214 protein-coding genes, 2 tRNA genes and 2 riboswitches (2 of these 218 cut by a window edge) are annotated in these 223,457 nt (G+C 66.1%); of the genes, 115 read left to right on the plus strand and 101 right to left on the minus strand.

Annotated features, from left to right (window positions below; translation table 11 throughout):
• The 9 genes from AC6BOR_RS13260 to AC6BOR_RS13300 all read right to left on the minus strand — a co-directional run.
• A protein-coding gene (locus tag AC6BOR_RS13260; RefSeq protein WP_498058856.1) for an acetyl-CoA carboxylase biotin carboxylase subunit crosses the window boundary here: on the minus strand, positions 1-1,003 show its 5' portion. The gene continues 1,004 nt to the left of window position 1, outside the view; the window shows 1,003 of its 2,007 coding nt (coding positions 1-1,003); it begins with the start codon at positions 1,001-1,003; its stop codon lies beyond the left edge, outside the window.
• A gap of 320 nt (positions 1,004-1,323) precedes the next feature.
• Positions 1,324-1,635, minus strand: coding sequence for a UrcA family protein (locus AC6BOR_RS13265; protein ID WP_498058857.1), 312 nt, complete (start codon positions 1,633-1,635; stop codon positions 1,324-1,326).
• Between the two features lie 119 nt (positions 1,636-1,754).
• Entirely contained in the window at positions 1,755-2,222 is a 468-nt protein-coding gene (locus AC6BOR_RS13270) for a DUF2269 family protein (RefSeq protein WP_498058858.1), read from the minus strand.
• 12 nt (positions 2,223-2,234) lie between these two features.
• Complete coding sequence (locus tag AC6BOR_RS13275; RefSeq protein WP_094472651.1) at positions 2,235-3,767, minus strand: acyl-CoA carboxylase subunit beta; 1,533 nt, start codon at positions 3,765-3,767, stop codon at positions 2,235-2,237.
• A 73-nt stretch (positions 3,768-3,840) separates the two neighbouring features.
• The gene (locus tag AC6BOR_RS13280) at positions 3,841-4,536 is read right to left on the minus strand and encodes an ATP12 family chaperone protein (protein ID WP_498058859.1); all 696 of its coding nucleotides are present in this window, start codon (positions 4,534-4,536) and stop codon (positions 3,841-3,843) included.
• Positions 4,533-4,736 carry a hypothetical protein gene (locus tag AC6BOR_RS13285; RefSeq protein WP_498058860.1) on the minus strand — a complete coding sequence of 68 codons (204 nt, stop codon included), beginning with the start codon at positions 4,734-4,736 and terminating at the stop codon, positions 4,533-4,535. The genes AC6BOR_RS13280 and AC6BOR_RS13285 overlap by 4 nt, the downstream gene beginning before the upstream one ends.
• Before the next feature lie 9 nt (positions 4,737-4,745).
• Positions 4,746-4,976 carry a hypothetical protein gene (locus AC6BOR_RS13290; RefSeq protein ID WP_498058861.1) on the minus strand — a complete coding sequence of 77 codons (231 nt, stop codon included), beginning with the start codon at positions 4,974-4,976 and terminating at the stop codon, positions 4,746-4,748.
• Complete coding sequence (locus tag AC6BOR_RS13295; RefSeq protein ID WP_498058862.1) at positions 4,969-5,622, minus strand: HAD-IA family hydrolase; 654 nt, start codon at positions 5,620-5,622, stop codon at positions 4,969-4,971. Before AC6BOR_RS13295 ends, AC6BOR_RS13290 begins: the two co-directional genes overlap by 8 nt.
• Entirely contained in the window at positions 5,619-6,227 is a 609-nt protein-coding gene (locus AC6BOR_RS13300; RefSeq protein WP_498058863.1) for an FMN-binding negative transcriptional regulator, read from the minus strand. The genes AC6BOR_RS13295 and AC6BOR_RS13300 overlap by 4 nt, the downstream gene beginning before the upstream one ends.
• Positions 6,228-6,294: 67 nt before the next feature.
• On the opposite strand from AC6BOR_RS13300, the gene AC6BOR_RS13305 reads away from it, so the two are divergent.
• A complete protein-coding gene (locus AC6BOR_RS13305) occupies positions 6,295-7,389 on the plus strand; it encodes an MBL fold metallo-hydrolase (protein ID WP_498058864.1) in 1,095 nt (364 codons plus the stop codon).
• A gap of 7 nt (positions 7,390-7,396) precedes the next feature.
• Here the strand turns inward: AC6BOR_RS13305 and AC6BOR_RS13310 are convergent, their stop codons facing one another.
• Both AC6BOR_RS13310 and AC6BOR_RS13315 read right to left on the minus strand, forming a co-directional pair.
• The gene (locus AC6BOR_RS13310) at positions 7,397-7,837 is read right to left on the minus strand and encodes a DUF983 domain-containing protein (RefSeq protein WP_498058865.1); all 441 of its coding nucleotides are present in this window, start codon (positions 7,835-7,837) and stop codon (positions 7,397-7,399) included.
• A gap of 80 nt (positions 7,838-7,917) precedes the next feature.
• Positions 7,918-9,435, minus strand: coding sequence for a M20/M25/M40 family metallo-hydrolase (locus AC6BOR_RS13315; protein WP_498058866.1), 1,518 nt, complete (start codon positions 9,433-9,435; stop codon positions 7,918-7,920).
• 354 nt (positions 9,436-9,789) lie between these two features.
• Here AC6BOR_RS13315 and AC6BOR_RS13320 point away from each other — a divergent pair, with 354 nt between their 5' ends.
• Both AC6BOR_RS13320 and AC6BOR_RS13325 read left to right on the plus strand, forming a co-directional pair.
• The gene (locus AC6BOR_RS13320) at positions 9,790-9,942 is read left to right on the plus strand and encodes a light-harvesting protein (protein ID WP_086116942.1); all 153 of its coding nucleotides are present in this window, start codon (positions 9,790-9,792) and stop codon (positions 9,940-9,942) included.
• Between the two features lie 19 nt (positions 9,943-9,961).
• Positions 9,962-10,234, plus strand: coding sequence for a light-harvesting protein (locus tag AC6BOR_RS13325; RefSeq protein WP_498058867.1), 273 nt, complete (start codon positions 9,962-9,964; stop codon positions 10,232-10,234).
• Between the two features lie 208 nt (positions 10,235-10,442).
• Here the strand turns inward: AC6BOR_RS13325 and AC6BOR_RS13330 are convergent, their stop codons facing one another.
• The 4 genes from AC6BOR_RS13330 to ispH are packed head-to-tail and all read right to left on the minus strand — an operon-like array spanning position 10,443 to position 14,324.
• A complete protein-coding gene (locus tag AC6BOR_RS13330; protein ID WP_498058868.1) occupies positions 10,443-11,852 on the minus strand; it encodes a PucC family protein in 1,410 nt (469 codons plus the stop codon).
• 40 nt (positions 11,853-11,892) lie between these two features.
• Entirely contained in the window at positions 11,893-12,375 is a 483-nt protein-coding gene (gene rnhA, locus AC6BOR_RS13335) for a ribonuclease HI (RefSeq protein WP_498058869.1), read from the minus strand.
• Positions 12,368-13,339, minus strand: a complete 972-nt coding sequence (gene thrB / locus AC6BOR_RS13340) for a homoserine kinase (RefSeq protein ID WP_498058870.1) — start codon at positions 13,337-13,339, stop codon at positions 12,368-12,370. The genes rnhA and thrB overlap by 8 nt, the downstream gene beginning before the upstream one ends.
• Positions 13,340-13,349: 10 nt before the next feature.
• Positions 13,350-14,324, minus strand: coding sequence for a 4-hydroxy-3-methylbut-2-enyl diphosphate reductase (gene ispH, locus AC6BOR_RS13345; protein ID WP_498058871.1), 975 nt, complete (start codon positions 14,322-14,324; stop codon positions 13,350-13,352).
• A 92-nt stretch (positions 14,325-14,416) separates the two neighbouring features.
• On the opposite strand from ispH, the gene AC6BOR_RS13350 reads away from it, so the two are divergent.
• A complete protein-coding gene (locus tag AC6BOR_RS13350) occupies positions 14,417-15,055 on the plus strand; it encodes a hypothetical protein (RefSeq protein ID WP_498058872.1) in 639 nt (212 codons plus the stop codon).
• Here AC6BOR_RS13350 and AC6BOR_RS13355 read toward each other — a convergent pair.
• On the minus strand, positions 15,037-15,441 hold the full coding sequence (locus AC6BOR_RS13355) for a PEPxxWA-CTERM sorting domain-containing protein (protein WP_498058873.1): 405 nt from the start codon (positions 15,439-15,441) through the stop codon (positions 15,037-15,039). The two genes, AC6BOR_RS13350 and AC6BOR_RS13355, sit on opposite strands and share 19 nt — an antisense overlap.
• Before the next feature lie 114 nt (positions 15,442-15,555).
• Positions 15,556-15,651, plus strand: a riboswitch (glycine riboswitch).
• Position 15,652: 1 nt separating this feature from the next.
• Positions 15,653-15,766: riboswitch (glycine riboswitch) on the plus strand.
• Between the two features lie 45 nt (positions 15,767-15,811).
• Here AC6BOR_RS13355 and gcvT point away from each other — a divergent pair.
• The 5 genes from gcvT to gcvPB are packed head-to-tail and all read left to right on the plus strand — an operon-like array spanning position 15,812 to position 21,033.
• Positions 15,812-16,951 carry a glycine cleavage system aminomethyltransferase GcvT gene (gene gcvT / locus AC6BOR_RS13360; RefSeq protein ID WP_498058874.1) on the plus strand — a complete coding sequence of 380 codons (1,140 nt, stop codon included), beginning with the start codon at positions 15,812-15,814 and terminating at the stop codon, positions 16,949-16,951.
• Positions 16,948-17,319 carry a glycine cleavage system protein GcvH gene (gcvH, locus tag AC6BOR_RS13365; protein ID WP_094472635.1) on the plus strand — a complete coding sequence of 124 codons (372 nt, stop codon included), beginning with the start codon at positions 16,948-16,950 and terminating at the stop codon, positions 17,317-17,319. Before gcvT ends, gcvH begins: the two co-directional genes overlap by 4 nt.
• 2 nt (positions 17,320-17,321) lie before the next feature.
• Positions 17,322-18,092, plus strand: coding sequence for a class I SAM-dependent methyltransferase (locus tag AC6BOR_RS13370; RefSeq protein ID WP_498058875.1), 771 nt, complete (start codon positions 17,322-17,324; stop codon positions 18,090-18,092).
• A gap of 5 nt (positions 18,093-18,097) precedes the next feature.
• Complete coding sequence (gcvPA, locus tag AC6BOR_RS13375; protein ID WP_498058876.1) at positions 18,098-19,465, plus strand: aminomethyl-transferring glycine dehydrogenase subunit GcvPA; 1,368 nt, start codon at positions 18,098-18,100, stop codon at positions 19,463-19,465.
• Complete coding sequence (gcvPB, locus tag AC6BOR_RS13380; protein WP_498058877.1) at positions 19,465-21,033, plus strand: aminomethyl-transferring glycine dehydrogenase subunit GcvPB; 1,569 nt, start codon at positions 19,465-19,467, stop codon at positions 21,031-21,033. The genes gcvPA and gcvPB overlap by 1 nt, the downstream gene beginning before the upstream one ends.
• 329 nt (positions 21,034-21,362) lie before the next feature.
• On the opposite strand, the gene thpR is transcribed toward gcvPB, so the two are convergent.
• Together thpR and AC6BOR_RS13390 are read right to left on the minus strand one after the other, a co-directional pair.
• Positions 21,363-21,893 (minus strand): RNA 2',3'-cyclic phosphodiesterase, encoded by a 531-nt coding sequence (gene thpR, locus AC6BOR_RS13385; protein WP_498058878.1) that lies wholly within the window; start codon positions 21,891-21,893, stop codon positions 21,363-21,365.
• Between the two features lie 10 nt (positions 21,894-21,903).
• Positions 21,904-22,518: an arylesterase gene (locus tag AC6BOR_RS13390; RefSeq protein ID WP_498058879.1), complete on the minus strand. Its 615-nt coding sequence runs from the start codon at positions 22,516-22,518 to the stop codon at positions 21,904-21,906.
• A 61-nt stretch (positions 22,519-22,579) separates the two neighbouring features.
• Here AC6BOR_RS13390 and AC6BOR_RS13395 point away from each other — a divergent pair, with 61 nt between their 5' ends.
• The 4 genes from AC6BOR_RS13395 to AC6BOR_RS13410 all read left to right on the plus strand — a co-directional run bounded on the left by AC6BOR_RS13395 (position 22,580) and on the right by AC6BOR_RS13410 (position 27,305).
• On the plus strand, positions 22,580-23,284 hold the full coding sequence (locus tag AC6BOR_RS13395; RefSeq protein WP_086116955.1) for an ABC transporter ATP-binding protein: 705 nt from the start codon (positions 22,580-22,582) through the stop codon (positions 23,282-23,284).
• Positions 23,285-23,293: 9 nt separating this feature from the next.
• Positions 23,294-23,992, plus strand: a complete 699-nt coding sequence (locus AC6BOR_RS13400) for a dienelactone hydrolase family protein (protein WP_498058880.1) — start codon at positions 23,294-23,296, stop codon at positions 23,990-23,992.
• A 74-nt stretch (positions 23,993-24,066) separates the two neighbouring features.
• On the plus strand, positions 24,067-26,469 hold the full coding sequence (locus AC6BOR_RS13405; protein ID WP_498058881.1) for an ABC transporter permease: 2,403 nt from the start codon (positions 24,067-24,069) through the stop codon (positions 26,467-26,469).
• Between the two features lie 98 nt (positions 26,470-26,567).
• Complete coding sequence (locus tag AC6BOR_RS13410; RefSeq protein ID WP_498058882.1) at positions 26,568-27,305, plus strand: Bax inhibitor-1/YccA family protein; 738 nt, start codon at positions 26,568-26,570, stop codon at positions 27,303-27,305.
• A 129-nt stretch (positions 27,306-27,434) separates the two neighbouring features.
• Here the strand turns inward: AC6BOR_RS13410 and AC6BOR_RS13415 are convergent, their stop codons facing one another.
• From AC6BOR_RS13415 to AC6BOR_RS13440, 6 genes are read right to left on the minus strand one after another with little or no spacing between them, the layout of a single operon-like run.
• Positions 27,435-28,022, minus strand: coding sequence for a 2-hydroxychromene-2-carboxylate isomerase (locus AC6BOR_RS13415; protein WP_498058883.1), 588 nt, complete (start codon positions 28,020-28,022; stop codon positions 27,435-27,437).
• Positions 28,023-28,035: 13 nt separating this feature from the next.
• Complete coding sequence (locus AC6BOR_RS13420) at positions 28,036-28,773, minus strand: SDR family NAD(P)-dependent oxidoreductase (protein WP_498058884.1); 738 nt, start codon at positions 28,771-28,773, stop codon at positions 28,036-28,038.
• Positions 28,770-29,222, minus strand: coding sequence for a MarR family winged helix-turn-helix transcriptional regulator (locus tag AC6BOR_RS13425; RefSeq protein ID WP_498058885.1), 453 nt, complete (start codon positions 29,220-29,222; stop codon positions 28,770-28,772). The genes AC6BOR_RS13420 and AC6BOR_RS13425 overlap by 4 nt, the downstream gene beginning before the upstream one ends.
• A gap of 30 nt (positions 29,223-29,252) precedes the next feature.
• Positions 29,253-30,815: an NTP transferase domain-containing protein gene (locus AC6BOR_RS13430; protein ID WP_498058886.1), complete on the minus strand. Its 1,563-nt coding sequence runs from the start codon at positions 30,813-30,815 to the stop codon at positions 29,253-29,255.
• Positions 30,812-31,759 (minus strand): XdhC family protein, encoded by a 948-nt coding sequence (locus tag AC6BOR_RS13435; RefSeq protein WP_498058887.1) that lies wholly within the window; start codon positions 31,757-31,759, stop codon positions 30,812-30,814. The genes AC6BOR_RS13430 and AC6BOR_RS13435 overlap by 4 nt, the downstream gene beginning before the upstream one ends.
• Positions 31,747-32,334, minus strand: coding sequence for an SRPBCC family protein (locus AC6BOR_RS13440; protein WP_498058888.1), 588 nt, complete (start codon positions 32,332-32,334; stop codon positions 31,747-31,749). Before AC6BOR_RS13440 ends, AC6BOR_RS13435 begins: the two co-directional genes overlap by 13 nt.
• Before the next feature lie 178 nt (positions 32,335-32,512).
• Between AC6BOR_RS13440 and AC6BOR_RS13445 the strand changes: the two genes are divergently transcribed.
• Positions 32,513-33,067, plus strand: a complete 555-nt coding sequence (locus AC6BOR_RS13445) for a cold-shock protein (protein ID WP_498058889.1) — start codon at positions 32,513-32,515, stop codon at positions 33,065-33,067.
• On the plus strand, positions 33,064-33,519 hold the full coding sequence (locus AC6BOR_RS13450; RefSeq protein ID WP_498058890.1) for a DUF192 domain-containing protein: 456 nt from the start codon (positions 33,064-33,066) through the stop codon (positions 33,517-33,519). Before AC6BOR_RS13445 ends, AC6BOR_RS13450 begins: the two co-directional genes overlap by 4 nt.
• A gap of 92 nt (positions 33,520-33,611) precedes the next feature.
• Here AC6BOR_RS13450 and AC6BOR_RS13455 read toward each other — a convergent pair whose 3' ends face one another.
• The gene (locus AC6BOR_RS13455; RefSeq protein ID WP_498058891.1) at positions 33,612-33,950 is read right to left on the minus strand and encodes a hypothetical protein; all 339 of its coding nucleotides are present in this window, start codon (positions 33,948-33,950) and stop codon (positions 33,612-33,614) included.
• A 282-nt stretch (positions 33,951-34,232) separates the two neighbouring features.
• Entirely contained in the window at positions 34,233-34,493 is a 261-nt protein-coding gene (infA, locus tag AC6BOR_RS13460; protein ID WP_086116965.1) for a translation initiation factor IF-1, read from the minus strand.
• Between the two features lie 214 nt (positions 34,494-34,707).
• Here infA and AC6BOR_RS13465 point away from each other — a divergent pair, with 214 nt between their 5' ends.
• Positions 34,708-35,817, plus strand: coding sequence for an S-(hydroxymethyl)glutathione dehydrogenase/class III alcohol dehydrogenase (locus tag AC6BOR_RS13465; RefSeq protein ID WP_498058892.1), 1,110 nt, complete (start codon positions 34,708-34,710; stop codon positions 35,815-35,817).
• Positions 35,818-35,919: 102 nt separating this feature from the next.
• On the opposite strand, the gene AC6BOR_RS13470 is transcribed toward AC6BOR_RS13465, so the two are convergent.
• Positions 35,920-37,569, minus strand: a complete 1,650-nt coding sequence (locus AC6BOR_RS13470) for a thiamine pyrophosphate-binding protein (protein WP_498058893.1) — start codon at positions 37,567-37,569, stop codon at positions 35,920-35,922.
• A complete protein-coding gene (locus AC6BOR_RS13475) occupies positions 37,566-38,972 on the minus strand; it encodes a DUF1254 domain-containing protein (RefSeq protein WP_498058894.1) in 1,407 nt (468 codons plus the stop codon). The genes AC6BOR_RS13470 and AC6BOR_RS13475 overlap by 4 nt, the downstream gene beginning before the upstream one ends.
• Before the next feature lie 111 nt (positions 38,973-39,083).
• Between AC6BOR_RS13475 and AC6BOR_RS13480 the strand changes: the two genes are divergently transcribed.
• Positions 39,084-40,259: an acetyl-CoA C-acetyltransferase gene (locus AC6BOR_RS13480; RefSeq protein ID WP_498058895.1), complete on the plus strand. Its 1,176-nt coding sequence runs from the start codon at positions 39,084-39,086 to the stop codon at positions 40,257-40,259.
• Positions 40,260-40,385: 126 nt separating this feature from the next.
• Positions 40,386-41,285, plus strand: coding sequence for a crotonase/enoyl-CoA hydratase family protein (locus tag AC6BOR_RS13485; RefSeq protein WP_498058896.1), 900 nt, complete (start codon positions 40,386-40,388; stop codon positions 41,283-41,285).
• On the opposite strand, the gene AC6BOR_RS13490 is transcribed toward AC6BOR_RS13485, so the two are convergent.
• The 4 genes from AC6BOR_RS13490 to AC6BOR_RS13505 all read right to left on the minus strand — a co-directional run bounded on the left by AC6BOR_RS13490 (position 41,286) and on the right by AC6BOR_RS13505 (position 44,124).
• Positions 41,286-41,621, minus strand: a complete 336-nt coding sequence (locus AC6BOR_RS13490) for a GntR family transcriptional regulator (protein WP_498058897.1) — start codon at positions 41,619-41,621, stop codon at positions 41,286-41,288.
• A 106-nt stretch (positions 41,622-41,727) separates the two neighbouring features.
• A complete protein-coding gene (locus tag AC6BOR_RS13495; protein ID WP_498058898.1) occupies positions 41,728-42,138 on the minus strand; it encodes a DUF1489 family protein in 411 nt (136 codons plus the stop codon).
• Positions 42,135-43,544 carry a magnesium transporter gene (gene mgtE, locus AC6BOR_RS13500; protein ID WP_498058899.1) on the minus strand — a complete coding sequence of 470 codons (1,410 nt, stop codon included), beginning with the start codon at positions 43,542-43,544 and terminating at the stop codon, positions 42,135-42,137. Before mgtE ends, AC6BOR_RS13495 begins: the two co-directional genes overlap by 4 nt.
• 19 nt (positions 43,545-43,563) lie before the next feature.
• Positions 43,564-44,124, minus strand: coding sequence for a hypothetical protein (locus AC6BOR_RS13505; protein WP_498058900.1), 561 nt, complete (start codon positions 44,122-44,124; stop codon positions 43,564-43,566).
• A 44-nt stretch (positions 44,125-44,168) separates the two neighbouring features.
• On the opposite strand from AC6BOR_RS13505, the gene AC6BOR_RS13510 reads away from it, so the two are divergent.
• Positions 44,169-45,074, plus strand: a complete 906-nt coding sequence (locus AC6BOR_RS13510) for a hypothetical protein (RefSeq protein ID WP_498058901.1) — start codon at positions 44,169-44,171, stop codon at positions 45,072-45,074.
• Between the two features lie 3 nt (positions 45,075-45,077).
• Positions 45,078-45,440 carry a hypothetical protein gene (locus tag AC6BOR_RS13515; protein WP_498058902.1) on the plus strand — a complete coding sequence of 121 codons (363 nt, stop codon included), beginning with the start codon at positions 45,078-45,080 and terminating at the stop codon, positions 45,438-45,440.
• On the opposite strand, the gene dctA is transcribed toward AC6BOR_RS13515, so the two are convergent.
• From dctA to AC6BOR_RS13545, 6 genes are read right to left on the minus strand one after another with little or no spacing between them, the layout of a single operon-like run.
• Positions 45,441-46,769, minus strand: a complete 1,329-nt coding sequence (gene dctA / locus AC6BOR_RS13520) for a C4-dicarboxylate transporter DctA (protein WP_498060662.1) — start codon at positions 46,767-46,769, stop codon at positions 45,441-45,443.
• A 55-nt stretch (positions 46,770-46,824) separates the two neighbouring features.
• Positions 46,825-47,865 (minus strand): tRNA preQ1(34) S-adenosylmethionine ribosyltransferase-isomerase QueA, encoded by a 1,041-nt coding sequence (gene queA, locus AC6BOR_RS13525; RefSeq protein ID WP_498058903.1) that lies wholly within the window; start codon positions 47,863-47,865, stop codon positions 46,825-46,827.
• A 39-nt stretch (positions 47,866-47,904) separates the two neighbouring features.
• Positions 47,905-48,624, minus strand: coding sequence for a peptidylprolyl isomerase (locus AC6BOR_RS13530; protein WP_498058904.1), 720 nt, complete (start codon positions 48,622-48,624; stop codon positions 47,905-47,907).
• Positions 48,621-49,121: a pantetheine-phosphate adenylyltransferase gene (gene coaD, locus AC6BOR_RS13535; protein WP_498058905.1), complete on the minus strand. Its 501-nt coding sequence runs from the start codon at positions 49,119-49,121 to the stop codon at positions 48,621-48,623. The genes AC6BOR_RS13530 and coaD overlap by 4 nt, the downstream gene beginning before the upstream one ends.
• A 10-nt stretch (positions 49,122-49,131) precedes the next feature.
• Entirely contained in the window at positions 49,132-50,031 is a 900-nt protein-coding gene (locus AC6BOR_RS13540) for a polyprenyl synthetase family protein (protein WP_086116586.1), read from the minus strand.
• Positions 50,032-50,041: 10 nt separating this feature from the next.
• Positions 50,042-50,284: an exodeoxyribonuclease VII small subunit gene (locus AC6BOR_RS13545; protein ID WP_498058906.1), complete on the minus strand. Its 243-nt coding sequence runs from the start codon at positions 50,282-50,284 to the stop codon at positions 50,042-50,044.
• Between the two features lie 181 nt (positions 50,285-50,465).
• Between AC6BOR_RS13545 and AC6BOR_RS13550 the strand changes: the two genes are divergently transcribed.
• Entirely contained in the window at positions 50,466-51,578 is a 1,113-nt protein-coding gene (locus AC6BOR_RS13550; RefSeq protein WP_498058907.1) for an NAD(P)-dependent alcohol dehydrogenase, read from the plus strand.
• Between the two features lie 75 nt (positions 51,579-51,653).
• Here AC6BOR_RS13550 and AC6BOR_RS13555 read toward each other — a convergent pair whose 3' ends face one another.
• Positions 51,654-52,454, minus strand: a complete 801-nt coding sequence (locus AC6BOR_RS13555; RefSeq protein WP_094474798.1) for an enoyl-CoA hydratase-related protein — start codon at positions 52,452-52,454, stop codon at positions 51,654-51,656.
• Between the two features lie 59 nt (positions 52,455-52,513).
• On the minus strand, positions 52,514-53,647 hold the full coding sequence (locus AC6BOR_RS13560; protein ID WP_498058908.1) for a M14 family metallopeptidase: 1,134 nt from the start codon (positions 53,645-53,647) through the stop codon (positions 52,514-52,516).
• 140 nt (positions 53,648-53,787) lie between these two features.
• Between AC6BOR_RS13560 and ykgO the strand changes: the two genes are divergently transcribed.
• A complete protein-coding gene (ykgO, locus tag AC6BOR_RS13565; protein WP_086116581.1) occupies positions 53,788-53,913 on the plus strand; it encodes a type B 50S ribosomal protein L36 in 126 nt (41 codons plus the stop codon).
• Positions 53,914-53,996: 83 nt separating this feature from the next.
• On the plus strand, positions 53,997-54,605 hold the full coding sequence (locus AC6BOR_RS13570; protein ID WP_498058909.1) for an HAD family hydrolase: 609 nt from the start codon (positions 53,997-53,999) through the stop codon (positions 54,603-54,605).
• Here the strand turns inward: AC6BOR_RS13570 and pyk are convergent.
• Complete coding sequence (pyk, locus tag AC6BOR_RS13575) at positions 54,599-56,050, minus strand: pyruvate kinase (RefSeq protein WP_094474801.1); 1,452 nt, start codon at positions 56,048-56,050, stop codon at positions 54,599-54,601. The two genes, AC6BOR_RS13570 and pyk, sit on opposite strands and share 7 nt — an antisense overlap.
• A gap of 93 nt (positions 56,051-56,143) precedes the next feature.
• Between pyk and AC6BOR_RS13580 the strand changes: the two genes are divergently transcribed.
• The 14 genes from AC6BOR_RS13580 (at position 56,144) to AC6BOR_RS13645 (ending at position 67,999) form a co-directional block, all read left to right on the plus strand.
• Entirely contained in the window at positions 56,144-56,464 is a 321-nt protein-coding gene (locus AC6BOR_RS13580) for a DUF1244 domain-containing protein (RefSeq protein WP_086116579.1), read from the plus strand.
• 37 nt (positions 56,465-56,501) lie between these two features.
• The gene (locus AC6BOR_RS13585) at positions 56,502-56,741 is read left to right on the plus strand and encodes a DUF2312 domain-containing protein (protein WP_086116578.1); all 240 of its coding nucleotides are present in this window, start codon (positions 56,502-56,504) and stop codon (positions 56,739-56,741) included.
• Positions 56,742-56,757: 16 nt separating this feature from the next.
• The gene (locus AC6BOR_RS13590) at positions 56,758-57,402 is read left to right on the plus strand and encodes a glutathione S-transferase family protein (RefSeq protein WP_498058910.1); all 645 of its coding nucleotides are present in this window, start codon (positions 56,758-56,760) and stop codon (positions 57,400-57,402) included.
• Between the two features lie 29 nt (positions 57,403-57,431).
• Positions 57,432-57,908 (plus strand): (2Fe-2S)-binding protein, encoded by a 477-nt coding sequence (locus AC6BOR_RS13595; protein WP_498058911.1) that lies wholly within the window; start codon positions 57,432-57,434, stop codon positions 57,906-57,908.
• Entirely contained in the window at positions 57,901-58,668 is a 768-nt protein-coding gene (locus AC6BOR_RS13600; protein ID WP_498058912.1) for an FAD binding domain-containing protein, read from the plus strand. Before AC6BOR_RS13595 ends, AC6BOR_RS13600 begins: the two co-directional genes overlap by 8 nt.
• 62 nt (positions 58,669-58,730) lie before the next feature.
• The gene (locus AC6BOR_RS13605; RefSeq protein ID WP_086116574.1) at positions 58,731-59,471 is read left to right on the plus strand and encodes a YebC/PmpR family DNA-binding transcriptional regulator; all 741 of its coding nucleotides are present in this window, start codon (positions 58,731-58,733) and stop codon (positions 59,469-59,471) included.
• A gap of 86 nt (positions 59,472-59,557) precedes the next feature.
• Positions 59,558-59,944 (plus strand): endonuclease domain-containing protein, encoded by a 387-nt coding sequence (locus AC6BOR_RS13610; protein ID WP_498058913.1) that lies wholly within the window; start codon positions 59,558-59,560, stop codon positions 59,942-59,944.
• The gene (gene ruvC, locus AC6BOR_RS13615) at positions 59,944-60,438 is read left to right on the plus strand and encodes a crossover junction endodeoxyribonuclease RuvC (protein WP_498058914.1); all 495 of its coding nucleotides are present in this window, start codon (positions 59,944-59,946) and stop codon (positions 60,436-60,438) included. The genes AC6BOR_RS13610 and ruvC overlap by 1 nt, the downstream gene beginning before the upstream one ends.
• A complete protein-coding gene (gene ruvA / locus AC6BOR_RS13620) occupies positions 60,435-61,034 on the plus strand; it encodes a Holliday junction branch migration protein RuvA (RefSeq protein ID WP_498058915.1) in 600 nt (199 codons plus the stop codon). Before ruvC ends, ruvA begins: the two co-directional genes overlap by 4 nt.
• Positions 61,031-62,044 (plus strand): Holliday junction branch migration DNA helicase RuvB, encoded by a 1,014-nt coding sequence (gene ruvB / locus AC6BOR_RS13625; RefSeq protein ID WP_094474811.1) that lies wholly within the window; start codon positions 61,031-61,033, stop codon positions 62,042-62,044. Before ruvA ends, ruvB begins: the two co-directional genes overlap by 4 nt.
• Positions 62,045-62,082: 38 nt before the next feature.
• Positions 62,083-62,631: a peroxiredoxin family protein gene (locus AC6BOR_RS13630; protein WP_498058916.1), complete on the plus strand. Its 549-nt coding sequence runs from the start codon at positions 62,083-62,085 to the stop codon at positions 62,629-62,631.
• Between the two features lie 27 nt (positions 62,632-62,658).
• Positions 62,659-63,909 (plus strand): cysteine desulfurase-like protein, encoded by a 1,251-nt coding sequence (locus AC6BOR_RS13635; RefSeq protein ID WP_498058917.1) that lies wholly within the window; start codon positions 62,659-62,661, stop codon positions 63,907-63,909.
• Between the two features lie 49 nt (positions 63,910-63,958).
• Positions 63,959-65,374 carry a 3-isopropylmalate dehydratase large subunit gene (gene leuC / locus AC6BOR_RS13640; protein ID WP_498058918.1) on the plus strand — a complete coding sequence of 472 codons (1,416 nt, stop codon included), beginning with the start codon at positions 63,959-63,961 and terminating at the stop codon, positions 65,372-65,374.
• Positions 65,375-65,572: 198 nt separating this feature from the next.
• Positions 65,573-67,999 carry a putative bifunctional diguanylate cyclase/phosphodiesterase gene (locus tag AC6BOR_RS13645; protein WP_498058919.1) on the plus strand — a complete coding sequence of 809 codons (2,427 nt, stop codon included), beginning with the start codon at positions 65,573-65,575 and terminating at the stop codon, positions 67,997-67,999.
• Here AC6BOR_RS13645 and nadB read toward each other — a convergent pair whose 3' ends face one another.
• From nadB to AC6BOR_RS13660, 3 genes are all read right to left on the minus strand, one after another.
• Positions 68,000-69,625 carry an L-aspartate oxidase gene (nadB, locus tag AC6BOR_RS13650; protein ID WP_498058920.1) on the minus strand — a complete coding sequence of 542 codons (1,626 nt, stop codon included), beginning with the start codon at positions 69,623-69,625 and terminating at the stop codon, positions 68,000-68,002.
• Positions 69,603-70,535, minus strand: a complete 933-nt coding sequence (locus tag AC6BOR_RS13655) for an ABC transporter ATP-binding protein (RefSeq protein ID WP_094474817.1) — start codon at positions 70,533-70,535, stop codon at positions 69,603-69,605. The genes nadB and AC6BOR_RS13655 overlap by 23 nt, the downstream gene beginning before the upstream one ends.
• A gap of 149 nt (positions 70,536-70,684) precedes the next feature.
• Entirely contained in the window at positions 70,685-73,000 is a 2,316-nt protein-coding gene (locus tag AC6BOR_RS13660; RefSeq protein ID WP_498058921.1) for a TonB-dependent receptor, read from the minus strand.
• Between the two features lie 142 nt (positions 73,001-73,142).
• Between AC6BOR_RS13660 and AC6BOR_RS13665 the strand changes: the two genes are divergently transcribed.
• The 12 genes from AC6BOR_RS13665 to AC6BOR_RS13720 all read left to right on the plus strand — a co-directional run bounded on the left by AC6BOR_RS13665 (position 73,143) and on the right by AC6BOR_RS13720 (position 83,615).
• Positions 73,143-73,358 (plus strand): zinc-finger domain-containing protein, encoded by a 216-nt coding sequence (locus AC6BOR_RS13665; protein WP_498058922.1) that lies wholly within the window; start codon positions 73,143-73,145, stop codon positions 73,356-73,358.
• Positions 73,355-74,302 (plus strand): hypothetical protein, encoded by a 948-nt coding sequence (locus tag AC6BOR_RS13670; protein WP_498058923.1) that lies wholly within the window; start codon positions 73,355-73,357, stop codon positions 74,300-74,302. Before AC6BOR_RS13665 ends, AC6BOR_RS13670 begins: the two co-directional genes overlap by 4 nt.
• Before the next feature lie 57 nt (positions 74,303-74,359).
• The gene (gene tldD, locus AC6BOR_RS13675; RefSeq protein WP_498058924.1) at positions 74,360-75,790 is read left to right on the plus strand and encodes a metalloprotease TldD; all 1,431 of its coding nucleotides are present in this window, start codon (positions 74,360-74,362) and stop codon (positions 75,788-75,790) included.
• Between the two features lie 15 nt (positions 75,791-75,805).
• Positions 75,806-76,363 (plus strand): pyridoxamine 5'-phosphate oxidase family protein, encoded by a 558-nt coding sequence (locus tag AC6BOR_RS13680; RefSeq protein WP_498058925.1) that lies wholly within the window; start codon positions 75,806-75,808, stop codon positions 76,361-76,363.
• Positions 76,363-76,566: a putative signal transducing protein gene (locus AC6BOR_RS13685; protein WP_498058926.1), complete on the plus strand. Its 204-nt coding sequence runs from the start codon at positions 76,363-76,365 to the stop codon at positions 76,564-76,566. The genes AC6BOR_RS13680 and AC6BOR_RS13685 overlap by 1 nt, the downstream gene beginning before the upstream one ends.
• Before the next feature lie 83 nt (positions 76,567-76,649).
• The gene (locus AC6BOR_RS13690; protein ID WP_498058927.1) at positions 76,650-76,988 is read left to right on the plus strand and encodes a P-II family nitrogen regulator; all 339 of its coding nucleotides are present in this window, start codon (positions 76,650-76,652) and stop codon (positions 76,986-76,988) included.
• Complete coding sequence (locus AC6BOR_RS13695; RefSeq protein ID WP_498058928.1) at positions 76,972-78,393, plus strand: ammonium transporter; 1,422 nt, start codon at positions 76,972-76,974, stop codon at positions 78,391-78,393. Before AC6BOR_RS13690 ends, AC6BOR_RS13695 begins: the two co-directional genes overlap by 17 nt.
• A gap of 116 nt (positions 78,394-78,509) precedes the next feature.
• Positions 78,510-79,217 carry a class I SAM-dependent methyltransferase gene (locus tag AC6BOR_RS13700; protein ID WP_498058929.1) on the plus strand — a complete coding sequence of 236 codons (708 nt, stop codon included), beginning with the start codon at positions 78,510-78,512 and terminating at the stop codon, positions 79,215-79,217.
• A 48-nt stretch (positions 79,218-79,265) separates the two neighbouring features.
• Positions 79,266-79,943, plus strand: a complete 678-nt coding sequence (gene gpmA / locus AC6BOR_RS13705; protein ID WP_498058930.1) for a 2,3-diphosphoglycerate-dependent phosphoglycerate mutase — start codon at positions 79,266-79,268, stop codon at positions 79,941-79,943.
• A 632-nt stretch (positions 79,944-80,575) separates the two neighbouring features.
• A complete protein-coding gene (locus AC6BOR_RS13710; protein WP_498058931.1) occupies positions 80,576-81,373 on the plus strand; it encodes a hypothetical protein in 798 nt (265 codons plus the stop codon).
• Between the two features lie 135 nt (positions 81,374-81,508).
• Positions 81,509-82,819 (plus strand): hypothetical protein, encoded by a 1,311-nt coding sequence (locus AC6BOR_RS13715; protein WP_498058932.1) that lies wholly within the window; start codon positions 81,509-81,511, stop codon positions 82,817-82,819.
• Positions 82,820-82,826: 7 nt separating this feature from the next.
• Positions 82,827-83,615 carry a CHAP domain-containing protein gene (locus tag AC6BOR_RS13720; RefSeq protein WP_498060663.1) on the plus strand — a complete coding sequence of 263 codons (789 nt, stop codon included), beginning with the start codon at positions 82,827-82,829 and terminating at the stop codon, positions 83,613-83,615.
• Positions 83,616-83,696: 81 nt separating this feature from the next.
• Here AC6BOR_RS13720 and lepA read toward each other — a convergent pair whose 3' ends face one another.
• From lepA to AC6BOR_RS13735, 3 genes are read right to left on the minus strand one after another with little or no spacing between them, the layout of a single operon-like run.
• Complete coding sequence (gene lepA, locus AC6BOR_RS13725; protein ID WP_498058933.1) at positions 83,697-85,505, minus strand: translation elongation factor 4; 1,809 nt, start codon at positions 85,503-85,505, stop codon at positions 83,697-83,699.
• A 38-nt stretch (positions 85,506-85,543) separates the two neighbouring features.
• Positions 85,544-86,302 carry a hypothetical protein gene (locus AC6BOR_RS13730; RefSeq protein WP_498058934.1) on the minus strand — a complete coding sequence of 253 codons (759 nt, stop codon included), beginning with the start codon at positions 86,300-86,302 and terminating at the stop codon, positions 85,544-85,546.
• Positions 86,299-86,751 carry an acetyltransferase gene (locus AC6BOR_RS13735; protein ID WP_498058935.1) on the minus strand — a complete coding sequence of 151 codons (453 nt, stop codon included), beginning with the start codon at positions 86,749-86,751 and terminating at the stop codon, positions 86,299-86,301. The genes AC6BOR_RS13730 and AC6BOR_RS13735 overlap by 4 nt, the downstream gene beginning before the upstream one ends.
• Before the next feature lie 101 nt (positions 86,752-86,852).
• Here AC6BOR_RS13735 and AC6BOR_RS13740 point away from each other — a divergent pair, with 101 nt between their 5' ends.
• From AC6BOR_RS13740 to AC6BOR_RS13755, 4 genes are all read left to right on the plus strand, one after another.
• Positions 86,853-88,151, plus strand: a complete 1,299-nt coding sequence (locus tag AC6BOR_RS13740; protein ID WP_498058936.1) for an FAD-dependent oxidoreductase — start codon at positions 86,853-86,855, stop codon at positions 88,149-88,151.
• Positions 88,152-88,177: 26 nt separating this feature from the next.
• Positions 88,178-89,431, plus strand: coding sequence for a hypothetical protein (locus AC6BOR_RS13745; RefSeq protein WP_498058937.1), 1,254 nt, complete (start codon positions 88,178-88,180; stop codon positions 89,429-89,431).
• 94 nt (positions 89,432-89,525) lie between these two features.
• Positions 89,526-89,602, plus strand: a tRNA-Pro gene (locus AC6BOR_RS13750).
• 207 nt (positions 89,603-89,809) lie between these two features.
• Complete coding sequence (locus AC6BOR_RS13755) at positions 89,810-90,976, plus strand: nucleotide sugar dehydrogenase (protein ID WP_498058938.1); 1,167 nt, start codon at positions 89,810-89,812, stop codon at positions 90,974-90,976.
• 3 nt (positions 90,977-90,979) lie between these two features.
• Here AC6BOR_RS13755 and AC6BOR_RS13760 read toward each other — a convergent pair whose 3' ends face one another.
• From AC6BOR_RS13760 to AC6BOR_RS13780, 5 genes are read right to left on the minus strand one after another with little or no spacing between them, the layout of a single operon-like run.
• Positions 90,980-92,452 carry a serine hydrolase domain-containing protein gene (locus tag AC6BOR_RS13760; protein WP_498058939.1) on the minus strand — a complete coding sequence of 491 codons (1,473 nt, stop codon included), beginning with the start codon at positions 92,450-92,452 and terminating at the stop codon, positions 90,980-90,982.
• Positions 92,449-92,937, minus strand: coding sequence for a DUF3299 domain-containing protein (locus tag AC6BOR_RS13765; protein WP_498058940.1), 489 nt, complete (start codon positions 92,935-92,937; stop codon positions 92,449-92,451). Before AC6BOR_RS13765 ends, AC6BOR_RS13760 begins: the two co-directional genes overlap by 4 nt.
• 15 nt (positions 92,938-92,952) lie before the next feature.
• Positions 92,953-94,176, minus strand: coding sequence for an ABC transporter permease (locus AC6BOR_RS13770; RefSeq protein WP_498058941.1), 1,224 nt, complete (start codon positions 94,174-94,176; stop codon positions 92,953-92,955).
• Complete coding sequence (locus AC6BOR_RS13775) at positions 94,173-94,859, minus strand: ABC transporter ATP-binding protein (RefSeq protein WP_498058942.1); 687 nt, start codon at positions 94,857-94,859, stop codon at positions 94,173-94,175. Before AC6BOR_RS13775 ends, AC6BOR_RS13770 begins: the two co-directional genes overlap by 4 nt.
• Complete coding sequence (locus AC6BOR_RS13780; protein WP_498058943.1) at positions 94,846-95,139, minus strand: hypothetical protein; 294 nt, start codon at positions 95,137-95,139, stop codon at positions 94,846-94,848. The genes AC6BOR_RS13775 and AC6BOR_RS13780 overlap by 14 nt, the downstream gene beginning before the upstream one ends.
• Positions 95,140-95,299: 160 nt before the next feature.
• On the opposite strand from AC6BOR_RS13780, the gene AC6BOR_RS13785 reads away from it, so the two are divergent.
• From AC6BOR_RS13785 to AC6BOR_RS13805, 5 genes are all read left to right on the plus strand, one after another.
• Entirely contained in the window at positions 95,300-97,708 is a 2,409-nt protein-coding gene (locus AC6BOR_RS13785; RefSeq protein ID WP_498058944.1) for a M1 family metallopeptidase, read from the plus strand.
• A complete protein-coding gene (locus AC6BOR_RS13790) occupies positions 97,705-98,202 on the plus strand; it encodes a DUF6702 family protein (protein ID WP_498058945.1) in 498 nt (165 codons plus the stop codon). The genes AC6BOR_RS13785 and AC6BOR_RS13790 overlap by 4 nt, the downstream gene beginning before the upstream one ends.
• Positions 98,203-98,460: 258 nt before the next feature.
• Entirely contained in the window at positions 98,461-101,370 is a 2,910-nt protein-coding gene (locus tag AC6BOR_RS13795; protein WP_498058946.1) for a TonB-dependent receptor plug domain-containing protein, read from the plus strand.
• A gap of 23 nt (positions 101,371-101,393) precedes the next feature.
• A complete protein-coding gene (locus AC6BOR_RS13800) occupies positions 101,394-102,974 on the plus strand; it encodes an amidohydrolase (protein WP_498058947.1) in 1,581 nt (526 codons plus the stop codon).
• A gap of 277 nt (positions 102,975-103,251) precedes the next feature.
• Positions 103,252-104,880: an FAD-dependent oxidoreductase gene (locus tag AC6BOR_RS13805; RefSeq protein WP_498058948.1), complete on the plus strand. Its 1,629-nt coding sequence runs from the start codon at positions 103,252-103,254 to the stop codon at positions 104,878-104,880.
• 1 nt (position 104,881) lies between these two features.
• On the opposite strand, the gene AC6BOR_RS13810 is transcribed toward AC6BOR_RS13805, so the two are convergent.
• Positions 104,882-105,652, minus strand: coding sequence for a hypothetical protein (locus tag AC6BOR_RS13810; RefSeq protein ID WP_498058949.1), 771 nt, complete (start codon positions 105,650-105,652; stop codon positions 104,882-104,884).
• Positions 105,653-105,706: 54 nt separating this feature from the next.
• Positions 105,707-108,139, minus strand: a complete 2,433-nt coding sequence (locus AC6BOR_RS13815; RefSeq protein ID WP_498058950.1) for a zinc-dependent metalloprotease — start codon at positions 108,137-108,139, stop codon at positions 105,707-105,709.
• Between the two features lie 193 nt (positions 108,140-108,332).
• Between AC6BOR_RS13815 and AC6BOR_RS13820 the strand changes: the two genes are divergently transcribed.
• Entirely contained in the window at positions 108,333-109,016 is a 684-nt protein-coding gene (locus AC6BOR_RS13820; protein WP_498058951.1) for a PEPxxWA-CTERM sorting domain-containing protein, read from the plus strand.
• 74 nt (positions 109,017-109,090) lie between these two features.
• Here the strand turns inward: AC6BOR_RS13820 and AC6BOR_RS13825 are convergent, their stop codons facing one another.
• The gene (locus tag AC6BOR_RS13825; RefSeq protein WP_094472279.1) at positions 109,091-109,678 is read right to left on the minus strand and encodes a carboxymuconolactone decarboxylase family protein; all 588 of its coding nucleotides are present in this window, start codon (positions 109,676-109,678) and stop codon (positions 109,091-109,093) included.
• A 304-nt stretch (positions 109,679-109,982) separates the two neighbouring features.
• On the opposite strand from AC6BOR_RS13825, the gene AC6BOR_RS13830 reads away from it, so the two are divergent.
• The 3 genes from AC6BOR_RS13830 (at position 109,983) to AC6BOR_RS13840 (ending at position 112,331) form a co-directional block, all read left to right on the plus strand.
• The gene (locus AC6BOR_RS13830; RefSeq protein WP_498058952.1) at positions 109,983-110,558 is read left to right on the plus strand and encodes a 3-keto-disaccharide hydrolase; all 576 of its coding nucleotides are present in this window, start codon (positions 109,983-109,985) and stop codon (positions 110,556-110,558) included.
• Between the two features lie 119 nt (positions 110,559-110,677).
• Positions 110,678-111,133 carry a DUF6998 domain-containing protein gene (locus tag AC6BOR_RS13835; protein WP_498058953.1) on the plus strand — a complete coding sequence of 152 codons (456 nt, stop codon included), beginning with the start codon at positions 110,678-110,680 and terminating at the stop codon, positions 111,131-111,133.
• 47 nt (positions 111,134-111,180) lie between these two features.
• Positions 111,181-112,331, plus strand: a protein-coding gene (locus AC6BOR_RS13840; protein ID WP_498058281.1) for an IS3 family transposase whose coding sequence is annotated in 2 segments (ribosomal slippage) — positions 111,181-111,433 and positions 111,433-112,331 — 1,152 coding nt in all. Because the reading frame shifts where the segments join, the coding sequence is not laid out codon by codon here.
• A 117-nt stretch (positions 112,332-112,448) separates the two neighbouring features.
• Here the strand turns inward: AC6BOR_RS13840 and AC6BOR_RS13845 are convergent.
• The 3 genes from AC6BOR_RS13845 to AC6BOR_RS13855 form a co-directional block, all read right to left on the minus strand.
• Positions 112,449-112,979 (minus strand): hypothetical protein, encoded by a 531-nt coding sequence (locus tag AC6BOR_RS13845; RefSeq protein ID WP_498058954.1) that lies wholly within the window; start codon positions 112,977-112,979, stop codon positions 112,449-112,451.
• Between the two features lie 142 nt (positions 112,980-113,121).
• The gene (locus AC6BOR_RS13850) at positions 113,122-114,426 is read right to left on the minus strand and encodes a Zn-dependent hydrolase (protein WP_498058955.1); all 1,305 of its coding nucleotides are present in this window, start codon (positions 114,424-114,426) and stop codon (positions 113,122-113,124) included.
• 312 nt (positions 114,427-114,738) lie between these two features.
• Positions 114,739-115,611, minus strand: coding sequence for an adenylyl-sulfate kinase (locus AC6BOR_RS13855; protein ID WP_498058956.1), 873 nt, complete (start codon positions 115,609-115,611; stop codon positions 114,739-114,741).
• A gap of 90 nt (positions 115,612-115,701) precedes the next feature.
• On the opposite strand from AC6BOR_RS13855, the gene AC6BOR_RS13860 reads away from it, so the two are divergent.
• Together AC6BOR_RS13860 and AC6BOR_RS13865 are read left to right on the plus strand one after the other, a co-directional pair.
• Positions 115,702-116,844 carry an acyl-CoA dehydrogenase family protein gene (locus AC6BOR_RS13860; RefSeq protein WP_498058957.1) on the plus strand — a complete coding sequence of 381 codons (1,143 nt, stop codon included), beginning with the start codon at positions 115,702-115,704 and terminating at the stop codon, positions 116,842-116,844.
• 11 nt (positions 116,845-116,855) lie between these two features.
• Positions 116,856-117,656 (plus strand): crotonase/enoyl-CoA hydratase family protein, encoded by an 801-nt coding sequence (locus AC6BOR_RS13865; protein WP_498058958.1) that lies wholly within the window; start codon positions 116,856-116,858, stop codon positions 117,654-117,656.
• A gap of 3 nt (positions 117,657-117,659) precedes the next feature.
• On the opposite strand, the gene AC6BOR_RS13870 is transcribed toward AC6BOR_RS13865, so the two are convergent.
• The 8 genes from AC6BOR_RS13870 to AC6BOR_RS13905 all read right to left on the minus strand — a co-directional run bounded on the left by AC6BOR_RS13870 (position 117,660) and on the right by AC6BOR_RS13905 (position 127,181).
• Positions 117,660-118,034 (minus strand): hypothetical protein, encoded by a 375-nt coding sequence (locus AC6BOR_RS13870; protein ID WP_498058959.1) that lies wholly within the window; start codon positions 118,032-118,034, stop codon positions 117,660-117,662.
• 88 nt (positions 118,035-118,122) lie between these two features.
• Entirely contained in the window at positions 118,123-119,349 is a 1,227-nt protein-coding gene (locus tag AC6BOR_RS13875) for a CaiB/BaiF CoA transferase family protein (RefSeq protein ID WP_498058960.1), read from the minus strand.
• 176 nt (positions 119,350-119,525) lie between these two features.
• Positions 119,526-120,725, minus strand: a complete 1,200-nt coding sequence (locus AC6BOR_RS13880; protein ID WP_498058961.1) for an acetyl-CoA C-acetyltransferase — start codon at positions 120,723-120,725, stop codon at positions 119,526-119,528.
• A gap of 2 nt (positions 120,726-120,727) precedes the next feature.
• Positions 120,728-121,870: an acyl-CoA dehydrogenase family protein gene (locus tag AC6BOR_RS13885; RefSeq protein WP_498058962.1), complete on the minus strand. Its 1,143-nt coding sequence runs from the start codon at positions 121,868-121,870 to the stop codon at positions 120,728-120,730.
• A gap of 4 nt (positions 121,871-121,874) precedes the next feature.
• A complete protein-coding gene (locus AC6BOR_RS13890; protein WP_498058963.1) occupies positions 121,875-122,687 on the minus strand; it encodes an HTD2 family dehydratase in 813 nt (270 codons plus the stop codon).
• Positions 122,684-123,892: a CoA transferase gene (locus AC6BOR_RS13895; protein WP_498058964.1), complete on the minus strand. Its 1,209-nt coding sequence runs from the start codon at positions 123,890-123,892 to the stop codon at positions 122,684-122,686. The genes AC6BOR_RS13890 and AC6BOR_RS13895 overlap by 4 nt, the downstream gene beginning before the upstream one ends.
• A gap of 61 nt (positions 123,893-123,953) precedes the next feature.
• A complete protein-coding gene (locus AC6BOR_RS13900) occupies positions 123,954-125,207 on the minus strand; it encodes an acetyl-CoA C-acetyltransferase (RefSeq protein WP_498058965.1) in 1,254 nt (417 codons plus the stop codon).
• A gap of 81 nt (positions 125,208-125,288) precedes the next feature.
• Entirely contained in the window at positions 125,289-127,181 is a 1,893-nt protein-coding gene (locus AC6BOR_RS13905) for an acyl-CoA dehydrogenase family protein (protein WP_498058966.1), read from the minus strand.
• 206 nt (positions 127,182-127,387) lie between these two features.
• Here AC6BOR_RS13905 and AC6BOR_RS13910 point away from each other — a divergent pair, with 206 nt between their 5' ends.
• The 3 genes from AC6BOR_RS13910 (at position 127,388) to AC6BOR_RS13920 (ending at position 129,989) form a co-directional block, all read left to right on the plus strand.
• Positions 127,388-128,728, plus strand: a complete 1,341-nt coding sequence (locus tag AC6BOR_RS13910) for an L-serine ammonia-lyase (protein ID WP_498058967.1) — start codon at positions 127,388-127,390, stop codon at positions 128,726-128,728.
• Positions 128,729-128,805: 77 nt separating this feature from the next.
• Complete coding sequence (locus AC6BOR_RS13915) at positions 128,806-129,591, plus strand: enoyl-CoA hydratase/isomerase family protein (RefSeq protein WP_498058968.1); 786 nt, start codon at positions 128,806-128,808, stop codon at positions 129,589-129,591.
• 68 nt (positions 129,592-129,659) lie between these two features.
• Complete coding sequence (locus tag AC6BOR_RS13920; RefSeq protein WP_498058969.1) at positions 129,660-129,989, plus strand: hypothetical protein; 330 nt, start codon at positions 129,660-129,662, stop codon at positions 129,987-129,989.
• A gap of 178 nt (positions 129,990-130,167) precedes the next feature.
• On the opposite strand, the gene AC6BOR_RS13925 is transcribed toward AC6BOR_RS13920, so the two are convergent.
• Both AC6BOR_RS13925 and AC6BOR_RS13930 read right to left on the minus strand, forming a co-directional pair.
• Positions 130,168-131,376, minus strand: a complete 1,209-nt coding sequence (locus AC6BOR_RS13925) for an acyl-CoA dehydrogenase family protein (protein ID WP_498058970.1) — start codon at positions 131,374-131,376, stop codon at positions 130,168-130,170.
• A 51-nt stretch (positions 131,377-131,427) separates the two neighbouring features.
• Positions 131,428-132,228: a glycosyltransferase family 2 protein gene (locus AC6BOR_RS13930; protein WP_498058971.1), complete on the minus strand. Its 801-nt coding sequence runs from the start codon at positions 132,226-132,228 to the stop codon at positions 131,428-131,430.
• Between the two features lie 100 nt (positions 132,229-132,328).
• Between AC6BOR_RS13930 and AC6BOR_RS13935 the strand changes: the two genes are divergently transcribed.
• From AC6BOR_RS13935 to AC6BOR_RS13950, 4 genes are read left to right on the plus strand one after another with little or no spacing between them, the layout of a single operon-like run.
• The gene (locus tag AC6BOR_RS13935; RefSeq protein WP_498058972.1) at positions 132,329-134,371 is read left to right on the plus strand and encodes a fused MFS/spermidine synthase; all 2,043 of its coding nucleotides are present in this window, start codon (positions 132,329-132,331) and stop codon (positions 134,369-134,371) included.
• A gap of 52 nt (positions 134,372-134,423) precedes the next feature.
• Entirely contained in the window at positions 134,424-135,410 is a 987-nt protein-coding gene (locus tag AC6BOR_RS13940; protein ID WP_498058973.1) for an aspartate carbamoyltransferase catalytic subunit, read from the plus strand.
• A complete protein-coding gene (locus tag AC6BOR_RS13945) occupies positions 135,407-136,639 on the plus strand; it encodes a dihydroorotase (protein WP_498058974.1) in 1,233 nt (410 codons plus the stop codon). Before AC6BOR_RS13940 ends, AC6BOR_RS13945 begins: the two co-directional genes overlap by 4 nt.
• An 11-nt stretch (positions 136,640-136,650) precedes the next feature.
• Positions 136,651-137,880, plus strand: coding sequence for an SPOR domain-containing protein (locus tag AC6BOR_RS13950; RefSeq protein ID WP_498058975.1), 1,230 nt, complete (start codon positions 136,651-136,653; stop codon positions 137,878-137,880).
• 395 nt (positions 137,881-138,275) lie between these two features.
• Here AC6BOR_RS13950 and AC6BOR_RS13955 read toward each other — a convergent pair whose 3' ends face one another.
• Positions 138,276-141,707, minus strand: coding sequence for an indolepyruvate ferredoxin oxidoreductase family protein (locus tag AC6BOR_RS13955; protein ID WP_498058976.1), 3,432 nt, complete (start codon positions 141,705-141,707; stop codon positions 138,276-138,278).
• A 143-nt stretch (positions 141,708-141,850) separates the two neighbouring features.
• Here AC6BOR_RS13955 and AC6BOR_RS13960 point away from each other — a divergent pair, with 143 nt between their 5' ends.
• Positions 141,851-143,602, plus strand: coding sequence for a hypothetical protein (locus tag AC6BOR_RS13960; RefSeq protein ID WP_498060664.1), 1,752 nt, complete (start codon positions 141,851-141,853; stop codon positions 143,600-143,602).
• Positions 143,603-143,623: 21 nt separating this feature from the next.
• On the opposite strand, the gene AC6BOR_RS13965 is transcribed toward AC6BOR_RS13960, so the two are convergent.
• Together AC6BOR_RS13965 and AC6BOR_RS13970 are read right to left on the minus strand one after the other, a co-directional pair.
• On the minus strand, positions 143,624-143,965 hold the full coding sequence (locus AC6BOR_RS13965) for a hypothetical protein (RefSeq protein WP_498058977.1): 342 nt from the start codon (positions 143,963-143,965) through the stop codon (positions 143,624-143,626).
• Between the two features lie 58 nt (positions 143,966-144,023).
• Positions 144,024-145,715 carry a formate--tetrahydrofolate ligase gene (locus AC6BOR_RS13970; RefSeq protein ID WP_498058978.1) on the minus strand — a complete coding sequence of 564 codons (1,692 nt, stop codon included), beginning with the start codon at positions 145,713-145,715 and terminating at the stop codon, positions 144,024-144,026.
• Positions 145,716-145,805: 90 nt separating this feature from the next.
• Here AC6BOR_RS13970 and AC6BOR_RS13975 point away from each other — a divergent pair, with 90 nt between their 5' ends.
• From AC6BOR_RS13975 to AC6BOR_RS14015, 9 genes are all read left to right on the plus strand, one after another.
• Positions 145,806-147,227 (plus strand): cytochrome ubiquinol oxidase subunit I, encoded by a 1,422-nt coding sequence (locus AC6BOR_RS13975; RefSeq protein WP_498058979.1) that lies wholly within the window; start codon positions 145,806-145,808, stop codon positions 147,225-147,227.
• 7 nt (positions 147,228-147,234) lie between these two features.
• Entirely contained in the window at positions 147,235-148,251 is a 1,017-nt protein-coding gene (gene cydB, locus AC6BOR_RS13980) for a cytochrome d ubiquinol oxidase subunit II (RefSeq protein WP_498058980.1), read from the plus strand.
• Entirely contained in the window at positions 148,244-148,357 is a 114-nt protein-coding gene (locus tag AC6BOR_RS13985) for a DUF2474 family protein (RefSeq protein WP_498058981.1), read from the plus strand. Before cydB ends, AC6BOR_RS13985 begins: the two co-directional genes overlap by 8 nt.
• 172 nt (positions 148,358-148,529) lie before the next feature.
• Complete coding sequence (locus tag AC6BOR_RS13990; RefSeq protein ID WP_498058982.1) at positions 148,530-148,853, plus strand: superinfection immunity protein; 324 nt, start codon at positions 148,530-148,532, stop codon at positions 148,851-148,853.
• A 134-nt stretch (positions 148,854-148,987) separates the two neighbouring features.
• Positions 148,988-149,072, plus strand: a tRNA-Leu gene (locus AC6BOR_RS13995).
• 68 nt (positions 149,073-149,140) lie between these two features.
• Entirely contained in the window at positions 149,141-150,730 is a 1,590-nt protein-coding gene (gene tig / locus AC6BOR_RS14000; RefSeq protein WP_498058983.1) for a trigger factor, read from the plus strand.
• Positions 150,731-150,885: 155 nt separating this feature from the next.
• A complete protein-coding gene (gene clpP, locus AC6BOR_RS14005) occupies positions 150,886-151,515 on the plus strand; it encodes an ATP-dependent Clp endopeptidase proteolytic subunit ClpP (RefSeq protein WP_498058984.1) in 630 nt (209 codons plus the stop codon).
• Between the two features lie 183 nt (positions 151,516-151,698).
• On the plus strand, positions 151,699-152,949 hold the full coding sequence (clpX, locus tag AC6BOR_RS14010; RefSeq protein WP_086116661.1) for an ATP-dependent Clp protease ATP-binding subunit ClpX: 1,251 nt from the start codon (positions 151,699-151,701) through the stop codon (positions 152,947-152,949).
• A 15-nt stretch (positions 152,950-152,964) separates the two neighbouring features.
• Positions 152,965-153,390 (plus strand): cupin domain-containing protein, encoded by a 426-nt coding sequence (locus tag AC6BOR_RS14015; RefSeq protein WP_498058985.1) that lies wholly within the window; start codon positions 152,965-152,967, stop codon positions 153,388-153,390.
• On the opposite strand, the gene AC6BOR_RS14020 is transcribed toward AC6BOR_RS14015, so the two are convergent.
• Together AC6BOR_RS14020 and AC6BOR_RS14025 are read right to left on the minus strand one after the other, a co-directional pair.
• The gene (locus tag AC6BOR_RS14020) at positions 153,391-153,666 is read right to left on the minus strand and encodes a hypothetical protein (RefSeq protein ID WP_498058986.1); all 276 of its coding nucleotides are present in this window, start codon (positions 153,664-153,666) and stop codon (positions 153,391-153,393) included.
• Positions 153,666-155,348, minus strand: a complete 1,683-nt coding sequence (locus tag AC6BOR_RS14025; protein ID WP_498058987.1) for an alpha/beta hydrolase — start codon at positions 155,346-155,348, stop codon at positions 153,666-153,668. The genes AC6BOR_RS14020 and AC6BOR_RS14025 overlap by 1 nt, the downstream gene beginning before the upstream one ends.
• Positions 155,349-155,367: 19 nt before the next feature.
• On the opposite strand from AC6BOR_RS14025, the gene AC6BOR_RS14030 reads away from it, so the two are divergent.
• The gene (locus AC6BOR_RS14030; protein ID WP_498058988.1) at positions 155,368-155,505 is read left to right on the plus strand and encodes a hypothetical protein; all 138 of its coding nucleotides are present in this window, start codon (positions 155,368-155,370) and stop codon (positions 155,503-155,505) included.
• 208 nt (positions 155,506-155,713) lie between these two features.
• Here the strand turns inward: AC6BOR_RS14030 and AC6BOR_RS14035 are convergent, their stop codons facing one another.
• Complete coding sequence (locus AC6BOR_RS14035; protein WP_498058989.1) at positions 155,714-157,096, minus strand: M20/M25/M40 family metallo-hydrolase; 1,383 nt, start codon at positions 157,094-157,096, stop codon at positions 155,714-155,716.
• 170 nt (positions 157,097-157,266) lie between these two features.
• Here AC6BOR_RS14035 and ettA point away from each other — a divergent pair, with 170 nt between their 5' ends.
• Positions 157,267-158,946 (plus strand): energy-dependent translational throttle protein EttA, encoded by a 1,680-nt coding sequence (ettA, locus tag AC6BOR_RS14040; RefSeq protein ID WP_498058990.1) that lies wholly within the window; start codon positions 157,267-157,269, stop codon positions 158,944-158,946.
• A gap of 188 nt (positions 158,947-159,134) precedes the next feature.
• On the opposite strand, the gene AC6BOR_RS14045 is transcribed toward ettA, so the two are convergent.
• The 3 genes from AC6BOR_RS14045 to AC6BOR_RS14055 form a co-directional block, all read right to left on the minus strand.
• A complete protein-coding gene (locus AC6BOR_RS14045) occupies positions 159,135-159,737 on the minus strand; it encodes a pyridoxamine 5'-phosphate oxidase family protein (protein WP_498058991.1) in 603 nt (200 codons plus the stop codon).
• Positions 159,734-162,529 carry a tetratricopeptide repeat protein gene (locus AC6BOR_RS14050; RefSeq protein ID WP_498058992.1) on the minus strand — a complete coding sequence of 932 codons (2,796 nt, stop codon included), beginning with the start codon at positions 162,527-162,529 and terminating at the stop codon, positions 159,734-159,736. Before AC6BOR_RS14050 ends, AC6BOR_RS14045 begins: the two co-directional genes overlap by 4 nt.
• Before the next feature lie 95 nt (positions 162,530-162,624).
• Positions 162,625-163,140: a RidA family protein gene (locus AC6BOR_RS14055; protein ID WP_498058993.1), complete on the minus strand. Its 516-nt coding sequence runs from the start codon at positions 163,138-163,140 to the stop codon at positions 162,625-162,627.
• Between the two features lie 143 nt (positions 163,141-163,283).
• Between AC6BOR_RS14055 and AC6BOR_RS14060 the strand changes: the two genes are divergently transcribed.
• Complete coding sequence (locus tag AC6BOR_RS14060) at positions 163,284-164,504, plus strand: serine hydrolase domain-containing protein (RefSeq protein WP_498058994.1); 1,221 nt, start codon at positions 163,284-163,286, stop codon at positions 164,502-164,504.
• Here the strand turns inward: AC6BOR_RS14060 and AC6BOR_RS14065 are convergent.
• The 4 genes from AC6BOR_RS14065 to AC6BOR_RS14080 form a co-directional block, all read right to left on the minus strand.
• The gene (locus AC6BOR_RS14065) at positions 164,501-165,004 is read right to left on the minus strand and encodes a hypothetical protein (protein ID WP_498058995.1); all 504 of its coding nucleotides are present in this window, start codon (positions 165,002-165,004) and stop codon (positions 164,501-164,503) included. The two genes, AC6BOR_RS14060 and AC6BOR_RS14065, sit on opposite strands and share 4 nt — an antisense overlap.
• 49 nt (positions 165,005-165,053) lie before the next feature.
• Positions 165,054-165,743, minus strand: a complete 690-nt coding sequence (locus tag AC6BOR_RS14070; RefSeq protein ID WP_498058996.1) for an HAD family hydrolase — start codon at positions 165,741-165,743, stop codon at positions 165,054-165,056.
• 55 nt (positions 165,744-165,798) lie between these two features.
• Positions 165,799-166,320, minus strand: a complete 522-nt coding sequence (locus AC6BOR_RS14075; protein WP_498058997.1) for a hypothetical protein — start codon at positions 166,318-166,320, stop codon at positions 165,799-165,801.
• A gap of 204 nt (positions 166,321-166,524) precedes the next feature.
• On the minus strand, positions 166,525-167,616 hold the full coding sequence (locus AC6BOR_RS14080) for a PEPxxWA-CTERM sorting domain-containing protein (RefSeq protein WP_498058998.1): 1,092 nt from the start codon (positions 167,614-167,616) through the stop codon (positions 166,525-166,527).
• 473 nt (positions 167,617-168,089) lie between these two features.
• Between AC6BOR_RS14080 and AC6BOR_RS14085 the strand changes: the two genes are divergently transcribed.
• Positions 168,090-168,875, plus strand: a complete 786-nt coding sequence (locus tag AC6BOR_RS14085) for a hypothetical protein (protein ID WP_498058999.1) — start codon at positions 168,090-168,092, stop codon at positions 168,873-168,875.
• A 4-nt stretch (positions 168,876-168,879) separates the two neighbouring features.
• Here the strand turns inward: AC6BOR_RS14085 and AC6BOR_RS14090 are convergent, their stop codons facing one another.
• Positions 168,880-170,400: a fumarate hydratase gene (locus tag AC6BOR_RS14090; RefSeq protein WP_498059000.1), complete on the minus strand. Its 1,521-nt coding sequence runs from the start codon at positions 170,398-170,400 to the stop codon at positions 168,880-168,882.
• 420 nt (positions 170,401-170,820) lie between these two features.
• Here AC6BOR_RS14090 and AC6BOR_RS14095 point away from each other — a divergent pair, with 420 nt between their 5' ends.
• Both AC6BOR_RS14095 and AC6BOR_RS14100 read left to right on the plus strand, forming a co-directional pair.
• A complete protein-coding gene (locus AC6BOR_RS14095; RefSeq protein WP_498059001.1) occupies positions 170,821-172,782 on the plus strand; it encodes a ribonucleoside-diphosphate reductase subunit alpha in 1,962 nt (653 codons plus the stop codon).
• Between the two features lie 161 nt (positions 172,783-172,943).
• A complete protein-coding gene (locus AC6BOR_RS14100; RefSeq protein WP_498059002.1) occupies positions 172,944-173,996 on the plus strand; it encodes a ribonucleotide-diphosphate reductase subunit beta in 1,053 nt (350 codons plus the stop codon).
• A gap of 864 nt (positions 173,997-174,860) precedes the next feature.
• Here AC6BOR_RS14100 and AC6BOR_RS14105 read toward each other — a convergent pair.
• Positions 174,861-175,538, minus strand: coding sequence for a S24 family peptidase (locus AC6BOR_RS14105; RefSeq protein ID WP_498059003.1), 678 nt, complete (start codon positions 175,536-175,538; stop codon positions 174,861-174,863).
• 152 nt (positions 175,539-175,690) lie between these two features.
• On the opposite strand from AC6BOR_RS14105, the gene AC6BOR_RS14110 reads away from it, so the two are divergent.
• From AC6BOR_RS14110 to AC6BOR_RS14145, 8 genes are all read left to right on the plus strand, one after another.
• Entirely contained in the window at positions 175,691-175,903 is a 213-nt protein-coding gene (locus tag AC6BOR_RS14110; protein WP_498059004.1) for a hypothetical protein, read from the plus strand.
• On the plus strand, positions 175,887-176,210 hold the full coding sequence (locus AC6BOR_RS14115) for a hypothetical protein (RefSeq protein WP_498059005.1): 324 nt from the start codon (positions 175,887-175,889) through the stop codon (positions 176,208-176,210). The genes AC6BOR_RS14110 and AC6BOR_RS14115 overlap by 17 nt, the downstream gene beginning before the upstream one ends.
• A gap of 173 nt (positions 176,211-176,383) precedes the next feature.
• Positions 176,384-177,448, plus strand: coding sequence for an efflux RND transporter periplasmic adaptor subunit (locus tag AC6BOR_RS14120; RefSeq protein ID WP_498059006.1), 1,065 nt, complete (start codon positions 176,384-176,386; stop codon positions 177,446-177,448).
• Positions 177,445-180,501 carry an efflux RND transporter permease subunit gene (locus tag AC6BOR_RS14125; protein ID WP_498059007.1) on the plus strand — a complete coding sequence of 1,019 codons (3,057 nt, stop codon included), beginning with the start codon at positions 177,445-177,447 and terminating at the stop codon, positions 180,499-180,501. The genes AC6BOR_RS14120 and AC6BOR_RS14125 overlap by 4 nt, the downstream gene beginning before the upstream one ends.
• Positions 180,502-180,587: 86 nt before the next feature.
• Complete coding sequence (gene metZ, locus AC6BOR_RS14130; RefSeq protein ID WP_498059008.1) at positions 180,588-181,796, plus strand: O-succinylhomoserine sulfhydrylase; 1,209 nt, start codon at positions 180,588-180,590, stop codon at positions 181,794-181,796.
• On the plus strand, positions 181,793-182,209 hold the full coding sequence (apaG, locus tag AC6BOR_RS14135; RefSeq protein WP_498059009.1) for a Co2+/Mg2+ efflux facilitator ApaG/CorD: 417 nt from the start codon (positions 181,793-181,795) through the stop codon (positions 182,207-182,209). The genes metZ and apaG overlap by 4 nt, the downstream gene beginning before the upstream one ends.
• 31 nt (positions 182,210-182,240) lie before the next feature.
• On the plus strand, positions 182,241-183,056 hold the full coding sequence (locus tag AC6BOR_RS14140; protein ID WP_498059010.1) for a LysR family transcriptional regulator: 816 nt from the start codon (positions 182,241-182,243) through the stop codon (positions 183,054-183,056).
• A gap of 36 nt (positions 183,057-183,092) precedes the next feature.
• Positions 183,093-184,445 carry a M28 family metallopeptidase gene (locus AC6BOR_RS14145; RefSeq protein ID WP_498059011.1) on the plus strand — a complete coding sequence of 451 codons (1,353 nt, stop codon included), beginning with the start codon at positions 183,093-183,095 and terminating at the stop codon, positions 184,443-184,445.
• A 329-nt stretch (positions 184,446-184,774) separates the two neighbouring features.
• On the opposite strand, the gene AC6BOR_RS14150 is transcribed toward AC6BOR_RS14145, so the two are convergent.
• Positions 184,775-185,245 (minus strand): hypothetical protein, encoded by a 471-nt coding sequence (locus tag AC6BOR_RS14150; RefSeq protein WP_498059012.1) that lies wholly within the window; start codon positions 185,243-185,245, stop codon positions 184,775-184,777.
• A gap of 46 nt (positions 185,246-185,291) precedes the next feature.
• Between AC6BOR_RS14150 and AC6BOR_RS14155 the strand changes: the two genes are divergently transcribed.
• A complete protein-coding gene (locus AC6BOR_RS14155) occupies positions 185,292-187,154 on the plus strand; it encodes an ABC-F family ATP-binding cassette domain-containing protein (protein ID WP_498059013.1) in 1,863 nt (620 codons plus the stop codon).
• Here the strand turns inward: AC6BOR_RS14155 and AC6BOR_RS14160 are convergent.
• Positions 187,130-187,696, minus strand: a complete 567-nt coding sequence (locus AC6BOR_RS14160; RefSeq protein WP_498059014.1) for an SGNH/GDSL hydrolase family protein — start codon at positions 187,694-187,696, stop codon at positions 187,130-187,132. The two genes, AC6BOR_RS14155 and AC6BOR_RS14160, sit on opposite strands and share 25 nt — an antisense overlap.
• A gap of 26 nt (positions 187,697-187,722) precedes the next feature.
• Positions 187,723-188,187, minus strand: a complete 465-nt coding sequence (locus AC6BOR_RS14165; RefSeq protein WP_498059015.1) for an acyltransferase — start codon at positions 188,185-188,187, stop codon at positions 187,723-187,725.
• Positions 188,188-188,234: 47 nt separating this feature from the next.
• Between AC6BOR_RS14165 and AC6BOR_RS14170 the strand changes: the two genes are divergently transcribed.
• On the plus strand, positions 188,235-188,636 hold the full coding sequence (locus AC6BOR_RS14170; protein ID WP_144037543.1) for an LbetaH domain-containing protein: 402 nt from the start codon (positions 188,235-188,237) through the stop codon (positions 188,634-188,636).
• Here the strand turns inward: AC6BOR_RS14170 and parE are convergent.
• A complete protein-coding gene (gene parE / locus AC6BOR_RS14175) occupies positions 188,633-190,624 on the minus strand; it encodes a DNA topoisomerase IV subunit B (RefSeq protein ID WP_498059016.1) in 1,992 nt (663 codons plus the stop codon). The genes AC6BOR_RS14170 and parE overlap by 4 nt on opposite strands.
• A 359-nt stretch (positions 190,625-190,983) precedes the next feature.
• Between parE and AC6BOR_RS14180 the strand changes: the two genes are divergently transcribed.
• Positions 190,984-192,147, plus strand: coding sequence for an outer membrane beta-barrel protein (locus AC6BOR_RS14180; protein WP_498059017.1), 1,164 nt, complete (start codon positions 190,984-190,986; stop codon positions 192,145-192,147).
• 471 nt (positions 192,148-192,618) lie between these two features.
• Here AC6BOR_RS14180 and glnA read toward each other — a convergent pair whose 3' ends face one another.
• The 5 genes from glnA to AC6BOR_RS14205 form a co-directional block, all read right to left on the minus strand.
• Positions 192,619-194,028, minus strand: coding sequence for a type I glutamate--ammonia ligase (gene glnA, locus AC6BOR_RS14185; protein WP_498059018.1), 1,410 nt, complete (start codon positions 194,026-194,028; stop codon positions 192,619-192,621).
• 47 nt (positions 194,029-194,075) lie between these two features.
• Positions 194,076-194,414, minus strand: a complete 339-nt coding sequence (locus tag AC6BOR_RS14190; RefSeq protein WP_498059019.1) for a P-II family nitrogen regulator — start codon at positions 194,412-194,414, stop codon at positions 194,076-194,078.
• A gap of 142 nt (positions 194,415-194,556) precedes the next feature.
• Positions 194,557-195,327: an SDR family oxidoreductase gene (locus AC6BOR_RS14195; RefSeq protein WP_498059020.1), complete on the minus strand. Its 771-nt coding sequence runs from the start codon at positions 195,325-195,327 to the stop codon at positions 194,557-194,559.
• Entirely contained in the window at positions 195,324-196,964 is a 1,641-nt protein-coding gene (locus tag AC6BOR_RS14200; protein WP_498059021.1) for a spinster family MFS transporter, read from the minus strand. Before AC6BOR_RS14200 ends, AC6BOR_RS14195 begins: the two co-directional genes overlap by 4 nt.
• Before the next feature lie 51 nt (positions 196,965-197,015).
• Positions 197,016-197,777: a helix-turn-helix transcriptional regulator gene (locus AC6BOR_RS14205; protein WP_498060665.1), complete on the minus strand. Its 762-nt coding sequence runs from the start codon at positions 197,775-197,777 to the stop codon at positions 197,016-197,018.
• Between the two features lie 154 nt (positions 197,778-197,931).
• On the opposite strand from AC6BOR_RS14205, the gene msrA reads away from it, so the two are divergent.
• A complete protein-coding gene (msrA, locus tag AC6BOR_RS14210; protein ID WP_498060666.1) occupies positions 197,932-198,465 on the plus strand; it encodes a peptide-methionine (S)-S-oxide reductase MsrA in 534 nt (177 codons plus the stop codon).
• Here the strand turns inward: msrA and glmS are convergent, their stop codons facing one another.
• Positions 198,466-200,292, minus strand: a complete 1,827-nt coding sequence (gene glmS, locus AC6BOR_RS14215) for a glutamine--fructose-6-phosphate transaminase (isomerizing) (protein ID WP_498059022.1) — start codon at positions 200,290-200,292, stop codon at positions 198,466-198,468.
• Positions 200,292-201,641, minus strand: a complete 1,350-nt coding sequence (glmU, locus tag AC6BOR_RS14220; protein WP_498059023.1) for a bifunctional UDP-N-acetylglucosamine diphosphorylase/glucosamine-1-phosphate N-acetyltransferase GlmU — start codon at positions 201,639-201,641, stop codon at positions 200,292-200,294. Before glmU ends, glmS begins: the two co-directional genes overlap by 1 nt.
• Positions 201,642-201,740: 99 nt before the next feature.
• On the opposite strand from glmU, the gene gph reads away from it, so the two are divergent.
• The 9 genes from gph (at position 201,741) to AC6BOR_RS14265 (ending at position 210,654) form a co-directional block, all read left to right on the plus strand.
• Positions 201,741-202,409: a phosphoglycolate phosphatase gene (gene gph / locus AC6BOR_RS14225; protein ID WP_498059024.1), complete on the plus strand. Its 669-nt coding sequence runs from the start codon at positions 201,741-201,743 to the stop codon at positions 202,407-202,409.
• Positions 202,406-203,542, plus strand: a complete 1,137-nt coding sequence (locus tag AC6BOR_RS14230; protein ID WP_498059025.1) for a sensor histidine kinase — start codon at positions 202,406-202,408, stop codon at positions 203,540-203,542. The genes gph and AC6BOR_RS14230 overlap by 4 nt, the downstream gene beginning before the upstream one ends.
• 130 nt (positions 203,543-203,672) lie before the next feature.
• Entirely contained in the window at positions 203,673-204,725 is a 1,053-nt protein-coding gene (locus AC6BOR_RS14235) for a substrate-binding domain-containing protein (RefSeq protein WP_498059026.1), read from the plus strand.
• Positions 204,722-206,116, plus strand: coding sequence for a phosphate ABC transporter permease subunit PstC (gene pstC, locus AC6BOR_RS14240; RefSeq protein WP_498059027.1), 1,395 nt, complete (start codon positions 204,722-204,724; stop codon positions 206,114-206,116). Before AC6BOR_RS14235 ends, pstC begins: the two co-directional genes overlap by 4 nt.
• Before the next feature lie 47 nt (positions 206,117-206,163).
• Complete coding sequence (pstA, locus tag AC6BOR_RS14245) at positions 206,164-207,405, plus strand: phosphate ABC transporter permease PstA (protein WP_498059028.1); 1,242 nt, start codon at positions 206,164-206,166, stop codon at positions 207,403-207,405.
• A 38-nt stretch (positions 207,406-207,443) separates the two neighbouring features.
• Complete coding sequence (gene pstB, locus AC6BOR_RS14250; RefSeq protein WP_498060667.1) at positions 207,444-208,190, plus strand: phosphate ABC transporter ATP-binding protein PstB; 747 nt, start codon at positions 207,444-207,446, stop codon at positions 208,188-208,190.
• A 23-nt stretch (positions 208,191-208,213) separates the two neighbouring features.
• Positions 208,214-208,924 carry a phosphate signaling complex protein PhoU gene (phoU, locus tag AC6BOR_RS14255; RefSeq protein WP_086117572.1) on the plus strand — a complete coding sequence of 237 codons (711 nt, stop codon included), beginning with the start codon at positions 208,214-208,216 and terminating at the stop codon, positions 208,922-208,924.
• A gap of 17 nt (positions 208,925-208,941) precedes the next feature.
• Positions 208,942-209,658: a phosphate regulon transcriptional regulator PhoB gene (gene phoB / locus AC6BOR_RS14260; protein ID WP_086117571.1), complete on the plus strand. Its 717-nt coding sequence runs from the start codon at positions 208,942-208,944 to the stop codon at positions 209,656-209,658.
• 99 nt (positions 209,659-209,757) lie between these two features.
• The gene (locus AC6BOR_RS14265; RefSeq protein WP_498059029.1) at positions 209,758-210,654 is read left to right on the plus strand and encodes an SDR family oxidoreductase; all 897 of its coding nucleotides are present in this window, start codon (positions 209,758-209,760) and stop codon (positions 210,652-210,654) included.
• 259 nt (positions 210,655-210,913) lie between these two features.
• Here the strand turns inward: AC6BOR_RS14265 and AC6BOR_RS14270 are convergent, their stop codons facing one another.
• The 4 genes from AC6BOR_RS14270 to AC6BOR_RS14285 form a co-directional block, all read right to left on the minus strand.
• A complete protein-coding gene (locus AC6BOR_RS14270) occupies positions 210,914-211,264 on the minus strand; it encodes a DUF2794 domain-containing protein (protein WP_498059030.1) in 351 nt (116 codons plus the stop codon).
• 32 nt (positions 211,265-211,296) lie between these two features.
• The gene (gene epsC / locus AC6BOR_RS14275) at positions 211,297-211,968 is read right to left on the minus strand and encodes a serine O-acetyltransferase EpsC (protein WP_498060668.1); all 672 of its coding nucleotides are present in this window, start codon (positions 211,966-211,968) and stop codon (positions 211,297-211,299) included.
• A 140-nt stretch (positions 211,969-212,108) separates the two neighbouring features.
• Positions 212,109-212,627, minus strand: a complete 519-nt coding sequence (gene ahpD / locus AC6BOR_RS14280; RefSeq protein WP_086117568.1) for an alkylhydroperoxidase, AhpD family — start codon at positions 212,625-212,627, stop codon at positions 212,109-212,111.
• A gap of 168 nt (positions 212,628-212,795) precedes the next feature.
• On the minus strand, positions 212,796-213,344 hold the full coding sequence (locus AC6BOR_RS14285; protein WP_094474403.1) for a peroxiredoxin: 549 nt from the start codon (positions 213,342-213,344) through the stop codon (positions 212,796-212,798).
• Between the two features lie 120 nt (positions 213,345-213,464).
• On the opposite strand from AC6BOR_RS14285, the gene AC6BOR_RS14290 reads away from it, so the two are divergent.
• From AC6BOR_RS14290 to AC6BOR_RS14310, 5 genes are all read left to right on the plus strand, one after another.
• On the plus strand, positions 213,465-214,382 hold the full coding sequence (locus AC6BOR_RS14290) for a hydrogen peroxide-inducible genes activator (protein ID WP_498059031.1): 918 nt from the start codon (positions 213,465-213,467) through the stop codon (positions 214,380-214,382).
• Positions 214,383-214,429: 47 nt separating this feature from the next.
• Entirely contained in the window at positions 214,430-215,404 is a 975-nt protein-coding gene (locus tag AC6BOR_RS14295; protein ID WP_498059032.1) for an NADPH:quinone oxidoreductase family protein, read from the plus strand.
• A gap of 14 nt (positions 215,405-215,418) precedes the next feature.
• Positions 215,419-216,861 carry an aldehyde dehydrogenase family protein gene (locus AC6BOR_RS14300; RefSeq protein WP_498059033.1) on the plus strand — a complete coding sequence of 481 codons (1,443 nt, stop codon included), beginning with the start codon at positions 215,419-215,421 and terminating at the stop codon, positions 216,859-216,861.
• Positions 216,862-216,935: 74 nt separating this feature from the next.
• Positions 216,936-217,730: an outer membrane protein assembly factor BamD gene (locus tag AC6BOR_RS14305; RefSeq protein ID WP_498059034.1), complete on the plus strand. Its 795-nt coding sequence runs from the start codon at positions 216,936-216,938 to the stop codon at positions 217,728-217,730.
• A complete protein-coding gene (locus AC6BOR_RS14310) occupies positions 217,730-218,146 on the plus strand; it encodes an MAPEG family protein (RefSeq protein WP_498059035.1) in 417 nt (138 codons plus the stop codon). The genes AC6BOR_RS14305 and AC6BOR_RS14310 overlap by 1 nt, the downstream gene beginning before the upstream one ends.
• Positions 218,147-218,149: 3 nt before the next feature.
• On the opposite strand, the gene AC6BOR_RS14315 is transcribed toward AC6BOR_RS14310, so the two are convergent.
• Positions 218,150-218,812: an MBL fold metallo-hydrolase gene (locus AC6BOR_RS14315; RefSeq protein WP_498059036.1), complete on the minus strand. Its 663-nt coding sequence runs from the start codon at positions 218,810-218,812 to the stop codon at positions 218,150-218,152.
• A 121-nt stretch (positions 218,813-218,933) separates the two neighbouring features.
• On the opposite strand from AC6BOR_RS14315, the gene AC6BOR_RS14320 reads away from it, so the two are divergent.
• Positions 218,934-220,514 carry a SulP family inorganic anion transporter gene (locus tag AC6BOR_RS14320; protein WP_498059037.1) on the plus strand — a complete coding sequence of 527 codons (1,581 nt, stop codon included), beginning with the start codon at positions 218,934-218,936 and terminating at the stop codon, positions 220,512-220,514.
• Positions 220,515-220,527: 13 nt separating this feature from the next.
• Positions 220,528-221,169, plus strand: a complete 642-nt coding sequence (locus tag AC6BOR_RS14325; protein ID WP_498059038.1) for a carbonic anhydrase — start codon at positions 220,528-220,530, stop codon at positions 221,167-221,169.
• Between the two features lie 70 nt (positions 221,170-221,239).
• On the opposite strand, the gene AC6BOR_RS14330 is transcribed toward AC6BOR_RS14325, so the two are convergent.
• Together AC6BOR_RS14330 and AC6BOR_RS14335 are read right to left on the minus strand one after the other, a co-directional pair.
• Positions 221,240-221,713 carry a Rid family hydrolase gene (locus AC6BOR_RS14330; protein WP_498059039.1) on the minus strand — a complete coding sequence of 158 codons (474 nt, stop codon included), beginning with the start codon at positions 221,711-221,713 and terminating at the stop codon, positions 221,240-221,242.
• Positions 221,714-221,798: 85 nt separating this feature from the next.
• Positions 221,799-223,457 carry the 3' portion of a TonB-dependent receptor plug domain-containing protein gene (locus tag AC6BOR_RS14335; RefSeq protein ID WP_498059040.1) on the minus strand. Its footprint extends 984 nt past the window's final position, so 1,659 of the gene's 2,643 nt are visible here — the last part of the coding sequence; its start codon lies off the right edge, out of view; its stop codon occupies positions 221,799-221,801.

The following is a 223,457-nucleotide window of genomic DNA, read 5'->3' on the forward strand; positions in this document are numbered from 1 at the left end:
TGGCGTGGCCGTTCAGCTGCACATCGGCCTGGGTGAAGGGCAGCGGCTGGCCGGCGGCAACACGGATCATCAGCTCGACAAGGTCCAGCCCGGTGATGCACTCGGTCACCGGATGCTCCACCTGCAGGCGGGTGTTCATTTCGAGGAAATAAAAACTGCGATCGGCCCCGGCGATGAACTCCACCGTGCCGGCGCTGAAATAGCCGACATTGCGGGCCAGCGCGACCGCCTGTTCGCCCATCGCCTGGCGCATCTCGGGCGTGACGAAGGGGGAGGGGGCTTCCTCCACCACCTTCTGGTGGCGGCGCTGGATCGAACAATCGCGCTCACCAAGATAGACGATGTTGCCCTGTTGATCGCCGATCACCTGGATTTCGATATGGCGCGGCTGTTCGACAAATTTCTCGATGAACACCCGGTCATCGCCAAAGCTCGACAGGGCCTCGCGGCGCACGCTGTCAAAGCCTTCGCGCACATCGGCTTCGCTCCAGGCGAGGCGCATGCCTTTGCCGCCGCCGCCGGCCGAAGCCTTCATCATCACCGGGTACCCGATGCCGTTGGCGATCTCGACCGCGTGATCGGTGCCGCTGATTTCGCCGACGAATCCGGGCACGACCGACACGCCGGCTGCCTTGGCGCGGCGCTTCGATTCGATCTTGTCGCCCATGGCGGCGATGGCGCCGGCCGGCGGGCCGATGAAGGCGATGCCGGCCGCGCTCAACGCCTCAACAAAGCCGGCCCGTTCCGACAGGAAGCCATAGCCGGGGTGCACGGCCTCTGCCCCGGTGGCCTTGCAGGCGGCAATGATCTTGTCGGCCAGCAGATAGGATTCGGCCGCCGGCGGCGGGCCCAGATGCACCGCCTCGTCAGCCTCGCGCACATGCAGCGCCTGCGCATCGGCATCGGAATAGACCGCCACGGTCTTGATGCCCATCGCGCGCGCCGTGCGGATCACCCGGCAGGCAATTTCACCGCGATTGGCAATCAGGATCTTCTTGAACAAGACGCCGCCTCCCGAACCTTCTGTCGCTGGTTTCCATAGCGGGCTGGGCTTGGGGTGCAACATATCGATTTTGGCGATGACCGCGACAAAGACGCCTTGTTTCCCCCTGCAACGCGGCGCTGGCATGATGCGTACATCAATCAGGTGGCCTTGGCGGCTTCCTCCCCCGAACGGGCGCACGGCGTTTCCCCTGACCGTGCGCCCACCGCCAACCCCGCCTGACCAGGGCCGGCACCGTGCTCCCCCGCGGTGCCGGCCTTCCCATGAAAAAGGCCGGCCAGGTTGCCCCGGCCGGCCCTTCATTCAATCAGAAGCGTGGCTTACTGGCGCGCTGCCACGGCCACGGCCATGCGGGCGTGGGCTGCATCGATCTGTGCTGCCGCCGCCTTGGTGGCTTCGGCCTTGCAGCTGTCAAGATCGGCCAGTTCATCACGGCTGAAGAACACCGGCATGCCGCACAGGCGCACCATCGCCACGGACAAACGGCGATCAAGTGTGCGTTGGCCAGCGGCCGTGGACAGATCCAGATCAGCCGTCTGAACCCGCACAGTGGCCTTCACATGACCGGGGCCAGCCGCAAGGGCCGGAGCCGCCAGGGTTGCTGCCAAAATCGCTGCCATGATGATACGCATAAGGCCCTCCCGAAATCTGATGGTCGCAGGATGCACCCATTGTCATGGCGATGCAACAAGAATGTCACAAAACTGTCATTGCTACGTCATTTAGACGCAACAAAATCGTCACGCCGCTGTCATCCTGGCCGGGCGATCATCAGCCACAGCGCCGCCACCAGCGGCACTGTGGAAATCAGGCCCCAGAAAATCCACTTTCTTGACAAGGCTTTATAGGAATCCGGCACTGGCCCATCGGTGAAATCACGGGCCAGCCGGGCGCTCCTGATCTGGATCGGCACGATCAGCCCCATCCAGATCAACCCGGCGGCAATGAAACAAATCTGCGCCCACAACAGCCAGCCAGAGAAGAGGTCAAACTGCCCGGCAATGGCCATGCCGTAGCCGCCCGCCATGGTCAGGACGACACCCCAGACCGTCATCGACCAATCGGTGTAGGTGATCAGCTTCTGGGCAAAGGCCAGCACTGCCGGCCGGCCATCCCGGTCCGCAAAAAACTTCCAGATTGCTGTCACGGTGATGTTGCCCATCAACATCACCACCCCGGTGATGTGCAGGAACTTCCACACGAGATAGGTGTCAGGCATCACAAATCCCGCTCAAAGCGGGATGTTATCATGCTTTTTCCACGGGTTCTCGAGGTTCTTGTTGCGCAGTTTGCGCAAGCCCAGTGCAATGCGCCGCCGCGTCGAATGCGGCATGATCACCTCGTCAACAAAGCCCTTGGCTGCCGCCACGAACGGGTTGGCAAAGCGGGCTTCATATTCGGCAGTGCGGGCGGCGATCTTGTCCTTGTCCCCGATGTCCTGGCGGAAGATGATCTCCACCGCGCCCTTGGCGCCCATCACGGCGATTTCTGCGGTGGGCCAGGCATAGTTCAAGTCACCGCGCAGATGCTTGGACGCCATCACGTCATAGGCGCCGCCATAGGCCTTGCGGGTGATCACCGTGATCTTGGGCACGGTGGCTTCGGCATAGGCAAACAACAGCTTCGCGCCATGCTTGATGATGCCGCCATATTCCTGCGCCACGCCGGGCAGGAAGCCGGGCACATCCACGAACGTCACGATCGGGATGTTGAAGGCGTCGCAGAAGCGCACGAAGCGGCCGGCCTTTTTGGATGCATTGATGTCAAGGCAGCCGGCCAGCACCATCGGCTGGTTGGCGACGATGCCCACCGTGTGGCCTTCGATGCGGGCGAAACCGATGATGATGTTGCCGGCATGGCCGGGCTGCAGCTCGAAAAATTCGCCATCGTCCGCCACCTTGGCGATCAGCTCGTGCATGTCATAGGGCTTGGTGGCCGACGGCGGGATCAGCGTGTCGAGGCTGTTTTCGACCCGCAGCGGATCGTCGCTGGTCGGCCGGAACGGCGCATCCTCGCGGTTGTTCAACGGCAGGAAATCAAAGAACTGGCGGGTGCGCAGCAGCGCGTCAATGTCATCCTCCAGCGCCAGATCGGCCACGCCGCTCTTGGTGCTGTGCGTGATGGCGCCGCCCAGCTCCTCCTGGGTCACCACCTCGTTGGTCACCGTCTTCACCACGTCCGGGCCGGTGACAAACATGTAGCTCGAATCCTTCACCATGAAGATGAAGTCGGTCATCGCCGGGCTGTAGACCGCGCCGCCGGCGCACGGGCCCATGATCAGCGAGATCTGCGGCACCACGCCCGATGCCAGCACGTTGCGTTGGAACACCTCGGCATAGCCGCCCAGCGACGCGACGCCTTCCTGGATGCGCGCACCGCCCGAATCATTGAGGCCGATGACCGGCGCGCCGACCTTCATCGCCATGTCCATGATCTTGCAGATCTTCTGGGCATGGCGTTCCGACAGCGAGCCGCCGAACACCGTGAAATCCTGGGAGAAGACGAAGACGAGGCGGCCGTTGATGGTGCCACTGCCGGTGACGACGCCATCGCCGGGGATCACCGTGTCCTGCATGCCGAAATCGGTGCAGTTGTGCTCGACATACATGTCGAGCTCTTCAAAGCTGCCGGGATCGAGCAGGATGTCGAGCCGCTCGCGCGCCGTCAGCCGGCCCTTGGCATGCTGGGCGGCAATGCGCTTTTCACCGCCACCCAGGCGGGCAGCGGCTCTGCGGCGTTCCAGTTCTTCCAGTTGCTTCAACATGGCGGCAGCACTCCCTCAAGGCTCCCCTAGCAATTGCGCCGTGTGGGGCAAGTGGCGATTGGTCACCGCCGGCTCACGCTGCCAACAGTCGCAGGCAGGTGACAGCCGCGGCGAGATCGGCCCGCCGCGTCGCCTCCGCCTTTTCGGCCAGCGGGTCGCGGCCCCATTGTTCCTCCTGCCAGCGCGCATCGACATGGGCGATGTCATAGGCGGCCTCGGCCTCCAGCGCGCCTTCGGCCACGGCCAGCGCCAGCACCGCCGATCCCGTGATCGTCACGATGGGATCCAGCGGCGCCAACTGGAACGGCGTGAAGGCCGCGAACGCCGTGCCGATCCGCGCCAGCGTCGCGGCCGGCTGCGCCACATGCATCACCCCGCTGGTGAGGGTGAGGGCCACATCATAACGCCGCGCCAGCCATTCCACCCACGGGTCCCATGCCGCCGCCTGCGCCGCCAACAGGGAGGCCGGGCCATCGGCGCGATAGGCGATCAGCTCGCTTTCCGCATAGGCGGCCAGCCGCCGGGCAAAGGCCGCGGCATCGGGTGCCACCCGGTCAATGGCGGCGTTGGCAAAGCCGGTCAGCGGCAATAGGCGCGGGTCAACCTCTGCGCCTTGCGCGTTCCATTCGGCGGCAATGCCGGCGGCCAATGCCTCTGTTGGCACGGTCAGCACGGCCCGCGCCGGGGTGCGCAGCGGCCGGCCATCCAGCGCCACGCCCCAGGCGTCCGGCCCGCCAGTGACCGTCGCGTCCGTCCAGAACCGCTTCATTTGCGCGTCAGGCCCAGATGCTTGGGCCGCACGAACAGCGTGGCGCCGCCGATCAATACCACGGCCAGCCCCACCGCCTGGCCTTCGGTGCGGATCAGCCACACGCCCAGCGCCATCACCGCCAGCCCGGCCAGCCGAACGCCAAGGAAGCGCAGGTACAGCCGCTTGGCGACATCGGGAGGCAATGGGGCTTGGCTCATGCCGCCGCCTTACCCGCGCCGGCCCCGCCAGAGCAATACAAAGGCCACCGCGAATTGCAGGATCGCGCCCACCCAGAACAAGGCGCTGGCCACCTGGCCGGTATCGCCCAGCGCCGCGCTGCGCCGCGCCAGCACCACGAACAGCCCACCAAACAGCAGTGAGATCAGCGCCAGCACCCGGCCCAGCCGCCGCAACCGCGCGACCATTTCGCCGGACGCGGGCACCTCCTCCTCAGCCATTCAGGATCGCCAGCAGATGGTCTGCATCACGGGCCACATACGCAGCGCCGGCTTCGATCAACTCGTCGGCCTCGTGATAGCCCCAGTCGACGCCGATGCCCGTCACCCCGGCGGCCTGGCCCATGGCGATGTCAAAGATCGTGTCGCCAATCATCACCGCTTTGTCATGGCCCACGCCGGCATCGGCCAGCGCGGCGTGCAGCATCGATGGATGCGGCTTGGATGGGTGGCGGTCAGCCGTCTGCAGCGAAATGAACAGCTCGTGGATGCCGTGGTGTTCCAGCGCCAGCTTCAGCCCGCGGTCCGACTTGCCGGTCGCCACCGCCAGCAGCCAGCCATCGCCGGCCAGCCTGTCGAGCAGGTCGCGGATGCCGGGATAGAGCGGCTCGGCATCCAGTGCCTTGTCGGCGCGCAGGCGCTGAAAGGCGGTCTTGTAATCCTCGGCAAGCGAAAGATGCAGATCATGCCCGGCCTCCGGCAGCAGGGCCTGCATCGCCTCCACCAGGCTCAGGCCGACGATGCGGCGCGTGGCATGATCGGGGGGCGGGGCAATGCCGTGGCGCTGGAAGCTGGATGCCATCGCCCGGATGATGTTCACCTGGCTGTCGATCAGCGTGCCGTCACAATCAAAAACCGCCAGTTTCAAATGTCGTCCCTTTTCGCCCGTGCCCGCCGGATGGCGGCCGCACCCCCATGTTCGCCCAGGCCCTCCAGCGCCGCGATCACGCCCGCCACATCGGCGTCGCTGCGGTTCTGGCTGGCCTTCAAGGTGGTGCGGATGGCGGCGGGCACCAGTTCATAACCGGTGATCGCGCGCATCATCGCTTCGGCCTTCGGGCGGGGCATCTTGTGCATCGTCCAGTCCTGCCCCACCCGGGGTTCGAACGTCGCGGCGGCGAAATGCAGCAGTTCCTCCAGTTCGGCCATGTCCATCGCGCGCACCACGCCCTCGATCTCCACCGCCTGGTAATTCCAGGTCGGCACATTGCCCGCCGGTTCAACATACCAGTTTGGTGACACATAATGGCCCGGCCCGCCCACGCTGATCAGCGCGGTCAGGCCATCGAGATTCCTGGCCAGCGCATTGCCGCGGGCAAGATGGAACATCAGCGTTCCGGCCGGCGTCACCAGCACCGGCGCATGGGCCACGCGCGGGCCATCGGGGGTCTGCCCGAAAATATGGGCAAAGCCGTGGGCCGCCACAAAGGCCAGCGGATCATCATCGCAGCGGAAGGCGGCATTGGGATGCATGGACCGAGGGTTTAGCCTATCAGCAGCGGGAGTCGACTTTACGTTTACGTCAACCTAAGCTCGCAGCATGACCGAACCGCCCCCGTTGCTGCCCATTCCGCCCGGCCACGCCAGCACGGCACCGCGCCAGGCGGAGGAGCGGAACGGCCTCACCTACCCGCTCGGCCGCTGGGTGCCGGGGCCAGGGGAGGCCGAAGAGGTGGTGCCCGGCATCTTCTGGGTGCGCATGGGCCTGCCGTTCGGCCTTGATCACATCAACCTGTGGGTGATCGACGCCGGCGATGGCTGGGCCATCGTCGATACCGGTGTTGGCCTCCCGGCCAGCAAGGCGGCATGGGAAGCGCTGCTGGCCGGGCCGTTCGCGGCCAAGCCGGTCACCCGTGTCATCGTCACCCATTATCACCCCGATCATCTCGGCATGGCCGGCTGGCTGTGCCGCAAGTTCGACGTGCCGCTGGAAATCACCCGCACCGAATATCTGCTGGCGCGCACCCTCATCCTCGATGTGCGCGATGCCCCGCCGGATGAGGCGGTGGCCTTCTCCGTCCGCGCCGGCTGGAGCGAGGAACAGGTCGCCGCGATGAAGGCCAAGGCCTGGGGCAGCTTCGGCAAGATCATTTCGAAGATGCCCGCCGGCTTCAAGCGGCTGCGCGATGGCGATGTGCTGACCATCGGCCCACGCCGGTTCACCGTGGTGGTCGGCCGCGGCCATGCGCCGGAACATGCCTGCCTGGTGGCCGATGACGTGATGATCTCCGGCGATCAGGTGCTGCCGCGCATCACCAGCAATGTGAGCGTCTATCCCACCGAGCCTTATGCCGATCCGCTCGGTGACTGGCTCGAGAGCATCGAACGGCTGCGCGCCATTCCGAACGACGTGCTGGTGCTGCCCGCCCACAATGAGCCCTTCTTCGGCCTGCACACCCGTCTCGATCAGCTCGCCGCCGATCACCATGGCAAGCTTCAGAAGCTCGAAGCCTTCTGCGCCGACCCCCGCACTGCGGTGGATTGTTTTGCCGCCCTGTTCCGCAAGCCGATTGGCGAGGCGGACTATGGCCTCGCCACCGGCGAAACCGTCGCCCACCTGCACTGGCTGGAAGAACGCGGCCGGGTGCGTCGGTTGAAGGATGGTTCCGGAGTCGATCGCTTCGTGCAGGCCTGACCGCGCCTCAGGCCGGCGGGTCCGCGCCGGCGGCCGCATCACCGCCAAAGCCGTGCATCGCCATCCGCCATTGCAGCGCGATGATCGCCCCCTTGCACGGCTGCAGCAGGCCGATGGCCAGGCCTGCGGTGACCGGCAGGGTGATGGCCGCGGCCATGCCCGGCGACACGCTGCTGTCCCGCGCCAGGTGCACGGCCAGCGGCGCCACCAGATGCCCGGTGATGAACAGCGCGGCATAGGCCGGAAAATCGTCGGCGCGCTGCAGGGTCAAGTCCTGATCGCAGGCGGCGCAGCGATCCACCGGCTTCAGAAAGGCGCGGAACAGCCGCCCGCGCCCACAGCGCGGACAACGCCCCACCGCACCGCGCGCCATGGCCCGCCAAAGGCCAATTGGCCCGGCTTCACCAGTGGCGGCCTTGTCGGCCATGCTGTTGGTCAGGGTCGGCATGCTCCGCATCGCACTTTGCACGCTCTGTCGCCTGGCACCATCGGGGCTTTCCCATAATTGGCGGGCGAGCCACCTCCAGATCAGCGCGCCACCGCCATTTCATAGAGGAAATCCACGAACCCCGCCGTGCAGCCCGCCAGGCCCTGCACGGCCGGGTTGATGCTCTCGATCAGGAAATATTCGTCGGGCGCATGGGCGCCGCTGCCATGGCCCAGGCCAAACTGCCCGGCCGGCAGGCTCACCGGCGGCTGGGTGAACACGCTGCCGGGCCAACTGCCGGCGAGGCGGGGGTAGAGTGTGGCGCGTGCACCAAAGCGGGCATAGACCGCCTGCTGCGCGCGGATCACGCGGCTGTCCTCGGCGGTTTCGGTCGGGTCATAACCGCCACTCACCACCACCTCGATATCGCCAAAGCCGCGCTTGGCGAGATGCGCCTTCAGCTTGGCTTCGGCCTCCTTCTTGGTTTGGTTCGGCACCAGCCGGCATTCCAGCTTGGCCTCGGCCCGGCCCGGCAGCACGGTCTTCCCGCCCGGCCCGGTATAGCCGGCAACAAGGCCCTGGATATTGACCGTCGGCTGGCTGGCCAGCCGTTCCAGGCTCTGCTGCCACGGCTCGTTGTTGATCCACATCTTCACGCCAAAGGCGGCCTTGGCCTGTTCCTCGCTCTGGGACGCAGCGGTCTGCGCGATCAGTTCCTTCTCGCGCGCCGTCAGCAGCCGCACATTCTCGAACCAGCCATCGATGGCCGGTGTGTGGCCATCGGCTTCCACCAGCGTGTTCAGCGCCTGCACCAGATGCCAGACCGGGCTGTCCACCTGGGCGTGATAGCTGGAATGGATGTCGCCCTTCGGGCCCTTGCCCCAGCGCTCACCGCTGGCGATGAGCTGGAATTCCAGCGGCCCCTTGGCGCCCAGGTTGATCGACGTGCTGCCATCCTTGCCCTGCCAGGCGCTGGGGATGATGATCCCGTCGCAGCGTTTCAGCGCCGCCAGCACCTCTGGTGCCTGCACGATCTCGTGGAAATGGGGGGAGGCGATCTCCTCCTCGCCTTCGGCGACCAGCACGAGGTTCACCGGCAATTTCTGCCCGGCCTCGCGAAAGGCGTGCAGGGCGGCGAGGAACGCCGCTTCCGGCCCCTTCTGGTTGATGGCGCCGCGCCCCAAGATCACCTGGCCCCAGCCCGGCTTGTTGGTGATGCGCGCCTCGAACGGCGGGCTCGACCATTCGGCCGGGTTCACCTGCTTCACGTCATACATGAAATAGATACCAACCGTGCGCTTGGCCCCGGCATCCAGCGTGGCAAAGATGCCGGGCTGGCCGCTCGTCGGCATGCGCCTGACCATCTGGAAGCCGGCATCCTTCAACAGGCCCATCGTGTAGGCGCAGGCTTCTTCCATCCGGTAATTCTCGGCCGCGATGCCGGGATTTTTGATCCAGTCCTGGATGCGGGCGATATTGTCGGGCAGCTGCTTGTCGATGGCGGCGCGGATTTTCTTCTGCGCATCGGCCCCCGGCGGCTTGGGGGTGGCTGCAAGGGCAGGGGCTGCGGCCAGCGCGGCGGCCCCGGCCAGCAGGTGGCGGCGGTTGAAATCGGTCATCTTGTCCCCTCTGAAACTGTCAAGCACGGCAGACAGTAAACCGCGCCGCGCGCGGGCTCAAACCGCCTTTTTCGCCGGCTTTGCCATGCTGCATTGCGGCAGGGGCCGTGTTGCGGCGCGAAAGTGTCAGCCTGGCCATACGCAAAGTTCCGGCGACACATTGACACATGCGGCAGAATGGATATGGGGAGGGAGCTGCGACCGTCTGCCGCGACCCCTTACCGGGTCGGCCCGTCGGTGGATGGTCGAGGCAAGGACTGGGTCGACAATGTCATTGCCCATTCCGGCAAACAGTCGGGAAGCCCGAGCTGCTCAAAGGGGGCGACGGTTATCCGAATGGGAGAGGAGTTCAACATGGCTGAAGATACCAAGGTCTACCCGACCGGGTTGACCGAAAAGGAAGCGATGGAGATCAACGAAGGCCTCAAGTGGGGCACGCGGATCTTCGGCGGCATTGCCGTTCTGGCCCACGTGCTGGCGTTCGCGCTGACCCCGTGGCTGCACTGAGATCAGAGGAGACTGACACATGAATGAAGGTCGTATCTGGCTCTACGTCAACCCCAGCGTTGGCCTGCCGCTGTTCTTCATCGGCGTCGCCGCGATCGCTCTGATCGTGCACGCCTCGATCCTGCTCAACACCAGCTGGTTCGGCAGCTACTGGCAGGGTGGCGCTGCCGCCGCTGCCGAAGCTCCGGCCGCTGAAGCTCCGGCCGCTGAAGCCGCCCCGGCTGCTGACGCGATGGCCCCGGCCGCTGAAGCCGCTCCGGCTGCTGAAGCTCCGGCCGAAGCCGCCAAGTAAGCGTTTCGCCCGGCGCGGGCCGGGCATCGCTGAACGAGAGGCCGGCGTTCCCACCATGGGGGCGCCGGCCTTTTCGCGTCTGCACGCCGCGCGCGGGTGCCCAGCATGACCAGGCTGACGAATCGCTGTCCAGCCAGCTTGACACATGCCGTGATGCGCAAGGGCGCCTGTCCCAGCCCTTGCTGCAGCGCAGCGTTAAAAAATATTTTCAGTTCTGGGTGTCGCGGCGCAGCAACGGCCACATTGCCGCCAGCGTGCAGAGCATGAAGGCCAGTTCCAGGCAGAAGATCAGGCCATAGCCGCCCGCGCCGGCCGGCATCGGCAGGCCGATGTTCACACTCTTGGCCAGATCGCGGATCACCCCGCCGATGGTGGCGCCCACGCCCTGGCTGGTGGCCTGCACCGCGCCCCAGGCGCCCATGGCGATGCCCACCTGGCCCTTGGGCGCCAGCTGCATCGTGGCGGTCAACGTGCCATGGCCAAACAGGCCGGTGCCGATGCCGGCCAGCAGCACGCCCAGCGTGAACAGCTCCGGCGTGTCGGACCCGGCGGCAAAGATGATCAGGCCATAAGCCGGCAGGCCGATGATGGCGCCCAGGCTGGCCATGCGGAACGGATCGGCGCCCAACGACAGCACATGGCTGGCATAGACAAAGCCCATCAGGCTGCCGCCGGCCATCAGCGCCGACAGCAGGGTGGTGGTGCCCACGCCCAGCTTCAGCACCTCGCCGCCATAGGGTTCCAGCACGATGTCCGACATGGAAAAGGCCAATGTGCCCAGGCCCACGGCCAGCAGGCGCAGCACGGTCTTTTCCTTGCCGATGAACAGGTTCCAGCTTTCCCGGAAAGTCGGATCGGGCGTTGCCGGTTCGGTGCGGCGATAATGGGGCACGCGCGCTTCCTGTTTCCACAGCGCGGTGAAGTTCAGGATGATGGTGATGACGGCGCTGCCCTGGATCACCTGGATCAGCCGGCCCTGGCTGAAATCGCCCAGCGCCCAGCCAAAGAACAGCGAGGCCGCGATGCTGCCGACCAGCAGCATCACATACATCAGGCCCACGACATTGGGCTGCTGTTCCGGCTCGGTCAGGTCGGTCGCCAGCGCCAGGCCGACGGTCTGCGTGGTGTGGATGCCGGCCCCGACCAGCAGAAAGGCCAGCGCGGCGGCCGGCTGGCCCAGCCAGATCCGCTCGTCATAGGCTTCCTGCGCGCCGGCCAGCACCAGCAGCGCGAACGGCATGATCGCCAGGCCGCCAAACTGGATCATCGTGCCCAGATAGATATAGGGCACGCGCCGCCAGCCCAGCGCCGATTTGTGCGTATCGGATTTGTGGCCGATCAGCGCCCGGAACGGCGCGGCGAGCAGCGGCAGTGCCAGCATGATGCCCACCAGCGTTGCCGGCACGCCCAGCTCCACGATCATCACGCGGTTGAGCGTGCCAACCAGCAGCACCAGGCTCATCCCCACGCTGACCTGGATCAGCGACAGCCGCAGTAGCCGCGACAGCGGCAATTCCGGGCTGGCAACATCGGCGAACGGCAGAAAGCGCGTCCCCCATGTCATCCACACCTTGATGAGCTGGGCGTTCAGGCCCTTTTGCGCGGGTTCGGCAGACATGGGCGCTCCAAAGCCGATTGTGCGGCGCTTGGCAATGGCCTCAATCGCCGCTGGCGGTGTCGCTGGTGCCGCTGCCAGCCTTCATCCGGGCGATGGCGTCATTGGCCAGCTGGTCGGCCCGCTCATTCTCGGCATGGCCGGCGTGGCCCTTCACCCAGTGCCAGCGCACCACATGCGGGCGGGCGGCGGCCAGCAGCGCCTGCCACAGATCATCATTCTTCACCGGCTTTTTGTCGGCCGTCTTCCAGCCGTTCTTCTGCCAGCCGTGCACCCATTTGGTGATGCCATCGCGCACATAAACACTGTCGGTGGTCAGATCGACCTCGCACGGCCGGGTCAGCGCCAACAGGCCGGAGATCGCCGCCTGCAACTCCATGCGGTTGTTGGTGGTCAGCGCTTCGGCGCCGGAAAGCTCCTTCTCGGCGGCGCCAAAGCGCAGGATCGCGCCCCAGCCGCCGGGGCCGGGATTGCCCTTGCAGGCACCGTCGGTGAAAATCGCCACCTTGGGGCGCTGATCAGCCACCCATCATCTCCGGCGTGGATGCCAGATACCAGCCCAACCGGCGGGCAAAGGCCATCGGGTCCTTGCGCGTCACCAGCGCATCGGCCGGGGTGTTGATCCAGTCAAAAGCGCGGGTCAGGGTGAAGCGCAGCGCCGCGCCGGCCGCCAGCCGGGGCAGGGCGGCCCGCTCGGCCGCGGTCAGGTCCACCACCGCGCCATAGCCCTGCATCAGCGCGGCGGCACGCTCTGGGAAAAACTGCCGGCCATCGTGGCTGAAGCACCAGGCGGCGTGGGTCACCGCCACGTCATAGGCGCGCAGATCCGTGCAGGCGAAATAGAAATCGATCAGCGCCGTGACCTTGCCATCCAGCAACAGCACATTGTCGGGGAACAGATCGGCATGGATGGTCGTCACCGGCAGGCCCACCGGCCAATCGGCCCCCGCCGCCAGCCCGGCCGCCACCAGACCGGGCAGCGCCGCATCAATCTCGCCCAGCCGGCTGCTGCCGTCGGGATTGGCACAGCGCGCCGCCAGCGGCGCCCAGCTTGCCGGCCCAAGTGCATTGGGGCGCACGGCGGTGAAATCACCGGCGGCCTGGTGCAGCCGGCCCAGCGCTGCGCCCACTTCCTGCGCGGCGGCCGGCGTCGCCTCCGTCACGCTCACACCGGGGGCGAATTCGATCAGGCAGGCCGGGCGGCCGTTCAGCACCTGCAGCGTGCGGCCCTGCCGGTCGGCCACCGGGCCGGGCACCGGCAGACCCTTGGCCGCCAGATGGCCGATGAAGGCGAGAAACCAGGGCAGATCGCCGGCCGCGACCCGCTTTTCATACAGGGTCAGGATGAAGCGGCCGGTCGTGGTTTCCAGCAGATAATTGCTGTTCTCCACCCCTTCGGCGATACCCTTGAAGCTGATCGCCGCGCCGATGTCATAGCCGGACAGGAACGCCGCCAGCTCATCGGCGCTGACCTGGGTATAGACGGCCATGCCTGCCGCCTCAGGCGGTCAGCGCGCGTGGCAGCTTGAACACCACCTCTTCCACCGCGGTGGTGATATTCTCGGAAGTCACGGTGAAGCGCTCGGTCAGGGCGGCAATCACCTCCTGCACCAGCAGCTCGGGGGCGGACGCACCGGCGGTGATGCCCACGGTCGCCACGCCATCCAGCCAGCCCCAGTCAATCTCGGCCGCACGCTGGATGAGGTAAGACCGGGCGCCCTCGCGCTCCGCCACTTCGCGCAAGCGCTGGCTGTTGCTGCTGTTGCTGGCGCCGATCACCAGCACCAGATCACAGCGCGGCGCCATCGCCTTCACCGCCTGCTGCCGGTTCGACGTGGCATAGCAGATGTCATCGCCGCGGGGGCCTTCGATGGCCGGGAATCGGCGCTTCAACTCGGCCACCATGTCGGCGGTGTCGTCCACGCTCAGCGTCGTCTGGGTCAGGAAGCCCAACTTGCTGGTGTCGGCCGGCTGCACGGCCTGCGCGTCTTCCAGCGTCTCGATCAGGGTCATGGCGCCGTCTGGCACCTGGCCAAAGGTGCCGATCACCTCCGGATGGCCTTCATGACCGATGAAAAGGATATGGCAGCCCTGCGCCACCAGGCGTTCGGCCTGGCGGTGCACCTTGGATACCAGCGGGCAGGTGGCATCAACATAGGTCAGGCCGCGCTCTTCGGCCTTGGCCGGCACCGCCTTGGGCACGCCATGGGCGGAAAACACCACCGGCACGCCGTCCGGCACCTCGTCCAGCTCCTCGACGAAGATGGCGCCCTTGGCCTTCAGACTGTCCACCACGAACTTGTTGTGCACGATCTCGTGCCGCACATAAACCGGCGCGCCCCAGCGCTCCAGCGCGAGTTCGACGATGTGAATGGCACGGTCAACGCCGGCGCAGAACCCGCGCGGGGCGGCAACCAGCACATTCAGCGCCGGACGGTCGGCAGTGGCAAGCGGGGCGGAAGCAGCATCGATCATGGCCGGGCTGATACGCGATTGGCCCGGCTGCTGCAACGCCGCCCCTGCAACGCCGCTTGCCCCGATGCGAATTGCCCCATAGGAGAAAGGCCATGATGCCGATGTTCCAGCGCCGCCGCCTTGTTCCCGCCAGCCTGCTGCTGGCGACGCTGGCCCTGGCCGGCTGCGAACGCAACCCGCTGATCGTCAAGCGCTCCGCCTGCCCGGCGGTGGCGGTGGCCGCCCATGTCGGCGATATCAGCCTGTTCCGCACCCCCGGCGATCCTGATGCCGCCAATCTGGATGCCATCGCCACCATCACGAATGTGCGCGACGCCTGCACCGAAACGGCCGAAAAATTCGTCACCCGCATCAATTTCGATGTGATTGCCCGCCGCACCGATACCGCCCAGCCGCGCCAGCTCGTGCTGCCGGTGTTTGCCGCCGTCGTGCAGGCCGGCAACATCATCAACGCCAAGCAGCTGACGAACGTGACGGTGAATTTCGCCGCCGGCCAGGAACGCGCCATCGCCAGCACCAGCATCGAAGCCGGCGTGTCGCGCAAGGCCGCCAGCGTCTCGCCGGAAATCCTCGATCGCATCAACCGCAACCGCCGCCCCGGCGATATTGATGCCGCCACCGATCCCATGGCCGATCCCGAAGTGCGCGCCGCCCTGCGCGCCGCCAGCTTCGAAGTGCTGCTGGGCTTCCAGCTCGACGATCGCGCGCTGGCCTACAACGTCGCCAAGTGACGGCGGCGGGCGTGCAGCCCCACCAGGCCAAAGCCTGACAGCAGCAACAGCCAGGCCGCCGGTTCCGGCACCGGCTCCATCCCGTATCGCGGCCTGATGCCCCAGGCCATTTCGGCCTCACCGGTGCGATAGGCCACCGGGCGCAGGCCTGAACCAAAGGCCGGTGCGTCCCGCTGCCCCGGCATCGCCTGCGGCAGCCCCTGGCCCAGCCCGGCCGGTGGCGGCACCGCCGGCGCGGTCCACACCGGTTCGGCCGGGCCCGGCCAGTCGCGACCGTATGTCACAGCCGCGTTTTCGGGGGCCGGTGAAGGTGCCGGCTCCGGGCGCACCAGAACCGCGGCGGTGATGCCTGCGCACAGCAGGGCAAGGGCAATGGGCAGCTTCATGCCCCCGTCAACGGCCGCCGCGGCCGATGTTTGCGCGCCGCTGGGGGATTTTGCCCCCATTGACTCCGCGCACCGCTTCGCCCAAGCGGCGAGGCGTCGTCGGGGGCAACTCCGGCGCCGCGCGCGGGAGAGTGCGACGGGGAAACCCGAAGCCGCCGAAGGAGCAAGCCGCCCCCGGAATCTCTCAGGCCCAAGGACCGCGCCGGCGTATCAGCGACACTCTGGAAAGCGGATGCGGGTTCACACCGGCATCCCACCGAAGGGGTAAGCCTGCGGACGCACGTCCCGGGTCAAAGCTCTCAGGTCTGGCGACAGTGGGGGGTGAAAGGTTCGGCAACCCGCCGGGCCGTGAACTGTTGCCGGGGGCCTTATGGCTGATGATGCCGATCTGAAACCACTGCCATTGGATGGGCTGCACCGCCGGCTGGGCGCGCGCATGGTGCCGTTCGCCGGCTATGCCATGCCGATCCAATATGAAGGCATCATTGCCGAGCACAACTGGACGCGGGAACAGGCCGGCCTGTTCGATGTCTCCCACATGGGCCAGCTGTTGGTTGAAGGCGATGGCGCTGCCGACTGGCTGGAGAGCCTTGCTCCCGGTGATTTCAAGGCCCTGCAGCCGCACCGCGTCCGCTATTCGCTGCTGCTGGCCGACAATGGCGGCGTGCTCGATGATCTGATGGTCACCAACACCGGCCGCAGTCTCTATCTGGTCGTCAACGGCGCCACCAAGCACGACGATATCGCCCATATGCAGGCGCGGCTGCCGGCCGGGATCAGCCTGCACCACATGACCGATCACGCCCTGCTCGCCCTGCAGGGCCCGGCCGCGGTGGCGGTGATGAGCCGCTTCACCCTCACCCCCGAAACCGCCGACCAGCCGGCCTTTGCCGATCTGAAATTCATGGCCGGGGCGCGCTATCACTGGAATGGCGTGCTGATCGGCGTCACCCGGTCGGGCTACACGGGTGAGGATGGCTATGAAATCTCGGTGCCCTCCACCCATGCCGAGGCTCTGGCCGAAGCGCTGCTGGCCCATGCGGAGGTGAAGCCCATCGGCCTTGGTGCCCGCGATTCGCTCCGCCTCGAAGCCGGCCTGCCGCTCTATGGCCATGATCTCACCCCCGAAATCACGCCAGTGGAGGCAGATCTCAGCTTCGCCATCTCCAAGCGCCGCAAGACCGAGGGTGGCTTCCCCGGTGCGGCGCGCATCCTGGACCAGCTGTTCAACGGCGCCCCGCGCAAGCGCGTGGGCCTGGCCATCGAAGGCCGCATGCCGGCGCGCGAAGGCGCCACCGTCTGGAATGGCGACACCCAGGTTGGCATCGTCACCTCCGGCGGCTTTGCGCCCAGCCTCTCCGCCCCCATCGCCATGGCTTATGTCGAAACGCCACTGGCCGGCGATGGCACGGCGCTGGAAATTGATGTGCGCGGAAAGCGGATTGCCGCCCGCGTCGTGCCGATGCCGTTCCGTCAGAAAAACTATGTGAGGGAAGGAAAACAGGGATGAGCCGTCTTTACACGCAAGAGCATGAATGGATCGACGTGGATGGCAGCACCGCCACCGTCGGCATCACCGATTATGCGCAAGGCCAGTTGGGCGATGTCGTGTTCGTCGATCTGCCCGAATCCGGCCGCGCCGTGACCAAGGGTGGCGAAGCCGCCGTCGTCGAATCGGTCAAGGCCGCGTCCGACGTCTATGCCCCGGTCTCCGGCACCGTCACCGAAGCCAATCCGGCGCTGGCCGACGATCCTTCGCTGGTCAACAGCGCGCCGGAAGGCGATGGCTGGTTCTTCAAGCTCACCCTTTCCGACGCCTCGGAACTGGATGGCCTGATGGACAAGGCCGCTTACGAAGCGTTCGTCGCAAGCCTCTGAAGATGACGGCCGGCACCACCACCGCCTGGAATCCCGTGCTCTATGCCGCCAACGCCGCCTTCGTGCCGGCGCTGGGGGCACCAGTGCTGGATCTGCTCGCCCCCAAGGCTGGGGAGCGGGTGCTGGATATCGGCTGCGGCGATGGCGTGCTGACGCAAAAGCTGGTGGAGGCCGGCTGCACCGTGGTGGGCATTGATGCCGATCCCGCCATGGTGGCCGCTGCGCAAGCCCGGGGCCTCGATGCCCGGGCCGGCGATGCGCGCGACCTCGCCTTTGATGGCGAGTTCGATGCCGTCTTCACCAACGCCTGCCTGCACTGGGTCGGTCAGCCGGAACGGGTCACCGCCGGGGTGAAGCGCGCGCTCAAGCCCGGCGGGCGCTATGTCGGCGAATTTGGCGGCCATGCCAACATCGCTGCCATCCGCACCGCGCTGATCGCCGTGCTCGCCCGTCACGGCTTCCCGCCGGCCGGCAGCGAAACCAGCTATTACCCCACGGCCGCAGCCTTCCGCGCCGTGCTGGAAGCCGGCGGTTTCGTGGTTGAAACCTGCCAGATCATTCCGCGCCCGACGCCGCTGCCCGAAAGCGGCATGGCCGGCTGGCTCGAAACCTTCCGCGGCGGCTTCATCGATGCCGCCGGCGTGCCGCCCGCGCTGCACGATCAGATCATCACCGAAACCTGCCGCCTGCTCGCGCCCGCGCTGCAATGGGCCGACGGCCAGTGGACGGCCGATTATGTCCGCATCCGTTTTTCCGCTCAACTGCCGGAGTAAGCCCGTTGCGCTACCTGCCCCTTTCCGATGCCGACCGGTCAGCCATGCTGGCCACCATCGGCGCCAAGACCATCGATGATCTGTTCATCGATGTGCCCGCCGAAGCCCGGCTCGAAGGCCCGATTGCCGGCTTGGCCGGCCATGCCAGTGAAATGGCAGTGGAACGCGCGCTGGTGAAGATGGCGGCGAAGAACGCCACCGCCAGCACCACGCCCTTCTTCATCGGCTGCGGCGCCTACAAGCATCATGTCCCGGCCACGGTCGACATGGTGATCCAGCGCGGCGAATTCCTCACCGCCTACACCCCCTATCAGCCGGAAATCGCGCAGGGCACGCTGCAGGTGCTGTTCGAATTCCAGACCCAGGTTGCCCGCCTGACCGGCATGGAGGTGGCCAACGCCTCCATGTATGATGGCTCGACCGCGATGACCGAGGCCGTGTTCATGGCCCGCCGCATCACCCGCAAACCCAAGTGCATTGTCTCGGCCGGTGTCCACCCGCACTACACGGCGGTCTTGAACACGCTCACCCGCTTCACCGGCGATGTCGTGGTGGCCGGCACCCCCAGCCTCACCGCCGGCGCGCCGGGTGACGATCTCGCCAGCCTGATCGCGCAGATCGATGCCGAAACCAGCTGCGTCGTCGTGCAGAATCCCAATCTCTTCGGCCATATCGCCGATCTCACGCCGCTCGCCGATGCCTGCCACAAGGCCGGCGCGCTGCTGATCGTCGTCGTCACCGAAATCGTCTCGCTGGGCGCGGTCAAGTCGCCGGGTGAAATGGGTGCCGATATCGTCGTGGGCGAAGGCCAGTCGCTCGGCGCCGGCCTGCTCTTTGGCGGGCCCTATCTCGGCCTGTTCGCCTGCCGCGAAAAACATGTGCGCCAGGCCCCGGGCCGGCTGTGCGGCGAAACGGTGGACGCCAGCGGCAAGCGCGGCTTCGTCCTCACCCTCTCCACCCGCGAACAGCATATCCGTCGCGAAAAGGCGACCAGCAACATCTGCACCAACTCCGGCCTGATTGCGCTGGCCTTCTCGGCCCACCTCACGCTGCTGGGCGAAAAGGGTCTGCGCCAGCTCGCCGCCCTCAACCACGCCCGCGCCGTGCAGCTGGCCGAACGGCTGGGCCGCGTGCCGGGTGTGACGTTGCTCAACGGCCCGTTCTTCAACGAGTTCACCCTCGATCTCGGCCGTGAAGCCCGCCCGGTGGTGCGCAAACTGGCCGAAAAGGGCGTGCTGGCCGGCGTCTCGCTGGGCCGGCTGTGGCCGGGCGAGAAGGCCCTGGCAAATGGCATGATCGTGGCGGTGACCGAAACCGCGACCGACGAGGATTTTGACGCGTTCGAGGACGCGCTGGATGAGGTGATGGCGTAATGGCGATGAATGATGTGGGCCGCCCGACGCGGCCAGAACTCTCCCGTGTGGCCGGCACCGGTGCGGTCGCCGAAACCTTCACCGGCAACAAGGCGCTGATGCTGGAAGAGCCGTTGCTGTTCGAACGCGGCAGCCTCGACACCTCGGGCGTTGATCTGCCGCCGGTGCCGCCGGTGCCCGATCGCCTGGGCGGCCTTGCCCGCGATGCGGTGATCGGCCTGCCCGGCCTGTCCGAACCGGAAGCCGTGCGGCACTACACCCGCCTGTCGCGGCAGAATTATGCCATTGATCTGGGCATCTTCCCGCTGGGTTCCTGCACGATGAAGCACAACCCGCGCCTCAACGAGAAGATGGCGCGGCTGCCCGGCTTTGCCGATATCCACCCGCTGCAGCCGCAATCCACGGTGCAGGGCGCGCTGGAACTGATCGACACGCTGGCCGATTGGCTGATGAAGCTGACCGGCATGCCCGCCGTCGCCATGAGCCCCAAGGCCGGCGCCCATGGCGAATTGTGCGGCATGCTCGCCATCCGCGCTGCGCTCGATGCCAAGAATGATCCGCGCCGCGTCGTGCTGGTGCCCGAATCAGCCCATGGCACCAATCCGGCCACCGCCGCCTTCTGCGGCTTCACCGTGGAAAATATCCCGGCCAACGCCCGCGGCCGGGTGGATCTCGATGCGCTGCTCGCCCGGCTCGGCCCTGATGTGGCGGCGGTGATGATCACCAATCCCAACACCTGCGGCCTGTTCGAACCGGATCTGAAGACGATTGCCGATGCGGTCCATGCTGCCGGCGGCTATGTCTATTGCGACGGCGCCAACTTCAACGCCATCGTCGGCAAGGTGCGCCCCGGCGATCTTGGCGTCGATGCCATGCACATCAACCTGCACAAGACGTTCAGCACGCCGCACGGCGGCGGCGGCCCCGGCTCCGGCCCGGTCGTGCTGTCGGCAGCGCTGGCGCCGTTCGCGCCGATCCCGTTCGTGCGCAAGACGGCCAAGGGCACGCTGGAACTGGTGGAGGAAGACAGCGCCGCCACCCACGCGGGTGACAGTTTCGGCCGCATGGTCGCCTTCCACGGCCAGATGGGCATGTTCGTGCGCGCCTTGAGCTACATGATGAGCCACGGCGCCGATGGCCTGCGCCAGGTGTCGGAAGATGCCGTGCTCAACGCCAATTATGTGCTGGCCAGTCTGAAGGACCTTTACACCGCGCCGTTCGCCGCCAGCGGCCCGTGCATGCACGAAGCGCTGTTCAGCGATGATTTCCTGGATGGCAGCGGCCTCACCACCCTCGATCTCGCCAAGGCGATGATCGATGAAGGCTTCCACCCGATGACCATGTATTTCCCGCTGGTCGTCCACGGTGCGATGCTGGTCGAACCCACCGAAACCGAAAGCAAGGCCAGCCTGGATCAGCTGATCGGTGCGATGCGCCACATCGCCACCAACATGCTGGCCGATCCCGATGCCTGGCGCAGCGCGCCGCACCTGGCCCCGCGCCGCCGGCTCGATGAAACGCTGGCCGCGCGCAAACCGGTGCTGGGCTGGAAGGAAAAGGCGGCCTGAATCTGGGCGACCTGATCTGGACGCGCCGTGGCCGACGGGATCTGCCAATCCCGTCGGCCCGGTTCGCATGGACGCGTCGAACCGCCTCACTGAACAGCCGTCTTGGCCTTGCGGGCAAGCATGTGGGGTCGGCTGTGGTCAGTCGGTGTCGGCACCCCGGGGGGAGGTGCCGACACGACCAGCAGTGCAATGGCCGTGCCAGCAAAGCCTGGACCTGAATATATTGGGGAAATTCCCCACCGCGCCCGAAAGGGTCGGTCCATGGCGGCAATTTGCATTATTTCCTATTGCGAAATGCAAAGATCGTTGCAGATTGCAACGTGCGCCGATCAAGCCGGTCTGGCCGGCCAGCGGGCAACCACGGCATAATCACTGCCGTCCTTGCCCATCCGGCTTTCGAACAGCGCGAACTGGTCGACCGTCCAGCCGATGCGCGGCAGCGGCGCCTGCGGCCAGCCGGCGGCTCCGATCATCCCGCGCCCGCGTGCCAGCGTGATGTGCGGCACAAAGGCCCGGGTTTCGCGTGCGATGCCCGCCCCGGCCAGGGCCGCATCCACCGCCTTGGCCAGGGCCGCCAGCCGATCGGCCGGGCGCACGCCCACCCACAGCGTGTCGATCCGGCCGCGATGCTCGAACAGGCCGGCCTCGCCCAGTTCGGCGGTGAAGGGCCGGATGTTCACCCGCCCCAATGCGGCGGCAATATCCTGCGCCTGGTGCCGGTCCACCGCGCCGATGAAGCGCAGTGTCAGATGCAACTGCTCGGCCCGCTGCCAGCGGGCGCCGGCCACACCGCCCATCGCTCCCAGCAGCGCCGCCGTCACCGGCGCCGGCAGCTCCAGCCCGACAAACAAGCGCATCATGGCAGCCGCATCATTTGATCTGGGCCAGCTCCCGCTCCACTGCCGGCAGGATGCGGCTCACCATCACAGCCACGCCCCTCGCATTGGGGTGCATGCCGTCGGCCAGCTGCAGGCCCTTCTGCGCCGCCACGCCATCCAGGAAGAAAGGATAAAGCGCCACGCCATTGGCCTTGGCCACCGCCGGGAACAGGGCTTCAAATTCCGTCACATAGGCCTTGCCCAGCGTCGGATTGGCGCGCATGCCGGCCACCAGCACGCGGGCGCCTTTCGCCTTGAACGCCTTCACCATCGCGTCAAGATTGTCCTTCGCCACCCGCGGCGGCTGCCCGCGCAGCATGTCGTTGGCGCCCAGTTCCAGCACCACCAGATCCGGCTTCTGCTTCATGCCGGCCAGCACCCAGCCGATGCGCGCGCGCCCCTGCGTGCTGGTGTCGCCCGAAACCCCGGCGCCCACCACGGTCACATCGCGGCCCTTCGCCCGCAGCGCCTTTTCCAGCTGCGGCGCAAAGCCCTGGCCGGGCGGCAATTGGTAACCAGCGGTCAATGAATCGCCAAAGGCCAGCACCACCAACGGTTTCGCAACCGCGGCCTGCGACACGAAGGCCGCAATTATCATGGCTGCCATCTGGTAAAGCGCACGACGAATGCCTAATTCGGGCAAGACTCAACTCCTCCACAGGCGGGACATGGACAATCCTATCGTCATTGATGCCCGCGATGTCACCCTCCGTCTTGGCGACGGCGATGCCGCAGTCGATGTGCTGCGCGGCCTGAACCTGGCCATAACGGCTGGCGAGCGTGTGGCGATCCTCGGGCCGTCGGGCTCCGGCAAATCATCCGCCATGGCAATATTGTCGGGCATGGAACGCGCCACCTCGGGCCGGGTCACCATCGCCGGGGCTGATTTTTCCCGCCTTGATGAAGATGGCCTTGCCCGCGCCCGCCGCGGCCGCATCGGCATCGTGCTGCAGGCCTTCCACCTCATCCCCACCATGACGGCGCTGGAAAATGTCGCCGTGCCGCTCGAACTGGCCGGTGAAGCCAACCCGCAGGCCCGCGCCCGCGCCGAGCTGGAAGCGGTCGGCCTCGGCCACCGTCTCACCCATTATCCCACCCAATTGTCCGGCGGCGAGCAACAGCGCGTCGCCATCGCCCGCGCCCTCGTCGGCCGGCCGGCGCTGATCTTCGCCGATGAACCCACCGGCAATCTCGATGCCGCCACCGGGGAGACCATCGTCCAGCTGCTGTTCGGCCGTCTGGCCGAAACCGGCGCCACGCTGGTGCTGATCACCCATGATGCCGATCTCGCCCGCCGCTGCAACCGCGTCATCACTATGCGCGACGGTCTTATCGTCTCCGATCAAACCACGCTTCAAACCGCTGCAGAATAGGGGAATATCATGACCAGCCTCAGCTATTTCGACGGCGATGCCGAATGCGAAGCCTATGTCGCGCTGCCCAGCGGCCCTGGCCCGCACAGCTGCGTGCTGATCGCCCCCAATTGGGTCGGCCAGACCGCGTGGGACAACAATGTCGCCGACAAATTGGCCGCGCTTGGCTATGTCGCGGTCGCCATCGATGTCTATGGCAAGGGCCGGCGCGGTGATCCGGCCGGTGACAACAGCGCCCTGATGGGCCCCTGGGTGGCCGATCGCGCCGCCCTGCGCCGCCGCCTGATCGCCGCTGTCGATGCCGCCGCTGCCCTGCCGCAGGTGGACGATGAACGCATGGCCATCATCGGCTATTGCTTCGGCGGCCTGTGCGCATTGGATGTCGCCCGCGCCTGCGATCCGCGCATCAAGGCGGCGGTCAGCTTCCACGGCATCTACAACCCCGGTCTCGGCGCTGCCGGCCCGATCACCGCCAAGGTCATGGCCCTGCACGGCTGGGAAGACCCCTACACCCCGCCGCAGGACCATCACGCGCTGGCTGCCGAGATGACCGCCGCCGGCGCCGATTGGCAAATCCATGCCTATGGCGGCACCTGGCACAGCTTCACCAACGAACATGCCAACGCGCCGGGCACCGCCATGTACAGCCCCGATGCCGACCGGCGCAGCTGGGCGGCGATGACCGGCCTGCTGGCGGAAGTGCTCTGAGCCTCTCGCTCCGCCTTGCCCTGCGCGAACTGCGCGGCGGCCTTGCCGGCCTGCGCATCCTCGCCGTGTGCCTGGTGCTCGGCGTGGCTGCGCTGGCCGGGGTCGGCAGCCTCGCCAGCGCCATCAACGCCGGCTTGGCCGAACGCGGCCAGGATCTGCTCGGCGGCGATGTCGCCGTGCGCCTCTCCGGCCGCTTCGCCTCCGCGGAGGAGCTTGCCACCATCCGCGCCACCGGCACCGTGAACGAGGTGGTGAAGCTGCGCGGGATGGCGGCCAATGCCAGCGGCGGCGATGCCGTGCTGGCCGAAGTGAAGGCGGTGGACGACCGCTGGCCGCTCTATGGCCGCGTGGTCATCGACGGCGCCGCCCATATCATCCCCGGCACCGCCGCCGCCCAGCCGGCCCTGGCCGACAAGCTGAACCTGAAACCGGGGGACCGCATCACCCTCGGCCAGGTCAGCTTGCGCTACCTCGGCCCGCTGGTGGAAGAGGCTGACCGCGCCGCCGACGGCTTCGGCTTCGGCCCCGGCCTCGTTATCCACCGCGCCGATCTCGATCGCGCTGGTCTCCTGGGCCTCGGCAGCCTGTTCACCGTGGATTACCGCATCAAACTGCCGCCCGGCACCAGCATCGAATCCGCCCGCACCCGGCTGGAGGCCGCGGTGAAAGCCGGCGGCGGCCGCGTGCGCGATCGCAGCAATGGCGCGCCCGGCACCCGCAATTTCGTCACCCAGCTGGGCCAGTTCCTCACGCTGGTTGGCCTCACCGCGCTGGTGGTCGCTGGCGTCGGCGTTGCCGGCGGCGTTTCGGCCTACATGGGCGCACGCACCCGCACCATCGCCACGCTGAAGGTGCTGGGAGCCGACAGCGCCACCATCCGCGCTGTCTATCTCTGGCAATTGGCGCTGGTGTCGGCCGGCGCCGTGCTGATCGGCCTTCTGATCGGCGCGCTCATCCCCGCCGCCGTCGGCCAGTTCGCGGCGGACAGCCTGCCCGTCCCGCCGGCGCCCGGTCCGCAATGGGGGGCGCTGGCGCTCGCCGCCACCTATGGCAGCCTGGTCGCGCTGGCCTTCGCGCTGTGGCCGCTGGGGCAGGGGGCCGCCATGCCGGCTGCCCGCCTGCTGCGCAGCCTCACCGAACGCCGCGCCCGGCCCGGCCTCGGCACCATCGCCACCATCGCGGCGGCGATCACCCTGGTGCTGGCGCTCACCATCATCGAGGCGGAACAGAAGCTGTTCGTCATGGGCTTCCTCGCCGGTGCCATCGGCCTCATCCTGCTGTTGTGGGCACTGGCGGCGCTGGTCAAATGGGCCGCCACCCGCGCGCCCCGCCCCGGCGGCACGCTGGCCCGGCTGGCGCTGGCCAATCTCCACCGCCCCGGCGCGCCCACCCGCAACCTCATCGTCGCGCTTGGCCTTGGCCTCACCCTGTTTGCCACGCTGGCCAGCATCGAAGGCACGCTGGCCGCCCAGATCAACCGCACCATCCCCACCCGTGCGCCCAGCTTCTTCGTGCTCGATATCCCCAACGACGCGAAAGACCGCTTCGCCGCCCGCGTCGCCGCCACCGCACCGGGGGCGCAAACCGTCATCGTCCCCTCGCTGCGCGGCCCGGTCACGGCGGTGAACGGCGTGCCGGCCGAAAAGATCAACGCCCCCGAAGCCTGGATCCTGCGCGGTGATCGCGGCCTGTCCTATGCCGCCGATCTGCCGGCCAGCAACAGCATCGTCCAGGGCAAATGGTGGCCGCGTGATTATGCCGGGCCGCCGCTCGTCTCCATCGATGAAGACGCCGCGCGCGCCCTCGGCCTCAAGATCGGCGACAATATCACCCTCTCCGTCCTCGGCGTTGAAATCACCGCCACCATCGCCTCGACGCGCAAGATCGACTGGCAGTCGCTCGGCTTCAACTTCGCCATCCTCTTCGCCCCCGGCACGCTGGAGGCGGCGCCCCACGGCTGGATGGCCACCGTGCAGGTGCCGACCAGCGCCGAACCAGCCCTGCAGCGCGCCATCACCCGCGAATTCCCCACCGCCAGCAGCATCCGGGTGAAGGATGTGATTGGCCAGGTGCAGACCTTGCTGGGCCAGCTTTCCGCCGCCATCCGCGCCGCCGCCAGCGTCACCGTTGCCGCCGGCATCGCGGTGCTGGTCGGCGCCATCGCCGCCGGCGCGCGCGCCCGCACCTATGATGCCGTCCTGCTGAAGCTGCTCGGCGCCACCCGCGGCCAGGTCGTGCGCGCCACGCTGGCCGAATATGGCGCGATTGCCGTGATTGTCGCCGGCCTCGCGCTGCTGCTGGGCAGCGCCGCCGGCTGGTTCGTCATCACCCAGGTGTTCAACCTGGAATGGACGCCGGATTGGCCGCGCGTGGTGATCACCGTGGTGGTGGGGGCCATCGCGACGATTTTCCTTGGCCTCGTCGGCAACTGGCAGGCCCTCTCCGCCCGCCCGGCTGCGGTGCTGCGACAACTCTGAACGCTGCGTCCCGTCGCACGGGTCATTGAATATTCAGCCAACATGCCCGATATTGCAGCTGTCGCCGACCAATCGTCGGCCACAGGAGGATGAATATCATGGCCAATAATATGGACCCCCGGCTTGCTGCCTTCCGGGCCCAGGCCCCCGAAGCGGTCGGTTATGACGCCGGCCTGCGCAGCTACATGCTAGGCATCTACAATTACATGGCGTCCGGCGTGCTGCTCACCGGCATCGTCGCGCTGCTGGTCTATTCCAGCCCGGCGCTGTTCTCGGTCTTCTTCAACGAATTTGGCCGCCCGACCATCCTGGGCTGGGGCGCCATGCTGTCGCCGCTCGTCATGGTCATGGCGATGAGCTTCGGCTTGCACCGCATGTCCACCACCACGGTCAAGGGCCTCTATTGGGCCTATGCCGCGCTGATGGGCGTGTCGATGAGCACCATCTTCGCCCGCTACACCGGCGCGTCGGTGGCGCAGACCTTCTTCGTGACCGCGGCCAGCTTCGGCGCGCTCAGCCTTTATGGCTACACCACGAAAAAGGATCTGTCGGCCATGGGCCGCTTCCTGTTCATGGGCCTCGTCGGCATCATCATCGCCTCCATCGCCAACATCTTCATCGGCTCTTCGGGGCTGCAGCTGGCGGTGAACATCCTGGGCGTGCTGATCTTCGCTGGCCTCACCGCCTATGACACGCAGCGCCTGCGCGACATGTACTGGCAGGTTCAGGGCACCGATTTCGCCGGCAAGGCCGCGGTGATGGGCGCGCTGACGCTCTATCTGAACTTCGTCAACCTGTTCCAGTTCCTGCTCAGCTTCATGGGCAACCGCGACTGATCAGGCGGACACGCCAAACAAAAGGGCCCGGCAGAGCAATCTGCCGGGCCTTTTTCGTTTCGATGCTCCCCCTCTGGGGGAGGTGCCCGCAGGGCGGAGGGGGCCAGCAAGCCCAAAATCAGCCGCCCGTCACCCCCGCGCCGCCGCCTCCACCCACTCAAGCCGGTCCTGGCCAAAATGCATCTGCCCGGCCACGAAACAGGTCGGCGCGCCAAACACGCCGCGCGCCACGGCCGCCTCGGTGTTTTCCAGCAGGCGCTGTTTCGCCTCCGGGCTCTGCGCCAGCGCCAGCAGCCCGGCCGCATCATGCCCGGCCTCGGCCAGGGTGGCGGCCACCACCTCCGGATCAGCCATGCTGCGCGCCTGCTGCCACATGCCGGCAAACAGCGTGTCGCCCACCGCATCAAAGCGCGGATCGCCCTGCAACGCGGCCAGTATCCGCATCATCGCGATGGTGTTCACCGGGAAATTCGGGTTCATCACCAGCGTGATGCCATCGCGCGCCGCCCAGCGCTGCATATCCTCGTTCATCCAACGGCCCTTGGCCGCCACGCTGCCCGGCGGCATCCCGCCCGTGGCCTTGAACACCCCGCCCAGCAGGATCGGTACCTTCACCAGCGGCGCGCCGGTGCGGGTCGCAATCCCCTTCAACCGGTGCCAGGCCAGGAACGCCGTGGGCGAACCCACATCGAACAGAAACTCGATCTGGTTGGGCATCACGTTCTCTCCTTCACCATTTTTCCATCCACGGCCGCAGGTCCAGCTCGTGCGTCCAGGCGCTCTTCGGCTGATGGTGCAGCCGCACATATTCCGCCGCAATCGCCTCTGGATCCAGGATGCCGTCCTCGCTCTTCAGGGCATAACGCTCGGGGAAATTGCTGGCGATGAAGTCAGTGTCGATGGCGCCATCGATGATGCTGTGGGCGACATGGATGCCCTTCGGTCCCAGCTCGCGCGCCATGGCCTGGGCCAGGCTGCGCAGCGCAAACTTGCCGCCGGAAAAGCCGGCAAAGCCCGCCGATCCGCGCAAGGAAGCCGTCGCGCCGGTGAAGATGATGGTGCCCCGCCCCCGCGGCACCATGCGCCGCGCCGCCTCGCGGCCGGTGATGAAGCCGGCCAGCGCGCACATTTCCCAGATCTTGGTATAGCGCCGCACTGTCTCCTCCAGGATCGGCATTGGCGAATTGGCGCCGATGTTGAACACCAGCACCTCCACCGCGCCAATCTCCGCCTCGATCCGGTCAAACAGGGCGATCATCTCCGCCTCGTTGCGGGCATCGGCGCCGACGGCCACACAGCGGCCACCTTCGGCCACGATCCGGTCATTGAGCGGCCCCAACTGGTCACCATTGCGGCGCACCGGCACCGCGATCAGGCCATCGCGGGCAAAGGCCGCCGCCGCCGCGCCGCCAGTGGCATCACCGGCCCCGATCACCACCGCCACGCCATTGCGTGCAATTGCAGTCATATCGCAGTCTCCAGGCGTTCGTGCGCCTCGTCCAGCATGAAGCGCAGGGCGGCCAGCCGGCTGTCACCCAACAGTTCGGCAATCCGGGCCTGCGCCGCCTGCCAGCCCGCCTGCGCGGCGCTGCGGCGGCGATGGCCATCGTCAGACAGCCACACCAGCTTGCTCCGTTTGTCCTCAGTTGATGCGCGGATGCTGATCAACCCTGCGGACTCCAACGGCCGCACCAGACGGGACACAGTGGAGGCATCGGCTGCCAACATCCCGGCCAACGCCCCGATCGTGGTGCCGCGCCGCCGCGACAGGCAGGCCAGCAAACCATATTGCCCCACCGTCAGCCCATGCGGGGTCAGCGCCTCATCATAAATCTGGCTCACCCGCCGCGACAGCCGGCGTACCTTGGCCGCAGTGCAGACATCGGCAACGGTGGGCAAGGGCAGGGGCGTGTTCACCCATTCCCATTAACATGCAATTGCAGACAATCAATCCTGCCGCTTCAACCAGTCCAACGCATCGGGCGTGTCGATATCGTGCAGGCAGGCGGCCGATGGCGCTGGCACTTCGGTCACCACATGATCGGCCATGATGCTCCGGCCGCCGGCATCGCCGGTCAGCTGGCGCAACCGGCCAAAGGCGCTGCGCGGCCAGCGCACCGGGTGGCCGCGCCGGCCATCCCACACGGGCGCCACCACGTCCCCCGCCGCAGCGGCCAGCGCCGCGACCAGGTCTGGCTCCACCGCCGGCATGTCCGCCAGGCAGACGAGCGCCGCCTCCCAACCATCGGGCACGGCCGCGATCCCGGCCGCAAGGCTGCGGCCCATGCCATCCGCCCAGTCCGCCGCGATCACGAACCGCACATCGCGCCCCGCCAGCGCCGCCCGCACCGCGTCGGCCTGGTGGCCCAGCACCACCACCGGCGGCGGCAGGCCGGCGGCGGCAATCGCATCCACCACATGCGCGACCAGCGGCTGGCCGCGCCACAGCGCCAGCAATTTGTGCCCGTCGCCAAAGCGGCTCGATCGGCCGGCGGCCAGGACCACCGCGCCCACCCGGCCCGGCGCCCCGGCCACGGCGCGCGGTTGAGGCCGTTCCGCTTCGGGCAACAGGCCGCCTTCGCCCAGGCCGGCGATCAGCGCGCCATCCACCGGCAGGCCAGCCGCCAGATGTTCCAGCACGATGTCGAACCCATTGCGCTTGGGGCTTCGCGCACAGCCGGGCAGGCCGATCACCGGCCGGTCGTCCAGCACGCCCAGCACCAGCAGATTGCCCGGATCGACCGGCATGCCCAGCCGCAGCACCTGGCCACCGGCGGCCACAATGGCGGCGGGGATCACGTCCCCCCGGTCCACCGTCGCCGATGCCCCGGCCACAAGCAGCACATTGCCTGGAACGCTGCGCAACTGCGCCGCCAGCACTTCGGCCACATGCGGGCAGGGCGGTGCCACCGCCAACGCACCGCCCAGCGCCGCCACCCGCGCCGCCGTCACCCGTTCCAGTTTTTCCAGCGCCTTGGCCGAAGTGCCGGGCAGGCTGGTGGCGATCAGGCCAAAGCTGCGCGGGCGGAAGGCCGCCACCGCCATCGGCCGCGCCGCCGCTACCGCCCTGGCCAGCACGGCGGCCGGCACCGCATAGGTGATGGTCTTGATCGTCGCGATGATCTCGCCAGACGCCACGCGCTGGCCGTCGGGCAGGGTGGCAAGCGTCAGCGCCTCGTCCACCCGGTTCACCGCTGCCACCATCGCCGGCGGCAGCTGCAGCAGGCCATCGGCCGCCGCCGCGATGTTCACCCGGCCATGCACCGGCGCCAGCACCCGCGCGCCCGGCCCGGCCAATGCGGCGGCCAGCGCCGTTGCTGCTGCATCCTCGGCCACATCGTCCGCTTCCAGCTGGGCCACCACCAGGCTGGTGATGCCGGCCACCTTGGCGGCAGCCAGATCATCCGCCGTCAGCCGATGCCCTTTGGCCAGCCGCCGCGATCCGATGATCTGGCCATGCGCCAGCAGCGCGCCCAACGCCCGGTCCAGCGGCAGTTCGCCAAATTTCATGCGCGGATCAACGCCTGCCGCCACATCGCTGTCATCTGCGCCGCGATGGACAGGGCAATTTCCGCCGGCCCGATGGCACCGATGGCGAGGCCCGCCGGCCCATGTACCCGCGCCAGATCATCCGGGCCATGCCCAAGCGCCGCCAGCCGCTCCAGCCGCCCGGCATGGTTTTTCCGGCTGCCCAGCGCGGCGATATAATAGGCCGGGGATTGCAGCGCACAGGCCAGCGCCACATCATCGATCTTGGGATCATGGGTCAGCGCCACCACCGCACTCGCCGCGTTGGGCTGATGTTCGGCCAGCGCTTCATCCGGCCAGCGCCGGTCCAGCACCAGCCCGGCAAAACGGTCGTCGGCGGCAAACAGCCCGCGCGGATCAATCACGGTGGTGGCCACGCCCAGCCCCTGCGCCAGCGGCACCAGCGCCTGTGCGATATGCACCGCCCCGATGATGAACAGCCGGCGCGGCGGCGGATAATCGCGCACGAAGGGCCCATCGCGCCCGGCAGCGCTGCGCCCCGTGGCCGGATCGCTGCTGATCGCCATGCCCTCGCCCGCCGCGGTTCGGGCCAGCACATCGGCCACCAGCGCCGCCGGCAGGCCATCATCGGCCAACCGCTGCAGCAGGATCGCGATGCGCCCGCCGCAGGCAAGCCCGGCCGTCCACGCCACCGCATCGGCCACGCCAAATTCCAGCACCGCATGGCCCGCCCCATCGGCGATCATCGCCTGTGCGGCCAGGATCACCTCGGCCTCCACGCAGCCGCCTGACACACTGCCTTCAAACAGGCCATCAGCGCGCACCGCCAGGTGGCTGCCTTCGCGCCGCGGCGCCGAACCCCAGGTGCTGATTACCGTCGCCACCGCCACGTCATTGCCGCCGCGCTGCCATTCCAACGCGCGGGCCAGCGTGGCCAGATCCTCGTCGCCGGTCATGCCAGCCATTGCCAGGCCAGGAAGCCCAGCACCAGCAGCACCAACCCGCCGCCCCAGACCAGCGGCGACAAGCCGCCCGACGCCGGCGCCGCTGCGGCCGGCGCAGCCACCGGCTCCGGCGCGGGGGCAGCGTCCTTGCCCTCCACCTCGGCCTTCAGCGCGTTGAAGAAATTTTCGGCATATTGCTTGGCGGTGCCTTCGATCAGGCGCGCGCCCAGCTGCGCCAGCTTGCCGCCCACTTGCGCATCCACGTCATAATCCAGCCGCGTCAGCGCCGGGCCCAGCACGGTCAACACCACATCGGCGCCGCCCTTGGCAAAGCCGGCCACGCCGCCCTTGCCTTCACCCACCAGGCGATAACGTTCGGGCGCAACGATGTTTTCCAGCCGCACCTGCCCGCCGAACTTCGCCCGCACCGGCCCCACCTTGGCGTTCAGCGTGCCGTCAAAGGTCGGCACCTCGCCTTCGGTGCGCACCAGCTGCTCCACCCCGTCGATGCAACGCGCCAGCACATCGGGATCGTTCAGCGCCGCCCACAAGGTCTCACGCGCCGCCGCAATCTCGACTGAACCCGACAATTTCATCGCCTGCCCCTTTTGCTGCCGTACCTGTCTGGCATGGGTGCTGCACAGCGGCAAGATCAGGGCGCCAACACGACGGTTTCCCGTTTGCAAATCCGTTATCTCGCGTTAATACTTCAGCACGAGGGAAAGTGGAATTTGGCTCGCCTGGGGGGGCAGTGGCCGGGGGGGAGTGGCGTTGGTGGACGTGCAATCGCTGGAACTGGCGCCCGACGAGGTGATCGTTCGCGGCACGATGAAATGGTTCGATCCGGTGCGCGGCTATGGCTTCATGCTGCCCGGCACGGGCGAAGGCCGTGACGTGCTGGTGCATTTTTCCGTCGTGCGCGAACTGGGCCGGCGCAGTCTGCCCGAAGGCTGCACCGTCACCGCCGTGGTGGTGGAACGTGATCGTGGCCGTCAGGCCCGACGCATCATCGATCTGGATCTCTCCACCGCCATCGGGCCCGATCCCGAAACCGCCGCTGCCCGCGCGGCTGATCGCGTCAACCCCCAGGCCATGCTCGCTGCCGCCGGCCCGCTGGAACCGGTTTCGGTGAAATGGTTCAACCGGCTGAAAGGCTATGGCTTTGTCATGCGTGACGATGGCTCGCCCGATATCTTCATCCACATGGAAACCATGCGCCGCGCCGGCTATTCCGATCCCCAGCCGGGCGATGCCGTGCTGGTGCGGGTGGCGCCGGGCCACAAGGGCCCTCTGGCCGTTTTCGCCGAAATGCCCGATAAGGGGGCATGATCGCGCCGCGCCTGCTTCTTTGCCTTGCCACCGCTGCCACGCTGGCATTTGTCACACCCGCCTGGGCCGCCACGCCCTGCCCCAACGCCGGCCTTGCCACCCGCAAGGTCAGCTTCATCACCGCCAAAGGCCAGTTCACCTATCAGGTGGAGGTGGCACGCACCGCCGATCAGCAGGCGTGCGGCATGATGTTCCGCGAAACCATGGCGCCGCGCACCGGCATGAGCTTTCCGATGATCCCGCCGCGCGCCACCGGCTTCTGGATGGAAAACACCATCCTGCCATTGGATATCATCTTCGTCTCGCCGACCAGGCGCGTGCTCAACGTGCAGCGTGGCCAACCCTATTCGCGCGATGTGTTGCCGTCGGCCGGCGTGGCTGCCGATGTGATCGAACTCGCCGCCGGGGAGGCGGATCGCATCGGCCTGAAGCCGGGGGACCGGGTGAAATAAGCCGCCGCCACTTGGCCGGCTCAGACGAAAAGGGGCGGCCAGCCGATGCTGACCGCCCCTTTTGATCGGGCAAGATGATGGGTCTGCCGGCCTTACTCGGCGGCATCCGGATCCAGCAGCACCTGCCACCAGCGGCGCTTGGCCGGGGCGGCCATGCGCGGCCGGTCTTCCTGCCAGTGCGGCAGGCTGGTCGGTGCCACGCGATTGCCATTGCGGCCGACGATCGCCAAATCCCAGGCGCCGTCATTGGTGCGGTTGGCGACGACACGCAGATCCGGCGCGCCGGCCAGTTCAAATTCATGCACGCCCGAACGCAGCATTTCCAGCATCTTGATCGGCGTCGCCGTCCAACCCGGACCGCAGAACCGATCCAGAACCGCGCCCGCCGGCGTGTGCTGCGACTTCAAAGCCGTGACCGTGTGACGAATCATTGCCTGTTCCCCTTGACCCAAAATGGAAACCTTCTGTTAACCATTGATTAGGAAAACGATAAGCGATTGTCAAGCTGCATCGACGGACGACAGCCCGTTTCACCGGCCTTTGGCCTGAGGTGGATAATTTGTCATACAGGACGGCGCCAGGCGCACGAAGACGGCGGCCGCATCGCAGCCCGCCGCCCGGAATATCAATGGGGATGACGCGCAGGCGGCGACCACAATCGCCGCTGGTGCACTCTTTTCAGCAGCAGAAGAACCGCCGCTGGTGCGCTTGTCTCAGCGGCGGAAGAACCGCCGCTGGTTCATGGGCATCGGCGCCGTCTTCTCGCGGAACACGATGCGGCCCTTGTCCAGGTCATAGGGCGTCATTTCCACATGCACCCGGTCACCCACGATGGAGCGGATGCGGTTCTTGCGCATCTTGCCGGCGGTATAGGCGATGATCTCGTGTTCGTTTTCCAGTTTCACGCGGAAACGGCCGTCGGGCAGGATTTCGGTGATTTCACCTTCAATCCGGATGATATCCTCTTTCGGCATGTTACGCCTGCATCCCGTTGGCAAACCGCATGAAAATTCCCTGTTGCATGTGCATCGCGAAAGGCCGGCGCTGCGACGCAACCCGGCTGGCCTGCCCAATGGCCGCATCCGGCCCAAAAAGCAAGCGAAACGCCCGCTGCGGGCTTGGCAAGCCCCCCGCTTGCGCGGCAAGTGTGGCGAAAGCTCAACAACTGGGCTCAACAGGGGACCCACCATGAAAACCCGCGCCGCCGTCGCCTTCGCGCCCAACCAGCCGCTCGAAATCGTCGACGTTGATCTCGATGGCCCGAAAGCCGGCGAGGTGCTGGTGGAAATCATGGCCACCGGCATCTGCCACACCGATGCCTACACGTTGGAAGGCAAGGATTCGGAAGGCATTTTCCCCTCCATCCTCGGCCATGAAGGCGCCGGCATCGTGCGTGAGGTCGGCCCCGGCGTCACCAGCGTCGCCCCCGGCGATCATGTCATCCCGCTCTACACGCCCGAATGCCGGCAGTGCAAAAGCTGCCTCAGCGGCAAGACCAACCTGTGCACCGCCATCCGCGCGACGCAGGGCAAGGGCCTGTTGCCCGATGGCACCACCCGCTTCAGCTACAAGGGCGAGCCCATCTTCCATTACATGGGCTGCTCCACCTTCTCCAACTTCACCGTGCTGCCCGAAATCGCGGTGGCCAAGATCCGCCCCGACGCCCCGTTCGACAAGGCCTGCTACATCGGCTGCGGGGTGACGACCGGCGTCGGCGCGGTGGTGAAAACCGCCAAGGTCGAACCCGGCGCCCGCGCCATCGTCTTCGGCTTGGGCGGCATCGGCCTCAACGTCATCCAGGGCCTGAAGCTGGTGGGTGCCGATCAGATCGTCGGGGTGGACATCAACCCCGACCGCGAAGCCTGGGGCCGCCAGTTCGGCATGACCGATTTCGTCAACCCGAAGGACGTGTCGGGCGATCTCGTCGCCCACCTCGTTGCCCTCACCGACGGCGGCGCCGATTACACCTTTGATTGCACCGGCAACACCGACGTGATGCGCACCGCGCTGGAAGCCTGCCACCGCGGCTGGGGCGAATCGATCATCATCGGCGTCGCCGAAGCCGGCAAGGAAATCGCCACGCGGCCCTTCCAGCTCGTCACTGGCCGGGTGTGGAAAGGCACGGCGTTCGGCGGCGCCAAGGGCCGGACCGATGTGCCGAAAATCGTCGATTGGTACATGAACGGCAAGATCGCCATCGATCCGATGATCACCCACGTGCTTGCCCTGGAAGACATCAACCAGGCCTTTGACCTGATGCACGAGGGCAAGAGCATCCGCAGCGTCGTGGTGTTCTGAGGCGCGCGCTCGCGCGCCGCCGCTGATCCTCCCCCTCTGGGGGAGGTGGCGCCGCAGGCGACGGAGGGGGCGCGCCCGTTGAACCGGAACCGCCGCGACCCGTCAGATCGCCCGCGCCACCGGCACCTCGATCAGCGTCGGCGCATCGCTGGCCAGCGCCGCCTCAAACGCCGCGATCAACGCCGGGATGCTCTCCACCCGCACGCCGGCCACGCCATGCGCCGCCGCCAGCGCCATGAAATCAATGGCAGGCTCGGTCAGGTCCATGGCCGGATAAATGTCTTCGCGGGCGGCATGGTCGCCGATCGCCCGCGTCCGCTGCTTCAGGATGCGGTAGGACGCATTGTTGAACACGATCGTCACCACCGGCAGCCTGTAGTGCGCAAGCGTCCACAGCGCGGCGGCCGAATACATCAGGCTGCCATCGCCGGAGAGCGCCACCACCGGCCGGCCCGGATTGGCCAATTGCATCGCGGCGGCCTGGGGCAGGGCGACACCAATGCCGCCGCCGCGCATGCCGAACCATGAATCGGGCCGCGTCGCCGGCAACAGGCTGCGCACGACATTCATGCCGGACGACAGCAGTTCCTCGATGATGATCGCATCCTCCGGCATCACCTCGCCCAGCCGCTTCAGCACGGCCAAAGGGTCCATGGGCTGCGCAGCCATCGCCGCCTCGGCCTTGGCGAGCAGCGCGGCCTTCGCCTCGGCAATCTTGGCTTCCACCCCGGCCCGGCGGGCAGCGCCACACCCCGCGACCAGCGCCGTCAATTCCGGCAGCGTCGCCTTCGGGCAGCCCTGGATGGCGGCGGTGGCGGCGAAATTCTTGCCGATTTCCCACGGATTGTCATCGAGATGAACGAGACGCTTGCCCGGCTCCAGCCCCTCCACCCCGGTCGCCTGGCTCTGGGTCAGCAGATCGGCGCCAATGCTGATCACCAGATCATGGTCACGGGTCGCTGCCCGCAGCGCCGGGGTCATGCGCGGCACCGTGCCGGCAAACAGCGGGTGGTTGCTGGGGAAGGCGGCGCGGTTGGCCATGCCTTCCATGTAAACCGGCGCGCCCACGGCTTCGGCAAAGGCCACCATCTCGGCAAAGGCATCGCGGTTGGCCACGCAATCGCCGGCAAAGATGATCGGATTGGCGGCCGCGCAGATCAGGTCGGCGGCGCGGGTCACCTCGGCCGCATCGCCGCGCAGGGCAGGGCCAATGCGGGTGGGCGCGCCAATGTCCAGATCGGCCGGCGCCACCGCGTTCAGGATGTCGCCGGGGATGGAGAGGAACACCGGCCCGGTCGGCGCCGTCAGCGCCACCTTCGCCGCCCGGCGCACGGCGCGCGGCAGCTCCTCGATGCTGCTGACTTCAAACGACCATTTGCACAGCGGCCGCGCCATGGTCGCCAGATCGTCCCACAACAGCGGCTCGGTCAGCCGGATCGACATGTCCTGCTGCCCGGCCGTCACCAGCACCGGCGCGCCGGCCTTGGCGGCGTTGTAGAGCATTCCACAAGCATTGCCCAAACCCGGCGCGGCATGGAGGTTGCACACGGCCAGTTTGCCGGTGGCCTGGGCCCAGCCATCGGCCATGCCCATCACCACCACCTCATTGAGGCCCAGCACATAGCGCAGCCGGTCCTCCACCACGAAGGCATCCAGCAGCGGCAGTTCGGTGGTGCCGGGATTGCCGAAGATGATCTCCACACCCTCGCTGTGGAGGATGTCGAGGAACAGATGCTTGCCGGGCTTGCTCATGGAATCATCTCGTCTTCAGTCACCGGCGGCAGGCGCACGCTCCCATCCAGCAGCCCGGCGCCGGGCAGATAGGCGCGATAGACCAGCACGAACTTGCCCTTGGGCGCCGGCAGCCAGTTCACCACCCGCTCGCCGCTCGGTTTGGGGTTCTGGATGAACAGCTCGATGCTGCCATCGCGTTCGGGCCGCAAATGGCGGGACCGGTCACCCACGGCAAAGCGGTCAAGCTCGTTCGGCACGAAGAACAGCCGGCCATCCTCTTCCTGTTGGTACATGGTCAGCGACCAGAAGGCCCCCACCGGCAGGCCGGGCGGGATCTTCAGCCGCCAGCTCCTGTCGCCGGTCAGCGGCTTGCCCTCGCCATCGCTCCTGGCGGTGAAATACACCGCCTCCACCCGCGGCAGCGCCGCCAGTCCGCCCAGCGCCACCCGGGCGCGCAGATCATCGTCCTCGCCATAAAAGGCCATGTTCTGCGGCGGGTAGGACCAGCCGTTGACCGTCTCGCCGCCGGCCAGCCCGTCCTTCAACTCCGCCACCAGCGCCGGCAGGCTATCATTCCACAATTTCTGCAATTCGGGGCTCAGCTGCTCCCAGGGCGTGCCGATGCCCTGATCGGCAAAGCCGCGCGCCCGCGCCTGCAGCCGCTCATCGCCCGACCGCTCGATGGCGAGGTTGACCGTGGTCAGGAAAGCCTTGCCATCCGGCTTTGCCGGCACCGCCAGATCGATGGGATTGTCCCCGCCCACTGCCGACAGCGTGTAGCGGGTCAGGCCATCGGCGGCGGCGGCGAGATCATCCGGCCCATTAACCACCACCCGCACCAACAGCCAGGCATCGTTGGATTGGCTGCGCACCATCTCCACGCCCTTGGGCAGATCGCCGGAGAAATTGGGGCCGACAATGGCATAGCGCCCGCCGGCCGTGCCCACCGTGCGGGTGCCCAGCAGCGCCACCACATCCGATGTGATGCTCATCAGCGCGGCTGAGTGATAGCGGTTCAAGGGCGGGATGGTGAAGAACACCGGCCCCTGCGACAGGTCGAGCCAGGCCGAGCCATAAAGCGTGTCGTTGTTGGGCGTGGTCACCTCGCGGCTGCTGGCATCGGCCAGCTTCAGGCGCGGCACCAGCGCGTTGATGCCGCTGCCCATCCCGGCGGCCTGCATCCGCGCCGCCTGCGCCTGGCGGGTGCGCAGCATCTCATAAGGGGCAAACCCAAAGCGGAAGGCCCGGCGCAGGGCCTGGATTTCCGGCGTGTCGGGCAGCGGGGCGATCTTCGTCACCGCCGGCCGGGCCGCGGCCACCGGCGCGGGTTTTGCCGCCACCGGTGCCGGCTTGGCGGGCACGGCGCGCTTGGGTGCGGCCACGCTCTGGCCCGAAACCAGCACGGCCAAGGCGGCAATCATTCCCCAATGGTGGCGCATCTCGCCCTCCCTGATCATTTTGCCCGTCAATGCCCAAGGGGGTGGGCGGCGTAAAGTGCGGACACGCGAATCCATTGATCGGGAGTGGGAAAGATGAGCGAAGCCTATATCGTTGCCGCCAAACGGACCGCCGGGGGCCGCCGCGGCGGCCTGCTGCGCGATTGGCACCCGGCCGATCTGGCCGGCAAGGTGCTGGATTCATTGGTGGATGAAACCGGCGTCGATCCCGCGCTGATCGAGGATGTCATCATGGGCTGCGTCGGCCAGGGCGGGCAGCAGTCCACCAATGTCGCCCGCAACGCCGTGCTCTCGTCGAAACTGCCCGAATCGGTGCCCGGCACCTCGGTCGACCGCCAATGCGGTTCCAGCCAGCAGGCCATTCATTTTGCTGCCGCCACGGTGATGAGCGGCCAGATGGACGTGGTCATCGCCGCCGGCGTCGAATCGATGACCCGCGTGCCGATGGGCATGACGGTGGCGCTGCCGGCCAAGGCCGGGATGGGCATGCCCTATGGCGACGGCATGGCCGCCCGCTATCCCGGGATCCAGTTCAGCCAGTTCACCGGCGCCGAAATGATCGCGGTGAAATATGGGCTGACCAAGGACATGCTCGACGAATATGGCTATGAAAGCCAGCGCCGCGCCGGCGAGGCCGCCAAGGCCGGTGCCTTTGCCAATGAAATCGTGCCTATCCACGTCACCACGCATGATGGCGCGCCGCACATCCACACCCAGGATGAAGGCATCCGCTTCGATGTCAGCCTGGAAGGGGTGAAAGGCGTCAAGCTGATCAACCCCGAAGGCGGCCGGCTGACGGCGGCAACCAGCAGCCAGATCTGCGACGGTGCGTCTGGCGTGATGATCGTCAACGAACGCGGCCTCAAGGCGCTGGGCGTCAAGCCGCTGGCCCGCATCCACACGATGACCGTGGTCGGCGAAGACCCGGTGATCATGCTGGAAGCCCCGATTGGCGCGACGAAGAAGGCACTGCAACGCGCCGGCATGAAGATCGACGACATTGATCTTTATGAGGTGAACGAGGCCTTCGCCTCCGTGCCGATGGCCTGGCTGCAACAGCTGGAGGCCGATCACGCCCGGTTGAACGTCAACGGCGGCGCCATCGCGCTGGGCCACCCGCTTGGCGCATCGGGCACCAAGCTGATGGCCACGCTGGTCCACGCCCTCCACGCCCGCGGCAAGCGCTGGGGCCTGCAGACCATGTGCGAAGGCGGCGGGCTGGCCAACGTCACCATCATCGAGGCGCTGTAACGCCGTCAACAAATAAAGAGGCGCTGTAACCCGGCCGGTGACCGCCCTTCCGATCCTCCCCCACTGGGGGAGGTGGCGCGCAGCGCCGGAGGGGGCCGCCAGGCCCGTATTCAGGACAATCATCCCATGGCCTACACCCAGATCGCCCTCGACATCGATGGCCCCATCGCCACCATCACCCTCGACCGGCCCGACAAGCTCAATGCCTTCACCGGCGTGATGATGGCCGAAATGATCGCCGCCTTTGACGAGACCGACGCCAATGATCAGGTGAAGGCGGTCATCGTCACCGGGCGCGGGCGCGCGTTCTGCGCCGGGGCCGATCTGTCGGCTGGGGCCGCCACCTTCGATTACGAGAAACTCGGCGGTGCCCGCAGCGCCAGCCCAGTGAAGGACGACGGCACGATCGACTGGCGCCACCCCGCCACCCGCGATGGCGGCGGCCAGGTGACGATGCGCATCTTCCGCAGCCTGAAACCGGTGATCGCTGCCGTCAACGGCCCGGCCGTGGGCATCGGTGCCACCATGCAGCTGGCGATGGACATGCGGCTGGCCAGCGACACCGCCCGCTTCGGCTTTGTCTTCGCCCGGCGCGGCATCGTGCCGGAAGCCGGCTCCAGCTGGTTCCTGTCCAAACTCGTCGGCCTGCCCCAGGCGCTGGAATGGTGCATGACCGGCCGGGTGTTCGATGCCGCCGAAGCGCAAAAAGGCGGCCTCACCCGCTCCACCCACGCGCCCGATGATCTGCTGCCGGCCGCCCGCGCGCTGGCACTGGAAATCGCCGAGAACACTGCGCCGGTTTCGGTGGCGCTCACCCGCCAGATGCTGTGGCGCATGGCCGGCGCCCCCAGCCCGTGGGATGCCCACCGGCTGGACAGCCGCATGGTCTATATGCGCGGGCGCTCCGGCGATGCGAAGGAAGGCGTCGTCAGCTTCCTGGAAAAGCGCCCGCCCGCCTATCCCGACACGGTCAGCCAGCACATGCCGGCCGAGGTGTTTCCGTGGTGGGATGAAGAGACCTGGTGATCAGGCCTGTTCGAGCAGGTCCGCCACATCCAGCCCGAGCCGGGTGATGCGGGCCTGCACGCGCGGCCATTCCTCGGTCAAGAAGGCCTCACGCTCGGCCGCCAGCAGGGCGCGCACGGCGCCATCGCCGGCAAACAGGCCCACGCCCTTCTTTGCCCGCACCAGGCCGCTGGTCTGCAGATCCTGATAGGCCTTGGCCACTGTCAGCGGGTTCACGCCGGCCTCGGCGGCCAGCGCCCGCACCGATGGCAACATGGCGCCATCGCCCAGCGTCAATATCCGATCGACGATCAGGTCACGGATCTGGCGATAGATGGGGCGGTCATTGGAGAACATGCACTGTCTTATGCTGCCAGCACAGCCAAAGGTCAAGCTGTGTTAATCCCCTAGGGCGCTGCCCTGTCAGGAAGGGGAGGGAAGTGCAATTTGCGAATGGGCCGCCTCAAACTAGGCCCAGCGCCAGCAGCTCCCGCATCATCGCCGGCGGCAGTGCCTCACCCGGTTGGGCCCCAGCCGCCAGATCGGGCGGCGCATCCTCAGCCGCCAGATAACGCCAGCCCTGGTGTGCCCGTTTCGGCACTGGCTCCACCGGCACGGGCCCTGGCTGCAGTTCGATGGCGCATTTCGTGCCCCAGGGCGTCTCCACCATGGCAATCGACACGATGGTCTGTCGCGCCACCAGCCGGTGGCCGATGATCCAGAACATCGATCCGCCGATCAGTTCGTCGGCACGTTTCGGCATGAATCGCGTGTGCGCCCCGGCGCGGCCCTGGCCCCACCAGTGCGCCTGCCGCGCCGCCAATGTCTCGATATCCGGGCAGCCGGCGGCCACCTTTGTCAGATGCAGGGTCATTGCAGGTTCGCGACACCCACCAGCGCGGCGAGGCCCAGAAACCCCAGGAAGCCCATCGTGTCGGTCGTCATCGTCACGAAGATCGAACTGGCGACGGCGGGATCGGTGCGCAGCCGGGTCAGCGCCAGCGGCACCAGCACGCCGGCCAGGCCCGCCACCATGATGTTGAACAGAGCCGCCGCGGCAATCACCCCGCCCAGATTGACGCTGTTGAACAAGATGCCCACGCCCAGGCCCAAAAGGGCGGCGATGGTCAGGCCGTTCAGCATCGCCACCCGCACCTCGCGCCAGATGGTGCGGCGGGTGTTGCTGTCGGTCAGCTGCTTGGTCGCGATGGCGCGCACCGCCACCGCCATGGTCTGCGTGCCGGCATTGCCGCCGATGCTGGCGACGATGGGGGTCAACGCCGCCAGCGTCACCAGTTTCTCGATCGTCGGTTCAAACAGCGCGATCACGCTCGATGAGATCATCGCCGTACCCAGATTGGCCGCCAGCCAGCGCACCCGCGCCTTGTAACTTTCCACCACCGGCTCGTTGATGTCGCCATCGCCGGCGCCCGACAGTTTCAGCGCATCCTCACCGGCTTCGGCCTGGATGATGTGCACCACGTCGTCCACGGTGATGACGCCGACCAGCTTGCCCCATGCATCGACCACGGCGGCGGAGATCAGCGCATATTTCTGGAACTGCAGCGCCACCTCTTCCTGGTCCATGGCCACCGGGATCAGCGTCTGCTCGCGCTTCATCACGTCGCCCACCATCAGATCGGGCGGCGCGGTCAGCAGCCAGCTCAGCCGCATGGTTCCCACCGGGCGGCCGGCGATATCGACAACGAAGATTTCCCAGAAATCCGTGGCCGGATCGATGCTGGCGCGGATGCGTTCGATCACCGCGCCCACGCTCATGTTCTCGGTCACCGCAACGAGGTCGCGCTGCATCAGGCGGCCGGCGGATTCCTCCGGGTAATTCAGCGCGGCTTCGATGTCGGCCCGGTCTTCCGGCGCCAGCGCGCGCAGCACGGCGCGCTGTTCATCGGCCTCCAGATCCTCGATCACCGCCACCGCATCGTCGGTGTCGAGCTGGGTAACGACCTCGGCCACCTCGCCGGGGGACAGCGCCTCCAGCACATCCTCGCGGACATAATCGTCCAGCTCGGCAATCACCTCGGCATTAAGCAGTTCGCCCAAGGCATCGGCGAGCGGCGCGCGGGCGTCCACCGGAATGGCGCCAAACAGATCGGCCACGTCAGCCGGGTGCAGCGGGCTGACCAGCGCGCGCAGGGCATCATCGTCGCCGCTGTCCAGCACAGCGGCAACCTCGGCCACAAAGGCCCGGCTCAACCGGCCTTCCTGCAGCGCATCCGGCGCCTCATCGGCGCGCGGGTCAAGACGCAGATCCTCACTCACGCCGGCGGTTATACGCGCCTCAGCGGCGGGCGCCAGTGCGGCGCGCTGCCTGCCGGTGTGCCCGCACCGCCCGGCCCATGTGCGCCCGGCGCAGCCCGCGCCCGGCGAGCAGCCGCTTCAGATCAATGGCACTGTCAAAATTCTGCAGCTGCCAGTGATAATAATTCACATATTCCAGCCAGCCGAGCAGGGTGAGTGCCACGGCTGCGATGCTGCGCGGCGGCCAGCCCTGGGTGATGATGGTGTGGCCGCTGGCGAGGGTTGCAATGGCGAGCAACAGCAGCGCCGGCAATTCGGCACGGGCGCAGAACCGGACGAGCCGATGCGCCGCCTGCAGCTTGCCATCTAGCCGGGCCAGCACCAGCAGCCACGCCGCCGTGCCCACGATCAGCATGAACGAACAGGCCGAAGCGCCCAGCCCCGCCGCCAAATCGGGCCTGTCGCCAGCAAACACCACCAGCGCGCCGGCCATCACCGGGACAAGCAGCACATTGCCGGCCTCCATCTTCCAGTAACTGCCGAGGTGGCGGCGCAGTTCGGCCAAGTCGCGGCCGGCAAAGCGGGAAGGCGTGGGGTCCATGACCTATCTCTAGCCGGAAATGGCGGTGGCACGATGGTGGCAAATTGGCCCGTGATCTTTATGCTGGCCCGATGCTGCGCCTCCACATGCCCAGTTCCAGCCCGCTGTTCGTCGCGGCCGGCCTGTGCGTGCTGGCCATCATCACCGCCTGGCCGGAACCGCTGGCCGATGGCTGGGGCTGGCCCACCACACTGGCGGCGGCGCTGGGCATGCTGGCCTCGCTGCCGTTCTGGCAGGCCGCCGGCGCGGCGCAACGCCGGCAGGGCAAACGGCCCAGCGGCGGTGTGGTGGCCGCCGTGCTGTCCGGCTGCCTCATTGGCATCACCCTGCTGCACTTGGCCAATGCCACAAAACCGGGCAGCCCGGCACGCGATGTGGTGGTGCAGGTGACCGACAAATATGTCACCCGCGGCCGGCGCGGGGCCAGAAGCTATCATGTTCGCACCACGCCGGTGCCGGGCGAAGCGGCCAGCAGCGGCCACCACCGGGTCGGCGGGCTGTTCGGCACCAGCGGCAATTATGATGATTATCAGATCGGCGGCTGCATGATGCTCCGGTGGCGGCCGGGCTGGTGGTGGCCGGTGGTGGCCCGGCGCGCCGCCGTGGCCTGTGCCGCCGCGCCGGAAGCGTCCGTGCCGTTCGCCCGCCCCGGCCAGGCCTGGGCCCTGGTGCAGCAGCGGCTGGCCGATGACCTGCCCGGCATCGACCTGCCGCCCGGCGGACGCAGGGTGAACATGGTGGTGACCAGCGATGCCAACGGCATGATCCGCCAGATCATGTGGGCCGATGGGATGGCGGCCCACCCCGAAGCCGTGCGCCGGTTGATCAGCATGGCCATCCTGCAGGTGCCGTTTGCCCTGGCCGGACCGCCGGGCCGTTATCGCCTGTGGCTGAAACTGGTGCCGGGTGATAAGGCGCCGACAGAAGGGGCGGTTGAGGGGAGGATCTGAGCGATGGTCATCTGGTTGCCGATCGCCATCTATGGCACCGTGGTGGCGCTGGGCCTGGTGCTGGGCTGGTACTTCCTCTCGGCCAAACGCCCGCCCAAGGCGGTGCAGGCGATCCATTTCCTTCTGGGCTTTGGCGGGCTGGAGGTGGTGATGCTGATCACCTCGCGCAGCCGCGGCAATCCCGATCTGAAGCAGAATGCCACCATCGCGCTGGTGCTGCTCGGCTTTGCGGTGTTCAGCGGCCTGTTCGCCGGCATCATGGCCAAGCCGCGCCCGGATGTGCTCGGCCCCAGCCTGGCGCTGCATGCCCTGCTCGGCGGTTCGGCCTTCCTCGTGCTGCTCAACTGGGCGATGAACGCCGCCTGATCAATCGGGGTCGGCTGCCGGCCCTGGCACGGCCCCGGCCGGGCCAAAATGGCCAGCCTTGAACACAGCGGCAAAGCGCGCCTCATCAATCCCGCGCTCCCAGCGCGAGACCACGATGGTGGCCACGGCATTGCCGATGAAGTTGGTCAACGCCCGGCACTCGCTCATGAACCGGTCAATCCCCAGGATCAGCGCCATGCCGGCGATCGGCACGCTCGGCACGATCGACAATGTGGCCGCCAGCGTGATGAACCCCGCCCCGGTCACCCCGGCGGCGCCCTTGGAGCTCAGCATGGCCACGCCCAGCAGCAGCAGCTGGTCGCCCAGGCTCAATTCGATGCCGGTCGCCTGCGCGATGAACAGCGCCGCCAGCGTCATGTAGATGTTGGTGCCATCCAGATTGAAGCTGTAGCCGGTGGGCACCACCAGCCCCACGATGGGGCGCGGGCAGCCGGCGCGTTCCAGCTTGTCCATCAGGCTGGGCAGGGCGGATTCCGAACTGGATGTGCCCAGCACCAGCAGCAATTCCGCCTTGAGGTACCGGATCAGCGTGAAGATGGAAAAGCCCGCGCCGCGCGCCACCAGCCCCAGCACCACCACCACAAACAGGATCGACGTCAAATAGAATGTCGCCACCAGCGCCGCCAGATTGGCAATGGAATCAATGCCATATTTGCCGATGGTGAAGGCAAAGGCGCCAAAGGCGCCGATCGGCGCGGCGCGCATGAACAGCGCAACCAGCGTGAACAGCGCGGCGCCCACCGCCTCCAGCAGCGCCACCACCGGCTGCGCCGCCGCACCGCCCATCGCAAGCACAATGCCGAAACTGATCGCGACGAACAGCACCTGCAACAGATTGCCATCCACAAAGGCACCCAGCAGCGATTCCGGGATGATGCCCATCAGGAAGGCCACGATGGTCTGGTCCTTCGCCTTGCTGACATAATCATTGACCGCGCCGGTCTCCAGGCTGGCCGGATCGATGTTCATGCCTTGGCCGGGCTGCACCAGATTGGCCACCACGAGGCCGATGATCAGCGCCAGCGTTGAAAAGCACAGGAAATAGGCAAAGGCCTTGCCCGCCACTCGGCCCACCGATCCCAGATCGCGCATGCCGGCAATGCCGGTGACGATGGTGACAAAGATCACCGGCGCGATGATCATCTTCACCAACCGGATGAAGCCATCGCCCAGCGGCTTCAGCGCCACCCCGGTTTCCGGCGCGAAATGGCCGATCAGGCCGCCGGCCGCGATGGCCAGCAGCACCTGCAGATACAGCGTTCCCGAACGGCGTGCACCGGCAGGCGGCGAGGCAGGCGTGGCAGCGATGACAATTCCCCCTTTGCCCCGCTTTTAGCAGAGCCGCCGCCCGCCGCCAGCCCGTTCAGGGCAGCAGCAGCGACCCATCGCCATAGCTGTAGAACCGATATTCCCGTTCAATCGCATGGGCATAGGCCCGGCGCATCACATCCAGCCCCATTAGCGCCGAAACCAGCATGAACAGGGTGGAACGCGGCAGATGGAAATTGGTGATCAGGCCATCGATCGCCTTCAGCCGATAGCCGGGATAAATGAAGATGCTGGTGTCGCCAGTGAATTCGCGGATCTCGCCCGTCTCGCTCACACAGGATTCGAGCAGCCGGAGCGAGGTTGTGCCCACCGAAATGATGCGCCCGCCGGCCGCGCGCGCCGCGTTCAGCCGGGCGGCGGTGGCGGCATCGATGCTGCCCCATTCGGCGTGCATCTTGTGGTCTTCCACCTTGTCCGCTTTTACCGGCAGAAACGTGCCGGCCCCCACATGCAGCGTCACCGTCTCCCTGGTGATGCCGGCTTCCGCCAGCGCGTCCCACAGGCGCGGGGTGAAGTGCAGGCCGGCGGTGGGGGCGGCCACGGCGCCATCCTTGGCGGCATGCAGCGTCTGGTAATCGGCGGCATCCTGCGCATCGGTGCCGCGCCGCCGGGCGATATAGGGCGGCAGCGGCATCTGCCCCACCCGTTCCAGCGCCTGCTCCAGAGTCTCGCCCGGCAGCGCCGAAAAGCGCCACAGCACGCCGCCTTCATCGGCCTTGTCCAGCACCTCGCCTGCAAGGCCGGGGCCAAAATCCACCCGGTCCCCCGGCTTCAGGCGGCGGGCGTTCTTCACGAAACTCCACCACTGGTCGGCCGTCTCGCGCTTGTGCAGCGTCACGCCGATATGGGCCTGGCCTTTCAGCGCATGCAGCTGGGCCGGGATCACCCGCGTGTCGTTCACCACCAGCACATCGCCGCGCCGCAGCCGGCCGGGCAGATCCATGAAGCTGAAATCACCCAGCGTGCCGACATCGCGGCCGGTCACCGTCAATAGCCGGGCGCTGTCGCGCGGGCTGGCGGGGCGCAGCGCGATGCGCTCTTCGGGCAAATGGAAATCGAAATCATCAACCAGCATCGGGGGAACAGCCCTTGTTGGTGTGGCAGGGCAGGGGGGTTATTTCGGCGGGATCGGCCCCGAAGCCGGCGGCGGCAGATCCAGCGCCCCGGCCGGAATCGGCGTCACCGCCGGCTTGATCGCGGAAAAATCGGGCGGTGCCACCTTGTCGGCCCCGATGCTGGCCTTGATGATCCGGCTCGGGTTTTCCGGCGGCTCGCCCTTCTCGATGGCGTCGACATATTTCATGCCGTCCACCACCCGGCCCCACACCGTATAGGTGCGGTCCAGCCGCAGGGTCGGCATCAGCACGATATAGAACTGGCTGTTGGCGCTGTCGTCGCCCTGGGCGCGCGCCATCGCCACCGCGCCGCGCACATGCGGCAGATCGTTGAACTCGGCCTTCAGGTCGGGCAGCTTGGAACCGCCCTGGCCGGTCGCGGTCGGATCGCCGCCCTGCGCCATAAAGCCATCGATCACGCGGTGAAACACGGTGCCGTCGTAAAAGCCTTCGCGCACCAGCGTCCTGATCCGCTCCACATGCTTGGGCGCCACATCCGGACGCATCACGATCTTCACCCGGCCGCCGGTCGAAAGATCGAGCAGCAGCACATTTTCCTCGTTCACCTCGGTCATCGCGCCGGCAATGTTCGACGGGGCGGCCATGGTCGGCAGCTTGGGCGGCGCCTTCAGATCCTTGGGGTCAACGCGCGGCGCCTGCGCCAGCACCGGACCAGCCAACAGCATCGCGCACGCAATCAGGGTGGAAAATCGCATCATTGGCCCTTCAATCCATTCGCCTTCACCCGCGCCACCACCTCATCGGCGATGGCCGGTGTCACGAACTTGCGGATGTCGCCACCATAAACAGCAATTTCCTTGACCAGACGTGAAGCAATCGGCTGCAGGGCGACATCGGCCATCAGGAACACCTGCTCGATGTCATCATTCAGGGCCCGGTTCATGCCGGTCATCTGGAACTCATATTCGAAATCGCCGGCGCCGCGCAGGCCGCGCACGATGATGGTGGCGCCCAGCCGTTCGGCAAAGCTCATCAACAGCTCGTCAAACTCGGTCACCACCACGTTGGGAATGTCGGCGGTTTCGCGCACGATCTGGGCCTTGCGCTCGGCCAGCGTGAACATCGGCGATTTCGATGGATTGGTCGCCACCCCGATCACCAGCCGGTCCACCAGCCGCGCGCCGCGGCGGATGATGTCCAGATGCCCCAGCGTCATCGGATCAAAGGTGCCGGGGTAAACGCCGATGCGGGTCATGGCTGATCCCTCAATTGTCGCGTTCAACCGCGAACCGGGCAATGGCGCGCAGCAGATCGGCTTCCGGCCCATGGCTGGAAAGATGGCTGATCGCCTGATCAATCAGGGCATTGGCCTGCGCCCGCGCCCGCTCCACGCCCAGCAGCGACACAAAGGTCGCCTTGCCGGCGGCGGCATCCTTCTGCACGGCCTTGCCGGTCTTGGCCGATGTGCCTTCCACGTCCAGCAGATCATCGGCAATCTGGAACGCCAGGCCCAGATCGCGGGCATAGGCGCGCAGCGCCTTGCGCTGGCCTTCCGATGCCCGGCCCATGATGGCGCCGGCCTCCAGGCACCACTGGATCAGCGCGCCCGTTTTCAACTGCTGCAGCCGGGTGATGCCGGCCAGATCATAGGTGACGTCGCCGGCCACCAGATCCATCATCTGGCCACCGGCCATGCCGGCAGGGCCCGATTGCACCGCCAGTTCGGTCACCAGCTCCAGCCGGGCGAACGGGTCCTCGTGGGTGGCGGGATCGGCCAGAATCTCGAAGGCGATATCGTGCAGGCAGTCGCCGGCCAGCACGGCGGTCGCCTCGTCAAAAGCCTTGTGCACCGTGGGCTTGCCGCGCCGCATGTCGTCATCATCCATGCACGGCAGATCATCGTGGATCAGGCTGTAACAATGGATGCACTCGATCGCGAGCGCGACGCGCAGCGCCCGGTCACGCTCGACATGGAACAGGTCGCAGGCCGCCACCACCAGCAGCGGCCGCATGCGCTTGCCGCCGCCGATCACGGCGTGGCGCATCGCTTCATACAGGCGGGCGCGGCTGTCGTCCGGCACCGCCAGCAGCTTGTCGAACCGCTGGTCGATGGCCTTGCCGATGGCGTCCAGCGCCGGCTTCAGCATCACGGGGGAGGGAACCATTGGCCGGGCCTTATTGCGCGTCGAGAGGGCGGGTGGCGACAGGCTCGCCGGCGGCATTCTGCTGGATCAGCTCGATGCGCTGGCGGGCATCGGCCAGCCGCGCCTCGCACAGCGATTTCAGCCGCTGCCCTTCTTCATACAGGTTGATCGATTCATCCAGGCTGCGTTCGCCCGTTTCCAGGGCGCGCACGATTTCCTCAAGGCGCTTCAACGCCTCTTCAAAGCTCAGCTCGGTGGCAGCATCTGTGGTCATCGGCGCCGTAATTGGACGGGCCGCGACACTTGGTCAAGCGCCCGCCGCAGCCCCCACCCGGCATGCCGGCATCGCTCACGCCATTTCAGCGACTTGGCACCCCGCCGCCCTGCCAAATCATGCCGGTTGCGCGGGCGCGCGCCGGGGCCGACACTGGAGCGCAAAACAGGGGACCATCGCCATGCCGATCACCACCACCGCCGCGATTCTGCGGGCCCGCGGCGCCCCTTTCAGCCTCGAAACCGTCACGCTGGCCGATCCTGGGCCGGGGCAGCTGCTAGTCAAGCTCGCGGCCTGCGGCATCTGTTTCACCGATGTCGGCGTGCAACGTTATGAACAGGGCACGCCGCTGCCGCATGTGCTGGGCCACGAAGGCGCCGGCACGGTTCTGGCGGTGGGGGCCGGCGTGGATCATGTCGCCCCCGGTGACCGGGTGGTCCTCAGCTATGCCAGCTGCGGCCACTGCCCCAATTGCGCCTCACACCACCCACAATATTGCGCCAGCTTCATGGCCCTCAATTATGGCGGCGTGCTGCCCGATGGCGCGGTGCCGATGCACCAGGGCGATGCGCCCGTCTATGGCGGCTTCTTTGGCCAATCCAGCTTTGCCGGCCACGCCATCGCCTATGCCCGCAACACGGTGAAGCTGGCCGATGATGTGCCGTTCGAACTCGCCGCGCCCTTCGGCTGCGGCCTGCAGACCGGCGCCGGCACCGCCTACAACACGCTCGACGTGCAATCGGGGCACAGCTTTGCCGTGATCGGCGCCGGCAGCGTCGGCCTCGCCGCCATGCTGGCCGCCGTGGACCGGGGTTGCCACAGCATCGTCGCGGTGGACCGGGTGGCAGACCGGCTCGATCTGGCCCGCCGCATGGGGGCGACCCACGCCATCAACAGCAATGGCATGGCTGCCGCCGATCTGGCGCTGGCCCTGCGGGCCATCGTGCCCACCGGGATTGACCGGATCGTCGATACCACCGGCGTCTCGGCCGTGGTGCGCGGCGGGCTGGAAGGGCTGGCGGCCCGCGGCCAGATGGCCCTGCTCGCCGTTACCGCGCCCGGCACTGAAATCAGCATCAACCCCAACACGCTGCTCGGCGGCCGCCGCCTGGTTGGCGCGGTTGAAGGCGATGCTGATCCGCAAAGCTTCATCCCCTGGCTGTTGGGCCGCCACCGCGCCGGCCGCTTCAACCACGCGCCGATCGTGCAAACCTATGAATTCGCCCGGATCAACGAGGCGGTGGCCGACATGGCCGCCGGCCGGGCAGTCAAGCCCGTGCTGCTGATGGACTGAAGCGCAAACCAGATCCTCCCCCGCGGGGGAGGTGGCAGCCGCAGGCTGACGGAGGGGGCAGCGCGTTCCCGGCCCTTATTTGCCGGTGAACTGCGCCGGCCGCTTCTGCAGGAAGGCGCTCACGCCCTCCACGAAGTCGGCGGTGCGCCCGGCCTGCAGCTGGTTGCGCCGTTCCACCATCAGGCCTTCGGAAAGCGGCTTGTCCAGGCACTCGCGGATGCCCTGGCGGATCAGCGCGTAGGACCGGGTCGGCCCCTTGGCCAGTTTTTCGGCCACAGCGCGGGTGGCGGCGGCCAGCTCGGCATCATCCACCACCTTGTACACCATGCCCCAATCCAGCGCCGTCTCGGCCGGGATACGCTCGCCCAGCATCATCATCGCCTGCGCCCGCGCCCGCCCGGCCAGCCGCGGCAACAGCCAAGTGGAGCCGACATCCGGCACCAGCCCGATGTTGACAAAGGCCTGCAGGAAATAGGCGGATTTGGCCGCGATCACGATGTCACCGGCCAGCGCATAGGAACAGCCGGCCCCCGCCGCCGGCCCGTTGACCGAGGTGATGAACGGCACCGGCAGCGCGAACAGCCGCTCCAAGAGCGGGTTGAAATGGCTTTCCAGCACGGCGCCGGCATCGGGCGGGCCAGAGCGGCGCGCACCGCCGCCAGCCCCACCGCCGGCCAGATCGGCGCCCGAACAGAAGGCGCGGCCAGCACCCGTCAACACCAGCACCCGCGCCGTGCCCTCGTCACGCACCCGGTCCACCGCGTCGATCATCTCGGCAATCACGCCGATGTGCAGCGCGTTCAGCGCCTGCGGCCGGTTGATGGTGATGGTCGCGATGCCATCGGCTTCGTCAAACAGGATATGCTCATAGGCCATGGTCTATCTCCTCTTGGCGGCCACGATATGGGGGTGCCCGTGGCCCGTCACCCCATCAATCAGCCAAGGTCGGGTAGCGTCTCCAATATCGCCGCTAGGCAATCCCGGCCCAGCTGCATGGAGCGCGCCGGCGACCAGCCGAAGCTGGGGCAGGGCAGGTCATCATTGTCCTTGAACGGCATTTCCAGCGTCATGGCGAGGCAGCCAAAGCGCTCGGCCAGCTGGTTGGTGCTCATGGCCAGATTGGCTGTGCCCGGCCGCGCCACCGGATAGCCCTTGGCGGTCTGGAAATCCGGGCTGATCCGCGCCAGCCGCGCCTTGTAATCATGCAGCGCTTGCAATTGCCGCTTGGTGATCGACGGGATGCCTTCGAACCCGGCGATGAACACCTGGGGGATGGCCTCGTCACCATGCACATCCATGGCAAGGTCACAGCCCGTCTTGTCCATCGCGGCCAGCACGCACAGCACCTCGGGCGATTTTTCCGCCGACGGCGCATGCCATTCCCGGTTCAGGTTCACGCCGGCCGCATTGGTGCGCAAATGCCCGCGGAAACTGCCATCGGGGTTCATGTTGGGCACGATGTGGAAGGTTGCCTGTCTGCGCAGCGTCCGCGCCACCGGATCGGCCGGATCGGTCAACCGCTCCAGCGCGCCCTCCATCCACCATTCCGCCATGCTCTCGCCCGGATGCTGGCGGGCATAAAGCCACACGGTCTTCGGCCCATCACCCAGCACCAGCCGGTCAATCGGCCGGCCATCCAGGCTGTGGCCCAGCACGTCAGCCGTCACGCCGGGCCGGGCCGCCATGCGGGCCACCAGATCATGGTGCCGCTCCAGGCTGTAGGGCGCGAAATAGGCCAGCCAGAGCTGGTCCACCGCCGGCGTGACGATGATCGTCAACGTGCCGTTGGCCTGGGTTTTGTCAAAGCTGGTCTCGGCCCGGGTCCAGGTCTGCCGGTCAGCCGAAACACAGGCGCGATAGCCCGGCCAGCCATCGGGATAGGCCGAAAAATTCAGATCGACGATGCGGATGATGCAGCGCTGGCCCCGCCCGCCGGACAGGCGGAAATGGAACCATTGGTAAAATTCGCTGTGGGCATCGCGGTTGATTGACAGCACGATCTCGTGCGGTCCGGCGATGCGTTCCACCTTGATGTTGCCGGAATCAAAGCCGGCATCGATGCTGATCACGGGTCATGCTCCTGAAACCTGTGCCGGCGTTGCTGGCAGAGCCGCCGCCATCAGGCAAGCGCCGCGCGGTTGACAAAGCCCCGGCCCTCCCTTAGCTGCCAGCCCTCGAAACGCCACCGATTCACGAGCCGGAACACGTCATGAAGATCCGCAACAGCCTCAAGAGCCTCAAGGGCCGTCACCGCGATTGCCAGGTGGTGCGCCGCCATGGCCGCACCTATGTGATCAATAAGACCAACCGCCGTTTCAAGGCCCGCCAGGGCTGAGGAGGGCCTGACCGGCCATGCGCCGGTCGGTTTGGTGAGACCCCTGCCAGCCGGCGGGGGTTTTGCTGTTTGGGGAAACGCCGATGCTCCGTGCGGTCGTCTTCGATGTCGGCAATGTGCTGGTCGATTGGAATGTCCGCGCCTTCTATGCGCCGCTGATCCCCGATCCCGCCCGGCTCGATTGGTTCCTTGGCCATGTCGTCACCCCGGCCTGGCACTTCCAGCATGATGCCGGCCGGCCCTTTGCCGAAACCAGCGCCGAACTCATTGCCCGCTTCCCGGCCGAAGCCGACCTGATCCGCCAGTTCGGTCCGCGCTTCAACGAAACCATCACCGGGCCAATCGCCGGCATGCCCGAACTCGTCGCCCGCCTCGCCGCCGCCGATGTGCCGATCTATGGCATCACCAACTTTTCCCACGAATTCTGGCCGCCGTTCCGGGCACAATGGCCGCTGTTCGATCATTTCCGCGACATCATCGTGTCGGGGGAGGAACGGCTGACCAAGCCCGATCCGGCCATCTACCAGCTCGCGCTGTCCCGCTTCGGCCTGGCGCCGGGGGAGGGGTTCTTCATCGACGACCGCGCCGACAATGTGGAGGCTGCCGCCGCCAACGGCTTTGTCGCCCACCAGTTCCGCGACGCACCTACCCTGGCCGCCGAACTGCGGGCGCTGGGCCTGCTGCCTCAATAATTCTTCAGCTCATCCCCGGTCAGCCGCACGACATGCACCACATTGGTGGTGCCCGGCGTTGAAAACGGCACCCCAGCAATCAGCACCAGCGGGTCGCCGCCCTTGGCGAGATGGGCGCGCAGGGCCATGCGCTTGGATTTGGCCACCATTTCCTCAAAGCTGCCGACATCGCGGGTCACCACGGCGTGCACGCCCCACACCAGCCCCATGCGCCGCGCCGTCGCCAGCGCCGGGGTGAGGCACAGCACCGGCACCGCCGCGCGTTCCCGTGCTGCCCGGCCGGCGGTGGAACCGGAAATGGTGAAGCACACGATGGCCCGTGCGCCGATCGTGCGGCTGATGTCCGCCGCGGCCGCCGTGATGGCCGACGCCGTCGAACGCCCCGTGGCGATTTCGGTGTAATGCACCCGGCCCTGGTAACCGGGATCGGCCTCCACCTCGGCGGCAATCGCGTCCATCATGGCGACGGCCTCCACCGGGAACTGGCCGGCGGCACTTTCGGCCGACAGCATCACCGCATCCGCCCCGTCATAAATGGCGGTCGCCACGTCCGACACTTCGGCGCGGGTCGGGGTTGGGGCGGTGATCATCGATTCCAGCATCTGGGTCGCCACCACCACCGGCTTGCCCATCATGCGGGCGGTGGCGACGATGCGCTTCTGCGCCGGCGGCACCGCCTGGGGCGGCAGTTCCACACCCAGATCGCCGCGCGCCACCATCACCGCATCGGCCAGCTCCAATATCTCGTCCAGCCGCTCCAGCGCCGCCGGCTTCTCGATCTTGGCCAGCAGCGCGGCGCGGCCACCGATCAGCCGCCGCGCCTCGGCCACATCCTCGGGCCGCTGCACGAAGCTCAAGGCGATCCAGTCCACCCCGCAATCCAGCGCAAAGGCCAGATCGGCGCGGTCCTTCACTGTCAGCGCCGGCAGCGGCACCACCACATCGGGCACATTCACGCCCTTGTTGTCCTTGATGGTGCCCGGCACCTCGACCACGCAGTCAATCGCATCGGCCGAAACGCTCTGCGCCCGCAGCACGATCTTGCCATCATCCACCAGCAGGCGGGCGCCGGGGCGCAGGGCGGCGAAAATCTCCTTGTGCGGCAGGCAGGCGCGCGTCGCATCCCCCGGTGCCGTCTGCCGATCCAGCCGGAAGGCGGCGCCCTTCACCAGTTCGGCACTGCCGCCTGCAATGCGGCCGACGCGCAGCTTGGGCCCCTGCAGGTCGGCCAGAATCGCAATCGGCCGGCCATTGGCCTTTTCAACGCTGCGCACCGCCTGGATCAGCGCGGCCTGGCCTTCGTGGCTGCCGTGGCTCATGTTCACGCGGAAGGCATCGGCTCCGGCCTCGTGCAGGCGGGCGATCATCGCCTCGCTGGCCGAAGCCGGACCCAGCGTGGCAAGAACCTTGACCCGGCGACCACGGGGCTCAAGATGACGCGACATGAAATTGGCCTTTGCTTGGCTGCGACTGTGAACGTTCGTTTTGCGGTTGATAGCCTGACATGCGGCGCATTGCCACAGGAGAGCGACGAGAAAATGACAATCCTTGCCGATGACAATCTGCGCGAACAGCTTGAAGCGGCAGCCTTTCGCCGCCTGATGCTGCATCTTCGGCAGCGCAGCGACGTGCAGAACATCGATCTGATGGGCTGGAGCGGCTTCTGCCGCAACTGCCTGGGCGACTGGCTGCACGAGGAAGCCGAGAAGCGCGGCCTCGCGCTCTCGAAAGACGAGGGCCGCACCCATGTCTATGGCATGAGCCAGGCCGAATGGAAGGCGCTGCATCAGCAGCCGGCCACTCAGGAACAGCTGGATCGCATGGCCGAATCGCTGGCGAAGAATGACGCTGTCCGGTAACCCGCAGCCTCACGCCTCCAGACTTTCAGGGACACACATGAGCGACGAAAATGTCTCCGCCAGCCAGTTGCGCCTGTTCATCGAGCGCATCGAAACGCTGGAAGAGGAAAAGAAGGGCATCGCCGACGACATCAAGGATGTCTATGCCGAAGCCAAGGCCACCGGCTTTGACATCAAGACGATGAAAACCCTGGTGCGTCTGCGCAAGATGGAAACCCAGGCCCGGCAGGAAGCCGAGGCACTGCTCGAAACCTACAAGGCCGCCATTGGCCTCTGATCGGGGAACGAACCACATGATCCTGTACGGCGGCAAACTCTCTCCCTTCGTGATGCGCCCACTGCTGGTCAGCCGCGCCAAGGGGGCCGAAGTGGCCCTCGCCAGCTTTGAAGGTGGCATCAAGTCGCCGGAATATCTGGCGCTCTGCCCCACCGGCAAGATGCCGCTGCTGATCGATGGCGATCTGGCGCTGCCGGAAAGCCAGGTGATCGCCGATTATCTGGATCAGGTGCTGCCCGGCCCGGCCATGGTGCCGGCCGATGCCCGCGGTGCCGCCATGGTGCGGCTGCTCACCCGGCTGGTTGACACCTATATGGTCCCCAGCCTGGGCGGCCTGTTCCGCGGCCGTGAAAACCCGGCCGGCGTGCCGGCCGCCATGCAGGGCATGGGCGACGCGCTGGGTTATATCGAGCATTATCGCGCCGCCGGTGATGAATATGCCTATGGCAACAGCTTCACCCTGGCCGATGCCGCGATGATCCCGGTGTTCTTCTTCCTCGATGCGCTGGATGGCCCGATGCCAACCAAGGCGCTGGTGGCTGCCCGCCCTGGCCTTGCCGGCTGGTGGGATCGCGCCAAGGCCAGCCCGCTGGGCGCCCAGGCCGTGGCCGAACAGGCCGAAGGGCTGAAAGCGATGATGGCGGCGCGCGCGCAGGCCTGATAGGCTGGCCGCAAAACAGGGGAGACGCCATGCAGATCAAGCTGAGCATCAACGGCCAGGCCCATGATGTCGATGTGCCCGCCGCCAGCCTGCTGGTGGAGGTGCTGCGCGACACGCTGGGCCTGACCGGCACCCACATCGGCTGCGACACCAGCCAGTGCGGTGCCTGCAACGTGCTGGTCGATGGCGTGGCCGTCAAAAGCTGCACCATGCTGGCCGCCCAGGCTGAAGGCGCTGCCATCACCACCATCGAAGGGCTGGGCAGCCCCGAGGCGCTGCACCCCATGCAGCAGGCCTTCCGCGAGGCCCATGGCCTGCAATGCGGCTTCTGCACGCCGGGCATGGTGATGGCCGGCCTGGAAATCGTGCGCAAGCATGGCACCCGCCTCACTCCCGAACTCGTCACCCACGAGCTGGAGGGCAATCTCTGCCGCTGCACCGGCTATCTCAACATCGTGAAGGCGATCGTGGCCGGCGCTGCCGGGCTGGAGGCCGCCAATGCGTGATTTCGCTCTTGTCCGCCCCGCCAGCCTGGCCGATGCCACAGCCGCCTTCTCGGGTGGCGGTGAAGCCGCCTATCTCGCCGGCGGCCACACGCTCATTCCGGCGATGAAATCGCGCCTGCGCATGCCCGATGCGCTGGTGGATCTGTCGGGCCTTGGCCTTGCGGGCATCGCCCGCGATGGCAACCGCCTGTGGATCGGCGCGATGACCCGCCATGCCGATGTCGCCATCGGCGCCACCGCCATTCCGGGCCTTGCCGCACTGGCCAGCGGCATCGGCGATGCCCAGGTGCGCAACCGCGGCACGCTGGGCGGCAGCGTCGCCAACAATGATCCGGCGGCCGATTATCCCGCCGCCTGCCTGGCGCTGGATGCGCTGATCGAAACCGATCGCGGCAGCCACGCGGCCGATGATTTCTTCCAGGGCATGTTCACCACGGCACTCGCCGATGGTGAGATCATCACCCGCATCGGCTTTTCGATCCCGGCCAAGTCCGCCTATGCCAAGTTCCGCCACCCGGCCTCGCGCTATGCGGTGGTGGGTGTCTATGTCGCCGATCATGGCGGCCACTGGCGGGTCGCCGTCACCGGTGCCGGTCCCGGCGTCTTCCGCTGGGCCGAGGCCGAAGCCGCCATCGCTGTCGGCGGCGCTCTGCCAGCGATGCCGGCCGATGATCTCAACAGCGACATCCACGCCGGGCCCGACTATCGCGCCCATCTGTGCGGCGTCATGCTGAAACAGGCGCTGGCCAGCCTCGCCTGATTGCCGTGCCGGCCCGCCGTTGCTAAGGCCGCTGCATTCAACCCTGCAGCGAACGAAGCACCATGGCCGGCCACAGCAAATTCAAGAACATCATGCACAGGAAGGGCGCGCAGGACAAAAAGCGCAGCGCCCTCTTCTCCAAATTGTCCCGCGAAATCACCGTCGCGGCCAAGATGGGCATGCCCGATCCCGCCAACAACCCGCGCCTGCGCGCCGCCATCCTGGCCGCCCGCGCCGAAGGCATGCCGAAAGACAATATCCAGCGCGCCGTCGACAAATCGCAGGGCGGCGACACGGCGAACTATGAGGAGGTGCGCTACGAAGGCTTCGGCCCCGGCGGCGTCAGCCTCATCATCGAAACCCTGACCGACAATCGCAACCGCACCGCCACCAACGTGCGCACCATCATGGCCAAGAACGGCGGCAACCTTGGCGCCTCGGGCAGCGTGTCCCACGCCTTCGAACGGCTGGGCCTGATCAGCTACAAGGCAGCGGCCGGCAGCGCCGATGCCGTGTTTGAAGCCGCGCTGGAGGCCGGCGCCGACGATGTGCAATCCAGCGACGACGGCCACGAGATCTGGACCAGCATCGAAAATCTCCACGAAGTCGCCCGCGCGCTGGAACCGGTGCTGGGTGAGGCCGAAGGCACCAAGCTGGCCTGGAAGCCGGGCACCATGGTCACCGTTGGCGCCGATGATGCCGCCCAGCTGATGCAGCTGATCGACAAGCTGGACGATGATGACGATGTGGCATCGGTGTGGGGCAATTATGACGTGCCCGACGATGTGATGGCCGCGCTGTAAATCTCCCCTCCCCTTCAGGGGAGGGGTCGGGGGTGGGGACGTGTCGCAAGAACAAGGCCGTGTTTTTGCAAGAGCGAGCCCGCGCCATGCGCACCAATGCCACGCCTGCAGAACGTCGCTTGTGGACCATCCTGTGCAACAGCAGGCTCGCTGGCCTCAAATTTCGTCGTCAGTCTGTAATTGGCCCCTACATCGTTGATTTTCTGTGCCCGGCGCTGGCGCTGGTCATCGAAGTTGATGGTGATAGCCATGATGATGCCGATCGTGATGCCATCCGCGATGCGCGCTTGAACGACATGGGCTTTACCGTCATGCGTTTTGCCAACAGGCAAGTGTTGGATCAGTTGGACATGGTGGGGCTATCAATCATTGAAGCGGCCAGCGGACTGCAGGCACGTTGGCCCAACGGGCCGCGCAACCGCCTCGGTGCCACCCCCACCCCCAACCCCTCCCCTGAAGGGGAGGGGAGTTGATGTCTCGCACCATCATCGGCCTTGATCCCGGCTTGGCCGCCACCGGCTGGGGGGTGATCGTGGCCGAAGGCAACCGCCTCAAGCATGTTGCCCATGGCACGATCAAGACGAAGGTCACCGACGCGATGACCGTTCGGCTGAACGCCCTGCACGATGAACTGATGGCCGTGATCGCTGCCCACCAGCCCGGCGAGGCGGCAGTGGAAGAGGTGTTCGTCAACAGCAACCCGCAATCCACCATCAAGCTGGTGCAGGCGCGCGGTGTCGCGCTGCTGTGCGTTGGCCGCGCCCGGCTGATGGTGGCCGAACATGCCACCCGCGCCGTGAAGAAGGCCCTCACCGGCACCGGTGCCGCCGAAAAGCCCCAGGTGCAGGCCATGGTGGAACGGCTGTTGCCCGGCGTGACAATCAGTGGCAGCGATGCGGCAGACGCGCTGGCGGTGGCAATCGCCCATGCGCATCTGGTGCGGAGCATGCGTGAGGTGATGAAATGATCGCCCGCCTGAAGGGCCTGGTGGACAGCGTGTCGGCAGACAGCCTGGTGGTTGACGTCAATGGCGTCGGCTATCTGGTGCAGGCCTCCACCCGCACCCTCTCCAACCTGTCGGTGGGGCAGGGGCTGGCGCTCCACATCGAAACCCAGGTGCGCGAAGACGCCATCACCCTGTTCGGCTTTGCTGCCGAGGGCGAACTGGCCGCCTTCCGCGCGCTCACCACGGTGCAGGGCGTCGGCGGCCGGGTGGCCTTGAACATCCTGTCGGTCCTCACGCCGGATCAGATCGCCCATGCCGTGGCCGCCGGAGACGCTGCCAGCCTGGCCCGCGCCAACGGCGTCGGCCCCAAGCTCGCCGCCCGCATCGCCAACGAACTGAAGGGCAAGTTGGGCGCCGTCGCACTGTCAGCCGGTGCGCCGCTGCCGATCAAGGCCGGCGCCCGCGTGGTCGATGATGCCGTGGCCGCGCTTGCCGCCCTCGGCTTCCGCCCGATGGACGCCAGCCGCGCCGTCTCCGAAGCACTGGCCGAACTGGGAGAGGGGGCGGCCCTCAATGATGTGGTCCGCACCGCCCTCAAGAAGAGCGCCAAGGCATGACCGCCGATCTCTCCCCCCAGCGCCGTCCGGACGATATCGACGCCGCCCTGCGCCCCAAGGGGCTGGACGAGTTCATCGGCCAGGCCGCCCTGCGAGACAATCTCGGCATCTTCATCGCCGCCGCGCGCAGCCGGGGCGAGGCGATGGACCATGTGCTGCTGCACGGCCCGCCCGGCCTCGGCAAGACGACGCTGGCCCAGATTGTTGCCCGCGAACTCGGCGTCGGCTTTCGCGCCACCTCCGGGCCGGTGATTGCCAAGGCCGGCGATCTCGCTGCCATCCTCACCAATCTCGAACCGCATGATGTGCTGTTCATCGACGAGATTCACCGCCTGGCCCCGGCCGTGGAGGAGATCCTCTATCCGGCCATGGAAGACCGGGTGCTCGACATCATGATCGGCGAAGGCCCGTCGGCGCGCAGCGTGCGCATCGACCTGCCGGCCTTCACGCTCGTTGGTGCCACCACCCGCGCCGGCCTGCTCACCACCCCGCTGCGCGACCGCTTCGGCATCCCGCTCAGGCTCAATTTCTACACGGTGGACGAACTGGAACAGGTCGTCACCCGCGCTGCCCGGCTGCTCGACCTGCCGCTCACCCCCGATGGCGCGCGCGAAATTGCCGCCCGCGCCCGCGGCACCCCGCGCATCGCCGGCCGCCTGCTGCGCCGCGTGCGCGATTTTGCCGGCGGCAAGCCGGTGGACGCGAAACTCGCCGATGCCTCATTGAGCCGGCTGGAGGTGGACCGGCTCGGCCTTGACGCCATGGACCGGCGCTACCTGATGATGATCGCCGATATCTATCGCGGCGGCCCCGTGGGCATCGAAACGCTGGCCGCCGGCCTGTCGGAAGCGCGCGACACGCTGGAGGATGTGATCGAACCCTTCCTGATCCAGCAGGGCCTGATTGCCCGCACCGCCCGTGGCCGCATGTTGAACGGCCCGGCCTGGAAGCATCTGGGCTTGGTTGCGCCGGCAGAACAGACCATATTGCCGCTGCTTGACGAGGAATAACGCGTAACCTTTCCCGTCCCTGATGCGGAAGACCCGATATGCGCACCTTCCTCTCCCCGCTCGTCCTTCTCGTCGCCAGCCTGGCCGCCCCAGCCCTGGCCATTCCCGCTGTCGGCGAAAAGGCCCCGGCGGTTGCCGGCAAGGATATCAGCGGCAAGACCCGCACGCTGAAACAGCTTGCCGGCCGCAAGGGCACGGTGTTGATGTTCTTTCGGTCGGCCTCCTGGTGCCCGTTCTGCAAGGCACAGTTGATCGCCATGAACGACAAGGCCGCAGCAGCCCTCGCGTCCAGGGGCTATGCGTTGGTTGGTCTGTCCTATGACGCGCCCGATGTGCTGGCCAGGTTCGCGGCAGAGCGCAACGTGGCCTGGCCGCTGCTGTCTGACCCGCAATCACATGTGATTGATGGTTGGCAGTTGCGCGATCCCGCCTATCCGGCCGGCAACCGCGCCTATGGTGTGCCCCGCCCCGCCGTTTATGTGATCGACCGGAAGGGCATCATCCGCGCCCGATTGATGGAAGAAAATTACCGCGTGCGCCCGCAACCCGAAGCGGTGCTTGCCGCCGTCGACGCGCTGGGCCAGTAACGACCCCGCAACCAGCGGGGAACCAGCATGATCCTGCCCATCGACACCGTGCGCGCCGCCTTTCCGGCGCTGGCCCTGAGCGACCAGGGTGTTTCTCGTCATTATTTCGATGCGCCGGCCGGCAGCCAGGTCGCCGGCCGGGTGATCCAGGCCATGACCGATGTGATGATCGGCGCCTGCGCCAATGATGGCGGCCTGTTTCGCACCAGTGTCGCCACCAGCGCGATTTTCGATGCCGCGCTGGCCACGGCGGCAAGCTTCTTCAACTGCGGCGATGATGAAGTGATCTTCGGGCTGAACACCACCAGCCTGTTTTTCCAGATGGCACCGCTGATCGCGCATGATTGGCGGGCCGGGGACAATATCCTCGTCACCCGCATGGATCATGATGCCAATGTCTCGCCCTGGTTGCAGGCCGCCGCCGCGCGCGGGGTGGAGGTGCGCTTTCTGGAATGGGATCGCGAGACCTTCGCGCTCCGCCTCGAAACCCTGCCCGATCTGATCGACGCCCGCACCCGCGCTGTTGCCGTGGGCCATGCCAGCAACATGCTGGGCACCATCAACGATGTCGCCGCCGTCTGCGCCGCCGCCCGTGCCGTTGGTGCGACCAGCATTGTCGATGCCGTGCAGTCCGCCCCGCATCTGGCGCTCGATGTGGCGGCCATCGGCTGCGATCTCATGTCGGCCTCGGCTTATAAATTCTTCGGGCCGCATGCGGCGATCATGTATGTTTCCAAGGCCCTGCAGGCGCGCATCCCACCGCTGAAGGTCCGCCCGTCGGTGGATGCCATGCCCACCCGCCTGTCCCCCGGCACGCCCAGTTTCGAGGCGATGGCCGGCACCGCCGCCGCCATCGATCACCTGGCCTGGCTGGGCGAGGTGGCCGGCACGGTGACGGCCGACCAGCCGCTGCGCACAAGGCTGGAGGCCGGCCTTGCCGCCGCCCAGGCGCACGAATTGGAGCTGGCGCGGCAGTTTCTCGCCGGGCTGGGCGGCATCAAGGGCGTGACGCTGCACGGCATCGCCAACCCCAACAGGCTGCACGAGCGAGTGGCGACCTTCACCTTCGAAATCGCCGGCCACAGCGCCGATGCCATCGCCGCCGATCTGGCCGCGCGCAACATGTTCGTCTGGAACGGTTATTACTACGCTTGGGAACCCGCCGGCGTGCTTGGCCTCAAGGAACGTGGCGCGGTGCGGGTGGGCTTCACCCATTACAACAGCGCGGCCGAGGTGGAGGCGCTGATTGCCGCGCTGTCCGCCATCGCCGCCGCCTGACCATTTTGCCGCTGGATTTTGCCGCCCCGGCTTGGCAAAGCCTGCCGCCATGACCAGCAGCCCGCGCACCCTTTATCAGAAAATCTGGGACGATCATGTCGTCAAGACGCTTGATGACGGCACCGCGCTGATCTTCATCGATCGCCACCTGATCCACGAAGTGACGACGCCGCAGGCGTTCGAGGCGCTGCGCCTTGCTGGCCGCAAGCTCCGCCGCCCCGATCTCACGCTGGCCGTGCCCGATCACAATGTGCCCACCACGGATCGCCGCCTGCCGATCGTTGACCCGATGTCAAAGGCGCAGCTGGAAGCGCTGGTGACCAACTGCGCCGAATTCGGGGTGGAGCTCTACAGCATCGATGCGCCGGAACAGGGCATCGTGCACGTGATCGGCCCGGAACAGGGCTTCACCCTGCCGGGCGTCACCATGGTCTGCGGCGACAGCCACACCGCCACGCACGGTGCCTTTGGTGCCTTGGCCTTCGGCATCGGCACGTCGGAGGTGGAGCATGTGTTTGCCACGCAAACTCTGCTGCTGCGCCAATCCAAATCCATGGAAGTGCGCGTTACCGGCACGCTCGGCTTCTCGGTCTCGGCCAAGGATGTGGCATTGGCCGTGTGCGGCGCGCTCGGCTCGGGCGGCGGCGCCGGCTATGTGATTGAATATACCGGCCCGGTCATCGAAGCCCTGTCGATGGAAGGCCGGATGACCCTGTGCAACATGGCGATCGAAGCCGGTGCCCGTGCCGGCCTGGTCGCGCCGGACCAGAAGACCTTTGACTATGTGCAGGGCCGCCCGCGCGCGCCCAGGGGCGATGCGTGGGACAAGGCATTGGCCTGGTGGCAGACGCTGAAGACCGATGCCGGCGCGGTGTATGACCGCGTGATCGAAATTGATGGCAGTGCCATCGCCCCGCTCGTCACCTGGGGCACCAGCCCGGAAGATGTCGTGCCGATCACCGGCACGGTGCCCGATCCGATGAGCTTTGCCGATCCGTCCAAGCAGGCCGCCGCGGCCAAGAGCCTGGACTATATGGGCCTCACCCCCGGCACCCGCATGGCCGATGTGAGCGTCGAGAATATCTTCATCGGCAGCTGCACCAACAGCCGGATCGAGGATCTGCGCGTGGCTGCCGCTGTGGTGCAGGGCCGCAAACTCGCCGGCAATGTGCGCCAGGCGCTGGTTGTGCCGGGCTCCGGCCTCGTCAAGCGCCAGGCCGAGGCCGAGGGGCTTGACCGCGTCTTCATCGAAGCCGGCTTTGAATGGCGGGAGCCGGGCTGTTCCATGTGCCTGGGCATGAACCCCGATCAGGTGCCGGCCGGCGAACGCTGCGCCAGCACCTCCAACCGCAACTTCGTCGGCCGCCAGGGCCCGGGCTCGCGCACCCATCTCCTGTCCCCAGCCATGGCTGCCGCTGCCGCCGTCACTGGTCGGCTCACCGACGTGCGGACCCTGATGGGTTGATGTTCAACCTTTTGCGAAGGAATTTTGCACCCGTGGCGGCAATATTCTGAATTTATGGTCAAAATTGGAGCTACTGTGCCCTGATTTGAAACCACCACCAATAAGCTAACGAATCCTAAAGCAATTTCTGCCAGACCGGCATTTGCGAGGGTCAAACGTCGGAGCCACTTGGGGGTGAACAGCCGCCTTTCCCCTGTCATGCGTTTTTTGAATGCGGTGGCTGCCGGTCGTCCGTTGTTGGCTCTGTGCTGCCTGCTGCTGACGGCCATTGCCTTGCTGCCAGCGCCGGCATCCGCTGCCTCCCACCGCCTGCCATTCCGCGTCATGGATTGCGAGGTCGAAGCCTGCCCGGCTTCCCCGCCCGGCCGCTGGACCTGGTTCACCGTTGACGCGCGTGCCGTGCGCGAACTCGAACCGGATTGGCAATTGCTGGTGGACAACACCCGCTTCAGCAACATCGATGTGCGCGTGCAGCACAGCGGCGGCACGCTGTTGTTCCAGCGCGACCAGTTCAGCCTCGATGAGAACTGGTCGCTGGGCAACAATCTGCGCTTCGCGGTGCCAATTGCCGGCAAGTCTGTCACCGCCATCCGCATCGGCTTCAAGGATATCGACGCGCCCAGCATGGTCCGCACCGTCAAGGCGATGGACAAGATGGACCACGCCCTGTTCGTGCAGGACTGGACGGTTCTGATCGCCATCGTGATGGGCGTGCTGTTTGCCGCCTTCACCTACAACATCTTCCTGCTGTCGTGGCTGCACATCCCGTTCCAGCGCTGGTATGTCGTCTGGGTTGCAGCGGCCCTTGCCTATCTGCTGATCTGGACTGGCAAGATTTTGCAATTCTTCCCGTTCCTGGCCGGGCCGGCGTCAGCCCGCACATCGTTCCTGCTGGTCGGCCTGCTGGTCGTTTCCGGGGCGTCCTTCTTCTTCACGCTGATTGAAAAGGGCAAGCTGTCCCAGCGGCTGATCGACATCGGCCAGGTTGCTGGGATTCTGGTCGCCGTCACCAGCGTTGTCGCGTCCTTCGATACGGTGTTTGCCGCCGCCTACACCGATCGCATGTTCAACCTGGCAATGATCATCGTCACCGTCCTGCTGGGCGTCGGCAGTGTCCAAGCCGCAATGCAGCGCAGCCGGGCCGTGTGGTTCTACCTGATCGGCTGGCTGCCGGCCCTGGCATTGCTGGCCGCCCGCATTGCCCGGAACTTCGGTTTGCTCCCCCAGGATGACGCCATCGATCAGGCCGGTTTTGCCTCCATGGCGTGGGAAGCGCTGCTGCTCAGCCTCGCCATCGCCGACCGGTTCCGCCAGCTGCGCCAGGAAGCCGACGCGACCGACAAGGAACGCCGGGTCCTGCTGAAGGCCGCCACCACCGATCCCTTGACCGGCCTGGGCAACCGCGCCCTGTTCCAGAATCTGCTGGAACGCCCCCACGGCAATGGCGGCGGTGTGGACATTGTCGCCGTCGATATCGACTTCCTGAAACAGACCAACGACATGGCCGGCCATGATGCCGGCGATGCGTTGATCATCGCCGTTTCGGAACGGCTGGCCGCTGCTGCTGGCCCCAACGCGATCATCGCCCGCATCGGCGGCGATGAATTCGTCATCGTGCTGGAAGGCGATGCCCGCGCCCGCCTGCCGGCGCTGCGCCAGATGATCGCCCTGTCGGCCGGGGTGCCGCTGCGCCACGCCGGCTATGATCTCACCATTTCCATCTGCGCCGGCCATGCCAGCGATGATGGCAGTTCCAGCCTGCAAGCGGTGCACAAGCTGGCCGACATGGCGCTGTATCGCGCCAAGGCGGCCGGCCGCGGCTGCTGGCGCAGTTTCGATGCCAACATGGCCGATGAAGCCGTCGCGCGCAGCCGCATGGTCAGCGAGGCGCGCAGCGGCCTGCCCGCCGGCCAGTTCCTGCTGCTGTATCAGCCCATCGCTGCAGCGGCCGGCGCTATCGTCGCCTATGAGGCCCTGCTGCGCTGGCAGCACCCCGAACTGGGCCTGCTGGTGCCGGATCAATTTGGCGAGGTGATGCGCGAATCCAGCCTGGCACTGCTGCTCAACCAATGGGTGCTGGAACAGGCCATGGTGCAGGCGGTTGCCTTGCGCCGGGATCACCCCGATGTTGCCGTTGCGGTCAACTGCATCACCAGCCAGCTGCAGGGCCCCAGCGCCGCTATCGCCATCCTCGATGAACTGGCCCGCCATGGCCTGCCGCCCACCGCGCTGATCATCGAAATCACCGAAGCCGTGGCCACTGGCGGTCTCGGCAGCGCCCTGTTCGAATGCCTCGAATGCCTGCGCGATTCCGGTGTGCGCGTCGCGCTCGATGATTTCGGCACCGGTAACGCCAGCCTGCTCAGCCTGCGCGATGTGCCCAGCGATCTGATCAAGATCGATGCCAGCTTTATCAGCAGCCTCACCGCCAGCACCGGCAGCCAGCAGGTGGTGCGCGCCATCATCGATCTGGCCCACAGCCTTGGCAAGAAGGTGCTGGCCCAGGGGGTGGACGGCGATGCCCAGCGCCGGGTGCTGACCGAAATGGGCTGCGACTATGGCCAGGGCGATGTCTTTGGCCTGCCGCTGGCCATCACCACTGCGGCCAACGCTGCCGCCGCCTGATCAGCCCTCGCGGCCCTGCACCGGGTCCAGCACCGTATCAACCGCCGCATCAGCGAGCCCGGGATAATCCGTGCTGTAATGCAGGCCGCGGCTTTCCTTGCGCCGCCGGGCCGACCGCACGATCAGATCGGCCACGGTCACCAGGTTGCGCAACTCGATCAGATCGGCGGTCACGCGGAAATTGCCGTAATAATCCTGCACTTCCTTGCGCAGATTCTTCACCCGGTGCGCCGCCCGCTCCAGCCGCTTGTCGGTGCGAACGATGCCGACATAGTCCCACATCGTCCGCCGGAGCTCGTCCCAATTGTGGGCGATCACCACCTCCTCGTCGCTGTCGGTCACCCGGCTTTCGTCCCAGGGCTTCACATCGGGCAGCGGCGCATCGCTGCGGCTGGCGGCAATATCGTCGGCCGCAGCCTGGCCAAACACCAGGCATTCCAGCAGGCTGTTCGATGCCAGCCGGTTGGCGCCATGCAGGCCGCTCTGCGTCACCTCGCCAACCGCCCACAGCCCGTTCAGATCGGTGCGCCCGGCCAGATCCACCATCACGCCGCCGCAGCTGTAATGCGCCGCCGGCACCACCGGGATGGGCTGCGTCGTGCAGTCAATGTCCAGCTCCAGCAGCCGGGCATGGATGGTCGGGAAATGGCCGCGCACAAAATCGGCGTCGAGGTGCGACAGGTCCAGCAGCACATGCTCCAGGCCCAGCCGCTTCATCTCGGCGTCGATGGCGCGCGCCACCACATCGCGCGGCGCCAGCTCCAGCCGCTCGTCATAGCGCGCCATGAAGCGGCTGCCATCGGGCAGCTTCAGATGCCCGCCCTCGCCGCGCGCCGCCTCGGTGATCAGGAAATTGCGCACCTGCGGGTGATAAAGGCAGGTCGGGTGGAACTGATTGAATTCCATGTTGGAAACCCGGCAGCCCGCCCGCCAGGCCATGGCAATGCCATCACCCGTCGCGCCATCGGGGTTGGTGGAATAAAGATACACGCGGCTGGCCCCGCCAGTCGCCAGCACGGTCGCCGGCGCCACAAAACGCACCACATGGCGCGTCGCCACATCCAGCGCATACACACCGTGGCAGCGCCGCTGCGGGAAACGTTCGCCCAGCACATGGCGGTGGGTGATCAGGTCCACCGCCGCCATGCCCGGCACCAGCGTGATATTTGGATGCGCGGCTGCTGCCTTGATCAGCGCGCTCGAAACCGCCCAGCCGGTGGCATCATCCACATGCACAATGCGGCGGTGGCTGTGTCCGCCCTCGCGCGTCAGGTGCCAGCGTTCCGAAACGGTCTCGCCCGGATTGAACGGCACGCCCAGCGCCGCCAGCCGGTCAATCGCGGCGCTGGCATTGCTCGCCACAAACTCCACTGTCGCCCGGTGGTTCAGCCCGGCGCCCGCCACCATCGTGTCGTCCACATGCGCGTCCACCGTGTCGCCGGCGTCCAGAACGGCGGCGATGCCGCCCTGCGCCCAGGCGGTCGATCCATCGGCCAGCCCGCCCTTGGCCAGCACCGCCACGCGGCCATGCTCGGCCAGGTTCAACGCCGCGGTCAGCCCCGCCGCGCCCGATCCGATCACGATGGCATCGAAATGGCGCGCCTCAGGCGGCGACGGTCTTGCCACTGGTCAGCTCCAGGAACACATCTTCCAGATCGGCCTCGCGGGTGGAAACCTCCACCACGCCCAGGCCGGCCGCCGCCACCATCGCCAGCACGGCGCCGGCATTGTTGCTGCGCTTGTCATAGGTGATGACCAGAGTGCGCGCGCCCTTCAGCTCCACGCCCTTGCAGCCTTCCAGCGCCGCCGGCACGCCCGCCAGGTCGCGGTCCACCATCACCTCCAGCACCTTGTCGCCGGTGGTGCCGAGCAGCTTTGCTGTCTCGTCATTGGCCACCACCTGGCCATGGTTGATGATGGCGATGCGGTCACACAGGCTTTCTGCCTCTTCCAGATAATGGGTGGTCAGCACGATGGTGGTGCCGCGCGCGTGAAGCTCGCGCACATAATCCCACAGCAATTGCCGCAATTCGATGTCCACGCCCGCCGTCGGTTCGTCCAGCACCAGCACCGGCGGCGCATGCACCAGTGCCTTTGCCACCAGCAACCGCCGCTTCATGCCGCCCGACAGGGTGCGCGAATAGACATGCGCCTTGTCATCCAGCCGCACCGCCTTCAGCAATTCCATCGTCCGGCGCTCTGATTTGGGCACGCCAAACAGCCCGGCCTGCAATTCCAGCGTCTCGAACGGCGTGAAAAACGCATCGAACACCAGCTCCTGCGGCACGATGCCGATGCTGGCCTTGGCGTTGCGCGGGTGCTCGTCGATGTCAAAGCCCCAGATGCGCGCCGTGCCACCGGTCTTGTTCACCAGGCCGGCGAGGATGTTGATCGTGGTCGATTTGCCAGCGCCATTGGGGCCCAAAAGGCCAAAAATGCTGCCGCGCGGGATATCCAGATCAATCCCCTTCAGCGCCTGCTTGCCGCCGGCATAGGTCTTGGTGAGGCCACGGAGGCTGATCGCGGATTCCGACATGACGCAAGGGATAGACCTGCACGGGGTAGGGGGCAAGGGAAAGCCCACCCCCAACCCCTCCCGCAAGCGGGAGGGGAGCAAATTGGTCTTGGCCGCGGTTCTCCCCTCCCGCTTGCGGGAGGGGTCGGGGGTGGGTCTCGCCTTTCGTCTTAGAACCGCACCACCGCCTCCACCCCGAACAGTCGCGGCAAGCCGCGAATGAAGGTCGGGATGCCAAACGCCCCGCCGGTGTTGCCGGCATCGAGCAGATAGCGTTCGTTGAACAAGTTGCTGGCAAAGCCGATCACTTCCCACTTGCCTTCGGGATGGCGCACCCCGGCGCGCAGGTTGACCAGCGTGACGGGGCCTTGGGCGGTCACCGGATTGTTGGGCAGTTCAAAGAACAGGCTGGAGCGGTGGGTGACATTGGGGTTGGCAAACAATTCCAGCTTGGCCGTCAACGGCACCCGGATATTGGCGCCGGCCGCGCCCTGCCATTCCGGCTGCAGGCGGAAGCGGTCGCCGGCAAAATTGCCAAAGCGCGGATCATCATTCACCCGGGCGTCGATATAGCTGCCGTTGGCATAGAGCGTGATCATCTCGCTCACCGCCGCGTTGATTTCCGCCTCGATGCCCTTGTTGGTGGCATCGGCGTTGACGATCAGCGCCGGCGCCCCCTGCTGCGGCACGGAAATCTGGAAATCCTTGTATTTCATGATGTAGGCGCCAAGGCTGAAGTTGACCTTGCCGATATTGCCCTTCACGCCCACTTCATAATTGGTCAGCAGCTCCGCCGGGAAGGTGCGCACGCTGGGCACCACCTGGCCGGCCACGCGCGCCGCGCTCACCTGCACCACTGGCGAGCGCCGGCCGCGCGACCAGGTGGCATAGACATTCACATGATCGGTGACGCGATACAGGATGTTGGCGCGCGGCAGGAAGGCATCGAAATCGCCTTCGCCGGTCAAAACCGCGCCGCCGGTGCTCACCCCGCCGGGGATCAGGCTGGTGCCGGTGATGCGCGCGTTGGGGATGTTGCTGGAAAAGCCACCGAAGCGCTTTTCGGTCAGCCACCGCCCGCCAACGTTGATTTCCAGCCGGTCGACCGGAATGAAGGTGATATCGCCAAACAGGCTGAACGTGTCGATCGTGGCCGAATTGCGGAATTGTTCAGAGGCATAGGGCAGGCGGGTGAAGGCGCCGCCGGTCAGGATGGCCGTCGCCCGCGCCGCATCGACCACGCCCGTTGCATTGTTGATGCAGGCCAGCCCCGGCACCAGCCGCGCCGCGCACTGCAGGAAAATCCCTTCTTCCGAACTGAACGGCACGCGCTGGAAACCGGTCTCCCAGAAATAATTGGCCCCGGCAAACGCGCGCACCTTGTCGCTGGTGAAGTTCACCCGGCCTTCAAAGCTCAGCTGCTCGCCGCGCGCGTCTTCGGCGAATTCCAGATAATGCGCCTGGGTCCCGTCGGCGTCGAACACCTCCAGGCTGTCGAAATTGCGATAGCCGGCAATGGCGGTGACGCTGAACTGGTCATCAACCCTGTAGCTGCCGGTGAAATTGAGATCATAGACATTGCGCTTCAGCCCCGGCTGGTCGAGGCCCAGCGTCGCCAGGCTGTCCGGCGCGCCGGCCACTTCCTTGAAGCTGTAGGGGCTGGTGGTGCCGCCGGTCGGGGCAAAGGTGCCACTGGAAAAGGCGGTGCCCGGCGCACGCTGCCCGTCATAGGTGCCAACCAGATCAAGGGTGAGGTCAGCCGACGGCGTGTAGCGCAGCGACACGCGCGCGCCATATTGGCCCTGGCCGTTCAGATCATCGATGCGCGGGCCGTTCGGTGTCTGTGATCCCGGCCGCCCGGCGATGTTGGGCACCACGCCGTCGCGCAGCTTGATGGCGCCCGCCACCCGCAGCGCCAGCGTGTCATTGCCCACGTTGACGAAGCCATCGATGCGGCGCTGATCAAAATTGCCATAGCCCACGCGCAGTTCGCCCGATGTGCCGGCCTTTGGCTTGGCGGTGATCACGCTCACCACACCCACGGCGGCGGCGGTGCCGAACAGGGTGGATTGCGGGCCCTTCACCACCTCCACCCGCTCCAGATCATAAAGATCAAAGTAAGACCCGCGCGACCGGCTGACATCGATCCCGTTCAGATACACGGTGACGGCCGGCGACCCTTGCGATGAACCGGTGTCTGACGTGATGCCGCGCACCACAAAGCCCGGGTTGTTGGGCGATTGTTCCTGCACGTTGAGGCCGGGGACATAGGCCGAAAGCTGGTCAAACTGCGTCACGCCAATCTCGCGCAAGCTGCGCCCGGTATAGGCCGTGATGGTGATCGGCACATCGACCAGCTTCTGCTCGCGCTTCTGCGCGGTCACCACAATCTCCTCGCCAATCGATTCGGCGATCTGTTCGTCCGCCGCAAAGGCGGGCAAGGCGGGCAGCAGGCTGGCGGTGGCAAGCAGGATCAGACGGCGCATGATGAAGTCCCCGGTTGGTGATGGTCACTGGCCGGCGCCCACTGCCCGCCGTTGGTTGCACCGGCATGGCAGCGGCGTGACAAACGCGTTGCAGCCGCTGCGGCATGGTGACTTTGGCCCGGCGGCCTGATAATCCAATGGCATGACAGCCCCCCGCGCCCTGGCGATTCCCGCCCCTGAAACCTATGTGACCGATACCGCCCGCGTGTTTTGCGACGGCGACGAAGCATCGCAAGGAATTGGGGGCGGCGATGGCCACCCGCGCGTCTGGATCCAGATCGACGCATCCGGCTTTGCCGATTGTTCCTATTGCGACCGCCGCTTCATCCTGACCGGCGGCCCGGCCGACCGGCGATGAGGGCGCTCGCTGCCAGCCTGATGCTGGCACTGCTGCCCGGCGCCGCCCAGGCCGCCAAGCCCAGGGCACCGGCGGCTTTCACCCTGAAGATCAGCGACAACGGCAATCCCTACATGCCGGTCGTCGTCAAGAACGCCACGCTGAACACCCGCATCGCCCTCAGCTATGATCAGGGCCTGCTCTTGAACCCCGCCGCGGTGGTGCGGGCAGGGGTGAAGCCCTTTCCGATCATCGGCAAGTTCAGCCTGAACAACACGCCCTTTGCCAGCGGCAAGACGGTGATCCGCTTCAACATCGGCACGGCCATCCCGCAGGGCCTGCCCGGCCGCAAGGTGCCGATCGCCTGGCTGGAAACCCCCACCGCCGCCGATGCCGACGCGATTCTGCCGGTGGGGTCACTCGCTGCTGACCGCATCGATTTCGTGCGCGGCGACACCCCCGCCGGCAGCCAGACCTATATCATCCCCAAGAAGGGCAAGGGCGAAGCGATGATCCGCACCCGCATCGGCGGGGAAGAGGTCAACATCAGCCTCGAGCTCAACATCCCGACCACGGTGATGAACGCCCGCGCCGGGGAAGCGCTGATCCAGGCCGGGCTGGCCAGCCGCGTCGCCGAAATCGGTTATTGGCGGCCGTTCCCGGCGGTGTCGCTGCCGATGCAGGGCCTGGCCGGCAAGCCCGGTCTCACCATCGCCGGCCTGCCGATGCGCCGCATGTCGGTGCGCGTGTCGGAATCCGAAGCCCGCGCCATCGATGCCCGCGCCAAGGGCACCTCCACCGAAGAGGATGATGAGGACACGATCACCGTGTCGGCCGACCGCACCCGCAAGAAGCGCGGGCGCGATCCCTGGATCCTGATCGGCCGCGATGTGCTGGATGATTGCAGCCGCATCAGCTTCGACCGCCCGGGCGAGCGCTGGGTGCTGACCTGCAATTTCAGTTGAACGGACGCGAGCGCGCACCCCTTTCGCTTTTTCGGCACATGGCCCATATCGGTCACCATGAGCCAATTTGATGCCACCAAACTCTTTTACGCGGACACCGGGCTGGACCCTGCCGCCACCGAACGCCAGGTTGCGGCCGCACTTTCGGGCTGTGACGACGGTGAGCTTTATCTGCAATATGTCGTCTCCGAGAGTTTCAGCTTCGACGACGGCCGCCTGAAGGCCGCCAGTTTCGACACGCAAAAGGGCTTCGGCCTGCGCGGTGTCGCCGGCGAAATGACCGCCTTTGCCCATGCCACCGAACTCTCCTCGGCCGCCATCGCCCGCGCCGCCGACACGGTTCGCTTGGTGAAGGATGGCCATGCCGGCACCATGGCGCTGGCGCCGATGCCCACCAACGCCCGCCGCTATAGCGATGACAACCCGTTGGCCGGCATCGATTTTTCCGCCAAGGTTGCCCTGATGCAGAAAATCGACGCCGCCGCCCGCGCCCGCGATCCCCGCGTGGTGCAGGTGTCGGCCAGCCTGCTCGGCAGCTGGAGCGTGGTGGAAATCCTGCGCGGCGACGGCACCCGCGTGCGCGACATCCGCCCGCTGGTGCGGTTGAACGTCCAGATCGTCACCGAAAAGAACGGCCGCCGCGAAACCGGCTTCCACGGCCTTGGCGGCCGCACCATGTATGACCGGCTGTTCGAGGATGCGACCTGGGAACGCGCCATTGATATTGCCTTGAATCAGTCACTTACCAACCTCGACGCCGTCGATGCCCCGGCCGGGGAGATGACCGTCGTGCTCGGCCCCGGCTGGCCCGGCGTGCTGCTGCACGAAGCGGTTGGCCACGGCCTTGAAGGCGATTTCAACCGCAAGGGCACCAGCGCCTTTTCCGGCCGCATCGATGAGCGCGTTGCCGCCCCTGGTGTCACCGTGGTCGATGATGGCAGCCTCGACCAGCGCCGCGGCAGCCTGACCGTCGATGACGAAGGCACTCCCACCGGCCGCACTGTCCTGATCGAGGATGGCATCCTCAAGGGCTATATGCAGGATCGCCTCAACGCCCGGCTGATGGGCGTGGCGCCCACCGGCAACGGCCGGCGCGAAAGCTATGCCCACGCCCCCATGCCGCGCATGACCAACACCTTCATGCTGGGCGGCAACGAAGACCCCGGCAACATCCTCGCCAGCGTCAAGAAAGGCATTTTCGCCAAGAGCTTCGGCGGCGGCCAGGTGGACATCACCAGCGGCAAGTTCGTGTTTTCCTGCACCGAAGCCTATGAGATCGAAAATGGCCGCCTCGGCCGCCCGCTCAAGGGTGCCACGCTGATCGGCAACGGCCCCGATGTGCTGACCCGGGTGAAGGCCATCGGCAATGATCTGGAACTGGATGAAGGCGTCGGCATCTGCGGCAAGGCCGGGCAGAGCGTGCCGGCCGGCGTCGGCCAGCCCACCTTGCTGGTCGAAGGCCTGACGGTGGGTGGCACGGCGGCCTGAACCGGGGAGGCGGGAATGTCGGATTTCTTTGATCATATCACGGAAAAACAAGCCGAATTCATCGCCCGCCAGCCGGTCTTCTTCGTCGCCACCGCCGCCGCCGATGCGCGCATCAACCTGTCCCCCAAAGGCATGGACAGTTTCCGCGTGCTCGATGGCGGCCGGGCCTGCGCCTATCTCGATTACGGCGGCAGCGGCAACGAAACCCACGCCCATCTCGCCGCCGATGGCCGCATCACCATCATGTTCTGCGCCTTTGATCAGCCGCCGCTGATCTACCGCATCTATGGCCATGGCCGCGCCGTCCTGCCCCAGGAAGCGGAATTCGCCGCGCTGGCCAGCCATTTCACCATCGAACGCGGCGTGCGCCAGATCTTCCGGATCAGTGTTGAATCCACCCAGGAAAGCTGCGGCTGGGCGGTGCCCAAAATGGCCATGGTCGAAGAACGCCAGACCCTGCGCAAATATCACGCCCAGGAAGACCCGGCAGTGCGCCTCGCCAAATATCAGGAGCGCAACCGCTCCATCGATGGCCTGCCGGTCACCCCGCCGTCGGTGCTGCCCTACAGCTGATGGCGCTGGTCTGCGTTGAAACCCTGTTTTCGCCGGTGGAGGCGGAAATCGCCCGCACCCGGCTGGAAGCCGCCGGCATCGATGCCCTGTTGTTCGATGCCGGCATCGCCAGCCTGATCGGGCCCGGCGTCTCCGGCATCCGCCTGATGGTCCTGGCCGAGGACGAAGCCAGCGCCCGCCGCCTCCTCGCCCAACCGGGCTGAACAGCGCACCGTCAAACGCCTTATGTTGCGCCGCACCGCGGTGGGGCAGGTTCCGCCCACCGCAACGCAAGGGGTGGGCAGGCATGAAGTTGATAACGGCGATCATCAAGCCGTTCAGACTCGACCAGGTACGCGAGGCGCTTTCGGGCGGCGGCGTGCAGGGCATGACTGTCAGCGAAGTGCGCGGGTTCGGGCGCCAGAAGGGCCACAGCGAAATCTATCGTGGGGCCGAATACAACTTCAACCTGGTGCCCAAGCTGAAGATCGAGGTGGTGGTTGAAGACGACGATGCCGGGCGGCTTGTCGACGCCATCGCACAGGCGGCCCACAGCGGCAGCATCGGGGATGGTAAGATCTTCGTGTCGAACATCGAAAACGCCGTCAGAATCAGGACAGGGGAAATTGATGAAACCGCTCTTTGACCGAACGCAGCGCCGCGTCGCGCTGGCGAGCTTGCTGGCCGGCTTGGCCAGCACCCCGGCCATGGCCGCCGATCTGATCAAGGCGCCCACCGCCGAGCAGATGGCCGGCATGGTGAACAAGGGTGACACCACCTGGATGATGGTCTCGTCCGCGCTGGTGCTGCTCATGTCGATCCCGGCGCTGGCGCTCTTTTATGGTGGCCTCGTCCGCACCAAGAACATGCTCAGCGTGCTGATGCAGGTGTTCATGATCGTCTCGGTCGCGGCGCTGCTCTGGGTCTGCTACGGCTATTCCATGGCCTTCACCGGCGGTTCCGAATGGGTCGGCGGCTTCTCCAAGGCCTTCCTGCAGAATGTGAACGCCGGCACCTATGCCGCCACGTTCAGCAACAATGTCTACATCCCCGAATATGCCTATGTGATCTTCCAGATGACCTTCGCCTGCATCACGCCGGCGCTGATCGTCGGCGCCTTCGCCGAGCGGGTGAAGTTCACCGGCCTGATGGTCTTCACCGTCCTGTGGCTCACCATCGTCTATTTCCCGGTGGCCCACTGGGTCTGGTATTTCGCCGGCCCGGATTTCCTCGCCGATGCCCCCACCGATGCCGGCAAGCTCTATCTGATGGGCGCGCTCGATTTCGCCGGCGGCACCGTCGTCCACATCAACGCCGGTATCGCCGGCCTGATGGGCTGCATCGTGATCGGCCCGCGGCTGGGTTACGGCAAGGAACCCATGGCCCCGCACAGCCTGACCATGACGATGATCGGCGCCTCGCTGCTGTGGGTGGGCTGGTTCGGCTTCAACGCCGGTTCCAACCTCGAAGCCAACGGTGTGGCGGCCCTCGCCTTCATCAACACCTTCGTCGCCACCGCCGCCGCCGCCGTCTCCTGGGCTCTGTGTGACCGGCTGGTGCACGGCAAGCCCTCGATGCTCGGTGCTGCCTCGGGTGCCGTCGCCGGCCTCGTCGCCATCACCCCGGCCTCCGGCTTTGCCGCCCCGATGACCAGCATCCTGCTCGGCCTCATCGTCTCGCCGGTCTGCTTCCTCTTTGTCTCCAAGGTGAAGCAGTGGCTGAAGTATGACGACTCGCTCGATGTGTTCGGCGTGCACGGCATCGGCGGCATCATCGGCGCGCTCGGCACCGGCATCGTCGCCGATCCGGCGCTCGGCGGCCAGGGCTGGTTCGATTACACCAAGTTCCCCGCCGTCCCCGGTGAGTATGACATGATGGGCCAGCTCGTCACCCAGGCCACTGCCGTCGGCTACACCCTGGTCTGGTCGGGCCTCGTCTCCTTCGTGCTCTTCTTCGTGATCAAGAAGACCATCGGTCTGCGCCCCACCGCCGAGGTGGAACGCGAAGGCCTCGATCTCAACGATCACGGCGAACGCGCCTACAACTACTGATCGGCGCATCACCCCACATCATGGCCGGGAAGGGCAGCCTTCCCGGCCATTTTTTCATTGGGCAAATCCACCCTTCCGGGCGTAGCCTCTCCCCACCCCATCACAGGAGAGCGAACATGATCCGCCCCGTCCTTGCCCTGCTGGCCCCGATTGCCCTGCTCGCCGCCGCGCCCGCTGCCGCCCAGACCCGCCCGGCCGATGATGTCGCCCGCGATGCCAACCGCAAGCCGGCCGAAATGGTCGCCTTCGCCGGCATCAAGCCGGGCATGACCGTGATCGATATCCTGCCCGGCGGAGGCTATTTCACCCGGGTGTTCAGCCTCGCCGTCGGCCCCAGCGGCAAGGTGATCGGCATGATCCCCGCCGCCGCCCAGGCGCGCAGTCCCGGCGCCGCCCAGGCCATCCGCGATCTCGCCAGCAACGGCTGGCCCAACATCAGCGTGGTGGACAATATCGTCGGCCCCACCCTCACCGGCAGCGCCGACGTGGTGTGGACCGCACAGAATTACCACGATCTGCACAATGCCCTGCCGCCCGAAGGCGTCATCAACTTCAACCGCGGCGTCTTCGCCGCCCTCAAGCCCGGCGGCACCTATGTCGTCGTCGATCACGCCGCCGCCGATGGCTCCGGCCTTGCCGCCACCGGCACGCTGCACCGCATCGATCCCGCCGTCATCAAGGCGGAAGTCACCGCCGCCGGCTTCGTCTTCGCCGGCGAATCCCCGGCCCTGCGCAACAGCGCCGATCCGCACACCGCCAATGTCTTCGATCCCGCCATCCGCGCCCACACCGATCAGGTCGTGCTGAAATTCCGCAAGCCCTGATCGCCCCTCCGCTTGCGCCGCGGCGGAGCGGCTGGCAAAGGCAGCGCCATGCCCACGCTCGTCCTGCTCCGCCACGGCCAAAGCCAGTGGAACCTTGAAAACCGCTTCACCGGCTGGTGGGATGTCGGCCTCACCGATCAAGGCATCGCCGAAGCCACCGCCGCCGGTGAGCGCCTCGCCGCCGCCGGGCTGGATTTCGATCTCGCCTTCACCTCGGTGCAAAGCCGCGCGATCAAGACCCTCAACCTCGCCCTCGAAGCCATGGGCCGGCTCTGGCTGCCCGTCACCAAGGATTGGCACCTCAACGAACGCCACTACGGCGGCCTCACCGGCCTCAATAAGGCCGAGACCGCCGCCAAACACGGGGAAGACCAGGTCAAGATCTGGCGCCGCAGCTTCGACGTGCCACCCCCGCCGCTGGCCCCCGGCAGCGAATTCGATCTGGCCGCCGACCGCCGCTACGCCGGCATCGCCATCCCGGCCACCGAAAGCCTCAAAGACACGATCGAACGCGTCCTCCCCTATTTCGAAACCGCCATCGCCCCCCAGCTCAAGGCCGGCAAACGCGTCATCATCGCCGCCCACGGCAACAGCCTGCGCGCCCTCGTGAAGCACCTCTCCGGCCTCTCCGACGAAGCCATCATCCACGAAGAAATACCCACTGGCCAACCCATGGTCTACGACCTGGCCGACGACCTCACGGCTGTTTCGCGCCGCTACATCTAAATCCTCCCCTACCAGGGGAGGTGGCGCACTCCAGCCCCGCCAGCACCACACGCCGCGACGCTCCTCCCGCTCTGGGGGAGGTCCCGGCACAGCCGGGGGAGGGGGCCGCCGCCTCCCCCAAAGTGACGAGAGGGGAGCCTCCGGCGGGCAGGGTCGCAGACCCTGCACCCGTTCGTTTTCGCGTGCCCCCAGCCAACCACGCCACCCCACGTCCGCCAGCGACTTTTTACACTTTTTCCGCATCTCGCCGGTTTGAACGCCGCTCTTCCACCCTCGCGCCGGGTCTTCTGCCCACTTGCCTGCCACAATGACATGCTTGGGCAGTCTAGGACAGGGGAGGGGAACCCTCCGGCGGCTAGGGTCGCAGACCCTTGACCGGGCTATTTGGCGTGACAGCAAGATTTCGCGGTGCTGCAATATATGAGCCGGAGTTTGGCTTGGTCTTCGTCTGGGCGATGACGCGAGCTCTCTGCTGTGTCTCCGGCGTTCATTCGACCATGTTTTCCGACGGCGGGCAATTTTTGGTCGGGCGATTGCGCAGCATTGCGGTATAGATTACGCTTGGCAATTAAGGCTTGGTATTGGCTTATAAACCCGTAATGGCAGGGCGGGCTATTTGAGGGGGAAATTTTATGTCTTTTCCGCGCGAAAATGCTCTGCGCAGACACTTTGTGGCCCTGGCGATTTGTAGCTTGTTTTGTGCAAACGTCCCCGCTTCGGCACGGCGGATTGCTGGCCTGAACGATTGGCAGAAGACTGTTGTCGCAATTGGCAAGCAGATCACGACCAAGGATTTCAGCGGCTCGTCATGGATTGTTGAGTATAATAGCAGCTTTCCTGATGTGGATGTGGGCCTTGTGTTGGCACCAGCTTCCTATGACCGCAATGCGTCGTCGATGAATATAGTTGCAGTCTGTCGACCATCGGTCGTTGCTACCATATCAACTGATGGTCGGGATTTTGCTGAGTTCACCAGCAATCGTCAAATCAGTTTCAGCGCTGGAGCTAGCCCGCCACCGGCTTTTGTACTTGGTTCGCTCAGGCAGGCAAACGCAGCTCTGTCGGTGGTCAACAACAGCAAGGTGACGTTCGACCTGTCTGATGTGCGCGTCACGCAGCTTGTGGAAAGCGATGCTCTCGATGCAATCAATGCGCCTGATTGCTTTCGTCGTATTCGCCATCGCTCCGATGTGTTCTATGTGCGCGGGCAATATCTGATGCGGCTGGTTATGCACCAGAACCGTAGCGGCACCGGGAATGTGGGGGCCGCGCTCAACAACGCCGCCAACAGTCCGATGCTGGGTTTCAGCGTCAACTGGAACCGCAGTCTGGATTGGAAGATTGAGCAAACCAAGCCGCGACCTTGGTTTCGAATTGTCAGTCATTTTCGCTTGAGCCGTGACAAGACCCGATTTGAATTGGTGCAATGACCCTAAGAGGAGAAAGCCATGCGACCTTGGCCACGTCTTCTGCGGATTCTGGCGCTGTTGTTCGTGTTGGTAGTGCCAGCAGCAGCTTGGGCCTCATGTGAAGACATTGGGAGCAGTAAGCCGCTAACGATCAAGGTGGGCAATGCGCTGGGTGCTTCAGAGCGCCAGCTTAACTCAGGCAGTTACGCGCTTGTCATCGGAGCCAGCGCTTACGACGGGATAACCTGGCCGAAGTTGCAGGATGTGGCCTTTGAACGGCAAGCCGTTGCAGCCCAGTTGGCTCGGCAGGGATTTCTAGTGCGCCAAGTATGCGATCCCGTGAAGGGGCCGGCGGGAGCCTTGGCGGAAATCCGTCAATTCATCGCGCAATATGGTGTCGGTGACAATCGGCTTGTCATTTATCTGGGGGGGCACGGTTGGGCTGAGCCTGATTTGCGCAAGGGCTATTTCGCAATGGTGAACAGCCCGGCTCCCGGGCCGATGGCCCGGGAGTATGGCTTTTCCTCGTTCGACATGGTTGCCGCGGCCGATCGCTTTCGCGGACGTCATCTGCTGATCGTCGTCAATAGCTGCTATTCGGCGACATTGTTCACGCGTCAGGGGCAGGCAGCTTATCCACCTGTTTCCGTCATTGACTATGAGGCGTTGCAGCGGCCGTCGCGCCGCTTCATCACCGCTGGTGAGGCAGGCGCTGAAACACCAACGCCAAGCCCATTTGCAGCAGCCTTTGTGCTTGGCATCGCTGGCTTTGCAGATTTGAACAATGATGGGCTGGTGCGCGGGGCCGAACTCGCCGTGTGGCTGCGCGATACGGTAACGCGCGCGCGCACGCCAAGCGTGCCGATGGATGGTGCAATTCCCAATCCTGCCAATCCTCAGGCAGGGGATACAATCGGAGCAAATGATCTGTCGAGCGGTGACATCGTGTTCCGCTATGACCCGAACCAGAAGGTTGTGGCCCGCAACGATATCGGCAGCAATGGCGACAATGCGCTCGCAGCCGCCTTGTTGCTGCCGGAAGATCTGGCGACACGTGCCGTGCCTGCTGTCCGCTCAAGCCTGCCCGATGACTTCTTTGTGTTCTTTTTCGAGAAAGACGCTGACCGGTCGGCCGTAACCCGTGCACTTGACGCCGTACTTATTCCCGTAACGATGAAGCGCAGTGTGCTGCCAGCTACGGGACGGATCAACGGCATCGCTTGCCACCCACAAGCACCAGTTGAGGCTGTTCGCGCCGTAGCACGCGCCCTGATCGCCGCCGGCGTGGAATTGCGCATCATCGATCAAGCGACCGTCAAGCTCGAAGAGCGGCGCAAAGTCATCCAGGTCCTTGAGTTCAAGCGTGTTGTGCCTGCGCGCCGACCGGATCTTCGCCCACTTGTGCTCGCTGATTTGGATGAGTTGAAGGGATGCCCAAATGACTTCGTCAAACAAAGGAGAGGTTGACGTGGCAATGATCGACCGCAGGGAATTGCTGATTGCCGGTACCGCAGCAGCAGTGGTCGCCAAGGCTGGCTGGGCGCAAGTTCCCGGTGAAGCCCCCGATCAGGACGACAGGATCTTTACCGAAGAACAATCTGGTGATCCAACCGCGCCAACGGAATCGCTCCTGTTTAATCCGATCGACATCCAGCGTGCAGTCTTGGGTGGCACGCAGGCCGCCTTTGAGCCGCGGATCGTTGCGATACGGGCGGCCATACTGACCGGATCGATCGAACATCTGGGCAAAAGCCGGGCGGCAAACCGCGCGGAAATCGAACGTTGGTTCGATCTGTTCGGATTGCCATTCGAACTCAATGGGAAGCCATTGCCGTTTTGCGCCACCGGTCTCTCCTACGTCGCAGCCACCTTGTACGCGCGTCAGAAAGGGGTGACATCACCAACAACCAGCCAGCTGCGGAATTTCCTGGGCGACGTTGATCATCATCATTTCTATCCCACGCCATCAGTGGTGGACATGAAGTCCGTGGCTGTCGGCAAACGCCGCTGGGTTGGGCGTGCGCAGGCGGTGGGGCCGTTAAAGCCGCAGCCTGGCTGGCTGGTGATCTACGATTGGAATGGCGACGGCCATCCCGATCATGTTGGCCTAGTCGAAAAATTGGATGGCACCACGCTCACCACGATCGAGTTCAATACGTCGGATGCAAGTGCGACGAACGGTGGTACCGTCGCCAGGAAACAGCGGGCATTTAACACGAGGGTTCAGGGCTTCATCCGGCCGGAACTGACGCGGGTGGCCTGAATTGGAGTATGTGCAGTATCCGGCTGGCAGTAGCGGACCGGGCGCCAGCATGGCGCAGGGTCAGCCTGAACAATCAGGCTTTCAATTATCATCCCCCATCCGCAGCGCCGCGATGAAGGCCTCCTGCGGGATGTCCACATTGCCGTATTGCCGCATCCGCTTTTTCCCTTCCTTCTGCTTTTCCAGCAGCTTGCGTTTGCGGGTGGCGTCGCCGCCGTAGCATTTGGCGGTGACGTCCTTGCGCAGGGCGGCGATGGTTTCGCGGGCGATGACTTTGCCGCCGATGGCGGCCTGGATGGGGATTTTGAACAGGTGGCGGGGGATGAGGTCTTTCATCCGTTCGCACATGTGGCGGCCGCGGGCTTCGGCCTGGCTGCGGTGGACGATCATGGAGAGGGCGTCCACCGCTTCGGAATTGACCATGATCGACATCTTGACCAGGTCGCCTTCGCGGTGGCCGATCTGGTGGTAATCAAAGCTGGCGTAGCCGCGGCTGATGGATTTCAGCCGGTCATAGAAATCGAAGACGACTTCGTTCAGCGGCAGTTCGTAGACGACCTGGGCGCGGCCACCGACGTAGGTCAGGTTCTTCTGGATGCCGCGCCGGTCCTGACACAGCTTCAGGATGCTGCCCAGATATTCATCGGGCACATAGATGGTGGCTTCGATCCAGGGTTCGTCGATCTGGAGGATGCTTGACGGGTCCGGCATGTCGGCCGGGTTGTGCAGTTCGCGGGTGGAACCGTCGCGCATGGCGATGTGATAGACGACCGACGGCGCCGTGGTGATCAGATCGAGATCATATTCGCGGGACAGGCGTTCCTGAATGATTTCAAGGTGGAGCAGCCCCAGGAAGCCGCAGCGGAAGCCAAAGCCCAATGCGGCTGAGGTTTCCATTTCAAAGCTGAAGCTGGCATCGTTCAGACGCAGCTTGGCGATGCTGTCGCGCAGCTTTTCGAAATCGGCGGCATCGGTGGGGAACAGGCCGCAGAACACCACCGGCTGCACTTCCTTGAACCCGGGCAGCGGCTCGTTGGCGGGGCGCTTGGCGTCGGTGATCGTGTCCCCCACGCGGGCTTGCGCCACTTCCTTGATCTGGGCGGTGATGAAGCCAACCTCGCCGGGGCCCAATTCGGCGAATTGTTCGATCTTGGGGCGGAAGGCGCCCACCCGGTCCACCAGGTGCATGCTGTCGGCGGCCATGAACTTGATCTGCTGGCCCTTGCGGATGGTGCCATCGATGACGCGGATCAGGATGACGACGCCGAGATAGGGATCATACCAGCTGTCCACCAGCATGGCCTTCAGCGGCTTGGTGGCGTCCCCCTTGGGCGGCGGGATGCGCTTGACGATGGCTTCCAGCACTTCGGTGATGCCGATGCCGGATTTTGCGGAGGCCAGCACGGCGTTGGAGGCATCGAGGCCGATGATATCCTCGATCTCCTTCTTCACCTTTTCCGGTTCGGCGGACGGCAGATCGATCTTGTTGATGACGGGCACGATCTCGTGATCATGCTCGATCGATTGATAGACGTTGGCCAGCGTCTGCGCCTCGACGCCCTGCGCCGCATCCACCACCAGCAGCGCGCCTTCGCAGGCAGCGAGGGAGCGCGAGACTTCATAGGCGAAGTCGACATGCCCCGGCGTGTCCATCAGATTGAGGACATAATCGAGGCCGTCGGACGCGTGGTAATCCAGGCGCACCGTCTGCGCCTTGATGGTGATGCCGCGCTCCTTCTCGATATCCATGTTGTCGAGCACCTGTTCCGACATCTCGCGCGCGGCGAGGCCGCCGGTCGTCTGGATCAGCCGGTCGGCCAGGGTGGATTTCCCGTGATCGATGTGGGCGATGATCGAGAAGTTGCGGATGCGGCTCAGGTCTGCGGTCATGCCTGCGGCTTTAGCAGGCGTGGCCGGGGTTGCAACGGTCAGGCCGTCGCGGCGCGGATCAGCTGCACGGCCAGTGGCGGCCACCACGGCCGGGAATAGACAAATTCGGCGGTGACCAGCCCGGTCAGCACCAGCCCCTCGCCGGCCGCGAGCGCAGGGTGCAATCGCCCACGCGTCGCCCAGTCATGGCCGGCCATGATGCCCAGCAACATCAGTGTGCCAAGATGGCTGGCCAGGAAGCTGGACCAGGGCTGATCCCCCCAGGCCGCCAGGATGCGCGCCCCCCACCAGCGGCCAAACCCGCCGCTGGCCATGGCAAAGCTGGCGATCAGGATCAGGCGGCGGTGGGCGGCAGCATCGGCCCGCAGATGCAGGGCCAGCGCCACCAGCAGCCCGAACAGCAGCATTTCGACATAGGTGACGATGATGAAGCCATGATCAATCCCGGGCTGGCCCAGGGTCAGGCGGTTCATGGCGAGCGATGTCGCTGGCCCCAGCACCAGCATGGCCAGTGCCAGCACCGCGCCCCAGCGCCCCAGCCGTCGATGCTGACGCAGCCGGCCGCTCTGCGCCAGCCCGGTCTGTACGCTGAGCAGCAGCAGCCAGCCAACAAAGGCAAGGGCATGGACATGGACGATGAAGGGATAGCCCAGCCCCTGCGGCCGCTGCAGCCGTGCCAGGCTTTCGGGGCCAAAGCCCATGATCATCATCAGCCAATACAGGCCCAGCAGGGCGATCCACACCGACCGGTCGTGCCGGTGGCGGGCAGCAAAGCCGGGCGGTGTGGTCAGCATCATGGCAAGGGCGTGGCGCCGTCCATCGCCAGGTGGATCAACGGATAGGGCCGGCCCTGGCCATCGACCGCGCTGCGGCCGGTGGGATGAAAGCCAAGCCGGCGATAGAAGGCGAGGGCGGCCGGGTTCTGCTCGTTCACCGTGGTGGTGAGCGGGCCATGCGCGGCGCGGGCGGCGTTGACGAGCGCGCGGCCGATGCCCCGGCCATGGTGGGCCGGGTGGATGAACAGTGCCTCCATGCAATTGCAATCCATGATCATGAAGCCCAGCGGCAGGTCGGCTTCGTCGACGGCAACCGTCATCGGCACCTGCGGCAGCATGGCCGCCACCTCGGCGGTGATGGCTGCGAAATCGGCGGCCGACAGGAAATCATGGGTCGCCGCCACCGCAGCCTGCCAAAGGGCAAGGCAGGCCGGGGCATCGGCAGGGCGGGCAGGGCGCAAGCGCAGCATGGCGGTTTGATAGCATTGCTTTCAGGCCGCGACCACGGGCGCGGCTTGACCCTGCGCATCGTGGGCAATAGCGGAACGGCAACCAGATTGAGGAGACGCACGTGACCCTGTCCATCGCCATCATCGGGGCCGGCCCGGCCGGTTATTACACCGCCGAAGCCGCGCAGAAACAATGGGGGGAGGGCGTGCGCATCGACATCATTGATCGGCTGCCCAGCCCCTATGGCCTGATCCGTGCCGGGGTGGCGCCGGATCACCAGTCGATCAAGGCGGTGACCAAGCGTTATGAGGCGACCAACCTGGCGCCGGGGACAAGGCTGGTGGGCCATGTCGAGGTGGGCCGCGATGTCAGCGTGGAGGAGTTGCTCGGCCTCTATGACGCCGTGGTGCTCTCGGTCGGTGCCCCGCTGGACAAGCCGATCGGCATTCCCGGCGATGATCTGCCCGGCGTGGTGGGTTCGGCGGCGTTTGTTGGCTGGTACAACGGCCATCCCGATCATGCCGGCCTGGCCGTGGATCTGTCCCACCACGGCGCCGCGATCATCGGCAACGGCAATGTCGCCATCGATTGCGCCCGCATCCTGGCGAAAACGGTGGAGGAGCTTTCGACCACCGACATCGCCAACCACGCCCTCAAGGTTCTGGCTGCCAGCGCCGTGCGCGATGTCCACATCGTCGGCCGGCGCGGGCCGCACCAGGCCAGCTTCACCACCAAGGAAGCCGGCGAACTGGGCCATCTCGTCCGCGCCCAGGCCATCGTGAAGCCGGGCGATCTGCCGCCGGAGGCCGAGGATGCCGCGCTGGAGCCGGGCCACCGCAAGATGGTCACGCACCTGCGCTCCTTCGCCGGCCAGCCGCGCAACGACAAGCCGGGCACGATCAATTTCGAATTCTTCCGCCGCCCGGTCGCCGTGGAGGGCCATGGCAAGGCCGAACGCCTGATCGTGGAAACCACCCGGCTGGAGGATGGCCAGGCCGTCGGCACCGGCGAGCTGCACGCCATTCCGTGCGGGCTGGTGATTGCCTGCATCGGTTATCGCACCGCGCCGATCCCCGGCGTCGCCTGGTCTGACAAGCTCGGCCGCTTCCCCACCGATGATGCCGGGCGCATAGCCCCCGGCCTTTATGCCAGCGGCTGGGCCCGGCGCGGCCCCAGCGGTACCATCGGCACCAACCGGCCCGATGGCTTCAGCGTGGTCGCCGCCATGGTGGATGATGGCATCAGCGCCAGCGGCAAGGCCGGCCCGGCGGGGCTGGACGCGCTGCTCGCCGCCCGCGCCGTGAAGGCCACCGATTTTGCCGGCTGGCACCGGATCGAGGCCGCCGAAGTCGCCGGCGCCCGCCCCGGCGCCCCGCGTGAAAAGATCGTGGACGTGGCCCAGATGCTGGCGCTGGCCTGATGCCGGCGTGGCAGCGCTGGCTTCGCTTGGCGCTTGCCTCGGCGGCGCTGCTTCTGGCCGCGCTGCTGCTGCTCGTCATCGAAACCACACCGCTGGTGCCGGCCAGCGCGCCGCCGGGCGGGGCTCAGGTGCGCGCCGCCCGCGCCGCCTTCAACAGCCTGCGCCAAACCATGATGAGCAGTGGCGGCGGCGATCTGTTGTTCAGCGCCGATGAACTGGATGCGGTCACCCTGCTCGCCGGGCGCGGCCTCGGCCTGAAGCACAACCGCGCCACGCTGGCGGCCGATCATGTCGAACTGGCCACCAGCATCGCGCTGCCGGCCGGGCTGTGGCTCAACCTGTCGGCCCAGGCGCAACCGGCGTCCGCCGGCTTCCCGCCGCTGCGGCTGGCGGCGGGCGATCTGGTGCTCACGGGCGCGCCCGCGCATTGGGCCGCCGACGCGGCGCGCGGCCTGCTCCGCCTGCGTGGCGTGGCGCTGCCGCCGCTCGACGAACTGGTGCGCGGCCTCACCATCCAGCCCGGCCTGCTGCGCCTGCGGCTGGCCGGCGGGCTGGCGCCCACGCATCTGGTGCAGGATGTGCTGGCGCTGGGCGCCGATGGCCGGGTGGAGGAAGCCCGCGTCGCCGCGCTGCTGTGCCGGCTCAGCGCGCAGCAGCGGCAACAGCCGGCCAGCGAGCTTGCCGTGCATCTGGGCCGGGTGACGGCCGCCACCGCCAACCCGGCGGCGACAGCGCAACAACTGGCGCAGGATCATCGCAACGCGCTGGTGGCGCTGGCGCTGTTCACTGCCGGCAAGAGCGCGCGGCGGCTGGTCGCCGATCAGGCGATGTTCGATCGGTGCGCCGTGCCGCCGCCCGAGCCGGTGCTGGCCGGCCGCACTGACCTTGCCAAGCATTGGGCCGTCTCCGCAGCGCTTGCGGCGGTTGGCGGGATCGAAACCGGCCGGCTGATGGGCGAATGGAAGGAATTGTCAGATTCGATGGCCGGCGGCAGCGGCTTCTCCTTTGTCGATCTCGCCGCCGATCGCGCCGGGTTGCGCCTGGGCCGCGCTGCGGTTGATCGCCGCCACGCCGTCGCCGTCCGGGCCGAGCTGGCCGGCATCACCAACGATGGCCTGTTGCCGCCCAGCGTGCTGGCCCTGGCCGAAGACCTGCCCAACGACCGCTTCGTCGCCCGTTATCGCGACACCGACAGCCAGCGCTTTGCCGCCGCCGTGAAGGCGATTGACCGCATTCTGGCCAAGGGCCACACGCCGGGCACGGCCACCGCCGCCCCCTGAGGCACAGGCGGGCCGGAAAATATTGCCCTGTCGATGCAATCAAGCGGTTGCATGCCCGGAAGCCGGTCGCTATACGGCCGCTTCCGCGCAAGGTCGGGGCGTAGCTCAGCCTGGTAGAGCACTGTCTTCGGGAGGCAGGGGCCGGAGGTTCGAATCCTCTCGCCCCGACCAGCGCGGTTTCCCACAATTTGGTCTGGCTGCCCGGCCCCTGCGTTGCGGGGGTCTGGGTGGGGCCGGAGGTTCGAATCCTCTCGCCCCGACCAGCGCGGTTTCTCGCACTTTGATCAGACCTCCCAAACCGGGCAGCCATTGCGCGGCGGGCGTTTCCGCGCCAGATAGGCGCGCGACGGGCCGCGCGGCGGCCGCACGGAGTGTGACATGAAGATTGCGGTTGTCGGCCTGGGCTATGTTGGCCTGTCCAACGCGGTGCTGCTGGCGCAGGCGCACAGCGTGACGGCGGTGGACGTGATGCCGGCGCGGGTGGAAATGGTGAACAAGCGCCAGAGCCCGATCGTCGATGCCGAGCTGGAGCAGTTCCTCGCCACCCGCACGCTTGATCTGGTGGCCACCACCGATCTGGATGCCGCCTGCCGCCAGGCCGAGCTGGTCGTGATCGCCACGCCCACCGATTATGATCCGGCGACCAACCATTTCAACACATCGTCGGTGGAAAGCGTGGCGCGGGCGGCGCTGGCCAGCAACCCCGATGCGAAGATCGTCGTCAAATCCACCATCCCGGTCGGCTTCATCGAACGGGTGCGCCGCGAACTGGGCACGGGCAACATCGTGTTCAGCCCGGAATTCCTGCGCGAAGGCCGCGCCCTTTATGACAATCTCCACCCGTCGCGCATCATCGTCGGCGATTCCGGCCCCATTGGCCAGATGTTTGCCGCCCTGATGCAGGCCGGCGCCGAAAAGGCCGATGTGCCGGTGCTGCTCACCGATCCGGCCGAGGCGGAGGCAATCAAGCTGTTTGCCAACACCTATCTTGCCATGCGCGTCGCCTTCTTCAACGAGCTGGACAGCTATGCCATGGCCCACGGGATGGACACGCGCCAGATCATCGAAGGCATCGGCCTCGATCCGCGCATCGGCACGCACTACAACAACCCGTCGTTCGGCTATGGCGGCTATTGCCTGCCCAAGGACACCAAGCAGCTGCTGGCCAATTATGGCAGCGTGCCACAAAACATGATCACCGCGATCGTCGATGCCAACCGCACCCGCAAGGATTTCCTGGCCGAACAGATCCTGGCCCGCAATCCCAAGACGGTGGGCGTGTTCCGGCTGGTGATGAAGGCCAACAGCGACAATTTCCGCCAGAGCAGCATCCAGGGCATCATGAAGCGCATCAAGGCGCGTGGCGTCAGGGTGGTGTTGTTCGAACCGGCGCTGGAGCAGGATGAATTCTTCGGATCGCCGGTGATCCGTGATCTGGCCGAATTCAAGGCACAGGCCGATGTGATCCTGGCCAACCGCAAAAGTGATCAACTGGCCGACGTCGCCGACAAATTGTTCACCCGCGATCTGTTCGGCGCGGATTGATCCTCAGGGCTGCGCCGGGCTGAACTGCCAGTCCAGCGTCTGCAACCGCACATCGGGTGTTGGCGCCAACACCAGCTCGGCGGTGATATTGCCGGCCGCGCACGTCCAGCGCAGCGTGCCCGACAGGGCACCGCTGGCGCTCAGGCTGGGGGCACCACAGGCTCCGGCGCGCGCCTTCACGGCGGCAATGTCGGCCGCGCGGTGGGCGGTGTCGCGGTCCATAAGCATGTTGGCCGCCAGCAGCGCCGGCTCCCCCGCCACCGTGCCGCGCGCCAGCGCGCGTTCGGCAAAGCCGGCGGCGGTTTTCAGCGCGGCCGACACGGGCAGCGTATCGGCTGGCATCAGCCCGGCCTGCTCGATGGCCAGCATCGCCTGCCACGCCAAGTCCGATGGTCCGGCATAGGTGTGGTTGGTGAAGACAAACACACCCCAGCCGCGATCCGGCGCGATGATCATGTGGCTGCCATAACCGGGATAGCCGCCGCCGTGGAATGCCACCCGGCCCAGGTCACAATCATCGCCGATGCGCAGGCCGCCGCCATAGACGACCGCCACCGCGCAGGGCGTCGCCGCCTTGTCCCCCGGCCGGGTCATGCGGCGCGGGCTGCCTTCGCCGCGCGCCAGCGCCCGGATCGTGACGCGGGCCGGTGCCTCGGCCGTGCCCGGTGCCGCCGCCGGCCAGGCGGAGAGCAGATGATCGATCCAGCGGGCATAATCCGGCACGGTGGTGATCACCCCGCCCATCGCCCCGAACGCGCCCGGCCCCATGTCAGGCTCGCGCTGCCAGGCCCCATCCTCCCAGCGCCAGCCGGTCGCCATTTCGGCAGCCGGCACATCGGCCAGGTTGAAGCTGGTGCTGGCCATGCCCAGCGGCGCGAACTGCCGTCGGGCGATTTCGGCTTCGAACGGCCGACCGCTGACATTGGTGATGATGCGGCCCTGGATGGCATAGCCCAGGTTCGAATATTCGTGGGTCAGCCCGGCGGCGCGGGTGAAGGGCACGCCGGCTTTCAGCAGCGCGGTGAAATCCGGTTCGGGCAGGGGGGTCTGCCGGTCCCCCCATGGATCATCGGTGACGAAACCGGCCATGTGGTGCAGAAGATCGGTGATGGTCAGATGATCGCCCCAGCCCTTCAGCTCGGGCACATGGGTGACGACCTTGTCATCCAGCCTGAGCCGGCCTTCGGCGGCCAGCTGCTCGATGGTCAGGGCCGTGAAGGCCTTGGTCATGCTGGCGATGCGGAAGCGGGTGGTGGGCGTGACCGGCCGGCCGCTGGCGGCATCGGCCACCCCGGCAAAGCCGAAATGCACCAGGCCTTCGCCCCGCTTCACCACGCCCCAGGCGATCCCCGGCCAGTGGCGGCTGGCGGCGGCATCGCGCATCGAGGCATCGATGCTGGCGGCCACAGCGGGCGAAAGCGGCTTGGCTGCCGCAGGAACGGCAACGGCCAGCAGCGCGGCCGCAGCCAGCCTCACATCTCTTTCCCGTCGCTGATCTTGTAGAACACGCCGCCGCCGTCGCCACCGGCCAGTTCCAGCGTGCCTTCAATGGTGCGCACATCATAATTCATCGGAATGGCAGACGCGACTTTCACCTCGATGAACTGCTGCGGGCCGGGATTGAGGTGGAAGGGGCAATCGGGCGGATAGGCCAGCAGCACGAAATGGCTCTGGTTGGCGCCCTTGCCCAGCGGCAGCATATAGCCGTTGATCTTCACCTTCTTGCCGGCCAGCGATTTGACCGCCGCCGGATAGAGCGGCCTGACCGCGCCGGTCTTGGCGGCCTTCGGGTCTTCGGCCGCGCTTTCCAGCACCTGCCAGGGCACGCCGCCGGGCGGGGTCGGTGCCGGCTTCCAGATCGATTCCGAAGGCTTCAGCGGCGCCGGCTGGGCCAGCACGGCCGGGCCGGCGAGCAACAGGGCGGCGGCGGTGGCGGCGGCAAGCGGGATGCGGTTGGTCATGGTTCCCCTCACGAATCAGCGGCTGTTGGCCAATGTTTCGGCGATATCGGATTGCAGCACCCGGATGGCTGGAATCAAGGCGGCAAACAGCCCGATGGCCAGCGCGGCGGCGGCGATGATCGCCTCTCCGGGGTGGAGGGTCAGCGCATCGAGGCCGAGCTGGTGCAATTGTTCGAAGCGGGCGGCGGCAAGCGCAATCACGCCATGGCCCAAACCCAAGCCCAGCGCGGTGCCGGCGGCGGCCAGGATCAGGCCCTCGCTCGCCACCTGGCCGATGATGGCGGCCCGGCTGGCACCGATCACCCGCAGCATCGCCATGTCGCCCTCCCGCTCTTTCAGCGCGGTGAGCAGCGCCACAAAGATCGACAGGCCGGCGGTGAGCATCAGCAGCACGGCAAAGGCGCGCACCGCATCCAGCCCCACCCCGACCAGCGCCAACAGGCGGGAAACCTCCACCGCCGGCACCGCCGATTGCAGATTGGTCTGGCGGTTGATGAAGCCGGGCAGGCGCACCGCAGCGATCGGGCTGCCAAAGCGCACCAGAACGGCCGTCACCTCCGCCGGGCTGGCATGGGCTTCGTGCGCATCCTCATGCGCATCATCATGGTCCTCATGCGGCGCCTCGATGCCGTGCACCGCCCACACGCTTTCGATGCGGGTCAGGATCAACCGGTCGATCACCGTGCCGGTGGGCTTCAGCCGGCCGACCACGATGAACGGCTGCTCCTCATGTTTGGGCCCCTCGTCACCACCACCCATCCCGTGGCCGCCGACAAAACGCTGGCCCAGGCCCGCCCCCGTGCGCGCTGCCACTTCGGCACCGATCACCGCCTCCATCGGCCTGGCGAACATGCGGCCATCGGCCATGGCAGCGCCCATCAGGGCGGGATAGGCCGGCTCGGTGCCAACAATGCGGAAGCTGCGGAAACTGTCCCCCAGTGCCAGCGGGATCGCCTCGGCCACGCCCATCTGCCGGCGCAGCAGCTCCACCGTTTCCAGCGGCACATTCCCGGTCGGGATATCGACATGATAGACGGACGACAGGATCAGCTGCAGCGGTGAGCCCTTGGCGCCGACCACCATGTCGATGCCTTGCGAATCCCGGTCAAAGCGGTTTTCGAGCTGGCTTGAGAACAGCAGCAGGATGACAAGGCTCGCCACGCCCAGCGCCAGCAGGATGATGTTGAGCGCGGTGTTCAGCGCCCGGTCGCGCAAATAGGCAAGGCTGAGGCCGATCATGCCGGCGCCACCAGATTGAGCCGGTTGGCAAAACGGTGGGCGATGCGGCCATCATGGGTGGCGACCAGCAGCGTCGCACCCGTGGCATCGGCCACTTCGAACATCAGGTCGATCATCGCGGCGGCATTGGCATCGTCCAGCGCCGATGTCGGTTCATCGGCCACCACCAGCCGCGGCCGGGTGACGAGGGCGCGGGCAATGGCGGCGCGCTGGCCTTCGCCCTGGGAGAGTTGGCGCGGCCGGGCGTGGGCGCGGTGCGACAGGCCAACCCGGGCGATCAGCCGGTCAATCTCCGCCGTGTCCACCCGGCCCAACGCCAGCTTCTGGGCCAGCGCCAGATTGGCGGTGACCGACAGCGCCGGGATCAGCCGCAGCGTCTGGAACACCAGGCCGATGGTCTGGCGGCGCAAGGCGTCGCGCCGGGCCGGGGGCAGGGCGCTCATCTTCTGGCCGGCGATGTCGATCGTGCCATGGCTGGGCGTCAGCAGGCCGGTGGCGATGTTGATGAAGGTGGTCTTGCCCGATCCCGATGGCCCCAGCAGCAGGGCATGGGCTTGAGGCTGCAATTGCCAATCGCCGATCTGCATCACCGTGCGGCCATCGCGCACATGCGAAAGGCCCCTGGTTTCCACCAGGGGCCCTGCGATGTGCGAAGCGGTCGCGCTGCTGTCAGCGGGTGGCATTGGCCAGCGCAGTGGGGGCGGTTGCGGCCGAGGCCACGGCGGTTTCGCCGCCATCCTTCATGCCCAGCCGCTTCAGCATGGCCAGGCGGGCGTTTTCAATGGCTTCCTGCCGGCGCTGCTCGGCAATGCGGGCGGCCGCCTCAGCATAGGCGCCAGCATAAGGGTCGGTGCCGTCGGGGGCATAATGGCTGTAGCCCGGCATGCCATCAAAGGCGCAGGCAGCGGCTGGTGCAGCGGCCAGAACCATGGCGGCAACAGCGGTGGCAGCGATCAGGCGCATCAAACCCTCCCTTGATGTCGAATCATTGAGACATTGTCACATTGCCCGGATTCGCGCAATGCGACGCTGTGGTGGGCAAATGCCGCAGGGCGGCGCCGCTTGCAAAGTGCGCGCCGGATGGGCAAACGGCCGCCACCAATTTGGGGAAAATGGGGACATCATGCGGTTCAATCGGGCTGTGCTGTGGCTGGCGCTGGCGGTGATGGGGGTGGCGGCGCACGCCAACCCGATCCAGCAGACCAAGGGCGATTTCGTCGACAAGTTCCGCCAGCTGGAAGGGGAGGATTGGCCGACCCCCACCGATTATCGCAACGCCGCCGGCGCGCCGGGCCACCGTTACTGGCAGCAGAAGGTGGATTATCGCATCACGGCAAAGCTGGACGAGCCGACCCGCACGATCCAGGGCAGCGAAACCATCACCTATCACAACAACAGCCCGGATCAGCTGCGCTATCTGTGGCTGTTGCTCGATCAGAATTACAAGCGCGACCATATCGCCCAGCGCGCCGAAACCGTCTCCCCCGGCGGCCAGATCAGCATGACCGAAGTGCGTCAGGCCATGCGCTACAAGGAATGGGAAGGCGGATTCAACAATCTGAAGGTCACCGATGCCTCGGGGCGCCCGCTGAAATTTACCGTGGTCGACACGCTGATGCGCATCGATCTGGCCACCCCGCTGGCCAGCGGCGCCGCCGTGACGGTAAAGATCGATTTCACCCTGCCGATGCCGGAAGCCCGCGTGGTGGGTGGCCGTTCGGGCCATGAATGCTTCACCAAGGCGGATCAGGACGGCAATTGCATTTTCCTCGCCGCACAGTGGTTCCCGCGCGCTGCCGTCTATTCCGATTATGAGGGCTGGCACAACAAGGCCTTTGTTGGATCGGGCGAATTCACCCTGGAATTCGGCGATTATGACGTGTCGATCACCGTGCCGTCCGATCATGTCGTCTCGGCCACCGGCGTGCTGGCCAATCCGGAGATCCTGACCGCGGCGCAGCGCGCCCGCCTGGCCCAGGCCCGCACCGCCAAGGAGCCGGTCTATATCGTCACCCCGGCCGAGGCGCTGGCCGCCGAAAAGGGCAAGCCCGCCGGCACCCGCACCTGGCGCTTCACCGCCAGCAACGTCCGCGATTTCGCCTTCGCCTCCAGCCGCAAGTTCGTGTGGGACGCGATGGGCGTGAAGCAGAATGATCCCGCCAACCCGCTGGTGATGGCGATGAGCTTCTATCCCAAGGAAGCCCGGCCGCTGTGGGATGCCTATTCCACCAAGGCGATTGCCCACACCATCGACGTGTATGGCGAATTCGCCTTCACCTATCCCTATCCCACCGCCCAGAGCATCAATGGCCCGGTCGGGGGGATGGAATATCCGATGATGACCTTCAACGGCCCGCGCCCGGTGAAGGACAAGAAGACCGGCCAGCTGACCTATACCGAGCGTGCCAAATATGGCCTGATCGGCGTTGTCATCCACGAAATCGGCCACAGCTGGTTCCCGATGATCGTCAACAGCGACGAGCGCCAGTGGACCTGGATGGACGAGGGCCTGAACAGCTTCCTCGAATTCGAGGCCGAGCGCCGCTGGGATCCCAAGTTCCCGCGCGCCCGCGGCGAACCGCGCGACATCGTCGAATATATGGTCAGCCGCGATCAGGTGCCGCTGATGACCAACAGCGAAAGCGTGCTGCAATTCGGCAACAACGGCTATGCCAAGCCGGCGACCGCGCTGGTCATCCTGCGCGAAACCATCCTGGGCCGCGAGCTGTTCGATTTCGCCTTCAAGGAATATGCCCGCCGCTGGCGCTTCAAGCGGCCCACCCCCTATGATTTCTTCCGCACCATGGAAGAGGCGTCGGGCATTGACCTCGACTGGTTCTGGCGTGGCTGGTTCTATTCGACCGACCATGTCGACATCAGCCTCGACAAGGTGGTGAAGGCCCGGCTCGACACCCGCAATCCGGAGGTGGAAAAGGCCTGGGGCCGCGACAAGGCCAAGGCCGAGCCGACCCCGCTCACCGTGGCGCGCAACACGCAAGTGCCGGTGATCGACCGTGATCCCGCCACCCGCGATTTCTATGACGAGAATGATCGCTTCACCGTGACGCCCAAGGACCGCAAGGATTATGACGGGCTGAAGAAGCGGCTGGACCCCGAAGAGGCTGCCGTGCTGGCCTTCAAGGACAATTTCTACCACTTCAGCTTCCGCAATATCGGCGGCCTCGTCATGCCGGTGATCCTCAAGCTGGATTATGAGGATGGCACATCCGAAACCATCCGCATCCCGGCCGAGGTCTGGCGCTACAACGCCCGCGCCGTCACCTGGCAGCATGTCACGCCCAAGGTGCTGAAATCGGCCGAGGTCGACCCGCTGTGGGAAACCGCCGATGCCGATCGCAGCAACAACGCCTATCCGCGCCGCATCGAGCCGGCGGTGCTCAAGCTGCGCGATGATCCGACCGGCGAAAACCGCATGGCCGACAGCGAGCTGGAAGTGACGCCGGACAGCCTGAAGACCCGTCCGATCAAGAAGGACGAGAAGAAGGACGGCGAGAAGAAGGACGAGAAGTGAGCCGGTGCCGGCTGGCGGGCGGGCTGGCAGCGCTGCTGCTGGCCATCGCCGTCACGCCGGCGCACGCCCACCGCGGCCACTCCAGTCTGGCCGTGGTGGAGATTGATGCGAAATCGGGCGCCCTGTCGGTCACCCACATCCTGCAGGCCCACGATGTCGAACCGGCGCTCGTTGACATCGCGCCCGATGCCCAGCCCAGCCTGGATGATCCCGATGCGATGGCGGCGCTCGTCGCCTATGTCGGCCGGCAGTTCCGCATTGCCGGCGTGGCGCTCAGCCCGGCTGGCCAGCAGCTGGCCGGCGACCGGGTCGAACTGCGCTACATCGGCCGGCTGAAGGGCAAGCCGGCACAGCTGTTGATCAGCGCCAGCCTGTTCGGCGACAGCTATGATGATCATCAGACCCAGGTGAATGTGCGGCGCGCCGGCATCACCCGCACCCTGTTGTTCGGCCCGGCCGATCCGGCCAAGGCGCTGGCCCTGCCCGGGCAATGATACCGGCCTCCCGCTACGCCAAAAGACGTAACGGCCTCCACGCCCTGTCATGCGACTGTCATTCCGGGTCATGGCCGAATCGCGGATCGGCAAAGGGCAGGCTGCCGCAGGCCGCGCCATGATCCGGATGGCAAGGCCGCGTCCGCTCCGCACCTTGCCGGCAACATGTCGGGCGTGACTGGCGAACGCTGGTCAGGGGGACAGATCGCCAAGGTGAAACTTCGGCCGGTGCCGTGCCGGCCCAATGGGGGTGCCTTGATGACGACCGATCGCAACACTGCTGCCGCGCTGCGCCAATATCTGCTGTTGGGCGCCGCTGCCGCCGCCATCAGCCTGCCCGCCGCCGTGCGCGCCCAGGCGGCCCAGCCGGCCGCCACCGCCGCCGCCGAACCGGCTGCCACCGAAGAGGAAGACGCGTCGATCATCACCGTCACCGGCAGCCGCATCAGCCGCACTGGCTACGACAGCCCGATCCCGGTGTCCGTCGTCTCCGAAGCCGAATTGAAGGCCGAGCCGCAGGCCAATATCGGCGATTATGTCAACACGCTGCCGGCGGTGCGCGGCTCGCAGACCTCGTCCACCAACTCGGGCTCGCTGTCCAACGGCCAGGCCGGCATCGCCACCATCAACCTGCGCTCGCTGGGCGCGGCGCGCACCCTCATCCTCATCGACGGCCAGCGCTCGGTCGCCTCCACGCCGGTTGGCTTTGTCGACACGCAAACCGTGCCGCAGGGCCTGATCAAGGGCGTCGAAGTCGTCACCGGCGGCGCATCGTCGGCCTATGGCTCCGATGCCGTGGCCGGTGTCGTCAACTTCAGCCTGAACCGCGATTTCAAGGGGCTGAAGGCGGAATATGAATTCGGCATCACCGATTATGGCGATGTGCCCAACCACACGTTCCGCATCACCAGCGGCTTCGATTTCGCCGATGGCCGCGGCAAGGTGCTGTTGGCCGGCGATTATTTCACCCAGAAGGGCGTCGACACCTATGACCGCCCCTGGCAGAACGCCGGCTTCTTCCAGATCGACAACCCGGCCTATGTTGCCGGCAACGGCACGCCGGAACGGCTGGTGCAGGCCGGCATCGGCACCTTCCAGTTCACGCCGGGCGGCATCATCAACTCCGGCCCGCTGCGCGGCACCTATTTTGGCCAGATCACCAATGGCCAGGCCAGCCTGAACCAGTTCACCTATGGCCCCAACCGCGGCCAATGGATGGTGGGCGGCGATTATCTGATCAGCCGCCAGGGGCACTGGAGCAGCAACAGCCTCGCCCCTGACGAAGAGCGCGGCAACATTTTCGGCCGCCTCAGCTTCGAGGTGAACCGCGCCTTTGTGCCGTTCGTGCAATACAGCTATTCCGGCTACAACGGCCGCAGCTTCTACCAGCAGACGCCGTCCACCGGCATCACCATCCAGCGCGACAACGCCTTCCTGCCCACCGCGCTGGTCAACCAGATGGTGGCTTTGAACCTCACCAACATCTCGATCGGCACCAGCAATGCCGGCTTCCCGGCGGCTGGCTCCAACAATACGCGTGAGGTGTATCGCTTTGTTGCCGGCGCCGATGGCGAATTTGAAACCGGCAAGATCGGTTGGAAATATGCGGCCTATTATCAGGCCGGCATCGCCCGCACCAACGAACTGCTCACCAACACCTGGCTCAACAGCCGCGTGACCCTGGCGCAGGATGCAGTGCGCGCGCCCGCAGGCAATGCCGCCGGCATCCCGGCCGGCACCATCGTCTGCCGTTCGACGCTGACCAACCCGACCAACGGTTGCGTGCCGCTCAATCGCATCGGCATCGGCGGTGTGACCCAGGCCGCCATCGATTATGTGTTCAACAACGGCGCCCAGCCGCAACGCTTCCAGACACTGCGCCAGGATGTGGCTGCGCTCAGCTTTTCCACCAACGATCTGTTCGAAACCTGGGCCGGCGAGGTCAGCTTTGCCTTTGGCGGCGAATATCGGCGTGAACGGGTGGATGGCTTTGTCGATCCCCAGTTCAACTCGGGCTGGCTCTACGGCAACTATCTCGTCACCAAGGGCAGTTACGATGTGAAGGAAGCCTTCATCGAAACCGTGGTGCCGCTGGCCAAGGGCGTGGATTTCAACGGTGCCGTGCGCCGCACCGATTATTCCACCAGCGGCGGGGTGACGACCTGGAAGGCCGGCGCCACCTGGCAGGTGATTGATGATATCAAGCTGCGCGTGGTGCGCAGCCGCGACATCCGCGCCCCCAACCTCAACGAACTCTTCGCACCCGGCACCGCCCGCACCAACACGGTCAACGTGCCGCTCGCCGGCGGCGGCCAGCGCACCGATCAGTTCCTCGAACAGACCACCGGCAACACCGCGCTGAAACCCGAGGTGGCGATGACCTGGGGTGTGGGCGGCGTGTTCACGCCCAGCTTCCTGCCCGGCTTTGCCGCTTCGGTCGATTATTTCGACATCAAGCTGGCCGGCGCCATCGGCACGCTCACGGCGCAGACCATCACCACCCTGTGCCTTGAACAGAATCGTGCCGATGTCTGCCCGTTCATCACCTTCAATGGCCCGGTCAGCGCTTCCAGCGTTATCACCTCGATCAAGCTGGTGCCGTTCAACTTTGCCAGCGTGCGGGTGAAGGGCCTCGACCTCGAAGCCAGCTATCGCTTTGACCTGGGTGGCGGCAAGATGACCCTGCGCGCGCTCGCCAGCCATTACATGAACAATATCACCAACAATGGCGTCGATGTGCCTGAGGATGTCGCCGGCAAGAACCAGGGCGATGGCGTGCCAAGCTGGAACTATCGCCTGACCGCCAATTACGAGATCGACAGCTGGGGCTTCAACCTCGTCGGCCGTGGCTTCTCCGATGGGGTGTACAACAACAACTTCATCGAATGCACCACCGCCTGCCCGGTTTCCACCGCTGCCAACCGCACCATCAACACCAACCGGATTTCCGGTCAGTGGTACATGGATGCGTCCATCACCAAGAAGTTCAAGGTGGCCGGTTCGAAGGCGGAGGTCTTCCTCTATGTCCGCAACCTCTTGAACAGCGATCCGGTGCTGGTCGGCAACGGGCCGACCGGCAACAACACGCCGGCCTATCCGCAGACCAACCGCAGCCTGTATGATGTGCTCGGCCGCGTCTACCGCATGGGTGTGCGGTTCGAATATTGATCACGCCAAAGGGGGGCAATCACATGAAGACCAAGGCAATCGCGGCGCTGCTCGCCGCCTCATTTCTCGCCGGGCCAGCCTTTGCGCTGGCCACACCGGCCCAGAAGAAAGAGGCTGCCGGCCTTGTGGATGCGCAGGCCAAGCTGGCGCAGGAAATGGTCGATACGGTGTTCAGCTTTGCCGAACCCGGCTTCCAGGAATTCAAGACCAGCGAATATCTGACCGGCATTCTGGAGAAGAACGGTTTCACCGTGGTGCGCGGCGCCGCCGGCATCCCCACCGCCTTCACCGCCACCTGGTCCAACGGCCCCGGGCCGAAGATCGCGCTCGGCAGCGACATCGATGGCCTCCTGGGGCTGTCGCAATATCCCGGCGTGGTTGACATGAAGCCGATGGTCGAAGGCGGCCCCGGCCATGGCGAGGGCCACAACAGCGGCCTGCCGATGATGATCGTCGCCGCGCTGGCCGCCAAGCAGATCATGGAAAAGAACGGCATCAAGGGCACGCTGATGCTGTGGCCGGGCGTGGCGGAAGAATTGCTCGCCACCAAGGCCTATTATGTGCGCGCCGGCATGTTCAAGGATGTCGACGCGTCGATCTTCGCCCACGTCGGCCGCGATCTTGGCACCGGCTGGGGTCCGGCCGGCAACAACGGCATGGTCAGCGTGGAATATACGTTCAAGGGCAAGACCGCACACGCCGCCGGCCAGCCCTGGGACGGCCGCAGCGCGCTCGATGCCGTGGAACTCATGGACGTCGCCTGGAACTTCCGGCGGGAACATCTGCCCGTCACCCAGCGCAGCCATTATGTCATCACCGAGGGCGGCGGCCAGCCCAACATCGTGCCGGAAAAGGCCAGCGTCTGGTATTATTTCCGCGAGAACAAGTTCAGCTCGATCCGCGGCCTCTATGAAATCGGCAACCGCCTTGCCCAGGCCGCCGCCATGGCCACCGACACCACGGTGACCCAGCGCACGCTCGGCTATGCCGCGCCCAATTATGGCAACAAGCCGCTGGCCGAAGCCATGTATGCCAACATCAAGGCCGTCGGCCTGCCGGCCTGGGATGCCGCCGATCAGGGCTTTGCCAAGGCGATGCAGCAGGCCAATGGTGTGAAGGTGGAGCCGCTGGTTTCCACCATCGCCCCGCTGTCCACGCCCGACACGCGCGGCGTGTCGATGGGCGGCGGCTCCGACGATATTGGCGACATCATGTGGACGGTGCCCACCATCACCATCCGCTATCCGTCAAACATCCCCAACGCCATCGGCCACAACCGCCAATCGGCGATCGCCATGGCCACCCCGATCGCCCACAAGGGCGTGATGGTTGGTGCCAAGGTGGTGGCGATGACCGTGCTCGATCTCTTGACCACGCCCAAGATCATTGCGGACGCCAAGCAGTGGCAGCAGGACGTGCAGTTCAAGAGCGACAAGTATGATCCGCTGCTGGGCCCGGACGACAAGCCGGCGATCTGGCTCAACACCGATATCATGGCCAAGATGCGGCCGCAGCAGATGCCGTTCTATTATGATGCCACCAAGTACAAGACCTACCTCGAACAGCTCGGCATCAACTATCAGGACTTTGCCAAGGTGAAGTGACCAATCCTTCCCAAACGTGTTTGGGGAGGCGGACCGCCATTCCTCCCCAAACTTGTTTTGGGGAGGGGGACCGCCGGAACGGCGGTGGAGGGGCCCGGCGATGGAGGGGCCCGGCGGTGGAGGGGGCCTCACCAAGCCCCCGGTTGCAAACGGGCCGGTGCCGCAAGGTGCCGGCCTCTTCGCGTCTGCCGCCTGCACATTGCAGCAATCCCGGCACAGACGGCGGCGGTGCAATGCGCTATCTTCTGGCGACCCCCGACCATCAGGACGCCCGCCCATGGAAAACATCGCCTTCGATCTGCGGCAGACCCAGCGTGTGCCGCTGGCCCCGGCGCATCTGGATGCCATCCGCGCCGCCGGCACGCCGCGCCTTCATCCCGCCGGCAGCCTGATCGCCCGCCCCGGTGATCCGGCCGAGCATTTCCTGCTGGTGGAACAGGGCGAGGTGGAGGTGGTGGATCTCGCCACCGGCGCGCGCAAGCTGCCCTCCACCCTGGGCCCCGGCCAGTTCATGGGCGAAATCGCCTTCCTCGCCGGTGGCCGCTGGACTCTGGCGATGCGGGCCGCGGCCGACACCAGGCTGGTCGCCGTCGAACGCCAGGCCATGCTGGCCCTGATGGCCCGCATCCCCGAAATGTCGGACATCATCATCGGCGTGCTCGCCGCCCGCCGTCGCCGCCAGCTGGAGGATGGCGATGGCGCCCTGCGCCTGATCGGCGAGGATGACAGCCTGGCCGTGCGCCGCATCGCGGAATTTGCCGCGCGCAACCGCATCCCCTACAGCAGCCTGGCGCTGGATGATCCCGCCGCCGCGGCCGCCGCCCGGCAATGCGGGCTGGCCGCACCCGCCCCCGCGGTGATCTTTGGCGAAGGCGAGATCATCACCGATCCCACCCCGGCCAAGGTCGCCCGCTTTCTCGGCCTCGCCATCAGCCTTGACAGCGAACAGGCGGTGGAGGTGCTGATCGTCGGCGGCGGCCCGGCCGGCGTTGCCGCCGCCGTCTATGCCGGGGCCGAAGGGCTGAGCGCGCTGGTGGCCGAAGATCTCGCCATCGGCGGCCAGGCCGGCACGTCGAGCCGGATCGAGAATTACATGGGCTTTCCCACGGGCATCTCCGGCGCCGATCTGGTGTGGCGCGGCGAGGTGCAGGCGATGAAGTTCGGCACCCGCTTTGCCGTGCCGCTGCGCGCCACCGGCATCACCCGGCGCGACGATGGCGGCTTTTGCGTCAGCTTCGATGATGGCCAGCAGATCTGCGCCGGGGCCGTTGTGGTGGCCACCGGTGTCGAATATCGCCGCCTGCCGCTGCCCCGGCTGGAGGCATTCGAAGGCAATGGCGTCTATTATGCCGCCACCGAAAACGAGGCGCGCTATTGCCGGGGCGGGCCGGCCGTGGTGATCGGCGGCGGCAACAGCGCCGGCCAGGCCGCCATGCACCTCAGCCGCTCGGCCTCCCACGTCCATGTCGTGGTGCGCGGCCGCACCTTGGCGGCCACCATGTCGAGCTATCTGATGCAGCGGCTGGAGGCGGATCCGGCCATCACCATCCATTATCAGAGCGAGGTGACCGCATTGGCCGGCGATGACCGGCTGGAGGGGGTGACCATCACCCGCCGCGACGATGGCAGCCAGCAGCATCTGGCAGCGCGCGGCCTGTTCATCATGATCGGTGCCGCGCCCAACACCGGCTGGCTCGGCGGGCTGGTGCAATTGGACGAGAAAGGCTTCATCTGCACCGGCGCCGATTGCGGCCGCCAGCAATCCTCCTACGAAAGCTCGTGCGCCGGCATCTTCGCCGTCGGCGATGTGCGCGCCACCTCGGTCAAGCGGGTGGCATCGGCCGTGGGGGAAGGCTCGGTGGTGATATCCCAGGTCTGGCGCCATGTGCGCCCGGGGGAGGATTGAGTCACCAGCGCCAGCCGTGTGGTGCCGGGGCGGCCAGCCCCCGCGCCTTGGCGATGCAAGCCAGCTGCCAATCCACCGACAGATTGTTGGATGCATCATGCCCGGCCGCCAGCGGCGCCGACGTGCGATAGAAACCGTTGCTCCGCCGCTTTGCCCAATCGCCGGCGATCCGTGCCATCAGCGCCTCGGCATCGCCTTCACCAGTCAGCAGGGCCTGCTTGGCGGCAAAATCCCGGTCCACCAGGCCTTTGCCGCCTCCGGCAAAGCCTGCCACCGCCGCCGCCAAATCGGGCGGCACATCCGCGCCCGTCACCCGCAACAGCAGGTTGTGGCTATAGGCGAAATAACGTTCCTCCAGCAGGCGCGGCATGTACATCACCACCGGTTCCGCCGTGCCGGCCAGCCAGAACAGCGCGTGGACGAAATCCCAATCGGCGATGCCGGCAATCTGCGCCATCGGCAGGGCATGGCCGGGATCAACACGGTTGCGGCAAGCGATCAGGCCGCGATAGGCCATGTGCGTTTCGGCAATGGCGCTGCGCGGATCCTCGCCCAGCCGCCAGCGCATCGCGGCAATATAGCTCAGATCATCCACCAGATGGCTGTGATTGGCGAGCAGCAGCGCCATGTCGCCCTGCCGTTCCAGCGCCGGCAGGCGTGCCCGTGTCTGCGCGGCAAAATCCGCTCGGGTGGCCAACAGCCGCACAAACTTGTCCGCCGTGTTCTCCGGCGGCGGTGGGCGCTTGCGAAACAGGGAGAACAGGCCCGGCATGCGCCCATCATAGCCAGGCCCCACGGCCGATCCAGACCCGTTACAGCGGCGGGATCACAGTGGAGGTCCAGGCGGCTGCGGGAAGCGGCTGCGCGGGCCCTTGCCCCAACCGATGCTCACCGCCTTGGGTGCCTTGCCGGCCGGATCGGCCAGATAGGCGGCGATGTCGGCGGCGGTCTGCCGGTTGAACGCCGCGCCCAGCGCATCGCCCTCCCGCCCCGGCAACGCCTTGGCCAGGTCAGACAATGTCTGCAAGGCAAGGGCCCGGGCTTCCGGCGCCGTCGTGGCACTCGCCCCCAGGATCATCAGCCCATCCAGCACGCTCTTCTGCACCACGCGCAGCAGGGCCGGATCGCCGCCTTTGGCATTCCAGCTCGCCGCCATCAGCGCATCGATCAATTCCGGCAGCCCAACCCCCTTGGGATCACGCCCGGCCAGCGCCACCATCCGCGCCGCCCGGTCCGGCGCCAGCAGCGGCTCCACCACCAGCGCGGCCGCGATGCGGGCGGCGCGCAGCTGGTCAAACACCGGATCGTCCGACAGATCTTCCAGGTTGCGCCCCTCATCGGGTGTCAGATCGGCCAGCAGTTTTTCCGGCAGCGCCAGTTCTGCCGGGCTGATCGCCTGCATCAGCAGCGCCAGCGTGTCGCGCTGCAGCTTCGCCGGGATCAGCCGCGTGCCCGGCAGCTTTTCGCCCTTGGCGACGATGTCGGTGTAGATCCCGCCGATATATTTCACCGCCGACTCAATCTGGTATCGGTGGTGCAGATAGACCATCCACAGCCGCGCGTTGCGCAATTCGCCCAGCGGCTCGCCGGGCTGCAACACACTGTCCGGCCCATAATTGGCGATCAGGATGCGCCGTGCCGCCAGCGCCTCGCCCAGCCCTTCCACCGGGGTCGCGCGGTCATCATACCAGGTCCAGCGCGGATCGGTTTCCGGCACATAGATCAGGCCTTGGCGGCGCATGTCCTGGATGATCGCCTCCAGCCCGGCCTTCTCGTCGGCGAGCGGCGTATAGGCATAACGCACCATCATCTTGTCATAGGCGCCAATCGCCGTCTGGAAGCTTTCCGACAGGTCGATGCGCCCACCCTTCACCTTCACGCGCGGGGTGGGATATTCCATCACGCTGGCCCGGTTGTTCAGGCTGGCGGCAAAATTATGCTGAAAGCCCAGCGCATGGCCAAATTCATGCGCCGTCAGCAACGCCTGCCGCAACAGCACCATGTCGCGCTGGCCCTTCGGCATGCTGCCGAAATCGCCGCTCACCAGCGCCGGATCGGCCACCGTCACCCCGCCATCCTTGGGCAGCGCCCCGGCATAGGCATCCCAATAATTGGCGATGGTGCGGATGCGGTGCGAATCCATCCGCACCTTGGCGCCCAGAATTTCCCCGGTGCGCGGATCGCGATAGGGCCCGCCCGATGAGAATCCGCGCTCGTCGCGGTTGATCCACTGCATGTAATTGTACCGGATATCCTGCGGGTCCATGTCCGCGGGGGCGTCCAGCGCCACCAGCGCATTCCTGAACCCGGCCGCTTCATAGGCCTGGTTCCACCACAGCAGGCCCTGCTTCATGGCATGGCGGATCGGCGCCGGGATCGCCGGATCGAAATAGACGGTGATCGGCGTCACCGGTTCCGACAGCGCGGCCTTGGGGTCCTTCTTCTCCAGCCGCCAGCGGGTCACCCATTCGGTGTCGATGCCCTGGCTCAGCGGTGCCGAAAAATCCTTGAAGCGAAGGGTCGAGACCCCAATGCGCGGATCGGCCACCCGCGGGGTATAGCCGGTCGGCGCCTTGATGAAGCTGTGATGGATGCGCAGCGTCAGCGCTTCCGGCGTCGGCGTCACGCCGCGCACCAGCGCACCGGGATTGTCGGCGGCGAACGTCGCGCTGGTTTCGATTTCGCTGTTCAGCGGGAAGGCCTTGATCCGCCCCGGCACCAATGCGGAGCGGTTGGCATCAAAACGGTAATTGCCCTGGTTCTGCCGGCGCAGGATCGCCTCGATCCCGGCGGCATCGCGCATCAAGAGCGGCGTCGCATCCACGATGATGCGCCCGCCATCCTCCTTCTCGATGGCAAGGCTGGCCAGCGTCGAGGTCGGAAAACTGTCTGCCACGCCGGCCTTGTGCGCCGCATCGCCGGTCAGGCTGCGGAAGGCCAGATTCTGCTCTTCCACCAAAATCCGGTTGCCCGCCCGGCGAAAGCGCACCACGGCCGAATCCATGATCCCCCGGTCCAGCGGCAACTCCACCGATCCCCCGCCAGAGGCGAGGCTGACATAATAGAGCACATCGGTGTCGAGCGCCGGAATGGTCAGCAACACCCGGCCTTTCGCCGCATCCACCGCCACCGGCATGAACGCCGCTTCCTGTGCCTGCGCCGCCGCCGCCAACGCCATCACCGAAACCAACGCCCATCTGCCCCGCATTGCACCCTCCACCATGCTGTTGACGCCATCGAACACCAGCGCGCCGCGCAAGGGAAGGGGATGTTTGACGGCCCGCCAGCCGGCCCATCGCTTGGAAGATTAACTGAAAGTTGCAGATAAGCTAACATCATGCGACATGCAAAACGCTTGGTTTGAGTCGCACAGGCCAGGCAGCACCAGCAGTCACGCCTTGACTGGCCACCGCCAGGCCCGTTGGCCCAGCCTATTTTCGGGGGATATCGCCATGAAAACCGAACGCTTCTTGCCACCCATGCTCGCAGCCGGCGCGCTGTTGGCCGCCGTAACCGCCAACGCAGCACCGGCAACCAATCTTTTGGTAAACGGTGGCCTCAACGGCACCGCCACCCACCCCTTTTCCGGCATCCCCAGCCTGCTGCCAGGCTCGACTGCCATCGAAGGGTGGACCACCGTCGGCAACAGCGACATCGCGATGATCCCGGTTGGCTATTCAACCGCGGCCTTCGAAGGCAATTACTATGCCGAGCTGATGGGCTATACTGACGATCGGTCGCGCTTCGGCGGCGTCACGCAAACGATCGCCACCACCATCGGCCGTGCCTATCGCCTTGGCTTCTACATGGGCCGCCACCCGTCTGATGGCGCGGTGATCGGTATCAAGGCCTCGGCCGGTGCCACCAACGCCACCTTCACCAACGCCCTTGGTGCTGCGCCCTGGAGTTATTACTCCATGAACTTCACCGCCGCATCGGCCGCCACCCCGATCACGCTGATCGGTACGCAAGGCAGCTTCCACATCGGCCTCGATGCAATCAGCGTGGAAGCGCTGACCAGCGGCGTTCCCGAACCCGGCAGCTGGGCCATGCTCATCGCCGGCTTCGGCCTGACCGGTGCCGCTGCGCGGCGCCGCCGGGCCAAGCCGGCCGGCGCCATCCAGCCGCAGCTTTGATCGCCAAAATCGGGCCGGAATGCCGGCGTTCGTCGTGGGCCTCACCAACGGCCCGACACGCCGGCGTTCAGCGCCTAACCGGCGCTGCCCACCTTGTATTCATCCTCCAGCTGCACGCCAAAGCTGTTCAGCGCCATCGAGACCATGTTGTATTGCCCAACGGCAAACACCAGGTCCATCAACTGCTGCGGGCTGAAGCGCCGGGCCAGCGCCGCCCAGGTTGCATCGCTGATGCAATGATCGTCCATCAGCTCGTCCACCGCGCGCAGCAGCACATCATCATCGGCATCGCTGCCCGCCACCGGCCCGGCCTTGCATTTCTCGAAATCCGCTGCGCCCATGCCGGCATGATCCCGCCCGATGGCCAGATGATGATGCCATTCATAGGTCGCCCGCGCCCGCCAGCCGACCCGCAGGATCGCCATCTCCCGCGTGCGCGCATCCAGCGTTGACCGGAACAACACCTGCCCACCCCAGGCCGCAAACGCCTGCGCCAGCTTCGGATGATTGGCCAGCGTCTTGAAGATGTTGAACACCGGCGCATCCGCAGCCCCCATCTCGGCCGGCCGATTGCCCAACATGGCCTGCCGCAACACCGCATCCCAGGCGTCCGGCTCCAGCGGCGCGATGCGGGGCGTGGAAAGGCGGTGCGGCATGTCCATGGCGGGTCTCCCTTCTGGGGCAGGATAGACCCACGCGCCGCCAAGCGCCGCTCTCTATAATCGCTGATACGATGATGCCTCCGTCCCGGATCAAGTCCGGGATGACGTGGGCAGGGACTCGTCCCTGCACCCGTTCGATTCAGGTCGGTCCACACCGCATCGGCCTTGCCAAGGCTCACAATTTTTCGTCACCCCGGCGAACGCCGGGGCCCATCGCCCAGACGCGCCGCCAGCGCGCATTCCTGGGCAGCTTGACGCCCGCTCCGCCCTGGTGCCACGCTCGCCGAAACAGGGGGGACCATCCATGCACCGACGCAGCGTCATCGCCGGCCTCGCCGCGCTCACCCTCACGCCGCCCGCACGCGCCAAATCGCCCTGGCGCCCGCTGTGGAACGGCCGCTCCCTCGACGGCTGGACCCGCCTCGGCGATGCCGCCTGGACCATCGACAACGGCATCCTCGCCTGCGACCACGGCCCGATTTCCTACCTCGTCTCCAACGAAAGCTTCAGCGATTTCCAGTTGCGCGCCGAGTTCTGGGTCAGCGACAACGCCAACAGCGGCATCTTCATCCGCTGCACCAACCCGGCCGAAATCACCGTCACCAACAGCTATGAAGTCAACATCTTCGAACAACGCCCCGATCAACGCTTCGCCACCGGCGCCATCGTCGGCGTCGCCCCGGTCGCGACGGTGCCCAAAACCGGCGGCCGCTGGAACCACATGGACATCACCGCCAAGGGCGACCGCTTCACCGTCCTCGTCAACGGCCAACGCACCGTGGACAACGCCGCCGACACCAAACACATGAGCGGCCGCATCACCCTCCAATACGGCGCCGGCGTGGTGAAATTCCGCTCCGTGAAGGTGCGGGCGCTTTAGGGCGGATCAGAAGCAGAGGGCCTCCGGCGGGCAGGGGATGAGCCCCTGCACCCGCTTTCGTTTTTTCCGACTTGGCATCTGCCGGCGTCGGTCCTTGGCCAAGCAAATTGGAGCCCCGCATGCCTGCCGACTGGATCGAACTCCCCGACGTCGTGAAGAAGTTCGTCTCAGCCCATGATGAAGTGAAATCGCATTACAAGGTCTTCTGCGGCGGACGTTTCAAGTTTACGCTGGACGGCAATTTCATTGGCGATCTGGGCGAGGTTTTGGCAATCGAGTATTTCGGGCTCGTGCCGCGGAGGCGCAATAGCGAAGGGATTGACGGAGACATAGGGGACCGGACAGTCCAGGTTAAGGCGACAGGCACGGGGCGAGGCCCAGCATTCCGCAACACCAAGCTGAACGCCAACCACCTGCTTTTCTTCCAAATCGACTTCGGGAATAGCCGGGCACGTGTCGTCTACAACGGACCGGAAGAACCGGTGCGCGCCCTGCTTGCTGCAAGGTGCGGTAACGGGCAGCAGAGTCTGTCACTTGGCGCGATGGAGAAACTCGATTTTGACGTGCACCCCTGAATTGGTCCCATTTTTGGGTAGAGTCCGTTTCTCGAGGAGACGGACGCATGAAGCGGAGCAGGTTTTCGGACGAGCAGATCATTGGGATCGTGAAGGAGCAGGAGGCGGGCATGGCGACTGCCGAGGTCTGCCGGCGGCACGGGATCAGTTCGGCGACGTTCTACAAATGGAAGGCCAAGTACGGTGGCCTGGAGGTGTCCGAGGCCAAGCGGCTTCGGTCGCTGGAGGATGAGAACGCCAAGCTGAAGAAGCTGCTGGCGGAGGCGATGCTGGATATCGCCGTGTTGAAAGACATCAGCTCAAAAAAATGGTGACGCCCGACGCGAAGCGGAATGCGGTCGCCCATGCCCGGGAGACGTTCGGGCTGAGCGAGCGGCGGGCGTGTCGTCTGATCGGTGTCGCGAGGCGGGTGGTTCGATATGAACCGACCCGTCCCGATGATGCTGGCTTGCGCACCAGGTTGCGTGAGCTGGCTGGCGAACGGCGGCGGTTCGGCTATCGGCGCCTGGGGTATCTGCTGGCGCGCGAAGGGCATGCGCCGAACCACAAGAAGCTCCTGCGGATCTACCGGGAAGAAGGGTTGAAGGTGCGCCGCCGTGGCGGCCGCAAGCGGGCGTTGGGCACCAGGGCACCTATGACGATGCCGCAGGGGCCGAACCAGCGCTGGTCACTCGACTTCGTCAGTGATGCGTTCGCCTGCGGCCGGCGCTTCCGCATCCTGTGCGTGGTCGACGACTTCACGCGTGAGTGCCTGGCGCTGGTGGCCGACACGTCGCTGTCCGGTGCAAGGGTGGCGCGGGAGTTGGACAGCTTGGCGGCCGTCCGCGGCAAGCCGCTGACGGTGGTCAGCGACAATGGCACCGAACTGACCTCGACCTCCATCCTGCGCTGGGCACAGGAGCGGCAGGTGGAATGGCACTACATCATGCCGGGCAAGCCGACGCAGAACGCCTTCGTGGAGAGCTTCAATGGCCGGCTGCGCGACGAATGCCTGAACGAGACCCTGTTCACATCGCTGGCGCACGCCAGATCGATCCTCGCGGCCTGGAAGCACGACTACAACACCGTCAGGCCGCACTCGAAACTGGGCGGATGCACCCCTGCCGAGATCGCCGGCCAACGGGGTTGGGGGCATGCCCCCAACCCCGTTGCCATCACATCAACCATCAGCCATCAAAGCACAGGACTCTACTTCTGATCGGTACCAATCAGGGGTGCACGTCAATTTGAACGTGCCAGACGCTGACCGTCTGCCAATGCTGCAAACCACTTTATCCGGTTGATGCAACGATCCAAATTCCAATCGCAGGTTCAGTCACTCGCGATGCATCAGATAGCGCACGATATCGTCCTGAATGCCATCAAATGAGAGGATATGTTCAGTCAGATCGCCAGTCCCGTCATTCTCCACGATATACAGCCTGATATAAGCGGTCTCGTACTCACTGGCCCGAAAGGCGGCAAAGCTCGATTGCTTCGGATAACGTCCGGGTATCAGATTGCCGGTTGCCGGCAGCACGTTGACCTCTCGCGGTCGGACAGGTGTTAACTTCCAACGCGGATCCTCAAGTCTCTCTGCAGTGAACTCGGCAACGCGATCGACGGCAAAGCGTTCCGCCGCTGCTCGATCATCAAAGTCGCGCACGCATTCGACCGATGTCAGGACGCCATCATAGTCAAATTCGGTGACATGGTCGAAAACAGCTAATCTCTTGTTGGCCAACTTGGCTCTCAAACTGGACAGGCCAGAGATCAGCGGACCTTTGCACTCAAGAATCAGCTTTCCTGAAAAGCCCGGATGGACATCCGAGAGAGAAAACATGTTGTCATCGTTGGCGGCCGTCATCTGCACAATGATCCCTTGAGCCAAAATAATGTCAATGCAGGCATTGCAGCAATCGTTCTGCTTGCAAGGAAATGCGCCATGGTTCCGGCCATGGCGCCAGACGCATGTTGGGAAGTGCCGGCTGGAGGCTGACCTGTCTCCCTCACACCCCCTTCGCGTCCACCGCCAGCAGCGTCGCCAGCAGCACGTTCGCCCCGTTGGCGCAGTCGGTCCACGGGGTCAGTTCCTTCGGCGAATGGCTGATGCCGGCGATGCTGGGCACGAAGATCATGCCCATCGGGCCCAGCTTGGCCAGCAGTTGCGCGTCGTGGCCGGCGCCGCTGGGCAGGTGGATGAAGGGCAGGCCGAGCGATGTGGCGGCGGCCTCGATATGGGCCTGCACGCGCGCATCGGCGAGGGCCGGCTCGATATGCTCGGTGAGGTGGAAGCTGATCTCCGTCCCCGTCTCGCCGGCGATCTCGCGGGCGCGGGCCTGCACGGCTTCGCCCAGCGCCGCCACCTTTTCGGCGGACAGGTCGCGCAGTTCCACCGTCATCTCCACCCGGCCGGGGATGACGTTGGGCGCATTGGGAAACACCGCCAATTGCCCCACCGTGCCCACCTGGCGGCCCGGCGCGCGCTTCACGATGGCGTCCACCGCCTCGATCAGGCGGGCGGCGGCCAGCAGCGCGTTGCGCCGGCCCGGCATCGGCGTGGTGCCGGCGTGGTTGGCAAAGCCGGTGATGGTCACATCGAAGCGGTCGATGGAAACAATCCCGTCCACCACGCCGATGGGGATGCGTTCCTTGTCGAGAATGCCGCCCTGCTCGATGTGCAGCTCCAGATAGGCGTGGATGGAGCCCGCCGGCCGCGCCGCCTCCGCCAGCCGCGCCGGATCGCCGCCAATGCGCTTCAACCCCTCCCGCAGGGTGATGCCATAATAGACGTGATCGAGTGCACCTGGCCCCAGCCGGCCGGCGAAGGCGGTGCTGCCCACGGTGCCGCCCTCCTCATTGGACCAGACCGCCAGCTCCACCGGATGGCGCGTCTTCACCTTGTGATCATCCAGCGATCGCAGCACCTCCAGCGCGCCCATCGATCCCACATCGCCATCGAAATTGCCGCCCGCCCGCACGCTGTCGATGTGTGACCCGATGATGATCGGTTTGGCGCCTTTCTCCGTCCCGGCCCGCCGCCCGATGATGTTGCCAGCCGGATCGATCACCGGATTGAGCCCCGCCTCCCGCATCAGGCCCATCACATAGGCGCGCCCGGCAACATCGGCATCGGAATAGGCGGTGCGGCTCACCCCATCGGCAAATGTCCCGCCTTCGGGCCGGCCAAAGCGGCTCAACCCCTCAAGCGTGGCCCGCAGCCGCTCGCCATCCACCAGCAAGGTGGGCGCGCCCTTGGCCGGTAAGGCCGCCGCGGCCGACCCGGCCAACATCATCCGCCGATTGAGTTCCATGGTGCGCTCCCCTTTCGCGCCGAGTGTCGCCCGCTGCGGCGGGACAAGCAAGAACTGCCTCCGTCCCGGATCAAGTCCGGGATGACGGGTGCAGGGTCGCAGACCCTGCACCCGTTCGTTTTCAAGTGCACGGTCTTGCAAGCACGTCACCCCGGCGTAAGCCGGGGCCCATCACCCATTCGCCCCGACAGGCGCGCTAATGGAGGTTGTGGTCGATGGGCCCCGGCATTCGCCGGGGTGACGATTGAGGAATTTTCGCGCTGTCTTGAATTGAACGGGTGCAGGGTCTGCGACCCTGCCCGCCGGAGGCCTCTACTTCTCCTCCACCCCAATCAACCGCCGCGCCCCATCCAGCCGCAGCACCAGCCCCGCGTGGCGCGGCGTGTCCGACAGTTGCCAGCGGGTGAGCCGCTCGTAGTGGGCGCAGAAGCGGGCGAGGGCGGCGCTGTCCATGCCCACCCGGCCGGTGGCGCGGGTGAGGCCGGCTTCCTGTTCGGCGCGCCAGCGGGGGACTGTGTTCCAATCGGGGGCGGCGAGGAAGATGAGGCCGTCGAGCATGACCCAGGCGCGTTGATAGTTGCCGGCCAGCGCCTGGTTGGCATGGGTGCGCCAGCTTGCGTCGGGGTCTTCATGGGCTTCGAGGTCGTTCACCGGTTTGGCCAGCGCGTGGGCGGGCTGGGGGCGGGCGCCGATGCACCAGCCTTCCAGGATCAGCATGTCGATGCGGGGGAAGCGGCGCCAGTGCTGGGGGGGCGCGCGATCGTCGGCCAGCTTGTCGAAAACGGGGAGGGCGACGGGCCGGCCCGAGCGCACCCGGAGCAGCACATCCAGCAGCAGCGGCAGGTCGTGCGTGCCGGGCGGGCCGCGGGTGGCGAGCAGCGGGTGGATGTGTGCCGCCAGGGCGAGGCGGCGGCGTTTCGGCAGGTAAAAATCGTCGATCGAAACGGCAACTGCAATGCGGTCACCGTGGCCGGCTGTGCGGTCACCATCGGGCGGTGCGCGGTCACCGGGCGCCCGGATGCGGTCACCGTCGGCACAGTTGCGGCCACGGTTTGACAGGCTTTGCGCCAGCCGGGCGGCCAGCGTGGACTTGCCGCTGCCCTGCGCCCCGGCCAGCCCCAGGATGAACGGCTGCGCCCCCAATTGCGGGGTCAACCAAGCGAGGGTGAGGGCGGCAGCGTCCATCGCGGCAAGGCTGCCCGGCCCCGGCAGGCGGCGCAACCCTGATGATCGGAAGGGCTTGCGCCGCCGGCGCGGCTGGGGCCTGCTGGCGCCATGCAAGATTGGCCCGATATCCGCGCCGCGGTGGCGAAACTCTGTGGGGATTTCCCCGGCGACTATTGGCGCGCCAAGGATGCCACACGCGATTATCCCACGGAATTTGTTGCAGCTTTGACCCGCGAAGGCTGGCTTTCGGCGCTGATCCCGGAAGACTATGGCGGCTCCGGCCTGCCCTTGTCGGCCGCCTGCGCCATCCTGGAGGAAATCCACGCCAGCGGCGGCAATGGCGCTGCCGCCCATGCCCAGATGTATGTGATGGGCACGCTGCTGCGCCATGGTTCGGACTCACAGAAAGCCCAATATCTTCCGGCGGTTGCACGTGGCGAGCTGCGCCTGCAGGCCTTTGGCGTGACCGAGCCGACCTCGGGCAGTGACACGCTGTCCCTGCGCACCACGGCGGTACGTGATGGTGATGATTATCTGATCAACGGCCAGAAAATCTGGACGAGCCGGGCGCGGCACAGCGATCTGATGGTGTTGCTCGCCCGCACCACGCCCAAGGATCAGGTGGCGAAGCGCACCGATGGCCTGTCGGTCTTCCTACTCGATATGCGCGATTGCCCCGGCCTGTCGATCCAACCCATTGAAACCATGATGAATCATGGCACCACCGCGGTCTTCTTTGATAATGTGCGGGTGCCCGTCGCCAACCGCATTGGGGAGGAAGGGCAGGGCTTTCGCTACATATTGTCGGGCATGAACGCCGAACGCATCCTGATTGCCGCCGAATGCATTGGCGACGCCCGCTTTTTCCTTGATCGGGCAACGGCTTACGCCCGCGAGCGCCAGGTCTTCGGCCGGCCGATCGGCCAGAATCAGGGCATCCAGTTCCCGCTGGCCATGGCGCATGCCCGCATGACCGCCGCCCGGCTGACCGTGGCCGAAGCCTGCCGCCAGTATGAAAGCGGCGCGGTGGCGGGCGCGGAGGCTAACATGGCGAAATTGCTGGCGGCCGAGGCCAGCTGGCAGGCCGGGGAGGCCGCGATGCAGACGCTGGGCGGCTTTGCCTTTGCCGCCGAATATGACATCGAACGCAAGTTCCGGGAAACACGGCTCTATCAGGTGGCGCCGGTGTCGACCAACCTGATCCTGGCCTATCTGGCCGAGCATGTGCTGGGCCTACCCAAAAGCTATTGAAAGGGTGCGTGATGAGCGAACTGGTGCTTTATCAACGGGATGGCGGCATCGTCACCCTCACGCTCAACCAGCCGGAGCTGCGCAACCCAGTCTCGGATGACGACATGGTCGATGCGATCCTGGCCGCGCTGGCCCGGCTGGAGGCCGACGCCAACGCCCGGGTGGCGATCCTCACCGGTGCCGGCAGCGCCTTTTCCAGCGGCGGCAATCTGAAGAAGATGGCGAGCGGCGACGGGCTGGCCAGCGCCAAACCGATCCAGACCCGGCGCAACTATCTCACCGGCATCCAGCGCTTGCCCCGCGCCTTTGCCGCGCTGGAAGTGCCGGTGGTGGCCGCCGTCAACGGCCCGGCCATTGGCGCCGGTTGCGATCTGGCGTGCATGTGCGACGTGCGCATCGCCGGGGAGAGTGCCAAATTTGCCGAGAGTTTCGTGAAGCTTGGCATCATTCCGGGCGACGGCGGCGCCTGGCTGCTGCCCTTCGTGGTCGGCCACGCCAAGGCCGCCGAACTGGCGCTGACTGGGGACATGGTGGACGCCGCCGAAGCGCTGCGCATCGGCCTTGTAAGCCGGGTGGTGCCCGATGCCGAGCTGCTGGACGCCGCCCGTGCCATGGCCCAGCGCATTGCCGCCAACCCGCCCCAGGCGGTGCGGATGACCAAGCGGCTGTTGTGGGAAGCCCGCACGGCCAGCCTTGATACGGTGCTGAACCTGTCGGCCGCGATGCAGGCGCTGGCCCACACCACCGCCGACAACCGCGAAGCCATGACCGCCTTCCTGGAAAAGCGGCCGCCGAATTTCAGCGGGGAATGAGGATCAGGCGCTATGTGCCGCGCGCCGGTGCAGGGCGGCAAAGCCGAACAGCACCACCACGGGCTGCGCAAAAAGCATCAGTTGGCCGAACTCCGGCCGGCTCAGCGGGTTGCCGCTGGCGAGGCTGGCCAGTTCCAGCGTGACCATGGCCAGCAACTGCATCGACAATTCGGGAGCGACGCGGCGATCCAGCCGTGTGCTTTCCAGCCAACCCAGCGCCAGGCGCAACTGGCAATAAAGGATCAGCAGCCAGCAGGCATTGCCAGGCAGGCTGGCCTCATCAATCCATGGGCCGACAAAGGCACCATGATGGGCCTGGGCCACCAGCCATGCCGACGCAAGCATGATGAAGCCGCGCCCGAACACGGCGCTGCTCATGGTGGTGGCAGTCTGAACTTGACCCTGCATTACGCCCACTATGGACGTAATTTTCATGCTGCTCAATCCGTAATTTGGTAATAAACTGTCAACCAATTGCCCCGGCGGCGCGCAGTTCCTCGGCATCGGCCCGGCCCAGCCAGTCGCCCAGCACCGATTCGGCATCCTCGCCCACGCGCGGCGGCGGGGTGCGCATCGTGGCCGGCGTGGCCGACAATTTGCCGGGATAGGCTACGCTGGGAATGCGGGCGCCGTCATGGCGCTCGAACTGATGCACGGTCTGGCGGGCGGTGACGAAGGGATCGGCAAACACATCGGAAATGCTGTTGACCGGGCCGCAGGGCACGCCGGCCGCCACCAGCCGGTCGATCAGCGGCAGGCCCTGGCAGTCGGCAACCAGCCGCTGCACTTCGGCTTCGATGGCGTCGCGGTTCCGCAACCGCTGTGCGGCGGTGACAAAGCGCGGATCATCGCCCAGCCCGGCCACGCCCATCGCGCGGCAAAAGGCGCGGAACTGGCCATCATTGCCAATCGCGATGATGATCTCCCCATCGGCCACCTTGAACACCGTATAGGGCACCACCGTCGGATGGCGGTTGCCCATGCGGCCGGGGTTCACCCCGCCCACCAGCCAGTTCATCGCCTGGTTGGCCAGGCAGGCGATCTGGGTGTCGAGCAGGCTGATGTCGATCTGCTGGCCTTCGCCGGTGCGTTCCGCATGCCGTAGCGCGGCCAGGATCGAGATGGTGGCATATAGGCCGGTGGAAAGATCGGCCATGGCAACACCGGCGCGCAGCGGCTGGCCGCCCTCCTCGCCCGTGACCGCCATGAAGCCGCCCATGCCCTGCGCCACGAAATCATAGCCGCCGCGCGCCGCATAGGGCCCTGTCTGGCCGAAACCGGTGATCGAACAATAGACAAGACTGGGCTTGACCGCCTGCAGGCTCGGCCAGTCGAGGCCATATTTCGCCAGCCCGCCAACCTTGAAATTCTCCACCACGATGTCGGCCTCCGCCGCCAGGGCGCGCAGCAGGGCGGCACCTTCGGGGTGGGCGAAATCCACTGCGATGGAGCGCTTGTTGCGGTTGGCGGCGAGATAATAGGCAGAGGTGCCGATCTCGTCCGCCCCGTCCGGGCCTTTCAGGAAGGGCGGGCCCCAGGCGCGGGTGTCATCGCCGCGGCCGGGCGCTTCCACCTTCACCACATCGGCGCCCAGATCGGCGAGCACCTGCGTGCTCCACGGCCCGGCCAGCACCCGCGACAGATCGAGCACCCTGATGCCGGCAAGCGCGGCGGCGGTTGACTGAGTCGACATGGGCGAAGGGCCTAGCCCGAAACGAGAAACGGTGCCAGTCGCGGGCAACTGGCACCGTCCTAGCCCCCGACCGGGGTTAGCTCTATGTCACCCTTATCTCTTGGCGAAAACGCGCCAAGAGTCAATTGTGACTCTGTCGCAACAGGCGTTTTGCAACTGCAATGCTTGCGGGCGACTCAAACCGCCCGTTCAAACACTGCCGCCATGCCCTGGCCGCCGCCGATGCACATGGTTTCAAGACCATAGCGCACACCGCGCCGCTGCATCTCGTGGCACATGGTGGCCAGGATACGGCCACCCGTCGCACCGATGGGATGGCCAAGGCTGATGCCCGAACCATTGACGTTCAGCTTGTCCGGATCATGCCAGCCCCAGCCCTTCAGGACGGCCAGCACCTGGGGCGCGAAGGCCTCGTTCAGCTCGACCAGATCAATGTCGCCCCAGCCCATGCCGGTGCGCGCGAACAGCCGTTCCACCGCCGGCACCGGGCCGATGCCCATGCGCGACGGATCGCAGCCCGCCGCGGCCCAGCCGGTCAGCCAGGCCATGGGCGTGAGGCCCAGCGGTTCGAGCAGTTCTTCGGCGACCACCAGGCAGGCCGACGCGCCATCATTCTGCTGGCTGGCGTTGCCGGCGGTCACCACGCCGTCCTTATCGATCGGCCGCAGCAGTGCCAGGCTTTCCGGCGTGGCATCGCCGCGAATGCCTTCATCCGCTGCAAAGACGGTCGGCGGGCCTTTCCGATTCGGAATTTCGACCGGCACCAGCTCATCGGCGAACTTGCCATCGGCCCAGGCCTTCGCGGCGCGGGCATGGCTTTGCGCGGCATAGGCATCACAGGCCTCGCGGCTGATGTCATGATCCTTCGCCAGATTGTTGGCGGTTTCGATCATGCCCGAAATCACGCCATAACGGGCGATCGGCTGGCTCATCACCCGGCCGCGCACCAGCCGGTCGTGCAGGGTCGTGCTGCCCAGCCGGGCACCATGGCGATGGTCGATGCTGTAATATTCGACGTTGGACATGCTCTCGACACCGCCAGCCACCACGATGTCAGCTGCGCCCGTCTGCACCCGCATGGCGGCATCCACCACCGCCTGCAGGCCGCTGCCACAGCGCCTATCCAGCGCCACACCCGGCACGCTTTCGGGAAAGCCCGCCGCCAGCCAGCTCCAGCGCGCCACGCACGGGCTTTCGCCGTTGGGATAGCCATGGGCGAACACCACATCATCAACGCGTTCCGGATCGATCTTCGTGCGTTCGATCAGCGCCTTCAGGATGATGGCGCCCAGTTCGCCGGCCGGAAACCCGGCGAGCGACCCGCCAAAGCGGCCAACGCCGGTGCGGATGGGCGAAACAATGGCGGCACGACGCATGATCAAACTCCCCGCAACATGGCCTTGGCAATGATGGTCTGCTGGATCTGGCTGGTGCCCTCATAGATGCGCAGCAGCCGCACATCGCGATAGAAACGCTCCACCTTGTATTCGGCCATGTAACCGGCGCCGCCGTGGATCTGCACCGCCTTGTCGGCAATGCGGCCCACCGCCTCGCTGGCGTGCAGCTTCAGCACCGAACATTCGCGGTTCGCCGCCTGCCCGGCATCAAAGCGGGCGGCGGTGCGTTCCAGCAGCGCCTCGCTGGTCAGCCGGTCCACCTCCATGTCGGCCAGCATGGCCTGCACCAGCTGGAACTGGCTGATCGCCTGGCCGAACTGTTCACGTTGCTGGGCATAGGCAAGGCTGGTCTCGATCAACCGGTCGGCCATGCCCAGCGCCACCGCGGCGATGTGGATACGGCCGCGGTCCAGCACCTTCATGGCGGTGCGGAACCCCTGGCCGGGCACGCCGCCGATGATGTTGGCCGCCGGCACCAGCACATCGTCCAGGATCACGTCACAGGTCTTGGCGCCGCGCTGGCCCATCTTGCGGTCGGGCTTGCCCAGCGAAATGCCGGGGCTGTCGGCCGGCACGATGAAGGCGGAAATGCCGGCCGCGCCCTTCACCTGCGCGTCGGTGCGGGCCATCAGGGTGAACACCGTGGCGCGCGGCGCATTGGTGATATAGCGCTTGGTGCCGCTGATCCGGTAGAAATCGCCGTCGCGCACGGCTTGGGCCCGCAGGGAGGCGGCATCCGATCCGGCGCCGGGTTCGGTCAGGGCAAAGCTGGCAATCGCCTCACCGGTGGCGAACTTCGGCAGCCATTCGGCCTTCTGTTCGGGCGTGCCGTCGATCATGATCCCCTGGCTGCCGATGCCCACCGTGGTGCCGATCAGGCTGCGGAAGGTGATGCTGGCCCGGCACAGGGTGCGCACCAGCTGCGCCTCCTCGGCCATGGTCAGGCCCAGGCCGCCATAAGCCTCCGGCACGGAAAGGCCGAACAAGCCCATGGCCTTGAACTCGGCAACAATGTCGGCGGGAATGTCGTCGCCATCCTCCACCGCATCCTCGGCCGGGATCAGCCGTTCCTCGACATAACGGGCCAGCTGGTCTTTCAGCAGGCCAAAGGTTTCAGCGTCCATCGTCTCATCCAGCCGTTGCGGTCATCGCCAGCGTGCCATCGCAGCGCCGCGCCGCCAAGCCATCTTCGCCGGCCACCAGCGTGATCGGCTGGCCGGCAAACAGCGGCGCCTGGGCGCGGAAGCAAAACTGCCGGGCCGGGCCATGGCGCCGTTCCCACAGACCAAGCAATTGCGCCGCGACCAGCGGGCCGTGGACAACCAGGCCGGGATAAAACTCCACCGCACTGGCATAGGGCGCATCATAATGGATGCGGTGGCCATTGGCGGTGGCGGCGGAAAACAGGAAAAGCTGCACCGGATCGGGCGTGAACACGGCATCGCCCATGGGCGGCGGACTGGCCGGCACGGGCATTGGCGGTTGTGGCAATTGGGCCGGGCCATCATCGCGCCACACGATGGTCTGCACCTCCTCCAGCGCCTTCTCGCCCTCCTGCCAGATCGTCACCCATACCCGGCCCAGCAGCAGGGGCCCGCTTTTGCCCTGCTTGGGCGTCAGCTGGTCCAGCACGCGCATCTGTACGGCCGGCATGCCCGCGATCAGCGGGCGGTGAAAGCGATAGTCGGCCCCGGCAAACATGCGGCGCGGCAGGCTGACCGGCGGGAAGAAACCGCCACGCGCCGGATGGCCATCGGGCCCGCGCGGGCCCGGCGGTGGCAGGAACAGCGCCAGATGGCCCAGCGGCGGCCAGCCCAGGCTTTCCGCATCCCAGCCCAGCGCTTCGGCCAACCGCAGCACGTCGGGCCCGTGCAGCACCTCTTCCCGCCATTCGGCCTTGCCGCACCAGCCCTGCCAATGGGCGAGATCAGCGGGCGTCATGCCACCAGCCCCGCATCATGCAGCCGGCCAATGGCGCCGCTGCCCAGCCCGAGCAACTCGGCCAGCACGGCATCCGTGTCCGCCCCCAGTTTCGGCGCGGGCCGCACGGCCCCACGCGCCTCCCCCGCCAGTGTCGCGGCCGGGCCGGCCGCCGGATAGGTCAGGCCGGAGCGGTGGGTGATGGTCTGGAACTGCGGGTTGGCGGTGAACAGCCGGGCATCGCCGCGCACCGCCTCGGCCAGCGATTGATAGGGGCCCCAGGTCACCCCGGCGGCATCGAGCAGCGGGCCAAGTTCCGCCAGGGTCCGCTTGGCGATGGCCGCTTCGAACAGCGGAAACAGCCGGGCGCGGTGGGTGAAGCGCGCGCCCTCGTCCCGCGCGAAATCCGCCCCTGTGCTGGCCTCCACCGCCGCAATGGCGTTGGCCAGATCCAGCGCCTGCACCAGCCCGCGCCATTGCTTCGGCGTGATCGCCACCAGATAGACACGTGTGCCATCGGCGGTGGCGAAATCCCGGCCAAAGGCACCGAACAGATCATTGCCCAGCCTGCCGCGGTCGCCGTGCAGCAGCGCCTCCGCGGCAAATCCCAGGTGCGACAGGGAGGTCGCGGCCAGATCAGACAATGGCACCCGGATTTCGGCGCCTTCGCCCGTCTGCCGCCGCCGATACAGCGCGCTGACCATGGCAAAGGCCGCCCAGGCCCCGCCGAGCAGATCCCAGGCCGGCAGCACGGCATTGACCGGGCGGTCATCCCCCACCGGCCCTGTCATCCCCGGCACGCCCACGGCGGCGTTGACGGTATAATCCAGCGCCGGCTTGCCATCGGCCCAGCCCATGATGCGCGCGGTGATGATATCCGGCCGCCGCGCGGCAAGCGCTTTGTGGGACAGAAAGCCATCGACCGGAAAATTGGTCAGGAACAGGCCCTTGTCGCCCCCCGGCGCGGTGGCCAGCGCCTGCGCCAGTTCCCGCCCTTCGGGCCGCGCCAGATCGATCTGGATGGATCGCTTCTCTTTGTTCAGCCCTTCCCAATAGAGGCTGTCACCGCCGGCGCTCAGCGGCCAGCGCTGGTGGTCCGGCCCGCCGCCAATCTGGTCGATGCGGATGACCTCGGCCCCCATCTGCGCCAGATAGAGCCCGCCTGTCGGCCCGGCGACGAACGCCGCCGCCTCCACCACGGTGAGGCCGGAGAGAAGATTGTACACGCAAACCCTCTCCCGGCTCGCTGCGCTCGCCACCCTCTCCCCGAACGGGAGAGGGGGGTGATCAGACGCGTTCGATGATGATGGCCGGCGCCATGCCGCCCGCGGCACACATCGTCACCAGTCCGCGCTTCAGGTCGCGGCGCTCCAGTTCATCCAGCACGGTGCCGATCAGGATTGAGCCGGTCGCGCCGATCGGATGGCCCAGCGCGATGGCGCCGCCGTTCACATTCACCTTGTCGCGATCCAGCTTCAGATCACGGATGAATTTTTCCGCCACCACGGCAAAGGCTTCGTTGATTTCCCACAGGTCGATATCGTCCACGGTCAGGCCGGCCTTGGCCAGCACCTTGCGGGCGGCCGGCACCGGGGCGTTGAGCATCAGCGTCGGGCAATCGCCCATGTTGGCCATCGCCACCACGCGGGCGCGCGGCTTCAGGCCATTCTTCTCGGCATAGGCCTTGCTGGCCAGCAGCACGGCCGCCGCGCCATCGACCACGCCCGACGAGTTGCCGGCATGGTGCATATGCTCGATCTTCAGATCGGGATATTTGGCGTTGATCAGCTTGCGGAAGGTGGTGCCGGCCTGGTCCAGCGGCATGTCGGCCAGCTTGGCAAAGCTCGGCTCCAGCTGCGACAGGCCTTCCATCGTGGTCTGCGGGCGCGGGAACTCCTCGCGATCCAGCGCCAGCGTGCCATCCTCGCGATAGACCGGAATGACGCTCTTGGCGAAGCGGCCTTCGGCGATGGCCACGGCCGCACGCTTCTGGCTTTCCAGGCCCAACGCGTCGACATCCTGGCGGCTGATGCCCTCCATGCTGGCGATGGCATCACCGCACACGCCCTGGTGGCTCTGCGGGTGGTGGCGCTGCAACCGGGCGTTGCCGCTGCCCATCATCATCGGCGGCAGGCCGGCGGCGCGCTCTTCCTGGGCCATGGTGGCAGTATAGCTCATCATTTCGGTGCCGCCGGCGATCAGCAGATCTTCCATGCCGCTCATGATCTGCGCGGCGGCCAGGTTCACCGAGGTGATGCCACCGCCGCAAAACCGGTCCAGCGTCATGCCGCTGGCCTTCAGGTCGTAACCAGCATCCAGCGCCGCCATGCGGCCGAGGTCGCCGCCCTGCCGGCCCTTCTGGGTGGAGGTGGACCAGATGATGTCATCCACTTCGGCGGTGTTGAGCGCATTGCGGTCGGCCACGGCCTTCAGCACGGCGGCGGCGAGATGCTGGGGGTGCATGTCGGCCAGCGACCCCTTGCCAAGCTTGCCAATGCCGCGCGGGGTGCGCACGGCGTCGATGATATAGGCTTCAGCCATCGTCGTGTCTCCTGTGGTCTGGAACGTGGCGCACCCTGCGCCGCCGGCCGAGCCGCGTCGATTGCGGTTTTTGCCAGTCTGTCAGCGCACACCCAATCCCCGCGCGATGATGCCGCGCAAAATCTCCCGGGTGCCGCCGCGCAGCGAAACCATCGGCGCGATGTGGATGGTGGCGTTCAGCGTGGCGATCAGGCTGGCCGGCGCGTCGCCGGGCAACAGGGCGCGGGCAATGTCGGGGATGGATTGTTCGAACGTGGCGCCCAGATCCTTCACCATCGCCGCTTCCAGCGCCGGATCCTCGCCGGCTTCCAGCAGGGCGGCCATCCCGCGCGCCATCTGGCGCAGCACCATCAGATGCGCGGTCAGGCGGCCGATCGGGGCATGCGCTGCGGCCGGCGCCTTGGGCCCCAGCGCCCGCACCAGCTCCTCCAGCAGCACAAGGGTCGACAGGAAGCGTTCCGGGCCGGAGCGTTCATAGGCCAGCTCGCTCATCACCTGGGCCCAGCCATTGCCCTCGGCCCCCACCAGCGCATCGGCGCCCACGAACACATCATCGAAATGCACTTCGTTGAAATGATGTTCGCCCATCAGATCGATGATCGGCCGGATGCTCAGGCCCGACGAGTCCATCGGCACCAGCAGCTGTGACAGGCCCTCATGCCGTTGCCCGTCACCCGTGCGGCAGAGCAGCAGCATCAGCTGCGCCTTGTGGGCATAGGTGGTCCACAGCTTGGTGCCGCTGATCCGCCAGCCGCCGTCCACGGCGCGGGCGCGGGTGGAAAGGGCGGCCAGGTCCGATCCCGCGCCGGGTTCGCTCATGCCGATGCAGGCATAAAGTTCGCCGCGCGCGATGGCCGGCAGATGGCGCGCCTGCTGTTCGGGGGTGCCATATTTGAGCAGCAGCGGCCCGGTCTGCCGATCGGCGATCCAGTGCGCCGCCACCGGCGCACCGGCAGCCAGCAGCTCCTCGATCACCACCAGCCGGTCGAGCGCGCTCTTCTCATGCCCGCCAACCGCCTTTGGCCAGGTCATCCCCAGCCAGCCGCGCCGGCCCAGCTGGCGGCTGAAATCCGGGCTGTGGCCGTTCCAGCTGTGGGCGCGGGTTTCCGGCGGCAGGCCGGCCAGCGCCCCGGCCAGAAAGGCCCGCACCTCGGCCCGCAGTGCGGCCTGCGCCGGCTGTTCGGCCACGGCCGGAAAACGAAAACGCTCGCCGGGCGGGATGGCCGCCTGGCCGCCGCTCGTCGTGGCTTCGCGCGTTGCCAGCGCCCACACGCTGCCGCCGGCCAGCGCGGCGGCGCCCAGCGTGGCGTGATGCTGATGCTCGGCGCCGGCCCGGTCCCGCCATTGCCACAGCGCGCGGGTGAACAGGTGCAGGCGATGCTCCGCCGTCACGCCGATGGCGCCGTGCAGTTGGTGGGCCAGCGCCGCCACGATGCCCGCCGCCTCGCTGGCGCGCGCCTTGGCGGCGGCAACGGCCAGCGCCGCACTCGCCGGATGGGCCAGCGCCAGCGCGGCAAGGTTGGCCGCCGCGCCGGCCGCAGCGGTTTCGGCCGCCATGATGGCAAGGCTGTGCTGCACCGCCTGGTTCCTGGCCAGCGGCTTGCCGAACTGCTGGCGGGTCTGCGTCCATTCCAGCGTCATGTCCAGCACGCTGTCCATCAGCCCGGCCAGCTTGGCGCTGGCCAGCGCCGGGGTCCACAAATTGGGATCGCAGTGCGGCGCGTGCAGCAGCATGGCGGCCGACAGCCGCCACGGCGCACCAACCCGGCCATGGGCCCGGGTGATGGCCATCACGCTCAAGGGGTCCAGCGCCAGGCCGCCATGGGCTTCGCTGGCCAGCGCCAACGGCAGGCCGGCATCAACCAGCGCCTGCCAGCCATCCTCATTGTGGCCAGCGCGCGCCTGCCGCAGCCGCTCATCGGTCGCCTCGCGCGCCAGCAGCCGGGCCATCTGATCGATCAGCACATCGTCCATGCCCGCCATGCTGGACCGGATGCGCGCGCTTTGCCAGCTCTCCTGTCCTACAGGGGCAAAATCTGTCATGGTCGCAAATGGCGGGCGGTCTTGGCATTTCGCGCGCAAAATCAACGCTGAATCCCGCAATTTTCGTCAATTGTGTCAAATCGGGCCGATCAGCAGAGGGCTGGACATTGCCATCACCCGTGCCACACCCTGCCGCCATGCTTTCGGTGCTCGACATGTTTCGGGTGGGGGTGGGCCCATCCAGTTCGCACACGGTGGGGCCCATGCGCATCGCGGCGCGCTGGCGGCGCGGCCTTCGTGACTGGCCTGCCGGTGCCCGGGTGGTGGTGACGCTGCAAGGCAGCCTCGCCTTCACCGGGCTGGGCCATGGCACGCTGCGCGCCGCCGCGCTGGGCCTGTTGGGGCATGAACCGGAGACGTTTGACGGCGGCCGCGCCGAAGCCGATCTGGCGGCGCTGACGGCCAGCGGCGAACTGGCGCCGGGCTTGGGCTTTGATCCGGCGGCCGACATTCACCTCGATCACGTGACCCGCGATCTCCTCCACCCCAATGCCATGCGGCTGGCGCTCTGGGCAGATGGGGCGGAATGGCGCGGGGAGGATTGGTTTTCCACCGGCGGCGGCTTTATCGCCAGCCGCCGCCAGCTGGAAGCGCCGGCCCCCGCCGACCGGGTCGCGGCCGGGCATGACGTGCCTTATCCCTTCACCAGCGCTGCCGAGCTTCTGGCCATCGCGGCGCAACACGGCCTCAGCCTCGATGCCATCGTGCTCGCCAACGAGGATGCGATCCGCCCCCGCGCCGAAACCCTGGCCGGGTTGACCCAGGTGGCCGAGGTGATGCTGGCCTGCATCGTCCGCGGGCTGGAGACAGACGGCATTTTGCCCGGCGGCCTGAAGGTGGAGCGGCGCGCGCCGCTGCTGTGGCGGCAGCTGCGCAAGGGCCAGGGCGCCAACGAGCCGGAGCGTCTGTTCGATTGGCTCAACGTGTTTGCCATGGCGGTGAACGAGGAAAATGCCGCTGGCGGCCAGGTGGTGACGGCACCCACCAATGGCGCGGCCGGCGTGCTGCCGGCGGTGATGCGCCATTATTGCGAGACGCCGGAACAGCGGCAGCGCTTCCTTTTGACGGCCGGCGCCATCGGCCTGCTCTACAAGAGCCGGGCCTCCATCTCCGGCGCGGAAATGGGCTGCCAGGGGGAGGTTGGCGTCGCCTGCTCGATGGCGGCGGCCGGGCTGGCCGCGGTGTGGAACGCCAGCCCGCAACAGGTCGCCAACGCCGCCGAGATCGGCATGGAGCATAATCTGGGCCTGACCTGCGATCCGGTCGGTGGGCTGGTGCAGATCCCCTGCATCGAACGCAACGCGATCGGCGCAGTGAAGGCAGCGAACGCGGCGCGGCTGGCGCTGCACCGGCCGGGGCAGGGGCGGGTGAGCCTGGATCAGGTGATCGAGACGATGCGCCAGACCGGGATCGACATGAGCCACAAATACAAGGAAACCAGCCAGGGCGGTTTGGCGGTGAATGTTGTCGAGTGTTGAGAAGCTTGGTCAGCCAAACCGCCCTGACTGCTGGGGATTTTGGGGCGGCCTGGCCGTGAACGTGGTGGAGTGCTGAGATGGCGGTGCAGCTGGAGGTGACGGACGGGATTGCGGTCATCAGCCTGGCGCGGCCCGAACGGCGCAACGCGCTGACCCAGGCCATGCTGATGGAATTGGAGCAGCTGGCCGACGCCATGCGGGGGCGCGGCGATGTGCGCGCCGTGGTGCTGCGCGGCGACGGCCGGGATTTTTCGGTGGGCGCCGATATCGGCGAGATGGAGGCGCGCATGGCCAGCCCGGCACCGCTGGCCGAGGCGCGGCGGGCGGCACAACTGGGCGCGCGGGTGATGCGCGCCGTGATGGGGATTGACCAGCCGACCGTGTGCGCCATCGAAGGCATCGCCACCGGCGGCGCGACCTGCCTTGCCACCGCCTGCGATTTCCGCATCGCCGGGGCGAGCGCCCGGCTGGGTTATGGCGAGGTGAAGATCGGCATCAACCTGATGTGGCACGCGCTGGGGCCGGTGGTGGCGCTGGTCGGGCCGGCGCGGGCCAAACGTCTGGTGATGATGGGGGCGCTGCACGGGGCGGCGGAACTGGCCGAATGGGGCCTGATCGACGAGATCGTGCCCGATGGCAGTGCCGAGGAACGGGCGCTGGCGCTCGCCGCCGAACTGGCGGCGCTGCCGCCGCTCGCCGTGCAGATGATCAAGCGCAGCATCACCGCGCTTGCCCATGCTCTGGATGCCGCCGTGCTGCATGCCGATGCCGATCAATGGCTGCTGGCGACCCAGGGCGATGATTTTGCCGAAGCAGTGGCGGCCTTCCGCGAACGGCGGCCGGGGCGCTTCACCGGAAATTGACGTGGCACGTAATTGCAGCGCTTCCGTGCGCCTGCCAGCGTGACAGCAACAACAAGGGAGTGCCGGCGATGATGCTGTTCCGGATCTGGTGTGTGCTGATCTTTGTCGCGCTGTCGGTCTACACCGCGCCGGTGTTCATGGCCGATCCCAACCTGTTTCCGCCCTTCTTCGGCGCCATCCAGGCTGGCGGCTGGCAGGGCCAGTTCAATTTCGATTTCATGTTCATGCTCACCCTGTCGGGCCTGTGGGTGGGCTGGCGCCATCGCTGGACGGCCGGCGGCAGCGCGCTGGCCCTGCTCGCCTTCCTGGGCGGTGCCAGCTTCCTCAGCGTCTATCTGCTGGTCCAGTCCCTGCGCTGCCGCGGCGATGTGCGCCTGATGCTGGTGGGTGAGCGTTGAGGCGCGATTGGCTAGCCGCTGCGCTGTCCAGCACCGGCTGAACAGGCTATGCTGATCAACGTTGCTTCTTGAACGTCGAGACCGCAGCGGGTTCCGGCGAACACCCACCAGATGTGTCACTTGTGTCCCATTTGCGCCGGCCGCGACATTCGACAAATCCGCCGCTGCCGGGGCTGGTTCAACCGTTTCGCCGCGCCAGGTATTGCCAGAGGATGCCGCGCTGGATCTCGTTGGTGCCGGCATAGATGGAGCCGGCACGGTCGTTGAAATATTTGGGGATGGCCCGCGCCGCCCAATCGGGGCCAACGCCCAGGCCATCGGTTGGCGGCACATAGCCGGGCACATCGCCGCCCGGCAGGGTGCGGTGCGGCTGGAAGATGATGGCATGGGGCAGGGCGGCCTCCACCTCCAACTCGGTCAGGCGCTGGCTGAGTTCGGTGCCGATGATCTTCAGGGCCGATGCCATCGGGCCGGGGGCTGCTCCGTTCGACAGGCCGGCGTTGAAGATCAGCTCCTGCGCGTCCAGCGCCTCGATCTCGGTGCGCAAGGCCGCCAGCCGCCCGGGCATGGCCTGGCCGGTTTCGGCAAGGTAACGCCGCAGCACATCGACCCGCTTGATCAGCGACGGGGCATAGGCATGGCCGCCGCGTTCGAATTCCATGAGATATTTGGCCACTGTCCAGCCATCGTCGATGCGGCCGACGACATTGGCCACTGGCACCCGCACCGCGTCGAAGATCACCTCGTTCTGCACATGCTCGCCCGACAATGAGATGATCGGGCGGACGCTGACCCCGGGAGACTTCATGTCGATCAGCAGGAAGCTGATGCCCAGCTGCGGCTTGTCCAGTCGGGTGGTGCGCACCAGGCAGAAGATCCAGTCGGCATAATGGGCGTGGGTGGTCCAGATCTTGCGGCCGGTGCAGACGAAGTGATCGCCATCGCGCTCCGCCTTCATCCGCAGGGAGGCGAGGTCAGATCCCGAATTGGGTTCGGAATAGCCCTGGCACCAGAAGATGTCGCCAGCCAGCATCGGCGGCAGATGGCGGCGCTTCTGCTCTTCCGTGCCATAGTGCAGCAGCACCGGGCCGCACATGCCCAGCCCCATCGGCGACAAGGGCGGCGCGCCGGCTTCGCTGGTTTCACGGGCAAAGATGTAGCGGCGGGCCACCGACCAGTCGCAGCCCCCCCATTCCACCGGCCAGCTGGGCGCCACCCAGCCCTTGGCATGGAGTTTCTTCTGCCAGGCGATGGCCACCGGCGGTGGCGCATAGACGCTGGTCATGCCGGCGGCAGCGGCCTTCAATTCTGGGGTGAGTTCGCTGGCGAGGAACTCGCGAACCTCGTCGCGGAATCTCAGATCATCGCTGCTCCAGGCCAGTTGCATCGCCGCTCTCCCTTGGCGCCACTGTGCGGGCCAGCGGTGGCGGCGCCACTGTCATTGTTCCCAGTCGCGGATGCGCAAGCCGGCTTCAAACATGCCCCTGGCCCTCAGGCGGGGCCCGAGGAAGCGATAGAAGAACCAATCCTTCACCGCATAGGGCGTGAGGGCATAGAGCAGCCGCTCGGTCAGGTTCCAGCGCACATGGCCCTTCACCTGGCGGCGCGGCGCCGGCCAGCAGACGTGATCGGTGGCATGGGTGCTGCGCCCGACTTTCAGGATGCGGTGCATCAACTCGTGATCATAGAGCACGAACGGCCAGTCATCATTCTTGGGCCCGCCAGCCGCCAGCAGCGGGGCGATGCGGAAACATTGGCCGAACGTGCCGGTGTGGCCCTGGCCGGACAACAGGCTGGCGGTGATGGCCATGCGATGGCGAATGATGCGGTTCTTCGTGCTGTCGTAGGGCCCATAGATGTCGAACGCCTGCACGCAGATGGTTTTGGGATCATCCCCAAGCAATTCATCAGCACGGCTGATATAGTGTGGCGGATAATGGGTGTCGGCATCCCAATAGGCGATGTTGGCGCAGCCTTGCTCGGCCGCGATGGCCGTGCCGCGCCGCAAGGCAAAGGTGTGGCCCTGGGCGGCCTCCGTTACCAGCATGGCGCGCGGATTGCCGGCGATCAGCCCGGCGACCAAGGCATGGCTGCCATCGGTGGAGGCGTTGTCAACGCAAATCAGCAGGATGTCATCGCGATCCTGCGCCAGCGCAGCGGCAATGGTGGGCGCGATGAAGCGCTCCTCATTGTAGAAGGCGATGATGATGGCCCATTTCGGGCGCCAGCCGCTGGTCATCGGCGTCCATTAAGGCTGCCGCGGCTGACCGGCAAGCCGCGGCGAGCGTGCCCATCCCCTTGTTGTCAGCGTTGGGTGGGTGGGCTAGCCATGGCGGCTCATGAGCCACGCCGCTTCATTCGCCCGGTCCATTTACACCCTCACCATCCTGACGGGAAGTTTCCTGCTGTTCCTGGTGCAGCCGTTGATGGGCCGCATCGTGCTCCCGGTTTTGGGCGGTTCGCCCAATGTCTGGAACATCGCGATGCTCTTTTATCAGGGCGTCCTGCTGGCCGGCTATCTTTATGCCCATGCCCTCCAGCGGCTGCCGGTGCGTCGGCAGTTGGAAATCCATCTGGCATTGTTTGCTGTCGCCGCGCTCATGCTCCCAATTGGCATGGCGGCATGGTTTCCAGCAGCGGGTGATGGCGATCCGGCACTGTGGCTGATCGGTTTGCTGGGCGCCTCTATCGGCCCGGTGTTTTTTGTCGTGTCGGCACAGGCACCATTGATGCAGGCCTGGTTCGCCCGCACCGGCGATCCGGATGCCGGCAATCCCTATTTCCTCTATGCCGCCTCCAACCTTGGCAGCTTTGCCGCGCTGATTGCCTATCCCATGCTGGTTGAACCATTGGCCGGATTGCCGGTGCAGCGCTGGGGCTGGTCGGCTGGATTTGTCGTGTTGGCCGGCCTGGTGCTCTTGTGCGGGTTGAAGGCGCGGCACGGTGCGGCGGTCTCCGCGACATCGGCCTATCCCACCCGTTGGCGAGAGCGGTTGCGGTGGGCAGGGTTCGCCGCGGTGGCCTCGGGCCTGCTGCTCTCCACCACCACCCACCTTACCACTGATCTCATGGCTATGCCGCTGCTTTGGGTGGTGCCCCTGGCCATCTATCTGCTGAGCTTTGTGATCGGCTTTTCCGATGCGGGGCCGCGGGTGACGGCGCTGGCAGTGCGGCTTTCCCCCTGGCTGTTGCTGATCATTGGTGGACCGATGTTCATGGCGGGAAAGGGGCCCGGGTTCAGCGTTGCGCTGGCGCTGGCCGGTCTTGTCCTGCTGCTCATCATCACGCTGGCGTTGCACGGCACGTTAGCGATGGAACGGCCGCCGGCAGAGGGGCTCACCAGTTTTTACCTGTGGCTGTCGGTGGGCGGCGCAGTTGGAGGGTTGTTTTGCGCGTTGCTGGCGCCAATGCTGTTCAGCTGGCCGTGGGAGCATCCATTGTTGCTCGTTACGGCTGCACTGCTGCTGCCTTGGCCTGGCGCTGGCCCATTGCGTCGATTTGGTCCGGCCCTGCTGCTGTTGGTGGCGATGGCCGCCACCGGTGGTCTGGACCGGGTGAAGGCGGTGCGCGGCGGGGAGCATGTGCGCAGCTTTTTCGGGGTTTACAGCGTGTACGACAGTCGGGACGGCCGGCTGCGCTATCTTCGGCACGGCACCACCGTCCACGGGGTGCAGTCGCTGGTGCCCAAACTGGCCCGCGAACCCATGACTTACTATGTACCGGGCAGTGGGGTGGGCAGGGCGATGCTGGCGGCTCCGGCACTGTTTGGCCGTGGTGCCCGTATCGGCGTGGTCGGGCTTGGGGCCGGAACGTTGGCCTGCTATGCCAAGGCTGGCCAGCGCTGGACCATGTTTGAGATTGATCCGGCCGTCGTGGCCATTGCACGGCGCGATTTCACCTATCTCAGCAATTGTGCGCCGGATGCCCGCATGGTCGTGGGCGATGCCCGCCTCACACTGCAAGCCGAAGCGCCGGCCAGCCTGGATCTGCTGGCAGTCGACGCCTTTTCGTCTGACTCCATCCCGCTGCACATGATGACCCGTGAGGCGCTTGGCGTTTATGGCCGGGTGCTGAGCCGTGATGGCCTGTTGCTGATCCATATCACCAATCGCTTCCTTGATCTGGAACCGGTCGTGGCGGCGTTGGCTGCCGATGGGGGTTGGCAGGTGCGGGTGTTGCGTTATCAGCCCGGTACTGCCGATACGCCGGCACTGGTTTCGGCCCGGTCAACCTGGGTGGCCCTCTCACGTGATCCGGCGCGGCTGGATGCGTTCACGGCTGCCGGCGGCGCTTGGCGGCCACTTCCGCCGCCGGCCGGAGCGCCGGTCTGGCATGATGATTTCGCCTCCGTGCTGCCGGTTTTGCGCTGGCGGGAGGATTGAGCGCGAATTCGCGGATTGTCTGGCACGGTGAGTGCCATTAGGGAGAGGGCTCATGGCGCGCGCACCCTCCCACCCCGCACTGGCAGACGGTGCGCATCCGTTCCCGCATGCCCATCTGTTGGGCATTGCCCAGCTGAAGCCGTGGGAAATCTGCTTCCTGCTCGACGAGGCGGAGCAGTGGGTGGAACTGAACCGCAGCGCCACCAAACATGCAGACCGGCTGGCCGGCCTCACCCAGATCAACGCTTTTTTCGAAAACAGCACCCGCACGCTGCTGAGTTTCGAGATCGCCGGCAAGCGGCTGGGGGCTGATGTCGTCAATCTTGGCGTGTCGGGATCGAGCGTGAAGAAGGGCGAGACGCTGCTCGACACCGCGTTGACCCTGAATGCCATGCATCCTGACATGATCGTGATCCGGCACGGATCGTCAGGCGCGGTGCAGTTGATTTCCGAAAAGGTCGATTGCCCGGTGCTGAATGCCGGCGACGGTCGCCACGAACACCCCACGCAGGCGCTGCTGGATGCCCTGACCATTCGCCGGCGCAAGGGTCGCATCGCTGGGTTGAAGGTGGCGATCTGCGGCGACATCCTGCACAGCCGGGTGGCGCGATCCAATTTCATGCTGTTGGGCGCGCTGGGGGCCGAGGTGCGGGCAGTGGCGCCGCCGACCCTGCTGCCGGCCGGGCTGGGTGGCTATTGCGTCGAGAGCTTTGCCGACATGGATGCCGGGCTGGCCGGCGCCGATGTGGTAATGATGCTGCGCCTGCAGACGGAGCGGATGGAGGGCGCCTATGTGCCGTCGCCCCGCGAATATTTCCGCTTTTATGGCCTGACGGAGGCGCGGCTGGCCAAGGCCGCTCCCGATGTGTTGGTGATGCATCCCGGCCCGATGAACCGCGGTGTGGAAATCGATGGCGCCATTGCTGACGACATCGCCCGCAGCGCCGTGACCGAACAGGTGGAGATGGGCGTGGCGGTGCGCATGGCCTGCCTTGACGTGTTGACCCGGCGGCGGCGCGGCGTGGAGGGCTGGGCATGAGCGCCGCCATCGCCATCACCGGCGGCCGTGTTGTCTGCCCCGCCACCGGGCATGACGGGATCGCCACCATCCTGCTGAAAGACCGCAAGATTGCCGGCATCGGCCATGCAGAACCGCCGTCTGATGCCCAGATCATCGATGCCACCGGCCTGGTGGTGGCCCCCGGCCTGATCGATGCCGGGGTGTTCCGTGCCGATACCGCGGCGGCCAACGCCGGCGGCATTACCCGCATGATCCTGATGCCGGATCAGTCGCCGCCGCTGGACGATCCGGCACTGGTCGCCTTTGCACAGGGATCGGGCAAACCCGATGTGTGGGTGCACCCGCTCGCCGCCGCCACCCGCGGGCTGAAGGGCGAGGAGTTGGCCGAGATTGGTCTGGCCCAGGCGGCGGGGGCCGTGGGGGTGGCGACCGGCCGGCGCGCCATTGCCGACGCCCGGGTGATGCAGCGGCTGCTTGCCTATGCCCATGGCCATGGCCTGGTGGTGGTGAGCCATGCCGAGGATGTGGCGCTGACCGCCGGCACGGTGGCGACCGAAGGCGAATATGCCACGCGGCTGGGCCTGGCCGCTGCCCCGGCCTTTGCCGAAGCGCTGGCGATCATCCGCGATTGCCGCCTGGCCGAAGCCACCGGCGCCCGACTGCATATCCGCCAGGTGACGACGGCCGAAGGGCTGGCGGCGGTGCGGGCGGCGCGGGCCCGTGGCGTGGATTTGACAGCGGGGATCACCCCGGCGCATCTGCTGCTGAACGATATGGCGGTGGCGGGGTTCCGCAGCTTTGCCCGGCTGTCACCGCCGCTGCGCTGCGAGGCGGACCGGCTGGCGGTGATCGAAGGGGTGCGCGATGGCACGATTTCCATCCTCGCCTCTGGCCATGATCCGCAAAGCCAGGAAGACAAGCGCCAGCCCTTTGCCGATGCGCGGGCCGGCATGGCGGGGGCCGAAACGCTGCTGGCGCTGGGGCTTGGGCTGGTGCGCGACGGCGTTGTCAGCCTGGCTGGCCTGATCGCCATGCTCAGCACCAATCCGGCCCGGCGCTTTGGGCTTGTCGCCGGAACCCTGCAACTCGGCGCACCGGCGGACCTTGTGGTCTTTGACGAAGCGGCCCCATGGCGTATCGACGGCGATCAATTCCACGGCGCAGGCAACACTCCCTTCAACGGGCTGCCCACCGCCGGACGGGTGCGCACAACGATAAAAGGCGGAGATGTGGTTTGGCGGGCGTAAGGGCGATAGGCATGTTGCTGGTGCTGGCACTGGTTGCCGGCGATCCGGCGCTGGCGGCCCGCAAGAAGAAAAAGGGCAAGAAGAGCCGCGCCTCGCGCCCGGCAGCGGCAGCGCCGGCCCGTGCCACGCCGCCGCCGCCATCGGTGCGCCAGGGCGTTGAGCTGTGGCGCGCCGGCAAATGGGATGAAGCCGTCTCGATGTGGCAGCCATTTGCCGAAAATGGCGATCCCGACGCCATGTTCAACATGGGCCAAGCCTACAAGCTGGGCCGCGGCGTGACGATGGACAAGGCGATTGCCCGTGACTGGTATCGCCGCGCCGCCGTGAAGGGCCATCTGCCGGCCCAGGCCAATCTGGGCATCCTGCTGTTCCAGGCCACGGAAAAGGCCGAAGCGGTGCGCTGGCTGAAGGCGGCGGCCGACCGGGGCGAGATGCGGGCGCAATATGTGTTGGGCATCGTGCACTGGAATGGCGATGGCGCGGCCAAATCCATGCCGCTGGCCTATGCCTATCTGGTGCGGGCTGCTGCCCAGGGTCTTCCGGAGGCGACCAAGGCGCTGAATGAGCTGAGCCAGGCCATCCAGCCGCTTGACCGCGCCAACGGCTGGCAGATCGCCACCGCGCTGGCCAATGGCAGCGGCGTGCCGGCCCAGTTCCAGCCTGGCATCGCGCCGCCGCCGATGACAGCGGTGACGACGCCGACCCCGCCGGTGACCGTGATCGCCAGCGGCAACAGCACACCGGCTCCGGCCGCCGAGACCAGCACGGCCGCTCTGAACGCCGCTGCGTTGAAGGCCGCCGGTGCAGAGGCCCCGGCCAACGAGGATGAGGCTGAGGAGGAGGGCTCTGCCCCCACGGCCACGCCAACTGCGGCGCCGCCGGCCGAAACCCGCCAGGCCAGCGCCCTGTCGCCCCGGCCCACCCCCAGCGCGCCGCCGGTGAAGCTGGCCGAAAGGCCCGAGCCCAAGAAGAAAGCCGCCCCACCGCCGCCGCCGAAGGAAACCGGCTGGCGCATCCAGCTGGGCACCTATCCCAACCAGAAGAGCGCCATGGCCGCGTGGAAGAAACTCGCTGCCGCCAACAAGCGCGATGTGAAGGGCCTGCACCCGACCATCGGCAAATTCGGTGGCAACTGGCGCCTGCAGGTTGGCCCGTTCGAGACCCGCGCCGAAGCCAGCAAGGGCTGCAAAACGCTGGAAATCGGCAAGAACGGCTGTTTTGCGGTTGATATTGGCGACTGACGTCGGCGCCATTCACCGTCCAGATTGAGAAAGTGCTGGTTCTTGTCGGTGTGCCGGCCAAGCCGGCTTTGCATTTGCGCCTTCAGTTTTGACGCATTTGACGCATATGGCGTGATTTCAGCTGCGAAACTTTACATTTGGTTGGCTGGGCCCAACGATCTTCAATGTCATGATGACATTGATTTGCCGTGTAGGACAGGGGCATTCGGCCGCCGGGTTTGGCGGGCCTGGTTCTGGATGCAGTATGGCAGGCTATGCTGTCCGGCTTGACCCCCTCCGTCGCGGCCCCTCCGCCTCGCTGTGCTCGCCACCTCCCCATCCTGCGACTGGGGAGGATGGGCGCCACCGCCCCCAGAGGGGGAGGATTTTTTGGCCGGACCTGCCGGGGGGACTGATCAGGCAGCCGCCTGGGCCGCCATCCCCGGCCATTTCGCCCACAGGGCTTCGCGACGCTTCAGCATCTCGGCGCGGGCCTTGGCTTTGACCGGGCCGAAGCCGCGCACGTCCATTGGCAGTTTGGCGATGGCGATGGCCATGCCGATGTTGCCGGGGTTGAGTTCGGCGCAGAGGCGGGCGACGTCGGCTTCGAAGGCGGCGATGTCGGCGCGTTCGTGGCGGCGTTCTTCGCTGTAGCCGAAGATGTCGAGCGCGGTGCCACGCAGGCCCTTCAGCCGGGCGAGCAGGCCAAAGGCCTTGAACACCCAGGGGCCGAAGCTGATCTTTTTCGGGCGGCCGGTGGCGGGATCGATGCGGCTGAGCAGCGGCGGGGCCAGCAACACGCGCGGGGCACCGCCGGCGAATTGCGCATCATAGGCCGCCTGGAAGCGGCCATCGCTGTAGAGGCGGGCCACTTCATATTCGTCCTTGTAGGCCATCAGCTTGTAGAGGCTCTTGGCCACGGCTTCGGCGAAGGCGTCGCCGCCGGCGGTGCGGGCCTGGTCCACCGTTTGCCGGAAGCGCCGCGCATAGGCTTCATCCTGATAGAGGATCAGATCGGCCTCGCGGCGGGCGATCATTTCATCCAGATTGGTGGCGGGCGGTTCCGGCTGCGGGCCGCGGGTTGCCTCCACCAGGGCCAGCACCTGATCGGGGCGGGTGGCGAGCAAGCGGCCGAGCGCAAAGGCGCGCTTGTTGAAGGGGATGGCAACGCCGTTCAGATCGATGGCGGCCTCGATGCTCTCCCGTTTCAGCGGGATCAGGCCCTTTTGCCAAGCATAGCCCATCAAGAGGATATTGCTGCCGATGGCATCGCCCAGCAGGGCGGTGGCGACCGTGTCAGCCGCGATGAAGTCGCAGGCATTGGGGTTTGACGCCTTGCGGATGGCGCGTTCGACCTGGGCACTGCGGAAATCGAAATCGCGGTTGCGCACGAAATCCGACGTGGGCGCGACATCGGCATTGGCGATGACGGCGGTGCGTTCGGGCACCATTAGGCTTTGAGTCGGCTTGTCGGCGGCGACAACAGCATCGCAGGCCAGCACCAGATCGGCGCTGCCGGCCATGATGCGTGGGCTGAGGAGATCATCGTTGGATTGCGCGATGCGGACATGGCTGTAGACCGCGCCGCCCTTCTGGGCGAGGCCGGCCATGTCGGCGGTGGTGCTGGCCAGCCCTTCGATATGGGCGGCGGTGCCGAGCAGGGCCGACACGGTGAGCACGCCGGTGCCGCCAATGCCGGTGACCATGATGTTGAAGCCATCGCCCGGCGCCGGCACTGTGGGATCGGCCACGCCATCCAGGGTGAAATCGGCCTTGGATTTCTTGACCTGCGCATCATCGATGGTGACGAAGCTGGGGCAGAAGCCTTTGACGCAGCTGTAATCCTTGTTGCAGCTGGACTGGTTGATGCGGCGCTTGCGGCCGAATTCGGTTTCCACCGGCTCCACCGAGACGCAATTGGACTGCACCGAACAATCGCCGCAGCCTTCGCAGACGGCCGGGTTGATGAAGACGCGGCGGGTGGGATCGACCATCTGCTGGCGTTTGCGGCGCCGGCGCTTTTCGGCGGCGCAGGTCTGATCGAAGATGATGATTGTGCAGCCGGGCGTGGCGGCAAATTCCTTCTGCACCTCATCCAGCAGGGCGCGATCCAGCAGCCGCACGCCGGCGGGCAGGGTGACGCCCTTGTAGCGGGCGAGATCCTCGGTGAGGACGGCGACCTTTTTCGCATGCTCGGCCAGCATCTGGGCGGCGATCTGGTCAACGCCCAGTTCGCCATCATGTTTCTGCCCGCCGGTCATGGCGACGGCATCGTTGTAGAGGATCTTGTAGGTGATGTTGACGCCGGCCGCGATGGACTGGCGGATGGCGAGCAGGCCGGAGTGGAAATAGGTGCCGTCGCCCAGATTGGCGAAGACGTGATTTTCGTCGGTGAAGGGCGCTTCGCCGACCCAGGTGACGCCTTCGCCGCCCATCTGGGTGAAGGTTTCGGCGCGGTCCATCCACATCGCCATGATGTGGCAGCCGATGCCGGCGAGCGCGCGCTGGCCTTCGGGCGGCTTGGTCGACGTGTTGTGCGGGCAGCCGGAGCAGAAATAGGGGCTGCGCTTGACCGGGGTTTCGTGGGCGGCGGCCTTGGCAGACTGGTCGCGGAAGAAGGCGAGGGTGGCGCGGATCCGATCGGTATCATGGATGCGCTGGATGCGGGCGGCAATCACGTGCGCAATGACGCCTGGGGACAATTCGTTGTCGGGGCTGAGCAGCCATTCGCCGCCTTCGTCATGCTTGCCGACGACGACGGGGCGCACGGCCTCGCGCCAGTTGTAGAGCTGCCATTTCAGCTGATGCTCGATGAATTCGCGCTTTTCCTCGATGACAAGGACTTCCTCGAGGCCCTCGGCAAAGGCGCGGATGCCGTCGGGTTCCAGCGGCCAGGGCATGCCGACCTTGTAGACCTTGAGGCCGATGCTGGCGGCGACGCGTTCATCGATGCCGAGTTCGGCCAGCGCCTCCATCGTGTCGGCAAAGGCCTTGCCGGTGGAGACGATGCCGATGCGGGGGCGGGGGCTGTCCCACACCACGCGGTCGATGCGGTTGGCCTTGGCGAAGGCCATGGCGGCAAAGCCCTTGTAGCGTTGCAGGCGGGTGTCTTCCTCCCGCCAGATGTCACCCGGGCGGATGTGGACACCACCATCGGGAAATTCGAATTCGGGAATGATAATGGCGCGGCTTTCGGCCGAAAGATCGACGGTGGCGGAGGTTTCCACCGTGTCGGCCGTGGCCTTGAAGCCCACCCAGGTGCCGGCAAAGCGGCTCATGGCAAGGCCGAGCAGGCCATATTCGACAAATTCGTGCACCGAGGCCGGGGCGAGGAAGGGCACGAAGGCGGCGAGGAAATTATGGTCGCTCTGGTGCGGCAGGGTGGAGGATTTGGCGCCGTGATCATCGCCGACGATGGCGAGCACGCCGCCGTGCTGGCTGGTGCCGGCGGCGTTGGCGTGTTTCAGCACGTCCATCGCGCGATCAAGGCCCGGCCCCTTGCCATACCAGATGCCGAACACGCCATCCTTGGTGGCCTTGGGATTGAGGGCGACATGCTGGGTGCCCCAGACGGCGGTGGCGCCCAGTTCCTCGTTCACGCCGGGAACGAAGTGGATATCCTGTTCCTTCAGCCACTTCTTGGCGCGCCACAATTCCTGATCATAGCCGCCGAGCGGGGAGCCGCGATAACCGGAGATGAAGCCGGCGGTGTTGAGCCCGGCGGCGGCATCGCGCCATTTCTGCACCAGCGGGAGGCGGACTAGCGCCTGCACCCCCGACATGAACACACGGCCATCGCGGAAGCGATATTTGTCTTCAAGGCTGACTGGCGGCAGGCCGGCGACCATGGCGGAAGCTCTTATGTGCGAGTGCGAGATGGGTCAATAATACTGACCTTTCTTGGCGAGCGCAAGGTGGTGCGGGGTGGGTGTGGATTGCTTTGCGCCCGTCGGCATCGTCTGGCACCATCGGGGCAAAAGGGGGACTGGTGATGAAGCTGCTCCTGAACGGCGCGGCGCTGCTGGCCGCGATGCTGGTGCCGCTGGTGGTGGTGCCGGCCCCGCTGGCGCCGGCGCCCGATCCGAGCCTGTGGGCTGCCGCAGCCTGCGTGCGGCGCGGCACCGGGATGAGCCCGGTGCGGGCGCTGCTGGCGGCGGCAGCCGTGGCCGCACCGGCCAGCCAGACGGGCGGTGTGCCGTTGCTGCCTGATCTTGCGACCGCGCCGATGTCACTGGGCCCGGCCGATGGGCCAGCGCGGCCCTGGTTCGCCCAGGGCCTGCTGCTCAGCTATGGCTTCAATCATGCCGGGGCGGTGGCCTCCTTCCGGCGGGCGCAGCAGCTGGACCCGGCCTGTGCGTTGTGCTGGTGGGGGGAGGCGCTGGCGCTGGGGCCGAACATCAACGCGCCAATGGACGGCCGCGACCGCGGTGCGGCGCTGGCAGCGCTGGACCGGGCGCTGGCCCTGAAGGATCAGGCCGGCCCGAAGGCGCAGGCGCTGATCGCAGCGCTCGCCACCCGCTATTCCCGCGATGCGGGCGCAGACCGCGCGGTGCTGGACCTCGCCTATGCCGATGCCATGCTGGCCGTGGCGGCGCGTTTTCCCGATGACGACGAGGCTGCGGTGCTGGCGGCCGAAGCGGTGATGGACACCAGCCCGTGGAATTACTGGCTGGCCGATGGCAAGCCGGTGGGCAAGAGCGCCGAGGCGGTGCGCCTGCTGGAAGCGGTGCGGGCGCGCAATCCCGATCATGCGCAGGCCAATCATCTGTATATCCACATGATGGAAGCGGTGGACCCGGCCCGGGCCGATGGCGCGGCCGAACGGTTGGCGGCAGCGAATCTGCGCAGCGCCGCCCATCTGGTGCATATGCCGGCGCATATCTGGCACCGACGCGGGCGGTATCGGGATTCGATTGCCGCCAATGTGGCGGCGGTGCGGGCGGATGAGGCCTGGATTGCCGCGACGGGTGACCGGGGGATGCTGCGCTATGGCTATTACCCGCACAATGTTCATTTCATTGTGACGTCGGCTATGATGGTCGGTGATGTTGCGACTGCCCGGCGTGAGGCGTTGCGGCTGCGCACATTGCTGGATGCCGATCTTTCGGCGCAGCTGGCCACGGCACAGGCGGTGGACGCCGCGCCCTATCAAGTGATGGCGATGGTGGCGGACCCGGCCGCGATCCTGGCCTTGCCGGCGCCAGATGCGCGGCTGCCCTTTGCACTGGCCATGCGCCATTTCGCGCGCGCCGTCGCCTTTGCACAGATGCGCAACAGGGCCGGGTTTGATGCCGAATTGCAGGCGATGGCGGCGCTGGTGGATCATCCCGGCACGCGGGATTTGGTTGCCCAGGCATTGCCACTGCCCGATCTGATCCGCCTTGCAGACAATGTGGCGCGCGGGCGCTGGGCCATGGCCGGGGGCTTGCCGGTGGTGGCGGCAGCACATTTCCGGGTGGCGGCACGGATCGAGGCGACCATCCCCTATATGGAGCCATCCTATTGGCATTATCCGGTGAACCAGTCGCTGGGGGCGGCGCGGCTGCTGGCCGGTGATGCCGCGGGCGCGACCGAGGCCTTTCGCGCCGCACTGGTGCAGACGCCGGGCAATGGCTGGGCGCTTTATGGGCTGGCGATGAGCGAGGCGGCAGCCGGGCACAAGGCGGAGGCCGCGGCTGCCAGTATCGCCTTCCGTCGGGCCTGGGCCGGCAATGCCCGCTGGCTGAAGCTGGAGCGGTTGTAGGGGGCGTTCTGGGGCGCTGCGTCAGCCGCCGACGCAGCTGTTGGCGATGCGGATGAAGTTGGTGCGGTTGGCTGGGACCTTGAAGGCGCGGTTGGCGACGGTGCGGAAGAAGGTCTGCAGGCCGACATTGGCGACCCTGATGCTCTGGTTCTTGAATTCGGCGAGGGCGGAATCAAGCTCGCCCTCATCGTCCTCCTCGCCGGCTTCGTCGAGTTGGGCACCCTGGCCAAGCTGATCGACAATGCACTGCGCCGTGGGTTGGGAGACGCCGAGTTGGGTGAAGGCGCTGACCGTCACGGTGAGGGCCAGTGTCGGGCTGGCCGTGAGCAGGAGGACGAGGGCGACGAGGCGGGCGGGCGTCATGGCGGGAACCTTTCCGAAGCGAAGTTTGCCAGCAGTTACCCTGAGGTCAATCCATCAGTCAGCTCAGGCCTTCGATGCGCCCTTGCGCGTCGAGATGGATGCCGAGGGCGGAGGGTGTTTTCGGCAGCCCGGGCATGGTGGCGATGTCGCCGGCGAGCGCGACGATGAAGCCGGCGCCAGCGGCGAGGCGCAGCTCGCGAATGGGCAGATCATGGCCGCTGATGGCGCCGCGCTGTTTTTCATCGGCGGTGAAGCTGTAAGGCGTCTTGGCGAGGCAGACAGGCAGGTTGGCCAGCCCTTCGGCGCGCAGGACGGCGAGCTGCTTCTGCGCGGCGGCTGAAAGGCTGACAGTGGCGGCGCGGTGGATGCGGGTGGCAACCGTGGTGAGTGCGTCGAGCACATCAGTGCCGGTGGCATAGAGCGGGGCGAAGCGCGCGTGCGGGTCGGCATTGCCATCGGCCAGGGCGGCGACGCTGCGGGCGAGGTCCTCCGCGCCGGCCGGGCCGTCGGCCCAGTGGCGGCACAGATGGGCAGGGATGCCGAGCGTGTCGCGGCAGTGGCGGAGCACCTGAGCCTGCTCGGCTTCGGTGTCACTGGCAAAGGCGTTGATGGCAACAGCGACGGGCAGGCCGAGCGATTGCAGATTTTCGACGTGGCGGGCTAGTACGGCGAGGCCGCGATCGAGCGCCGCGGCGTCGCTGGTGCCAAGATCGGCCAGCGCCATGCCGCCGTGGTATTTGAGCGCGCGCACCGTGGCGACGACGACGGCGGCGGCCGGGGCAAGGCCGGCCTGTCGGCATTTGATGTGGGCGAATTTCTCGGCTCCAAGATCAGCACCGAAGCCGGCTTCGGTGACAGCGAATTCGCCGAGTGCCAGCGCGGCGCGGGTGGCGATGACCGAATTGCAGCCGTGGGCGATGTTGGCGAACGGCCCGCCGTGGATGAAGGCGGCGCTGCCGTGAATGGTTTGCACCAGGTTGGGTTGCATGGCATCGACCAGCAGGGCGGCCATGGCGCCGGCAGCACCGATATCGCCGGCGGTGACGGGGTTGCCGGCCGTGTCTTTCGCCACGCGGATGCGGGCGAGGCGGGCCTGGAGATCGGCCAGATCGCTGGCGAGGCAGAGGATGGCCATGACTTCGGAGGCGACGGTGATGTCGAAGCCGGTTTCGCGCAGCGGGTGGTTGCCCGTGCCCATTCCGGCCACGATCTGGCGCAAGGCGCGGTCGTTCATGTCCATCACGCGCCGCCAGGTGACCGTGCGTGGGTTGATGGTGGCGCCCGATGGCATGGCGGTGGCGAAATGGATGGCGTTGTCGATCATCGCGGCCAGCAGATTGTGGGCGGCGGTGATGGCGTGGAAATCGCCGGTGAAGTGGAGGTTGATCTTCTCCATCGGCAGCACCTGGGCCTGGCCGCCGCCGGTGGCGCCGCCCTTGCGGCCGAACACCGGGCCCAGGCTGGGTTCGCGCAGGGCGATGACGGCGCGGCGGCCGATGCGATTGAGGGCATCGGCAAGGCCAATGGTGGTGGTGGTCTTGCCCTCGCCGGCCGGGGTGGGGTTGACGGCGGTGACGAGGATCAGCTTGCCGGCGGGGCGGGAGGCAAGATCGGCCAGCGTGGCGGCCGAGAGCTTGGCGATATGATGGCCATGCGGTTCGATGGCGGCTTCGGCAAGGCCGATGCCGGCGGCCACATCCCGGATGGGGCGCAATGTCGCTGCGCGTGCGATTTCAATGTCCGACGCCATGATTCCCCGCCATAAGGGCTTTATTGAATGGTCCCCGTGCCGCCGCCTACAGGCTTTGCGACGCGCCGGGAAGGAGCCTGTTGGTCGCTTATGTTCGACGATGTTTCCGCGCTGGCACTGGCCCGGTTCCAGTTTGCCTTCACCGTGTCGTTCCACTTCATCTTCCCGGCCTTTTCGATCGGGCTGGCCAGCTATCTGGCGGTGCTGGAAGGGCTGTGGCTGAAGACCGGGCGCGATGTGTATCTGCAGCTGTTCCGATACTGGCTGAAGATCTTTGCCATCGCTTTTGGGATGGGCGTCGTTTCGGGCATCGTCATGGCCTATCAGTTCGGGGCGAACTGGGCGGCGTTTTCCGACAAGGCGGGGCCCGTCATTGGCCCGCTCATGGCCTATGAGGTGTTGTCGGCGTTTTTCCTGGAATCGGGTTTCCTGGGGGTGATGCTGTTCGGGCTCGACCGGGTTGGCAAGAAGCTGCATTTCCTTGCCACCTGCCTGGTGGCCATCGGCACAACGATTTCGGCGTTCTGGATCATCGTCGTCAACAGTTGGATGCAGACGCCGCAGGGCTATGCCATTGCCGAAAATGGCCAATTTTATGCGACCGACTGGCTGGCGGTGGTGCTGAACCCGTCCATGCCCTATCGCCTCGCCCACACGCTGCTGGGTGCGTATCTGACGACCGCGCTGGTGGTGGGGGCGGTGGGCGCCTATCACCTGCTGAAGGATCGCAAACTGGGCCGCAATGCGCAGCCGGCAACGAAGATCATGTTTGCCATGGCGATGGGGATGGTGGCGATCACCGCGCCGTTGCAGGTGCTGGCGGGCCACGAGCATGGCGTCAACACGCTGCAGCACCAGCCGGCCAAGATCGCCGCCATCGAGGGCCATTATGAAAGCCATGATCGCGCCGCGCCGCTGATCCTGTTTGGCGTGCCCGATGATGCGGCGCAGACCATGCGCTACAAGCTGGAAATCCCGGCCATCGGCAGCCTGGTGTTGCAGCATGATATCGAGGCGGCAACGATGGGGCTGGACAAGGTGGCGCCGGAAAATCGGGCCAAGGTCGCCTTTCCCTTCTATGCCTTCCGGGTGATGGTGGGGCTGGGTATGCTGATGCTGCTGCTCGGCGGCTGGGCGGCGCTGAATGCGGCGCGCGGCCGGCTATTCGATCATGTGTGGCAGCAGCGGCTGGCGCTGGCGATGGGCCCGGCCGGTTTCGTGGCGGTGCTGGCAGGGTGGATCACCACCGAAACCGGGCGCCAGCCGTTCACGGTGTTTGGCCTGTTGCGCACCGCCGAAAGCGCCTCGCCGCTGGCAGCGCCGGCGGTGGCGGCCTCGCTGATCGCCTTCATCATCGTCTATTTCTTTGTGTTCGGCGTCGGCAGCTGGTTCATCATCAAGCTGATGGGCACCGAGCCCAACCCGGAGGACAAGGGCCCCGGCAAGGAGCAGACGGTGGATGTCGGCAGCCTGCCGCCCGATGCGCCCTATGGCTTCCAGCTGGCCGAATGAGATGGGCATGATCCCCGGCATCGCGCCCGATCCGTTCCTCACCCTGGTGTGGGCCGGCATCATCGGGCTGGCCATCTTCATCTATGTCGTCACCGACGGCTTTGATCTGGGCATCGGCATCCTGTTTCCGGTGCTCAGCCCCGGGGCGGAGCGGGAAACGGCGATCGCCACCATCAAGCCGGTGTGGGACGCGAACCAGACCTGGCTGGTGCTGGGCGGTGGCGGGGTGTTTGCCGCCTTTCCGCTGGCCTATGCGATCCTGATGCCGGCGGTTTATGCGCCGCTGATTGCCATGCTGCTGGGCCTGATCTTTCGCGGCGTGGCGTTCAAATACCGGGCGCGCACCAGCCGAATCTGGCTGTGGGATTTCGCCTTTTTCGCCGGCTCCACGCTGGCGGCCTTTGCGCAGGGGGTGATTTTGGGGGCGGTGCTGCAGGGGGTGAAGGTGGCGGGCCGCAGCTATGCCGGCGGCTGGTGGGATTGGCTGTCGCCCTTCTCGCTGCTCACCGGTGTGTCGGTGGTGGCTGCCTATGCCCTGCTGGGCGCGTGCTGGCTGATCTGGCGAACGGAAGGCGGCGTGCAGGATCATGCCTATCGCATGGCAGGCCAGGCCGGCGCGGCCAGCATCGCCGCCATCGGCGCGGTGAGCCTGGCAACGCCGTTCCTGAACCATGATTATTTCAGCCGCTGGTTCGAGGCGCCGGGCCTTTATTATTCGGCGCCGGTGCCGCTGCTGGTGGGGGTGACGGCGCTGCTGTTCATCCGGGCGCTGCGGCGGCGGGCGGAGGTGGCGCCGTTCGTGCTGGCCGAATTGCTGTTTCTGCTCACCTTCATGGGCCTGGGCGTGTCGATCTTTCCTTGGGCGGTGCCGGGGCAGGTGACGATCTGGCAGGCGGCAACAGCGGCCAATGCGCAGGCCTTCATGCTGGTGGGTGTGGGCGTGCTGCTGCCGGTGATCCTGTGTTACACCGCTTATGGTTACTGGCTGTTCCGCGGCAAGGTCGGGGCAGAGGGCTATGCCTGAACCCATGCTGCGCCAGCGTCTGGCCTGGTTCGTGGGCCTGTGGGCCGCCGGGGTGGCGGTGGTGGGCACGGTGGCCTGGCTGCTCAGGGCCTGGCTGATGCCCTGACCCCATCCGGAACGGATGCAAAATGCGACGGAATTGCGTTTTGAAACTGCAAAATGGGATAAATTTGTCTTGCGAAATCGTTAACGTCTGTTAGATTCTTCCCATAAGACGAGTCGGAGGGGTCCCGACCAGTCCCAGCGCGTAACAGTTCCTGCTGCGGGGGGAGGACGCTATGATGTTTGCGACGGCAACGGCGATGTGGCTGTTTTGGGGAGGCTTTGTCTTCCTGTGCGTGTTCAATTTCCTGCCGGCGGCCATCGCCTATGTGAACCATCATCCTGACAAGCATCTGCTCGCCATGCTGAATGTGGTGTCGCTGTTTTCCTTTGCTTTGTGGATCGCGTTGATGGCCTGGGCCACGGCCGGCCGCAGCGATCATCCGATGATCCAGCGCTTCATCGGCACGCCGCAGAAGCGCACGCGCCTGGCGCTGTCGGTCACGGCGCTGGTGATCGCCAGTTTCGCCGGCACGGTGTGGACTGTGGCACGCGCCTGACATTTGCTGTCGTTACCCAAGTTTCCCGCGCGGGCGCCGAAACCACCGGCGCCCGCTTCGCATTTGGGCCTGTGGGTGTGCAGCCTTGCACATCACGGGCAGGCTGCTATAGGCCAGCGCTTCGTGTCCCGGGTGCGGGCGTGGCGGAATTGGTAGACGCGCCGGATTTAGGTTCCGGTGTCGAAAGACGTGGGGGTTCGAGTCCCTTCGCCCGCACCAACCGCTGCCGCCCGCCGTGGGGCGTCGCCATTTTCGCAAACGCAAACTTTGAAGAGACGGGTTGTTCGATGCAGATTGCCGAAATCACCAACCAGGGCCTGCGCCGCGCTTATTCGCTGGTGATCCCGGCCGAAGCGATTGCCGCGCGGGTGGAAACCCGTCTGGCCGAAGTGTCGAAGACGATCCGCATGCCGGGCTTCCGCCCGGGCAAGGTGCCGGCCAATCTGGTGAAGAAGATGCACGGCGCTGCCCTGCGCGGCGAAGCGCTGCAGGAAGCGCTGAACGACGGCGTGAACCAGGTGATCAGCAGCAATGGCCTGCGCCCGGCGACCCAGCCGCAGGTGGATGTGGATGGTGAGCTGCCGGATGATGGCGATGCCCGCTTCACCGTGAGCCTGGAAATCCTGCCGACCATCGATGATGTGAAGATCGATGACCTGGCGCTGGAAAAGCTGGTGGTGCCGGCCGACGATGCCGCCATGGACGCGGCGCTCGCCCGCCTGGCCGAATCGGCCCAGCGCACCGAGCCGGCCCCGGCCAAGCACAAGGCCAAGACCGGCGACACGGTGGTGATCGATTATGAAGGCACCGTGGACGGCGTGAAGTTTGACGGCGGCACCGGCGAAGGCATGCGGGTGAAGATCGGCAGCGGCCAGCTGATCCCCGGCTTTGAAGACCAGTTGGTGGGCGCCAAGGCCAACGAACAGCGCACCATCAAGGTGACCTTCCCCGAGGATTATGGCGCCGCCAATCTGGCCGGCAAGCCGGCCGAATTCGCCATCACCGTGCAGGCGGTGGAAGTGCCGGCCGAGACCAAGATTGATGACGAATTCGCCAAGGGCTTTGGCCTTGAGAGCCTGGATGCGCTGAAGGAAATCCTGAAGGATCAGCTGGATGCCGAGCTGGGCGGCCTGTCGCGCACCCATCTGAAGCGCAAGCTGCTCGACACGCTGGCGGCGCGCCATGATTTCGACGTGCCGGAAACCATGGTTGATGCCGAATTCGACCAGATCTGGCAGACGCTGGAAGCCGAAGCCGCCCGTGAAGCCGATCCCGCCGCCGCCAAGGCCGAGATCGAAGCCGAGCGCGAGGATTATCGCCGCATTGCCGTGCGCCGCGTGCGCCTGGGCCTGCTGCTGTCGGAAATCGGCCAGCGCGGTGGTGTCACCGTGTCCCAGGCGGAAATGAACCGCCTGATCGGCCAGGAAGCCGCCCGTTATGCCCCGGCCGAACAGCAGAAGGTGGTCAAGTTCTTCCAGGAAAACGCCATGGCCGCGATGCAGCTGCGCGCGCCGCTGTATGAAGACAAGGTGGTGGATTATCTGATCGGCCAGGCGACGATCACCGAACGCGCCGTGACCCGCGAAGAGCTGGAAGCCGCCATCGCCAGCGAAGACGAATCGCCTGCCGGCCATGTGCATGGCCCGGGCTGTGGCCATGACCATCATGACCATGACCATGATCACGCCCCGGCCAAGCCGGCCAAGAAGGCTGCGGCCAAGAAGGCCAAGGCCGAAGAGCCGGCCGCCGAGGCCGCTGCCGAGCCGGTGAAGAAGGCCCCGGCCAAGAAGGCGGCCGCCAAGAAGGCCGATGCCGAGCCGGCTGCCGAGGCCGAAGCCCCGGCCAAGCCGAAGAAGACGAGCAAGAAGAGCGCCTGATCCGCTTGATTGCGATGCACGAAGGGCCCCGCCGGCAGCACCGGCGGGGCCCTTTGCCTTTGGGCTTATCCCCGGCTGTTTTGCCGCGCCGCCGGCGGCCCCCCTTGAACTTGGGCGGCAAACGTCCGAACTAGGGTGATGTGAAGGAGAATGTCATGATCAATCCGACCGCCGGTCTTGTGCCGATCGTTATCGAAAGCTCCAACCGCGGTGAGCGGAGCTTTGACATTTATTCGCGGCTGCTGCGCGATCGCATCGTGTTCGTGAACGGGCCGGTGGAAGACAATATGGCCTCGCTGATCGTGGCGCAGCTGCTGTTCCTGGAATCGGAAAATCCGAAGAAGGACATCTATATGTACATCAACTCGCCGGGCGGGGTGATCACCAGCGGCATGGCGATTTACGACACGATGCAATATATCCGCCCCGATGTGGCGACCGTGTGCGTGGGCCAGGCGGCATCGATGGGCAGCTTCCTGCTCGCCGCAGGTACGCCGGGCAAGCGCGTGGCGCTGAAGAATGCCCGCATCATGGTGCACCAGCCGTCGGGCGGGGCGCAGGGCCAGGCCACCGACATTGAGATCCAGGCGCGCGAGATCCTGCGCATCCGCAGCATCCTGAATGGCCTCTATGTGAAGCATACCGGCAAGGACCTGGAGACCATCGAACGGGCCATGGAACGCGACAAGTTCATGAGCGCGGAAGAGGCGATGGAGTTCGGCCTGGTGGACGCGGTGATGGAAAAGCGCCCGGTGCCGAGCGAAGGCGATTCGATCGCGGCCTGATGAATTGCGCCGTTTTCGCGGCCAATTGCATCGGTTTCGAACAAGACGCGACAAGAAAGCCGTTGCCCGCCCTTGCGGGCGCGGCCCGAATCTCGCTACACTGACTGGCCGGTGGCCGTGCAGGCGGTGCCGGCAGTGGTTTGTTGATGCCGGTGGGCTGGGCCGGCACGAGGAAGGATTGTCATGACCAAGCTGGGCGGCAGCGACAGCAAGGGCACGCTTTACTGCAGCTTCTGCGGCAAGAGCCAGCATGAGGTCAGGAAGCTGATTGCCGGTCCGACCGTGTTCATCTGCGATGAATGCGTGGAGCTGTGCAACGACATCATCCGCGAAGAGACCAAGACGGCGCTGGTGAAGAAATCCGGCGACGTGCCGACGCCGCGCGAGATCTGCAAGGTGCTGGATGATTATGTGATCGGCCAGTTCCACGCCAAGCGCGTGCTGTCGGTCGCTGTGCACAACCATTACAAGCGGCTGAACCACGGCGGCAAGGGTGCCGAAGTGGAACTGGCCAAGTCCAACATCCTGCTTGTTGGCCCGACCGGTTGCGGCAAGACGCTGCTGGCGCAGACGCTGGCGCGCATCCTGGATGTGCCGTTCACCATGGCCGATGCCACCACGCTGACCGAGGCCGGCTATGTGGGCGAGGATGTGGAGAACATCATCCTGAAGCTGTTGCAGGCCAGCGATTACAATGTGGAACGGGCCCAGCGCGGCATCGTCTACATCGATGAAATCGACAAGATTTCCCGCAAGGCCGACAATCCGTCGATCACCCGCGACGTGTCGGGCGAAGGCGTGCAGCAGGCGCTGTTGAAGATCATGGAAGGCACCACCGCCTCCGTGCCGCCGCAGGGCGGGCGCAAGCATCCGCAGCAGGAATTCCTGCAGGTGGACACGACCAACATCCTGTTCATCTGTGGCGGCGCCTTCAGCGGGCTGGACCGGATCATCGGCGACCGCATGCAGGGCCGCGGCATGGGCTTTGGCGCGCATGTGGCCGCGCCCGACGAGCGCCGCGTGGGCGAACTGCTGCGCAAGTGCGAGCCGGAAGATCTGCTGCGCTTTGGCCTGATCCCCGAATTCATCGGCCGTCTGCCGGTGATCGCCACGCTGGAGGATCTGGACGAGCCGGCGCTGGTGAAGATCCTGACCGAGCCGAAGAACGCGCTGGTGAAGCAATATGCCCGCCTGTTCGAGATGGAGGGCGTGAAGCTGACCTTCACCCCGGATGCGCTGTCTGCCGTGGCCAAGCGCGCCATCGAGCGCAAGACCGGCGCGCGTGGCCTGCGCTCGATCATGGAGGGCATCCTGCTCGACACCATGTTCGATCTGCCCGGCCTTGAGGGTGTTGAAGAGGTGCAGGTGGACAAGGATGTCGTTGCCGGCACCAAGGAACCCGTGCGCCTGATGGTGACCGACAAGGCCGCCTGATCCGGGTGGCCTGACATGGACGAGGCCCGGCGCCTGATCGCAGCGCTGGGCCTTTCCGTTCATCCGGAAGGCGGCTGGTATCGCGAGACGCAGCGTATTGCCGGCGATGGCCGCGCCGTGGCGACGGCGATCTATTTCCTGCTGGAGGCTGGACAGCGATCGCACTGGCACCGCGTGGATGCCACCGAGTTCTGGTGCTGGCATGCCGGCAGCCCATTGGCGCTGGGGCAGGCCGCCGACGCGCACGACAAGCCGGTCTGGCAGACCCTGGGCCCCGATATTTCGGCCGGGCATCAACCACAGCTCTGCATCGCAGCTGGCCATTGGCAGGCGGCGTGGGCCGAACAGGGCTGGGCGCTGCTCAGCTGCATTGTGGCGCCGGGCTTTTCCTTTGCCGGCTTTACGCTGGCCCCGCCGGGCTGGTCCCCCGGTTGTGCGTGATCAGGCCACCATGGTGCGGCAGTGCGGGCATTTGTGGCGGGGGAAGATGGTGAGGCCTTTCACCATCAGCCGCTTGCCGCAGGATGGGCATTTGATCAGCCAGATCAGCACCAGGTTCAATGCCAGCGCCAGCGGCGGCAGGATGAAGCCAACGAGGCGCAGCGGCTGTGGCCAGGGCAGCAGCCAGAAGAGCAGCGGCAGCAGCACGGCCTGCAGCATCTGGTTGCGCTGCACGCGGTAGAGGCCGGGGTTCGGACTGGGTGTCTGATCGGCCATCAGTAACGCCAGCTCGTCAGGTCAGCGCCCTTGGGGGCGGCGGCTTCGATGCGTTTCAAAATCTTGTCGACATACATGGTGTGATAGCGCAGGCGGCTGATCTTGTTGGGCTGATTGGGATCGCCATTCCAGCAATGTTCGGCGCGGTCACCATAGGCGATTTCGCCCAGGAAAGGCGGATCGGCGGTTTTCAGGAAATCCTCCGCCAGATAGACGGCGTTGTTGAGATAATAATTGTCCATATCACCGACATAGAGGAAGACCTTGTCGCGGATCTTGGGGCCCAGTGTTTTCCAGTCGCGCTTCATGATGTGGACGAGATCGAAGTTGTCGCGCCAATATTCGGCGACCTTGGGATCAATCTCGCCGGTGCGCTTGTTGAAGATGCGCTGGGGATAGCCATCGGCGCCTTGCGGGGAATAGACCGCTTCCCAGATATCCCACTGCTGGCCGGATCGTGACTTGTCCCCCAGCACCAGTTCCAGCCGCTGTTCCTGTTCCACCGTGTAATCGACATGGCCAAGATAGTTGCGGTGGGCCGGGCGCGGCACCTTGCCGAACGGGCCGACGCGCCAGAAGGCGTTCTTGTCGGCATAGAGGTTGATGTTGGTATATTGGCGGAAATCAATGGGATCGGGGCAGGCGGCAAAGGCGCCGTTGAATTCATCGGGATAGAACATCTGGACGGCCAGCGCCTCCCACCCGCCGGTGGAGCCGCCATAGGTGAAGCGCGCCCAGCCCTGGCCCAGCCCGCGGTACCTGGCCTCCAGCGCCGGCACGAATTCCTTCATGATGGCATCGCCCCAGGGGCCGAGATTGGCGGAGTTCACCGCATAGCTGTCGTCATAATAGGGATTGCTGTGATCAATCTCGACAATCAGGAAGCGCGGGAAATTGTCAGACGTCCAGCGCTTGTAGAGATCAAACGCCTCCTGTTCCTCGATCCGGTTGTAGCAGGGTTCGGAAAAGCGCGGGGCGGGCACGCACGGGGTGTTGGGATCGGGCGGCGTGGTGCGGAATCCGCCGAAATCGGCCGGGAAATGGCCATGGTTGATGATCAGTGGGTAGCGTGCCTCGGGATGCTTGTCGAAATCCTTGGGCACCAGAACATGGCCGGTGATGAACACATCGGTGCCCCAGAATTTGCTCAGGCGTTCCGATCTGATCTTGAAATGGCGGATATATTCGCTGTCCTTCGGCTGCTCCATCGGCGGGATCACCTTGCTCAGCGGGATGGTGACGACCGATTTGCTGGCAGGGTCGAATGTGACCTTCATGGGTTCGGAGAGGAGGTTGCCCGGCTCTTCGCGCCAGTTCTGGCCGGCGCCGCGGGCAGCCGGCAGTTTCACGGTGTGACCGGTCGCCAGATTGTAGGTCTGATATTTGTGGAGGACGGCCTGCACCGTGTAGGTGCCGGCCGGCACCTGGGCCAGATCTTCGGCCGGATAGCCCAGCACGCCCTTGCCGATGGTTGCGCTGCCGCCGGGTTTCAGGCCATCAACATTGATGCCCAGCACCTGTGGCGCATCAGCGCCGAGCTTGACCTGAAAGCGCGGCTCCCTGGTGGCATCGGGCGTAATGATCAGGATCAGCCGGCCATCGGTGCTGGCATCAATGCCGCTTTTCGGCATGGTGATGCGGAAATCGGTGGCGGTGGCGGTGGTTGACGCCAGCAGGGCCATGGCGGCCAGGCATCGGGCAATGGTGCGCATCTTGAAGTTCCCAGCTTCGTATCTTGCCATGGTTGCAGCCGCGGCGCGGCGCGTCAACCGGCCGGTGCTGGTGGCATGCTGGAAAGATGATGTTTGCCAATATGTTGCCGATGGCAATCAGCGTTAACGAAATCTGCTCCGGCTGGGCAGGCCGGCGGGAATGCAGTAAAATACGATCCTGTTTGTTGTGTAAGGCGTGTCCATCATGATCGAATCCCTGCTGTCATCCGATCTGACCCTGGTGCTGTTTTCGCTGTTGCTGGGGGCACTGATTGGCGTGGTTGGCGAACGCGCCCGCCGCGACCGCCACAAGCAATAGCGGCGCTGACTGGCCGCTATTTCGTGCGCAGCGGCCGGACATCGCTGGCGGCGAGCCAGATTGCCGCCGTCCACGCCGCGACATTCTGATCGAGCTGGGCGCGGTCCACCTTGTCCAGCGTGTCGTCAGGGGTGTGGTGCACGTCGAAATAGCGGGTGCCATCCTGGTTCAACGACAACACGCCGGTGCCCAGTGCCGCCAGCGGGCCGACATCGGCACCGCCGCCGGCCTTGTTGCCGGCATCGGGCTGAATGCCGAGCGGTGCCAGCACGGCGCCGATTTCACCGAACAGCGGCAGGCCGGCTTCCGCCACCTTTGACCCCACTTGCCAGATGCGATCGGCGCCGAAATCGCTTTCGCCGGCCAGCACGATCTGTTCGGCCTTGTGTGCTTCGGCATAGGCACGGCCGCCGACGACGCCGATTTCTTCGGAACCCCACAGCACGACGCGGATGGTGCGGCGTGGGCGTTGGCCGGTGCGGGCCAGATCGGCCTTGATGCTGGCTGCGGCCGCCAGCGTGATGGCGACGCCGGCACCGTCATCAAACACGCCCTGGCCGATATCCCAGGAGTCGAGATGGCCGCCGAGCACGACGACCTCATTGGCGACGCTGCCGGGGATTTCGCCGGAGACATTGGCGGATTGGCCGGGGCGGCTGGTGGGGGTGGAGATGAGTTTCACCTCCAGCCGGCCGGCGGTGCAGCGGCGGGCGACGAGGTCGGCATCGGGCAGGGCCAGGGCAACCGCCGGGATGGGCGCGGTGCCGGCCGGGAAGCTGGTGGAGCCGGTGTGCGGATTGCGGTGATAATCGGTGCCCAGGCTGCGGATCATCACGGCGGCGGCACCCTTTTGCGCTGCCAGCGCCGGCCCGGCACGGCGCACCGCGCCGTTGATGCCATAGCTGCTGCCATCCTGGGTGACCGTCATGCGGTGATCGATGAAGATGATGCGGCCCTTCACTTCCGCTTCGGGGGCGGCGCGCAGGGCGGCGAGATTGTCGAAACAGCTGACCGGCGCGGTGATGCCGGTGGCCGGCGTGGCCCCCGATCCGCCCAGCGCCGCGATCGCGAGGCGGTGGTTGCTGCCGATGATGCTGGCCTGTTCCTGCCCACGTTCCCAGACGGTGATGGGGAAGGCATCCTCGCGGATGTTGACCAGCCCAAGTTTCTGCATGGCCGCTTTCGCCCAGGCGCGGCCGCGGCCTTCTGCTTCGGTGCCGGCAAGGCGGGGGCCGACATTGTCGGTGAGGTCAACCAGCAGCGGCCAGGCCGGGTTGGCGGCCAGCGCCGCATCGCGAAGGCGGACGGCGGTTGCGATGCGGTCTGCTGGTTGGGCGAGTGCTGGTTGTGCTGGGGCCGTGGCGGCGAGCAGCAAGGCGGCAAGGAGCACAGGGCGCATGGGCGGACCTTTTTAACGGGTTCGGATGATGCGCCCTGCTGGCCTGTTGGCGGGCGGCCGGCAAGCTGGTGAATTGCGCATAGGCGGGCGATTTGCCCGGTTTGCGCGTTGGCCGGCCTTCGGTTAAAGGCGGCGCCACATTCCCACCTTCTGATTTCGGAGCCGAGCCCGTGGCCTATCAATATGCGTTCGTGATGAAGGGTCTGTCCAAGACCTATCCCGGCGCCCAGAAGCCCTGTTTCCGCGACATCACCCTGTCGTTCCTGCCGGGCGCCAAGATCGCCATCATCGGCCCCAATGGCGCCGGCAAATCGACGCTGATGAAGGTGATGGCCGGCATCGACAAGGAATATCAGGGCGAAGCCTGGGCGGCCGAAGGCGTGCGCGTGGGTTATCTGCCGCAGGAGCCGCAGCTCGATCCGAAGAAGACCGTGAAGCAGAATGTGATGGACGGTGTGCGCGGTGTCGCCGATCTGGTGGACCGGTTCAACGCCATTTCGGCCGAAATGGCCGACCCCCAGGACGACACCGATTTCGATGCCCTGATGGCCGAGATGGGTGACCTGCAGGAAAAGATCGACGCGGTGGACGGCTGGACGCTGGACAACCAGCTGGAAATCGCCATGGACGCGCTGCGCTGCCCGCCCGGCGATTGGGGCGTGGAAAGCCTGTCGGGCGGGGAACGCCGCCGCGTGGCGCTTTGCAAGCTGCTGCTGGAAAAGCCGGAAATCCTGCTGCTCGACGAACCGACCAACCACCTCGATGCCGAGAGCGTGGCCTGGCTGGAAAATCACCTCAAGGAATACAAGGGGATGGTGATCCTCGTTACCCACGACCGCTATTTCCTTGATAATGTGGTGAAGTGGGTGCTGGAACTGGATCGCGGCCGCGCCATTCCGTTTGAAGGCAATTATTCGGATTGGCTGGAGGCCAAGCAGAAGCGCCTGGCGCAGGAAGAGCGTGAGGACGCCAGCCGCGAAAAGGCCATCAAGCAGGAACTGGAGTGGATCCGGGCCAGCCCGAAGGCGCGCCAGACCAAGAGCAAGGCGCGTATCAAGGCCTTTGACGAACTGGTGGAAAAGCAGGCCAACCGCCGCCTGGGCGAAGCGCAGATCCTGATCCAGATTCCGGAGCGGCTGGGCAACAAGGTCATCGAGGTCAACAATGTCTCCAAGGCCTATGGCGACAAGCTGCTGTTTGAAAATCTGAGCTTCAGCCTGCCGCCGGGCGGCATCGTGGGCGTGATCGGGCCGAACGGCGCCGGCAAATCCACGCTGTTCCGCATGATCACCGGCCAGGAAGTGCCCGACAGCGGTGACATCACCATCGGCGATACGGTCAAGCTGGCCTATGTTGACCAGAGCCGCGACGCGCTGAACCCCACCGCCACGGTGTGGGAGGAAATCTCCCAGGGGAATGACAAATTCTATTTCGGCAAGAACGAGGTGCTGACCCGCGCCTATGTCGGTGCGTTCAACTTCAAGGGTGTGGACCAGCAGAAGAAGGTGGGCCAGCTTTCGGGTGGTGAGCGCAACCGCGTGCACATGGCCAAGATGCTGGTGAAGGGCGGCAATGTGCTGCTGCTCGACGAACCGACCAACGATCTGGACGTCGAAACCCTGCGCGCGCTGGAAGAGGCGCTGGAAAGCTTTGCCGGCTGCGCCGTGGTCATCAGCCACGACCGCTTCTTCCTCGACCGCCTCGCCACCCACATCCTGGCCTTTGAAGGCGACAGCCATGTCGAATGGTTCGAAGGCAATTTCCAGATGTATGAGGAAGACAAGCGCCGCCGGCTGGGTGATGCGGCCGACCGGCCGCATGCACTGACGTACAAGAAGCTGACGCGCTGACCCGAAGATCGGCCGGAAATTATCGCGCAGCGATAATTTCTGACTCGATCAAGGGCGGCCGGGCTGTTCTGCCGGGCATCAGCCCGGCAGAACAGCTTCGACGGCGCGGCTTTGCCGCGCCCCTTCTTCTTTCTCTTTTTTCCTTGGCGCTCTGAACGGACTTGGCGGCTTCGCCGCCGGCAGCATCCTCACGGCGCCCGCCATTCCCCCGCCCAGCCATCTGCGCTGCGAAACAGCGCGCGCCGGTGGCCGCTGTTGGCGAGGTGGAGCCAGTCGATCGCCGTCACCTCCACCCACAGGGTGGCGAAATTGGCGCGGGCCGGGATGATCTGATCGGGCGTTGGCTGCTGGCCCTCGATCCAGGCCGGCAGGCCAGAGGACGGGCCGGGCAGGGGGGTGCCGGGGGCGGATTCGGCGAGGTAGCAGCGGCGGGCGAAGAGGGTGGACTGATTCCAGATGCCATCCACCATGTCGCCATCGGTGAGCACACGGCCGGTGCCGGCGAGGCGCAGCTGCATCTGTTCGGGTGCGTGATAGGCCAGCACCGCCACCGGCTTGCCATCGAGTTCGGCCACCTTGGGGCTGCGCGCATCGGTGTGGAAGCGCAGGGTGGCGGCGGTGGGATCGGCCTTTCTGAGCACCATCACCCGGGCCTGGGGCAGGCCATCGGCATCGACGCTGCACACCACCGGCGTGTGCAGCGGGCTCTTGCGGTCGGCGCCGCCGCGCACCAGCAGGGCCCAGGCATGTGCCAGAATGGCGGGCAGGTGATCGCGGTCGGTCAGGCTCATTTCTTCATCATGATCCCATAGCGGGCGAACATGCGGTCGATCTGCGGATCGAGGCGGCGGGCAATGCCCAGATCGCGCGCGCCGTCCGCCGCCCGGCCGAGGCGGGCGAGGAGGACAGCGCGCAGGAAGCGGCTTTCGCGGATATCCGGATCAAGGGCGAGGGCGGCATCGACATCAGCCAGCGCCTTGTCGTTCTGGCCCAGCTGCGCCCAGACCAGCGCGCGGGAATCGAGCACGCCGGCATTGCCGCCCAGTTCCAGTGCCTTGCTGCAATCGGCCACGGCGCTTTCCAGCTGCTGCTTGCGCTGGCCTTTCATGTAGCAGCGGGCGTTGTAGAGCCGCCAATTGCCGGGCGTGGCCTTGATCAGCGTGTCCATCGTCTCCAGCGCGGCGGCAAGATCGCCGAACTCGCCGATCAGGCTGACCCGGGCAAGCTCATAATCCTCCTTGTCCTCGCCGCCGACGGCGATGCGTTCATCCAGCAAGGCCACGGCCGCATCGAGCTGGCCCTGTTCGGCGAGCAGCGAGGCGAGCGTATCGATGCCGCGGCCGTTGGCCGGATCAAGATCATGGGCGGCCTGGGCCTGGGCCAGGCTGCCGGCAGCGTCGCCCAGCTTGGACAGGGCGTTGGACAGGTTGAGGTGGCGCTGCGCGGTGGGTGCCAGTTCGACGGCCTTGCGATAGTCATCGCGGGCCCCGGTGAAATTGCCGGCGTTGAAGCGCAGCCGGCCGCGGCTGTGCCAGCTGTCCGCCTCTTCGGGATCGAGCGCGATCAGATCGGCATATATCGTCTCGGCCGCCCGCAACTGGGTAGCGCCGGGCGGATCCTTGCCTGCCACATCGAAATAGCGCCGCGCTTCGCGATTGGCGATCAGGCGTGGGGCGCTGGCCTTGGCCTTGGCCAGCCGGTCCTTTTCGGCGGCCACGGCGTTGGCGGGGATTTCGAGGCCAAAACTGTCCATCCGTTCGGTCATGCGGGCGATGCCGCCGGCCAGGCTGGCGCTGCGCACCAGATGTTCGCCGCGGATGGTGCCATCAAAGGCGGGCGTGCCATCCAGGGTGATGCCCTTGCCATTGTCGGGCAGCTTGACGGTGAGATCATAGGCGACGCCGCTGGGCAGATCGGTAATCACCGGGATCTGGGCCCAGGCCGGCCGGCCACGATCGACGGTCCAATCGATGCGGGCCAGCAGCTTGTCGAGCACGCGGGTGAAGCGCTGGCCATCTTCGTCCCATTGTTCGTCGAACACGGCGCTGGCGGTGATGGTGACGCTGCCATCGTCGGCATTGCTGCTGGCCGCCACCTTGCCGACATCGACATTGCCGAGCTGATTCTTGACCAGCTTGGCAATCAGATCATGGGCTTCCTTGGGGCCAAGCCCACCGGCGGCGGCATTGTACTGCACGGCGCCGCGGCCGGTGAGCACCAGCTTCACTTCGGCCACCGGATCAAGATCGATGGCGGCGCTTTCATCCACCGCCACTGCGACGGACAGGCCGGGCCGACCGTTGGGCCGCATTTTCAGCGGCATCAGTTCGGCACCCTTGGTGCGCAGCGGCAGCACGTTGAAGAAGGGCGGCGTGTCGCGGATGTCGGCCAGGCGGTCGCCACTGCTGGTGCCATCCAGCCACAGGCTTTCCCCGTTCACCTGGGCGCGCACCAGCACATGGTTGAAGGCGAGCGCGCTCGGCAGCCGCACCGAAACGAGATCGCCCTGGCCGATGTTGGCCAGCACGGCTTCGGCCTCGATCCCCATCTCGTGCAGCAGGGCCAGCAGCAGCAGGGTCTTTGCCTTGCAGTCACCATAACGGGCCGACCAGGTCTGATCCGGGCTTTGCGGCACATAATTGCCGCCATTCATGGTGACGGCGAGATAGCGTACCTTGTCTTGCACCAGTTGCAGGGCGCGCTGGGTGCGCTCCAGCGGGTCGGGCGTGGCGGCCGTGATGGCGGCGATTTCGGCCTTCAGGGGGCTGCCGGGCTTGATCAGGCCCTTGGTTTCATACAGCGGGGCCATCACCCGGGCGACATCGGCCCAGGTGGCAAAGCTGGAGACTTCCACCACCGGCGGGCGCTTGAAGCGGCCGGGCGCGTTGGGCGGGATTTCGGCCGGCTTGGCCACCGGCAGCGTGTAGCTGACCTGTTCATAGCCGGCAGCCATGCTGACCTGCGGCGTGAGGCCGGGTTGCAGCGCCTGATAATGCGGGGCCTTGCCGGCCGGCCAGCTGAGCAGCACGCGGCCAAAGCCCAGCCGTGCCGGCGCCGGCAGCAGGAGAGCGGCGCCCTGGACATTGCCGCCCAGCGCCGCGTCGCTGCCGGTGATGGAATAGGCGAGGCGCAGCATGTCACCGACCTGCAGCCCTTCGACATCAAGCGTGGCGGTGAGCACGCCCGTCACCATCTGCTGTTCCAGATTGGCTTCGCGGCGCAGCACGGCAAAGCGCTGGCCCTTGGCAACCAGATCGATCACCTGGCCGGCGCGGATGATCTCCAGCCGGTGGATGATGAGATCGCCCTTGTCGGGCACCCAGGGCAGGGTGAGCGAGGTCTGCTTGCCCAGCTCCTCGGCATTGGCGATGCGGCGCACGACATCGCTGTAGGACCAGCTGGACGCGCCTTCATAGCGTTGCTGCGTGTCGAACAGCACCAGGGGCGGCAGGCCGGGGGTGGTGGGAATGGCGGCGGGCTGCACCCAGGCCGGAGCGGGCTGATACAGCGGTTCGGTGCCGGCGATGGCCGCGGTGGAGGCCAGCAGGGCCGCCACAACCGGCGGCAGACAGGTGCGAATCAAACGATATTCCCTTGGCCAATGTTCCAGCGACCCGGCCATGGTTGTGGCGCGCAACGGATGGCAAGGTCAATGGCCGTGGCAGAATGTGCCGGGCGTCATTTCACCTCGATGATGGCGTCCACCTCCACCGGCCAGCCGCGCGGCAGGCTGCCGGCGCCGGCGGCGACGCGGGGTGCCTTGCCGGCATCGCCAAAGGCGGTGACCATCACTTCGGAAAAGCCGTTCATCACTTCGGGATGCTGGGTGAAATCGGGCGTGGCGTTGACGAGGCCCATCACCTTCACGACGCGCTTGACCTTGGAGAGATCGCCCAGCTGGGCCTTGATCGTGGCCAGCATGCACAGCGCCACCTTGGCGGCATTGGCCTTGCCGGCGGCGACATCCATCGTGTCGCCCAGGCGGCCGGCGCCCCCGGCCGGGCATTCGCCATGGCCGGCGAGGAACAACAGCTTGCCTACGCGCGCGGCGGGTACATAGAGGCCGATCGGCGCGTTGGGCGGCGGCAGGGTGAGGCCGGCGGCGGCGAGCCGCTGTTCCGGCGTGGCGGCCGGTGCCTTGGCAGCGGCCGGGATGGCGAGCAGCAGGGCGAGCGAGAATAGGGCGGTGCGCATGACGGGGCCTCCTTGCCGGGCGTGTGGTGCAGGCCTAGCATCGCTGGCACACAACACCAAGGGGAGGGGTTGCCTGTGCGGGCGACCGGGGCGGTATGAACTTCACATCATCTGCACATGTTACAGGCTATCCTTATGAAAACATGATGGATGCCGCCGCCAGTGATCCGGTGGCCATGGGCTGGATGGCGGGATCGCCGCCGCAGGCTGCCACCCAGGTGCGATGGGATGATGGATCGATGTGGCGCTTTCCCCAGTATCGCTGGGGCTTTTCTCACATGCGCGAACTGGTGCCGACGGCCGCGATCCCGCGCGCTGGCGACGTGAGCCCGCTGCCGGCGGCGCTGCGCGATGATCTGGACGACGTGACGCTGACCACGCTGGCCGGGCAGGCCATCAGCTGGCGGCAATCGCTGGCGGCGACCTATACGGATGCCATTCTGGTGCTGCACCAAGGCCGGGTGGTGTATGAACGCTGGTTCGGTGTGACGCGGCCCGACACGCAGCATATCCTGTTTTCGGTGACGAAAAGCTTTGTGGGGTTGGCGGCCGAGATGCTGATTACGGCAGGCAAGCTGACAGATGATGCGAAGGCCGCTGACTATGTGCCTGAACTGCGAGGTTCGGGGCTGGGCAATGCCACGGTGCGCCAAATCCTCGACATGCGCACTGGCCTCGCCTTTTCGGAGGATTATGTCGCTGGGCAGCAGGGCCTTTCAGACGTGCAACGCATGAGCATTGCCGGGGCATGGATGCCGCGTCTGGCCGGCTATGACGGGCCGGATGGGCATTTCGCCTTCGTCGCCAGCCTGGGCCAGGATGCGCCGCACGGCGGGGATTTCGTCTATCGTACGCCCAACACCACCGCGCTGCAATGGCTGGTGGAGCGGGTGAGCGGCCTGCCGCTGGCTGCGCTGATCCGCGACTGGTTCTGGCAGCCGATGGGGATGGAGGCGGATGCCGCGATTGCGGTGGACCGGCTGGGCACCGCCTTTGGCGGTGGCGGTCTGATGGCATCACTGCGCGATATCGCCCGGGTGGGGGAGATGATGCGGCTGGGCGGGTGCTGGAACGGGCGCCAGATCGTGCCGGAGGCGGTGGTGGCGCGGATCTTCCGAGGCGGCGATCCGGCTGCCTTTGCCCATGTGAACTATCCCGGCAACCCCGATGGCAGCTATGCCAGCCAATGGTGGCACCGTGCCGGCGGCCAGGCCATGGCGCTGGGCGTGCATGGCCAGGCCATTTATGTTGACCGGGCGGCCAGTGTGGTGATCGCCCGGCTCGGCAGCCATCCGGTCGCCAGCAACCGCGGCAACATGGGGGTGACGATCCCGGCCTATGACGCGCTGGTGGCGGCGCTTTAGCGGGCTGATTCCACCAGCCGCAGGGCGCCGGGTTCCAGCGTGGTCAGCGCCCGGCGGGCGGAGCGGGCGAGCGTATCGGAGCTTTGGCCCAGGGCATCGCGGCTGATGCGGGCCGCCATCAGGCAGAAGCGGCGGCGATCGGGAATGCTGGCAAAACCGTTGTAGAGCCGGGTGATCGCGGCATCATATCGGGACACGCCGGCGCTGCCGTGCAGGCGGGCATAGCGGGCCTGCTGGGCGGCATAGGCTTCATTGAACAGGCTGCGATGCTGTTTGAGGAGCTGGTTGTAATTGGCTGTGGTCGAACGGTCATTGCACAACAGAGCGGCGACATTGAGGCCGCCGCGCAGCGCCCAGGTGATTTCGCTGTCGGGCGTGTCATCAACTGGCGGCGCAGGCGCCAGCGCCGTTGGGGGTGGTGCCTGCGGGCGGAACACCTCTGGTGGCGGCGGGCGACGACCGCCCGTGTTGCTGCAACTGGCCAGAGCCAGCATGAGCATGACCAGACCCATACGACGCATCACCACACGACCCTCCCCAAGACCGGGATCACTTGGCCATGAGCGGGCTTTCGCCAGGCTGAACCGCGGCCAGCCAATGGCCCACGGTGCCGAGATCGGGCGCAACTGCGACCAGCCGGGCCCGGATTTCGGGCGTGGCGGGCAGCAGATCGGGCACCATCACCACCTGGCAGCCGGCGCCATGGGCGGAGAGGACGCCGTTGTGACTGTCTTCCAGGGCGAGGCAATGGGCGGGATCAACGCCAAGCCGGCTCGCGGCTGTGAGATAGGGGGCTGGATGCGGCTTGCCGTGAGGAACGTCATCGCAGCCGACGATGGTGACAAAGCCATCGAGCAACCCGACCGGGCCGAGCAGGCTGCGGGCCAGATCATGTTCGGAACTGGTGGCGACCGCGCAGGGAATGCCGGATGTGTTCAGCTGCGCCACAAGCGCTGCCGCACCGGGCTTCAGCGGCCGCAGCGGCCCCCACTCGGTCCGGATGCGCTGGCGCACCTCGGCCCGCATGGCATCATAATCAAGGCCTGGGCCAAAGCGATCCAGCATGATCGCCCGGCTGGCCGGTTCGGGCCGGCCGATCAGCAGGGCATAATCATCGGCCGCCATTGCAAAGCCGCGATCCGCCATCACCGCCAGCATGGCATCGCGGATCAGCCGCTCGGTATCGAGCAACAGGCCATCCATATCGAACAGCACGGCGGCGGGGAGGTGCGAGATCATTGGCCGTGTCAATGCAGCCTCGCGCACCGCAGCGCAACCGGCCTCCGGCGGCCGGTCAGGTTGCAGGCGTTTCGCTTGCCACCGGATCAATGTAACGGATCATGGTGGCAAAAAGCATGCGCAGATCATTTTCGCCATGTTCGCCGCTGCCATCCCGGGCCACGATGGCTGCCAGCCGGCAAAAGCGCTCCCGATCGGGATGCGCCTGATAGCGGTTGCGGATCTCCGCCAGCTGGTTGGTCAGCACGGTTTCCCAACGCTCGCCGTAAGCCCGACGATATTGAAAACGCAAATTGCCGCGTTCGGTTTGGAAGTAAATGCGCCGCCAGCTCAACATGCGCGGCGTGTAGCGGGCCAGCATGCGGCCGTGGCTGCCGGTGCAGTTTTCGCGAGCAATGTCGAGCACTGTGAGCATTTCCAGCATGAGACCCGGGCGCGGCGCCGGGTCGTCGCTCCGCCATTCGCTGATTTCCGGCAAATAGCGCGGTGTCGGCAATGTTGCGGGTGCGTGGGCGTTGGCCACATGACTGGCGCACAGGCTTGCAGCCAGGATGAGAAGAAAGTGCGGATGACGCATGGTCGACCTCCATCCATCGCGGCAGCAATGGGGGCGGGAGCTGCCGCGTGCCAGTGATGGTGAGCTGGAGGGGTAAACATGTCAATCTCGTAATGTTTGCCCCCGCCCGTCGTCTTGCATGGCGGCCGGTATTGCGGGTCGATGTCGAACAATCTCCGATCCAAGGGTGTATTTGGGCTGGAACACTCGGACTGGTTCTGATTGTCAGGCCAGCCGATGCCGCCGCCGGCTGACCGTGCCGATCGCGCCAAAGCCCAGCAGCATCATCGCCCAGCTGGCCGGTTCGGGCACGCCGCCGACGACCGGGGCGGCCGCGAAGTTGAGCGCGGCGTTCTGGGCGCCGATGAAGTTGCCGACATCGTTCGGGCCCGGGTTGGAGTCGCCAAAGCCGGGATCGAACAGCGCCTCGTGCGTGTCGGGATCATAGGCGCCGGTGAAGGCGTAGAATTCGTACCGGCGGATGATCGATTGTGCCAGCGCACCCACGGGTGCGGCGTTTCCATTTTCCAGCTGGCCGGAATTGGGGTTGCCGCTGTCCTTCTGCAGCAGCTGCCATTCGATTTCGGTGTTCTGTTCCGCCTGCTGCACCAGCGGGTTGCCGCCCAGCAGGTCTTCCAGGGCCACGGCATGTTCAATTTCGGTGGTGAACACCTTGGCCCAGATGGCGGTGCCGAATTCATAGGCGGCCGGTTCCGGCGCGACGATCTTCGCGACCACCAACGGTGGCGGCGGCGGATTGCCGGGCGGTGGCGGCGGGGCGGGCGTCACCGTCCACACCGGTGCCAGCACGCTGGATGTGGCGTTGACCAGCGTGGCCGAGCCAGGCGTCTGTTCGACCAGCCAGCTGTAGGTGGTTTTCGTGGGGTTGGCCCGCAGCCCGACGCCGAAATGGTCGCATGGCGTGGCCGGGCCGTAGCCGGAGCCGCCGCCGGTCCAGCAGCTTTCGCCCGGCGTTGCATAGACGCCAGACGGGGTGCCGACCCAGCCGGACGGATTGCCGGATAGATCAGCGCGGTAGGTGACGCGGACGCCGAAGCTGGCACCGTTGGTGTAGCTGGTGATGGTTGGTGCGCCATAGCGTTCGACCGTGGTCGGGAAACCGCGGCCGGCGCCACCGAACGTGTCGGTGATGTCGTTGACGTGCAGCCCTTCCAGCTCGATCTCGAAACCGTGGGCGACCTTGCCGGTGTCATTCACGGCATCGAAATTCCCGAGCGAACCAAAGATCGTGGTGCCCGTGGCCGGGGCAGACAGGATGGCCGTGCCGGCGAGCAGGCTAAGCAACGGATGGCGCATGGCGGTGAACCCTTTCGGGCAGCGCCATTGACCCTCGGCGCTGCTGCCACGCATGTGCCACCCGTGGCGGCGCCCTCGCCATCAGGGATAGTCCTGACTGACAAAAATAGCAGCAATCACAACATGATAATGCTTATCAACAGGCTTTGCAACTTGATTCTCACCCATTGTTTGGTACGAGCCGTTCTTATGCCGACCATCTCGCTGGAATGGCCGTCGTATTTGCGTGGTCGCATTGCGGAGCAGTGAGTTTCGGACCACCGCTGGCCGCCAAGACAAAGCCTCAAATCGCCAGTGAAGCCGGCATGACCTGACGGACCTGCCTTACAATATCGTGCGGCAAGTCATCCTTTGCGAGCAGGATTGCAGCGCGGACGTTGTGCGGGGCATGTGTGCATGAGGTTGGCGCCAAGCGGCGTTGACACGGCCAGATGTCTTATCCACGCTGAGAGTGGGCAACTCGCGGGGGGAATATGGCGACGTTGATCGGAGGAGCGGCCGCGCAACGGCCGGTGTCAAGTGTCGGGTTCGACGATGTCCATGTTCATGACCGCACGGCGGTGCTGGTGGGCATCGGTCTCTTGTGGTTTGGCCTGCTGTCGGGCTTTCTGCCGGATATGGCCTCCCATTTTGCCTCCACCACGGCCAAGCCCTATGAAACAGTTACCCACCTGCATGCCGCCCTTTCCTTCGGATGGATGGTGCTGCTTAGCTGGCAAATGGTGCGTGTACGGGCCGGTAACATGGCGGCGCACCGCGCCGCCGGCCGGCGATATGGGGCGTTGGTTGCCGGCGCACTGGTGCTAACGGCAATCGGAACCATCTGGGCATCCGATCGCGCCAAGCTGGTGATCGATCCGGCCTGGCCGGTACAGCGGCTGGCCACCCAGCTGGGCCATCTCGTCCCGTTTGCAGCCCTGACGGCCGCGGCGCTGCTGCAGACCCGGCAACCCGGCGCGCACAAGCGGCTGCTGATAATGGCCATGGCCGCCGTGCTTGATACCGGGCTGACGCGGTGGATGGGAGACAGCATAATCGACATCTTGGGTGCGGGCCCTGCTGGCCAGACTTTGTCGCGATTCCCGTTGACCTGGGGGATGCTTGTGCTGCTGGCAGGATATGATCTGCTATCCCGTCGCCGCCTGCACCCGCAATTCGTGCCTGCGGCGGCCTTCATTCTGGCCACTGAGGCCACATCGATCTGGCTGTATTTCCAGCCCTGGTGGCCAGCGACTGCGCGAGGGCTGCTGGGGGTGTGACCGATTAGGCCGGTTGTTTGGCGCGGGCGGCGGCGATGCGGTCGCGCCAGTCGGCTGGGCCGGATTTGTGGACGCTGGTGCCTTCGGAATCGACCGCAACAGTCACCGGCATGTCCTTGACATCAAATTCGTAAATCGCCTCCATGCCCAGGTCCTCAAAGGCCAGCACACGGGCGCCCTTGATTGCCTTTGAGACGAGATAGGCGGCGCCGCCGACGGCCATCAGATAGGCCGCCTTGTGGCGGGCGATCGCCTCGATCCCGGCCGGGCCACGTTCAGCCTTGCCGATCATGGCAATCAGGCCGGTTTTCGCCAGCATGGTTTCGGTGAACTTGTCCATGCGGGTGGCGGTGGTGGGGCCGGCGGGGCCAACCACCTCGTCGCGCACCGGGTCGACCGGGCCGACATAGTAGATGACGCGGTTGGTGAAATCGACCGGCAGCGTCTCGCCGCGCGCCAGCATGTCCACCATGCGCTTGTGGGCGGCGTCGCGGCCGGTGAGCATCTTGCCATTGAGCAGTAGCCGGTCGCCCGGCTTCCAGCTGGCCACTTCGGCCGGGGTCAGCGTGTCGAGATTGACCGGCTTCGAGGCCTTGTCTGGCGTCCAGTTCACCTTTGGCCAATCTTCCAGCGCCGGCGGTTCCAGATAGGCCGGGCCGTTGCCGGTCAGGGTGAAATGCGCGTGCCGGGTGGCAGCGCAATTGGGGATCATGGCGATCGGTTTGGAGGCGGCGTGGGTCGGCGTGTCGAGAATCTTCACGTCGAGCACGGTGGACAGGCCGCCCAACCCTTGCGCGCCGATGCCGAGATCATTGACCGCGTCATACAGCTCGATGCGCAGCTCCTGGATCGGGCTGTTGGGGCCGCGGGCCTTCAGCTCGGCCATGTCGATCGGGTCCATCAGCGACTCCTTGGCCAGGATCATCGCCTTTTCCGCCGAACCGCCGATGCCGATGCCGAGCATGCCGGGCGGGCACCAGCCGGCACCCATCAGGGGCACGGTGTTCACCACCCAGTCGCGGATGGAATCGCTCGGGTTCAGCATGGCGAACTTGGCCTTGTTCTCCGATCCGCCGCCCTTGGCCGAGACGATGATTTCGACATGATCGCCCGGCACCATTTCGATGTGGACGACGGCCGGTGTGTTGTCGCGGGTGTTGACCCGGGTGAAGGCGGGATCGGCGACGATCGAGGCCCTGAGCTTGTTTTCCGGGTGGAGATAGGCGCGGCGCACGCCTTCGTTCACCATTTCCTGAACGGTTTTCGTCGCTTGCCAACGGACGTTCATGCCGATTTTCACAAAGGCGACAACAATCCCGGTGTCTTGGCAGATCGGGCGATGGCCTTCGGCGCACATGCGGCTGTTGGTGAGGATCTGGGCGATGGCGTCCTTGGCCGCCGGGGACTGTTCCAGCTCATAGGCGGTGCCCAGTGCCCGGATATAATCCATCGGGTGGAAATAGCTGATATATTGCAGCGCATCGGCCACGGATTCGATGACATCTTCCTCGCGGATCACGGTCATGGGTTTGCCTCCTGAACTGGCATCGACACGCGGCGCGGCGCTTGGCCACAGCCTTGGCCCAACTGATAGGCCGGCCGGCGCAGCGGGTAAAGTTTGGGCGGCTGCTGTGGCGGATTTTCATCATCCGTGGGCAAGCCCTTGATTGGCCAAGGACGAGCCCGCGGCCTGTGGATGAATCGCCGCCGATTCAACCATTTCGGGGCACGTCAAGCAAACAATGGACTTGCGTCGTGACTCGGCTGTGGCACTATTGATGGTGTTTCGGCGACCATCAGACACAAGTTGTGGTGGTTGCGGGGCGGGGGACAGAACAGCAGCCGGGCGGGGTTGCTGTGGATATCGGGGACAAATGTTGCTGCGGCAACAAAGAGACGTGACCCCGGTTTGTTCCCCTCCTATGATTGAGGGGCGAAAAAAGACATGAGCGAGTTTCGAATGACAGACAGCAGCGCCACTCTGAACCCGGAGCGCACTGAAGAGGGCGGCGACGCGCTGGCGGCCAACCTGGCCCAGGGTGTGCTGGCGGCGGCAGCTGCGGCGGCGGCGCAGTCCCGGCCGAAGGAGGCTCTGGGCACCAGCGAGATCATGCCGTGGAAATTCCCGGTGACGGTCGATCGCAGCCGCGATGCGCTGTTGACCGATTTCGGCAAGGACACGCTGGACGACCGCTATCTGCTGCCGGGCGAATCCTATCAGGATCTGTTTGCCCGCGTGGCGGCGGCCTATGCCGATGATGCCGAACATGCCCAGCGCATCTATGATTATGTGTCGAAGCTGTGGTTCATGCCGGCGACTCCGGTGCTCTCCAACGGCGGCACCGGCCGCGGCCTGCCGATCAGCTGCTATCTGAACAGCGTGTCGGACAGCCTGGAGGGCATTGTCGGCACCTGGAACGAGAATGTGTGGCTCGCCTCGCGCGGGGGTGGCATCGGCACCTATTGGGGCAATGTCCGCGGCATTGGCGAGCCGGTGGGCCTGAATGGCAAGACCAGCGGCATCATCCCGTTCGTGCGGGTGATGGACAGCCTGACGCTGGCGATCAGCCAGGGCAGCCTGCGCCGGGGTTCGGCCGCGGTCTATCTCGACATTTCCCACCCGGAGATCGAGGAGTTCCTGGAAATCCGCAAGCCGTCGGGCGATTTCAACCGCAAGGCGCTGAACCTGCACCATGGCGTGCTGGTGACCGACAAGTTCATGGAAGCGGTGCGCGACGGCAACAAGTTTGACCTGGTCAGCCCCAAGACCGGCGAGAAGCGCGCCGAGGTGGATGCGCGGGCGCTGTTCACCAAGCTGGTGGAAACCCGGCTGGCGACGGGCGAGCCCTATATCATCTTCATCGACGAGGTGAACCGCACCATGCCCAAGCACCAGCGCGATCTGGGGCTGAAGGTGTCGACGTCCAACCTCTGTTCGGAAATCACCCTGCCGACGGGGCCGGACCATCTGGGCAACGACCGCACGGCGGTGTGCTGCCTGTCGAGCCTGAACATCGAGACCTGGGACGAGTGGAACGGCCACCCGCAGTTCATCGAGGATTGCATGCGCTTCCTCGACAATGTGCTGCAGGATTATATCGACCGGGCCGAACCGGCGATGCACCGCGCTGCCTATGCCGCGATGCGCGAGCGGTCGGTGGGCCTGGGCGTGATGGGCCTGCACAGCTTCTTCCAGGCGCGCGGCATCCCGTTTGAAAGCGCCATGGCCAAGAGCTGGAACATGCGCATCTTCAAGCATATCCGCGCCCAGGTGGACCAGGCGTCGATGACGCTGGCGGCCGAGCGGGGGCCGTGCCCGGATGCCGCCGATATGGGGGTGATGGAACGGTTCAGCTGCAAGATGGCGATCGCGCCGACGGCCAGCATCTCGATCATCTGCGGCGGCACCTCGGCCTGTGTCGAGCCGATCCCGGCCAATGTCTATACCCACAAGACGCTGTCGGGCAGCTTTGTGGTGAAGAACCCCTATCTGGAAAAGCTGCTGATTTCGAAGGTGAAAAACAGCGATGCGGTGTGGAATTCCATCCTGGAACGCGGCGGTTCGGTGCAGCATCTGGAGTTTCTGACGCCGGAGGAAAAGGCCACCTATCGCACCGCGTTCGAGATTGATCAGCGCTGGCTGGTCGAACTGGCGGCGGACCGCACGCCCTATATCGACCAGGCGCAGAGCCTCAACCTGTTCATCCCGGCCGATGTGGAGAAGTGGGATCTGCTCATGCTCCATTATCGTGCCTGGGAACTGGGCATCAAATCGCTTTACTATCTGCGCTCCATGAGCGTGCAGCGCGCCGGTTTTGCCGGCGGGGTGGAGGCCGACAACACGGCGGAAGCCCCGGTGATCCAGGTGGAACGCCGCGATTATGACGAATGCCTGGCCTGCCAGTGATGGCAGGCGGCGCCCCCTTGCCCGGCCATCCCGCCGGGCAGCGCACCGGCCGGGATGCTGCCCGGCCGGAGGGACAGGGGGATTGGGCCATGGACTCCACGACCCATTGCCCAATCCCCCTCCCAATCGCAAGTTATTGATTTTTATCGGGAATTGAGACCATGCCGCTCCTTCAAGCCTCCAAGAGCTACAAGCCGTTCGAATATCCCTGGGCTTATGATTTCTGGAAGCGCCAGCAGCAGATCCACTGGATGCCGGAGGAAGTGCCGCTGGGCGAGGATTGCCGTGACTGGGCCCAGAAGCTGACCGATCACGAGCGCAACCTGCTCACCCAGATCTTCCGCTTCTTCACCCAGGCCGATGTCGAGGTGCAGGATTGCTATCACGACAAATATGGCAGCGTGTTCAAGCCGACCGAAGTGAAGATGATGCTGACCTCGTTCTCCAACATGGAGACGATCCACATCGCGGCCTACAGCCACCTGCTCGACACGATCGGCATGCCCGAAAGCGAGTATAGCGCGTTCCTGAATTACAAGGAGATGCGCGACAAGCATGATTATATGAACACGTTTGGCGTTTCCTCCAACGAGGATGTCGCCAAGACGCTGGCGATGTTCGGCGGCTTCACCGAAGGGCTTCAGCTGTTCGCCTCGTTCGCCATGCTGATGAACTTCCCGCGCTTCAACAAGATGAAGGGCATGGGGCAGATCGTCTCCTGGTCGGTCCGCGATGAATCGCTGCACTGCGAAGGCATCATCAAGCTGTTCCACACTTTCTGCGCCGAAACGGGGGTGCTGACCAACCGCATCCGCGACGACATCGCCGATGTGTGCCAGCGCACCGTGCGCCTGGAAGACGCGTTCATCGATCTGGCCTTCGAAATGGGCCCGGTGTCGGGCATGACACCGAAGGACATCAAGAAATATGTGCGCTTCATCGCCGATTGGCGCCTGAAGCAGCTCGGCCTGCAGCCGATCTACATGATCGACGAACACCCGCTGCCGTGGCTGACGCCGCTGCTCAACGGCGTCGAACACGCCAACTTCTTCGAAGCCCGCGCCACCGAATATTCCAAGGCCGCCACCAAGGGCGACTGGAACGAAGTCTGGTCCGCCTTCGACGCCCGCAAGGCCGCCAAGGCCGCCAGCGAAGCCGTGCCGGCAAACACGGATGACCGTCAGGGCGGGCTGCTGGGGGTGGCTGCGGAGTAAGGACGGAAGAAGGGGGCCTCCGGCGGGCAGGGACGCAGTCCCTGCACCCGTTTGTTTGGGTTGGCCACTGATCTTCCTGTTGTCTGCGCGGTGCTGGGTTGGCGCCGGACCACTTCGTTGCGCGTGCCGCGCGCCATCTCCCCATCCTTCGGCTAGGGAGGATCGCTTCTCCACCGTTGGGTCGCTGCATTGCCGGGCCCCTCCGTCAGCCCCGGCCTTCGCCAGGGCTGCCACCTCCCCAAACAAGTTTGGGGAGGATCGGTGATGGGCGGGTGTGCGTAAAGGTGAATGGGTCCAGGGTCTGCGACCCTGGCCGCCGGAGGCTGTCTTTTTCTTGTCGTCTGTTGGGTGGGCTGTGCGGTGGTGAGGCGCACGGCCGCTCCGGCGCTTGTCGCGCAACCTTCCCATCCTGCGGCTGGGGAGGAACGATTCTTGTCGGCTGATTGTCAAGGAGCAGGGGGAGTGTCGCAGTTTCGGGGTGTGTAGGACAGGGGCGGGGTTATCTGGTTGGTTTGGTTGTCATTTTTCGTTGGTGGGCGGGGCCTGGTGGGTGTGGTGTTGGGATTCGCGTGTGGGGTGGCGTGGCGAAACTGGGGCGTTTGGTGACCGATTTGGGGGTGGCGGTGACCGCGGATGCCGGGTTGGTGACGGCAGCCTGGCGGTGGTCGTGACCGCGATTGGGGTGTTGGTGGCAGGTTCTGGGCGCGGCCCCTCCACCGCCGTTTCGGCGGTCCCCCTCCCCAAACGCGTTTGTGGAGGATCTGTGATGGGCGTGTACGCGTGAAAACGAATGGGTCCAGGGGCCTCGCCCCTGGCCGCCGGAGGCCGTCCCTTTCTCTTGCCGTTCAGGGAATAGGCAAAATCCTAGCCGAGTTTGCGGCCGACCCAGACGACGCGGCCGATGATGTGGACGGCGGTGGGGTCGCAATCGGGCCAGGAGGGGTAGGCTTCGTTGTCGGAGCGGATGGTGAGGCGGCGGGTGGCGGGGTTCAGCGAGAGGCGTTTGACCATGAGGGCATCATCGACGCGCAGGACGTAGATGCCGTCGCGGGAGGGGGTGCGATCGGCGGTGTCGATGAGGATCTGGTCGCCGTTGGCGAGGGTGGGGAACATGGAGTCGCCATCGACGCTGAGGATGGCGAGCTGGTCGGGCGGGCCGGGGGCGATGTCGCGGATGAAGCCGGCCTGGAAGGCGATGGCGGCGCTGGGTGCCTCGGCATCGGGCAGGGCGCCGGGGCCGGCCGAAGCGCGGACCTGGTATTGGGGGATGAGCACATAATCTTCGGCGGCGCGGGCGAGGCCGGGGCGGGGCAGCAGGGTGTGGCCGAGATCGGTGGGGCCGCCGAGCAGATGTTCGGCGATGCCGAAATGCTGGGCGAGGATGCGCCGATCGGATTCGGAAAGGCGGCGGGGCACGCCGCGTTTGATGAATTGCTGGATGTAGCTGGCGTTGCGCCCGAGACGCCGCGAGAGCGAGGCATAATCCTCGCCGCGTGACGTGATCAGCGCGTCCAGCCGTTGCCGGATGGCGATGCTGTCCATGACCCACGGACCTCCTCTCTGATCCGCGAGCGGACCCATAGCAGTAGTTTTTTTCCTAGACTAGTAGGATTTTAATTTCGATAAACAGGTATTCCAACCGAATCGCGAGGGATCGGATGGAATATAGTCCATAGTTGTAGGGAGTTGACGACATGAGCCTGTTGCCTGTCGTGGAAAAATATCTTCGCGCCAATCATGTTCCGCCCTCGCGCTTTGGCCGGCTGGTGGCCGGTGATCCGCGATTCGTGTTCGATCTGCGCCGCGGGCGGGAGCCGCGGGCCGCGACGCGGGCGCGGGTGTTGGCCCATATCAGCGGACAGGCGGCCGGCGCTGGTGGGGAGGTGGCCCATGCGACCGCACGCTGATCGGGTGCAGGCGGCGATCCTGCGCGCCGTGGCCGGGATGGTGACGCCGATGGGCGTGCGCCTGGTGATCGAGGAGCTGCGCTGCCGCGACTGGGCCAGCCTGACGCTGACCGGCGGCCGGCATGAGCTGGACATAAGGTTTGACGGGCCGGGCGCGGCGGCGGCGCTGGCGCATGTGGTGGCCGTGGCGCCGGATCTGGATATCAGCATCCCCGACCATATCCTGGCCGAGCTGGTGGTGGAGCCGGGCACGGCCGATGATGATGGCGTGGCGTTGACATTGAATGCGCTGGTGATCCGCGACTGACGCGGTTGGCCTGGCTGGTGCCGCGGAGGGGCGGGCCGGCGGGCTGCGACATGTTTGAGCAGCGCTCAAAAGTCTTGCGCCGCAGCGCGCATCCCGATACTCTTGAGTCGGAATCAAAAGCTGGTGGCCAGTGGTGGCTGACCGGGAACCGATCAGAACAGCGGGCGCGGCGCATGGCGAAGACTTCGGCTTTTTCGATCCTGATGATGGCGTTTGGCCCGGCGTTGCTGCTGGCCGGTTGTGGCGCCAAGGAGGCGCCCAAGCCGGCGGCAGAGCCGGCGGCACCGGTGCGGCTGGTGGCGGCGGCCCCGGCCGATGCCAGCGCCCGGCTGGAGGTTTCGGGCACGGTGCGCCTGAAGCGTGAGACGCCCTTGAGTTTCAACACGCCCGGCCGGATTGCCGCCATATTGGTGCGCGAGGGCGACCGGGTGCGCGCTGGCCAGGTGCTGGCGCGGCTGGACACCACGGCGCTTGGCGCCAATGTCGCCTCGGCCCGGGCCGAGGTGGTGCGGGCCGAGGCTGATCTTCGCCGTGCCGAGGATTTGTTTGCCAAGGGCTGGGTGACGGCGGCGCGGGTGGAGCAGGCGCGCGCCACCATGGCAGCGGCGGCGGCCCGGGCGCGGGCGAGCGGGTTTGATGTGCAGCTGGCGACGCTGGCGGCGCCATCGGCCGGGGTGATCCTGGCGCGGCCGGGCGAGCCGGGGCAGATTGCCCAGCCGGGCGCGCCGGTGCTGACGCTGGGCGAGCTGGGCCAGGGCTTTGTGCTGCGGCTGCCGCTGGCGGACCGGGATGCGGCCCGGGTGAAGGCGGGGCAGCGCGCCGAGGTGTATATTCCGGCGCTGGGCAACCAGGCGCTGGCCGGGGTGGTGAGCGAGGTGGGTGCGCGCGGTGATGATGGCACCGGCACCTTCCGCATCGAGGTGAAATTGCCGGCCGATGCGCGGCTGGCATCGGGACAGATTGGCCGGGCGCGGTTGCTGCTGGGCGCGGCGTTGCCGGGCGCGCCGATCCGGGTGCCGGCCACGTCGGTGTTTGGCGCGCGCGCCGATGAGGGCTTTGTTTATGTCTATGAGCCGGCCGGCAAGCGGGTGCGCAGCCGGCTGGTGAGCCTGGGCACGGTGGGCAGCGATGGGGTGGTGATCACCGCCGGCCTGGCACCGGGCGAGCAGGTGGTGGTGACCGGCGTTGACCGGCTGCGCGATGGCCAGGTGGTGGCGGTTGCGGGTGCCGCCAAATGAGCGGCATCATCCGGTTTGCCATCCAGCGCTGGCAGATCACGCTGGTGGTGTTCCTGGCGCTGCTGGCGTTGGGGGTTTCGGCGTTCCTGAGCATTCCGCGGTCGGTTGACCCGCATTTCCCGTCGCCGTTCATCAACATTGTCGCCACCGTGCCGGGCGCCGAGCCGGCCGACATGGAATCGACCATCGCCAAGCCGATCGAGGATGTGGTGCAGGGGCTGGACGGCATTGTGCGCGTGCAGTCGCGATCGACCGACAGCAGCGCGGTGATCACCGCCGAGTTCAGCTGGGACGGCGACCCTGAGAAAAATTATGACGAGGTGGTGCGCGAGGTGAACGCCATAAGGCAGACGCTGCCTTCGGCGCTGACCCGGCTGGAGTTTCAGAAGACCCGCACCACGGAAGCGGCCGTGCTGCAATTTGCCCTGGTGTCGGACACGGCGAGTTATCGCCGGCTGGAGAAGATTGCCAAGGACTTGCGCGAGCGGCTGATCCGGGTGCCGGGGGTGCGCGCCACGCGGGTGTGGGCGCTGCCGACGCCGGAAATGCGTGTGGCGCTGGACACCGGCCGCATGGCGCAGCTGGGCATTCCGGCGACGGCGGTGACCGATGCGTTGCGGGGTGGGGGGCAGGATCTGCCGCCGGGTGCGGTGCAGGCCGGCGAGGCGCGGCTGAACGTGCAGGCCGGCGGCGCTTACAAATCGGTGGCCGAAGTGGCCGACGAGCCGGTGCGGGCGCAGGATGGCCGCATCGTGCGGGTGAAGGATATCGCCACGGTTGGCTGGGCTTATGAGGAGCAGCCGCATTTTGCCCGCTACAACGGCAAGCGCGCGGTGTGGGTGACGCTGACCCAGAAGGACGGGCTCAATGTGCTCGACATCCGGGATGCGGCGGTGAAGGCGGCCGATGCCTATCGCCCGCTGTTGCCGCCCGATGTGCAGATGGTGGTGGGCTTTGACCAGAGCGACGATATTGCCCGCAAGCTGAGCCAGCTGGGCCGGGATTTCGGCATTGCACTGGGCCTGGTGCTGATCACGCTGCTGCCGCTGGGCTTTCGCGCCAGCCTGGTGGTGATGATTTCGGTGCCGCTGTCGCTGGCGATGGGCGTGGCGGTGCTGGCCTGGAGCGGCTTCACATTGAACCAGCTGGCGATTTCGGGCTTTATCATCGCGCTGGGCCTGCTGGTGGACGACAGCATCGTGGTAACGGAGAATATCGCCCGCCACCTGCGCATGGGCAAGACGCGGGAGACGGCGGCAATCGATGGCACCACCCAGATTGCGGTGGCGGTGATCGGCTGCACCTTCGTGTTGCTGTTTGCCTTTCTGCCGTTGACGCAATTGCCGGAAGGGGCGGGCAAGTTCACCCGCAGCCTGCCGGTGGCGGTGCTGGGCACGGTGGCGGCGTCGCTGCTGGTGTCGCTGACCATTGTGCCGTTCCTGGCCAGCCGCATCCTGCCGCGCACCGAAAGCGAGCATGGTAACCGGTTCTTGCAGGCGGTGAATGTGGGCATCCACCGGTTTTATCAGCCGGTGCTGCACTGGGGGCTGACGCATCCGCGCCGGGCGATGATCGCGGCCACCGCGCTGATCATCTCGGGCTTTGGCCTGGTGCCGTTGATTGGGTCCAGCCTGTTTCCGCCGGCCGAAACCCCCTATTTCCTGGTGCAGGTGACGGCGAGCGAGGGCACCGCCATTCCCGGCACCGACCGCGCGGTGCAGGCGGTGGAGGCCGCATTGAAGGGTGAGGCCGATGTTGCCGCCGTGATGAGCAATGTGGGCCGCGGCAATCCGCAGATTTTCTACAACCAGCGCAATTTTGATCAGCGCAGCAACATCGGCGAGGTGCTGGTGGTGCTGAAACGCTGGGACGAGGGCAGCCCGGCGCTGGTGGACCGGCTGCGCACGCGGCTGGCGGCGGATCCCAACGCGCAGTATGTGGTGAAGATCTTCCAGAACGGGCCGCCGATCGATGCGCCCATCCAGATCCGCATCGTCGGGCCGGAATTGCCGGTGCTGAAGCGGCTGGCGGGCGAGGTGGAGCAGGTGATGCGCGCCGTGCCGGGCACGCGCGATGTGCGCAACGCTGTGGCGGTGGACCAGCCGCGGCTGAACCTGGGGCTGGACAATGACAAGGCCTCCCTGTTGGGGGTGGCGCCGGGGGCACCGCGTCGGGCGCTGCGGCTGGCGCTGGCGGGGGAAAATGCCGGCCGATTCCGGGATGTGGAGGGCGACAGCTATAACGTGGTGGTGCGCCTGCCGCTGGCGGAGCGCCATGATGTGCGGGTGCTGGACGATATCTATGTGCCTGGCAGCCGGGGGGCGGTGCCGCTGCGCGAGATTGCGGCGCCCTATCTGGATTCGGCGCCGCCGCGCATCAACCGCGACCGGCAGAGCCGCATCGTGTTTGTCGATGCCCAGATCGCCGATGGTTATCTGACCGCCAAGGTGAACAAGGCGGTGGTGGACGCCATTCAAAGGGTGAAGCTGCCCGAAGGCTATCGCTTTGACATTGGCGGCGAGGCCGAGACGGCGGCGCGCAGCTTTGGCGGGCTGGGGCCGATCATCGCGCTGGCGGTGTTTGGCATTTTGGCGGTGCTGGTGATCGAGTTTGGCCGGTTCCGCGAGACGCTGGTGGTGGCGGGTGTGATCCCGCTGGGGCTGTTTGGCGGGTTGGTGGCGCTGTTCCTCACCGGCAATTCGCTGAGCTATACCGCCGTGATCGGCTTCGTCGCGTTGATCGGGATCGAGATCAAGAACAGCCTGTTGCTGGTGGATTTCACCACCCAGCTGCGGGCGGCCGGCCGGCCGCTGCGCGAAGCCATCGAAGAGGCTGGCGAGGTGCGCTTCCTGCCGGTGCTGTTGACCAGTGTGACGGCGATTGGCGGGCTGCTGCCGCTCGCCCTGTCGGGTTCCGGGCTTTATGGCCCGCTGGCCTGGGTGATCATTGGCGGGCTGGTCTCGTCGACGCTGCTCAGCCGGGTGGTGACGCCGGTGATGTATCTGCTGATCGTGCGGGGCAAGCCGGCGGGCGGGAATGTCCAGCCGGATTGACAGAAACTGTCAATTTCACGTGACGCTTTGGCAAGAAAGCCTGTCGCTTCATTGCGTTGCAGCGCAGCGTGAATTATCGTTTTTTCATGAAGCGGACGGCCGGACAGAATCCCGAAATCGTGAAGCGGTGGCGCCCCGCCACGCAGATGGTGCGCGGCGGCACCATGCGCACGGAGGTGGGTGAAACCAGCGAAGCCATCTTCATGACCTCCGGTTATTGTTACGACAATGCCGAGGAGGCGGCGGCGCGGTTCCGGGGCGAACGGCCGGGCATGACCTACAGCCGGCTGCAGAACCCGACCGTGGAGATGCTGGAGCAGCGCATCGCGCTGATCGAGGGCGCAGAGGCAGCGCGGGCCACGGCCAGCGGCATGGCTGCGATGACCGGCATGCTGCTTTCGACGCTTTCGGCCGGGGACCATCTGGTGGCCGGGCGGGCGCTGTTCGGTTCCTGCCGGGTGCTGGTGGATACGATCCTGCCGCGCTTTGGCATCGAGACGACCACGGTGGACGCGCGCGACACCGAAGCCTGGGCCAAGGCGCGGCGGCCGAACACCAAGGCGTTTTTCCTCGAAACCCCGACCAATCCCGGCCTCGACCTGTGCGATGTCCGGGCCATTGCCGATATCGCCCATGATGCCGGCGCACTGGTGATGGTGGACAATGCCTTTGCCTCCCCCATCGTGCAGAAGCCGCTGGAGCTGGGTGCCGACATCGTCGCCTATAGCGCCACCAAGCTGATGGACGGGCAGGGCCGGGTGCTGGCCGGCGCCGTGTGCGGCAGCGCGCAGTGGATGAACGACACATACCTCGCTTTTGCGCGCCACACCGGGCCCAATCTGTCGCCGTTCAATGCCTGGGTGGTGTTGAAGAGCCTGGAGACGCTGGACCTGCGCGTGCGGCGGCAGTGTGACAATGCGTTGAAGGTTGCCCGCTTCCTCGAAGGCCGAGTTCCGCGGCTGGTCTATCCGGGCCTTGCCAGCCATCCGCAGCATGATCTGGCCATGCGCCAGATGAAGGCGGGCGGCACCATCATCGCCCTGCATCTGGATGGCGGCCGGCCCCAGGCGCAGGCGCTGCTGGATGGCCTGTCGATCATCGATATTTCCAACAATCTGGGTGATTCGCGTTCGTTGATGACGCATCCGGCCAGCACCACCCATGCCAGCGTTTCGGACGCGGTGCGCGAGGAGATGGGCATCACCGAAGGCATGTTGCGTCTGTCGATCGGGTTGGAAGACCCGGACGACCTGATCGAGGATCTGGATCAGGCCTTGAAGGAAGCCGGCTTATGAGCGTGATCGGGCAGATGTTCCCCTACAGCGCCACCACCGGGGCGCTCACTGTGCGGGTGGCACCGCATTTCCTGCCCGACCAGTCTGATCCCGATCGCGGCTATTTCGTCTGGGCCTATCATGTGCGGGTGGAAAATCATGGGGTGGCATCGGTGCGGCTGATGGCGCGGCACTGGTTGATCACCGATGGCGATGGCCGGGTGGAGGAAGTGGCCGGCGATGGCGTGGTGGGGGTGCAGCCGCTCATCCCGCCGGGCGGGGCCTATGATTATGTCTCGGGCTGTCCGCTCGCCACGCGCCATGGCCGCATGGAAGGCCGCTACAAGATGATGGCGGAGGACGGCACGCGCTTTTCCATCGATATTCCGGCCTTTGTGCTGGAATTGCCGGGCGATCGGCCGGCGGTGCATTGATCGCCGGCCCGGCGCCGGCCAGAATGCGGCCATGAAGCGGACCCATCTGCCCCTGAATGCCCTGCGCGTGTTCGAGGCTTCGGCCCGGCATCTGAGCTTCACCCGCGCGGCCGACGAGCTGGCGGTAACGCCGGCGGCGGTGGGCCAGCAGATCCGCGCGCTGGAGGAAACGCTGGGCGTCGTGCTGTTCCGCCGGCTGACCCGCAATCTGGAGCTGACGCCGGAGGCCGAACAGGCGCTGCCGGCGTTGCAGCAGGGGTTTCTGGCCTTTGAAGAGGCGGTGCGGCTGATGCAGGCCGGCCAATCGAGCAAGGTGCTGAACCTGGCGGCGCCGCGGGCGCTGGTGGCGAAATGGCTGACGGCGAGATTGGCGGATTATGGCCGGCTGCACCCCGATTTGCGCTTTTCCGTGAATGCGCACGAGGCCGGCGAGGTGGACTTCACCCAGGCCAATCTGGATCTGGCGATCCATTTCGGCGGCGAGCCGCAGGCGGAGGGCATCCATGGCCGCACCCTGGGCGATGAGCGGCTCGTGACCGTGGCCGCCCCCGGTGCCGGGCTGGATGCGCCCTGTATTGCCCATCCGCTTGATCCCGAAACGCCGTGCGTCGAAAGTGCGCTGACGCTGGCTGATCCGGGCCTGGCCATTGATGCGGCGGCCGCCGGGCTGGGCAAGACGCGGGTGCCGGCCCTGCTGGCCATGGCCGATGTGGCGGCCGGCCGGGTCGTGCTGCTGGAGGATGGGGTGCCGGCTGGCGGGCAATGGTGGCTGACCGCGCCGACCCCGCAATGGCGCCAGGCCAAGGTGCGCGAACTGGTCGCCTTCCTGACCGGGGCGGCGGGCTGATAGCGGGTTTGCAAAGTTCAAACAGGGGCAGACGAGATGATGAAGCGCGTGTGGGTGCCGGTGCTGCTGGCCGGGATGGCCGTTCCGGCGCTGGCTGCCGATCCGGCGCCAGGGCAGTTGGCACAGGCGGTCAGCGAGGCGGAGCTGAAGGCCAATATCACCAGCCTGGTGGGCTTTGGCACGCGCCACAGTGCCAGCGACACCAGCAGCCCGACGCGCGGCATCGGCGCGGCGCGGCGCTGGGCCGAGGAGCGCTTCAAGGGCTTCAGCGCGGCCTGCGGCAACTGCCTGCAGATCATCAAGCCATCGGAGGTGGTGACCGGCGACCGGCTGCCGACGCCGACGGAGATTGTGGATGTGCTGGCCATCCAGCCCGGCACCAGCGAGCCGGACCGGTTCATCATCATGTCGGCCCATATCGACAGCCGGAACAGCGACCCCTTGGATTCCAAGGGGGATGCGCCGGGCGCCAATGATGATGGCAGCGGCACCGCCGCCGTGATCGAGGCGGCGCGGGTGCTGAGCCGGCACAAATTCCCGGCCACCATCGTTTATGCCGTGCTGTCGGGCGAGGAACAGGGGTTGAATGGCGGCAAGGTGCTGGCCGATTTCGCCCGCGCCCACGGCTGGACGGTGGAAGCCGTGCTGAACAACGACATCGTGGGCAACTCGACCGGCGCATCCGGCATGAAGGATTCGGGCCATGTCCGGGTGTTTTCCGAAGGCACCAAGGCGGTGGAAACCCCGGCGCAGGCCAATCGCCGCCGCTACAATGGCGGGGAGGTGGACAGCCCTTCGCGCAATCTGGCGCGCTTCATTGACAGCCTGGCCGATCACAACATCAACGGACTGGATGTGAAGATGGTGTATCGCACCGACCGCTTTGGCCGGGGCGGCGACCAGACGCGGATGCTGGAGGCCGGTTACCCCGCCGTGCGCATCACCGAGGCGGTGGAACATTATGACCGACAGCACCAGAATGTGCGGGTGGAAAACGGCCGCCGCTATGGCGATCTGATCGATGGTGTGGATTTCCAGTATCTGGCCAAGGTGACGAAGCTGAACGTGGCGGCGCTTGCGGCGCTGGCCCGGGCGCCGATGCCGCCGGCGGTGACCATCACCGGCCAGGTGAGCCCCGACACCAAGGTGAGCTGGACGCCGGTGAAGGGCGCGGCCGGGTACAGGGTGTGGTGGCGCGACACCACGGCGCCGCAATGGCAATATAGCCGCATGGCGCCCGCCGATGCCACCAGCCTGACTCTGGAGGGTGTGGTGATCGACGACTGGTTCTTTGGCGTGTCAGTCGTCGCGGCCGATGGCAGCGAAAGCCCGATTGCCTTTCCGGGGGATGCGGGGAATTTTGTGAGCGTGAGCCCGGGCAAGCCTTGAGCCCTGCGGCTGAGAGGCGGCGGCCCGATCAGCCAGGGTTGTTTGGGTTTGGGGTTGTTTTCGGGTTCAATCGCGACGGAGGCGTTTGCGCTGCTGGCGGCCCCTCCGTCGCGCGCGCCGCGCGCCACCTTCCCAAACAAGTTTGGGGAGGATCATGGGCCGGTGTGACCGCTGGCGAGCCCCCTCCGTCGCCTGCGGCGCCACCTCCCCCAGAGGGGGAGGATCATGGGTCGGCGTGACCGCTGCCGAGCCCACTCGGTCGCCTGCGGCGCCACCTCTCCCAGAGGGGGAGGATCGTCGGTCGTGGTGTCCTTGCTTCGGAGCGGGGATCAGGCGCCGGCGATGAGGGGGCGGCCGATCAGCTGCACGGAAGGGGTGGCGAGCATGCGGGTTTCGCCGGTGAGGGGATGGCGGACCGTGAACCGGCCATTGTCGTGGCCGGTGAGCAGCCACCAATCGCCGGCCTGATCCTGCAGCACGCCGGGCAGGCCGGCGGCGAGATCGCGCAGCAGCAGCGGCCAGGATGGGCCTTGTGTGCCGCCCTCCCACACGAGTTCGATGATGGTTTCAACCTCGTCGCCATCGGCGCCTTCGCTGGCGCCGGCCAGTGCCAGCAGGGCGGCCTTGCCGCTTTGCCCGGCCATGCGGGCGGCGACCTGCTGCGTGGTGAAGCGCACGCCGCGTGCCGTCCAGCCGGCGGCGATGGCGGCGGCCATGCTGTTGGCTGGCTGGGCGAAGGCAGGGGTCGGGGCAGGGGCGGCCAGCAGCGGGAGCGCGAGCATCAGGCGACGATCAATCATGGCGGCAGCCTAGCCGGGCGCGCGCCCGCCTGCTAGGGGCGCGGCCATGCTCTCAGTCAACGATCTCATCATCCGCATGGGCGGCCGCGCGATTATCGATGGCGCATCGGCCACGCTGCCGGCGCGCGGCTGCGTGGGGCTGGTGGGCCGCAACGGCGCCGGCAAATCGACGGTGATGAAGGCGATGGCGGGCGTGATCGAGCCGGACGGCGGCCGCATCGACAAGCCGCGCGCTGCCCGGCTGGGCTGGTTGAAGCAGGATGCGCCATCGGGCAGCGCCAGCGCGTTTGACATGGTGCTGGCGGCTGACACCGAGCGCGCCGCCCTGCTGGCCGAGGAAGAGGCCGGCGCGCCGCCGGAGCGGCTGGCCGATCTGCACGAGCGGCTGATTGCGATTGATGCCTATACCGCCCCGGCGCGGGCGGCGCGCATCCTGAAGGGCCTGGGCTTTGACGAGGCAATGCAGGCCCGGCCGCTCGACAGTTTTTCGGGCGGCTGGCGCATGCGCGTGGCGCTGGCCAGCCTGCTCTTCACCGGGCCCGATATCCTGCTGCTCGACGAACCGTCGAACCATCTCGATCTGGAATCGGCGCTGTGGCTGGAGGATTTCCTGCTGTCCTACCCAGGCCTCATCGTGCTGATCAGCCACGAGCGCGACCTGCTCAACCGGGTGGCCGGCTATATCCTGCATCTGGAGGCCGGCAAGATGCAGCTTTATGTCGGCAATTACGACAGTTTCGAACGGCAGCGCGCCGAACGGCTGGCGCAGCTGGAGGCGGCGCGCGCGGCCCAGGCGGCGCAGCGGGCCAAGCTGCAGGATTATATCGCGCGCAACAGTGCCCGCGCCTCCACCGCCAAGCAGGCGCAGAGCCGGGCCAAGGCGCTGGCGCGCATGCAGCCGGTGGCCGAAGCCGCCACGGACCCGACGCTGACCTTTGATTTCCCCTCGCCGCAACCGCTGCGGCCGCCCTTGGTGACGCTGGACCAGGCAGAGGTGGGCTATGACGGCAAGCCGGTGCTGGGCGGGCTTGATCTGCGGCTTGATCCCGATGACCGGCTGGCGCTGGTGGGGCGCAACGGCAATGGCAAGACGACGCTGGCGCGGCTGATGATCGGCCAGTTGCCGGCGATGGCCGGCGCGCGCAACGCGACGGGCAAGCTGAAGGTGGGATATTTCACCCAATATCAGGTGGAGGAGCTCGACCGCGACGCCACCCCGCTGCAGCACATGAGCCGGGCGATGAAGGGCGCGACCCCGGCGGCGGTGCGGGCGCAATTGGGACGCTTTGGCTTCAGCGGGCCGACGGCCGAGCAGAAGATCGGCACGATGAGCGGCGGCGAGCGGGCGCGGCTGGCGCTGGCGCTGGTGACGCGCGATGCGCCGCACCTGATCGTGCTCGACGAACCGACCAACCACCTTGATATCGATGCCCGCCAGGCGCTGGTGCAGGCGCTGGCCGGTTATGAGGGCGCGGTGGTGGTGGTGAGCCATGACCGCCACCTGATCGAGGCCACGGCCGACCGGCTGGTGCTGGTGGACAGCGGCCGGGCGACACCATTTGATGGCAGCATCGATGATTATGAGGCGCTGGTGCTGGGCAGCGGTAGTGCTGTGCAGGCGGCGGCCCCGGTTGCCAAGGCGCCGCGCATCGATCCCAAGGAGGCGCGGCGCCAGGCCGCGGCGCGGCGCGAGGCGGCACAGCCGCTGCGCAAGGCTATGCTGGCGGCCGAGGCGAAGCTGAACCGGTTGATCGCCGACCGCGAATCGGTTGAAGAGCAGATGACCCAGGCCCCGGCCGACATCACTGCCCTGATGCTGCGGAAGGGGGCGCTTGATGCCGAAATCAGCGCCGCCGAAGAGCAGTGGCTGGCGGCTTCCGAAGCCTATGAGGCGGCGATCGCCGCCTGAGCCGGGCAGGGCGGCAGCAGCCGGGCGAGATCGGCGGCGAGCCGGGCATAACCGGCGGCATTGTAGTGGAGATGATCGCGGCGCAGCGCCCTGTCGCTGGGCGTCGCGAGGCGGGCGGTGCCGGGCGGCAGCTGCAGGCGTGCTTCGATGGCGGCCATGGCGGCGGACTGGCGGGTGCCGATGAGCAACTGCCGCCACCAGGGCTGTGGCCCCAGCGGCGCCAGCCGTGCGACGATCACGTGGGCGCCGCTGGCTGCGCCGTCCCGCGTCATGCTGGCGATGGCGGCGGCGGCGGCCGGAATGGCATCGCCCGCTGGCCACAGCGCGGCGGCGCGGGCATCATTGCTGCCGGCCATGATCAGCAGCGCCTGGGGGCGGTGGCGGGCGATCAGGCCGGGCAGGCGCGGGGCGATTTCGGTGGCGCGCTGCCCCGGCCAGCCATGGCGGGCAATGGCCCAACCGGGTGGTGACGGCGCCTGCCATTCGGCGGTGAGCGAATCGCCGATGATCAGCAGGCGGCAGGGCGGGGCTGGCGCTGACACGGCTGCGGCCATGAGCAGCGCGCCGATCAGAGCTTGTACATCCGCCGGGTGTTTTCGTTGGCCCCGTCCAGCCGGCCAAAGCGGCCGACCTTGATGTCGTGCCGCACGATGCGGGCCGGGTTGCCGGCGACGATGCAGCGGGCGGGCACATCATCGAACACCACGGCGCCGGCCGCGACGATCACTTCATCGGCGATGGTGACGCCGGGCAGGATGGTGCTGCCACCGCCGATGAAGCAGCGTTCGCCGATGCGGATCGGCTTGGCGGTCCCGGTGGCGAGATCGCGGGCATCAAGCAGCGTCTTGAACGCCACAAGCGTATCCGCGCCCACGGTGATGCCGCCGGGCTGGCCGCCGATGAAGCGGCTGGACAGCGAGATGCTGGCTGTGGGGTGAATGCGGATGCCGTCGCGCCATTCCAGCCAGCGCCGGCGCAGGCCGGTGAGGAACAGGCGCAGCGGGCGCAACTGGTTGAGCGAGCCAAGAGCCATGGCGGCATGTAACGGCCGATGTGCCGGCTTGTAAATTGCGGCCGGCCATGAAAAAGGCTGAAGCCATCGGGGGCATGATGGCACGGCGCAAGAGTTTCAAGCAGATGATCCAGGCCCAGGTGCGCAAGCATCTGTGGAAGATGGACGTGCATCCCAGCGCCTGGATTGCCGAAACCGCCCTGATCGACCGCACCTGGCCCAAGGGCATCCACATCGCCGCCGATGTGATGATCGGTGAGGAGGTGGTGGTGCTGACCCACGATCTCACGCGCGGCATCTATCTCGACACCTATGTCGGCGCGCGCAGCCAGGTGGGCGCGCGCGCCATCATCCTGCCCGGCATCACCGTAGGGGCGGATTGCGTGATCCAGCCCGGCGCGCTGGTGAACCGCGATGTGCCCGATGGCCATGTGGCGGAGGGCAATCCCGCGGTCAGCCGTCCCCGTTAAGCGTCGATGGCATCCGCCTCGATCGAGGTGGCGTGGCTCTGGATGAAGTGGAAGCGGTGTTCGGGGTTGCGGCCCATCAGCCGTTCCACCAGATCGGCGACATCGGCGCGGCCATCCGCGCTTTCGGGCAGCTTCACGCGGATCAGGCTGCGGCGCGCCGGATCCATGGTGGTTTCCTTCAGCTGCGACGGATTCATTTCACCCAGGCCCTTGAAGCGGCTGACCTCCACCTTGGACTTGCCGGCAAATGCGGTCTTCATCAGCTCGGCCCGGTGGGCATCGTCGCGGGCATAGGCGACCGTGCCGCCAGCGGCGAGGCGATAGAGTGGCGGCTGGGCGAGATAGAGCCGGCCATCGCGCACCAGGCCGGGCATTTCGCGGAAGAAGAAGGTCATCAACAGGGTGGCGATATGGGCGCCGTCCACATCGGCATCGGTCATGATGACGATGCGTTCATAGCGCAGATGCTCGGGGTTGTATTTGTCGCGCGTGCCGCAGCCCAGCGCCTGGATGAGATCGGCGATTTCGCTGTTGGCGCCGATCTTGGCGGTGTTGGCGCTGGCGACGTTCAATATCTTGCCGCGGATCGGCAGGATGGCCTGGGTGTTGCGATCACGCGCCTGCTTGGCGCTGCCGCCGGCCGAATCGCCTTCGACGATGAACAGCTCGGTGCCCACCGCGTCATCACGGGCGCAATCGGTGAGCTTGCCGGGCAGGCGCAGCGAGGATTTGCTGGTGGCGGTCTTGCGCTTGACCAGCGCTTCGGCGCGGCGGCGCAGCCGGTCTTCCATCCGTTCCACCACGAAGGCGAGCAGGGCCTTGCCGCGTTCCCCGCTGCCGGTCAGCCAATGGTCGAAATGGTCCTTGATGGCGTTTTCGACCAGCCGGGTGGCTTCGGGGCTGGTCAGCCGGTCCTTGGTCTGGCTCTGGAACTGGGGGTCGCGGATGAACAGCGACAGCATGATCTCGGCGCCGGCGAACACGTCTTCGCCCGACAGTTCGCCGGCCTTCTTGTTGCCGGTGAGGCCGGCAAAGCCCTTGAGCCCGCGGGTGAGCGCCAGGCGCAGGCCGGCTTCGTGGGTGCCGCCATCCGGCGTCGGGATGGTGTTGCAATAATAGCTGGCGGCGCCTTCGCCATATTGCGGCCAGGCGCAGGCCCATTCGACGGCGCCCATCGGCTTGCCATCGGGGCCGGCGGCCAGATCGGTGCGGCCGGCGAACAGATCGGGCACCACCAGCGGGCGGTTTTCCAGCCGTTCCTTCAGATGGTCGGCAAGGCCACCGGGGAAGGTGAAGACGGCGGTTTCCGGCACATCGGCCGTGGCCAGTTCGGCGGCGCAGCGCCAGCGGATTTCGACACCGCCGAACAGATAGGCCTTTGACCGGGCGAGCTTGTAGAGGCGGGCCGGGCGGAAATTGGCATCGGGGCCGAAAATCTCGGCATCGGGGTGGAAGCGCACGGTGGTGCCGCGCCGGTTGGCCACGGTGCCCAGGCTTTCGATCGGGCCCAGTGGCACCCCGCGCGAGAAGCGCTGGCGATAAAGCTCGCGGTTGCGGGCGACCTCGACCACGGTTTCATCGGACAGGGCGTTGACGACGCTGATGCCCACCCCGTGCAGGCCGCCGCTGGTGGCATAGGCCTTGCCGCTGAACTTGCCGCCGGAGTGCAGCATGGTGAGGATGACTTCCAGCGCCGACTTGTCAGGGAAACGCGGGTGCGGATCGATGGGGATGCCGCGGCCATTGTCGGCGATGGTCAGGCTGCCATCGGCGTCCAGCGTCACCTCGATGCGGGTGGCGTGGCCGGCCACCGCCTCGTCCATCGCGTTGTCGAGCACTTCGGCGGCGAGATGGTGGAGGGCGCGTTCATCGGTGCCGCCGATATACATGCCGGGGCGACGGCGCACCGGCTCCAGGCCTTCGAGCACCTCGATATGGCTGGCATCATAATCGGTGGAACTTTGCGTGGCGGCAAACAGATCGGACATGGGATTCTTATAGGGCGGGCGGGCCGCCACCGCCAGCATCGAGACGGGCCGGGCTGCGACCATTTGTACCCCGGCTACGCAATTTCGCGCATTGCGACCAGCTATTGTGCAGTGCAAAAGGCCCATGCCGATATGGCGATCCTCCCCAAGGATTTACTGGGGCCGGGCGCAAGCCTGGCCCCTCTTTTTTCAAACATTACAATATGTTGAAATTTGGCCTGCGTTGTTTGACGTAACCTGCGCCATTTGCCCTAGAGCCGCTGTTTCTGTTGCGTTGCATCATCATGACAGCCGTGTGACCGGCATTCGGTCATCGGCTCAGGATTTTGGCCTCCAGATCAATGGGCAGGGGACCGGGCATGATGAACAAGTCGAACGCTTTGCGGAATGTGGTGCGGGTGGCGGCCGTGGCGGCCACGGTTTCCGGGGCCAGCGCCGCCCTGGCAGAAGATGCGCCGCCGGCGCTGCTGCCCGGCCTGTCGGGCCCGATCAGTTACAATCCGGAGCCGATCAGCTTTGATCTGGGCGGCAGCAAGATTTACGTGACCGGCATTGCCAGCGGCTATGGCGGGTTCCAGAGCAACAGCACACCGGGTGTGGCCGACAGCTTTGCCGATCTCTCCAACGCCCAGGTGATCATCCAGAAGCCTGAGGGCGTGTTCCAGTTCCTGGTGCAGGCCGGCCTATACAGCCATGAAACGCTGGGTCTGGGCTATGCGCGGGCGACGAGCTACACCGACGCCACCTATGGCCCGGTGCCGCAGGCCTGGGTGAAGATTGCGCCATCATCGACCTTCAACGTGCAGGCCGGCATCCTGCCGACGCTGATTGGCCTGGAAGCGCCGTTCAGTTTCCAGAACATGCACATCGAGCGCGGCGCGCTGTGGGGCCAGGAAAATGTGCTGACCCGCGGCGTGCAGGCCAATGCGACCCTGGGCAAGGTGAGTGCCAGCATCGCGCTGACCGACGGCTTCTTCTCGGGCAAGTTCAACTGGCTGTCGGGCATCCTGTCCTATGTGGATGGGCCGCACACGGTTTCGCTGGTGCTGGGCGGTGCGCTGGATCGCAATTCGCGTTCCACCTTCTCCACCCCGCCGGTGCAAAACAACAGCACGATCTTCAACGTGATCTACAGCTATGCCGGCGAAAAATGGCTGGTGCAGCCCTATTTCCAATATGCCCGTGTCGGCGATCTGGCGTTCCTGGGCACGACCAAGGCCGACAATTGGGGCGTGGGCCTGCTGGCCAAGTACAAGATCAACGACAATTGGGCGCTGCCGGTGCGGTTCGAGTATATCGACAGCAAGGCGCCGAAGGCGACGGCGGCGAGCTTCCTCTATGGCCCGGGCTCCAACGTCTTCACCGCGACGGTGACTCCGACTTACACCTGGAGCCGCTTCTTCATCCGGCCCGAACTGTCGTATGTGGCGGTTTCGGGGATCACGCCGGGCGCAGCCTTTGGCGCGACCGGGCGGGACAAGAGCCAGGTGCGTGGGCGGTTGGAGTTTGGCGTGGTTTTCTGATCGCAGCCGGGCGCGCAAATAGCGCAGCTATTTGCCGACTCCGGCAAGATCGGACGGCGAGCGAAAAGGGCGGCCCTCAGGCCGCCCTTTTTGACTCGTCCGACGGCGTGGCTTTGCCACGCCCTTTTTTCTTTCTGCGTTCTTCCCCTTCGATCCGTGCGGCTGGGCCGCGCGTTGCCGGTCGAGCGGGCTTGGCCCGCGCGGAGCGCTGTGTTTGGCAGATAGGCCCCGGCGTGTGCCGGGGTGACGTGGGGGGCGTGTGCGCTGCGCGCGGGCCAAGCCCGCGCGACTGGGCGGGCGGTACAGTTGGGGGAGATCGCGAAGGAAGAAAGAAGAAAGGCAAGAAAGAGCGTGGCGGAGCCACGCCGTCAGACGAGTCAAAAAGGGCAGCCCTGAGGGGCTGCCCTTTTCGCTCGCTGGCCGAGCGCGACGCGAGTCGGTGGGGAGTGCTGCGCACTCCCCACACGCCGCTTACGCGCTGTAATACATATCAAACTCAACCGGCGCGGGGGTCATTTCCCAACGCAGCACTTCTTCCATCTTCAGCTCGATATAGGCATCGATCTGATCGTCGGTGAACACGCCGCCCTTGGTGAAGACAGCGCGGCTCTTGTCGAGGGCGGCGAGGGCTTCACGCAGCGAGGCGCAGACGGTCGGGACCTTCTTGAGCTCGCGCGGCGGCAGGTCATAGAGATTCTTGTCCATCGCCGGGCCCGGGTGGATCTTGTTCTCGATGCCGTCAAGGCCGGCCATCAAGAGCGCGGTGTAGGCCAGATACGGGTTGGCGGTGGCATCCGGGAAGCGCACTTCGACCCGCTTGGACTTGGTGCCGGTGCCATAGGGAATGCGGCACGAGGCCGAGCGGTTGCGGCTGGAATAGGCCAGCAGCACCGGCGCTTCGAAGCCCGGCACCAGCCGCTTGTAGCTGTTGGTGCTGGGGTTGGTGAAGGCGTTGCAGGCCTTGGCATGCTTGATGATGCCGCCGATGAAATACAGCGCCGTTTCCGACAGACCGGCATATTGGTCACCGGCGAACAGCGGGGTCTTGCCGTTCCAGATCGACAGGTGGGTGTGCATGCCGCTGCCGTTGTCGTCCTTGATCGGCTTGGGCATGAAGGTCGCGGTCTTGCCATAGGCATGGGCGACCTGGTGGACCACGTACTTGTAGACCTGCATGCGGTCAGCGGTTTCGACCAGCGTGCCGAAGGTCAGGCCCAGTTCGTGCTGGGCGCTGGCGACTTCATGGTGATGCTTGTCGCAGGGCAGGCCCATTTCCAGCATGGTCGAGACCATTTCGGCGCGCAGATCGACGGCCGAATCGACCGGGGCGCAGGGGAAATAGCCGCCCTTGGCGCGCGGACGGTGGGCCATGTTGCCCTGTTCATAGCTGCGGCCCGAGTTGGTCGGCAGCTCGATATCGTCGAGGTGGAAGAAGCCTTCGTTGTAGCCCAGGCCGAAGCGGACATCGTCGAACACGAAGAATTCAGCTTCGGGGCCGACATAGACGGTGTCGCCGATGCCGGTGGCCTTGAGGTAAGCCTCGCCGCGCTTGGCGGTGGAACGCGGATCGCGGCCATAGAGCTGGCCGGTCGAGGGTTCGACGATGTCGCAGATCAGGATCATCATCGGGGTGGCCGAGAAGGGATCGATATAGGTGGCATCGAGATCCGGCTTCAGGATCATGTCGCTCTCGTTGATCGCCTTCCAGCCGGCGATCGACGAGCCGTCAAACATGAAGCCATCGGTGAGCATGTCTTCATCGATGACGCTCGACACCATGGTGAGGTGCTGCCACTTCCCCTTGGGATCGGTGAAACGCAGATCAACCCACTCGATTTCCTTATCCTTGATGGTTCCAAGGATATCTGCAGCCGTGGCCATGTTGGCTCTTCCTTTGTTGCTGTTGGTTTTTTCTGGCTTTGCAGCGATCAGATCGCGTCGCTGTCACGCTCGCCGGTGCGGATGCGCACCGCCATGTCGATGGTGGACACGAAAATCTTGCCATCACCGATTCGGCCGGTGCGGGCGGCATTGGTGATCGCTTCCACCACCCGTTCGACCTGATCATCGTCGATCACGACTTCCAGTTTCACCTTGGGCAGGAAATCGACGACATATTCGGCACCGCGATACAGCTCGGTGTGGCCCTTCTGTCGTCCAAAGCCCTTGGCTTCGGTGACCGTGATGCCGGACACGCCGACTTCATGCAGCGCTTCCTTCACTTCATCGAGCTTGAACGGCTTGATGACGGCTTCGACCTTCTTCACAGCACTCTCCTGCCCCGGTTCGCTGGCTCAGCATGGCACCCCCAGCCGGACGGCAAGGCGATGGCCACGGCATGTCATGCGCCTTTTGCCAAAGCCGCGCCACCGTAATTTGGCCTATTTGCCGCGCTGCAACAGCCCGGTTTCACACCGTGGTGGCATAGCCGCCGTCAACGGTGACCACGCTGCCGCACAGGAAATCGCTGGCCCGGCTGGAGAGGAACAGGGCGACGCCGGCCATGTCGTCGGGCGTGCCCCAGCGCTGCATCGGCGTGGCGGCGCGGAAGGCCTCGCGGAACTCCTCGGCGATGCCGGCAGTCATCTTGGATGGGAAGAAACCCGGCGCAATGGCGTTTACCGCGATGTGCCGCCCGGCCAGGAATTTGGCCATCATGCGGGTGAGGTGGAGCACACCGGCCTTGGAGGCGGCATAGCTGTAGGTTTCGAGATCGGAGATATGCTGGCCATCGATCGAGCCGATGTTGATCACCTTGGCGAGTTGGCCTGGCCCGGCGGCGGCTTCAAGCAGCGGCATGAGCTTCTGGGTGAGAAAGAAGACGGACTTCACATTGATGTCCATCACCTTGTCCCACCCGCTTTCGGGGAAGTTGTCAAAATCGGCGCCCCAGGAGGCGCCGGCGTTGTTGAACAGGATATCGACCCTGGGGGTGATGGCGGCGACGGCGGCGGCGAAGCGGTCGATCTCGGCCATTTGCGACAGATCGGCGGGGATGGCGGTGCAGGCCGGGCCCAGTTGCGCGGCGAGGCCTTCACAGTCTGCAATCTTGCGGCTGGTGATGATGACGTTGGCGCCGTTTTCAATCAGGGCGCGGGCGATCATCTCGCCGATCCCGCGGCTGCCGCCGGTGACAACCGCGGTCTTGCCGGCAACGCTGAACAGGCTTTCGATCTTCATGTCACGCCGTCTCCGATGATTTCGCCGGCGGTGCGGGCGCGGGTGATGCGGCTGGCTTCGGCGGCGGGCAGCCAGCGATACACGAGCAACAGGCAGGTGATGGTGACCGGGGCCATCAACAGCAGCGACAGCACGCCGGTGCCCAGGTTGCCCGACAGTTTCGAGACAAAGCCGGTGAACCAGGGGCCGAGGCCCAGCCCGAACAGGGTGGTGCCGATGAAAAAGGTGGCGGTGGCCGCGCCGCGCATGCGCGGCATCACCAGATCCTGCGTGGTGGCCGCCGCCACGCCGACATACATCGATCCGAACACCGTGGTGGGGGCATAGCAGAGGAAGAAGGTCGCGAGATCGGTTGTGGTGTACTGCAGCCAGATGAAGGGAGCCGGCACCAGCGTGGCGAGGCTGCCGACGATGATGCGGCCCGATGGGTGGCGTTTCTTGGCGGCATCGCCGAGCACGCCGCCGAGGATCGTGCCGATGAAGCCGCCGAGCGCGCCGCCGCCGCCGAGCAGGAAGGCAACCGCTTCCTTGGTGCCATACCAGGGCACGGGCGCGCCGCTGGCGGCCATGGGTTCGACAAAGCTGCGCATCGCATAGGGCGCCGCCCAGAAGCCGACGGAATAGCCGACAAAGCTGATCGAGCCGAAGCCGATGATGGTGAGCACAAAGGCCGGGGTGCCCCAGATCATCTCGTACGTGGGCTTGTCGCGCCGCTTGATCGATTGGGCCCAGCTGATCACGGCATAAAGGCCGGTGCCGACGGCGAGGAATTGCGGGATCTCGCCGGTGAAATGCACCAGTGTCGCCACCAGTCCGGCCACCAGCACCAGCGCTGCGATATTTTCCAACAGGGCGCGGCGGCCGAGCAGCGCCATGTTGATGAGGGTGAGGGGCGGGATGACGCTGGCCATGTCGGCCAGGAAATTGCGGATGATGGTGCGGCCGGGCATCGGCGCCGGCGGCGGCAGGCCATCGGCGCGGCCGCGGATGGGTTCGATCAGGGTTGCCACCCAAAGGGCGAGCAGCAGGCCGGGGATGCCGACCGCCATGAATGCCGCCTGCCAGCCGACCAGACCGAGCGGGCCGCCATCGGGATAGGCGGTGTTCCAGCCCTTCACCACCACGGCGCCGATCAGCAGCGACACGCCGCCGCCGAGATAGAGGCCGGCGGCATAGATGGAGAGCGCGGTGGCGCGCCGCGCCTTGGGGAACCAATCGGAAATCATCGAATAGGCGGATGGGCCGGCGGTGGCCTCGCCAACGCCCACCCCGATGCGGGCCAGCGACAATTGGGTGAAGCTGCCGGCGAGGCCGGACAGGGCGGTCATCCCCGACCACAGAGTGAGGCCGAAGCTCAACAGGCGGGTGCGCACCCAATTGTCGGCCAGGCGGCCGATGGGGACGCCGAACAGGGCATAGAAGACCGCGAAGGCCGTGCCGTAGAGAAAGCCCAGCTGGGCATCGCTGAGATTGAGGTCGCGCTTGATGTCTTCGGCGAGGATCGAGAGGATCTGCCGGTCGATGAAGTTGAAGACATAGACCAGCACCAGCAGCGCCAGCACATACCAGGCATACGGTCCGCCCACGGCAGGCACCTTGCCGGTGGGCACATTGCCCGGCGTTTCCTGATCGGCCATCCCCATCCACCCCGAACTGGCGGCATTGCTGCCTGTTGGAGCAAAGGCTTATCAGCCGTCCTGCCGCCTGTCACCCATCACATCGGCAAAGCTGAGCTGCCCATCGAAGAGGGCGCGGACAACCAGTTCGGTGCGGCTGGAGACGCCATAGCGTTGCTTGGCGGCTTCGAGATATTTGTGCACCGTGCCGGCAGACAGGCCCAGCAATTGCCCTGCAACCCAGTTGGATTTGCCGCGCGCGGCCAGCACCAGACAATCAAGCTGGCGCTGGGTGAGGCGCGGCGCCTCCCCGGAACTGGCAGCCGCATTCGCATCGGCCAGCCGCAGCCGTCGGGCGGCTTCGAAGGCGAAACAGGCCAGATATTGCGCGGCGGGCAGGCTATCGGCGGGCAGCGCCGCGCCTTCGGCCACCACGAAGCTGACGAGGCCGGAGGCCTGGCCGGGAATGTGGATCGGCACGGTATAACCCTCGGCAAGCCCGGCGGCGCGGGCTTGCGCCATGAAATCTTTGTGCCGCCTGGTCATCGGCAGCAGGCCGGGCAGATGGCTCCAGGCAAAGGGCGTGACCTGGCGTTCGCAGGCCAGCAGCACCGGATCATTGGCAACCAGGCCCTGGCCGGTCAGCCGTTCCACCCAGGCATCGGGAAAATCGCTCAGCCGCAGTGTGCCGAGCCGGTTGGCGGAGGTTTGCTGGGCCAGCGCGAAATGATCGAAATTGAACTGGCGCGTGGCGGCCTTCAGCACCAGGCCGATATCGGTGAGTGTGGGTGCCGCGCGCACGTCGCGCACGAAGGTTTGCACGGTGTTGAACATGGTCAAGCTACGCCCCCTCCATCGTCGCTTCACGCTGCGACGTCCTGTCGGTTGGCCCCGCCCCTTGCCCACCTTGTGCCTGCACGCCTATGCACAGACTGTACGTATATCATTCACCAAAAAAGGTGAAAAAACACTTTACAACGAGGCAAATATGGAACGGCAAATTGCAATCATCGCAGGCGGTTGCTTCTGGTGCACAGAGGCGGTGTTCAATGACCTGCGCGGTGTTCTCGAAGTCGAATCAGGTTATATTGGCGGCACGACAGACAATCCGACCTATGAGCAAGTCTGTTCCGGTCGCACTGGCCATGCCGAGGCGGTGAGAATTGTCTTTGATCCAGCCGAGATCAGCTATGCCGAGATTCTCGACATATTTTTCCACACCCACGATCCGACCACACTGAACCGCCAGGGCGGCGATGTCGGCACGCAATACCGGTCGGCTATCTATCCGCAGAATGGCGTGCAGGCGGTGGAGGCCGAAGCGGCGATCGCCCGCAACCAGGCCAGCTGGGACAACCCGATCGTCACCGCCATTGAACCCAACGCGCCGTGGTGGCGGGCCGAGGATTATCACCAGCGCTATTTCGAGAACAACGGCAGCAAGAACGGCTATTGCGTCGCGGTGGTCGGCCCGAAGCTGGCCAAGTTCCGCAAGAGCTATGCCGCGCGGCTGAAAGGATAACTACTCAACCGTCACCGACTTGGCCAGGTTGCGCGGCTGGTCGACATCCGTGCCCTTGGCCAGTGCGACGTGATAGGCCAGCAGCTGCACCGGAATCGCGCTGATCAGCGGGGTGATGAACGGATCGACCGTGGGCAGCGTGATGGCCGCCATGCTGCCCTGGCCGTGGCTGGCGATGCCTTCGGCATCGGAGATGAGCACGACACGGCCGCCGCGGGCCATCACCTCCTGCATGTTGGACACGGTCTTTTCAAAGCGCGGGCCCGATGGTGCAATGACGATCACCGGCACATGTTCGTCGATCAGGGCGATGGGGCCGTGCTTCAGCTCGCCAGCGGCATAGCCTTCGGCGTGAATATAGCTGATTTCCTTCAGCTTCAACGCGCCTTCCAGCGCCATCGGATAATCCGGGCCACGGCCAATGTAGAGAATGTCGCGTGCCTTGGCGAGGGTGGGGGCCATGGCGGCAATTGCCTCTTCGGCCTTCAGCGCCACGTTCATCGCCGCCGGCACTTCGGTCAGCAGATGGACGAGCCGGGCTTCCTCGGCGGCGTCCACCCGGCCCTTGGCCTTGCCGAGCGCGATGGCAAAGGCGGCCAGAACCGACAATTGGCAGGTGAAGGCCTTGGTGGAGGCGACGCCAACCTCGGGCCCGGCGTGGGTGGGCAGCAGCAACTGGGTTTCGCGCGCCATCGTCGAGGTGTCGACATTGACCACGGCGGCCACCATCTGGCCCCCGGCGGCGGCATGGCGCAGCGCGGCCAGCGTGTCGGCCGTTTCGCCGGACTGGCTGATGAACAGGCACAGGCCGCCCGGTTCATAGACGGGATCGCGATAGCGATACTCCGACGCATTCTCGATGGCGACGGGCACGCGCGCCAGGCTTTCGATCCAGTAGGACGCGACGTGGCCGGCGAGCAGCGCCGTGCCGCAAGCGACGATCTGCACCCGCTTCACATCGGCCAGGTCAAAGGGCAGGGCGCTGGGCAGGGCGACGGTTTCGGCGAGCGGATCAAGATAGGCGCCAAGTGTTTGCGCCACCACGATCGGCTGTTCGTGGATTTCCTTTTCCATGTAATGGCGGTGGTTGCCCTTTTCCATCACCGCAGCACTGGCCGAGGAGGTGATGAACGGGCGTGACACGGGCTGGTCATCGGCGGTGAAGATGGCGGCGCCGTTGCGATCGAGCCGCACCCAATCGCCTTCTTCCAGATAGGCGATGCGGTTGGTGAAGGGCGCGAGGCCCAGCGCATCGGAGCCGAGGAACATTTCGCCCTGGCCCTGGCCGACGACCAGCGGCGAGCCGCGGCGGGCGCCGTAGAGCACATCGGGGTGGGATTTGAACAATATGGCAAAGCTGAAAGCGCCGTGCAGCCGCTTCAGGGTGGCCGCCACGGCCGCATCCGGGCTGGCACCGGCGGCCAGCGCCAGTTCGAGCAGATGGGCGACCACTTCGGTATCAGTGTCGGACGAGAGGGTGCGGCCGGCGGCGATGACTTCGGCGCGCAGCGGCTTGAAATTCTCGATGATGCCGTTGTGGACCAGGCAGACATTTTCGGTGGCGTGCGGATGGGCATTGCCGGTGGTGGGTGCGCCGTGGGTGGCCCAGCGGGTGTGGGCGATGCCGATGCTGCCGGGCAGCGGCTGGGTGGCGAGTTCGCGGGCGAGGTTGGCCAGTTTGCCGGATGCACGCCGCCGGTCCATCACGCCATTATGGATGGTGGCGATGCCCGCGCTGTCATAGCCGCGATATTCCAGCCGCCTGAGGCCATCGATGAGCCGGTCGGCCACCGGTTCGCCCGACAGGATGCCGATGATGCCGCACATTATTGCTTGCCTTTCTTTGCCGTCTGGATCGCGCGGAACCGCGCCGCCCAGCCGGGCCGTTCCTCTTGCCGGCCGCGCGCCACGGCCAACGCATCGGCCGTGACGTCGCCGGTGATGGTGCTGCCGGCGCCAACAATGGCGCCGTCGCCGATGCTGACCGGTGCGACCAGCGCACTGTTGGAGCCGATGAAGGCCCCGTCGCCGATCACGGTCTGATATTTGAAGAAGCCATCATAATTGCAGGTGATGGTGCCGGCACCGATATTGGCCCTGGCCCCCACCATGGCATCGCCCAGGTAGGAGAGATGATTGGCCTTGGCGCCATCGCCGAGCACGGCCTTCTTGGTTTCGACGAAATTGCCGATCTTCACGCCGCTGCCCAGCACGGTGCCGGGGCGCAGGCGGGCAAAGGGGCCGATCTCGCAATCGGGGCCAATCACCGCCCCTTCGATATGGCTGTGGGCGCGGATGCTGGTGCCGCTGGCGATGCGGACGCCGGGGCCGAACACCACGAAGGGTTCGATGGTGACATCGGCTTCGATGGCAGTATCGGCGCACAGGAAGACGGTTTCGGGGGCCTGCATTGAGACGCCGGCCGCCATCAGTTCGGCGCGGCGGCGGCGCTGGAAAATGGCTTCCAGTTGCGCCAGTTCGGCGCGGCTGTTGGCCCCGGCCACATCATCGGCGGCGGTTTCGATCACCACGCACGCCCGGCCATCGGCCAGCGCCAGGCCAACAATATCGGGCAGATAATATTCGCCGGCCGCATTGTTGTTGGTGACGCGGGCCAAGAGGGCGAAGAGATCGCGGCTGTGGACCGCCATCAGGCCGGAATTGCACAGGGTTTCGGCGCGTTCGCTTGGCGTTGCGTCCTTGAATTCCACCATTTTGGCGATGGCGCCGTCGCGGGCGATGATGCGGCCATAGGCGCCGGGATCGGCCGGGCGGAAGCCGAGCACGGCCACCGCAACATCGCCCGAAAGCGCATCGAGCAGCCGCTGCATCGTGGCGGCCGGCACCAGCGGGGCATCGCCATAGAGGATCAGCACCTTGCCATCGAACCCGGCGAGGGCGGTTTCGCCCTGCTGCACGGCATGGCCGGTGCCCAGTTGTGGCTGCTGCACCGCGACATCGGCACGGCCGGCCACTTCGGCCTCCACCTGGTCCTTCAGGGCGCCGACCACGACGACGGTGCGGACTGGTTGCAGCGCGGCCAGGCTGTCCATCAAATGGCGCAGCATCGGTTTGCCGGCGATGGGGTGCAACACCTTGTGCCGGCTGGATTTCATGCGGGTTCCCATGCCGGCGGCAAGGATGATGGCGGCGATCGGGGCAGGGCTGCTGTTCACGCTGGCAGCCCTGCCACAATGCCACGGGCTTGAAAAGTGGCGGTTCCGGGCGCAACGACTGACGCGGAACTGCAACAATTTTCGGGCACGGCCGCCAGCGTGACGCTTCCCAGAACCATATTGTTCGATCTTGATGGCACGCTGGTCGACACCGCGCCGGATCTGGCCGGTGCGATGAACCATGTGCTGGCCAGCCTGGGCCGGCCCACCCTGCCGGTGGACATGGTGCGCCACCTGGTTGGCCATGGCGCGCGGGCGCTGATCAGCCGGGGCCTGGAGGTGACGGGGGAGGCCCGGCCTGATCTGGTGGAACCGGCGATGCCGTTGTTCCTGGCCCATTATGCCGCGCATATCGCCGATGCCTCCCGCCCGTTTGACGGGGTGGAGCGGGCGCTGGATGCGCTGGCGGCGGCGGGCTGCACCCTGGCCATCTGCACCAACAAGCCGACCGGGTTGGCGCGCGCGCTGGTGGCGGCGCTGGGTTGGCAGGAGCGCTTTGCCGCCGTGATCGGCCACGACCTGGCACCGAAAGCCAAGCCCGATGCCGCCCATGTGCAGGTGACACTGGAGGCCTGTGGCGGCGCTGCCAATGATGCCGCCTTTGTGGGGGATTCGGCCACCGATGCGGGCGCGGCGCGCAATGCCGGGTTGCCGCTGGTGCTGGTCAGCTTTGGCTATACCGATGTGCCGGCCGCCAGCCTGGGCGCCGATATGCTGATCGATCATTATGACCAGCTGGTGCCGGCCCTGGCGGGCCTGAAGCCATGACGTCGCTGGAGATCGCCCTGCTGGTGCTGGCGGTGATGCTGCTCGGCTTTTTCCTGGGCCGGGTCACCGCCACCGAGCCGCCGCTGCCGCCCCCGCCCATCGACGAGCCGGTGCCGGCCAAGGCCGATGCGCCGCGCGCCGACCTGATGCACATCGAAAGCCTGAACGGCCCGGTGCTGATCCTGCGCGGCACCTGGGTGGAGGCGGCCAACAGCGCGGCGCGCAGCCTGCTGGGCGCCCGGGTGGTGGGCAGCGACATCAGGTTGACCGTGCGCCACCCCGCCCTGCTGGATGCCGTGGACCAGGTGATGGCCGACGGCGCATCGGATGAGCGGGAGATCAGCGGGCTGGCGGACGGCAACCGCAGTTTCCGGCTGCGCGCGCTGGCCGATGGTGGCGGGCGCTGTATCCTGCTGCTCGATGATGTGACCCAGGCCAAGGCGACCGAGCGGATGCGGGTGGATTTCGTGGCCAACGCCAGCCACGAGCTGCGCACGCCGCTGGCAACGCTGACCGGCTTCATCGAGACGCTGCAGGGCCCGGCGGCCGAGGATGAGCCGGCGCGGCAGCGGTTTCTGGGCATCATGGCGACCGAGGCCGACCGCATGCGGCGCCTGATCGATGACCTTATGAGCCTGTCGCGCATCGAGCTGGACAAGTTCATCCGGCCGACCCAGCCGCTGGGCCTGGCCGGCATCGCCGGCGAGGTGGCGCGCACGCTGGCGATGCGACTGGAAGCGGACCAGCGCCAGTTGCTGATAGAGGAGCCGGCTGGCCTGCCTACGGTGATCGCCGATCGTGACCAGGTGCTGCAGGTGCTGCACAATCTGGTGTCCAACGCCCTGAAATATGGCCGCAGCGGCACGCCCATTCATGTGACCCTGGGAACACTGGATGGCATGGTGCGGATCAGCGTGCGCGACATAGGCGATGGCATTGCGCCCGAGCATCTGCCGCGCCTGACCGAGCGTTTCTATCGCGTGGATTCGCAGCGCAGCCGCACCATGGGCGGCACCGGGCTGGGCCTGGCCATCGTCAAGCATATCGTGGAGCGCCACCGCGGCCGTCTGGAGATCGAGAGCCGCCAGGGCGAGGGCACGGTGGTGAGCTTCACCCTGCCGGTGGCTCCGTAACAATAGTGTCATCAAAGCGTCATAAGGCCCACATCCGCCGTCGTTAGGGCGGTGCCACGGGGCAAATGCGGTGACGCCGATTCGGCCAGCCGCCACCAAGAGGTCGATCTTGCAGCAGCCAGTTTCGCGTGTGGGCCGTGCAGCGCGGGTTCGCCTGTGCCTGTTTGGGCTGGCGGCCACGTCGCTGCTGGTGGCGGCGTGCACCGGCGGCAGCCGCACGCAGATCCGCATCGTCGGCTCGTCCACCGTCTATCCGTTCACCACGGCGGTCGCCGAGCAGTTCAAGCGCAAATGGCCGGAGTTTCCGGCGCCGATCGTCGAATCGACCGGCACTGGCGGCGGAATCAAGTTGATGTGCGCCGGGCTGGGGGCGCAGTTCCCCGATGCCGCCAATGCCTCGCGCCGGATCAAGAAGAGCGAGCTGGAGGATTGCGCCAAGCATGGCGTGAAGGGCCTGATCGAACTGCAGGTCGGCATTGATGGCCTGGTGATCGCCCAGAGCCGCAGCGCCAATTTCCCCGGGCTGACCGAGCGCGATGTCTATCTGGCGCTGGCGGCCAACCCGTTCGGCAAGGGGCCCAACACCGCCCGGACATGGCGGGATGTGAACCCGGCGCTGCCCGATATCCGCATCGAGGTGATCGGCCCGCCGCCGACCAGCGGCACCCGCGACAGTTTCAACGAACTGTACATGCTGAAAGGCTGCAACAGCGAGCCGGCGATGAAGGATTTGAAGAAGCGCGACGAAGCGGCCCACAAGCAGATTTGCGAGAAGGTGCGCGAGGATGGCGCCTTCATCGAGGGCGGCGAGAATGACAATCTGATCGTGCAGAAGATTGCTGCCAATCCGCAGGCGCTGGGCGTGTTCGGTTACAGCTTTGTCGAGGAGAACAGCGACAAGGTGAAGGACGTGCCGCTGGGCGGGGTTGAGGCCACTTACGACAATATCGCTGGCGGCAGTTTCCCGGCGTCGCGGCCGCTCTATCTTTATGTGAAGGCGCAGCATGTGCCGGCGGTGCGCGGCATGCGCGAGTTTCTGGCGGAATATGCACGGGAATCGACCTGGGGCCGCGGCGGCTATCTGGCGCGCAAGGGGCTGGTGGCGGCGCCGGAATCCGTGCGGGCGCAGGGTGAGGTGATCGCCCGGCAACTGACCCTGATGGACGAGGGCAGCGTGAAATGAGGGTGCTGATCGCCTTTGCCCTGGTGCTGGCGCTGGCGGGTCTCGCCTATCTGGCGGGGCGGGCGCGGGCGCAGCGGCTGACGCTGGCCGCCGGCGGGCGCATCGGCGCGGTGCATTCGCGGCCCGTTTATCATGGCGCCTATGTGGCGGTGCTGGCGCTGGCGCCGGCGCTGATCCTGCTCGCCGGATGGGGCGTGATCGGCGAAGGCGTGATCGAAGGCCGGGTGCTGGCGACGCTGGATGCGTCTAGCCAGCCGGCGCCGGGGCCCGACCGCGATGCCCTGATGAACGAGGTGCGCGGCCTGGTGGCCGGCGATCTGCCCCAGGCCTTCAACCCGTTGGCGCCGGTGCTGGCCCCGCGCTATGCCGCCGCCAAGGCCAATCTGGATCTGCTGGCCGGCGCGCTGGCGGTGGCCTTGCTGTGCCTGGGCGGCCTGTGGGGCTATAGCCGGATCCGCCCGGATTTCCGCGCCCGCAACCGGGTCGAGGCCCAGGTGCGTGTGTTGTTGCTGGTGGCATCTGTGGTCGCCATCCTCACCACCTTTGGCATCGTGCTCAGCCTGATCTTCGAATCGATCCGCTTCTTCCGGCTGGTCTCGCCGGTGGAGTTCCTGACCGGCCTCGCCTGGAGCCCGCAGACGGCGCTGCGCGCCGATCAGGTTGGCTCCACCGGAGCCTTTGGGGCGGTGCCGCTGTTCTGGGGCACGATCTTCATCGGTGCGATCATCGCCATGGCAGTCGCCATTCCGCTGGGCCTGATGTCGGCCATCTATCTCACCCAATATGCCCAACCCCGCCTGCGCCGCTGGCTCAAGCCGGTGCTTGAGCTTCTGGCCGGGGTGCCGACCGTGGTTTATGGATTCTTTGCCGCGCTGACCGTGGCGCCCATCGTGCGCCAGATTGCCGTGGCGCTGGGGATGAGCGATGCCTCCTCCGACAGTGCGCTGGCCGCCGGCCTGGTGATGGGCGTGATGATCATTCCCTTCGTCTCTTCCATGGCGGATGACGCGTTGACGGCGGTGCCGCGGGCGATGCGCGATGGCAGCCTGGCGATGGGCGCCACCATGAGCGAGACGGTGAAGAAGGTGATGGTGCCGGCCGCGCTGCCGGGCATCATCGGCGGCGTGCTGCTGGCCGTGAGCCGGGCGATTGGCGAGACGATGATCGTGGTGATGGCTGCCGGCCTTGCCGCCAATCTCACCGCCAATCCGTTCAGCAGCGTGACCACGGTCACCACCCAGATTGTCGCGCTGCTCACTGGCGACCAGGAGTTTGACAGCGCCAAGACGCTTTCGGCCTTTGCCCTGGGGCTGGTGCTGTTTGCCATGACGCTGGTGCTGAACATCTATGCGCTGGCGGTGGTGAAGCGTTATCGGGAGGCGTATGAATGAGTGGCGTCTTGCCTGAGCGCCGGCCGACCGACTGGACCTCGCCGGCGATGCAATCGCGAATTGCGGCCCGCTATCGCGCCGAGCGCAATTTCCGCCGGCTGGGCGCGGCGGCGCTGGTGATCGCCGCCAGCTTCCTGGCCTTTTTGCTGTTCACCATCGTCCGCGACGGCTGGAGCGGCTTCCTGCGCACCGAAGCCAAGGTCGAGGTGACATTCACACCGGCGACGCTGGGGGTTGATCCGGCTGCCGTGGCCGGCCCCGATGGCAAGGCCGTGCTGGCCCGCGCCGATTATCTTGCCTTGATGAACGAAGCGGCGAAGGGCCTGGGCACGGCATCGGGCACATTGTCGGATGCGGCCTGGCTGGAGCTGCGCGATGAATTGCTGGCGAAGCCGGCGTTGCTGGGCCAGACAGTCACCGTGTGGGTGCCGGTGCGATCGACCATCGATCTGCTGGCCAAGGGCAAGTTTGATCTGTCCGCCCCGGCTGACAGCCGCGGCGTGAGCGACCGCGAAGTGGCGGCCTGGCGCTGGCTGGAGCAGCAGGGCCGGCTGCGCACCGGCTTCAACAGCGCCTTCCTGGGCAATGCTGACAGCACCGAGCCGGAACTGGCCGGCATTGGCGGCGCGGCGCTGGGATCGCTGTTCACCCTGTTCATCACCATCATCATCGCCTTTCCGTTGGGCGTGCTGTCGGCGGTGTGGCTGGAGGAATATGCCCCCAAGGGCCGGCTGGCCGATCTGATCGAGCTTTCGATCAACAATCTGGCGGCGGTGCCGTCGATCATCTTCGGCCTGTTGGGCCTGGCCTTCTTCCTCAACATTGCCGGGCTGCCGCGCTCCTCGCCACTGGTGGGTGGGATCACGCTGGCGCTGATGATCATGCCGGTGATCGTGATTGCCGCGCGGGTGGCGATCAAGGCGGTGCCGCCGTCGATCCGTGATGCGGCGCTGGGCATTGGCGCCTCGCCCATCCAGGTGGTGTTCCAGCATGTGCTGCCGCTGGCGCTGCCCGGCATCATGACCGGCACCATCATCGGCATCGCTCGGGCGCTGGGCGAAACCGCGCCGCTGCTGCTGATCGGCATGCGGGCCTTTGTCACCGACGTGCCGCAGGGCCTGACGGCGCCTGCCACCGTGCTGCCGATGCAGGTGTTCCTGTGGTCTGACGATGTGCAGCGCGGCTTTGTCGAGAAAACCTCCGCGGCCATCCTGGTGTTGCTGGTGATCCTGATCGCCATGAACAGCCTGGCCATCTATCTTCGCAACCGTTTCGAGAGGCGCTGGTGAACCAGAACCCTGCAATCGGCCACAACAGCGTGCCCAAGATGACGGCGCGTGATGTGAACGTGTTCTATGGCCAGAAACAGGCCATCAAGAATGTCTCGATCGATGTGACGAGCGAGCATGTGACCGCCTTCATCGGCCCGTCGGGCTGTGGCAAGTCCACCTTCCTGCGCTGCCTCAACCGCATGAACGACACGGTGGACGGCGCCCGGGTGGAGGGCCGCATCGAGCTCGACGCGCAGGACATTTATGCCCCGGCGATGGACGTGGTGCAGTTGCGCGCCCGGGTGGGCATGGTGTTCCAGAAGCCCAACCCGTTTCCCAAGTCGATTTACGAGAATGTCGCCTATGGCCCACGCATCCATGGCCTCGCCCGCGCCAAGGCCGATATGGACAATATCGTTGAAAGTGCGCTGCGCCGCGCCGGCCTGTGGGATGAGGTGAAGGACCGGCTGGGCGAAAGCGGCACCGCCATGTCGGGCGGGCAGCAGCAGCGGCTGTGCATCGCCCGCGCTATTGCGGTTGATCCTGAGGTGATCCTGATGGACGAGCCCTGCTCGGCGCTTGACCCCATCGCGACAGCGCGGATCGAGGAGCTGATCGACGAACTGCGCGGCCGCTATGCCATCGTGATCGTGACCCACAACATGCAGCAGGCGGCCCGCGTCAGCCAGAAGACCGCCTTCTTCCACCTGGGCACGCTGGTGGAATATGATGACACATCGGCGATCTTCACCAATCCGAAAGCGACGCGGACCAAGGATTATATCACCGGCCGCTACGGCTGATCCGGTATTGAAAGGCGCTTATCATGGCCGAATTTTCCGCCCACACCGTCAAGAGCTTTGACGAGGATATCGCCCAGCTGCGGGCGGTGATCACCCGCATGGGCGGCCTGTGCGAAAGCCAGATTTCCGATGCGGTCGATGCGCTGGTGAACCGCAATGTCGAAGCCGCCGCGGTGATCGTGGAGAATGACAAGCGCCTGGACGCGCTGGAGGCCGAGGCCGAGGCGCTGGCGGTGCGGATCATCGCCCTGCGCGCCCCAATGGCGGATGACCTGCGCGAGATTGTTGCCGCGCTGAAGATCGCCGGGGTGATGGAGCGCATCGGCGATTATGCCAAGAATATCGCCAAGCGCGCTTCGGTGGTGGCGCAGGCTCAGCCGATTGCCCCTGCCGTGATCATCCCGGAAATGGCCCGCGCTGTCGTGGGCATCATCCGCGACACGCTGGATGCCTTTGTGGACCGCGATGCCGCCAAGGCCAGCGCCATCCTGCAGCGCGACCAGCAGGTGGACGAGTTCTACAACTCGCTGTTCCGCTCGCTGCTGACCTTCATGATGGAAAATCCCCACTACATCACGCCATCGACCCACCTGCTGTTCGTTGCCAAGAATCTGGAGCGCATCGGCGACCATGCCACCTCGGTTGCCGAGATGGTCTATTTCACCGCCACCGGCCAGCGCCCCGCCGAGCGGCCGAAGAATGATTTCACCTCGACGATCTACAACCCCCAGTGATCCCGGGAGATTGACCCATGCGTGCCAAGATCCTTCTGGTTGAAGACGATGCCAGCCTGATCGAGCTGGTGACCTATAATCTGGAAAAGGAAGGCTTTGACGTTGTTCGCACCGGCGACGGCGAGGAGGCCCTGACCCTGGCCGAGGAAGAGAAACCCGACCTTGTCATCCTCGACTGGATGATCGCCAATCTGTCGGGCATCGAGGTGTGCCGCCGCCTGCGCCGGGCGCCGGCCACGGCCAATCTGCCGATCGTCATGCTCACCGCCCGTGGTGACGAGGCCGACCGTATCCGCGGCCTCGAAACCGGCGCTGATGATTACATGACCAAGCCGTTTTCGCCGCGCGAGCTGATCGCCCGCATCCGCGCCGTGCTGCGCCGGCTGCGCCCGGCCCTGCAGGGCGGCCAGCTGGAATTTGCCGGCATCGCCATGGACACGACCGCCCACCGCGTCACCCGCGATGGCCGCACCGTGCAGCTGGGGCCGACGGAGTTCCGCCTGCTCCGGCATTTCCTGGAGCATCCGGGCCGGGTGTTCAGCCGCGAGCAGTTGCTGGACGCGGTGTGGGGCCGCGATGTCTATGTGGAGCAGCGCACGGTCGATGTGCACATCCGCCGGCTGCGCAAGGCGGTGAACGCAGGGCCGACCGGCGAAGAGCTGCCCGATCTGATCCGCACCGTGCGCTCGGCCGGCTATTCGCTGGATGCGACGCCGGAAGCGCAAGCGGCCTGAACAACCGGTCATCTTTGCGGACCGTATTTGGCTTTGCACGCCGCGCCGGCTTGGCTAAGCGGGGCGGACTGATTCCAACTGTTCGGGGGTAGTTCCGAAATGTCGATTTCGTTTGAAGGTCGTGTTGCCATTGTCACCGGGGCTGGTGGCGGCCTCGGCCGGGCCTATGCGCTGGATCTGGCGCGGCGCGGTGCCAAGGTGGTGGTGAACGATCTGGGCGGCGCCCGCGATGGCTCGGGCGCCTCGCTGTCGGCGGCGCAGGCCGTGGTGGACGAGATCACCGCCTTTGGCGGCGACGCGATGGCCAATGGCGCCAGCGTGACCGACATGGCGGCGGTGGAAAAGATGGTGGCCAACGTGAAGGAGCGTTGGGGCCGCATCGACATCCTGATCAACAATGCCGGCATCCTGCGCGACAAGACGTTCGTGAAGATGACGCTGGACGATTTCCGCACCGTGATGGATGTGCACCTGATGGGCAGTGTGAACTGCACCAAGGCGGTGTGGGAACTGATGCGCGAGCAGGCCTATGGCCGCATCCTGATGACCACCAGCTCCACCGGCCTTTATGGCAATTTCGGCCAGGCCAATTATGGCGCTGCCAAGCTGGCACTGGTTGGCCTGATGAAGACGCTGGCACTGGAAGGTGCCAAGTATAATGTGCATGTGAACACCATCGCGCCGCTGGCCGCGACCCGCATGACCGAGGATCTGATGCCGCCGGCCATGCTGGAGAAGATGGGCCCGGAAACGGTGGTGCCGGCCAGCGTCTATCTGGTGTCTGAAGAGGCGCCGACCAATGTGATCCTCAACGCCGGCGGCGGCGGGATCGAGCGGGCCTATGTGACGCTGACGCGCGGCATCCATCTTTCGGCCGAGGAAATGACCGCCGAGACGGTGGCCGCCCGCTTTGCCGAGATCAGCGACCGCACCGGCGAACTGGTGCCGGACAATGGCAGCGCGCAGGCGCAGACGGCGCTGGCGGGTGCCCGCTGAGCGGGCGCAGTTTCGGCCCGAATTAAATCCTTGACAGAGCGGACGGCGGCTGTGATGGCCGCCGTTCGTTTTTACGCTTTTTCCGCATCTCGTAGGGTTTGGCGGCGGCTCCCGGCGATGCTGGCTGACCGGTCAGGGTTGCGGGCAACATGACAGATTTGGGGGGTGTAGGACAGGGCAGCGCGCGCGGTCCTCAAGGCCCCCTCCGTCAGCCTGCGGCTGCCACCTCCCCCAGAGGGGGAGGATGATGTTCGATGGTTTAGCCTTCCACTGCTTTCAGCAGGCGGCGTTCGAGGACGGCGAGCACGTTGGCGAGTTCGTGGCCGCGCTTGAGGATGGCGCCGCCTTCGCCATAGAGGATCCATTCGCCCTGGCGGCCCCGCAGCGCCGGGTCTTTCACCAGCCGCACCTCCGGGTTTTCGGCGGTGCGGCGGAAGGCGGAGAAACTCGCGAGTTTGGGACCCATTTCAAGGCCATAGTCCCGCCACAGGCCGGCGGCGACCATGCGGCCATAGAGCGACATGATGCGGTCAAGTTCTTGCCTGGTGAAGGCAACCTGGGTGACGCGCGGGCTGCTGCCGGTGGCGGCAAACGGGATGACATTGCTCACGCTCGGCAGAGTGGCGCGGGCGGGCGGACCGGTCAACCGGCCTTTCTGTGCGCGTCTTCCCGGGTCAGTTCATCAAGCCGGCTTTTCAGCACCTCGATCTCGCAGCGCAGCAGCTCCAGCTTCTGGGTTTCGGGATCGAATTTCTGCGCACACGGTGTGCCATAGGGCAGGAACGGCTTCACATAATCCTCGGCGGCCATCACCACCGGCTTGGCCGGGATGCCGACCATGGTGGCACCTTCGGCGACATCGCGGGTGACAACCGCATTGGCGCCGACGCGGGCATTGGCGCCCACGGTGATCGGCCCCAGCACCTGCGCGCCCGAACCGATGATGGCGCCATCGAGGATGGTGGGGTGGCGCTTGCCGCCAATCCCGCCGGCCGGATCGGTACCGCCCAGCGTAACGCATTGATAAATCGTGACATTATCCCCGATTTCGGCGGTTTCGCCGATCACCACAAAGCCGTGATCGATGAAGAAGTTGCGGCCGATGCGGGCGCCGGGGTGGATATCGATGGCGGTGAGGAAGCGGCTGATGTGGTTGACCAGCCGGGCCAGGAAATAGAAGCGGCCGCGGAACAGGGCATGGGCGATGCGGTGCATGCCCAGCGCCCAGATGCCGGGATAGGTGAGGATTTCAAGGCGGCTGCGCGGCGCGGGATCGCGGCGCTTCACCGAATCGAGATAGGCGATCAAACCCATGGTCACTCTCCGCAGCCCATTGGGGGGGGCAGGCTGACGATTTGAGTGTCACTTAACCCAATTCACGGCAAAAGGCCAGCCATCCCGGTGGGGATGACTGACCTTTCATGTTGGCCGGGCAATTGGTTACAGCGCCGGGCTCACAGCGCCTGGAGGGTGCGGGCGACAGCGTGGACCACGGCGGCGATGCGCACGGCGGCCTGGATCTTGTCGGCACCGACACCATGCTGGGCCAGCACCTTGTCATGCGCGTCGATGCACATGCCGCAGCCGTTCACGGCGGAGACGGCTAGGCTGTAGAGCTCGAAATCGGCCTTTTCGATGCCCGGCGCACCGATCACGTTCATGCGCAGCTTGGCCGGCATGGTTTTGTAATCGGGGCGCGAAGCCATGTAGGTGAAGCGATAATAGATGTTGTTCATCGCCATGATGCTGGCGGCGGCCTTGGCGGCGTTCAGCGCCTCGGGGCTGAGCTTGGTGGCAGCTTCGGCTTCGACCGCGTCGATCAGCGGCTTGTGCGCGCAGGCATGGGCGACCGCGACCAGCGTGCCCCACTTCTGCTGATCCGACAGCAGCTGTTCGGTGAGCAGCGAGGAGACGTTGAGGCGCAGATCCTTGGCGTAGTCGGGGAGGGTCTTGGCGAGTTCGGAAAACAGCATGGGTGCGCTCCGCTAACCCCTCTCCCATCTGGGGAGAGGGAGGGGCCCACCGCGCAGCGGTGGGAGGGTGAGGGGATGTGGAGGCGGAGGAGGGGGCGTTTGCGGCGCCCCCTCTCCCCGCTCGCCTGCGGCGAGTCGCCCTCTCCCCCGGGGGGAGAGGGGCCGCGCTTACGCTGCCGGCTTCAGCGTTTCTTCGCCGCCCTGCCAGTTGCAGGGGCACAGCTCGTCGGTCTGCAGCGCGTCGAGGATGCGCAGGGTTTCCGCCGGGTTGCGGCCGACGTTCAGGCCGTTGACCGTGATGTGCTGGATCACGTTTTCCGGATCGATGATGAAGGTGGCGCGCAGCGGCACGCCGGCGCCCGGCACGATGATTCCCAGCGCGTCGGCCAGCAGCTTCGAATTGTCGGCCAGCCACGGGAAGTCGCAGGCGGCCAGGCGCTCGTCGCTCTTGCGCCAGGCGAAGTGCACGAAATCGGTGTCGGTCGAGGCGCCGATCAGCACGGCGTCACGATCTTCGAAATCGCCCTTCAGCTCACCATAGCCGATGATTTCGGTCGGGCAGACGAAGGTAAAATCCTTGGGCCAGTAGAACAGGATCTTCCACTTGCCCGGATAGGCGGTGGTGATGTCCAGCGTTTCGCCGGCCGGCAGCGCGGCAACGCCCTGCTGCACCGGCAGGTTGAAGGAGGGAACTTTATCGCCAACGGTCAGCGCCATGGGTCGGGTCCTTGTCTTGAGGTTGAATCTCGGTGCCAGCGGTTCTGGCGGGTTGTGCAATGACGGCAGCGCAGATAGAAATCCAATCGATAATATCGGTGTGACAAATCGAATCTGTCGATGACCGCCTTTCAACCCACGCTGAAGCAGCTGCAGTATCTGACTGCGCTGCACATCCATGGCCATTTCGGCCGGGCGGCCGAGGCCTGTTTCGTGACGCAGTCCACCCTGTCGGCGGGCCTGGCCGAGCTGGAATCGCTGCTGGGCGTGCGGCTGGTGGAGCGCAACCGCCGGGTGGTGCGCTTTACCCCGATGGGGGAGCGGGTGGTGGCCAAGGCCTATGGCGTGCTGCGCGAGGCCGATGAGCTGGTGGGCCTGACGGTGGGCGGCGACAAGCCGCTGGCCGGGCCGCTGCGGCTGGGGGTGATCCCCACCATCGCGCCGTTCCTGCTGCCGCGCGTGGCCCCACGCATCCGCGCCGATTATCCCGATCTGAAGCTGTATCTGCGCGAGGAGATGAGCGGGCCGGCCAGCGAGGCGCTGGCGCGCGGGATGCTGGATGCCGTGTTGCTGGCGCTGCCGTGGGAGACGCCGGGCTTGACCGTGCTGCCGCTGGCGCAGGACCCGTTTTTCCTGGTGTTTGCGCCGGGTGATCTGCCCGATCCGCCGCCCAGCGTGGCGCCCGATTCGATCGATGCCAACCAGTTGCTGTTGCTGGAGGATGGCCATTGCCTGAAGGATCAGGCGCTTTCGGCCTGCGGCCGGCCTGAGCTGCGGTCTGATCCGGCGCACCGGGGCACCAGCCTGGTGACTCTGGTGGAGATGGTGGCCGGCGGGCTGGGGCAGACCTTGATGCCCAAGCTGGCGCTGGATGCCGGGATCATCGCCCACACCAATCTGATCGCCCGGCCGGTGACGGGGGCGGTGACTGGCAATGCCGAGCGCACGCTGGCGCTGGTGTGGCGGCAGGGAAGCCCGCGCGAAGCCGAGTTCCGCCTGCTGGGCGAGGCAATAGTGGCAGGATTGGCGGCACCGTAACCGGCGGCTATGCTGGCCGCGAAAACCGCATCTGGGGAGTGACAGCGATGAAGGCCGTGTTGTGTGTTGAGCATGGGCCACCGGAAATGCTGGTGGTGCGCGATGTGGCGGTGCCGGAACCGGGCAAGGGCCAGGTGCGCATTTCGGTGAAGGCGGTGGGGGTGAATTTCCCTGACACGCTGATCATCCAGAATCTCTATCAGTTCAAGCCGGCGCTGCCGTTCAGCCCGGGCGGCGAGTGTGCCGGCGTGGTGAGCGCGGTCGGCGAAGGCGTGACCGATGTGGCGGTGGGCGATTCCGTGATCGCCATGACCGGCCATGGCGCCATGGCGGAAGAGGTGATCGCCAATCGCGGCCAGGTGGTGAAGATGCCGCCGGGCATGCCCTATGATGTGGCCGCAGGTTTCACCATGACCTATGGCACCAGCCATCATGCCCTGAAGCAGCGTGGGCAGCTGAAACCGGGCGAGACGCTGCTGGTGCTGGGTGCGGCCGGCGGCGTCGGCCTGACGGCGGTGGAGCTGGGCAAGGTGATGGGCGCGAAGGTGATCGCGGCGGCCAGTTCGGATGAAAAGCTGGACCTGTGCAAGGCGATGGGGGCCGACGCGGTCATCAACTATGCCACGGAAGACCTGAAGGAACGGGTGAAGGCGCTGACCGGTGGACGCGGCGCCGATGTGATCTATGATCCGGTGGGTGACCGTTATGCCGAGCCGGCGTTCCGCGGCATTGCCTGGAACGGCCGTTATCTGGTGATCGGCTTTGCCGCCGGCACCATCCCGGCGCTGCCGCTGAACCTGCCGCTGATCAAGGGGGCGAGCATTGTCGGCGTGTTCTGGGGGGCCTTCACCCAGGCCGAGCCGAAGGTGCATCTGGAGAATATGGCCGAGCTTTTGGACTGGTATGCCAAGGGCCAGTTGAAGCCGCATGTGTCGCGCCATTTCAGCCTGGATGAAGGGCCGCAGGCGATCCGCTGGATGATGGACAGGAAGGCGCTGGGCAAGATCGTGCTGACCATCTGAGGGGAGTGACGGGCATGGCGTTGCGGGACCAATATCCGCTGTATGTGGCCAACCGGCCGGAGCAGCCCAACGCCGATCTGGTGGTGACGGACAAGTTCACCGGGCTGCCGGCGACGCGGGTGGCGCAGGCCGATGCGGCGACGATCGACCGTGCCATTGCCGCCGCCGTGGCCGCTGCTGCGCCGATGGCGGCGATGGCCAGTTACGAGCGCCAGGCCGTGCTGGCCCATTGCGTGACGCGCTTCACCGAGCGGCAGGACGAGCTGGCCCACGCCCTGTGCATCGAGGCCGGCAAGCCGATCCGCGATGCGCGCGGCGAGGTGGGGCGGTTGATCGACACGTTCCGCATTGCCGCCGAGGAAAGCGTGCGGATGTGCGGCGAGGTGCAGCCGCTCGACATTTCGGCGCGGGCGCGCGGCTATCAGGGGATGTGGAAGCGGGTGCCGATCGGCCCGTGCAGTTTCATCAGCCCGTTCAATTTCCCGCTCAATCTGGCCGCGCACAAGATCGCGCCGGCGATTGCGGTGGGCTGCCCGTTCGTGATGAAGCCGGCCAGCCGCACGCCACTGGGCGCCATCATCATTGGCGAGGTGCTGGCCGAAACCAATCTGCCGGCCGGCGCCTTTTCGATCCTGCCCGCGCATCGCGAGGGGGCGGACCTGTTCACCACCGATGAGCGGCTGAAGCTGCTGAGCTTCACCGGCAGCCCCGATGTGGGCTGGGATCTGAAGGCGCGGGCCGGCAAGAAGAAGGTGGTTCTGGAACTGGGCGGCAATGCCGCAGTGATCATCATGCCCGATGCCGATCTGGATGATGCCGCCGACCGCACGGTGTTTGGCGCCTTTTATCAATCGGGGCAAAGCTGCATCGGGGTGCAGCGCATCCTGGTGCATGATGCGGTGTATGACGCGTTCAAGGCGAAGCTGGTCGAGCGCACGGCCAAGCTGATCGCCGGGGACCCGCGCGAGGAAGCGACCTTCTTGGGGCCGATGATTGACGTGAAGGAAGCCGCGCGGCTGGATGGCTGGATCCAAGAGGCCGTTGCCGGCGGCGCCACCTTGTTGTGCGGCGGCCAGCGCGAGGGGGCCATGCTGGCGGCGACCCTGCTGGAAAATGTGCCGAGGGCCGCGAAGCTGAACACCGAGGAGGCCTTTGGCCCGGTTGCGTTCTTCACGCGCTTCAGCACTTTCGAAGAGGCGCTGGGCATCGTGAATGACAGCAAGTTCGGCCTGCAGGCCGGCATCTTCACCCGCGACCTGTTCGAGATGCTCAAGGCCTGGGATCATCTGGATGTCGGCGGCGTGGTGATCAATGATGTGCCGAGCTATCGCGTCGACAATATGCCCTATGGCGGCGTGAAGGACAGCGGGCTGGGCCGCGAGGGCGTGCGCTTTGCCATGGAAGACATGACCGAGATCCGCAATCTGGTGATCCGGCGGCGACCGCAGGATTTGTGAGGCCGCCGCTTCAGCCGCGCTTCATCGGGGCGGCGCTACTTCCAAGCCGTGCTTCGTCCTGCTAGGGGTCTGCCATGTCCCGCTTCCACCGCCCCGCCGTGCTGTCTCTGGTCGTGCTGGCCCTGTTGTCTGGCTGCGCCGCTGGCCGCGGCAAGGGCCGCAAGGATCAGCGTTATATCGCCCAGGACGTGGAAACACTCTATTCGGCGGCCAAGCAGACGCTGGACAAGCGGCAGTATCGGCTGGCGGCGGCGCAGTTTGACGAGGTGGAGCGCCAGCACCCCTATAGCGTGTGGGCGCGCCGGGCGCAGTTGATGAGCAGCTTCAGCTATTTTGTGGCGGGCGAATATGCCGAGTCGATTGGCGCGGCGCAGCGGTTTCTGTCGTTGCACCCCGGCAGCCGTGAGGCACCCTATGCCTATTACATGGTGGCCTTGAGCTATTACAACCAGATCATGCCGGTGGGGAAGGATCAGAAGATCACCCAGCAAGCGCTGGATGCGCTGGGCGAACTGGTACGGCGTTATCCCAACACCGATTTTGCCGCCGATGCCCGGTTGAAGATCGATCTGGCGCGCGATCACCTGGCCGGCAAGGAGATGGAGGTTGGCCGCTTCTATCAGAGCCAAGGCCTCTATATCGCAGCCATCACCCGGTTCCGCGTGGTGATCGACAAATATGACACCACCAGCCATGCGCCCGAAGCGCTGCACAGGCTGGTCGAATCCTATCTGGCGATGGGCATTCCGGAAGAGGCGGTGAAGGCGGCCGCCGTGCTGGGCAACAATTATCCCGGCTCCAAATGGTATGACCGCAGTTACAAGCTGGTGGAGCGCTGGGTGCCCGACGCGCCGCGCAAGGCCAGCTGATGCTGATCCCGGCGACCCTGATCACCGCCGGCCTTTTGGGCCTGGTGTTCATGGCGCTGACCCTGCGGGTGGTGGGCCGGCGCATGTCGGGCAAGATCATGATTGGCGATGGCGGTGACGCCCAGATGCTGGAGCGCATCCGCGCCCATGCCAATTTCACCGAGCATGTGCCGCTGGCGCTGATCCTGATGGGCGGCATCGAATTGACCGCGGGCCATGGCAGTCTGTGGTTGTGGGGCATTGGTGCGGCGCTGGTGCTGGCGCGCGTTGCCCATGCCATCGGCATGAGCCGGCCGGCACCCAACCCGTTCCGCGCGGCGGGGGCGCTGATCAGTTGGCTGGTGATCCTGGGGCTGAGCCTGTGGGCGCTGTGGCTGGGCGTGATGCCGCCGCCCAACCCGCACGATTTCGTCTGAAACTCAGCCCAGCATCCGATCCGCAACGAAGGCATTGGCCTGGCGTTCGCGGCCGAAGGTGCTCATCGGGCCGTGGCCGGGCACGAAGGCAGTGTCGTTGCCCAGCGGCCACAGTTTGGTGGTGATGGCGCTGACCAGATCATTGTAATTGCCCTTGGGGAAATCGGTGCGGCCGATGCTGCCCTGGAACAGCACATCGCCAACGATGGCCAGTTTCGACGGGGCGTGGTGGAACACGACATGGCCGGGCGTGTGGCCCGGGCAGTGATAGACATCGAGCACGAGTTCGCCGACCGTCACCAGGTCGCCATCGTGCAGCCAGCGATCCGGCGTGAAGGCGGTGGCGCCGGGCACGCCATAGGCGGCGCCCTGTGCGGGGTTCATGTCGATCCAGAATTTGTCATCCGGGTGCGGCCCTTCGATCGGCACACCGAGCCGCTCCGCGAGCACGCCGGTCAGGCCGCAATGATCGATATGGCCGTGGGTGACGAGCAGTTTTTCGATGGTGACGCCCTGTTCGGCGGCCACCTGCAGCAGGCGGTCGAGATCGCCGCCGGGATCGGTGAAGGCGCCGCGCATGGTTTTGGTGCACCAGATCAGGGTGCAATTCTGCTGCAGCGGGGTGACCGGCACGATCACGGCCTGAAGGGGCGGTTTGGCGTTCATGGCCGCAGTGCATGGCAAAGCGTTCGATCTGGCGCAAGCTGGCGAAGGTTGCGGTTCTGTAATGATACGCAGGTGCCGGGCCCTGTTAGCCTGCACGTGATGGGTTGGGAGAGTTGAACGCGTGACACAAATCACTGGGCTGGCGGCCAGTTGGCGCCAGGATGTGCCGGCATCGCTTGTGGTGGCACTGGTCGCGCTGCCGCTTTGTCTGGGGGTGGCGCTGGCATCGGGGGCGCCGCTGATGTCGGGCCTGGTGGCCGGCATCGTTGGCGGCCTGGTGGTCGGCGCGGCCAGCCGATCCGCGCTGTCGGTTTCGGGCCCGGCGGCGGGCCTGACCACCATCGTGCTGGCGGCCATCACCAGCCTGCCCAGCTTCGAGGCGTTTCTGCTCAGCGTGTGCCTGGCTGGCGCCATGCAGATGATCTTTGCCGCCAGCCGCGGCGGGATGATTGCCGAATTCGTGCCCGGCGCGGTGATCACCGGCATGCTGGCGGCCATCGGCCTGATCCTGATCCTGAAGCAATTGCCCCATGCCGTCGGCTATGACGGCGATCCGGAAGGCGATTTCGGCTTTTTTCAGCGCGATGGTGACAACACGCTGACCGCGCTGTCGCACATGCTGTCGAATGATTTCCTGTGGGGGGCAGCGGCCATTGCACTTGTCTCGCTGATCTTCCTGTTCTGGTGGGACAAGGCGCGGCCCAAACAGGGCCCATTCAAGCTGTTGCCGGGCCCGCTGGTGGTGGTGCTGTTTGGCGTCGGGGCAAACGCTGGCTTTCAGGCCTTTATGCCGGAACTGGCGGTGGCCAGCACCCATCTGGTACAGGTGCCGGTTTCGGCGACCCCGTTTGCCCTGATCGATCAGGTGCGCCTGCCCGATGTCGCGGCCATCACCAACCCGAAGGTGTGGACCATCGCCCTGACCCTCGCCATCGTCGCCAGCCTGGAATCGCTGCTGAGCGTGAAGGCGGTGGATGAGCTGGACGCCAAGCGCCGCGTGACCGACAAGAACCGCGAGCTGCTGGCCCAGGGGACGGGCAATCTTGTGTCGGGCCTGCTTGGTGGCCTGCCGGTGACGTCGGTGATCGTGCGGTCATCGGCGAATGTCGAAAGTGGCGCGGATTCGCGGGCCTCCACCATGCTGCATGGGCTGTGGCTGTTGCTGGGGCTGGCGCTGGTGCCGGGGCTGCTCAACCTCATTCCGCTGTCGGCGCTGGCGGCCGTGCTGATTGCCACGGGATACAAGCTGGCCAAGCCGGCGCTGTTCATCCAGCGCTGGCACCAGGGCATGAGCCAGTTCATCCCCTTTGTGGTGACGGTGCTGGCAATTTTGTTCACCGACCTGCTGATCGGTATCGCGATCGGCTTGCTGGTTGGTTTTGCCTTTGTGATCTGGCGGTCCACCGGCAACATCATCACCTATGTCGAATATGGCGGCACCGTGATGGTGCGGGCGCGGCGCAATCTTTATTTCATGCACAAGCCGGCGTTGCAGGCGGCACTGGGCCAGGTGCCGGATGGTGCCGAGCTGCTGATCGATCTTTCGGCCACCAACTATGTCGATCTGGATTGTATCGACATGATCAACGGCTTTGTGCGCGCCGCGGCATTCCGCAATATCAACGTGCGGGTGCGGGCGGATCATGCCCAGCGCAGCGCCGCCCTGATCAACGCCCCCATCACCCGCGCGCGCGCCACCTGAAGGCTGTTCCCCCATGAAGGAAGTTGATCAACTGCTGCTGTCCAACCGGGCCTGGGCGGCCGAAATGCTGGCGGAGAACCCGGAATTCTTCAACCGCAACATCAACTGGCAGCGGCCGGTGTTCCTGTGGATCGGCTGTTCTGACAGCCGGGTGGCACCGGATCAGATGACCCAGGCGGTGCCAGGCGGCCTGTTCGTGCACCGCAACATCGCCAATCTTGTCTATCCCGATGATCGCAACCTGATGGCGGTGCTGCACTATGCCATCAATGTGCTTGAGGTGAGCCATGTGGTGATCTGCGGCCATTATGGCTGCGGCGGCATCCAGGCGGCGTTGGACGGCGCTGCGCCCGATGGGCCGATTGCCCATTGGCTGGAGCATGCCCGCCAGGTGCTGGACCATCACCGGCCGGAGATCATGGCGCTGCCGGAGGGCGAGGCGCGGGTGAACCGCATGGTGGAAGTGAATGTGCGTGACCAGCTGCTGCACCTCGCGCGCACCGGGCCGGTGCAGGCGGCCTTTGCTGAAGGGCGGGAGTTGACGCTGCACGGCTGGGTCTATGACCTGCGGGACGGCCATATCAAGCCGCTGATGCGCATAACGCCCGAGACGGTGCTGGACGAGGTCCCCAAGCCAGAACGGGTGCTGCTGTAACGCAAAGGGGCCGCCGCGTTGCCGCGACGGCCCCCCCATGCAGCTATGCTTGTGGTGCGGGTGCTGCCTGTTATTTGGCGGCGATCACTGTCAGCTCCACCAGGAACTGCGGGCCGGCCAGCGCGGCGACCTGCATGGTGGTGCGGGTGGTGGTGGTGGGGTTTTCGGCGTTGTTGAAGAATTCCGCGAAACCGGCGTTGAAGCCGGCGAAATCCATCTTGCCGTCCATGCCCGGCGCCGCGACCAGATAGGCATCCATGCGGACGATGTCCTTCATGGTCATGCCGTGGGCGGCGAGCAGATCCTTGATCTTCTTGAGGGTGCTGATCGTCTGGGTCTTGGTGTCGCCAAATTCGGTCGGCTTGGCCGGATCGATCGGCGAGGCGAGGTTGCCCGACAGATAGACGGTGGTGGCGCCGGCCTTCACCTTGGCGGCGGTGAGGATGCGGCCACCAGGCGTGCCGACCTTTTCGACATTCTGTGCGGCGGCAGGCGCAGCCAGCGCCAGACCCAGGGTGGCAGCGGCAAGTGCGAGACGTTTCATGTGGGTTCCCCTTTCAGACAAAACGAACGGGCGGCAGGATTGCCCTGCCGCCCGCCGTTGGCAAGCGATATTGCCGCGTTCCGGCTTAGAACTTGGCCGAAGCGCGAACGTACCAGAAGCCACCCATGTAGCTGAGCGGCGAGGCATCGTTGTAGATGCGGCCGTTGGCCTGGGCGCCGGTGGTCGGGAAGATGTTGCGCACTTCCCGTTCCGGATAGCGGTTGAAGATGTTTTCGCCGCCGATCGCCACGCGATACTTCTCGGCGAAGGTCACGCCCACTTCCAGATCGAAGCTGATGTCGGCCCGGAACTCCTGGGTGCCCGGATCGGTGAGCAGCGTGGTCTGGTTGTTGTAGCTGGTGATCTTGCCGAAATAGTTCAGGCGCGCGGTGGCGTCGAACATGCCCTTGGTCCAGCTTTCAGCCAGCACGGCGCGCCAACGCGGGGTCAGCCCTTCAATGTTGGCCGCACGGCGGACGTCGATGGCCGCCGGGATGGTCCGTTCGATCACCTTGGTCTTGTTGTAGTTGATGGCCAGGCTGGTGTTGAACGAGCCGGCATCGGTCGACGCGCGGTGCGAGGCCACGAAGTCAACGCCCTGGGTGCGCGTCTTGAAGCCGTTGGTGAAATAGTTCACCTGGCCAAGATCGAACGCGTTGGCAACGCCCAGAGCCGCCAGCGCCGTCTGCTGTGCCGGCGTCACGTTGAACGACGAGGTGATGGCGATACGGTCACGCACCTTGATGTTGTAATAGTCGATCGTCAGGTTGAAGCCGCCACCCGGGGTGATCACGGCGCCGCCCGAGAAGCTGGTCGACTTTTCCGGCTTCAGCGGCTGCGAGCCGAAGAAGCGGCCGGTGACGCTGCCCGGGGTGACCGTGGCAACCGCGACCGGCACGGTGCTGCCGTTCGGGAAGGCGGTCTGCACGTTGGCCGTGGCCGACTGGCCCGGCGTCGGCGCGCGGAAGCCGGTGCTGGCGGCACCGCGCAGGGCGATGACGTCGTTGATCGCCCAGCGTGCGCTGACCTTGCCGTTCCAGGTGGAGCCGAAATCGCTGAAGTGGTCATAGCGGCCAGCCACGCCGAAATCGAAGTTTTCGACGATGCTGGTTTCCAGGTCGAGATAGGCCGAATAGCTGTTGCGCGAGTTGTTCGCGGCCGCATCCGGGCTGTAGCCAGGGAAGCCGTTGGCCCCGATCGGCGCGGTGTTGGAGAAGGTGGAACCATCCGTGCGGCGCACCGTCTGCTGGGCATAGGGGCCGATCTGGTAGGATTCGAGCTGGCCAATGCCCACCACATAGGTTTCACGCCGGAATTCGGCACCGGCCGCGATGTTCAGCGGCGTCGCAAAGCCGACTTCGACCGGATAGGTCACATCGGCGTTGAGGTTGAGTTCGCGCTGCTGCAGGTAGCCGAGGTAGAAGGACTTCGGCGAAGCCGGACCCAGCGACGGGTTCAGCGTGCTGTCCATGCGGTAGCTGATCTTGTTCATGCCGCCCGACGCCGACAGGTCGAACTTCATGCCGAAGCTGGTTTCACCGCGATAGCCCAGAGCGGCCGAATAATCTTCGTTGGTGCTCTTGAACAGCGGCACGAAGCCATCGGGGTAGAATTGGCTGGCTTCGAAGGTGCGGCCGTTGGCATCATAGATCGGCCGGCCCTGCGCCGTCAGCGCGCCCGGGATGGCATCGAGATAGACGGTCGGGATCGACTTGCCGAACGACGAGGTGCCGGTGGCACCACC

Source organism: Sandarakinorhabdus sp. FBCC-B8862, from assembly GCF_059745315.1.

What these genes read in the sequence shown, in the direction of transcription:
- AC6BOR_RS13265 (WP_498058857.1), bottom strand. Translation starts at nt 1,635, where the DNA reads ATGCGTATCATCATGGCAGCGATTTTGGCAGCAACCCTGGCGGCTCCG.
- AC6BOR_RS13270 (WP_498058858.1), bottom strand. Translation starts at nt 2,222, where the DNA reads ATGCCTGACACCTATCTCGTGTGGAAGTTCCTGCACATCACCGGGGTG.
- AC6BOR_RS13275 (WP_094472651.1), bottom strand. Translation starts at nt 3,767, where the DNA reads ATGTTGAAGCAACTGGAAGAACTGGAACGCCGCAGAGCCGCTGCCCGC.
- AC6BOR_RS13280 (WP_498058859.1), bottom strand. Translation starts at nt 4,536, where the DNA reads ATGAAGCGGTTCTGGACGGACGCGACGGTCACTGGCGGGCCGGACGCC.
- AC6BOR_RS13285 (WP_498058860.1), bottom strand. Translation starts at nt 4,736, where the DNA reads ATGAGCCAAGCCCCATTGCCTCCCGATGTCGCCAAGCGGCTGTACCTG.
- AC6BOR_RS13290 (WP_498058861.1), bottom strand. Translation starts at nt 4,976, where the DNA reads ATGGCTGAGGAGGAGGTGCCCGCGTCCGGCGAAATGGTCGCGCGGTTG.
- AC6BOR_RS13300 (WP_498058863.1), bottom strand. Translation starts at nt 6,227, where the DNA reads ATGCATCCCAATGCCGCCTTCCGCTGCGATGATGATCCGCTGGCCTTT.
- AC6BOR_RS13305 (WP_498058864.1), top strand. Translation starts at nt 6,295, where the DNA reads ATGACCGAACCGCCCCCGTTGCTGCCCATTCCGCCCGGCCACGCCAGC.
- AC6BOR_RS13310 (WP_498058865.1), bottom strand. Translation starts at nt 7,837, where the DNA reads ATGCCGACCCTGACCAACAGCATGGCCGACAAGGCCGCCACTGGTGAA.
- AC6BOR_RS13315 (WP_498058866.1), bottom strand. Translation starts at nt 9,435, where the DNA reads ATGACCGATTTCAACCGCCGCCACCTGCTGGCCGGGGCCGCCGCGCTG.
- AC6BOR_RS13320 (WP_086116942.1), top strand. Translation starts at nt 9,790, where the DNA reads ATGGCTGAAGATACCAAGGTCTACCCGACCGGGTTGACCGAAAAGGAA.
- AC6BOR_RS13325 (WP_498058867.1), top strand. Translation starts at nt 9,962, where the DNA reads ATGAATGAAGGTCGTATCTGGCTCTACGTCAACCCCAGCGTTGGCCTG.
- AC6BOR_RS13330 (WP_498058868.1), bottom strand. Translation starts at nt 11,852, where the DNA reads ATGTCTGCCGAACCCGCGCAAAAGGGCCTGAACGCCCAGCTCATCAAG.
- thrB (WP_498058870.1), bottom strand. Translation starts at nt 13,339, where the DNA reads ATGGCCGTCTATACCCAGGTCAGCGCCGATGAGCTGGCGGCGTTCCTG.
- ispH (WP_498058871.1), bottom strand. Translation starts at nt 14,324, where the DNA reads ATGATCGATGCTGCTTCCGCCCCGCTTGCCACTGCCGACCGTCCGGCG.
- AC6BOR_RS13350 (WP_498058872.1), top strand. Translation starts at nt 14,417, where the DNA reads ATGATGCCGATGTTCCAGCGCCGCCGCCTTGTTCCCGCCAGCCTGCTG.
- AC6BOR_RS13355 (WP_498058873.1), bottom strand. Translation starts at nt 15,441, where the DNA reads ATGAAGCTGCCCATTGCCCTTGCCCTGCTGTGCGCAGGCATCACCGCC.
- gcvT (WP_498058874.1), top strand. Translation starts at nt 15,812, where the DNA reads ATGGCTGATGATGCCGATCTGAAACCACTGCCATTGGATGGGCTGCAC.
- gcvH (WP_094472635.1), top strand. Translation starts at nt 16,948, where the DNA reads ATGAGCCGTCTTTACACGCAAGAGCATGAATGGATCGACGTGGATGGC.
- AC6BOR_RS13370 (WP_498058875.1), top strand. Translation starts at nt 17,322, where the DNA reads ATGACGGCCGGCACCACCACCGCCTGGAATCCCGTGCTCTATGCCGCC.
- gcvPB (WP_498058877.1), top strand. Translation starts at nt 19,465, where the DNA reads ATGGCGATGAATGATGTGGGCCGCCCGACGCGGCCAGAACTCTCCCGT.
- thpR (WP_498058878.1), bottom strand. Translation starts at nt 21,893, where the DNA reads ATGATGCGCTTGTTTGTCGGGCTGGAGCTGCCGGCGCCGGTGACGGCG.
- AC6BOR_RS13390 (WP_498058879.1), bottom strand. Translation starts at nt 22,518, where the DNA reads ATGGCAGCCATGATAATTGCGGCCTTCGTGTCGCAGGCCGCGGTTGCG.
- AC6BOR_RS13395 (WP_086116955.1), top strand. Translation starts at nt 22,580, where the DNA reads ATGGACAATCCTATCGTCATTGATGCCCGCGATGTCACCCTCCGTCTT.
- AC6BOR_RS13400 (WP_498058880.1), top strand. Translation starts at nt 23,294, where the DNA reads ATGACCAGCCTCAGCTATTTCGACGGCGATGCCGAATGCGAAGCCTAT.
- AC6BOR_RS13410 (WP_498058882.1), top strand. Translation starts at nt 26,568, where the DNA reads ATGGCCAATAATATGGACCCCCGGCTTGCTGCCTTCCGGGCCCAGGCC.
- AC6BOR_RS13415 (WP_498058883.1), bottom strand. Translation starts at nt 28,022, where the DNA reads ATGCCCAACCAGATCGAGTTTCTGTTCGATGTGGGTTCGCCCACGGCG.
- AC6BOR_RS13420 (WP_498058884.1), bottom strand. Translation starts at nt 28,773, where the DNA reads ATGACTGCAATTGCACGCAATGGCGTGGCGGTGGTGATCGGGGCCGGT.
- AC6BOR_RS13430 (WP_498058886.1), bottom strand. Translation starts at nt 30,815, where the DNA reads ATGAAATTTGGCGAACTGCCGCTGGACCGGGCGTTGGGCGCGCTGCTG.
- AC6BOR_RS13435 (WP_498058887.1), bottom strand. Translation starts at nt 31,759, where the DNA reads ATGGCTGGCATGACCGGCGACGAGGATCTGGCCACGCTGGCCCGCGCG.
- AC6BOR_RS13440 (WP_498058888.1), bottom strand. Translation starts at nt 32,334, where the DNA reads ATGAAATTGTCGGGTTCAGTCGAGATTGCGGCGGCGCGTGAGACCTTG.
- AC6BOR_RS13450 (WP_498058890.1), top strand. Translation starts at nt 33,064, where the DNA reads ATGATCGCGCCGCGCCTGCTTCTTTGCCTTGCCACCGCTGCCACGCTG.
- AC6BOR_RS13455 (WP_498058891.1), bottom strand. Translation starts at nt 33,950, where the DNA reads ATGATTCGTCACACGGTCACGGCTTTGAAGTCGCAGCACACGCCGGCG.
- infA (WP_086116965.1), bottom strand. Translation starts at nt 34,493, where the DNA reads ATGCCGAAAGAGGATATCATCCGGATTGAAGGTGAAATCACCGAAATC.
- AC6BOR_RS13465 (WP_498058892.1), top strand. Translation starts at nt 34,708, where the DNA reads ATGAAAACCCGCGCCGCCGTCGCCTTCGCGCCCAACCAGCCGCTCGAA.
- AC6BOR_RS13470 (WP_498058893.1), bottom strand. Translation starts at nt 37,569, where the DNA reads ATGAGCAAGCCCGGCAAGCATCTGTTCCTCGACATCCTCCACAGCGAG.
- AC6BOR_RS13475 (WP_498058894.1), bottom strand. Translation starts at nt 38,972, where the DNA reads ATGATTGCCGCCTTGGCCGTGCTGGTTTCGGGCCAGAGCGTGGCCGCA.
- AC6BOR_RS13480 (WP_498058895.1), top strand. Translation starts at nt 39,084, where the DNA reads ATGAGCGAAGCCTATATCGTTGCCGCCAAACGGACCGCCGGGGGCCGC.
- AC6BOR_RS13485 (WP_498058896.1), top strand. Translation starts at nt 40,386, where the DNA reads ATGGCCTACACCCAGATCGCCCTCGACATCGATGGCCCCATCGCCACC.
- AC6BOR_RS13490 (WP_498058897.1), bottom strand. Translation starts at nt 41,621, where the DNA reads ATGTTCTCCAATGACCGCCCCATCTATCGCCAGATCCGTGACCTGATC.
- AC6BOR_RS13495 (WP_498058898.1), bottom strand. Translation starts at nt 42,138, where the DNA reads ATGACCCTGCATCTGACAAAGGTGGCCGCCGGCTGCCCGGATATCGAG.
- AC6BOR_RS13505 (WP_498058900.1), bottom strand. Translation starts at nt 44,124, where the DNA reads ATGGACCCCACGCCTTCCCGCTTTGCCGGCCGCGACTTGGCCGAACTG.
- AC6BOR_RS13515 (WP_498058902.1), top strand. Translation starts at nt 45,078, where the DNA reads ATGGTCATCTGGTTGCCGATCGCCATCTATGGCACCGTGGTGGCGCTG.
- queA (WP_498058903.1), bottom strand. Translation starts at nt 47,865, where the DNA reads ATGCTGGTTGATGATTTCGATTTCCATTTGCCCGAAGAGCGCATCGCG.
- AC6BOR_RS13530 (WP_498058904.1), bottom strand. Translation starts at nt 48,624, where the DNA reads ATGATGCGATTTTCCACCCTGATTGCGTGCGCGATGCTGTTGGCTGGT.
- coaD (WP_498058905.1), bottom strand. Translation starts at nt 49,121, where the DNA reads ATGACCCGCATCGGCGTTTACCCCGGCACCTTTGATCCGATGACGCTG.
- AC6BOR_RS13540 (WP_086116586.1), bottom strand. Translation starts at nt 50,031, where the DNA reads ATGGTTCCCTCCCCCGTGATGCTGAAGCCGGCGCTGGACGCCATCGGC.
- AC6BOR_RS13545 (WP_498058906.1), bottom strand. Translation starts at nt 50,284, where the DNA reads ATGACCACAGATGCTGCCACCGAGCTGAGCTTTGAAGAGGCGTTGAAG.
- AC6BOR_RS13550 (WP_498058907.1), top strand. Translation starts at nt 50,466, where the DNA reads ATGCCGATCACCACCACCGCCGCGATTCTGCGGGCCCGCGGCGCCCCT.
- AC6BOR_RS13555 (WP_094474798.1), bottom strand. Translation starts at nt 52,454, where the DNA reads ATGGCCTATGAGCATATCCTGTTTGACGAAGCCGATGGCATCGCGACC.
- ykgO (WP_086116581.1), top strand. Translation starts at nt 53,788, where the DNA reads ATGAAGATCCGCAACAGCCTCAAGAGCCTCAAGGGCCGTCACCGCGAT.
- AC6BOR_RS13570 (WP_498058909.1), top strand. Translation starts at nt 53,997, where the DNA reads ATGCTCCGTGCGGTCGTCTTCGATGTCGGCAATGTGCTGGTCGATTGG.
- pyk (WP_094474801.1), bottom strand. Translation starts at nt 56,050, where the DNA reads ATGTCGCGTCATCTTGAGCCCCGTGGTCGCCGGGTCAAGGTTCTTGCC.
- AC6BOR_RS13580 (WP_086116579.1), top strand. Translation starts at nt 56,144, where the DNA reads ATGACAATCCTTGCCGATGACAATCTGCGCGAACAGCTTGAAGCGGCA.
- AC6BOR_RS13585 (WP_086116578.1), top strand. Translation starts at nt 56,502, where the DNA reads ATGAGCGACGAAAATGTCTCCGCCAGCCAGTTGCGCCTGTTCATCGAG.
- AC6BOR_RS13590 (WP_498058910.1), top strand. Translation starts at nt 56,758, where the DNA reads ATGATCCTGTACGGCGGCAAACTCTCTCCCTTCGTGATGCGCCCACTG.
- AC6BOR_RS13595 (WP_498058911.1), top strand. Translation starts at nt 57,432, where the DNA reads ATGCAGATCAAGCTGAGCATCAACGGCCAGGCCCATGATGTCGATGTG.
- AC6BOR_RS13600 (WP_498058912.1), top strand. Translation starts at nt 57,901, where the DNA reads ATGCGTGATTTCGCTCTTGTCCGCCCCGCCAGCCTGGCCGATGCCACA.
- AC6BOR_RS13605 (WP_086116574.1), top strand. Translation starts at nt 58,731, where the DNA reads ATGGCCGGCCACAGCAAATTCAAGAACATCATGCACAGGAAGGGCGCG.
- AC6BOR_RS13610 (WP_498058913.1), top strand. Translation starts at nt 59,558, where the DNA reads ATGCGCACCAATGCCACGCCTGCAGAACGTCGCTTGTGGACCATCCTG.
- ruvC (WP_498058914.1), top strand. Translation starts at nt 59,944, where the DNA reads ATGTCTCGCACCATCATCGGCCTTGATCCCGGCTTGGCCGCCACCGGC.
- ruvA (WP_498058915.1), top strand. Translation starts at nt 60,435, where the DNA reads ATGATCGCCCGCCTGAAGGGCCTGGTGGACAGCGTGTCGGCAGACAGC.
- ruvB (WP_094474811.1), top strand. Translation starts at nt 61,031, where the DNA reads ATGACCGCCGATCTCTCCCCCCAGCGCCGTCCGGACGATATCGACGCC.
- AC6BOR_RS13630 (WP_498058916.1), top strand. Translation starts at nt 62,083, where the DNA reads ATGCGCACCTTCCTCTCCCCGCTCGTCCTTCTCGTCGCCAGCCTGGCC.
- AC6BOR_RS13635 (WP_498058917.1), top strand. Translation starts at nt 62,659, where the DNA reads ATGATCCTGCCCATCGACACCGTGCGCGCCGCCTTTCCGGCGCTGGCC.
- leuC (WP_498058918.1), top strand. Translation starts at nt 63,959, where the DNA reads ATGACCAGCAGCCCGCGCACCCTTTATCAGAAAATCTGGGACGATCAT.
- AC6BOR_RS13645 (WP_498058919.1), top strand. Translation starts at nt 65,573, where the DNA reads ATGCGTTTTTTGAATGCGGTGGCTGCCGGTCGTCCGTTGTTGGCTCTG.
- AC6BOR_RS13655 (WP_094474817.1), bottom strand. Translation starts at nt 70,535, where the DNA reads ATGTCGGAATCCGCGATCAGCCTCCGTGGCCTCACCAAGACCTATGCC.
- AC6BOR_RS13660 (WP_498058921.1), bottom strand. Translation starts at nt 73,000, where the DNA reads ATGCGCCGTCTGATCCTGCTTGCCACCGCCAGCCTGCTGCCCGCCTTG.
- AC6BOR_RS13665 (WP_498058922.1), top strand. Translation starts at nt 73,143, where the DNA reads ATGACAGCCCCCCGCGCCCTGGCGATTCCCGCCCCTGAAACCTATGTG.
- AC6BOR_RS13670 (WP_498058923.1), top strand. Translation starts at nt 73,355, where the DNA reads ATGAGGGCGCTCGCTGCCAGCCTGATGCTGGCACTGCTGCCCGGCGCC.
- tldD (WP_498058924.1), top strand. Translation starts at nt 74,360, where the DNA reads ATGAGCCAATTTGATGCCACCAAACTCTTTTACGCGGACACCGGGCTG.
- AC6BOR_RS13680 (WP_498058925.1), top strand. Translation starts at nt 75,806, where the DNA reads ATGTCGGATTTCTTTGATCATATCACGGAAAAACAAGCCGAATTCATC.
- AC6BOR_RS13685 (WP_498058926.1), top strand. Translation starts at nt 76,363, where the DNA reads ATGGCGCTGGTCTGCGTTGAAACCCTGTTTTCGCCGGTGGAGGCGGAA.
- AC6BOR_RS13690 (WP_498058927.1), top strand. Translation starts at nt 76,650, where the DNA reads ATGAAGTTGATAACGGCGATCATCAAGCCGTTCAGACTCGACCAGGTA.
- AC6BOR_RS13695 (WP_498058928.1), top strand. Translation starts at nt 76,972, where the DNA reads ATGAAACCGCTCTTTGACCGAACGCAGCGCCGCGTCGCGCTGGCGAGC.
- AC6BOR_RS13700 (WP_498058929.1), top strand. Translation starts at nt 78,510, where the DNA reads ATGATCCGCCCCGTCCTTGCCCTGCTGGCCCCGATTGCCCTGCTCGCC.
- gpmA (WP_498058930.1), top strand. Translation starts at nt 79,266, where the DNA reads ATGCCCACGCTCGTCCTGCTCCGCCACGGCCAAAGCCAGTGGAACCTT.
- AC6BOR_RS13710 (WP_498058931.1), top strand. Translation starts at nt 80,576, where the DNA reads ATGTCTTTTCCGCGCGAAAATGCTCTGCGCAGACACTTTGTGGCCCTG.
- AC6BOR_RS13720 (WP_498060663.1), top strand. Translation starts at nt 82,827, where the DNA reads ATGATCGACCGCAGGGAATTGCTGATTGCCGGTACCGCAGCAGCAGTG.
- lepA (WP_498058933.1), bottom strand. Translation starts at nt 85,505, where the DNA reads ATGACCGCAGACCTGAGCCGCATCCGCAACTTCTCGATCATCGCCCAC.
- AC6BOR_RS13730 (WP_498058934.1), bottom strand. Translation starts at nt 86,302, where the DNA reads ATGATGCTGACCACACCGCCCGGCTTTGCTGCCCGCCACCGGCACGAC.
- AC6BOR_RS13735 (WP_498058935.1), bottom strand. Translation starts at nt 86,751, where the DNA reads ATGCTGCGCTTGCGCCCTGCCCGCCCTGCCGATGCCCCGGCCTGCCTT.
- AC6BOR_RS13755 (WP_498058938.1), top strand. Translation starts at nt 89,810, where the DNA reads ATGAAGATTGCGGTTGTCGGCCTGGGCTATGTTGGCCTGTCCAACGCG.
- AC6BOR_RS13765 (WP_498058940.1), bottom strand. Translation starts at nt 92,937, where the DNA reads ATGACCAACCGCATCCCGCTTGCCGCCGCCACCGCCGCCGCCCTGTTG.
- AC6BOR_RS13770 (WP_498058941.1), bottom strand. Translation starts at nt 94,176, where the DNA reads ATGATCGGCCTCAGCCTTGCCTATTTGCGCGACCGGGCGCTGAACACC.
- AC6BOR_RS13775 (WP_498058942.1), bottom strand. Translation starts at nt 94,859, where the DNA reads ATGCCACCCGCTGACAGCAGCGCGACCGCTTCGCACATCGCAGGGCCC.
- AC6BOR_RS13780 (WP_498058943.1), bottom strand. Translation starts at nt 95,139, where the DNA reads ATGCGCCTGATCGCTGCCACCGCTGTTGCCGCCATGGTTCTGGCCGCT.
- AC6BOR_RS13785 (WP_498058944.1), top strand. Translation starts at nt 95,300, where the DNA reads ATGCGGTTCAATCGGGCTGTGCTGTGGCTGGCGCTGGCGGTGATGGGG.
- AC6BOR_RS13795 (WP_498058946.1), top strand. Translation starts at nt 98,461, where the DNA reads ATGACGACCGATCGCAACACTGCTGCCGCGCTGCGCCAATATCTGCTG.
- AC6BOR_RS13800 (WP_498058947.1), top strand. Translation starts at nt 101,394, where the DNA reads ATGAAGACCAAGGCAATCGCGGCGCTGCTCGCCGCCTCATTTCTCGCC.
- AC6BOR_RS13805 (WP_498058948.1), top strand. Translation starts at nt 103,252, where the DNA reads ATGGAAAACATCGCCTTCGATCTGCGGCAGACCCAGCGTGTGCCGCTG.
- AC6BOR_RS13810 (WP_498058949.1), bottom strand. Translation starts at nt 105,652, where the DNA reads ATGCCGGGCCTGTTCTCCCTGTTTCGCAAGCGCCCACCGCCGCCGGAG.
- AC6BOR_RS13820 (WP_498058951.1), top strand. Translation starts at nt 108,333, where the DNA reads ATGAAAACCGAACGCTTCTTGCCACCCATGCTCGCAGCCGGCGCGCTG.
- AC6BOR_RS13825 (WP_094472279.1), bottom strand. Translation starts at nt 109,678, where the DNA reads ATGGACATGCCGCACCGCCTTTCCACGCCCCGCATCGCGCCGCTGGAG.
- AC6BOR_RS13830 (WP_498058952.1), top strand. Translation starts at nt 109,983, where the DNA reads ATGCACCGACGCAGCGTCATCGCCGGCCTCGCCGCGCTCACCCTCACG.
- AC6BOR_RS13835 (WP_498058953.1), top strand. Translation starts at nt 110,678, where the DNA reads ATGCCTGCCGACTGGATCGAACTCCCCGACGTCGTGAAGAAGTTCGTC.
- AC6BOR_RS13845 (WP_498058954.1), bottom strand. Translation starts at nt 112,979, where the DNA reads ATGACGGCCGCCAACGATGACAACATGTTTTCTCTCTCGGATGTCCAT.
- AC6BOR_RS13850 (WP_498058955.1), bottom strand. Translation starts at nt 114,426, where the DNA reads ATGGAACTCAATCGGCGGATGATGTTGGCCGGGTCGGCCGCGGCGGCC.
- AC6BOR_RS13855 (WP_498058956.1), bottom strand. Translation starts at nt 115,611, where the DNA reads ATGGACGCTGCCGCCCTCACCCTCGCTTGGTTGACCCCGCAATTGGGG.
- AC6BOR_RS13860 (WP_498058957.1), top strand. Translation starts at nt 115,702, where the DNA reads ATGCAAGATTGGCCCGATATCCGCGCCGCGGTGGCGAAACTCTGTGGG.
- AC6BOR_RS13865 (WP_498058958.1), top strand. Translation starts at nt 116,856, where the DNA reads ATGAGCGAACTGGTGCTTTATCAACGGGATGGCGGCATCGTCACCCTC.
- AC6BOR_RS13870 (WP_498058959.1), bottom strand. Translation starts at nt 118,034, where the DNA reads ATGAGCAGCGCCGTGTTCGGGCGCGGCTTCATCATGCTTGCGTCGGCA.
- AC6BOR_RS13875 (WP_498058960.1), bottom strand. Translation starts at nt 119,349, where the DNA reads ATGTCGACTCAGTCAACCGCCGCCGCGCTTGCCGGCATCAGGGTGCTC.
- AC6BOR_RS13880 (WP_498058961.1), bottom strand. Translation starts at nt 120,725, where the DNA reads ATGCGTCGTGCCGCCATTGTTTCGCCCATCCGCACCGGCGTTGGCCGC.
- AC6BOR_RS13885 (WP_498058962.1), bottom strand. Translation starts at nt 121,870, where the DNA reads ATGGACGCTGAAACCTTTGGCCTGCTGAAAGACCAGCTGGCCCGTTAT.
- AC6BOR_RS13890 (WP_498058963.1), bottom strand. Translation starts at nt 122,687, where the DNA reads ATGACGCCCGCTGATCTCGCCCATTGGCAGGGCTGGTGCGGCAAGGCC.
- AC6BOR_RS13900 (WP_498058965.1), bottom strand. Translation starts at nt 125,207, where the DNA reads ATGGCTGAAGCCTATATCATCGACGCCGTGCGCACCCCGCGCGGCATT.
- AC6BOR_RS13905 (WP_498058966.1), bottom strand. Translation starts at nt 127,181, where the DNA reads ATGGACGATGTGCTGATCGATCAGATGGCCCGGCTGCTGGCGCGCGAG.
- AC6BOR_RS13910 (WP_498058967.1), top strand. Translation starts at nt 127,388, where the DNA reads ATGCTTTCGGTGCTCGACATGTTTCGGGTGGGGGTGGGCCCATCCAGT.
- AC6BOR_RS13915 (WP_498058968.1), top strand. Translation starts at nt 128,806, where the DNA reads ATGGCGGTGCAGCTGGAGGTGACGGACGGGATTGCGGTCATCAGCCTG.
- AC6BOR_RS13920 (WP_498058969.1), top strand. Translation starts at nt 129,660, where the DNA reads ATGATGCTGTTCCGGATCTGGTGTGTGCTGATCTTTGTCGCGCTGTCG.
- AC6BOR_RS13925 (WP_498058970.1), bottom strand. Translation starts at nt 131,376, where the DNA reads ATGCAACTGGCCTGGAGCAGCGATGATCTGAGATTCCGCGACGAGGTT.
- AC6BOR_RS13930 (WP_498058971.1), bottom strand. Translation starts at nt 132,228, where the DNA reads ATGACCAGCGGCTGGCGCCCGAAATGGGCCATCATCATCGCCTTCTAC.
- AC6BOR_RS13935 (WP_498058972.1), top strand. Translation starts at nt 132,329, where the DNA reads ATGAGCCACGCCGCTTCATTCGCCCGGTCCATTTACACCCTCACCATC.
- AC6BOR_RS13940 (WP_498058973.1), top strand. Translation starts at nt 134,424, where the DNA reads ATGGCGCGCGCACCCTCCCACCCCGCACTGGCAGACGGTGCGCATCCG.
- AC6BOR_RS13945 (WP_498058974.1), top strand. Translation starts at nt 135,407, where the DNA reads ATGAGCGCCGCCATCGCCATCACCGGCGGCCGTGTTGTCTGCCCCGCC.
- AC6BOR_RS13950 (WP_498058975.1), top strand. Translation starts at nt 136,651, where the DNA reads ATGTTGCTGGTGCTGGCACTGGTTGCCGGCGATCCGGCGCTGGCGGCC.
- AC6BOR_RS13955 (WP_498058976.1), bottom strand. Translation starts at nt 141,707, where the DNA reads ATGGTCGCCGGCCTGCCGCCAGTCAGCCTTGAAGACAAATATCGCTTC.
- AC6BOR_RS13960 (WP_498060664.1), top strand. Translation starts at nt 141,851, where the DNA reads ATGAAGCTGCTCCTGAACGGCGCGGCGCTGCTGGCCGCGATGCTGGTG.
- AC6BOR_RS13965 (WP_498058977.1), bottom strand. Translation starts at nt 143,965, where the DNA reads ATGACGCCCGCCCGCCTCGTCGCCCTCGTCCTCCTGCTCACGGCCAGC.
- AC6BOR_RS13970 (WP_498058978.1), bottom strand. Translation starts at nt 145,715, where the DNA reads ATGGCGTCGGACATTGAAATCGCACGCGCAGCGACATTGCGCCCCATC.
- AC6BOR_RS13975 (WP_498058979.1), top strand. Translation starts at nt 145,806, where the DNA reads ATGTTCGACGATGTTTCCGCGCTGGCACTGGCCCGGTTCCAGTTTGCC.
- cydB (WP_498058980.1), top strand. Translation starts at nt 147,235, where the DNA reads ATGATCCCCGGCATCGCGCCCGATCCGTTCCTCACCCTGGTGTGGGCC.
- AC6BOR_RS13985 (WP_498058981.1), top strand. Translation starts at nt 148,244, where the DNA reads ATGCCTGAACCCATGCTGCGCCAGCGTCTGGCCTGGTTCGTGGGCCTG.
- AC6BOR_RS13990 (WP_498058982.1), top strand. Translation starts at nt 148,530, where the DNA reads ATGATGTTTGCGACGGCAACGGCGATGTGGCTGTTTTGGGGAGGCTTT.
- tig (WP_498058983.1), top strand. Translation starts at nt 149,141, where the DNA reads ATGCAGATTGCCGAAATCACCAACCAGGGCCTGCGCCGCGCTTATTCG.
- clpP (WP_498058984.1), top strand. Translation starts at nt 150,886, where the DNA reads ATGATCAATCCGACCGCCGGTCTTGTGCCGATCGTTATCGAAAGCTCC.
- clpX (WP_086116661.1), top strand. Translation starts at nt 151,699, where the DNA reads ATGACCAAGCTGGGCGGCAGCGACAGCAAGGGCACGCTTTACTGCAGC.
- AC6BOR_RS14015 (WP_498058985.1), top strand. Translation starts at nt 152,965, where the DNA reads ATGGACGAGGCCCGGCGCCTGATCGCAGCGCTGGGCCTTTCCGTTCAT.
- AC6BOR_RS14020 (WP_498058986.1), bottom strand. Translation starts at nt 153,666, where the DNA reads ATGGCCGATCAGACACCCAGTCCGAACCCCGGCCTCTACCGCGTGCAG.
- AC6BOR_RS14025 (WP_498058987.1), bottom strand. Translation starts at nt 155,348, where the DNA reads ATGGCCCTGCTGGCGTCAACCACCGCCACCGCCACCGATTTCCGCATC.
- AC6BOR_RS14030 (WP_498058988.1), top strand. Translation starts at nt 155,368, where the DNA reads ATGGTGCGCATCTTGAAGTTCCCAGCTTCGTATCTTGCCATGGTTGCA.
- AC6BOR_RS14035 (WP_498058989.1), bottom strand. Translation starts at nt 157,096, where the DNA reads ATGCGCCCTGTGCTCCTTGCCGCCTTGCTGCTCGCCGCCACGGCCCCA.
- AC6BOR_RS14045 (WP_498058991.1), bottom strand. Translation starts at nt 159,737, where the DNA reads ATGAGCCTGACCGACCGCGATCACCTGCCCGCCATTCTGGCACATGCC.
- AC6BOR_RS14055 (WP_498058993.1), bottom strand. Translation starts at nt 163,140, where the DNA reads ATGCGCACCGCCCTATTCTCGCTCGCCCTGCTGCTCGCCATCCCGGCC.
- AC6BOR_RS14060 (WP_498058994.1), top strand. Translation starts at nt 163,284, where the DNA reads ATGATGGATGCCGCCGCCAGTGATCCGGTGGCCATGGGCTGGATGGCG.
- AC6BOR_RS14065 (WP_498058995.1), bottom strand. Translation starts at nt 165,004, where the DNA reads ATGCTCATGCTGGCTCTGGCCAGTTGCAGCAACACGGGCGGTCGTCGC.
- AC6BOR_RS14070 (WP_498058996.1), bottom strand. Translation starts at nt 165,743, where the DNA reads ATGATCTCGCACCTCCCCGCCGCCGTGCTGTTCGATATGGATGGCCTG.
- AC6BOR_RS14075 (WP_498058997.1), bottom strand. Translation starts at nt 166,320, where the DNA reads ATGCGTCATCCGCACTTTCTTCTCATCCTGGCTGCAAGCCTGTGCGCC.
- AC6BOR_RS14080 (WP_498058998.1), bottom strand. Translation starts at nt 167,616, where the DNA reads ATGCGCCATCCGTTGCTTAGCCTGCTCGCCGGCACGGCCATCCTGTCT.
- AC6BOR_RS14085 (WP_498058999.1), top strand. Translation starts at nt 168,090, where the DNA reads ATGGCGACGTTGATCGGAGGAGCGGCCGCGCAACGGCCGGTGTCAAGT.
- AC6BOR_RS14090 (WP_498059000.1), bottom strand. Translation starts at nt 170,400, where the DNA reads ATGACCGTGATCCGCGAGGAAGATGTCATCGAATCCGTGGCCGATGCG.
- AC6BOR_RS14095 (WP_498059001.1), top strand. Translation starts at nt 170,821, where the DNA reads ATGAGCGAGTTTCGAATGACAGACAGCAGCGCCACTCTGAACCCGGAG.
- AC6BOR_RS14100 (WP_498059002.1), top strand. Translation starts at nt 172,944, where the DNA reads ATGCCGCTCCTTCAAGCCTCCAAGAGCTACAAGCCGTTCGAATATCCC.
- AC6BOR_RS14105 (WP_498059003.1), bottom strand. Translation starts at nt 175,538, where the DNA reads ATGGACAGCATCGCCATCCGGCAACGGCTGGACGCGCTGATCACGTCA.
- AC6BOR_RS14110 (WP_498059004.1), top strand. Translation starts at nt 175,691, where the DNA reads ATGAGCCTGTTGCCTGTCGTGGAAAAATATCTTCGCGCCAATCATGTT.
- AC6BOR_RS14115 (WP_498059005.1), top strand. Translation starts at nt 175,887, where the DNA reads ATGCGACCGCACGCTGATCGGGTGCAGGCGGCGATCCTGCGCGCCGTG.
- AC6BOR_RS14120 (WP_498059006.1), top strand. Translation starts at nt 176,384, where the DNA reads ATGGCGAAGACTTCGGCTTTTTCGATCCTGATGATGGCGTTTGGCCCG.
- AC6BOR_RS14125 (WP_498059007.1), top strand. Translation starts at nt 177,445, where the DNA reads ATGAGCGGCATCATCCGGTTTGCCATCCAGCGCTGGCAGATCACGCTG.
- metZ (WP_498059008.1), top strand. Translation starts at nt 180,588, where the DNA reads ATGAAGCGGACGGCCGGACAGAATCCCGAAATCGTGAAGCGGTGGCGC.
- apaG (WP_498059009.1), top strand. Translation starts at nt 181,793, where the DNA reads ATGAGCGTGATCGGGCAGATGTTCCCCTACAGCGCCACCACCGGGGCG.
- AC6BOR_RS14140 (WP_498059010.1), top strand. Translation starts at nt 182,241, where the DNA reads ATGAAGCGGACCCATCTGCCCCTGAATGCCCTGCGCGTGTTCGAGGCT.
- AC6BOR_RS14145 (WP_498059011.1), top strand. Translation starts at nt 183,093, where the DNA reads ATGATGAAGCGCGTGTGGGTGCCGGTGCTGCTGGCCGGGATGGCCGTT.
- AC6BOR_RS14150 (WP_498059012.1), bottom strand. Translation starts at nt 185,245, where the DNA reads ATGATTGATCGTCGCCTGATGCTCGCGCTCCCGCTGCTGGCCGCCCCT.
- AC6BOR_RS14155 (WP_498059013.1), top strand. Translation starts at nt 185,292, where the DNA reads ATGCTCTCAGTCAACGATCTCATCATCCGCATGGGCGGCCGCGCGATT.
- AC6BOR_RS14165 (WP_498059015.1), bottom strand. Translation starts at nt 188,187, where the DNA reads ATGGCTCTTGGCTCGCTCAACCAGTTGCGCCCGCTGCGCCTGTTCCTC.
- AC6BOR_RS14170 (WP_144037543.1), top strand. Translation starts at nt 188,235, where the DNA reads ATGAAAAAGGCTGAAGCCATCGGGGGCATGATGGCACGGCGCAAGAGT.
- parE (WP_498059016.1), bottom strand. Translation starts at nt 190,624, where the DNA reads ATGTCCGATCTGTTTGCCGCCACGCAAAGTTCCACCGATTATGATGCC.
- AC6BOR_RS14180 (WP_498059017.1), top strand. Translation starts at nt 190,984, where the DNA reads ATGATGAACAAGTCGAACGCTTTGCGGAATGTGGTGCGGGTGGCGGCC.
- glnA (WP_498059018.1), bottom strand. Translation starts at nt 194,028, where the DNA reads ATGGCCACGGCTGCAGATATCCTTGGAACCATCAAGGATAAGGAAATC.
- AC6BOR_RS14195 (WP_498059020.1), bottom strand. Translation starts at nt 195,327, where the DNA reads ATGAAGATCGAAAGCCTGTTCAGCGTTGCCGGCAAGACCGCGGTTGTC.
- AC6BOR_RS14200 (WP_498059021.1), bottom strand. Translation starts at nt 196,964, where the DNA reads ATGGCCGATCAGGAAACGCCGGGCAATGTGCCCACCGGCAAGGTGCCT.
- AC6BOR_RS14205 (WP_498060665.1), bottom strand. Translation starts at nt 197,777, where the DNA reads ATGTTCAACACCGTGCAAACCTTCGTGCGCGACGTGCGCGCGGCACCC.
- msrA (WP_498060666.1), top strand. Translation starts at nt 197,932, where the DNA reads ATGGAACGGCAAATTGCAATCATCGCAGGCGGTTGCTTCTGGTGCACA.
- glmS (WP_498059022.1), bottom strand. Translation starts at nt 200,292, where the DNA reads ATGTGCGGCATCATCGGCATCCTGTCGGGCGAACCGGTGGCCGACCGG.
- AC6BOR_RS14230 (WP_498059025.1), top strand. Translation starts at nt 202,406, where the DNA reads ATGACGTCGCTGGAGATCGCCCTGCTGGTGCTGGCGGTGATGCTGCTC.
- pstC (WP_498059027.1), top strand. Translation starts at nt 204,722, where the DNA reads ATGAGGGTGCTGATCGCCTTTGCCCTGGTGCTGGCGCTGGCGGGTCTC.
- pstA (WP_498059028.1), top strand. Translation starts at nt 206,164, where the DNA reads ATGCAATCGCGAATTGCGGCCCGCTATCGCGCCGAGCGCAATTTCCGC.
- pstB (WP_498060667.1), top strand. Translation starts at nt 207,444, where the DNA reads ATGACGGCGCGTGATGTGAACGTGTTCTATGGCCAGAAACAGGCCATC.
- phoU (WP_086117572.1), top strand. Translation starts at nt 208,214, where the DNA reads ATGGCCGAATTTTCCGCCCACACCGTCAAGAGCTTTGACGAGGATATC.
- phoB (WP_086117571.1), top strand. Translation starts at nt 208,942, where the DNA reads ATGCGTGCCAAGATCCTTCTGGTTGAAGACGATGCCAGCCTGATCGAG.
- AC6BOR_RS14265 (WP_498059029.1), top strand. Translation starts at nt 209,758, where the DNA reads ATGTCGATTTCGTTTGAAGGTCGTGTTGCCATTGTCACCGGGGCTGGT.
- epsC (WP_498060668.1), bottom strand. Translation starts at nt 211,968, where the DNA reads ATGGGTTTGATCGCCTATCTCGATTCGGTGAAGCGCCGCGATCCCGCG.
- ahpD (WP_086117568.1), bottom strand. Translation starts at nt 212,627, where the DNA reads ATGCTGTTTTCCGAACTCGCCAAGACCCTCCCCGACTACGCCAAGGAT.
- AC6BOR_RS14285 (WP_094474403.1), bottom strand. Translation starts at nt 213,344, where the DNA reads ATGGCGCTGACCGTTGGCGATAAAGTTCCCTCCTTCAACCTGCCGGTG.
- AC6BOR_RS14290 (WP_498059031.1), top strand. Translation starts at nt 213,465, where the DNA reads ATGACCGCCTTTCAACCCACGCTGAAGCAGCTGCAGTATCTGACTGCG.
- AC6BOR_RS14295 (WP_498059032.1), top strand. Translation starts at nt 214,430, where the DNA reads ATGAAGGCCGTGTTGTGTGTTGAGCATGGGCCACCGGAAATGCTGGTG.
- AC6BOR_RS14300 (WP_498059033.1), top strand. Translation starts at nt 215,419, where the DNA reads ATGGCGTTGCGGGACCAATATCCGCTGTATGTGGCCAACCGGCCGGAG.
- AC6BOR_RS14305 (WP_498059034.1), top strand. Translation starts at nt 216,936, where the DNA reads ATGTCCCGCTTCCACCGCCCCGCCGTGCTGTCTCTGGTCGTGCTGGCC.
- AC6BOR_RS14310 (WP_498059035.1), top strand. Translation starts at nt 217,730, where the DNA reads ATGCTGATCCCGGCGACCCTGATCACCGCCGGCCTTTTGGGCCTGGTG.
- AC6BOR_RS14315 (WP_498059036.1), bottom strand. Translation starts at nt 218,812, where the DNA reads ATGAACGCCAAACCGCCCCTTCAGGCCGTGATCGTGCCGGTCACCCCG.
- AC6BOR_RS14325 (WP_498059038.1), top strand. Translation starts at nt 220,528, where the DNA reads ATGAAGGAAGTTGATCAACTGCTGCTGTCCAACCGGGCCTGGGCGGCC.
- AC6BOR_RS14330 (WP_498059039.1), bottom strand. Translation starts at nt 221,713, where the DNA reads ATGAAACGTCTCGCACTTGCCGCTGCCACCCTGGGTCTGGCGCTGGCT.